The organism is Euzebyella marina, assembly GCF_014855515.1.
In the GTDB taxonomy this organism is placed as follows: Bacteria; Bacteroidota; Bacteroidia; order Flavobacteriales; family Flavobacteriaceae; genus Euzebyella; species Euzebyella marina.
The window spans coordinates 57,672-288,357 of the sequence record NZ_JACYFK010000004.1 but is presented as its reverse complement, the minus strand read 5'-3'; the positions used below and the strand labels follow the sequence as shown (position 1 = coordinate 288,357).

The 230,686-nt window shown below is 40.0% G+C and carries 195 protein-coding genes and 1 tRNA gene (2 of these 196 only partly in view); 83 read left to right on the top strand and 113 right to left on the bottom strand.

All coding sequences use genetic code 11. From position 1 onward, the window contains the following. The 10 genes from IL356_RS17155 to IL356_RS17110 form a co-directional block, all read left to right on the top strand. Nucleotides 1-134, top strand: partial view of a DUF4920 domain-containing protein gene (locus IL356_RS17155; protein WP_121849799.1) — the 3' portion only. Its footprint begins 361 nt before the window's first position; the window shows 134 of its 495 coding nt (coding positions 362-495); the start codon falls outside the window, past its left edge; its stop codon occupies nucleotides 132-134. 32 nt (nucleotides 135-166) lie between these two features. Then, on the top strand, nucleotides 167-832 hold the full coding sequence (mnmD, locus tag IL356_RS17150; protein ID WP_121849798.1) for a tRNA (5-methylaminomethyl-2-thiouridine)(34)-methyltransferase MnmD: 666 nt from the start codon (nucleotides 167-169) through the stop codon (nucleotides 830-832). A 122-nt stretch (nucleotides 833-954) separates the two neighbouring features. Further along, a complete protein-coding gene (locus IL356_RS17145; RefSeq protein WP_121849797.1) occupies nucleotides 955-1,917 on the top strand; it encodes a TIGR01777 family oxidoreductase in 963 nt (320 codons plus the stop codon). 179 nt (nucleotides 1,918-2,096) lie between these two features. Beyond that, entirely contained in the window at nucleotides 2,097-2,660 is a 564-nt protein-coding gene (locus IL356_RS17140; RefSeq protein ID WP_121849796.1) for a nucleotide exchange factor GrpE, read from the top strand. Nucleotides 2,661-2,668: 8 nt separating this feature from the next. Beyond that, the gene (dnaJ, locus tag IL356_RS17135; protein ID WP_121849795.1) at nucleotides 2,669-3,790 is read left to right on the top strand and encodes a molecular chaperone DnaJ; all 1,122 of its coding nucleotides are present in this window, start codon (nucleotides 2,669-2,671) and stop codon (nucleotides 3,788-3,790) included. A 227-nt stretch (nucleotides 3,791-4,017) separates the two neighbouring features. Further along, nucleotides 4,018-4,947 (top strand): ABC transporter ATP-binding protein, encoded by a 930-nt coding sequence (locus IL356_RS17130; protein WP_121849794.1) that lies wholly within the window; start codon nucleotides 4,018-4,020, stop codon nucleotides 4,945-4,947. Continuing rightward, the gene (locus IL356_RS17125; protein WP_121849793.1) at nucleotides 4,944-6,287 is read left to right on the top strand and encodes an ABC transporter permease; all 1,344 of its coding nucleotides are present in this window, start codon (nucleotides 4,944-4,946) and stop codon (nucleotides 6,285-6,287) included. Before IL356_RS17130 ends, IL356_RS17125 begins: the two co-directional genes overlap by 4 nt. 1 nt (nucleotide 6,288) lies before the next feature. Continuing rightward, entirely contained in the window at nucleotides 6,289-7,224 is a 936-nt protein-coding gene (locus IL356_RS17120) for a mechanosensitive ion channel family protein (RefSeq protein ID WP_121849792.1), read from the top strand. Further along, complete coding sequence (locus tag IL356_RS17115) at nucleotides 7,214-8,089, top strand: DUF6268 family outer membrane beta-barrel protein (protein ID WP_121849791.1); 876 nt, start codon at nucleotides 7,214-7,216, stop codon at nucleotides 8,087-8,089. The genes IL356_RS17120 and IL356_RS17115 overlap by 11 nt, the downstream gene beginning before the upstream one ends. A 138-nt stretch (nucleotides 8,090-8,227) precedes the next feature. Further along, nucleotides 8,228-9,391 carry a sigma-54-dependent transcriptional regulator gene (locus IL356_RS17110; RefSeq protein WP_121849790.1) on the top strand — a complete coding sequence of 388 codons (1,164 nt, stop codon included), beginning with the start codon at nucleotides 8,228-8,230 and terminating at the stop codon, nucleotides 9,389-9,391. 39 nt (nucleotides 9,392-9,430) lie between these two features. On the opposite strand, the gene IL356_RS17105 is transcribed toward IL356_RS17110, so the two are convergent. After that, nucleotides 9,431-10,123: a hypothetical protein gene (locus tag IL356_RS17105; protein ID WP_121849789.1), complete on the bottom strand. Its 693-nt coding sequence runs from the start codon at nucleotides 10,121-10,123 to the stop codon at nucleotides 9,431-9,433. Nucleotides 10,124-10,319: 196 nt separating this feature from the next. Between IL356_RS17105 and IL356_RS17100 the strand changes: the two genes are divergently transcribed. The 3 genes from IL356_RS17100 to IL356_RS17090 all read left to right on the top strand — a co-directional run bounded on the left by IL356_RS17100 (nucleotide 10,320) and on the right by IL356_RS17090 (nucleotide 13,619). Continuing rightward, complete coding sequence (locus IL356_RS17100; RefSeq protein ID WP_121849788.1) at nucleotides 10,320-11,204, top strand: PPK2 family polyphosphate kinase; 885 nt, start codon at nucleotides 10,320-10,322, stop codon at nucleotides 11,202-11,204. Beyond that, nucleotides 11,201-12,598 carry a M20/M25/M40 family metallo-hydrolase gene (locus IL356_RS17095; protein WP_121849787.1) on the top strand — a complete coding sequence of 466 codons (1,398 nt, stop codon included), beginning with the start codon at nucleotides 11,201-11,203 and terminating at the stop codon, nucleotides 12,596-12,598. Before IL356_RS17100 ends, IL356_RS17095 begins: the two co-directional genes overlap by 4 nt. 88 nt (nucleotides 12,599-12,686) lie before the next feature. Next, complete coding sequence (locus tag IL356_RS17090; RefSeq protein ID WP_121849786.1) at nucleotides 12,687-13,619, top strand: peptidylprolyl isomerase; 933 nt, start codon at nucleotides 12,687-12,689, stop codon at nucleotides 13,617-13,619. A gap of 441 nt (nucleotides 13,620-14,060) precedes the next feature. Here the strand turns inward: IL356_RS17090 and IL356_RS17085 are convergent, their stop codons facing one another. From IL356_RS17085 to IL356_RS17070, 4 genes are all read right to left on the bottom strand, one after another. Continuing rightward, nucleotides 14,061-14,255, bottom strand: a complete 195-nt coding sequence (locus IL356_RS17085) for a cold-shock protein (RefSeq protein WP_121849785.1) — start codon at nucleotides 14,253-14,255, stop codon at nucleotides 14,061-14,063. A 129-nt stretch (nucleotides 14,256-14,384) separates the two neighbouring features. Continuing rightward, nucleotides 14,385-14,765, bottom strand: coding sequence for a hypothetical protein (locus IL356_RS17080; protein WP_121849784.1), 381 nt, complete (start codon nucleotides 14,763-14,765; stop codon nucleotides 14,385-14,387). A gap of 5 nt (nucleotides 14,766-14,770) precedes the next feature. After that, on the bottom strand, nucleotides 14,771-15,619 hold the full coding sequence (locus tag IL356_RS17075) for a hypothetical protein (RefSeq protein WP_162987929.1): 849 nt from the start codon (nucleotides 15,617-15,619) through the stop codon (nucleotides 14,771-14,773). A gap of 168 nt (nucleotides 15,620-15,787) precedes the next feature. Continuing rightward, nucleotides 15,788-16,426, bottom strand: coding sequence for a peroxiredoxin (locus tag IL356_RS17070; RefSeq protein ID WP_121849782.1), 639 nt, complete (start codon nucleotides 16,424-16,426; stop codon nucleotides 15,788-15,790). Between the two features lie 111 nt (nucleotides 16,427-16,537). Between IL356_RS17070 and IL356_RS17065 the strand changes: the two genes are divergently transcribed. Continuing rightward, nucleotides 16,538-17,083 (top strand): YfiT family bacillithiol transferase, encoded by a 546-nt coding sequence (locus IL356_RS17065; RefSeq protein WP_121849781.1) that lies wholly within the window; start codon nucleotides 16,538-16,540, stop codon nucleotides 17,081-17,083. 27 nt (nucleotides 17,084-17,110) lie between these two features. On the opposite strand, the gene IL356_RS17060 is transcribed toward IL356_RS17065, so the two are convergent. Next, complete coding sequence (locus tag IL356_RS17060) at nucleotides 17,111-17,665, bottom strand: thioredoxin family protein (protein WP_121849780.1); 555 nt, start codon at nucleotides 17,663-17,665, stop codon at nucleotides 17,111-17,113. A gap of 103 nt (nucleotides 17,666-17,768) precedes the next feature. On the opposite strand from IL356_RS17060, the gene IL356_RS17055 reads away from it, so the two are divergent. The 3 genes from IL356_RS17055 to IL356_RS17045 are packed head-to-tail and all read left to right on the top strand — an operon-like array spanning nucleotide 17,769 to nucleotide 20,062. After that, a complete protein-coding gene (locus tag IL356_RS17055; protein WP_121849779.1) occupies nucleotides 17,769-18,107 on the top strand; it encodes a tRNA-binding protein in 339 nt (112 codons plus the stop codon). Between the two features lie 3 nt (nucleotides 18,108-18,110). Beyond that, nucleotides 18,111-19,031, top strand: coding sequence for a bile acid:sodium symporter family protein (locus tag IL356_RS17050; RefSeq protein WP_121849778.1), 921 nt, complete (start codon nucleotides 18,111-18,113; stop codon nucleotides 19,029-19,031). Nucleotides 19,032-19,063: 32 nt separating this feature from the next. Continuing rightward, nucleotides 19,064-20,062 (top strand): lysophospholipid acyltransferase family protein, encoded by a 999-nt coding sequence (locus IL356_RS17045; protein ID WP_121849777.1) that lies wholly within the window; start codon nucleotides 19,064-19,066, stop codon nucleotides 20,060-20,062. A 23-nt stretch (nucleotides 20,063-20,085) separates the two neighbouring features. On the opposite strand, the gene IL356_RS17040 is transcribed toward IL356_RS17045, so the two are convergent. From IL356_RS17040 to IL356_RS17030, 3 genes are all read right to left on the bottom strand, one after another. Beyond that, on the bottom strand, nucleotides 20,086-22,608 hold the full coding sequence (locus IL356_RS17040; protein WP_121850766.1) for a M14 family metallopeptidase: 2,523 nt from the start codon (nucleotides 22,606-22,608) through the stop codon (nucleotides 20,086-20,088). 131 nt (nucleotides 22,609-22,739) lie between these two features. Further along, nucleotides 22,740-23,117, bottom strand: coding sequence for a PUR family DNA/RNA-binding protein (locus tag IL356_RS17035; RefSeq protein WP_121849776.1), 378 nt, complete (start codon nucleotides 23,115-23,117; stop codon nucleotides 22,740-22,742). A 70-nt stretch (nucleotides 23,118-23,187) separates the two neighbouring features. Beyond that, nucleotides 23,188-24,942, bottom strand: a complete 1,755-nt coding sequence (locus IL356_RS17030; RefSeq protein WP_121849775.1) for an ABC transporter ATP-binding protein — start codon at nucleotides 24,940-24,942, stop codon at nucleotides 23,188-23,190. Nucleotides 24,943-25,240: 298 nt separating this feature from the next. Here IL356_RS17030 and nusB point away from each other — a divergent pair, with 298 nt between their 5' ends. From nusB to IL356_RS17010, 4 genes are all read left to right on the top strand, one after another. After that, complete coding sequence (gene nusB / locus IL356_RS17025; RefSeq protein WP_121849774.1) at nucleotides 25,241-26,188, top strand: transcription antitermination factor NusB; 948 nt, start codon at nucleotides 25,241-25,243, stop codon at nucleotides 26,186-26,188. A gap of 136 nt (nucleotides 26,189-26,324) precedes the next feature. Beyond that, on the top strand, nucleotides 26,325-26,798 hold the full coding sequence (locus IL356_RS17020; protein WP_121849773.1) for a DUF1573 domain-containing protein: 474 nt from the start codon (nucleotides 26,325-26,327) through the stop codon (nucleotides 26,796-26,798). Nucleotides 26,799-26,818: 20 nt separating this feature from the next. After that, on the top strand, nucleotides 26,819-27,106 hold the full coding sequence (gene yajC, locus IL356_RS17015; RefSeq protein ID WP_121849772.1) for a preprotein translocase subunit YajC: 288 nt from the start codon (nucleotides 26,819-26,821) through the stop codon (nucleotides 27,104-27,106). A 109-nt stretch (nucleotides 27,107-27,215) separates the two neighbouring features. Beyond that, nucleotides 27,216-28,565, top strand: coding sequence for a Gfo/Idh/MocA family protein (locus IL356_RS17010; RefSeq protein WP_121850765.1), 1,350 nt, complete (start codon nucleotides 27,216-27,218; stop codon nucleotides 28,563-28,565). A 57-nt stretch (nucleotides 28,566-28,622) separates the two neighbouring features. On the opposite strand, the gene IL356_RS17005 is transcribed toward IL356_RS17010, so the two are convergent. Next, nucleotides 28,623-29,222 (bottom strand): YdeI/OmpD-associated family protein, encoded by a 600-nt coding sequence (locus tag IL356_RS17005; protein WP_121849771.1) that lies wholly within the window; start codon nucleotides 29,220-29,222, stop codon nucleotides 28,623-28,625. A 16-nt stretch (nucleotides 29,223-29,238) separates the two neighbouring features. Then, nucleotides 29,239-30,471, bottom strand: coding sequence for a peptidase T (gene pepT, locus IL356_RS17000; RefSeq protein WP_121849770.1), 1,233 nt, complete (start codon nucleotides 30,469-30,471; stop codon nucleotides 29,239-29,241). A 140-nt stretch (nucleotides 30,472-30,611) separates the two neighbouring features. Between pepT and IL356_RS16995 the strand changes: the two genes are divergently transcribed. The 3 genes from IL356_RS16995 (at nucleotide 30,612) to IL356_RS16985 (ending at nucleotide 35,189) form a co-directional block, all read left to right on the top strand. Then, nucleotides 30,612-33,467: a TonB-dependent receptor gene (locus tag IL356_RS16995; protein ID WP_121849769.1), complete on the top strand. Its 2,856-nt coding sequence runs from the start codon at nucleotides 30,612-30,614 to the stop codon at nucleotides 33,465-33,467. 220 nt (nucleotides 33,468-33,687) lie between these two features. Beyond that, nucleotides 33,688-34,029, top strand: coding sequence for a hypothetical protein (locus IL356_RS16990; RefSeq protein WP_192466570.1), 342 nt, complete (start codon nucleotides 33,688-33,690; stop codon nucleotides 34,027-34,029). Between the two features lie 116 nt (nucleotides 34,030-34,145). Further along, nucleotides 34,146-35,189 (top strand): quinone-dependent dihydroorotate dehydrogenase, encoded by a 1,044-nt coding sequence (locus tag IL356_RS16985; RefSeq protein ID WP_121849767.1) that lies wholly within the window; start codon nucleotides 34,146-34,148, stop codon nucleotides 35,187-35,189. A 40-nt stretch (nucleotides 35,190-35,229) separates the two neighbouring features. Here the strand turns inward: IL356_RS16985 and IL356_RS16980 are convergent, their stop codons facing one another. Beyond that, complete coding sequence (locus IL356_RS16980) at nucleotides 35,230-35,646, bottom strand: Dabb family protein (protein WP_121849766.1); 417 nt, start codon at nucleotides 35,644-35,646, stop codon at nucleotides 35,230-35,232. A gap of 72 nt (nucleotides 35,647-35,718) precedes the next feature. On the opposite strand from IL356_RS16980, the gene IL356_RS16975 reads away from it, so the two are divergent. Together IL356_RS16975 and IL356_RS16970 are read left to right on the top strand one after the other, a co-directional pair. Next, nucleotides 35,719-36,345: a LysE family translocator gene (locus IL356_RS16975; RefSeq protein WP_121849765.1), complete on the top strand. Its 627-nt coding sequence runs from the start codon at nucleotides 35,719-35,721 to the stop codon at nucleotides 36,343-36,345. Nucleotides 36,346-36,372: 27 nt separating this feature from the next. Then, the gene (locus tag IL356_RS16970) at nucleotides 36,373-37,239 is read left to right on the top strand and encodes a hydroxymethylglutaryl-CoA lyase (protein WP_121849764.1); all 867 of its coding nucleotides are present in this window, start codon (nucleotides 36,373-36,375) and stop codon (nucleotides 37,237-37,239) included. 2 nt (nucleotides 37,240-37,241) lie between these two features. Here the strand turns inward: IL356_RS16970 and IL356_RS16965 are convergent, their stop codons facing one another. After that, nucleotides 37,242-37,607 carry a hypothetical protein gene (locus IL356_RS16965; protein WP_225621538.1) on the bottom strand — a complete coding sequence of 122 codons (366 nt, stop codon included), beginning with the start codon at nucleotides 37,605-37,607 and terminating at the stop codon, nucleotides 37,242-37,244. Between the two features lie 188 nt (nucleotides 37,608-37,795). Here IL356_RS16965 and IL356_RS16960 point away from each other — a divergent pair, with 188 nt between their 5' ends. The 6 genes from IL356_RS16960 (at nucleotide 37,796) to IL356_RS16935 (ending at nucleotide 42,449) form a co-directional block, all read left to right on the top strand. Continuing rightward, complete coding sequence (locus tag IL356_RS16960) at nucleotides 37,796-38,134, top strand: hypothetical protein (RefSeq protein ID WP_121849762.1); 339 nt, start codon at nucleotides 37,796-37,798, stop codon at nucleotides 38,132-38,134. A 138-nt stretch (nucleotides 38,135-38,272) separates the two neighbouring features. Then, nucleotides 38,273-39,433, top strand: coding sequence for a PepSY-associated TM helix domain-containing protein (locus IL356_RS16955; RefSeq protein ID WP_225621537.1), 1,161 nt, complete (start codon nucleotides 38,273-38,275; stop codon nucleotides 39,431-39,433). A 129-nt stretch (nucleotides 39,434-39,562) separates the two neighbouring features. Beyond that, nucleotides 39,563-39,811, top strand: coding sequence for a hypothetical protein (locus IL356_RS16950; RefSeq protein WP_121849761.1), 249 nt, complete (start codon nucleotides 39,563-39,565; stop codon nucleotides 39,809-39,811). A gap of 125 nt (nucleotides 39,812-39,936) precedes the next feature. Continuing rightward, the gene (locus IL356_RS16945; protein WP_121849760.1) at nucleotides 39,937-40,443 is read left to right on the top strand and encodes a hypothetical protein; all 507 of its coding nucleotides are present in this window, start codon (nucleotides 39,937-39,939) and stop codon (nucleotides 40,441-40,443) included. Nucleotides 40,444-40,489: 46 nt separating this feature from the next. Next, nucleotides 40,490-41,962 carry an IMP dehydrogenase gene (gene guaB, locus IL356_RS16940; protein WP_121849759.1) on the top strand — a complete coding sequence of 491 codons (1,473 nt, stop codon included), beginning with the start codon at nucleotides 40,490-40,492 and terminating at the stop codon, nucleotides 41,960-41,962. 55 nt (nucleotides 41,963-42,017) lie between these two features. Then, complete coding sequence (locus IL356_RS16935) at nucleotides 42,018-42,449, top strand: hypothetical protein (protein ID WP_121849758.1); 432 nt, start codon at nucleotides 42,018-42,020, stop codon at nucleotides 42,447-42,449. A gap of 35 nt (nucleotides 42,450-42,484) precedes the next feature. Here IL356_RS16935 and IL356_RS16930 read toward each other — a convergent pair whose 3' ends face one another. Further along, a complete protein-coding gene (locus IL356_RS16930; RefSeq protein WP_121849757.1) occupies nucleotides 42,485-43,015 on the bottom strand; it encodes a thioredoxin family protein in 531 nt (176 codons plus the stop codon). Nucleotides 43,016-43,082: 67 nt separating this feature from the next. Then, complete coding sequence (lysA, locus tag IL356_RS16925) at nucleotides 43,083-44,324, bottom strand: diaminopimelate decarboxylase (protein ID WP_121849756.1); 1,242 nt, start codon at nucleotides 44,322-44,324, stop codon at nucleotides 43,083-43,085. Between the two features lie 166 nt (nucleotides 44,325-44,490). Between lysA and IL356_RS16920 the strand changes: the two genes are divergently transcribed. The 3 genes from IL356_RS16920 to IL356_RS16910 all read left to right on the top strand — a co-directional run bounded on the left by IL356_RS16920 (nucleotide 44,491) and on the right by IL356_RS16910 (nucleotide 47,107). Further along, nucleotides 44,491-45,129: an LON peptidase substrate-binding domain-containing protein gene (locus tag IL356_RS16920; protein WP_121849755.1), complete on the top strand. Its 639-nt coding sequence runs from the start codon at nucleotides 44,491-44,493 to the stop codon at nucleotides 45,127-45,129. 179 nt (nucleotides 45,130-45,308) lie between these two features. Continuing rightward, nucleotides 45,309-46,502: an ADP-forming succinate--CoA ligase subunit beta gene (gene sucC / locus IL356_RS16915; protein ID WP_121849754.1), complete on the top strand. Its 1,194-nt coding sequence runs from the start codon at nucleotides 45,309-45,311 to the stop codon at nucleotides 46,500-46,502. Nucleotides 46,503-46,765: 263 nt separating this feature from the next. After that, entirely contained in the window at nucleotides 46,766-47,107 is a 342-nt protein-coding gene (locus tag IL356_RS16910) for a hypothetical protein (protein ID WP_121849753.1), read from the top strand. Between the two features lie 78 nt (nucleotides 47,108-47,185). On the opposite strand, the gene IL356_RS16905 is transcribed toward IL356_RS16910, so the two are convergent. The 4 genes from IL356_RS16905 to IL356_RS16890 all read right to left on the bottom strand — a co-directional run bounded on the left by IL356_RS16905 (nucleotide 47,186) and on the right by IL356_RS16890 (nucleotide 53,156). Continuing rightward, complete coding sequence (locus tag IL356_RS16905) at nucleotides 47,186-48,337, bottom strand: AEC family transporter (RefSeq protein ID WP_192466569.1); 1,152 nt, start codon at nucleotides 48,335-48,337, stop codon at nucleotides 47,186-47,188. A gap of 122 nt (nucleotides 48,338-48,459) precedes the next feature. After that, nucleotides 48,460-49,647 carry a pyridoxal phosphate-dependent aminotransferase gene (locus tag IL356_RS16900; RefSeq protein ID WP_121849752.1) on the bottom strand — a complete coding sequence of 396 codons (1,188 nt, stop codon included), beginning with the start codon at nucleotides 49,645-49,647 and terminating at the stop codon, nucleotides 48,460-48,462. A 30-nt stretch (nucleotides 49,648-49,677) separates the two neighbouring features. Continuing rightward, nucleotides 49,678-50,184 carry a hypothetical protein gene (locus IL356_RS16895; RefSeq protein ID WP_162987928.1) on the bottom strand — a complete coding sequence of 169 codons (507 nt, stop codon included), beginning with the start codon at nucleotides 50,182-50,184 and terminating at the stop codon, nucleotides 49,678-49,680. Nucleotides 50,185-50,210: 26 nt separating this feature from the next. Next, on the bottom strand, nucleotides 50,211-53,156 hold the full coding sequence (locus IL356_RS16890) for a TonB-dependent receptor (protein WP_162987927.1): 2,946 nt from the start codon (nucleotides 53,154-53,156) through the stop codon (nucleotides 50,211-50,213). 551 nt (nucleotides 53,157-53,707) lie between these two features. On the opposite strand from IL356_RS16890, the gene IL356_RS16885 reads away from it, so the two are divergent. Together IL356_RS16885 and IL356_RS16880 are read left to right on the top strand one after the other, a co-directional pair. Further along, complete coding sequence (locus IL356_RS16885) at nucleotides 53,708-54,169, top strand: Lrp/AsnC family transcriptional regulator (RefSeq protein ID WP_121849749.1); 462 nt, start codon at nucleotides 53,708-53,710, stop codon at nucleotides 54,167-54,169. A 130-nt stretch (nucleotides 54,170-54,299) separates the two neighbouring features. Further along, a complete protein-coding gene (locus IL356_RS16880; RefSeq protein WP_121849748.1) occupies nucleotides 54,300-54,635 on the top strand; it encodes a hypothetical protein in 336 nt (111 codons plus the stop codon). A 45-nt stretch (nucleotides 54,636-54,680) separates the two neighbouring features. On the opposite strand, the gene IL356_RS16875 is transcribed toward IL356_RS16880, so the two are convergent. Further along, complete coding sequence (locus tag IL356_RS16875; protein WP_121849747.1) at nucleotides 54,681-55,067, bottom strand: DUF1456 family protein; 387 nt, start codon at nucleotides 55,065-55,067, stop codon at nucleotides 54,681-54,683. 126 nt (nucleotides 55,068-55,193) lie between these two features. On the opposite strand from IL356_RS16875, the gene IL356_RS16870 reads away from it, so the two are divergent. Together IL356_RS16870 and IL356_RS16865 are read left to right on the top strand one after the other, a co-directional pair. After that, on the top strand, nucleotides 55,194-55,595 hold the full coding sequence (locus tag IL356_RS16870; RefSeq protein WP_121849746.1) for a TerB family tellurite resistance protein: 402 nt from the start codon (nucleotides 55,194-55,196) through the stop codon (nucleotides 55,593-55,595). A 158-nt stretch (nucleotides 55,596-55,753) separates the two neighbouring features. After that, entirely contained in the window at nucleotides 55,754-56,179 is a 426-nt protein-coding gene (locus tag IL356_RS16865) for an Hsp20/alpha crystallin family protein (RefSeq protein WP_121849745.1), read from the top strand. 582 nt (nucleotides 56,180-56,761) lie between these two features. Here the strand turns inward: IL356_RS16865 and uvrB are convergent. The 5 genes from uvrB to IL356_RS16840 all read right to left on the bottom strand — a co-directional run bounded on the left by uvrB (nucleotide 56,762) and on the right by IL356_RS16840 (nucleotide 75,001). Then, nucleotides 56,762-58,750, bottom strand: a complete 1,989-nt coding sequence (uvrB, locus tag IL356_RS16860) for an excinuclease ABC subunit UvrB (RefSeq protein WP_121849744.1) — start codon at nucleotides 58,748-58,750, stop codon at nucleotides 56,762-56,764. A gap of 58 nt (nucleotides 58,751-58,808) precedes the next feature. Beyond that, the gene (locus IL356_RS16855) at nucleotides 58,809-60,257 is read right to left on the bottom strand and encodes a T9SS type B sorting domain-containing protein (protein ID WP_121849743.1); all 1,449 of its coding nucleotides are present in this window, start codon (nucleotides 60,255-60,257) and stop codon (nucleotides 58,809-58,811) included. A gap of 182 nt (nucleotides 60,258-60,439) precedes the next feature. Then, nucleotides 60,440-61,273: an ABC transporter permease gene (locus tag IL356_RS16850; RefSeq protein WP_121849742.1), complete on the bottom strand. Its 834-nt coding sequence runs from the start codon at nucleotides 61,271-61,273 to the stop codon at nucleotides 60,440-60,442. Further along, on the bottom strand, nucleotides 61,270-62,172 hold the full coding sequence (locus tag IL356_RS16845) for an ABC transporter ATP-binding protein (protein ID WP_121849741.1): 903 nt from the start codon (nucleotides 62,170-62,172) through the stop codon (nucleotides 61,270-61,272). Before IL356_RS16845 ends, IL356_RS16850 begins: the two co-directional genes overlap by 4 nt. A 118-nt stretch (nucleotides 62,173-62,290) precedes the next feature. Next, nucleotides 62,291-75,001, bottom strand: a complete 12,711-nt coding sequence (locus tag IL356_RS16840) for a T9SS type B sorting domain-containing protein (protein ID WP_121849740.1) — start codon at nucleotides 74,999-75,001, stop codon at nucleotides 62,291-62,293. A 171-nt stretch (nucleotides 75,002-75,172) separates the two neighbouring features. Between IL356_RS16840 and IL356_RS16835 the strand changes: the two genes are divergently transcribed. After that, entirely contained in the window at nucleotides 75,173-76,267 is a 1,095-nt protein-coding gene (locus IL356_RS16835) for a hypothetical protein (protein ID WP_121849739.1), read from the top strand. Nucleotides 76,268-76,276: 9 nt separating this feature from the next. Here IL356_RS16835 and IL356_RS16830 read toward each other — a convergent pair whose 3' ends face one another. The 13 genes from IL356_RS16830 to IL356_RS16770 all read right to left on the bottom strand — a co-directional run bounded on the left by IL356_RS16830 (nucleotide 76,277) and on the right by IL356_RS16770 (nucleotide 95,732). Continuing rightward, nucleotides 76,277-77,335, bottom strand: coding sequence for a nucleoid-associated protein (locus IL356_RS16830; protein ID WP_121849738.1), 1,059 nt, complete (start codon nucleotides 77,333-77,335; stop codon nucleotides 76,277-76,279). A gap of 65 nt (nucleotides 77,336-77,400) precedes the next feature. Next, complete coding sequence (locus IL356_RS16825) at nucleotides 77,401-77,895, bottom strand: IS1096 element passenger TnpR family protein (RefSeq protein ID WP_121849737.1); 495 nt, start codon at nucleotides 77,893-77,895, stop codon at nucleotides 77,401-77,403. Between the two features lie 28 nt (nucleotides 77,896-77,923). After that, nucleotides 77,924-78,961, bottom strand: a complete 1,038-nt coding sequence (locus IL356_RS16820) for a COX15/CtaA family protein (RefSeq protein ID WP_121849736.1) — start codon at nucleotides 78,959-78,961, stop codon at nucleotides 77,924-77,926. A 73-nt stretch (nucleotides 78,962-79,034) separates the two neighbouring features. Then, on the bottom strand, nucleotides 79,035-80,960 hold the full coding sequence (locus tag IL356_RS16815) for an OmpA family protein (RefSeq protein ID WP_121849735.1): 1,926 nt from the start codon (nucleotides 80,958-80,960) through the stop codon (nucleotides 79,035-79,037). Between the two features lie 4 nt (nucleotides 80,961-80,964). Further along, nucleotides 80,965-81,903 (bottom strand): PorP/SprF family type IX secretion system membrane protein, encoded by a 939-nt coding sequence (locus IL356_RS16810; RefSeq protein WP_121849734.1) that lies wholly within the window; start codon nucleotides 81,901-81,903, stop codon nucleotides 80,965-80,967. An 8-nt stretch (nucleotides 81,904-81,911) separates the two neighbouring features. Next, nucleotides 81,912-86,852 carry a T9SS type B sorting domain-containing protein gene (locus IL356_RS16805; RefSeq protein WP_162987926.1) on the bottom strand — a complete coding sequence of 1,647 codons (4,941 nt, stop codon included), beginning with the start codon at nucleotides 86,850-86,852 and terminating at the stop codon, nucleotides 81,912-81,914. Between the two features lie 269 nt (nucleotides 86,853-87,121). Further along, a complete protein-coding gene (locus IL356_RS16800) occupies nucleotides 87,122-89,074 on the bottom strand; it encodes an OmpA family protein (protein WP_121849732.1) in 1,953 nt (650 codons plus the stop codon). A gap of 10 nt (nucleotides 89,075-89,084) precedes the next feature. Then, entirely contained in the window at nucleotides 89,085-90,023 is a 939-nt protein-coding gene (locus IL356_RS16795; RefSeq protein ID WP_121850763.1) for a PorP/SprF family type IX secretion system membrane protein, read from the bottom strand. A 560-nt stretch (nucleotides 90,024-90,583) separates the two neighbouring features. Beyond that, nucleotides 90,584-92,002 (bottom strand): CCA tRNA nucleotidyltransferase, encoded by a 1,419-nt coding sequence (locus tag IL356_RS16790; protein WP_121849731.1) that lies wholly within the window; start codon nucleotides 92,000-92,002, stop codon nucleotides 90,584-90,586. 73 nt (nucleotides 92,003-92,075) lie between these two features. Continuing rightward, nucleotides 92,076-92,648, bottom strand: coding sequence for an L-threonylcarbamoyladenylate synthase (locus IL356_RS16785; protein WP_121849730.1), 573 nt, complete (start codon nucleotides 92,646-92,648; stop codon nucleotides 92,076-92,078). After that, entirely contained in the window at nucleotides 92,648-93,517 is an 870-nt protein-coding gene (locus tag IL356_RS16780; RefSeq protein WP_121849729.1) for an N-acetylneuraminate synthase family protein, read from the bottom strand. The genes IL356_RS16785 and IL356_RS16780 overlap by 1 nt, the downstream gene beginning before the upstream one ends. Further along, entirely contained in the window at nucleotides 93,507-94,679 is a 1,173-nt protein-coding gene (locus IL356_RS16775) for an acylneuraminate cytidylyltransferase (RefSeq protein WP_121849728.1), read from the bottom strand. Before IL356_RS16775 ends, IL356_RS16780 begins: the two co-directional genes overlap by 11 nt. A gap of 9 nt (nucleotides 94,680-94,688) precedes the next feature. Further along, nucleotides 94,689-95,732: a glycosyltransferase family 52 gene (locus tag IL356_RS16770; protein WP_121849727.1), complete on the bottom strand. Its 1,044-nt coding sequence runs from the start codon at nucleotides 95,730-95,732 to the stop codon at nucleotides 94,689-94,691. A gap of 77 nt (nucleotides 95,733-95,809) precedes the next feature. Between IL356_RS16770 and IL356_RS16765 the strand changes: the two genes are divergently transcribed. Further along, the gene (locus IL356_RS16765) at nucleotides 95,810-96,622 is read left to right on the top strand and encodes a glycosyltransferase family 2 protein (RefSeq protein ID WP_121849726.1); all 813 of its coding nucleotides are present in this window, start codon (nucleotides 95,810-95,812) and stop codon (nucleotides 96,620-96,622) included. On the opposite strand, the gene IL356_RS16760 is transcribed toward IL356_RS16765, so the two are convergent. Next, nucleotides 96,604-97,398, bottom strand: coding sequence for a glycosyltransferase family 2 protein (locus tag IL356_RS16760; protein ID WP_121849725.1), 795 nt, complete (start codon nucleotides 97,396-97,398; stop codon nucleotides 96,604-96,606). The two genes, IL356_RS16765 and IL356_RS16760, sit on opposite strands and share 19 nt — an antisense overlap. 150 nt (nucleotides 97,399-97,548) lie before the next feature. Further along, nucleotides 97,549-98,364, bottom strand: coding sequence for a 2,3,4,5-tetrahydropyridine-2,6-dicarboxylate N-succinyltransferase (locus tag IL356_RS16755; RefSeq protein WP_121849724.1), 816 nt, complete (start codon nucleotides 98,362-98,364; stop codon nucleotides 97,549-97,551). Nucleotides 98,365-98,536: 172 nt separating this feature from the next. Between IL356_RS16755 and ruvX the strand changes: the two genes are divergently transcribed. Genes ruvX through IL356_RS16740 form a run of 3 tightly spaced genes read left to right on the top strand, consistent with a single transcriptional unit; the run spans nucleotide 98,537 to nucleotide 100,025 of the window. Continuing rightward, nucleotides 98,537-98,950 (top strand): Holliday junction resolvase RuvX, encoded by a 414-nt coding sequence (gene ruvX / locus IL356_RS16750; RefSeq protein WP_121849723.1) that lies wholly within the window; start codon nucleotides 98,537-98,539, stop codon nucleotides 98,948-98,950. Beyond that, the gene (def, locus tag IL356_RS16745; RefSeq protein WP_121849722.1) at nucleotides 98,947-99,537 is read left to right on the top strand and encodes a peptide deformylase; all 591 of its coding nucleotides are present in this window, start codon (nucleotides 98,947-98,949) and stop codon (nucleotides 99,535-99,537) included. The genes ruvX and def overlap by 4 nt, the downstream gene beginning before the upstream one ends. A 59-nt stretch (nucleotides 99,538-99,596) precedes the next feature. Further along, nucleotides 99,597-100,025: a DUF5606 family protein gene (locus IL356_RS16740; RefSeq protein ID WP_121849721.1), complete on the top strand. Its 429-nt coding sequence runs from the start codon at nucleotides 99,597-99,599 to the stop codon at nucleotides 100,023-100,025. A gap of 12 nt (nucleotides 100,026-100,037) precedes the next feature. Here the strand turns inward: IL356_RS16740 and IL356_RS16735 are convergent, their stop codons facing one another. The 3 genes from IL356_RS16735 to IL356_RS16725 are packed head-to-tail and all read right to left on the bottom strand — an operon-like array spanning nucleotide 100,038 to nucleotide 103,314. Beyond that, nucleotides 100,038-100,985 (bottom strand): carbon-nitrogen hydrolase family protein, encoded by a 948-nt coding sequence (locus IL356_RS16735; RefSeq protein ID WP_121849720.1) that lies wholly within the window; start codon nucleotides 100,983-100,985, stop codon nucleotides 100,038-100,040. Between the two features lie 15 nt (nucleotides 100,986-101,000). After that, nucleotides 101,001-102,617: a family 20 glycosylhydrolase gene (locus tag IL356_RS16730; protein ID WP_121849719.1), complete on the bottom strand. Its 1,617-nt coding sequence runs from the start codon at nucleotides 102,615-102,617 to the stop codon at nucleotides 101,001-101,003. Nucleotides 102,618-102,663: 46 nt separating this feature from the next. After that, the gene (locus IL356_RS16725; RefSeq protein ID WP_121849718.1) at nucleotides 102,664-103,314 is read right to left on the bottom strand and encodes a GDSL-type esterase/lipase family protein; all 651 of its coding nucleotides are present in this window, start codon (nucleotides 103,312-103,314) and stop codon (nucleotides 102,664-102,666) included. 144 nt (nucleotides 103,315-103,458) lie between these two features. Here IL356_RS16725 and IL356_RS16720 point away from each other — a divergent pair, with 144 nt between their 5' ends. Together IL356_RS16720 and IL356_RS16715 are read left to right on the top strand one after the other, a co-directional pair. Beyond that, entirely contained in the window at nucleotides 103,459-104,409 is a 951-nt protein-coding gene (locus tag IL356_RS16720) for an RraA family protein (protein ID WP_121849717.1), read from the top strand. 98 nt (nucleotides 104,410-104,507) lie between these two features. Then, the gene (locus IL356_RS16715) at nucleotides 104,508-105,785 is read left to right on the top strand and encodes a mandelate racemase/muconate lactonizing enzyme family protein (protein WP_121849716.1); all 1,278 of its coding nucleotides are present in this window, start codon (nucleotides 104,508-104,510) and stop codon (nucleotides 105,783-105,785) included. Nucleotides 105,786-105,799: 14 nt separating this feature from the next. Here the strand turns inward: IL356_RS16715 and IL356_RS16710 are convergent, their stop codons facing one another. From IL356_RS16710 to IL356_RS16700, 3 genes are all read right to left on the bottom strand, one after another. Further along, nucleotides 105,800-106,687: an alpha/beta hydrolase gene (locus IL356_RS16710; protein ID WP_121849715.1), complete on the bottom strand. Its 888-nt coding sequence runs from the start codon at nucleotides 106,685-106,687 to the stop codon at nucleotides 105,800-105,802. Nucleotides 106,688-106,703: 16 nt separating this feature from the next. Continuing rightward, nucleotides 106,704-107,429 carry an MIP/aquaporin family protein gene (locus IL356_RS16705; RefSeq protein WP_121849714.1) on the bottom strand — a complete coding sequence of 242 codons (726 nt, stop codon included), beginning with the start codon at nucleotides 107,427-107,429 and terminating at the stop codon, nucleotides 106,704-106,706. Between the two features lie 73 nt (nucleotides 107,430-107,502). Next, nucleotides 107,503-107,961: a DUF1569 domain-containing protein gene (locus tag IL356_RS16700; protein ID WP_121849713.1), complete on the bottom strand. Its 459-nt coding sequence runs from the start codon at nucleotides 107,959-107,961 to the stop codon at nucleotides 107,503-107,505. A gap of 405 nt (nucleotides 107,962-108,366) precedes the next feature. Between IL356_RS16700 and IL356_RS16695 the strand changes: the two genes are divergently transcribed. Both IL356_RS16695 and IL356_RS16690 read left to right on the top strand, forming a co-directional pair. After that, on the top strand, nucleotides 108,367-110,160 hold the full coding sequence (locus tag IL356_RS16695) for a sensor histidine kinase (RefSeq protein ID WP_121849712.1): 1,794 nt from the start codon (nucleotides 108,367-108,369) through the stop codon (nucleotides 110,158-110,160). 82 nt (nucleotides 110,161-110,242) lie between these two features. Then, the gene (locus tag IL356_RS16690) at nucleotides 110,243-110,653 is read left to right on the top strand and encodes a response regulator (protein ID WP_121849711.1); all 411 of its coding nucleotides are present in this window, start codon (nucleotides 110,243-110,245) and stop codon (nucleotides 110,651-110,653) included. A 91-nt stretch (nucleotides 110,654-110,744) separates the two neighbouring features. On the opposite strand, the gene IL356_RS16685 is transcribed toward IL356_RS16690, so the two are convergent. Both IL356_RS16685 and IL356_RS16680 read right to left on the bottom strand, forming a co-directional pair. Beyond that, the gene (locus IL356_RS16685; protein WP_225621536.1) at nucleotides 110,745-111,662 is read right to left on the bottom strand and encodes an SMP-30/gluconolactonase/LRE family protein; all 918 of its coding nucleotides are present in this window, start codon (nucleotides 111,660-111,662) and stop codon (nucleotides 110,745-110,747) included. Between the two features lie 5 nt (nucleotides 111,663-111,667). After that, nucleotides 111,668-112,504 (bottom strand): sugar phosphate isomerase/epimerase family protein, encoded by an 837-nt coding sequence (locus IL356_RS16680; RefSeq protein WP_121849710.1) that lies wholly within the window; start codon nucleotides 112,502-112,504, stop codon nucleotides 111,668-111,670. 134 nt (nucleotides 112,505-112,638) lie between these two features. On the opposite strand from IL356_RS16680, the gene IL356_RS16675 reads away from it, so the two are divergent. From IL356_RS16675 to IL356_RS16650, 6 genes are all read left to right on the top strand, one after another. Beyond that, nucleotides 112,639-113,694 (top strand): zinc-binding metallopeptidase family protein, encoded by a 1,056-nt coding sequence (locus tag IL356_RS16675; protein WP_121849709.1) that lies wholly within the window; start codon nucleotides 112,639-112,641, stop codon nucleotides 113,692-113,694. Between the two features lie 67 nt (nucleotides 113,695-113,761). After that, nucleotides 113,762-114,547, top strand: a complete 786-nt coding sequence (gene mazG, locus IL356_RS16670; RefSeq protein WP_121849708.1) for a nucleoside triphosphate pyrophosphohydrolase — start codon at nucleotides 113,762-113,764, stop codon at nucleotides 114,545-114,547. Between the two features lie 58 nt (nucleotides 114,548-114,605). Beyond that, a complete protein-coding gene (locus tag IL356_RS16665; RefSeq protein WP_121849707.1) occupies nucleotides 114,606-115,979 on the top strand; it encodes an MATE family efflux transporter in 1,374 nt (457 codons plus the stop codon). A 40-nt stretch (nucleotides 115,980-116,019) separates the two neighbouring features. Then, the gene (locus tag IL356_RS16660; protein ID WP_121849706.1) at nucleotides 116,020-116,247 is read left to right on the top strand and encodes a hypothetical protein; all 228 of its coding nucleotides are present in this window, start codon (nucleotides 116,020-116,022) and stop codon (nucleotides 116,245-116,247) included. 6 nt (nucleotides 116,248-116,253) lie between these two features. Then, nucleotides 116,254-116,823 (top strand): phosphatase PAP2 family protein, encoded by a 570-nt coding sequence (locus IL356_RS16655; RefSeq protein ID WP_121850761.1) that lies wholly within the window; start codon nucleotides 116,254-116,256, stop codon nucleotides 116,821-116,823. After that, the gene (locus IL356_RS16650; protein WP_121849705.1) at nucleotides 116,820-118,469 is read left to right on the top strand and encodes an ArnT family glycosyltransferase; all 1,650 of its coding nucleotides are present in this window, start codon (nucleotides 116,820-116,822) and stop codon (nucleotides 118,467-118,469) included. The genes IL356_RS16655 and IL356_RS16650 overlap by 4 nt, the downstream gene beginning before the upstream one ends. On the opposite strand, the gene IL356_RS16645 is transcribed toward IL356_RS16650, so the two are convergent. The 4 genes from IL356_RS16645 to IL356_RS16630 form a co-directional block, all read right to left on the bottom strand. Then, the gene (locus IL356_RS16645) at nucleotides 118,463-119,332 is read right to left on the bottom strand and encodes a lysylphosphatidylglycerol synthase transmembrane domain-containing protein (RefSeq protein WP_121849704.1); all 870 of its coding nucleotides are present in this window, start codon (nucleotides 119,330-119,332) and stop codon (nucleotides 118,463-118,465) included. The genes IL356_RS16650 and IL356_RS16645 overlap by 7 nt on opposite strands. Continuing rightward, a complete protein-coding gene (locus IL356_RS16640) occupies nucleotides 119,316-120,275 on the bottom strand; it encodes a glycosyltransferase family 2 protein (protein ID WP_121849703.1) in 960 nt (319 codons plus the stop codon). Before IL356_RS16640 ends, IL356_RS16645 begins: the two co-directional genes overlap by 17 nt. A 129-nt stretch (nucleotides 120,276-120,404) precedes the next feature. Continuing rightward, entirely contained in the window at nucleotides 120,405-121,448 is a 1,044-nt protein-coding gene (gene meaB, locus IL356_RS16635; protein ID WP_121849702.1) for a methylmalonyl Co-A mutase-associated GTPase MeaB, read from the bottom strand. Between the two features lie 2 nt (nucleotides 121,449-121,450). Beyond that, nucleotides 121,451-122,011: a DUF2911 domain-containing protein gene (locus IL356_RS16630; protein WP_121849701.1), complete on the bottom strand. Its 561-nt coding sequence runs from the start codon at nucleotides 122,009-122,011 to the stop codon at nucleotides 121,451-121,453. 258 nt (nucleotides 122,012-122,269) lie between these two features. Between IL356_RS16630 and IL356_RS16625 the strand changes: the two genes are divergently transcribed. Further along, nucleotides 122,270-122,695 carry an organic hydroperoxide resistance protein gene (locus IL356_RS16625; RefSeq protein WP_121849700.1) on the top strand — a complete coding sequence of 142 codons (426 nt, stop codon included), beginning with the start codon at nucleotides 122,270-122,272 and terminating at the stop codon, nucleotides 122,693-122,695. 52 nt (nucleotides 122,696-122,747) lie between these two features. Here the strand turns inward: IL356_RS16625 and IL356_RS16620 are convergent, their stop codons facing one another. Further along, nucleotides 122,748-123,650 (bottom strand): aldose epimerase family protein, encoded by a 903-nt coding sequence (locus tag IL356_RS16620; protein WP_121850760.1) that lies wholly within the window; start codon nucleotides 123,648-123,650, stop codon nucleotides 122,748-122,750. A gap of 105 nt (nucleotides 123,651-123,755) precedes the next feature. Between IL356_RS16620 and IL356_RS16615 the strand changes: the two genes are divergently transcribed. From IL356_RS16615 to IL356_RS16605, 3 genes are read left to right on the top strand one after another with little or no spacing between them, the layout of a single operon-like run. Beyond that, nucleotides 123,756-124,298, top strand: a complete 543-nt coding sequence (locus IL356_RS16615) for an RNA polymerase sigma factor (RefSeq protein ID WP_121849699.1) — start codon at nucleotides 123,756-123,758, stop codon at nucleotides 124,296-124,298. Continuing rightward, complete coding sequence (locus tag IL356_RS16610; RefSeq protein WP_121849698.1) at nucleotides 124,282-124,872, top strand: hypothetical protein; 591 nt, start codon at nucleotides 124,282-124,284, stop codon at nucleotides 124,870-124,872. Before IL356_RS16615 ends, IL356_RS16610 begins: the two co-directional genes overlap by 17 nt. Continuing rightward, a complete protein-coding gene (locus IL356_RS16605; protein ID WP_162987925.1) occupies nucleotides 124,844-126,253 on the top strand; it encodes a hypothetical protein in 1,410 nt (469 codons plus the stop codon). Before IL356_RS16610 ends, IL356_RS16605 begins: the two co-directional genes overlap by 29 nt. Nucleotides 126,254-126,286: 33 nt before the next feature. On the opposite strand, the gene msrA is transcribed toward IL356_RS16605, so the two are convergent. Together msrA and IL356_RS16595 are read right to left on the bottom strand one after the other, a co-directional pair. Continuing rightward, nucleotides 126,287-126,973 (bottom strand): peptide-methionine (S)-S-oxide reductase MsrA, encoded by a 687-nt coding sequence (msrA, locus tag IL356_RS16600; RefSeq protein WP_121849696.1) that lies wholly within the window; start codon nucleotides 126,971-126,973, stop codon nucleotides 126,287-126,289. A gap of 108 nt (nucleotides 126,974-127,081) precedes the next feature. Next, a complete protein-coding gene (locus tag IL356_RS16595) occupies nucleotides 127,082-128,089 on the bottom strand; it encodes a malectin domain-containing carbohydrate-binding protein (RefSeq protein ID WP_121849695.1) in 1,008 nt (335 codons plus the stop codon). A gap of 217 nt (nucleotides 128,090-128,306) precedes the next feature. Here IL356_RS16595 and IL356_RS20320 point away from each other — a divergent pair, with 217 nt between their 5' ends. Then, nucleotides 128,307-128,945, top strand: a complete 639-nt coding sequence (locus tag IL356_RS20320; protein WP_121849694.1) for a peptidoglycan DD-metalloendopeptidase family protein — start codon at nucleotides 128,307-128,309, stop codon at nucleotides 128,943-128,945. A gap of 7 nt (nucleotides 128,946-128,952) precedes the next feature. Here the strand turns inward: IL356_RS20320 and IL356_RS16585 are convergent, their stop codons facing one another. Continuing rightward, nucleotides 128,953-129,642, bottom strand: coding sequence for an arylesterase (locus IL356_RS16585; RefSeq protein WP_121849693.1), 690 nt, complete (start codon nucleotides 129,640-129,642; stop codon nucleotides 128,953-128,955). 88 nt (nucleotides 129,643-129,730) lie between these two features. Between IL356_RS16585 and IL356_RS16580 the strand changes: the two genes are divergently transcribed. Then, complete coding sequence (locus IL356_RS16580) at nucleotides 129,731-130,420, top strand: ABC transporter ATP-binding protein (RefSeq protein ID WP_121849692.1); 690 nt, start codon at nucleotides 129,731-129,733, stop codon at nucleotides 130,418-130,420. A 2-nt stretch (nucleotides 130,421-130,422) separates the two neighbouring features. Then, on the top strand, nucleotides 130,423-132,972 hold the full coding sequence (locus IL356_RS16575; RefSeq protein ID WP_225621541.1) for an ABC transporter permease: 2,550 nt from the start codon (nucleotides 130,423-130,425) through the stop codon (nucleotides 132,970-132,972). Nucleotides 132,973-133,050: 78 nt separating this feature from the next. On the opposite strand, the gene IL356_RS16570 is transcribed toward IL356_RS16575, so the two are convergent. Further along, entirely contained in the window at nucleotides 133,051-133,236 is a 186-nt protein-coding gene (locus IL356_RS16570) for a hypothetical protein (protein WP_121849691.1), read from the bottom strand. A gap of 257 nt (nucleotides 133,237-133,493) precedes the next feature. Here IL356_RS16570 and IL356_RS16565 point away from each other — a divergent pair, with 257 nt between their 5' ends. After that, nucleotides 133,494-133,730, top strand: coding sequence for a hypothetical protein (locus IL356_RS16565; RefSeq protein WP_121849690.1), 237 nt, complete (start codon nucleotides 133,494-133,496; stop codon nucleotides 133,728-133,730). Here the strand turns inward: IL356_RS16565 and IL356_RS16560 are convergent. Beyond that, complete coding sequence (locus IL356_RS16560; RefSeq protein ID WP_162987924.1) at nucleotides 133,727-135,484, bottom strand: FAD/NAD(P)-binding protein; 1,758 nt, start codon at nucleotides 135,482-135,484, stop codon at nucleotides 133,727-133,729. The genes IL356_RS16565 and IL356_RS16560 overlap by 4 nt on opposite strands. Nucleotides 135,485-135,730: 246 nt before the next feature. Between IL356_RS16560 and IL356_RS16555 the strand changes: the two genes are divergently transcribed. Together IL356_RS16555 and IL356_RS16550 are read left to right on the top strand one after the other, a co-directional pair. Next, nucleotides 135,731-135,967: a hypothetical protein gene (locus tag IL356_RS16555; protein ID WP_121850758.1), complete on the top strand. Its 237-nt coding sequence runs from the start codon at nucleotides 135,731-135,733 to the stop codon at nucleotides 135,965-135,967. A 279-nt stretch (nucleotides 135,968-136,246) separates the two neighbouring features. Next, nucleotides 136,247-136,504, top strand: coding sequence for a hypothetical protein (locus IL356_RS16550; protein WP_121849688.1), 258 nt, complete (start codon nucleotides 136,247-136,249; stop codon nucleotides 136,502-136,504). Between the two features lie 152 nt (nucleotides 136,505-136,656). Here the strand turns inward: IL356_RS16550 and IL356_RS16545 are convergent, their stop codons facing one another. The 11 genes from IL356_RS16545 to IL356_RS16495 all read right to left on the bottom strand — a co-directional run bounded on the left by IL356_RS16545 (nucleotide 136,657) and on the right by IL356_RS16495 (nucleotide 150,881). Beyond that, entirely contained in the window at nucleotides 136,657-137,880 is a 1,224-nt protein-coding gene (locus tag IL356_RS16545; protein ID WP_121849687.1) for a sensor histidine kinase, read from the bottom strand. Between the two features lie 129 nt (nucleotides 137,881-138,009). After that, nucleotides 138,010-139,404: a Gfo/Idh/MocA family oxidoreductase gene (locus IL356_RS16540; protein WP_162987923.1), complete on the bottom strand. Its 1,395-nt coding sequence runs from the start codon at nucleotides 139,402-139,404 to the stop codon at nucleotides 138,010-138,012. Nucleotides 139,405-139,469: 65 nt separating this feature from the next. Beyond that, entirely contained in the window at nucleotides 139,470-140,702 is a 1,233-nt protein-coding gene (locus IL356_RS16535; RefSeq protein ID WP_121849685.1) for a sensor histidine kinase, read from the bottom strand. 313 nt (nucleotides 140,703-141,015) lie between these two features. Further along, nucleotides 141,016-142,188, bottom strand: a complete 1,173-nt coding sequence (locus tag IL356_RS16530; protein WP_225621535.1) for a sensor histidine kinase — start codon at nucleotides 142,186-142,188, stop codon at nucleotides 141,016-141,018. 203 nt (nucleotides 142,189-142,391) lie between these two features. Next, a complete protein-coding gene (secA, locus tag IL356_RS16525; protein WP_121849683.1) occupies nucleotides 142,392-145,754 on the bottom strand; it encodes a preprotein translocase subunit SecA in 3,363 nt (1,120 codons plus the stop codon). A gap of 296 nt (nucleotides 145,755-146,050) precedes the next feature. Continuing rightward, nucleotides 146,051-146,275 carry a DUF2795 domain-containing protein gene (locus IL356_RS16520; RefSeq protein ID WP_013994285.1) on the bottom strand — a complete coding sequence of 75 codons (225 nt, stop codon included), beginning with the start codon at nucleotides 146,273-146,275 and terminating at the stop codon, nucleotides 146,051-146,053. 191 nt (nucleotides 146,276-146,466) lie between these two features. After that, nucleotides 146,467-147,027 (bottom strand): cob(I)yrinic acid a,c-diamide adenosyltransferase, encoded by a 561-nt coding sequence (locus tag IL356_RS16515; protein ID WP_121849682.1) that lies wholly within the window; start codon nucleotides 147,025-147,027, stop codon nucleotides 146,467-146,469. Between the two features lie 56 nt (nucleotides 147,028-147,083). After that, entirely contained in the window at nucleotides 147,084-147,239 is a 156-nt protein-coding gene (locus IL356_RS16510; RefSeq protein WP_162987922.1) for a hypothetical protein, read from the bottom strand. Between the two features lie 29 nt (nucleotides 147,240-147,268). After that, entirely contained in the window at nucleotides 147,269-147,775 is a 507-nt protein-coding gene (locus IL356_RS16505; protein ID WP_121849681.1) for a hypothetical protein, read from the bottom strand. 18 nt (nucleotides 147,776-147,793) lie between these two features. Next, nucleotides 147,794-149,674, bottom strand: coding sequence for an ABC-F family ATP-binding cassette domain-containing protein (locus tag IL356_RS16500; RefSeq protein ID WP_121849680.1), 1,881 nt, complete (start codon nucleotides 149,672-149,674; stop codon nucleotides 147,794-147,796). Between the two features lies 1 nt (nucleotide 149,675). After that, a complete protein-coding gene (locus IL356_RS16495) occupies nucleotides 149,676-150,881 on the bottom strand; it encodes a lipoprotein N-acyltransferase Lnb domain-containing protein (protein WP_225621534.1) in 1,206 nt (401 codons plus the stop codon). A 72-nt stretch (nucleotides 150,882-150,953) separates the two neighbouring features. On the opposite strand from IL356_RS16495, the gene IL356_RS16490 reads away from it, so the two are divergent. Continuing rightward, nucleotides 150,954-151,718: a CDP-alcohol phosphatidyltransferase family protein gene (locus IL356_RS16490; protein ID WP_121849679.1), complete on the top strand. Its 765-nt coding sequence runs from the start codon at nucleotides 150,954-150,956 to the stop codon at nucleotides 151,716-151,718. Here IL356_RS16490 and lptB read toward each other — a convergent pair. The 3 genes from lptB to IL356_RS16475 form a co-directional block, all read right to left on the bottom strand. Next, entirely contained in the window at nucleotides 151,715-152,455 is a 741-nt protein-coding gene (gene lptB, locus IL356_RS16485; RefSeq protein WP_121849678.1) for an LPS export ABC transporter ATP-binding protein, read from the bottom strand. The genes IL356_RS16490 and lptB overlap by 4 nt on opposite strands. Nucleotides 152,456-152,537: 82 nt before the next feature. Then, nucleotides 152,538-153,392, bottom strand: a complete 855-nt coding sequence (gene tatC, locus IL356_RS16480; protein ID WP_121849677.1) for a twin-arginine translocase subunit TatC — start codon at nucleotides 153,390-153,392, stop codon at nucleotides 152,538-152,540. Further along, complete coding sequence (locus IL356_RS16475) at nucleotides 153,392-154,357, bottom strand: KpsF/GutQ family sugar-phosphate isomerase (protein WP_225621533.1); 966 nt, start codon at nucleotides 154,355-154,357, stop codon at nucleotides 153,392-153,394. The genes tatC and IL356_RS16475 overlap by 1 nt, the downstream gene beginning before the upstream one ends. A gap of 254 nt (nucleotides 154,358-154,611) precedes the next feature. On the opposite strand from IL356_RS16475, the gene recQ reads away from it, so the two are divergent. Continuing rightward, a complete protein-coding gene (gene recQ, locus IL356_RS16470) occupies nucleotides 154,612-156,822 on the top strand; it encodes a DNA helicase RecQ (RefSeq protein WP_121849676.1) in 2,211 nt (736 codons plus the stop codon). Nucleotides 156,823-157,036: 214 nt separating this feature from the next. Here recQ and IL356_RS16465 read toward each other — a convergent pair whose 3' ends face one another. The 8 genes from IL356_RS16465 to IL356_RS16430 form a co-directional block, all read right to left on the bottom strand. Further along, nucleotides 157,037-158,083, bottom strand: coding sequence for a S66 peptidase family protein (locus tag IL356_RS16465; protein ID WP_121849675.1), 1,047 nt, complete (start codon nucleotides 158,081-158,083; stop codon nucleotides 157,037-157,039). An 80-nt stretch (nucleotides 158,084-158,163) separates the two neighbouring features. Then, the gene (locus IL356_RS16460; RefSeq protein ID WP_121849674.1) at nucleotides 158,164-159,495 is read right to left on the bottom strand and encodes a carboxypeptidase-like regulatory domain-containing protein; all 1,332 of its coding nucleotides are present in this window, start codon (nucleotides 159,493-159,495) and stop codon (nucleotides 158,164-158,166) included. A gap of 122 nt (nucleotides 159,496-159,617) precedes the next feature. After that, nucleotides 159,618-160,349, bottom strand: a complete 732-nt coding sequence (rluF, locus tag IL356_RS16455; RefSeq protein ID WP_121849673.1) for a 23S rRNA pseudouridine(2604) synthase RluF — start codon at nucleotides 160,347-160,349, stop codon at nucleotides 159,618-159,620. A 131-nt stretch (nucleotides 160,350-160,480) separates the two neighbouring features. Then, the gene (locus IL356_RS16450; protein ID WP_121849672.1) at nucleotides 160,481-160,849 is read right to left on the bottom strand and encodes a VOC family protein; all 369 of its coding nucleotides are present in this window, start codon (nucleotides 160,847-160,849) and stop codon (nucleotides 160,481-160,483) included. Nucleotides 160,850-160,851: 2 nt separating this feature from the next. Continuing rightward, nucleotides 160,852-161,367, bottom strand: coding sequence for an SRPBCC family protein (locus IL356_RS16445; protein ID WP_121849671.1), 516 nt, complete (start codon nucleotides 161,365-161,367; stop codon nucleotides 160,852-160,854). 37 nt (nucleotides 161,368-161,404) lie between these two features. Then, the gene (locus IL356_RS16440) at nucleotides 161,405-162,538 is read right to left on the bottom strand and encodes a serine hydrolase (protein ID WP_121849670.1); all 1,134 of its coding nucleotides are present in this window, start codon (nucleotides 162,536-162,538) and stop codon (nucleotides 161,405-161,407) included. Nucleotides 162,539-162,543: 5 nt separating this feature from the next. Further along, on the bottom strand, nucleotides 162,544-162,783 hold the full coding sequence (locus IL356_RS16435; RefSeq protein WP_121849669.1) for a hypothetical protein: 240 nt from the start codon (nucleotides 162,781-162,783) through the stop codon (nucleotides 162,544-162,546). Between the two features lie 9 nt (nucleotides 162,784-162,792). Next, entirely contained in the window at nucleotides 162,793-163,245 is a 453-nt protein-coding gene (locus IL356_RS16430; protein WP_121849668.1) for an SRPBCC family protein, read from the bottom strand. A 164-nt stretch (nucleotides 163,246-163,409) separates the two neighbouring features. Between IL356_RS16430 and IL356_RS16425 the strand changes: the two genes are divergently transcribed. The 5 genes from IL356_RS16425 to IL356_RS16405 all read left to right on the top strand — a co-directional run bounded on the left by IL356_RS16425 (nucleotide 163,410) and on the right by IL356_RS16405 (nucleotide 169,873). Then, nucleotides 163,410-164,300: a peptidyl-prolyl cis-trans isomerase gene (locus tag IL356_RS16425; protein ID WP_121849667.1), complete on the top strand. Its 891-nt coding sequence runs from the start codon at nucleotides 163,410-163,412 to the stop codon at nucleotides 164,298-164,300. Next, nucleotides 164,293-165,738 carry a peptidylprolyl isomerase gene (locus IL356_RS16420; RefSeq protein ID WP_121850755.1) on the top strand — a complete coding sequence of 482 codons (1,446 nt, stop codon included), beginning with the start codon at nucleotides 164,293-164,295 and terminating at the stop codon, nucleotides 165,736-165,738. The genes IL356_RS16425 and IL356_RS16420 overlap by 8 nt, the downstream gene beginning before the upstream one ends. Nucleotides 165,739-165,742: 4 nt before the next feature. After that, the gene (locus IL356_RS16415; protein ID WP_121849666.1) at nucleotides 165,743-166,696 is read left to right on the top strand and encodes an AAA family ATPase; all 954 of its coding nucleotides are present in this window, start codon (nucleotides 165,743-165,745) and stop codon (nucleotides 166,694-166,696) included. A 276-nt stretch (nucleotides 166,697-166,972) separates the two neighbouring features. Beyond that, entirely contained in the window at nucleotides 166,973-169,240 is a 2,268-nt protein-coding gene (locus IL356_RS16410) for an aconitate hydratase (protein WP_121849665.1), read from the top strand. Nucleotides 169,241-169,321: 81 nt separating this feature from the next. After that, nucleotides 169,322-169,873 (top strand): TlpA family protein disulfide reductase, encoded by a 552-nt coding sequence (locus tag IL356_RS16405; RefSeq protein WP_121849664.1) that lies wholly within the window; start codon nucleotides 169,322-169,324, stop codon nucleotides 169,871-169,873. On the opposite strand, the gene IL356_RS16400 is transcribed toward IL356_RS16405, so the two are convergent. The 6 genes from IL356_RS16400 to IL356_RS16375 form a co-directional block, all read right to left on the bottom strand. Beyond that, entirely contained in the window at nucleotides 169,874-170,323 is a 450-nt protein-coding gene (locus IL356_RS16400) for a sterol desaturase family protein (RefSeq protein WP_121849663.1), read from the bottom strand. It lies immediately after the preceding gene. Between the two features lies 1 nt (nucleotide 170,324). Then, nucleotides 170,325-171,164 carry a phytoene/squalene synthase family protein gene (locus IL356_RS16395; protein WP_121849662.1) on the bottom strand — a complete coding sequence of 280 codons (840 nt, stop codon included), beginning with the start codon at nucleotides 171,162-171,164 and terminating at the stop codon, nucleotides 170,325-170,327. A 5-nt stretch (nucleotides 171,165-171,169) separates the two neighbouring features. Then, nucleotides 171,170-172,630, bottom strand: a complete 1,461-nt coding sequence (locus IL356_RS16390) for a phytoene desaturase family protein (RefSeq protein WP_121849661.1) — start codon at nucleotides 172,628-172,630, stop codon at nucleotides 171,170-171,172. Nucleotides 172,631-172,638: 8 nt separating this feature from the next. Then, on the bottom strand, nucleotides 172,639-173,538 hold the full coding sequence (locus tag IL356_RS16385; protein WP_121849660.1) for a MerR family transcriptional regulator: 900 nt from the start codon (nucleotides 173,536-173,538) through the stop codon (nucleotides 172,639-172,641). Nucleotides 173,539-173,701: 163 nt separating this feature from the next. Next, nucleotides 173,702-173,785 (bottom strand) — tRNA-Leu (locus tag IL356_RS16380). Nucleotides 173,786-173,952: 167 nt separating this feature from the next. Then, complete coding sequence (locus tag IL356_RS16375) at nucleotides 173,953-175,092, bottom strand: response regulator (protein WP_121849659.1); 1,140 nt, start codon at nucleotides 175,090-175,092, stop codon at nucleotides 173,953-173,955. Nucleotides 175,093-175,253: 161 nt separating this feature from the next. On the opposite strand from IL356_RS16375, the gene IL356_RS16370 reads away from it, so the two are divergent. The 3 genes from IL356_RS16370 to IL356_RS16360 are packed head-to-tail and all read left to right on the top strand — an operon-like array spanning nucleotide 175,254 to nucleotide 181,106. Further along, entirely contained in the window at nucleotides 175,254-178,340 is a 3,087-nt protein-coding gene (locus IL356_RS16370; protein WP_121849658.1) for a hypothetical protein, read from the top strand. Between the two features lie 8 nt (nucleotides 178,341-178,348). Beyond that, nucleotides 178,349-179,584, top strand: coding sequence for a hypothetical protein (locus tag IL356_RS16365; RefSeq protein ID WP_121849657.1), 1,236 nt, complete (start codon nucleotides 178,349-178,351; stop codon nucleotides 179,582-179,584). Continuing rightward, the gene (locus IL356_RS16360; protein WP_121849656.1) at nucleotides 179,571-181,106 is read left to right on the top strand and encodes a cellulase family glycosylhydrolase; all 1,536 of its coding nucleotides are present in this window, start codon (nucleotides 179,571-179,573) and stop codon (nucleotides 181,104-181,106) included. Before IL356_RS16365 ends, IL356_RS16360 begins: the two co-directional genes overlap by 14 nt. Before the next feature lie 58 nt (nucleotides 181,107-181,164). Here the strand turns inward: IL356_RS16360 and IL356_RS16355 are convergent, their stop codons facing one another. Together IL356_RS16355 and IL356_RS16350 are read right to left on the bottom strand one after the other, a co-directional pair. Further along, nucleotides 181,165-182,403: a glycosyltransferase gene (locus IL356_RS16355; protein ID WP_121849655.1), complete on the bottom strand. Its 1,239-nt coding sequence runs from the start codon at nucleotides 182,401-182,403 to the stop codon at nucleotides 181,165-181,167. Between the two features lie 10 nt (nucleotides 182,404-182,413). Further along, complete coding sequence (locus IL356_RS16350; RefSeq protein WP_121849654.1) at nucleotides 182,414-183,679, bottom strand: oligosaccharide flippase family protein; 1,266 nt, start codon at nucleotides 183,677-183,679, stop codon at nucleotides 182,414-182,416. A gap of 307 nt (nucleotides 183,680-183,986) precedes the next feature. Between IL356_RS16350 and IL356_RS16345 the strand changes: the two genes are divergently transcribed. Continuing rightward, nucleotides 183,987-186,044, top strand: coding sequence for a tetratricopeptide repeat protein (locus IL356_RS16345; RefSeq protein ID WP_225621532.1), 2,058 nt, complete (start codon nucleotides 183,987-183,989; stop codon nucleotides 186,042-186,044). A 54-nt stretch (nucleotides 186,045-186,098) separates the two neighbouring features. Here the strand turns inward: IL356_RS16345 and IL356_RS16340 are convergent, their stop codons facing one another. From IL356_RS16340 to IL356_RS16280, 13 genes are all read right to left on the bottom strand, one after another. Next, entirely contained in the window at nucleotides 186,099-186,416 is a 318-nt protein-coding gene (locus IL356_RS16340) for an Hpt domain-containing protein (RefSeq protein WP_121849652.1), read from the bottom strand. 1 nt (nucleotide 186,417) lies between these two features. After that, nucleotides 186,418-187,470 (bottom strand): sensor histidine kinase, encoded by a 1,053-nt coding sequence (locus tag IL356_RS16335; protein ID WP_121849651.1) that lies wholly within the window; start codon nucleotides 187,468-187,470, stop codon nucleotides 186,418-186,420. Next, nucleotides 187,470-188,603, bottom strand: coding sequence for an FIST signal transduction protein (locus IL356_RS16330; protein ID WP_121849650.1), 1,134 nt, complete (start codon nucleotides 188,601-188,603; stop codon nucleotides 187,470-187,472). The genes IL356_RS16335 and IL356_RS16330 overlap by 1 nt, the downstream gene beginning before the upstream one ends. Further along, the gene (locus tag IL356_RS16325; RefSeq protein WP_121849649.1) at nucleotides 188,600-190,228 is read right to left on the bottom strand and encodes a sensor histidine kinase; all 1,629 of its coding nucleotides are present in this window, start codon (nucleotides 190,226-190,228) and stop codon (nucleotides 188,600-188,602) included. The genes IL356_RS16330 and IL356_RS16325 overlap by 4 nt, the downstream gene beginning before the upstream one ends. Next, nucleotides 190,221-190,763 (bottom strand): heme NO-binding domain-containing protein, encoded by a 543-nt coding sequence (locus IL356_RS16320; protein WP_121849648.1) that lies wholly within the window; start codon nucleotides 190,761-190,763, stop codon nucleotides 190,221-190,223. The genes IL356_RS16325 and IL356_RS16320 overlap by 8 nt, the downstream gene beginning before the upstream one ends. Before the next feature lie 112 nt (nucleotides 190,764-190,875). Beyond that, on the bottom strand, nucleotides 190,876-191,277 hold the full coding sequence (locus tag IL356_RS16315; RefSeq protein ID WP_121849647.1) for a response regulator: 402 nt from the start codon (nucleotides 191,275-191,277) through the stop codon (nucleotides 190,876-190,878). Nucleotides 191,278-191,443: 166 nt separating this feature from the next. After that, on the bottom strand, nucleotides 191,444-192,448 hold the full coding sequence (locus tag IL356_RS16310; protein WP_121849646.1) for a Gfo/Idh/MocA family protein: 1,005 nt from the start codon (nucleotides 192,446-192,448) through the stop codon (nucleotides 191,444-191,446). Between the two features lie 13 nt (nucleotides 192,449-192,461). Then, a complete protein-coding gene (locus IL356_RS16305; RefSeq protein ID WP_121849645.1) occupies nucleotides 192,462-193,268 on the bottom strand; it encodes a glycerophosphodiester phosphodiesterase in 807 nt (268 codons plus the stop codon). 8 nt (nucleotides 193,269-193,276) lie between these two features. Beyond that, entirely contained in the window at nucleotides 193,277-194,554 is a 1,278-nt protein-coding gene (locus IL356_RS16300; RefSeq protein WP_121849644.1) for a DegT/DnrJ/EryC1/StrS family aminotransferase, read from the bottom strand. Between the two features lie 14 nt (nucleotides 194,555-194,568). Beyond that, the gene (locus IL356_RS16295; protein WP_121849643.1) at nucleotides 194,569-197,211 is read right to left on the bottom strand and encodes a glycoside hydrolase family 2 protein; all 2,643 of its coding nucleotides are present in this window, start codon (nucleotides 197,209-197,211) and stop codon (nucleotides 194,569-194,571) included. Beyond that, entirely contained in the window at nucleotides 197,189-197,425 is a 237-nt protein-coding gene (locus IL356_RS16290) for a manganese efflux pump (protein WP_121849642.1), read from the bottom strand. The genes IL356_RS16295 and IL356_RS16290 overlap by 23 nt, the downstream gene beginning before the upstream one ends. Nucleotides 197,426-197,443: 18 nt before the next feature. Then, nucleotides 197,444-197,659: a hypothetical protein gene (locus IL356_RS16285; protein ID WP_121849641.1), complete on the bottom strand. Its 216-nt coding sequence runs from the start codon at nucleotides 197,657-197,659 to the stop codon at nucleotides 197,444-197,446. A gap of 2 nt (nucleotides 197,660-197,661) precedes the next feature. Then, nucleotides 197,662-199,170 carry a sodium:solute symporter family protein gene (locus IL356_RS16280; RefSeq protein ID WP_121849640.1) on the bottom strand — a complete coding sequence of 503 codons (1,509 nt, stop codon included), beginning with the start codon at nucleotides 199,168-199,170 and terminating at the stop codon, nucleotides 197,662-197,664. 549 nt (nucleotides 199,171-199,719) lie between these two features. Between IL356_RS16280 and IL356_RS16275 the strand changes: the two genes are divergently transcribed. The 3 genes from IL356_RS16275 (at nucleotide 199,720) to IL356_RS16265 (ending at nucleotide 207,350) form a co-directional block, all read left to right on the top strand. After that, the gene (locus tag IL356_RS16275) at nucleotides 199,720-203,133 is read left to right on the top strand and encodes a SusC/RagA family TonB-linked outer membrane protein (RefSeq protein ID WP_121849639.1); all 3,414 of its coding nucleotides are present in this window, start codon (nucleotides 199,720-199,722) and stop codon (nucleotides 203,131-203,133) included. 34 nt (nucleotides 203,134-203,167) lie between these two features. Next, nucleotides 203,168-204,874, top strand: coding sequence for a SusD/RagB family nutrient-binding outer membrane lipoprotein (locus tag IL356_RS16270; protein ID WP_121849638.1), 1,707 nt, complete (start codon nucleotides 203,168-203,170; stop codon nucleotides 204,872-204,874). 145 nt (nucleotides 204,875-205,019) lie between these two features. Continuing rightward, on the top strand, nucleotides 205,020-207,350 hold the full coding sequence (locus IL356_RS16265) for a hypothetical protein (RefSeq protein ID WP_205601254.1): 2,331 nt from the start codon (nucleotides 205,020-205,022) through the stop codon (nucleotides 207,348-207,350). Between the two features lie 2 nt (nucleotides 207,351-207,352). Here IL356_RS16265 and IL356_RS16260 read toward each other — a convergent pair whose 3' ends face one another. The 3 genes from IL356_RS16260 to IL356_RS16250 form a co-directional block, all read right to left on the bottom strand. Beyond that, a complete protein-coding gene (locus IL356_RS16260; RefSeq protein ID WP_121849636.1) occupies nucleotides 207,353-208,651 on the bottom strand; it encodes a DUF3748 domain-containing protein in 1,299 nt (432 codons plus the stop codon). 83 nt (nucleotides 208,652-208,734) lie between these two features. Continuing rightward, entirely contained in the window at nucleotides 208,735-210,978 is a 2,244-nt protein-coding gene (locus IL356_RS16255) for a ligand-binding sensor domain-containing protein (protein WP_121849635.1), read from the bottom strand. Between the two features lie 168 nt (nucleotides 210,979-211,146). Continuing rightward, on the bottom strand, nucleotides 211,147-213,501 hold the full coding sequence (locus IL356_RS16250; protein ID WP_121849634.1) for a GH92 family glycosyl hydrolase: 2,355 nt from the start codon (nucleotides 213,499-213,501) through the stop codon (nucleotides 211,147-211,149). 158 nt (nucleotides 213,502-213,659) lie between these two features. Between IL356_RS16250 and IL356_RS16245 the strand changes: the two genes are divergently transcribed. Then, complete coding sequence (locus tag IL356_RS16245) at nucleotides 213,660-214,619, top strand: D-2-hydroxyacid dehydrogenase (protein ID WP_121849633.1); 960 nt, start codon at nucleotides 213,660-213,662, stop codon at nucleotides 214,617-214,619. A gap of 10 nt (nucleotides 214,620-214,629) precedes the next feature. Then, entirely contained in the window at nucleotides 214,630-215,586 is a 957-nt protein-coding gene (locus tag IL356_RS16240; RefSeq protein WP_121849632.1) for a metallophosphoesterase family protein, read from the top strand. A gap of 9 nt (nucleotides 215,587-215,595) precedes the next feature. Here IL356_RS16240 and IL356_RS16235 read toward each other — a convergent pair whose 3' ends face one another. The 5 genes from IL356_RS16235 to IL356_RS16215 are packed head-to-tail and all read right to left on the bottom strand — an operon-like array spanning nucleotide 215,596 to nucleotide 222,468. After that, the gene (locus IL356_RS16235) at nucleotides 215,596-216,765 is read right to left on the bottom strand and encodes a dipeptidase (protein WP_121849631.1); all 1,170 of its coding nucleotides are present in this window, start codon (nucleotides 216,763-216,765) and stop codon (nucleotides 215,596-215,598) included. Nucleotides 216,766-216,821: 56 nt separating this feature from the next. Beyond that, nucleotides 216,822-217,673 (bottom strand): Nif3-like dinuclear metal center hexameric protein, encoded by an 852-nt coding sequence (locus IL356_RS16230; protein WP_162987921.1) that lies wholly within the window; start codon nucleotides 217,671-217,673, stop codon nucleotides 216,822-216,824. Nucleotides 217,674-217,703: 30 nt separating this feature from the next. Beyond that, nucleotides 217,704-218,999 (bottom strand): glucuronyl esterase domain-containing protein, encoded by a 1,296-nt coding sequence (locus IL356_RS16225; protein ID WP_121849629.1) that lies wholly within the window; start codon nucleotides 218,997-218,999, stop codon nucleotides 217,704-217,706. 50 nt (nucleotides 219,000-219,049) lie between these two features. After that, nucleotides 219,050-220,627, bottom strand: coding sequence for an FG-GAP repeat domain-containing protein (locus IL356_RS16220; RefSeq protein WP_121849628.1), 1,578 nt, complete (start codon nucleotides 220,625-220,627; stop codon nucleotides 219,050-219,052). Nucleotides 220,628-220,680: 53 nt separating this feature from the next. After that, entirely contained in the window at nucleotides 220,681-222,468 is a 1,788-nt protein-coding gene (locus IL356_RS16215; protein ID WP_121849627.1) for an L-fucose isomerase, read from the bottom strand. 176 nt (nucleotides 222,469-222,644) lie between these two features. On the opposite strand from IL356_RS16215, the gene IL356_RS16210 reads away from it, so the two are divergent. Then, on the top strand, nucleotides 222,645-223,292 hold the full coding sequence (locus tag IL356_RS16210; protein ID WP_192466568.1) for an HAD family hydrolase: 648 nt from the start codon (nucleotides 222,645-222,647) through the stop codon (nucleotides 223,290-223,292). 22 nt (nucleotides 223,293-223,314) lie between these two features. Here the strand turns inward: IL356_RS16210 and IL356_RS16205 are convergent, their stop codons facing one another. Genes IL356_RS16205 through IL356_RS16190 form a run of 4 tightly spaced genes read right to left on the bottom strand, consistent with a single transcriptional unit; the run spans nucleotide 223,315 to nucleotide 228,123 of the window. Further along, nucleotides 223,315-224,397: a sialidase family protein gene (locus IL356_RS16205; RefSeq protein WP_205601253.1), complete on the bottom strand. Its 1,083-nt coding sequence runs from the start codon at nucleotides 224,395-224,397 to the stop codon at nucleotides 223,315-223,317. Nucleotides 224,398-224,437: 40 nt separating this feature from the next. Further along, complete coding sequence (locus tag IL356_RS16200) at nucleotides 224,438-225,457, bottom strand: polysaccharide deacetylase family protein (protein WP_205601252.1); 1,020 nt, start codon at nucleotides 225,455-225,457, stop codon at nucleotides 224,438-224,440. Nucleotides 225,458-225,475: 18 nt separating this feature from the next. Next, nucleotides 225,476-226,876: a PhoPQ-activated pathogenicity-related family protein gene (locus tag IL356_RS16195; protein WP_121849623.1), complete on the bottom strand. Its 1,401-nt coding sequence runs from the start codon at nucleotides 226,874-226,876 to the stop codon at nucleotides 225,476-225,478. Then, the gene (locus tag IL356_RS16190; protein ID WP_121849622.1) at nucleotides 226,873-228,123 is read right to left on the bottom strand and encodes a hypothetical protein; all 1,251 of its coding nucleotides are present in this window, start codon (nucleotides 228,121-228,123) and stop codon (nucleotides 226,873-226,875) included. Before IL356_RS16190 ends, IL356_RS16195 begins: the two co-directional genes overlap by 4 nt. Before the next feature lie 315 nt (nucleotides 228,124-228,438). Between IL356_RS16190 and IL356_RS16185 the strand changes: the two genes are divergently transcribed. Together IL356_RS16185 and IL356_RS16180 are read left to right on the top strand one after the other, a co-directional pair. Next, nucleotides 228,439-229,383 carry a PKD domain-containing protein gene (locus tag IL356_RS16185; protein WP_121849621.1) on the top strand — a complete coding sequence of 315 codons (945 nt, stop codon included), beginning with the start codon at nucleotides 228,439-228,441 and terminating at the stop codon, nucleotides 229,381-229,383. Between the two features lie 51 nt (nucleotides 229,384-229,434). Then, nucleotides 229,435-230,686 carry the 5' end (the start) of a SusC/RagA family TonB-linked outer membrane protein gene (locus tag IL356_RS16180; RefSeq protein WP_205601251.1) on the top strand. 2,156 nt of this gene lie beyond the right edge of the window, so 1,252 of the gene's 3,408 nt are visible here — the first part of the coding sequence; it begins with the start codon at nucleotides 229,435-229,437; the stop codon falls past the right edge of the window.

Here is a 230,686-nt window from a genome sequence, read left to right as displayed (position 1 = left end):
TAGAGGCGATGAGTGTTGACGACCAAAAACACTATGCTAAAGATGCGGGTATGTCAGAATCGGAAATAGCTAAAATAAAAGAGCCGAAAAAAATATTCGGTTTTGAAGCCGACGGTGTTCTAATGTCTAAATAATAGGTTAGGGCACTACCATAATCTATATTTTTTTGGAAAGAAAAGTCATTACTACGGGCGATGGTTCTAAAACCATTCAAATAACTGAATGGAACGAACAATATCATTCAAAACACGGTGCTGTTCAAGAGGCCTATCATGTTTTTATCAAACATGGCCTTTCGTTGTTTGACAATGATGAAATAAGCATACTTGAAATAGGTTTCGGCACCGGCCTGAACGCATTTATTACCTATCTCGAAGGTGAAAAGCAAAACAGTATTATTGATTATTGCGGGGTAGAGAAATTTCCTGTTTCAATGGAGGAGGTCAATCTTTTAGATCATGCCGAGCAATTAAACGCCACAGACGAAAACCAGCGTTTTCTTCAAATGCATGAAGGTAAGTGGGAAGAGGAGCTCAGTATCTCCGATAAATTTAAGCTGACAAAAAAGCAAATCGATTTTCTTTCCATAGATGCTTCGGATAGATTTAATTTAATCTACTTCGATGCTTTTGGGGCTAGGGTGCAACCGGAGTTATGGACGGAGGAAATATTTTCTATTATGTTCCGGGCATTAAAAGGTGAAGGAATTCTAGTGACCTATGCCGCCAAAGGAAGTGTTAGAAGAGCGATGCAAGCGGTCGGTTTTGAGGTCGAACGACTACCGGGGCCGCCTGGAAAAAGAGAAATGTTGCGAGCTAAAAAAGCGCCTTGATAACTACCTAAAATGTTAACAAATAGGAATTTACATCCTGTTTTTAACATAGCCTTAATCATTAGTGTTAAATCGAAATTAAAGGTGTGTCAGTGAATCTGGCAATCTTTTATCTTTGATACATGAGAATACTGATTACAGGTGCAACAGGGCTTGTGGGTAGGGAAATCGTTAAGCAATGTCACGAGCGAAACATTGCTGTGAATTACTTAACAACAAGCAAAGATAAAATAGTCTCCAAACAGGAGTACCAAGGTTTTTATTGGAATCCAAGTACTGGTCAAATCGATCTGAATTGTTTTGAAGGTGTTCATGCCATTATCAACTTGGCTGGGGCCACTATCTCCAATAGGTGGACCCCTAAATACAAAAAGATAATATTGTCGAGTCGCGTCCATTCATTAAGAACCCTTTATAAGGGCATAAAAGACTCTAAGTCAGATACTATCGAAGCTTTTGTAACTGCTTCCGCCGTGGGTATATACCCTGATTCGTTATCCAATTATTATACAGAAGAAGACCAGCTTGTCGATGACAGCTTTCTAGGTGAAGTTGCTTCGGTTTGGGAAAAAGAGGCCGATAAGTTCCGATTTTTCCGGTTTCCGGTTTCCAAGGTGAGAATAGGCTTGGTACTTTCCGCAAAGGGTGGGGCGTTACCGCAAATGACAAAACCGATAAAGAACTATGTGGGTGCTGCATTTGGGTCTGGTAACCAATGGCAATCGTGGATCCATGTTTCCGATTTGGCAAGAATATTTCTATTTGTGGTTGAAAACCAGTTGGAAGGTGTTTTTAACGGTGTAGCACCTAATCCAGTTTGTAATTCAAAATTAGTCGATAAAATTGCCCAAGTTTTCAAGAAACCATTATTGTTGCCGAACATACCAAGGTTTGTAATGAATATGGTTCTGGGTGAAATGTCGTACCTTCTTTTTGCTAGCCAAAGGGTTAGTAGTAAGAAAATTGAAGAAGAAGGTTTTCAGTTTCATTTTAGCAACATCTGCAGTGCTTTGAGTGATATTTACGGGCATGAAATAGATGGAAAGACCTCGAAAATTAGTTATAAGAACGAATACATTTCCTAGTAATACTTGTTCTGTAAATTATTTATGATTCCACCTTCGGTGGAATTTTTTTTGTCCCCATTTTTTTCGCTACCTGTAATAATGTGTCTTTCAACCTCTTTTTGGTGACATTTTGACATTTTTCAAGAAATGGCAGTACTTTTGCCACTTCGAAATGGAGAAAAATAATTCAAGCATATATGAGCGATAAAGATATCACTGAAGACTTTGAAGAGGTATTGGACGATGAGCAACGTCAAGAAGCAGCTGATAATGAGATTAATGAAGAAGAGAACGCAGCTGAAGCTGAGTTAAGCGTTGAAGATCAGCTAAGGGAAGACTTGGCAAAAGAAAAAGACAAGTTTTTACGTTTGTTCGCCGAGTTCGAAAATTTCAAGAAGAGAACCTCTAAAGAACGTATGGAGATGTTCAAGACTGCTGGTCAAGAAATTATGGTTTCTATGCTACCGGTACTTGATGATTTTGATAGGGCTTTAAAAGAATTGGCCAAGTCTGAAGACAAAGAAATGTTCAAAGGCGTTGAGTTGATTCGGGTCAAATTTCGTGAAACACTGAAATCAAAAGGTCTTGAAGAGGTAGAGGCGAACCAAGGCGATACATTTGATGCCGAAGTTCACGATGCCATAACCCAAATACCTGCACCTGATAAAAAGCTGAAGGGTAAATTGATAGACGTGGTCGAGAAGGGGTATAAATTAGGAGAGAGAATCATTCGTCACCCCAAAGTAGTCGTGGGTAACTAAGATATAGTATGAAGGAAGATTATTATGACGTATTGGGCGTGAGCAAAAGTGCCACTGCTGCAGAAATAAAAAAGGCATATCGAAAAATGGCCTTGAAATATCACCCTGACAAAAATCCAGGTGATTCAAAGGCTGAAGAGATGTTCAAAAAATCTGCCGAAGCATATGAGGTTTTAAGTAACCCTGATAAGAAGGCGAGGTACGACCAGTTCGGCCATGCTGCATTCGAGGGTGCCGGTGGCTTCGGTGGCGGAGGTATGAACATGGATGATATCTTTAGCCAATTCGGCGATATTTTCGGTAGCGCCTTTGGTGGAGGCGGTGGTTTCGGCGGTTTCGGCGGCTTCGGAGGAGGTCAACGAAGAGCTAAGGGAAGCAACTTGCGCATCAGGGTAAAACTTACTTTAGAAGAGGTGGCCAATGGTGTAGAGAAGAAAGTAAAGGTGCGTCGAAAGATACAGGCAGATGGGGTTACCTATAAAACCTGTGGCACTTGTGGCGGCCGTGGTCAGGTAACAAAAATTACCAATACCATTTTGGGTAGAATGCAGACCGCAACTACCTGTAGTTCTTGTAGCGGTAGTGGGCAGGTTTTAGATAAAAAACCAAGTGATGCCGATGCACAAGGTCTGAAAATTCAAGAAGAGACGGTTTCCATAAAGATTCCTGCCGGGGTAGAAGACGGTATGCAACTTAAAGTACCCGGAAAAGGTAACGACGCTCCCGGTAACGGTGTGGCTGGTGATTTGTTGGTGGCCATTGAAACAGAAGAACATGCTACTTTAAAGAGAGAAGGTGACAACCTTCACTATGATCTTTATATTAGTATTTCTGAAGCCGTTCTCGGTACTTCAAAAGAGATAGATGCCGTTGGGGGCAAAGTTCGAATCAAGTTGGAACCTGGCATTCAGTCAGGCAAGATTCTACGCCTAAGAGGAAAAGGTATTTCAAGCTTAAATGGATATGGCAACGGGGATCTTCTGGTTCACGTAAACGTATGGACGCCGAAAGAGCTCAATAAAGAACAGCGGGAGTTTTTTGAACGAATGCAAGGAAATGAAAATTTCGACCCAAAACCTGAGAAATCAGATAAATCTTTCTTTGAAAAAGTGAAAGATATGTTCTCATAAGCCAAAAACTTTGGTTTTTAAATAAAAAACGTATATTTGGTTAATATTGGGAAACCAATATAAATTTTCTTTTTCATAGCAATTTTTTTCCCATCCTTAAATGCATTTAAGGGTGGGTTTTGTTTTTATGGGGCTTGGTGTTTTTGAAATCCATTCCCTAAAAACATAGATTATTTTTGAACGCCGCCTGACGGTTCTTTTTCTATATCTTTGACAAAATTGTGTGCATGAACAATATTTTGGTCACTAAAGAAGTCACCAAAAAATATGGCGAACATACGGCTTTAGACCATGTTTCTTTAGAAATACCTAAAAACAGTATCTACGGATTATTAGGGCCAAATGGTGCGGGTAAGACTACTCTTATAAGAATTATCAATCAAATCACATATCCCGATAAAGGTGAAGTACTGTTCGATGGCGAACCTTTACGCTCTGAGCATATCGCCCAAATAGGTTATTTGCCGGAAGAGAGAGGTCTGTACAAAAGCATGAAGGTCGGTGAACAGGCTCTTTACTTGGCTCAGCTCAAGGGTCTCAGCAAGGCAGAAGCTAAGAAGCGGCTTGAATATTGGTTTGAAAGACTTGATATAGGAAAGTGGTGGAACAAAAAAATACAAGAGCTCTCCAAGGGGATGGCACAGAAGGTGCAGTTCATAGTAACCGTTTTACACGAGCCCAAACTGCTTATTTTTGACGAACCCTTCAGTGGGTTTGACCCAATTAATGCCAACATTATCAAAGACGAAATTCTTAACCTTAAGGAGCAAGGCACTTCAATTATATTCTCTACACACCGAATGGAGTCGGTTGAAGAACTATGCGAGCATATAGCCTTAATTCACCGCTCAAAAAAGGTTTTGGATGGTAAACTTTCAGATATCAAGAAAGCTTACAAGAACAATATTTTCAAAGTAGGGCTTCAGACCGATTCGGCTGATATGATTCTTAAAGAACTTGCCGATAAATTCGATATTTCTTCTTCTTCGTACGATGCAGCAGAATCTCAACTCGATTTTACATTACAGTTGCCCAATAGCGATTCGAGAAACGTGTTGGTTTATCTTTCGTCGAAAGCCAATGTGAACAGGTTCGTAGAGACCATTCCTTCCACCAGTGAAATATTCATTCAGACAGTTCAAAGTAAAGAGCCATGAATAAGCTATTATTGATCATTAGACGCGAATACTTGGCCAAGGTGCGTAATAAATCATTTGTAATCATGACTTTTTTGAGCCCTATCTTAATGGTAGGCATGGTGGTCCTGATAGCTTACCTAACACAGGTCAATGACAACGAACATCGGGTGATAGGTATTTTGAATGAGAGCGACTTCTTTTCGAACGAATTTGTAAATACAGAAAGCACTTCCTATTTACAATTTGATGATATTTCTTTGGAACACGCCAAGGATTCCGTTTCCGGTCTAGGTTTCTATGGGCTATTGTACATACCTGATGAAATCAATTTGGAAAAGGTCTGCAGTAGGTCTTTTTTATATACCAAAGAAGCGCCCAGTACCGCAATAATCGATAAAATTGAAGGAGTTTTTCAAGAGAGGCTCAGGCAGCAACGTCTTCTTGAATTAGGGGTCTCCGCTTCAGAATTCGAAACTGTCGACACCAATTTTGATATACATACCGCAACTTTTGACGGACAAACAAATATCAAGGGCATCAACGAAATCAAAGCATTTATCGGCGGTGGGTTCGGTTACTTGATTATGATGTTTATCATCATTTATGGCGGGTTCGTCATGCGCAGTGTTATAGAGGAAAAAACAAGTAGAATTATAGAGGTTATTATCTCTTCTGTCAAGCCCTTTCAACTCATGTTGGGCAAAATTATTGGTACTTCATTGGCTGGTATCACACAGTTTGCCATTTGGCTGGTCTCTGCATCGCTTTTACTGTTGGTAGCTTTCGCTTTTTTTGATATTGATCCTGCGGTTTTGAATACAAGTGCCCATATACAGGATCAAATGGGTGCCAATATGGCTCCTCCCATACCTGTGGCCGACCAGACGATGCGGTTATACGCTCAAGAATTATTGAGTATACCTTGGGTAATGTTAATTGGCTTCTTTTTGGTTTATTTCTTGTTGGGTTATTTGATTTACAGCTCCATTTATGCCGCTATTGGTGCGGCCGTTGATAATGAAACGGATACCCAACAGTTTATTTTTCCCATTATATTGCCATTAATGTTGGCCATTTATGTTGGCTTCTTTTCTGTTTTTAGTAATCCACACGGTCCGATTGCCGTAGGCTTTTCTTTGTTTCCCTTAACTTCTCCGATTGTAATGCTTATGAGATTACCTGGCGGTATTGGCGAGGGAGGTGTGCCAATTTGGGAACTAGTTGTTTCAATACTGCTATTATTCGGTACTTTTATAGGTATCGTTTGGTTAGCTGCCAAAATTTATAGGGTGGGTATTTTGATGTACGGAAAAAAACCTACCTATAAAGAACTTTTCAAGTGGCTGAAGTATGATTAGCATGTATCAAGAAGAACCTAATAAGGTTGTTGAGGTCATAGAGCAAGATATCTGGGGTGCTATAAAAGAATTTTTGCAGCTTGGAATCGGTTATGGCAAAGGCGACCAAAGAATAGAAATTACTATCGGTCTGCTGATAGTTCTTTCCCTTGCATTGATCTTGACCACATTTATACTTAAGTGGCTGCGCTCTCTCTTGACGCGCCGTATGGAAAATGATGATCGCCTCAAGTTCATTAGTGTTTTCAAGTTCATCAGATATGTAGTTTATGTCATAGTCATATTGTTTACGATGAGTGCAGCCGGTATTAATATTACCTTGGTGCTCACTGCTTCTGCTGCCTTGTTCGTAGGTCTGGGGCTCGCCTTGCAAGAACTTTTTCAAGATATCATTGGCGGCATATTCATAATTCTCGATAAATCATTGCATGTGGGGGATATTATTGAAGTTGATGGTAAGGTCGGTAAGGTTTATGAGATAAAACTTCGTACAACAAGGGCGATTACCCGTGATGATAAAGTGATTATTATACCGAACCATCATTTTATTAGTGATATTATCTATAACTATACCCAAAACCATAAAACTACACGTGAAAAAGTGGTAGTGGGTGTCGCTTATGGTAGTGATGTAAATTTGGTAACGAAGATTCTAGAAGAGATAGCGGAAGAACAAAAAGGGCTTATGAAAAATCCAAAACCTTTCGTTCTGTTCGATGATTTTGGAGATTCCGCTCTAATGTTTTCAGTACATTTTTTTATTTCGGACAGTTTTACCGATCCTCGCGTTAAAAGCGAAATGAGATATAAAATTGATGCCAAATTTAGAGAGCATAACATTTCGATACCATTTCCGCAACGCGATGTTCATATATATCAACATGCCCCTTTTCAACATAAAGCTGTAGAAGATACGGCGAAACGTAATGACCAATAGAAAAAGTCTTCTCACTGTAATCGGCTTTTTAAGTGGCCTTTTCACGATACTGGCCCAAACCCCCGATGTAATTAGAGCAGAATACATGCTCATGCCCAAAAACAAATCTGATGCGCAACTTTCGAGAGTCAAGTTGTTGGTGAATTTCCCTATTTCGGTGGGTGATTCCAACAACATTGTCATCGGTAGTGAGTACAATCGGTTGGCCTATGATTTGCAAAGAGAACTGCCCTTTAGTAGTGCAGGATTGAAGCAGTTTCACGTGCTTGATCTGAATATGGCATATGTATTACAGTTCAAACCTGAATGGAGATTTATTGGGGTTTTAACACCACGTTTAGCATCAACGCTAACGGACCCTCTCGAAAATGGAGATTTTTCGGTTAATGCTACCGTTGGTTTTCTGAAGGAGAAGAAAAGTGTTGAAAAGCCCATGAAACTTGTTTTGGGTATTGCCTATAATTCTACTGTGGCACTGCGCATACCCTTACCTATAGTTTATTATGAAAAACGTTTTAGACCAGACTGGAGTTATGTAGTGGGAATTCCCAAAACGGCACTCAAGTACCATTTAAGTGAAAAACATCAATTTCAAGGTGAGTTCATTTTTGATGGTTATTACGTGAATCTTCAAAGCAATATTGTTTTGCCCAATACAGTGACAGCATCTTCAGTGTCATCCTCTGCTGGCCTGATTACTTTTGGTTACCAATACAAGTTGGCTAAAAGCACCTTCTTGTATGGGTATGTGGGTCACACCGTTTTTCAAGATGGTGTTTTGCGCGATGAAGAGCGAAACGATATTTTCACCTTGAACGATGACCCTAGTTTTTATTTACGTACTGGCTTTCGAATCGGTATATAGTCTGACTGGAAGCAATGGAAACTAAAAAAGCGTGAGTGGTATAAAGAAACATCTAAAAAGACGTTAAAACTTTCCATGTCTTGCATGGTACTTGTATCTTACGATAGCAATAATAGATAGATTGAAATCTCAAGAAATATGTCCAAAATACTGGTAATTGAAGATGAGGCGGCGATTAGGCGCGTTTTAATTAAAATATTGTCTGAAGAAAGTGACTCGTACCAATTAGACGAAGCCGAAGATGGCTTAAAAGGTCTGGAAGCCATTAAGAATAATGATTATGATTTGGTGCTTTGTGATATAAAGATGCCAAAAATGGATGGAGTCGAGGTGCTTCAGGCGGCAAAAAAAATCAAGGCCGAAGTTCCTTTTATCATGATTTCGGGTCATGGAGATTTAGATACCGCAGTCAATACAATGCGGTTAGGCGCATTCGATTATATTTCAAAACCACCAGATTTAAACAGACTGTTAACCACCGTTCGCAACGCTCTTGATAGAAAAGAGCTAGTGGCAGAAAACCGCATCCTTAAAAAGAAGGTGGGTAAAAACTACGAAATGGTGGGCGATAGTGTTGAAATTTCGGCCATAAAGGATATGATTGAAAAGGTGGCACCGACCGATGCTAGGGTGCTGATTACTGGCTCAAACGGTACCGGAAAAGAATTGGTGGCCCACTGGTTGCATCAAAAAAGCCAACGTAGTTCGGCGCCATTCATAGAAGTGAACTGTGCTGCAATTCCGTCGGAGCTCATAGAAAGCGAACTTTTCGGTCATGTTAAAGGGGCCTTTACTTCGGCCGTTAAAGATCGGGCCGGAAAATTTGAAGCTGCCAACAAAGGAACCATATTTCTTGATGAGATTGGGGATATGAGTCTTTCTGCACAAGCTAAGGTATTGCGCGCTTTGCAAGAGAATAAAATTAGCAGGGTAGGTACCGATAAAGATATTAAGGTGGATGTTCGGGTCGTGGCGGCAACCAACAAAGACTTGAAGAAAGAAATTGAGGAAAACCGTTTCAGGGAAGATCTGTATCATCGATTGGCCGTAATTTTGATTAAAGTGCCTGCATTAAATGATAGACGTGATGATATACCACTTCTAATTGACCATTTTGCAAAAAAAATCTCAGAAGAGCAGGGGGTAGGCGCTAAATCTTTTTCCGAAAAGGCGATAAAACTCTTAAAGAGTTATGACTGGACGGGTAATATAAGGGAACTTCGAAATGTGGTGGAGCGCCTTATCATACTGGGAGGAAAAGAAGTCAGCGAAGAAGACGTAAAACTGTTTGCCAGCAAATAAGAACTAAATAAGCTCCTCCTATAAAATTCTGGTATTGACTTATTTGCCGCATTCACCAAGTTTGGTCAACGCCTCTGCGGTTATTTCTTTGGTTTTCAGATTATAGTATTTTTTCCCTTCCGAAAGGTTAGGTTTAAGTAACTGCTGCTCGCAAAATTCGAAAATGCGATTGGCGTAAGCTCTAGCTTCAACACAGTTTACTGTAGAAACAACTTTGTCCAACGATTTACGGTAAGACGCTAATGAAGAGTCAACCTTTTGTCTTAAGAGTTTTTCGGAGGGTGGTTCATAAGTTATTTTTTTCTCTCCATGAGGATTCACTGTATTTAAGCTTAACTGATCATTGCCATAAACGCTTATGTGACCCTCATGCTCATCTAAAGACTCTAGGGCCGATTTGGTTTCCTCCAACGCTTTGTTGAGCAAAATATTGGTACTGGCCAATGTTGATGTCTTAGTAGCTAGTTTAAGATGTTCGCTTCCTTCAGAGATAGTGTCGATGGCATATTCGCAGCCACATTTTTCCAAATCAAGCTTCGTTTTTTCTATGGCATTGATTGCCTTGTAGGTATGAAAACGAGATAATTGTAAATCACTCATATCAAGAGCCTTTTCTATTTCGGTCTTGACATAACTAATGTTCGAGCTGGCATAATTGCATGACTGGTTGGTATTGAAAGAAGATAATATACCAATAGTAAACAGATACAATATGTACTTTAGGTGCTTCATAGCCAGATAATTCGGTCGTAAAATTTGGGCGTTTTACGGTGTAAAATTAACATTGTGAGACCGTTACGTCATACTTTTTTCGATGGATGGCACTCTGGAAGCCTGTTTTTGGATGAAAGCCCCTATTTCATTGTTAAACCGTCATTTTTTTTAACGATTTTGGCCTTTCAACGACATTATATTTTATATTCCACCTATGGATACATCAAAAATCATCTCATTTAAGGCAGAGAAGGCCGTGCAGCTCTCTCAAAAGTCTACTTACGAAGACTTCGGGGCCACCGATAAAGAATTAAAGAAAGAACTGGAAAAGGTAAGAGAAGCCTTGGGTGAATTTCAAGATACACTCTATGCCCACGGTAAGTACGGTGTTCTGGTATGCTTGCAAGGAATGGATACTGCAGGAAAGGATAGTTTGATAAGAGAGGTGTTTAAAGACTTCAATGCCAGAGGTGTGGTAGTACACAGTTTTAAAGTACCCACTGAATTAGAGCGTAAACATGATTATCTGTGGCGGCATTATATTGCTTTGCCCGCAAGGGGCAAATTTGGTGTGTTCAATCGTACCCACTACGAAAATGTACTGGTCACAAGGGTTCACCCTGAATATATTTTAGGCGAACTTTTACCTGATGTTAATTCGGTAGAAGATGTCGATAATGCCTTTTGGGATAAACGTTTTGAGCAGATCAATGATTTTGAAAGACACATTGCGGAAAACGGTACCATTGTATTCAAATTTTTTCTTCACCTATCCAAAGAAGAACAGCGACAACGTCTCTTGAGAAGGTTGGCATTGAAACGAAAAAATTGGAAATTTTCACCTGGAGACCTTGATGAAAGAAAATTATGGGATCAGTATCAGACGTATTATGAAGATGCGATCAACCGTACTTCAAAAGCTCATGCGCCTTGGTATATTATACCGGCAGATAACAAAAAGGCCGCTAGGTTAAGTGTTGCCTCCATATTATTGCAAGAGTTAAAAAAATACAAAGATATAAGAGAGCCCGAGCTCGACGATAAAATTAAGGCTAACTTAGATGCCTATAAACAACAGTTAGAAAACGAGAAAGAATGAAGAAAGCCTTCTTAATCCTTTTTTTAAGCTTGTCGATCTTGGGTCAGGCCCAATCTGCAGACGCCGAACAAATCGATAAATTATTTAAAACCGCCTTAACAGAGGGTAAGGCCTATGATTGGTTGAACCACTTGTCAAATCAAATCGGTGGTCGTCTATCCGGATCTGTTCAGGCTCAACAAGCTGTAGAATATACGAAGGCACAGTTAGACTCTCTAGGCCTTGATCGGGTTTGGCTTCAACCGGTGATGGTGCCCAAATGGGTGAGAGGTACACCGGAATTCGCCTATTTCGAGACTTCCCCGGGTTTGTCGACTAACGTTCCAGTTTGTGCTCTAGGTGGCTCAGTGGCTACGCCTATCGGAGGTTTAAAAGCAGGTTTGGTTGAAGTAACGGGGTTGGAAGACCTTAAGAAGATGGATCCCGATAAAATCAAAGGCAAGATTGTATTTTTCAACAGACCAATGGATCCTACTCTGATTAGTACATTCGATGCCTATTCGGGTTGCGTCGATCAAAGATATGCCGGTGCTGCAGAGGCTGCAAAGCTCGGTGCGGTCGGTGTAGTGGTTCGTTCGATGAATCTTCGTCTAGACGATTACCCGCATACAGGCTCTATGAGTTACGAAGACTTGCCGGTTTCAGACCGTATTCCTGCAGCAGCAATAAGTACTAACGGGGCTGAAATATTGAGTACCACTTTAAAGCTTAATCCTGAAACAAAATTTTATTTAAGGCAGAATTGTAAGCAGTTTGAAGATGTAGAATCATTCAATGTTATCGGTGAAATAAAAGGAAGTGAATTCCCTAATGAAGTGATGGTAGTTGGCGGACATTTAGATTCTTGGGATTTGGGTGATGGATCCCACGATGATGGTGCCGGTTGCGTTCAAAGCATGGATGTGTTACGATTGCTGAAGAAAACAGGTTATAGGCCCAAAAGAACCATTCGTGTAGTTCTCTTTATGAATGAGGAGAATGGATTGCGAGGAGGAAATAAATACGCAGAAGTGGCCCAAAGCAAAAACGAAAGGCACATATTCGCTTTAGAGAGCGATGCGGGCGGATTCACGCCAAGAGGTTTTTCATTCGATTGTTCAGAAGCCAATTTGGAGAGGGTGCAAGAATGGAAGAAACTTTTTGAGCCTTATCTAATACACCTGTTTGAAAAGGGATATAGCGGCGCTGATATCGGTCCGTTGAAGAATAATGAAATGGTTTTGGCCGGTTTGCGGCCTGATTCGCAGCGCTATTTTGATCATCATCATGCTGAGAACGATACCTTCGAACATGTAAATAAAAGAGAGTTGGAACTTGGTGCGGCCAGTATGGCAAGTCTTGTCTATCTCTTTGATAAATATGGTATTATTCCTGGTACAAAAATTAAAGGCTAATTCTTTTGCAGGGTTTGCTATGGCCTTCTACAAGTGACCAAAACGAACTAAAATCATTATCTTTGCGGCTCATTTAAATTAGAGCAAAATGCAAGACGGTATATACGCAAAATTCAATACCTCAAAAGGAGAAATTCTCGTTAAATTGACCCATGATAAGACCCCTGGTACGGTAGGTAACTTTGTTGCTTTGGCAGAGGGTAACCAAGATAATAAGGTGAAATCTAAAGGCGAGCCTTACTATGATGGTTTAAAATTTCATAGAGTAATTCCTGATTTTATGATTCAGGGCGGGTGTCCGTTAGGTACGGGTACGGGTGATGCCGGCTACAAATTCGATGATGAGTTTCATCCTGATCTAAAACATTCCGGCCCTGGAGTTCTTTCAATGGCTAATGCTGGTCCGGGTACTAATGGAAGCCAGTTTTTTATCACTCACGGTCCTACACCATGGTTGGATAATAAACACACCGTTTTTGGGCATGTTGAAAGTGGACAAGAAGTGGTAGATGAAGTTGCTCAGGGCGACACGATAGAATCACTTGAAATCGTTCGAGTTGGCGATGAAGCTGAAAGCTGGAACGCAGTTACGGCCTTTAAAACCTTTCAAAGCTCTAGAGAACAGCGTATTGCTGACGAGAAGGCAAGACAGGCGGCAGAATTAGATAAGGTTTCTGCCGGTTTTGATAGTACCGATAGCGGTCTTCGTTATAAAATCATTCAAAAGGGTAACGGTGCCAAAGCGGAGAAAGGTAAAACTGTATCCGTTCATTACGAAGGTTCTTTAATGAGTGGTCAAGTTTTCGATTCTTCTTACAAAAGAAACCAGCCCATAGATTTTAAACTGGGTATTGGGCAAGTTATATCTGGATGGGATGAAGGTATAGGCCTACTACAGGTTGGTGACAAGGCGAGATTTGTTATCCCTTCTGAATTAGCATATGGCAGTTCTGGGGCAGGGGGGGTAATACCACCTAATGCGCCTTTGCTTTTTGATGTTGAGTTGATGGATGTAAAGTAAACCTAACATGGTAGATATAAAAAATGCCCCAAAATATTTTGGGGCATTTTTATTTATAGTTGTTAGAGTAAAGAACTTGTTTTCGAATTAAGAAAATAGAATTTTCAAGTAGTTGCCTTTCGGCAAAACCAACTTAATAAATGATAGAAGATTTAACGGAAAAATCTCCCAATCACGATTTTTTAGCCCTGTCCGTGCTAACCAGAAACAATACGATGTTTACTATTAACAATAGAAACAGAATACCAAAGAAAGTAGCCATAGTTCGTTCAATTAATAATGAAGGGGAAATTTGCAATCTAACCAGTAGATGCATAAAGTAAGGTGGGGTTGCGTCGAAACGTAAGCAAATGTATGAAAAAGATGACTAATCCGTTGATTATCAATAAAAAACCCCAACTAAAAGTTGGGGCAAATACTGTATAAAAAGAGTTATGCGTCCTAGTCTACTACCTTTACATTAACCGCGTTCAGTCCTTTTCTACCCTGTTGTAGTTCGAATTCTACAACATCACCTTCACGAATTTCGTCGATAAGTCCTGAAATGTGTACAAAGTGATCTTCGCTTGAACCATCTTCAGTGATAAAGCCGTATCCCTTTGAATCATTGAAGAACTTAACTGTTCCTTTACTCATAATAAAAAATTAAATTAATTAAAGCGCAAATGTACTGTTATTAATTTAAATGAGTGATTTTTTGTAAGTTATATTTTAAGAGTTTATAATATTCTACCCTACAAAGGCGAAATTTTTGTAAAAAAATATTCAAGTAAGCAGGTTTTTTATCGATGATGCAATATTATCAGTATCTAAACTAATAATGGCCGATGCCATTCCCAAAATTCTAGCTGCCCAATCAATAGCTTTTTGAACAACACCTAGATTTTTATATAAGTTCTGAGTCTTTTCTGTAATTGTTCTAATGGCGTTCAGACTTTCATCAACATCGTTCATAACAAGTAGTGCCGATTTCGTATAAAGTTCAGTGGTTTGCCCTAGCAATTGGTTGTGAAGCTCTTTTAGTTCTGAGTTTTCATCTTCTGTAAGGTTATCAAAATTTTCATATCTATAATCACCTACAGCATTGGTCATGTGCAATAAATCGTCTGCGAGCTGTTTTACTTGTTCAGATGTAAGGTTTGCCATGGCTGTTAATTTAAATTGGATATTATTCTTACTGCTAAAGACAGTCTAGAGCCCAACCGGGCCAGACCACTCTTTACTTCATCGTTTTTCAAGCCCTCGACATGTTCATAAAGAAGGGTGTGCCCGGCCTTTATTTCTAATAATATTTCTGAGAAAACGTCAAGCTCTTTTTGCTGCGCTTCTATATTATTCAATGCATTAAAATAGTCTTCGGCAAATTTGGTGCGTTCGTAAGTAGAAAGGTTTTTGTTGTTTACATGGTCAAAATAAAAGTTCTTGATGCTTTGTTTTTGTACTTCAAGTTTGCCATAAATATTACCGTGAACATTCAGTTCCAAGAAGGTCAATAGTTGTTGAAATGGTTGATAGCCATCAATTACGTAGCTCTTTATTTTTTTTCTTTGGTTGATTCCTGAGAAAGTTCTCAGTAAAAGGCTAGATAGCGTTGAATATGCCTTTACATCATTTTCATTGAGCTTCAGCGAGCCATAATTACCCGTACTCAAGGTTGTCGTCAGGTCTGCCGTTTGGTATTTGGCCAATTGTTTGTCGCTTACAGCCAGCAATCCGTTTAAATATTCTAGTGAAGTGGAGTAGATGATGTTGGTGATACTGTCAGCTTTTACCTCTGGAGAACAATCACACTGTGTACTATGAATGTTGAATTTAGCGACATGTTTTAATTGACAATCTTCTTTACATATTTGATTGAAACTCTGAGGAAGTGTTTCATACGACTGAAGGGCCTCTATAGAAGTTTCAGTGAACTCGGTTACATGCTTGAGTTCATAGCATCCCATCAACATAAAAGAAGAAACAATGGTGATTATTAAATATCTAGATTTACCTGGCATAGAAGCGAATTTTCTTACTACAAGTTAATTAGAATGACAGGTTTACTCCATATTTAATTTCATTTTTTATCGGTCATCTAATTTCCTTGAAGGAAAAAGTCATTTTGGAGGGAAATAAAAAAACCTTGCAGTCGATTGCAAGGTTTTTTCAACTCAAACTTAAAATCTTTAAGCCGTAGGATCGGGTGTCATTCGTAAATATGGTTTTACTTCTTCAACACCTTTAGAGAATATGCCTTTGGCATCTTCTGTGCTGATGGCTGGACTAACTACCACATTTTCACCTTTTTTCCAGTTGGCAGGTGTGGCCACTTTATGGTATGCCGTAAGTTGAAGCGAATCAACTACACGTAAAAGCTCATAAAAGTTTCTACCTGTCGAAGCGGGATAAGTGATAATCAATTTTACCGTTTTATCAGGAGCAATTATAAAAACCGAACGTACCGTAAGATTATTATCTGCATTCGGGTGTATCATATCATAGAGATCTGAAACTTTTTTATCCTCATCTGCGATAATAGGAAAGTTCACAGTAGTATTCTGAACCTCGTTGATATCTTTGATCCACTCGGCGTGTGAACTGGCTCCATCAACACTTAATGCGAGCATCTTTACATTTCTTTTATCGAACTCGTCTTTGAACTTGGCCGCAGTACCCAATTCGGTAGTACAAACGGGGGTGAAATCTGCAGGGTGAGAAAATAGAATACCCCAACCATCACCTAAATAATCATAGAAGTTAATGGTGCCCATTGAGCTATCGGCTGTAAAATCAGGGGCCTTGTCGCCCAGTCGTATAGTTGCCATATATGTTTTGTTTTTAGATTAAAAATTAAATCCCTATAAAATTAGTAGATTAATAAGAGTTGGGCATGGTTTTATGGTTAAAAATGTATTAAAGTTTAGTACATTTAGGTTATGGATGCATCAACACTTGAAAGCTTAAAATACCCAATCGGTAAGTTCACTGTACCGGATACGATTACGACTGAAATGATTGCCGAATGGACCAAAGTTTTAGAAGAGTTGCCCGGTAAATTGAAGAATTTGGTGCAGAACTTGAACAAAGAACAGTTAGACTCCCCATACCGCCCTGGCGGGTGGACAGTAAGACAAACTGTGCACCACATGGCCGATAGCCATCATAATAGTTATATAAGATTTAAGTGGGCCTTAACCGAAGATAGGCCATTGATAAAGGCTTATGATGAAAAAGCGTGGGCCGAACTTTTCGATAGCAAGAGCGCCCCTATCGATATGTCTTTAAGTCATTTGAGTGCCGTGCACGCCAAATTGGTCTATTTGATAAAGGGGCTGTCGAATGAGGCTTTGAAGCGAGAGTTTTTACATCCTGAAGGCAATATAGCAACCAGTTTAGAAGAGAATGTAGGTAGATATGCTTGGCATAGCCAACACCATTTTGCCCACATCAAGAATTTATTGAAGAGAGAGGGCTGGTTGTAAAACTACTTTCCGATTTCTTTGAATGGTTTATTTCCACTTAATATTGCATCCGATACTCGGCTTTTGGTCAGAATCAACCTCTTTGTTTTCCAATAGTGCGTTCATGGCAGCTGTTAAATCCTTGCCTGTGACAGGAATACCGTTTCCGGGTCTAGAATCGTCAAGTTGTCCCCGATAGATCAATTTCATGGCCGAATCAAAGAGATAGAAATCTGGGGTACAGGCGGCATCATAATCTTTTGCCACTGTTTGTGTTTCGTCGTAGAGATACGGAAAGCTATAATTCTCTTGTTGGGCAGTCTCTTTCATTAAATGCGGAGCATCTTGCGGATAGTTTTCTACATCATTGCTTGATATAGCGATAAACTTAATTCCTTTTGGCTGAAATTTATTGGCAAGGTCGGCAACGGTCAAGTTAACATGTTTTACGAAGGGGCAATGGTTACAAATGAACATGATGACAGTTCCTTTTAAACCCTGTATTTTTTCAAGCTTTACGCGATTACCGGATACAGTATCAACTAGTTCGAATGTTGGGGCTTGGGTTCCTAACGGAAGCATATTACTGGGTGTTCTTGCCATGTTCTGTTTCTTTTACCGTAAAGGTAAAAAGTATTTTTCGCCAAGCTTTGCTATCTTGGTTTCAATTTTAACCAATCTACTTTGAGTAGAAACGATTCATTTTATGGAAAATCAAATTTCGTGGGGCGATTTTGCAAAAATCGACATGCGCGTAGGAACTATTATTGAGGTAAACGACTTTCCTGAGGCTAGAAACCCAGCTTATCAAATACATGTCGATTTTGGCGAGGATATAGGTGTTAAAAAGACTTCGGCGCAGATTACCGTTCGCTATTCGAAAGAAGAACTTATTGGCTGCCAGGTGATCGCCGTTGTCAATTTTCCTAAAAAGCAGATAGCCAATTTTATGAGTGAATGTCTTATATTGGGGGCCGTCAAAGGCAAAGAGGTCATACTTCTACAACCTAAGTCGAATGTTGCCAATGGCCTAAAAATTTCTTAATCTTTGAATGAAGAATTAATAGATAGCGTACTCTTAAATTTTGATTCTCGTTCTCAATGGGCACTGAACATTGTTTTGGCTTTTGTCATGTTCGGTATCGCCTTGGAAATATCTATTGACGATTTTAAAAGAGTAGTTAAAAACCCAAAAGCCATTTTTATTGGGGTGGTATGCCAATTCGTACTATTGCCTGCTCTTACCTTTTTTTTGGTCTACACCTTAGAACCGATAGCCAGTATTGCTATGGGTATGTTCATGGTGGCCGCCTGCCCGGGAGGTAACGTATCTAATTTTATAACTCATTTAGCGGGTGGAGATACGGCACTTTCAATTAGTATGACGGCTACAGCAACCTTATTGGCTGTGGTAATGACTCCCCTAAACCTCCAACTTTGGGCCAGTTTTTATGACCCGACGGCAGAGATTTTACGAGATGTTGCGGTTTCTCCTTCTGAAATGATCAGATTGGTTCTGCTACTTCTAGGCCTGCCTTTGTGTCTTGGTTTGGCCATCAATTATTGGAAAAAAGAGTGGGCCCTTAAGGTAGGTAAGGTATTGAAGATAATTTCACTGCTATTCTTTATAGCCCTTATCTTTATAGCCTTGTTCAAGAATGTCGATGTCTTTTTAGATTACGTTCTCTATGTTTTTTGGCTTGTTGTCATTCATAATTTATTAGCTTTTTTTACCGGATTTTCAATCGCTTCGTTGGCAAGACTTTCTCCTCAAGAAATAAGATCGATAACCATTGAGACTGGTATTCAAAACTCTGGCTTGGGCCTATTGTTGATTTTTTCATTTTTCAACGGTTTGGGTGGGATGGCTATTTTGGCCGCTTTTTGGGGTATTTGGCATTTAATCTCCGGATTGTCGTTAGCTGCTTTTTGGGGTTATAGACCCATTAAATCAAAAACATTGGTTTGAAAAGTTTTTGGTATTGCTTATTGAAGGCATATATGAAAATTTCGCTTCACTTTTATTTTGGGAAAATTGAGGTACATGGTCTCGAGAATATTCCAAAAAATGGAGCTGTACTTTTTTTGCCCAATCATCAAAAGGCACTGATGGATGTTCTTCTGATAGTAGTCGATTGCCAAAGAAAACCATATTTTCTAGCACGCTCCGATATTTTTCGCAAAAAGGTACTAAAAGGGTTCTTTGCTTTTTTGAGGATGATCCCTATTTATAGAATGCGAGATGGAAGAAAATCGTTGGCAAATAATGAAGTTGTTTTTAACCAATGTGCCCAATTGTTCAAAAAAGAAGAAGCTATTGTCATTTTTCCAGAAGCAAATCACAATTTAAGACGTAGGGTTCGCCCTCTTAGCAAAGGTTTCACCCGTATTGTTTTTAATTCTTTGGGGGGAAATCCCAATGGAGAAATACTTTTGGTACCCGTTGGATTGAACTATCAAGAGAAGGGTAGGTTCCCCGATAGGGTCGCGCTGTACTATGGAAAACCAATAGCCTCTTCGAGATTCTATGATGTCCATAATGCAAATGAATCTACCACCGCACTCAAACTTGCTGTTTCAGGAGAATTAAAAAAACTGACCACCCATATTGAAGATGCAAGTAATTATGAAGCCATAGAGAAGGCACTTATAAATCAAAAAGTTGACTTTTTAAATCCGAAGGAGGTAAATAATGCTATTCAACATCTAGACTTCAATACCTATTCTTCAAGTACGATTAAAAAAGGGCTCAATTTTTTTGATTTGCTTTTCAAGACACTTAATATTCTTTGGCTCTTACCGTGGTATTTTCTGGTAAAACCAAAAGTTTGGGAGCCTGAATTTTTATCGACCATGCGGTTCGCTTACGCTATGGTAGTCTATCCTTCCTATCTATTGATTTTAGGGGCCGCATTTTTCATTTTTGCTGACATATTACTTGCCATCGGGGTCATATTGGCCATTTTCACCTTTAACTTTCTATATGTTAGAACAAGATGATTTCTTAACGGTGTCAGTTGATATTACATAGAATCACCAAAGAAGATGGCATTCATTAACAACTTATTAGTACCATACCAAAAAGCCCTAAAATTGGTATTGTCTGTGAAGGCCATTACCCGCCCTTTGCCTAGTCGACCAACTTGAAAAGGTACGCTGTTCTTTAACAAAACGTAGTTTTCTTCTGAGATATACCCGCTTAAGAGGGCATTATTTGTGTACTGAATCGGGTTATTATAGCTATCTCGATGAGGTTTGATATAAATATTGGTATTTCTGAATAATGGAAGATGGTCGTTAACAAATCCGAAATTGATAGGATGCGATAAATCGAGTTTGGCTCCAAAGATAGCGCCGCCTGTTTCTTGGGCGCCATGAAAATTTTTCTTTTCGGCGAACGAAATATTCTTTACCGATAGTGAATCGGTTTTTAAATCTAAAGTCAAGAGTCCACGGTCGTTAAATAGTTTGGCAGCCGAACGATAACCTATAAGTGAACCCCCGTTTTTGACCCAGTTTTTCAATTTGCTCCAATGGGCCTTTGATAAAGTCTTTCCGCTAAGGCTTGGTATAATAATATCGGTGTATTTCTGAAGATCGGTACTGCTTAGATTTGCTACATCTAATTTTGTCAGTTGTATTTCATATCGCGTATCGAATAAGTGCCATATTTCACCGGCATCATAAGACCTTACGCCTTCACCCGTTAACAATGCTATTTTCTGTCTTTTTAGGGTCTCAAAATCATTACTGCCTAAGTCAATGCCTTGGGTTTGACCCGTACCTATGGCATCCATTTGAACAAAACTTGCTTCGGCGATAGACTTCAGCCTCTCGCGAATAGTAGCGGAGTTCAAATTTTGGTTGGCTGCGGGCACGAAAATAGTTCCGTATCCATAAGATTTACCGTTCAATTGAAACGGCTTCAAGGCTACCTTGGCTCTCAGTCCGGTTTCTAGAATAGCGTTTAGGGCCTTCGGGGTATAGTATTCGTTCCATTCGAACAAAAAACCATAAGCACCATCACCTTCTATACCTCCCTTTAAATTGGGAAGTTCCACTACCTCGTTTCCGGCATTTTGTAAGGACCTAATTTCAGTATGGTCTAGGTTGAAGGCTAAAGGAAATGACCATGCCGAAATATCATAAAAAATGCTATCGTTGAATTGGGTTCTTTTTTCGAACATAGCTTTAATGAGTCGGTGGTTCTTTTGACTCATGGGTATGATATAACTATGCCCTTTTTTATAAGTGGTGCCATTTACTCGAACGTCTCCTTTCAGTTCATGAAATTTAATTTTATGTCGATGAAGAATTTCTACTAAGTGCCAAGCTTTGGCTGCGTCTTTTTGATCGCCGAACATGATCGCCCTCGATCGGCCGATGACCGACTCAAGCCCCACTTCTTTATAGAACTGCTGTTGGTACTGTAGCAGTTTGACCCTTAGATTACTCGCTGCTTCGAGGGTAGAAAGGGCAGTGGTCATTTGGTTGCGAATGGTAAACGGAAAAGTCAAAACTCCATTTTCGGTTTCCTGCGCGTGCCCTCTTGAACTGGCCTGTTCAAAGAGAATTCCGATTCCCCCGGTAATATCCGGAAAGGTCGAGCCCTTTCCATAGAAAAAATCATCATATTGCTCTTCAGAATAATAGAGTGAGCCGATTTTATCAAGGGCCTTTGCGTGATAACTTCCTATTTCGGCAGTAAGGCTTTGATTGGTTTTAGGGGTTAATGGGTGCACTCGTGAAGGTACCCCGGGTTGAAAGAAAAATGTAGAATTAGTGCCCATCTCATGATGGTCGGTCAATATATTGGGCATCCACTCGTAAAAAGTTTCTATTCTCGCCCTGCTTTCGGGTAGTTGAACGGGCAACCAATCTCTGTTCATGTCGAACCAATAATGATTGGTTCGCCCTCCTGGCCAAGCCTCATGGTATTCTCGGTCGTTTGGATCGGTATTAGGGCTTACAGGTCTGTTGGTATTGGCCCAGTGTGCAAATCTCTGAAGGCCATCGGGGTTGAAAGAAGGATCTAGTAGAATTACGGTGTTGTTCAATATTTGCTCAATTTCAGGGCCTTCGGCGGCAGCGAGATAATAAGCGTAGGCCAACGCCGCGTTGGATCCGCTGGGTTCGTTGCCGTGAATTGAAAAACCTTGATAGATTACAACAGGCATTTCATCAACAGATTTTGACCTGCCAGAGTCTTCTGTAAGTGACATATGCTCATTTCGAATTTCTTCCAATCTACTATGATTGCCCTCAGAAGTTATGGTAAGAAGCAATAAGGGGCGACCTTCAAAGGTTTTTCCGCGATTGATTAAACTCACTCTTTCACTGGCCTTGGCAAGTGCTGTCATGTAGAAAAACAATTTGTCGTGGGTAACATGCCATTCACCTACCTCATGGCCAATAATCTCTTTAGGTTTTGGAATGTTTTTGTTATAGGTTAGGTTCTCGGGGAGGTAATAATCTAACCCTACTGTTTGTTGTGCGTTGGCAAACGTTGCAACAAGTAGAAAAGAAAGAAGGAAAAGACTTCGCATTTGAGCAGTTTTACCTATAAATGTACCCAAAACCAATCAAATGTGGCTTGGATAAATTTATGCGGAGCGGCTTTGCCCAAAAATGAAATGAAAAAAGGCCCCATTAAGAGGCCTATAATTTATGTGAAGATTTATATGTCATCGAAGCTAACATCGGTAAAGCTATCGGTTGTTTTAACCTCACCGTTGCTACTTACTTCCTCTTCTTCTTTTTTGAAATCTTTTTGATGTCGTTCAGAAATTACTTCGGTACCTTTCTCATCAATGATATAGTCCATCATTTCTTCAACGTTCTCTCTAAAGGCGGCAAAATCTTCTTTGTAAAGATAGATTTTGTGTTTTTTGTAATGGAAAGAACCATCGTCGTGTGTAAATTTTTTGCTTTCGGTGATGGTCAGATAATAATCCCCGGCTTTCGTACTTCTTACATCAAAAAAATAGGTGCGTCTCCCTGCTCTTAAAACTTTGGAATAAATCTCCTCTTGGTCCATTGCATCTTTTTCGCTCATCTCGAAATCATGTCTAGTTAATAGTTAATCTATCAAAAATGTGAAAAAAATGTCAATACGCCAAAATTTTCTAATTTTCTTTCTCGGATAGCTGGGTGGCGTAGAGTTCTTTGTAATACCCTTCTTGAGTGTTCAATTCTTCGTGCGTACCTTCTTGCAAAAGCCTACCATCTTCGAGTACGAGAATTCGGTCGGCGTTCTTTGCCGATGACACCCTATGACTTACGATTAAAGTGGTTTTATGTTTAGAGGCTTTTTTAAGGTTGTTGAGAATTTCTTCTTCTGTTTCGGTATCAACAGCTGAAAGACAATCATCAAATAAATAAATAACAGGATCCTTCAAAAGCGCCCTGGCTATGGAGACCCTTTGTTTTTGACCTCCACTTAGTGTAATACCACGCTCCCCTAACACAGTATCGTACCCCTTTGCAAAACCTTGAATGTTGGTGTGTACAACCGCATCTTTGGCAGCTTGAACAACCTCTTCATCAGAAGCGGTTTCTTTACCGAACTTGATATTGTTCTTGATGGAATCGGAAAATAAAAAGGCATCTTGCGGAACGGCCCCAACAGCATTTCTAAGACATTCGAGATTTAAATGGGTGATAGGGGTATTATCAATATAAATTTCACCCGAGCTTACGTCATATAGACGGGCGACCAAATCTAAGATGGTAGACTTACCGGACCCTGTCTTGCCTAAAATTGCAACAGTCTCCCCAGTATTTATGGCAAACGAAATGTTCTTCAAGGCCGTAATTTCAGTGTCTTCATAAGTGAAGCTTACATTTTTGAACTCAATTTTACCGGTTATGGGTGTTTCAGCGGTTACCGTATTTTGAATATCAGGGCTTTCGGTCAAAAATTCATTGATGCGTTTTTGCGAAGCCTCGGCTCGCTGGATTATCGAGGTGAGCCATCCGATGATGGCAACCGGCCAAGTTAGCATGTTCACATAAATGATAAACTCTGCGATGACACCGACCGATTCGATTTCTCCATCTAAAAATTGTTTCCCACCGATATAAATTACAAAAATATTACTGACCCCAATCAGTAAAACCATTAACGGAAAGAACCATGCATTAACACGTGCTAACGACATGCTCTTATCTTTTCCTTCGACCGCCAATAGGGCGAGGTCGTTGTTAATCTGAGGCTCAAGAGCATACGCCTTAATCACCGAAACTCCTGAAAAAACCTCTTGGGTAAAGGTCGAGAGGGTAGAGAGGTATTCTTGAACTACGGTACTGCGCTCGTGAATTACTTTACTTATTTTGTAGATAAGCACCGATAGTATAGGCAGGGGAATCAATGTGTAAGCAGCCAAGGTAGGTGCTGTTATGAACATAATGGGTACAATGCAGATGAAGAGGGTAGCGGTATTTATACCATACATGAGAGCCGGCCCGGCATACATTCTTACTTGTGAGACATCTTCACTGATACGGTTCATCAAATCACCGGTCCTATTTTTCTTGTAGAAATTTAGACTGAGCAATTGATAGTGATCGAAAACCTCATTTTTTAAGTCGTATTCGATATATCTCGAAACGTTAATAATGGTTTGGCGCATTAAAAAAGTGAAAACCCCGGAAAGTAACGCCGCACCTACAATTATAAGTATGTATTCAAGCAGTAGCGTTTTGGCTTCAGATTCGGTAACGGTGGAAGCAATAAAATCTTCAATGACCTTTATCGATTCTTTTACGTAAGAAGGCATGACCAATTGAAGTATACGTGCTACAATGGTTATGAAAAGTCCGATAAGAAGCTTTTTCCAGTATTTTTTGAAATACTTGTTGAGGTGCTTTAATTCCTTCATTGATAAGGTGGCTAGTCAGCTAAGGGGTTTTAGCAATTGGCCAAAGATAGGGCTTTAAGAGAAAAGCGAATGTTATAAAAGTTATAAGGTAGAGCAGAAATTTTTGAAATCGCGGTTTTACGGCGTCGGCCATTATAGGTCGAAAAGTGGTGGCCTAATCAATTGAATTTCATCCATAAAAAATACCTGCCGTACTTTTCAATTTTTTAATCGAATTTTTAAATGTTACCACTGGTTTTATTGCTATTTTTGTGCCCGTGAAAGCCAAAACCAACACTACAACAAAAAGTTCTTTAACATGCTAACACGTAGGCACATCAGGGTAAAGGTAATGCAATGCATTTATGCCCTGACACAGTCAAAAGATGACTCTTTGGAAAAACAGGAAAAGTTTCTTCGATATAGTATCGATAGCATGTATACTCTTTATCTGTTGATTTTAAGTTTGATGATAGAATTGCACCAGCGTGCCTCAGAACAACTCCAACTCTCTTCAAAGAAATACTTGGCAACTTCCGATGATAAATATCCTGATCAAGAGAAGTTGATCAACAATAGGCTTTTATTGCAGATTGTTAAGAATGAAGCGCTGAAATCAGAGCTTAAGAAGCGAAAGCTTAATAATTGGTATCTGAACGATGAGTATGTACGCATACTCTATAAAGATATGGTTGAGAGCGATGCCTACGTTGAATACATGAAATCGACCGAAAGCAGTTATGCCGAAGACAAAGAGTTCGTTACGACCTTGTTCAAAGACATTGTTGCGCCCAACGAAAAGATTTATGATTATTTTGAGGATGACAAACTCACCTGGGTCGATGATTTTCCGATTGTAAATACATTCATTTTAAAGCTTTTGAAAAAGGTCAAAGAGACGCATCCGCAGAGTTTCTTTTTGCCTAAGCTTTTAAAGGATGATGACGATATGCAGTTTGCAAAGAAACTGTTGACCAAGACTTTGCTTCATGATGCTCAATGGACCAAGGAAATTGAAGGTAAGACCCCTAATTGGGATAAAGACCGTATAGCTGATATTGATGGCATTCTACTAAAAATGGCTATTTGCGAACTATTGAGTTTTCCATCTATTCCTGAAAAAGTGACCATTAATGAAGCCCTCGAGATTGCCAAAGAATACTCTACTCCGAAGAGTAGTATTTTTATCAATGGAATTTTGGATAAGTTGGTAAAAGAGTACAAGTCAACAGGCAAGCTCAATAAAATAGGACGTGGTTTAATGTAAATTATGCTGTTTATGAAATGGCGAATTTGAAGTGTTTTAAACCCTTTTTCTGTCATTCATTGGATTTCTTAACGGTTCTGCCCTCTATCTTATATAATTAATTCATTAATTTTGCTGTTAAAATAAAATTATAACCATGAAAAAAGCACTTTTGACTTTAAGTGTGTTTTCCATATTGGCGTTTGTATCATGTAAGGAAAATGCATCGAGTAAGGTAAATTCGGACAATGTTGCCGAAGCGGCCCAACGTGATGAGGCCGGTAAGCAGGTTCCTGTCATGTCTTTTGAGAAAGAAGAACATGATTTCGGTACCATCGAGCAGGGTACGCCCCAAGAAACCATCTTTAAGTTTACTAACACAGGTAATGCGCCTTTAATCATCACAAGTGCTACCAGTTCTTGTGGTTGTACCGTACCGGATCCACCAAAAGAACCAATCGCTCCAGGTGATACAGGAGAGCTTTTGGTAAAATTCAACGGGTCTGGCCAGAATCAGGTTACAAAAACCATTACGGTTAATGCCAATACTGAAAAAGGTTCTGAATTGTTACGTATTAAGGCATTTGTTAATCCTAAAGATGCCGCGCCTGTCGGGCCAACATCGAAATAAATTAAGATAAAATAAAGACTATGGGCGATTTAGGCCAATTTCTTCCGATGATCTTGATTTTTGTGGTGGCATATTTTTTTATGATCCGTCCACAGATCAAACGTCAAAAAGATGAGAAGAAATTTACCGCTGAATTAAAGCGAGGTGATAGGGTAGTAACCAAAAGTGGGCTGCACGGAAAGATTATGGAGTTGAACGATAAAGATTTTTCATGCATTCTTGAAACAATGGCAGGAAAACTGAAATTTGATCGTTCGGCCATTTCTATGGAAATGAGTAAGAAGCTCAACGCACCCGAAAAGAAATAAAAATTTCTACCGATATAAAAAGGCGTCACTATTTTTAGTGACGCCTTTTTTTTGCGCTCTATTTACTTCATAAATCCTTATCTTGAACATTCAACTTAAATACAAAATGATGTACGGTAATCGAAGAAAATTTTTGAAAACAGGATCACTGGCTTTGGCCGGCTCAGGGGCTGCTTTTATGTTCCCAATGGAGCTATTGGCATCTATGAGAAAAAGGGTGGGAGCTAATGATCGAATCAATGTTGGTTTAATAGGCTGCAACGGAATGGGCTTTAGTGACCTGAGTTCAATGCTTAAACTCAATGAAATTGATGTTATTGGCCTTTGCGATGTTGACGAAAATGTATTGAAAAAAAGAACAGCTGACCTTGAAAAAGCAGGTATTAAAAAGCCTATTTGGTATAAAGATTATCGTAAACTATTAGAGAATAAAGATATTGATGTAGTAATCATTGGTACTCCCGATCACTGGCATTGCCTTCAGTTGACAGATTCTTTGCAGGCAGGTAAAGACGTTTATTGCGAGAAACCGATTGCCAATTCTGTTCAAGAAGCGAATATAATGCTTGATTATGTTGGGGCCAGTGATCGAATGGTTCAGATCGGGCAATGGCAAAGAAGCCAGCCCCATTTCGTCGACGCTATCGATTTTGTTCATTCGGGCAAGTTGGGAGAGATTCGTTTGGCCAAGGCCTGGGCTTATCAAGGTTGGATGAAACCAGTGCCTGTGGTACCCGATAGTACAGCTCCTGCTGGTGTAGATTATAAGATGTGGTTGGGTCCGGCACCGGAAAGAGCTTTTAACGCCAATCGTTTTCATTTCAATTTTCGTTGGTTTTGGGACTATGCGGGTGGCCTCATGACCGATTGGGGGGTGCATTTGATTGATTATGCCCTCTATGGTATGAAAGCTGGTACGCCCAAGTCGGTAATGGCTTTGGGAGGTAAGTTTGCTTACCCCGATGATGCCTCTGAAACACCCGATACTCTGCAGACGGTTTTCGAATATGATGGCTTTTCACTTCTATGGGAACACGCCACAGGTATAGATGGTGGAAACTATGGGAGAAATCATGGTATTGCTTTTATTGGTAATATGGGAACCTTGGTTGTAGACCGTAACGGTTGGGAGGTTATTCCGGAAGAAGAGTTTCAAGGTTGGGGTAAAGACGGAATACCAAAAATGGAAGCCATTTCAAAGGATAAAGGAAATGCCAGTGGTCTTGACCTTCATACCGCCAATTTCATCGAAGCTGTTAAAAGCAGAGATGCATCAAAACTGAACGCACCTATCAAAGTAGGCTATGATGCCGCTTTGGTGTCGCATATGGGCAATGTGGCCTTTAAAACAGGAAATAGAATTTATTGGGATGAGTCAAAAGCTGAGTTTAAGCAGACCGAAGCGAATCAATATCTAATGGCCAATTACAAAAACGGATGGAAACTGCCTATGGTGTAATATAAATTAGAATCAAAAATTAGAAACCGGTGACATATTCTTATGTCCCCGGTTTTTTTATCGGTAGGCGTCGTTAAGACCTTTTCCTTCCAAAATCATGGGTACGATTTTTTCTAGGCGCGATAACTTTGTGCTTTCCCTTTTGGCAGTTTCTATATATTCGATGTACTCTTTTCGTTTGTAAGGCGACATACTATTGAATTCCGTATTCAGCTCTGGGTGGTCATCCAAACTTTTTTGTAACAAATCAGGAATTTGTAAAGTCTCCGTTTTTGTCTTCTTAGCAGGTTTTAAAACCTTGCCGTCTCTTTGGTTTTTGATGGCCTCATTAATGTAACCGGCCACAGCATTCGAATCAATATCACTTTCTGAATAAAATTTCCAATGGCGCATTGCTTGCGTTTTTCCTTCTTGGGTATTCTCCAGAACGTTCAAAGGGTCGCTCAAAAATACTCCGTTGAAGAACCAAACCCCAAAATGGTTCTTGAACTTACCTACGGCCATGACATTCTTACCATTTAGGGTATAGGTGGGAAAACTCCATTTAAAGGTTTCTTCAAGCTCTGATTTAAGTGCAAGTTCTCGAAGAAGGGCTACGGCCGATTTAAAAGGGTGTTCTTCTTCATAAAACCGTTCAATCTTTTCAGCTTTTTCCATTGCGATTGAAATAAATTTAGTTTCTACCGTGAGTAGCTACAAGTTCGCAAATTTTTACGATTACATCAACCGCCTTTTTCATACTCTCTACAGGTATATATTCATATTTACCATGAAAGTTATGCCCGCCAGCAAAAATATTGGGGCAAGGTAACCCCTTGTAACTCAATTGAGAGCCATCAGTACCTCCCCTAATAGGTTTTATTATAGGGGTTACACCTACGGCTTCCATAGCCAATTGAGCTATCTCTACAATATGAAAAACAGGCTCTACTTTTTCCCTCATATTAAAGTATTGGTCGTTGATTTCGAGATCAATGCAATTGCCGTACATCGAGTTCAATTGAAGAGCGATATCTCTTAAAAGTTGCTTTCTTTTTTCAAAAAGTGTCTGGTCATGGTCCCTTATGATCAATTCAAAGGTGGCCAACTCGATTTCGCCCTTGATATGGTGTACATGAAAAAAACCTTCTCTACCTTCGGTGTTTTGTGGGGTTTCTTCAGGAGGAAGGATACCTAAAAATTCATTGGCAATACTGATGGCATTCACCATTTTATTTTTGGCGTACCCTGGGTGCACACTTTTACCTTTAATCGTAACTTTAGCCTTAGCGGCATTAAAATTCTCGTATTCGAGTTCCCCAATTTGACTACCATCCATGGTGTAGGCCCAGTCCGCACCAAATTTATCGACATCAAACAGATGGGCACCCCTGCCGATTTCTTCATCGGGCGTGAAGCCTATTCTAATTTTACCGTGTTTGATTTCAGGGTGGTTGATAAGATATTCCATCGCGGTAACAATCTCGGTAATTCCCGCTTTATCATCCGCTCCAAGCAATGTAGAGCCGTCTGTTGTAATAAGGGTCTGTCCCTTATATTGTTTTAGGTCTTCAAAATAATCGGGAGAGAGAACGATTTGATCGATAGCATTTAGAACAATGTCTTTTCCATCATAATTCTCGATTATTTGCGGATTAACGTCAGTTCCTGAAAAGTCAGGAGAAGTATCGAAATGCGAAATGAAGCCGATGGTAGGCACTTCTTCATTGATATTACTGGGCAAAGTAGCCATGATATAGGCATTGTCGTCTATGGTCACATCCTCCATACCAATATTCTCAAGTTCTTCTACCAATAAATCGGCGAGATACCATTGTTTTTCGGTGCTTGGAGTTGTTTTAGATTCCGGGTCGCTCTGTGTATCTATTTGCACGTAACCCAAAAAACGATCAATAATTTGTTGCATGTACGATAGTTTAAATAAAACTGAAAAATAGTAGATAGTCTTGCGAATGTGTCATATTTCTTATACTGAAAGGTATAAAATCTGACTAAAATCACATCTTTTTAATTAACTTGCCGTTAACATAACTTAAACACATCTATATGAAACAGCTAAAATTCACATTGTTTTTACTGTGCTTTGTAACATTCGGATTGGTGAATGCGCAAATTACAGGAACCGTCGTAGATGACGACGGAGCACCGTTACCGGGGGCTTCGGTAGTGGTCAAAGGTACAACAACGGGATCAACTACCGACTTCGACGGAATTTTTTCGCTAGATGCCGAGGTGGGCGATACCTTGGTCGTCTCGTATATCGGATTTGAAACTAAAGAGGTCTCTGCCCAACCCAATATGAGCATAACACTGACTTCGGGAGTGTCTTTATCGGAAGTTGTTATTGTCGGTTCTCGTAACCCCAATAGAACAGCTACCGAAAGCACCGTGCCAGTTGACGTTATCGATATGAAAGAACTTAATAACGTGGCACCGCAGGTGAACTTAAACCAGATATTGAACTACGTTGCGCCATCGTTCACTTCTAATACCCAAACTATTTCAGATGGTACCGACCATATTGATCCGGCTTCTTTAAGAGGATTGGGACCTGATCAGGTTTTGGTGCTTATTAATGGAAAGAGGCGTCATACTTCATCGCTTATTAACGTAAACGGAACTTTTGGTAGAGGTAGTGTGGGTACCGATTTAAACGCCATTCCTGCTTCCGCCATACAGCGAATAGAAGTGTTGCGTGATGGTGCTGCGGCCCAGTACGGTTCTGATGCCATTGCCGGGGTAATCAATATTGTTTTAAATAAATCGGTAAATGAGTTGAACACTACAATAACTACAGGAGCCAATTTTTCAAAAAATGCCAACGACCAAACCGGAGGTGTTGACGGGGAGACCACGAATGTAGCGGCCAGTTACGGCCTTGCTTTGGGCGAAAATGGCGGATACCTAAATTTCTCAGGTGATTTTGATGTTCGTGAAGATTATAGCAGAATGAAAGAATGGGAAGGCGGGATATTCAATCAATATAATGTAGTTGAGCGCTTTGCCAATAACGATGGATATGATTTATCAGCATTGCTGGATGATGATGTAACCGATGTTATTCAATATGCCAACCAAGCTGGTATAAATTTGAACGGCGCTACTACCAAAGAAGAATTGAGACCTATTCTTTCTCAAGATGCAACTGAGTCTGAATTGGCAGCTAGAAACCAGCAACGAAGTGATTACAATATGAGGGTAGGGCAATCAGCTTTAAGAGGAGGTCGACTGTTCGCCAATTTCGCCCTGCCGTTAGATGAAAACGGAACAGAGGTATATTCGTTTGCGGGCATTAGCTCAAGAACCGGTAATTCAGCAGGGTTCTATCGCTTACCCAATCAAAGTAGAACGTACACACCCGCTTATATCAATGGTTTTTTACCAGAAATCAATTCTACTATAAAGGATCAATCGCTTTCCGTTGGTATACGAGGAAAGGTAAATGAGTGGAATGTCGATTTAAGCAATACTTACGGCAAAAACTCATTTCTATACACCATTGGCAACACTTTCAATGCATCAATGCAAAATGCATCCCCTACATTTTTTGATGCTGGAGGGTTCTCTTTTGCCCAAAACACTTCGAACCTTGATGTTAACCGCTTCTTTGATGATGTAATGTCTGGTCTTAACGTTGCTTTTGGAGCGGAGTATAGGGTTGAAAACTATGATATCGTAGCTGGTGAAGAGGCTTCTTACGCCCAGTATACGGCTGCTGGCCAAAGAATCACCTTGGCATCGCAGCAGCCATCTGAAGATTTCTTTGGTAGTGCAAGACCAGGTGGATCTCAGGTGTTTCCTGGTTTTAGTCCTACCAATGAATTGTCGAGAGGAAGAAATAGTGTGGCGGGTTATATCGATTTAGAGGCTGATTTCACTGACAAGTTTTTGGCAAGTTTTGCTACGCGCTTTGAAAATTACAGCGATTTTGGCTCAACAATCAACTTTAAGCTTGCTACCCGTTATAAGGTATCTGATAATTTAAATGTTAGAGGTGCTGCCAGTACTGGTTTTAGGGCTCCATCATTGCATCAAATTAATTTCAACTCGACATCGACCATTTTCGACCAAAATGGTAACCCTCAAGAAGTTGGCACGTTTGCGAATGATAGTCGTGCTGCCAATCTTTTAGGTATTCCTGAATTAAAAGAGGAAACTTCTAAAAGTGTGAGTCTAGGACTTACCGCAAAAATACCGGATGCTAATTTGACGGTTACCGTAGACGGTTATTATGTCGAAATCAATGATAGGGTTGTATATACTGGTCAATTCTCAGGTCCTGGAACCGGCACTGAATTAGATAACCTCTTAAGGCAAGCAAACGCTACCGCGGCATCATTCTTTGCCAATGCCATCAATACCGAGTCAAGAGGTCTAGATGTTGTCATTACCCATAATACCGTTTTGGGTGATCAATGGAGATTAAAATCCGATTTGGCAGGAACTTTCTCTCGAACCAACCAAATAGGTGATATCAACGCTTCTGATGTTTTGATAAATGCCGGGTTGGTTGATACTTATTTTCCGGAGGATAGTCGGGTTTATTTAGAGGAAGCGGTACCAAGAACCAAAGTAAATCTGTCCAACAGCCTTACGTCGTCGCGTTGGATCATGTTTTTGAGAAATGTATATTTTGGTGAAGTAACGGAAGCTACTACGGTGGTCGCAAATCAACAGGTGTTCGGCACTAAGTTGGTTACAGACCTTTCTATTGGTTATAAAGCTACCGACGCGCTTACCCTGACTATTGGGGCGAACAATCTGTTTGATATTTATCCGGATATGGCAGAGGCCAGTTTCGGTAACCGAAGCGATGGTCGTTTCGATTGGTCAAGAAGGGCGCAGCAATTTGGCATAGGAGGGCGTTTCTTGTTTGCCCGACTCAACTTTTCTTTAAAATAAAAAACTCCCTAAATATTAAAAAGCCTACCTCTTAGGGTAGGCTTTTTGTTTTCAATAGTTTCAAGATATAATTTTTGATTAATATTGAGGTTATATTCAAAACAAGACTTATTCGAATATGAGCTTTTTTAAATACACTTTTCTTTTGGTTATTTGCTGTATTGGCTACTTCGGCCATTCACAAGATTGTTTTTTAGGTATAGGTGGAAAAGATTCCTTGATGATCAAGAAAATTTTTCAACTCAATGAAGAACAGATTGATGAGATGAAAACACAGCAAGAGATGTTAGCCGCTGAAACAAAGATTATAGAAGGGCAAATTGAACTATTGTTGGCTGAACATCCTCAGAGTAAAGAAGAAGACTTGATTACCATGGGCACTAAATACAAAGAGTTGCAAAGCCAATTGGTGAAGGTGTCGGTAGAAGCTGATAAAAAACTTTTAGAAACCTTCAACGCAAGACAGTACGAGCGCTATCTTCAATTATGCAAAGAGGCTTACAGAAGGCCTATAAACATAACCCCAAAGGAATACGAAGTACCGGAGACTGAAGAGAATTGATTTTTGCAAAGTGAGGCCGTTCTTTCCTTTGTTAATTAAGTGCGAATAAGTTCGTATTCAGATGTAGACATGAAGGTAATTAAGTTCGTATTTTAGCCGAAACCTCTAGGCACTCTATGTACAAATCGTTTATTCGGCCCTTATTATTTAAGATGGACGCCGAAAAGGCCCATCATTTTACTTTTTCACTTGTTCGTTTTTTATCATCCATCGGCTTTACGCCCATTTTTAGAATGCTCTATAATTATGAGGATTCTAGCCTTGAAAAAGAGGTGTTTGGTATTCGATTTAAAAATCCGGTGGGGTTGGCAGCAGGTTTCGATAAAGATGCAAAACTCTACAACGAGTTTTCCAGTTTTGGGTTCGGATTCATCGAAATAGGAACCTTAACACCTAAAGGCCAACCCGGAAACCCAAAAAAGAGGCTTTTCAGACTAAAAAAAGACCAGGCTATTATCAATAGAATGGGGTTTAACAACTCCGGTGTCAATGATGCGGTCGAGCGCCTAAAGGTCAATAAAAACGTAATTATCGGAGGTAACATTGGTAAAAACAAAGTTACCCCGAACGACGAGGCCGTTAATGATTACCTTATCTGTTTTAATGCCTTGTTTGAGCATGTAGACTATTTTGTCGTTAACGTTAGCTCTCCCAACACGCCAGGGCTCAGAGAACTACAGGATAAAGAACCCTTATCCGCTTTGTTAAAAAGATTAAAGCAAGAAAATACTTTAAAGGCAAAAAATCTATCAGTAAAGGAAAAACCCATTTTACTCAAAATAGCCCCAGATTTAACGGATAACCAATTGTTGGATATTATTCAAATTGTAAAGGACACCCAAATTGATGGGGTAATTGCCACTAATACCACGATTAGTCGCGAAAACCTAAAATCAGATAAAAATTTGGTCAAAGAAACAGGTGGCTTAAGTGGTCAACCTTTAACCTCAAGAAGTACGGAAGTCATTCGGTTTTTAGCGGAAAAGAGCAATAAGGCCTTTCCGATTATTGGGGTAGGAGGTATTCATGGCCCTAAAGATGCTTTGGAAAAGCTTGAGGCCGGGGCAGATTTGATACAGCTTTACACCGGCTTTATTTATGAGGGGCCATCTTTGGTAGGTAGTATAAATAAGGCCATTAAATCCCGACTAAAAAATTAGAGGAATTAATGGCCCGTATATGCCTAAAAACGGAAGTTATTTATTCCTTACTCCAGTAATCTAACACCATAACGTCATCTAAATACGGCCCTAAAATACCCCCAAAAGCTTTGTGGTCTGGGTGTGGTAAATAAATGGCGCGGTCTGCCTCACTTTTAAAAGTAAGAAAGAAACAATGGGTGAAACCCTTGTCATGACCTTCAGGACTGTTATTGGTGCCCCATTCGTAAGAAGCAATTTGAGGTATTTTGCTGGGTAATGCGCTAAAAGCTTCCTGAACTTTGTCAATATCGGCTTGCGCTGTTCCCTCTTTGAATTTGAACATAACTACATGACGTAAAACACTGTCTTGCTCCATAGTGAAATTTATATTGTTGTTGTTTAGAGTAGAAGCCTTCATGGCAAATGTGCCATAGCCTATAAATAGAAGTACTAAAGCTAGTTTTGTTGATTTCATAATTAAAAATTTTGGGTAAGATATAAAAAACCGACCAGAACATCTTCAGAATTTAATTGGTAAGTTTATTGCGTGAATTATGAAACGCTATACGCATTTATGGGTGCTACCGCTGCCCTAGCCATTACGCCTGGTCCTGACAACATTTATGTGCTCATGCAGAGCCTAGTGAACGGTAAAAAACATGGTATCGCCACGATGGCCGGTTTAATGACAGGTTGCATTGTTCATACTACTTTATTGGCCTTTGGCGTATCTGCAATCATTAAACAAAGCGATAGCCTTTTTCTGGGGATTAAGGTTTTGGGCGCGATTTACCTTTCGTACTTGGCCTTTCAGGTTTATAAAAGCGATTCTTCGGTAGTATTATCAGGAGATACTGTTCCTCAAAAGGGCATCTGGTATTTGTTTCGACAGGGTTTTATTATGAACGTTTTGAACCCCAAGGTAACCATCTTCTTTTTGGCATTTTTTCCTGCTTTCCTTTTTAGTGATGAAATCAGTAATGTCATACAGTTCTATGTTCTAGGAGGGTTGTTTATTGCAGTCTCATCGCTTGTTTTTGGGGGTATTGCCTTGCTTTCCGGTTCAATCTCGGTATACCTAAAAGACAACACACGGGCAGGTTGGTACTTAAAATGGCTGCAAATCATAGTTTTCTTGGGTATTGCCGTGTATTTATTGATATCGGATAAATAGTGGTAATTTTGAGTAGGCGTTCGGTTTATGGAGAACAAGGTAAAAATTATTGAGTGTCCGCGAGATGCAATGCAGGGTATCAAGACGTTTATACCAACAGATGCCAAGGTAAAATACATACAATCACTTCTCAACTGCGGCTTCGATACCATAGATTTTGGAAGCTTTGTATCACCTAAGGCCATACCGCAAATGGTAGATACGGCTGAAGTATTGGGTAAGCTCGATCTTTCAAAAACGAAAAGCAAGTTACTTTCAATAGTGGCCAATCTTAGGGGTGCACAAGATGCCTGTGAACACCCTGAAATTGATTATTTAGGCTACCCGTTTTCTATTTCTGAAAACTTTCAAATGCGAAATACGCATAAAACAATTGCGGAGTCTATTGTTATTTTGGAGCAGATATTAGAGCACGCGAATAAAAACAATAAGGAAGTAGTCACATATATTTCTATGGGCTTTGGTAACCCCTACGGCGACCCTTGGGATGTTGACATAGTAGGTGAGTGGACTGAGAAATTGGCAGGAATGGGAGTTTCTATACTTTCTCTTTCAGATACTGTGGGCTCTTCGAACCCAGAGTCGATTGAATACCTTTTTTCTAACCTGATTCCCAAATACCCCCATATTGAGTTTGGGGCCCATTTGCATACCACTCCGACCAAATGGCACGAAAAGGTAGATGCAGCGTATGGTGCCGGTTGTCGCAGATTTGATGGTGCAGTTCAGGGTTTTGGTGGCTGCCCCATGGCCAAAGATGAACTTACGGGTAATATGCCCACTGAAAAGGTTCTATCTTATCTAACCGCTGAAAAGGCAGATACCGGTGTTAATTGGATGGTCTTTGAGGCTGCCTTTAATAAAGCAACTGAGTTATTCGGTAAGTATCATTAAAATTACCCATTCACCAAGCGCTCTAGGTATTGGTCAAGGTTGAGGTGAAATAAAGTACCTTCTACCAAATCTTTCATATCGTTAATTTCCTTCTTGTTCATGGCAAAGGTTACATTTTTAATGGGCGAGTCTACGAGCAGGTTTCTACAATTTTCATTTTGAGGGCAATTGCTACAATTCGTGCTTTGTAGGCATTTATTGATATTTTTTGCAAAACTCTTTAGTTCAATGGTAGATAGGTACAACCCTGTATCCCGAAAGACCAGCTGAACCTTCTTCTTGCTTAAACTTTCTTTTGTCCATTTAAAGGCGAGTCCGAATTTGTTATTGTAAATGAGGGTAATATCATCCATAGAGTAAATTTTCATGCTATTGGGTTCTCAAAATTAATGGTTTTATTTAGATTGAATAAAAATAACTAAGTATATTTGTTAGTGGTAATAGAATTTATCGCTCACATTCATGATGCGTTTCAACACCGCATTAAGTTTGAGTTAGTTTGGCCAGCGATCTTTTCTAGGTTAGATCGCTGGCTTTTTTCGTTTAAAGATTTTGTATGGAACTTATATATGGCAATAATTATGGTGCGTTTTATAAGGTATTTGAGGCACCCAATGTGGAGTGTAAGCTTCAATTGATTGTTGATACGGTCGGTATTTATATGTCTGAGAACGATTTATCAAACTTTCTTGCCATCATACAAGATTCAGATAAACCTTGCAATTGCGACAATTGCAACGGGGGAAAATGCAATAAGATATGGTGTACGAACCCTCTTGTTGATATTTGCCTAAAAGTCAATGATGAAATATTGGCTGAAATGGAAGATTTGGTCAAAGGCACTCAGTTTGTCTTGAATATGGATGAGACCTTGAAACAGTACCGGATTAAATAATGTAGTTCGGTTTTTCGATGCGCTATATCTAGAATTTAGAGTTAAAATTAAGCTGCCTATCTATACTTAGGTATATTTGTGCGGTTTTGAGAAGAAATCTTCCTGTAAATATTTAAGAACCTAAATTATTAAAGAGCTTTGGCAAAGGGATTGTTCAAAAAAAGACTGTTGGCACTACATCGAATATTGGGTATTGCCACAGGCTTGGTTGTATTTATTGTAAGTATCACAGGTTGTCTGTGGGTCTTTCGAGATGAGATAGAATCACTTTATGTCGATCATGGCCAAGTACAAGCGGAAAATTCTGAGATGCTTTCGGCAACAAGGGCGAGAGACATTGCAAAGACAGTTTTTCCTGAGAAGCATGTTCACGGTACTTTGTACGGCCAACCCGATGAACCTTTAGAAGTCATTTTTTATGAGCTTGAGCCAGAGTTCTACCAAAGTGTTTTTCTTAACCCTTATTCGGGTGAAATTCTTTATGTAAAAGACCACCTGAGCGGTTTTTTTGCTTTTGTATTAAAGGGGCATGTTCGGTTATGGTTACCGCCGGTTATCGGTGAACATGTAGTTTCCATATCGGTACTGTTATTTATGTTCATTTTGATATCCGGTTTGATACTTTGGTGGCCAAAAAAACGAACCAATTTAAAGCAGCGATTGAAATTTGATTGGAAAGCAAGCACAAGATGGAAGAGAAAGAATTTTGATTTGCATTCAGTAGTCGGTTTTTATGTGTACAGTCTTGGTCTAGTGTTGGCGTTCACGGGTTCGGTGATGGCTTATGACTGGTTTTACTCATCTTATTACAAAGGTATCGGCGGTGAAAAAATCGCAACTTTCTACATCCCCAATAATACGAGCGAGAAAAGCGAAGAGGGGGAAACTATACCAATGAACAATCTGATAGGTAAATTAAAAAAAGAAGATCCTACCGCACTTAGCTATGAGATACATTATCCTTTTGCCGATAGTACCAGTATATACGTAGAAGTTACGCGAAATGAGGGTATCTATTACGAAAATGATTATAGGTATTTTGATCAATATACATTGGAAGAGATTGAGACCGACGGTATTTATGGTAAGTATGCAGATGCCAATGTTTCCGATAAGTTGATTCGAATGAATTATGACATACATGTAGGTGCCATAGGGGGGCTTGCTGGCAAAATCATTGCTTTTCTGGCAAGTTTGGTCGTGGCAAGTCTGCCTGTAACAGGTGTGTTGCTATGGTACGGGCGTAAATTTAAAAAGAATACAAAAGTAGCACGATGGCAGCCAAGTAGGGCTGTCTAGCAAATTGAATTTTTATTAGTTCAATTTTAAATCAATCTAAATTCATATAGCTGTAAATCAGTTATTTAAATTGCTTCTAAAGCGCTGGCTCATTAACTTAGAATAAGTTTAATTTTAAAAAAATGAGTTATGTCTATAAGATTAGGTAATAGTTGTATCAACTGCGATAATTTAGTTGAAGGCAACGTTTGTAAGGTGCACGGTGTTAAGGTAGGCAATAGTTATACTTGTGATAGTTTTGAGATGAAGGCTACCTTAAAGGATAAAGAAAATTGTGTTACCTGTGTAAGATATGAGACTAGTGACTGTGCCAATCCGCAGAAAGCGGCCCCTGGCATGTCATGTGCCCATTGGGCACCACAAAGTGCAAGCGCATAATAGCAAACTTCTAATTATGATAGAAAAGGCCACCTTTGGTGGTCTTTTTTGTTTGTGACTTTTGCAACTTTAATTTGCAGCTCTTTCAAAAGTTTTATTGCTTTAGCATTTTAAAGCGGTAAGCTATGAAGTATAACGGTCTATTATTGACCTTGCCAAAAGAGGTGAAGGTGTTCGTTGGGGTTTTTGTATTGGTTCTTTCCATAGGTTTTTATACTGGTTTGCTATTTATTCAAGAAACTGATTCTAACCATCCTTCAGGTATTCAAGAAAATTACTTGGGCAATGAAGAAGACGAGGAAGCCGAGGTAATGAAGTTTAAGAAAGGAGAAAGGGAAATGCTAACCATCGTTCACACCCATATTCTAAGCATGTCCCTCATATTTTTTCTGCTGGGCGCCTTGGTGTGGTTGATTCAATTGCCCAAGAGATTAAAAATGTTTTTGACCGTTGAGCCCTTTTTTTCAGTAATAGCAACATTCGGAGGTATATATCTCATGTGGTCGGGAATATTATGGATGAAATACATAGTGGTCTTTTCAGGCATTTTAATGACCCTTACCTTTACGGCTTCCGCTATTTTGGTGTTGTGCCAATTGTGTTTTAAGACTGCCATACACACTGCTGAATAACCAATAAAATTCACTACATTTGCACGCAATTAAATCCTTAATTGCTATGCAAGCCCACCAAAACAAGATTCTAGGAGAAGGTCTTACTTACGATGACGTACTCCTTGTTCCGGCCTATTCTGAAGTGCTTCCAAGAGAGGTGAACATTCAAACAAAATTTACTAGAAACATCACCATTAATGTTCCTGTAGTTTCCGCAGCTATGGATACTGTTACCGAATCACGTATGGCCATAGCCATCGCCCAAGAGGGTGGAATCGGTGTTCTCCACAAAAACATGACCATAGAACAGCAGGCCGTAAAAGTTAGAAAGGTAAAAAGGGCTGAAAGCGGTATGATCCTAGACCCCGTTACTTTGCCCTTAGATTCAAAAGTACGTGATGCCAAAGCGAGCATGAAAGAGTTTAGTATAGGAGGTATTCCTATCGTTGATGACTCAGGAAAACTTTTGGGTATTGTTACCAATAGGGACTTACGTTTTGAAAAAAACAACAATCGTCCTATTTCTGAAGTAATGACTTCTGAAAACTTGGTCACGGTAGGTAAAGGTACCTCTTTGGCAGAGGCGGAAGATATATTGCAAGAGAACAAAATTGAGAAACTGCCAGTTGTTGACGAAGATTATAAGTTGGTAGGCTTGATAACCTTTAGGGACATTACCAAGTTGACCTTAAAACCAATTGCCAATAAAGACCACTATGGTAGGCTACGTGTTGCGGCTGCCATAGGTGTTACACCTGATGCCATCGATAGGGCAGAGGCTCTGGTCGAGGCAGGTGTAGATGCCGTTGTTATCGATACTGCCCATGGCCATACCAAAGGTGTGGTTAGCGTTCTTAAAGAGGTCAAGAAAAAATTTCCAGATCTTGAGGTAATCGTTGGTAATATCGCAACGGCCGAAGCGGCCAAATACCTGGTAGAAGCTGGCGCCGATGCCGTAAAAGTAGGTATTGGTCCTGGTTCTATATGTACTACACGAGTGGTAGCTGGTGTGGGTTTCCCGCAATTTTCAGCAGTACTTGAAGTTGCTTCTGCTATTAAGGGCACCGGAGTTCCTGTGATTGCAGATGGTGGTATACGTTATACAGGTGATATTCCAAAAGCGATTGCGGCTGGTGCCGATACGGTAATGTTGGGGTCGCTTCTAGCGGGTACCAAAGAATCTCCTGGTGAGACGATTATTTATGAAGGAAGGAAGTTTAAGTCATATCGCGGAATGGGTTCGGTAGAAGCTATGAAAGAAGGCAGTAAAGACCGTTATTTCCAAGATGTTGAAGATGATATAAAGAAACTTGTTCCTGAAGGTATTGTAGGCCGTGTACCCTACAAAGGGGAGCTCTACGAAAGCATACATCAATTTGTTGGAGGTCTTAGGGCAGGTATGGGCTATTGTGGCGCGAAAGATATCAACGAGCTTAAAGAAAATGGTCGTTTCGTGAAAATAACTTCAAGTGGCATCAATGAAAGCCACCCGCATGATGTTACTATCACCAAAGAATCGCCCAATTACAGTAGATAAGACCACTTGTGGGCAACCTTTTTGGTTTTTGCGCATCTTATAAAAAATTACAAGTATGAAAAGATTGAGTTTTTTTATTTTGATGGCACTTCTAACGGTATCCTGTTCAGATAGCGATGATGAAATCGACCCTGAAAATCCAGACTTGGTCGGCACTTGGTTGTTGATTGAGCAATATTCGGATCCAGGTGACGGAAGCGGGGAATATCGTGAGGTAGATAGTGAGAAATCCATTGAATTTTTAGAAGACGGAATCTTTAAATCCAACGGTGAACTTTGTGATTTGACTATTGAGACAGGCACAAATACATCAGGTACTTATGTGATGAACGATACCATCGTCACCCAATTTTCAGAAGAGAATTACTTAATGCCTGAAGAATGTGATATTGAGGACTTTAAAGTGTACTATCATATTGAAGAAGGCTCTCTTATTCTTTCTTTTCCTTGTATAGAGGGGTGCGGTCAGAAATATGAAAAAAAATAGAATAAAAAACTCCAACTGTTAAGTTGGAGTTTTTTTTATTTTCCTTCGCCAGAATAGGTGGCCCAATCTTTTTCTTTGTAGATATTATCCCCGAAATATTTCGCAATATTCAAAAATGGTTTCGGTTTTTGATAACCGGGTACCGGAGATAACATGTTCATTTCTTCATCTAGAAAAATAGTTGTCGGATAACTTAAACGGCCTTGCAGCAATGCGGCGGCGAATTCATGATACCCTTTTCTTCCCGAGGGAACAAACTTATAGGTCTTTCCCTTGAATTCTATGGGCTCTTTGCCTTCGCCATCTAATTTCACCATGTAGAAATTTTTCGACATATACTCGGCTACTTCAGCATTCTGAAAAGTGTCCTTATCCATCTTTTTACACCATCCACACCAGTCTGTGTAGACATCGACAAAAATTTTCTTCGGCTTTTCATCCGTTGAAGCCAGTTGGGCGGCCTCATCCCAAGAAAGCCATTGTACTTCTTGAGCAGAAAGTGTTATCGCGGATGCTAAGAACAGCGTAAAACCTAGAATAAGGGATTTAAAAAGGGAGATTTTCATGAACTTTGGCTTAAGGTATACAGTTAGTCCAACAATTATACCAAAGCTAACGAAAAATAGCCTTCATTTATTTTGCTTCAGCCTTAACCTTTTTGGGCTCGAACAGGTCTTTAACATCGACCTGATGTTTAATGAGGTCGTCAAAAGTCTCCCGCTCACGAATAAGTATGGCCTTGCCTTCATGCCAAAGCACTTCTGGCGGCCTAAATCGTGAGTTGTAATTACTGGCCATGGTAAAGCAATAGGCGCCTGCATTCTTGAAGCAAAGAATATCGCCTTCAGAAATTTCATTGATCCTTCTATTGCTCGCAAAGGTATCGGTCTCACAGATATAGCCTACAACTGAATAATAGCGTTCTCTACCTTCAGGGTTCGAAATATTGATTATTCTATGTGAGGCCCCGTAAAGCATCGGTCTAATAAGGTGGTTAAAGCCCGTATCGATACTTGCAAAAACGGTTGAGGTAGTTTGTTTTACGACATTCACCTTAGCCAGAAAACGACCGGCTTCACTTACCAAGAACTTTCCTGGTTCGAAGGCCAGTGTTAACTGACGGCCATATTCTTTACAGAACTCATTGAAACGAGAACCTAGTTTTTTGCCAAGTTCTTCAACATTGGTTTCGATATCCCCTTCTTTGTAAGGCACTTTAAAGCCACTACCAAAATCGATAAAGTCTAGATTTTTGAAATTCTTAGCCGTTTCGAATAGAATTTCGGAAGCGTATAGAAAAACATCGATATCTAAAATGTCACTACCGGTATGCATATGAATACCATTGATATTCATTTTCGTAATTTCAACAATACGCAACAAATGAGGTATTTGGTGTATGCTGATACCGAATTTCGAATCGATATGACCTACCGAAATTTTCGAGTTGCCACCCGCCATAACGTGAGGGTTGATGCGAATACAGACAGGAATATCAGGGTGTTTGCTACCAAACTGCTCTAAAATCGAAAGGTTGTCGATGTTGATACGAACGCCAAGTTTGGCCGCTTCTTCGATTTCTTCTAAAGAAACACCGTTAGGCGTAAAAATGATAGATTCGGGTTTAAAGCCAGCCAATAAGCCTAATTGTACCTCTTGAATAGAAACGGTATCAAGACCGCTTCCTAAGCTGTTCATTAGTTTAAGTATAGCAATATTTGAGAGTGCTTTAGCGGCGTAATTCAGCTTTAACTTTTTTACAGTGCTAAAGGCATTGGTAAGTCGATTGAATTGAGAAATGATTTTCTCTGAATCATAGACATAAACGGGATCCCCATAAGTTTTTGCTATCTTAAGCAAATCGGCATTGTTCATAATACTTCCAGTTTTCGGCAAAACTAACGCCTTCTAATGATATGGACAAAAAATCGACGGTAGTTTTTAAAAATAAAACAAAATGTTATAAATAAAACAAAGGTCTGTTGTTTCTTTCTTGCCCAAGGTTATTTTGCGTTGTATTTTTAGCGGAAAATGCTAACCCATGAAATTGCCCTTTTTTCCATTGCAGTCTATATTTTTTCCTGGTGAAACGGTTCCGCTCCACATATTCGAAGACCGTTATAAACAGTTGATCAAAGATTGCCGAGATGAGGCGGTTACCTTCGGTATTCCGGTTTTTATCAATAATAAAATGGTTTTTGGCACTGAGGTGCAATTGGTTGAAATCGTAAATACTTATGAAGGTGGTGAGATGGATGTCACTTGCGTTGCCCGTCAAGTATTTCGTATAGTCAGTTTTGACAATAAAATGAACAATAAGCTATATGCAGGGGGCGAGGTCGACTTTTTAGATAATTTGAATGACGCGAAAATCGGCCTAAAGCGTGAAGTATTGGAAAAGATACATGAACTTTATGAACTAATGGAAGTGCCTTTTACCCCGTTGACGGTAAATAAGTTCAATAGTTATGTGCTTGCCCATAAAATGGGACTTTCCTTTGAGCAGGAATACGAACTCTTGCAAATGGCCAAAGAAAGCGAACGTCTTAATTATCTCAAACAACATTTGCTCACGACCATCGCCGTGTTGACCGAGGTAGACAGAACCAAAAAGACAATAAAAATGAACGGTGATTTTAGAAATTTTGATCCTTTAGACTTTAAAGATTTTAATCTCTAATCGTTGTGATTATTTCACTCTATAGGGTGGTTATTACGTGATTTTTAAAAACCTGAATCATACTTGATAAATTGATTCTTTTAAACCTTAATTTTTTTCTGAATTTGCAGCATCTAAATTGGAATTTGAACATACAGTTGCCTATTTTTGCTGCTGAACCTAAAATAGACCTTTAACATATGAATCTTCACGAGTACCAAGGAAAGGAAATATTGGCCAGTTTTGGAGTGCGCATTCAGCGTGGAATTGTGGCCCACAATGCTAAAGAAGCAGTAGAGGCAGCCAAACAGTTGACAGCTGAAACCGGAACAGGATGGCACGTTATAAAAGCCCAGGTGCATGCAGGGGGAAGAGGTAAAGGTGGTGGCGTTAAATTGGCCAAAAACCTTAAAGAGGTCGAAGAGCTATCCGGTAATATCATAGGTATGAACCTGATTACGCCGCAAACATCGGCCGAAGGTAAAAAAGTACACAAGGTATTGGTTGCCGAAGATGTTTACTACCCAGGGGATAGCGAAACAAGTGAATTCTACATGTCGGTACTATTGAATAGAGGTACTGGAAGAAACATGATTATGTATTCTACCGAAGGTGGAATGGATATTGAAGAGGTGGCAGATAAAACCCCTCACTTAATTTTTACCGAAGAGATAGATCCTGCAACCGGTCTTTTGCCTTTTCAAGCGCGTAAAATCGCTTTTAACTTAGGCCTTTCCGGAACTGCATTTAAAGAGATGACCAAGTTCGTTTCGGCTCTTTATAAAGCATATGTTGACAGCGATTCAAGCATGTTCGAAATAAACCCGGTGCTTAAGACTTCTGATGATAAAATCATGGCGGTAGATGCCAAAGTGTCTATCGACGACAATGCTTTGTTCCGCAGAAAGCAATATGCTGAAATGAGAGACCTTCGAGAAGAGAATCCGATTGAAGTCGAGGCGCGTGAGGTAGGCCTTAACTATGTCGACCTTGATGGTAACGTTGGGTGTATGGTGAACGGTGCGGGATTGGCCATGGCCACAATGGATCTTATTAAGATGGCCGGTGGTGAACCAGCTAACTTTTTAGATGTGGGTGGAACCGCCGATGCAAAGAGAGTAGAAGAAGCTTTCAGAATTATATTGAAAGATCCGGAAGTAAAAGCCATTTTAATCAACATCTTCGGTGGTATCGTACGCTGTGATAGGGTTGCACAAGGTGTTGTAGATGCCTATAAAAATATGGGAGATGCCATCAAAGTGCCGATTATCGTTCGTTTACAAGGTACCAACGCCGAATTGGCAAAAGAGATTATCGATAACTCCGGTTTAGCCGTTCATTCTGCAGTGCAGTTTCAAGAAGCTGCGGACAAAGTGAAAGAAGTACTAGGCTAGTAATTTTTTGCTTCGAAATAATATGTAAAAGGTGGCCAAATTGGCCACCTTTTTTAATATGTAATTAACCTAAACCCTAAATTGGTTTAACACGTCTCAAACGTTTTAGTAGATTTTTGAGTAAAATCTGATGATTCGTTAGATTATTGAATAATTTTTAATATTTGCAATTTTTTCATGTTAAATTTTAGTAAATCAATAATTTAAAACCTTTAAATTATGTTATCTTTAACCTGAATTAGTAGTAAAAATATATCCTAAAGATGAAAAAGATTTTATTTATGTTGATAGTGACGGTAGTTACGGGTGTAGGTTATGCCATGACTGCCGATTCAGAAATGATTGATCCGGTGCCTTCAAAAGCGGTGGCAGCTCAGGTATACAAAATGCTTGATGTGCCTAATATTCCTGATGAAATTCGTGGCCATAGGGCAGAAGTTCGTTTGGCAGTAGATAGGGGCAACTATTTGCGTATTCTTACCGTGGAAACCGAGAATGTTGCACTTAAGGAATTTATTAAAAAGAACGTTGATTTTCAAAGGTTGGCAAAAGGTACCTTTGAACAGGGGGTTGTATATAGAATTCCTATTGAAGTGAAAAAATAGACAAGTACCAATTAGCTGAAAAACCTCTGAAGAATAATTCTCCAGAGGTTTTTTTATGGTTGGTTGTGAAATTAAATTTTAGCTTTCCTCACCGGATGATGTTGGGTTCAGACTAGCGTAACTACCATACCTGGCGGTCTCAATTTTCGTTTCTTTACTTTTCTTGATTTTTGAAATCAAAGAAGGCACAAACGAAGCTACGGTTACCAAGGCACCAACCGATAATAAAGCCCACGGATTGATGAAAAACTCGCTAAATGAGAAAATGGTTATAATCAATATAGTCGAAAAGGGTAGGGAGCAAGCCAAGATATTGACGGCGAAGTTAATGTCAAAAGTGGGGTTTTGCTGCCCATCACTTTCTTCCATAGTACTTACGGCGCTCATATGCGCAAATGGCCAAAAGCTACAAGAGCTTTGAGGAAAAACGACCAATAGCAGAATAAGAGCCGGTGTCAATGCAGGAAAAATAAAGACAAAGATGGCCGACAATATAAAGGTAATACCCGCTCTTCTGGCCAAAAGTGATAGAATAAGGCCGAATTCGCCAGATTTGATTCTAACCGCCATGCCAATAAAGAGTAAAACCAATGGGGTCATTAAAATTTTCAATTGTTCTATTGTACCCTGTAAAAACACGGGTAACGAGGTCATATTGAGGCCAAAGGCCAGCAAGACCAACCCGACAATAATTACCATATTAATAGGCTCTTGAAGTAATGAGAGGGCCAAACTTTTTAATTTGCTCGAAGTCGATGCCTTGGCATCTTTTAAAGTGCGTTTGTGGTACCAATGCATGGCAAGCATGTAAAGCAGAATCAACCCGAATATTTTGTTTCCGACATCCGCCAATGCGGCTAGGGCCAGAGAATCATCGCCAAGATAAACTACTATAAAAGGAAAGCATGAAAGCCCTGGAGCTAAAGAGGGCAGAAGCATCATAATCGTTCGCTTCTTCGAGTCTTCGTTTTTTGAAAGAGTAGTGCTCAAGAAATACTTTGAGCAGGCAAGCATTATCAGGTTGAAAAGTAATGCCAAAATTGGGAATATCAACAGCGAACTCTCGAGCTTTATTTTCAAAAGGGCCACAAAAATAACGGCCGGAAGGGCCACGCTGAGTATTATAGTTTTAACGCCCTTTAAGTCTTGCTTGGCCACTTTCTTTTGTAGCAAAAGTCCTAAGCCGATAATCAATACCAGTTCAAGGGTGTTTTGAAGCGCGAAGTTCATAAGAATCTAGTTTTGAAGTTTTAGTTGTACTGAAGGGTAATCTGTAGTCATGAGCCCATACTGAGCCGGATTTTAACGTATCAAGGCAATAACGCAAACCCGACTCAATGGGCTAACTTAACTTAAACGAGCACTTTTTGTAAGGCTGTAGAGAAGATTTTCATCTCTTCCATGGTTCCCATACTAACACGGCACCAATTTTTGTCCATAATATCGAAAGCACGAACACCTACGCCTTGGGCGGTCATTTTTTCCAAGAATTTTTCTCCTTCCATTTCTATTGGGAAGAGAATGAAACTGGTAGATGATGGAACATACTCGTAGCCCATTTTTTCTAAAGTAGAATACACAAACTCTCTGCATTCAGCGTTCAGTTTTCTAGATTTGTTCTGAAACTCAACATCATCCATACTGGCCGAGGCAGCATAAACAGATGGGTAGGTAATGCCCATACCACCTCTTGTTATATCCTGTATTTTATCTAAAGTCGCTTCTTGAGCTACGATATAGCCAACGCGAAGACCGGCCATACCATGAATTTTAGAAAAGGTTCTGGCGATGATTACATCTTTACCTTCCGCAACCAAGTTGACCATACTTTTCTTATCTCCGTCCTCAAGAAAGCCCATGTACGCTTCATCAACAAATACCGGTACTTTCTCAGACACCCTAGAGCAGAAATCAACCAACTCGGCGTGATCGGTCATGCTTCCTGTGGGGTTGTTAGGGTTACAGATGTATACCAATTTAGTGTCTTTGTCTATGGCAGCTTCCATACCCTTTAAGTCGTGAGACCAATCATCTTTTAGAGGGACAGGTTTCCAACTTGCTCCGGTTGCCTGGGCCACTTTTATGAGAGACATATAAGAAGGATCTGCAGAAACTACGTTGCCGCCTTCGGCGAACATGACCATGGCCGTTTTCTCCAAAAGGTCTGAAGAACCAGGGCCCATCATTACATTTTCTATCTTAACCCCTTCTTTAACCGCAATTTTATCCATTAGGTCAAAAAGTTCTCTCCAAGCATATCTGTTGCCCAGTTGAGTGGCGTTTTTGAAGGCCTCGACTGCCATGGGTGACGGACCATAAGGGTTTTCGTTGGCATTTAGTTTGGCCAAAAGTTTGGCGCTATCAGGAAATACCTTCGAATTGAATTCTTTGAAAAATGGGCTGTAAATAGTTCTGCCTTGGGCATCGAAATTAAGTTTTGCCATTGGGGCTTCCCCAAACGAAAGATGGGGCATAACCATGGCACCTGCGGCCGTTAAAGCTCCTCGCTTTAACCAGGCTCTTCTGTTTAATGTTTCCATAGTGCTATATATTTAAGTTAAAAGTTCTATTTAATTCATTTCAACCGGCTCGGCATTGGCACCCACATCGCCCGAGGCAATGATAGCGCCACTGGAGAAAATGCTGATATGTGCATCCAATTCCGGTAAAGCGTCGTAAAATGAGGTGTCGGTAATAGTGTAAAATTTGCTCTCGCCAAGCTCTCCGAATACGAGTCCGTTCGATTCTTTACCAATCAAATCATATAAGGCCATTAATTCGCTTCCCGCTGCGGCGCTTGTTCCACTAATTAGACTTACTGGATAGGTAGACCCAACTTCGGTGTTGTATACAGAGACCTGTACCTGGGTTCTGCCAGCGGCATCCATCCAAAATACGACCCGACCGTATACATCCGTTTCCGATTCAGTACCAATAGAATAAGCAGTGTAGGAGGTCATTTTGCCACCGCCATCGGCTGCGGTAAGTACTGGTTCTAAACGTTCTTGATCACATGAAGCCAAAATCAAAAGCATGGCTAATGCGGAGGAAATATGTTTGATTATATTTTTCATCATAATGCTATTTTTTGTTGATGCTTCGATTATAGTGTCAATGTTAGGCGTCCGAAATAATAAGAACCGTTAGACCCTTGCTGATAATTAGAGAATAGGCTAAAGCTTCTGTTCTCATATCTGTGTATCTCAGGATATTCGTTGAAAATATTGTTACCCCCAACGGTAAGGCTCAACATATCGCTGAATTTATAAGTGATACCTAGGTCGACCACAAATTCAGGAGTGAACGTTTGATCAGGATATCCGAAGCCGCCACCAAAAAGGTTCTGCTCGTTGGCCGCCAAGTTTTCTACCGATCCGTAGCGAGTACCTCTGATCATCGTGCTGAACTTGCCGAACGAATAGTTTAGAGTGCCTATGACGGTAGAGCTAGGCGTACCGGTTTCGAATTGGCCAATCGAAGCCCTGTCGACATATTTGGCCGCCAATTCATCGTCTGTCAAGGCGGTGTTCAAATCAGGAACAACTACTTGCTCGAATTTGTTCTCACGGAAAGTTCCTGATAGGGTGGCATTCAATTTATTCTCACCTAAGAATGTGGTATAGTTGGCAACCAGTTCGATACCTTTTGTACTAACGTCGCCACCATTGATCCTGAAACTTGCTAGACCGGAACCAATTACCGGACCTAAAGCAGGAGCCTCTGTTGCATCAAATTCCGAAGTTTGAAAAATTCTATCGGTAACGTCTATTTTATAGGCGTCAACGGTCAATTCTAACTTGTCAAAAAGTTTGGTGGTGAAACCGAAACTGAAGTTGGTCGATCTTTCTTCTTGTAGTTGGGAAATGCCAATTGCTCTGGCGGCAGCACTACTATTTCTATACAGGGTACCATCAAAAGGAACCAAGTTCACAAAAAACGTATAACTATGTGAGTAATTTAGTTCTTGAAGCGAAGGTGCTCTAAAACCGTTACTGAAAGAACCTCTAAGGGCAAAGTTGTCACTTAAAGATAGTCTAGAAGCGATTTTGCCGGTGAATACCTTTCCAAAATCGGAATACGACTCAGAGCGAACTGCAAGACCCACAAAGAAATTCTCCGTAAAGTCCATTTCAACATCTAAGTAAGCCCCGATTACCGACCTAAAGTTGCGGCTTGCGTTATCAGGACCGAAGCCCCTAAAACACTGGCAGTTTAATGCGTAACCTTTCACCAATTCGGCAGAGTAACCTGCATTGCTCAACACCAAGGGGTCTCCATTTTCATCAACAATAGGGTTGCCACTAAGGTCTTCAAGCGGTAAACCATCAGGGCCTACCAAAGCCTCATTATCTTCCGTAGCGGTGTAGATACCAGCGCTACCAGCTGTCCAGCCTTCTTCTTGACCTTCTTCGATTTGGTACCTTTCAACTCGGTACTCAACACCACCTGCGATGTTCAGTCCTTCAAAAATATCTTCGTAATATCTGCTTATGTCTAGGTTGGTCGTGTTTTGAAGGTAGTTGTGCGTACCAAGGTACATGTCTGTTGGTGAAGATTCTCCGATACTGGCGTTCCAAGTATTGAACATACCTATCGCCATTTTATTAGCACCAAATGTGTTGCTCAGGTCAAAATTGAATTCCCCAAGAGTACCTGAAACTCCCGATGCAAAACTTGTGTTGAATTGATTGGAGTACATTTGTGGTCTAAACCCGTTAGGGTAGAGGGCATAACTTGTTCTATCGGCCTGTGCAGCCCTTCTGTAGAAGCAACTAAAACCTTCGGTATACTTGAAACCTATATCGCCAAATGAATAAAGGTCGACGTTCTCGGTCAGGGGAGTTGAAAAGTTATAGGCTAAAACCCCTAGGTTAATGGCCGGATTACCGGCATAAGAAGCGACATCCTTTTGTTCGATGCCTCTGGCCTCCATAAGGCCTTCAAGGGTAGAAACTTCTGCTGCCAATGAGGTGTTACCTGCGGCAAGGGCATCTACGAGTTCAGGGTTGGTAATAATAGGGTTTCCATAAGTGTCGGTTGTTTGGTTGGTCAGATAATCGCTACTATAAAGCGGAGATCTATCCAGCCCCAAAACTGAGGGCCTGATACTTCTTTTGGCCTGTTTTAAGGTTCCGGTTACGTTAAGGTATCCTCCATTATCAAAAGCAACACCATAATTGCCATCAAACTGATAATTGAATCCATCAGCATCGAAACCCCGCTCAAGAATATTTTCTTCAGGGGTAAGTTGATCGCTCATGTCAGGCTCTAAACCAGGATAGCCGCCCATACTAAGGGTGGCTGTAAGTTGGTCTGTTCCTTTTTTCATTATAATGTTCATAACACCTGCGATAGCATCGGATCCGTATTGTGCAGAAGCACCATCACGAAGGATCTCAACTTGTTGTACAGCGGCCGTAGGTATAAAGCTCATGTCTGTTGCATTGGAGCTCGTACCTGTTTGGTTGCCCAGTAACAAGGCCGATGAATGTCTTCTTTTGCCGTTGATGAGTACCAACATTTGGTTAGGTGCCAAACCCCTTAAAGTGGGCGGTACCACATGAGACGACAAATCCCCCGCTTGCGATTGAAACGCGTTGAACGAGGGGGCTGAAGCCTTAAGCACATCTCCCAAATCTGTTTGGGGCATATTGATAGCTTGTTGGCTTACATCTATTACATCTACCGGAACGGGGGTTTCCAGTTTGGTTCTTGGCTGCCCTCTTGAACCGATTACAATGGTTTCCAATAATTGTTCTGCAGCAGGAACCAATATCACATCTAGTTTATTCTGGCCATCTACCGGAATTTCCTTCTTTGAAAATCCCAAGGATGAAAAAATCAAGATGGCGTCTGAGGGTGCATCTATTGTGAATTCCCCATCAAAATTGGTGGTTGTGCCCTTGGTAGTTCCTTTTATTATAATGTCTACACCAGGCAGTACAACTCCTTGGTCATCTATTACCTTACCGGTAATCATTATCTCTTGGGCCAAACCGACCGAAAGAGATATTAAAGAAAAGAATGACAGTATTAGAGCTTTCTTCATAAGTACAAGGTTTTGGTTGATACTAAACGTTGTCATTTGCCCAACCACACCTCACTCATAATGAATGGATTGGGGGTCAAATTCAATGAAAGAAAAGTTCCGGATACTTTACTTTGTTGGTTTCGTTAACACGATTTAACAACTAAACAATATTAATGGGAGTTTTTCACAAAAAAAAATGTGAAAGTTATAGAAAAGACTGTGTTATAGAGGTTTATGTCCTTAAAATCTACTTAAAAGAAAATTTTAAGCGATTTTTCTAACGAATCGGCAGAACCATGTTTTTTAACGGTTAAAAAACTGTTAAATCTATATTTTATTTAAAAAAATCATTTTTACGACATCTAAAATTTGAGTTGTCAAAAAAAACGCATTATTCATTAAATAAGGGGGTTTATTAGCATATTATTACGCTTTTTTTCAAAAGCTTAAATTAAATTTACTGAAATCGCATTTTTGATAGATTTAATTCAAGAAAATATGGGGTTAAAACGTCAAATGTGTTTTGAAATTGCCAACTGAATTGAATTAAAGACGCCAAATTTTAGATTATGAAAGATAAGCTCGATGCTGTAGACCACAAGATATTGACAATACTGTCGGAAGATGCTCAAATGAATTATACCGAGGTAGCCAAAAGGGCTGGTATTTCACCGGGAACAGTTCATATGAGGACACGAAAAATGAGGAATTTGGGAGTTATCAAAGGTGCTACGCTTTCTCTCGACTACAGCAAATTAGGGTGGAAGATGACGGTTTTTTTGGGTCTTTACCTAAGGGAGGCATCGCTATACAAAAGTGTTATCGACAAGCTATCTGAGGTACCCGAAGTGGTAAAGATTCACCACAGCACGGGAAAGTATGATGTTTTCGTTAAGATTCATGCCCGTGACAGTATTCATTATCGTCAACTTTATCAAGAATCTATACTCTTGATTGACGGTATTCGTGACATTGAATCTTTTATTTCTTTGGAGGAAACCATGAATCGACATATCGATTTTGGTGAATGAAAAAACTTCGGGTAAAGAATTCAGTTTAAATTTTAAAAATTTGTTAAAATGAACTGATGCCGTAACAGTTTTCTTTTGCACTCGTCTTTTAAATATATCATCAATCATCAATCATTTAAAAACGAAAGTCATGAGAAAAATTAGTTTAGTACTAGTATCTGCAATGCTGTTAACCTTTGGTAATGTTCTTGCCAATGATTCTGAACCAAAATCAGGTTCTAATTCCCTATCAAAGCAAATTTCTGAAATTCTTAGTGAGAATACCTTAACCTCGAATGAAGTCGATATGACCGCTCAAGTACGTTTCACCTTGAATAAAGAGCAGGAAATCGTCGTCTTGTCTGTTGATTCTGAAGATGCCAACCTTGAGAATTTTGTCAAGGCCAAATTGAATTACAAAAAGGTGAATATGTCATCTTTTGTAGAAGGTAAACTTTATACAGTTGCTGTTAGGGTGGCGCTGTAGTCGTGAGTTGTTTATTAAGTTTCCTGATACCTTTTCTATAAGGTGTCAGGATTTTTTTTGACCTTTTCTTTGCGACGGCTTGTTTTTGTACTTGACAGGAGTAATATCTTGTTGCGGTTTGGCAAACCTTTTCTTGTTTCGGTCACTCTCCTTTTTTTGCGAAGTCTTTGGTGTAAGGCTGTTTTTTAGTACATCACCGGGTAGTTTTGGGGTATTCTTGTCTCCGCGAAGGTGAATGACTAAGCCGTTCAAAAAATTTCTCAGTACCTGGTCACCGCACTCACGATAGTTGGGGTGGTCTTCCTTTCTGAAAAAGGCGCCTAACTCACTTTTACCGATATTAAAATCAACCAATTTTAGTATTTCTACTATTTCATCGTCCCTAAGCATTAGGGCTACACGTAATTTTTTAAATATATCGTTATTGGTCATCTCAATTTTTTGGCAAGATATTACAATTTATAGGTATCTCAATAACTTCAAACTTTTTAACACGGGTATGTCAATCAATTTTGTAATTTTAATATTATAAGAAATAGACTACATTAAAACAGGTTTATGGCATCGCAAAAAGAGAAGCTTAGTATTCTTTCGGAAATGATCGAATTTGCAAAAGTAGATGGACAAATCAAAGAGCCCGAGTTTAATTTTCTTAAAGGAGTTGCCGACCAGTTAGGTGTAGATAGGGAAACTTTTAATTCATTATTTGTTTCAGAAGTCGAGCATGTTCAGCCTAAATCTCAGGCCGACCGAATACTTCAATTTCATCGATTGGTCTTGTTGATGAATGTAGATGCTGAACAGCAAGAGTTAGAAGTAACCAAGCTTCATAATCTAGGTCTTTCAATGGGGTTGCCTCCAATGGCAATTCAAAGGGTGCTAGCGGTTATGAACGATTACCCTGGCGGTGTAGTGCCGCCGAAAACGCTCATAGATATTTTTAAGGTTCATTACAATTAAGAGCTTGTGACAAAAAACAGGTCTTTTTAAGATAGTTTTAGGACAAAATGACAGTTTTTGATAGCTGAAATATGTCAAAAAGGCATGTTTTGCTTGATGGTATGCTGTTTGTTTTTTAGGGAATGAATAAATGTTCTAATAATTAAAAACAAAATATCATGAGTATTGTAAAGAGAAATAACTTGGTTTTTCCTTCATTGATGAACGAAATTTTTAAACCTGATTGGTTTGGTGGTGTTGATACATCAAATTTTGATGTGCCAGCTGTCAACATAAAGGATAATGAAAAAGATTTTGAGCTAGAGCTTGTGGCTCCGGGTAGGAAAAAAGAGGATTTTAATATTGAAGTCGACCATGACGTGCTGACTATTTCTTCTGAAAAGAAGCATGAAGAAGAAGTGAAAGAGGGTAAGTATACCCGTAAGGAATACAACTTTTCAAGTTTTAAGAGATCTTTCACCTTGCCTGAAACTATCGATACCGATAAGATTAAAGCTGAGTATGAAGATGGTTTGTTGAAGTTTGTACTCCCTAAAAAAGAGGAGTCATTGCCAAAACCAAAAAGGTTGATAGAATTAAAGTAAACTCGTAAGAGAGTTTTAGCCGGCCTACCGGTCAATGTAGGAAATTTTTAAGTTTAGTTGGTTAGTTGGAAAACGCCTTGGATTGAAGTTCAATTTCGAGGCGTTTTTTTATTGCAAAAGCGCAGTTGAAAATGGTTTTATTTGCAATCAAAACAGGTCGTTGTTCAATGTTTTTTTGGTGATGTTTTTCCTATTTAAGTTTTCGAATAATTCAAAATTAGATGACTCTTTTATAGGCATGAACGGGGGTGTTTTCCTTTAAGTTTAATATCTAAATTTTAAGAGGAATGATATGTAGTTTTGTACAGGTATGAGTGATTATATTCTTGAGAAATGCAATTGGGTTACCTGCGTCATTCCTAAGTTCAAGGCAACTTTTGAGAAATATTTTTTGCTTGGAGATTAATGCTTTGTAAAATTGTAATTAAATGAATTTTTGAGAATTTTTCAAGGAATTACCAAATTTAGTCTTATCTAAAAATTTATATTAAAGAATTGTTTACCAAAATTTTAAATGATGTTATTTGTATAATAACTTAAGGATTTCGATTTGGATAAATTTCAAGTCTAAATATACCTAATTTATTCTTTTTCTTGTAACGTTTTGATTTCATCACGAAGTTTTGCTGCTTGCATAAAATCTAATTCTTTGGCAGCTTTTTCCATAGCCTTCCGTTTTTCGCGAATCAATTTTTCAATTTGATCTTTGGTCAAATAGTCCATGTCGGGTTCTGCTGCCCGCCTCTCTTCTTTCTCAAAATGATAAGTGGAAACCGAGTTTTTTGCAAGCACGCTATCCAAACTTTTATTAAGTGCTTTTGGGGTAATATTGTGTTCTTGGTTATAAGCTATTTGTTTCTCTCTTCTATAGGTAGTTTCATCGATGGTTTTTTGCATGCTTTCGGTGATTTTATCGGCATACATAATGGCAATGCCGTTCAAGTTTCTTGCAGCCCTACCTACCGTCTGGGTCAACGAACGATTATTACGTAGAAATCCTTCTTTGTCGGCATCCAATATAGCCACTAGAGATACCTCTGGTAGGTCAAGACCTTCTCTCAATAAGTTGACCCCTATCAGCACGTCAAAAATGCCTTTACGCAAATCTTGCATAATTTCAACCCGCTCGAGGGTATCGACATCACTGTGAATGTATCGACAGCGCACATTAATCCGAGTAAGGTACTTGGCCAATTCTTCCGCCATTCTCTTCGTCAAAGTTGTTACGAGGGTTCTCTCATCTTTTTCAACCCGTGTTTGTATTTCTTCCACCAAATCATCAATCTGATTTAGACTAGGTCTAACTTCGATTATCGGATCCAACAATCCGGTTGGTCTTATAACCTGCTCTACGTAGATCCCTTGACTTAATTGCAGCTCGTAATCCGCCGGAGTGGCACTTACATAAATGACCTGATTTTGTAAGGCTTCAAATTCTTCAAATTTCAACGGACGATTATCCATGGCCGCTGGTAATCTAAAACCATAATCAACCAAATTCACCTTTCTGCTACGGTCGCCCCCGTACATAGCGTGAACCTGCGGTATCGTTACGTGACTTTCATCTACCACCATCAAGTAGTCGTCAGGAAAATAATCTAAAAGGCAAAAGGGTCGAGTACCCGGTTCTCGACCATCGAGATATCTTGAGTAGTTCTCGATTCCCGAACAGTAGCCGAGCTCTCGAATCATTTCTAAATCAAAATTAGTGCGCTCTTCAAGCCTTTTAGCTTCCAAAGGCTTACCGACCTCCTTGAAAAAGTCGACTTGCTTGACCAAATCATCTTGAATTTGATGAATTGCGTTTTGAAGAACGTCTTGAGATGTAACGAACATGTTCGCAGGGTATATATTCAGGTTCTCATACACTTCGATGACGTTGTTATTAAAAGGATCGAAGGCTTCGATTTCCTCAATCTCATCCCCGAAAAAATGAATTCTAAACGCATGATCAGCGTAACTTGGAAATACGTCTACCACATCACCTTTTACCCTAAAATTTCCATTTCTAAAATCTGCCGTCGTGCGAGAATAGAGGCTTTGAACCAGTTGGTGCATGAATTTGGTTCGCGGGATTACCTGATCCCTTCTTATCGAGATTACATTTTTTTGAAACTCTATGGGGTTACCTATACCATAAAGACAAGATACCGAGGCTACTACCAATACATCACGTCTGCCAGAAAGTAATGAAGACGTGGCACTCAGTCTGAGTTTTTCAATATCTTCATTGATAGATAGATCTTTTTCGATGTAAAGCCCTGTAGTGGGAATAAAAGCTTCTGGTTGATAATAATCATAGTACGAAACAAAGTATTCAATTGCATTATCGGGAAAGAACTGCTTGAACTCTGAATACAATTGGGCCGCCAAAGTCTTGTTGTGTGCCAATACAAGGGTAGGGCGTTGAACGGTTTCAATGACATTAGCTACGGTAAAGGTCTTTCCGGATCCGGTTACACCCAAGAGGGTCTGGTACCTTTCATCTGTTTCTATGCCCTCTGATAGTTGCTTGATGGCGTTTGGCTGGTCGCCCGTGGGGCGATAATCTGATACTACTTTGAATTTCATATCGTAAAATTACGAAAGAAGTACCTTTGATTTGGTGCTAATGAACTAATAGATAGTCTTAACGCTTAAGTGTAAAATGACCTCGTATTTCTTCTCCGTTTGCTGAATAGGCCCTATACCAATAATCCGATTCAGGTAACAAGGTACCTTGGTAAACCCCGTTCCAGCCTTTTCTTTCTGGTTCGATAATTGCCAGTAAATGTCCAAATCGATTGAATATATGAATTTCGGTAATATCTATCTCGTTGGCCCTTAAAGGTTTGGTAAACTGCCAGAAATCGTTAACCCCATCGCCATTTGGAGTGAAGAATTTTGGAAAATCATCTTTACTTAACCTACGGGGAATGGATGAAATGGTAATACCGCACCCATTTTTGTCACGTACGAAAACCTCCTGAAATTCATGGGAAACAGAGGAAAAGGTATTGCTCGTTTGGTAGGGGCCCTCTCTATTGCCCAGAGCAAATTCGTAATCTCCGGCACCGGAAATATTTACCTTTATATCTCTCCCATTGGTCTCTCTAGTTTCCTCAATAAATTCAATCACCGCCGCATCGGAATCGAATACATGAAATAACTTAGATTGACTACATTCTACTATGGTGGCCGACTGCGAAATATTATTGTAAGCTTCGTAACGATACGCACCTGCCTTAGAAAGTTCTATGTAGGGTTCCGTTGATATCAAGTTTTCGTTTCCGTCAGGTTCTAAAAAATACCATCTAAAACCGTCGGCGACATCTTCGCTTACAATGGTAGTTACCGGTTGTTGTGCACAGAGCCCGATGGCATCGGGAATAGTAATTTCAGGACCTAAAGTTATGGTGGTGCCCGAAGTAAAATCGAAATACGGACCACAGTCAATGACTGCTGAAGTTGTAATAAAGCTTTCCGTGGGACAACTAACCGCTTCTCCAATTCCATTATGGGGTGTTATTTGAACAAAAACCTCGGTGTCTGCAGGTAAGCCATCGGGAGCTTCATAACTAAGAGTGTTTTTAACATCAAAATTATCCAGAACATCATTACTACCAACTGAAGTGCCAATTGATAAAAAATAACCCGTTGCCGTGGGGGCATAATTCCATTGAAGATCTGTATCTGCAGCAATGTTAGAACTATTTTTCATTGGTGTTTCTAAATTTGTACAAGGAGGAGGTTGGGTTACTTTTACCGTTCTAAACGTTTCTACATCGCAAGTGGTGAAGTCTTGCCCCTCTTTGAAGTAGCCAATAGTCACATAAATTTGGGTGTCGGCAGGAAGACCTACTTCAGGAAGATAAAAATTATTCTGTCCAGACGATCGTCTATTGATTATTTCGCCACCCCCTGGAGTAGTGCCTAAGGAAACTACGTAACCGATAATGTTAGGTACAGTTCTCCAACGGATGGGAGAATCAACCGGAACATCTAACGCCCCATCTATTGGGGTACTCAGTGAAGAACAAGTCTGCCCAACGGATTCATGAGCATAAATGATTAAAAATATGAGTATGACGAGTCGCATTTTCTTGTAGTTGTTCTCTTAAATCTTTAAGTCTAGCAAAAAGGATTTGCTCGAAGAAAATGGCTAAAGAAATTCCATTAAAGCTTCCTTTAGACTTTCATAGCAAATCAAAACAAGATACTACAATTATAATTTGATAATGTGATAACTCGATGATTTATCGATTCGATCGATGTTCAATGTTAAAAATCTCGTTTGCGCAAAATAGCATACGAAAGGTAAATGAAAAGGGCGCTCCAAAGAAGCACAATGAGTATTTCATACCAATGAACGGCATAGTTCAATGCAAAACTCTCGCCCATTTGGGCGGCTACCGATTGTACCGCTTTTAACCGCGAGAAAGGCTCGTTGATGAGATTTGACATGGCCTCCATAGGCAAGAAACCCTTAATATTCTGGGCCGTTTCCCAAGAAACGAACTTCCATCCTAAAAGCCCGAAAAGCATTTGCTCAAAAATCATCCAAAGTACCAAAAAGCCTAAGGCAAAAGCTGAGCGCTTCACCAAAATACCCAAGAAGAGACAAAATGAAAAGAAGCCAACTAGTTTAACAAAAAATGCAACAAGAAACTCCAAATCGGAAAATATTATCGACAACTCATTATAATCGGAATAAAAAAGGCCTAAAATAAGGGAAACAACGAATACAAAAATGGTAGAAACCAAAGCAAACACAACTACTGTCAAGAATTTAGAGAGTATAAACTCTTTTTTTGATAGACCGTCGATGAGGTTCTGTTTTATGGTTTTGTTGCTGTATTCATTAGACATCATCGAAACGATGACTATTGCCAGAAACAGTTTGAAAAGTGCGGTCACAAAAGTGTTGAAATGCCAGATATAAGGAAAGTTGAAAATACCCTGTTCCGCCAAATGAAATTTAATTGGGCCAATATCAAATTTAATGGCAGCTACTAGCGCTATGGAGGTAAGGAGTATAAAATAGGATAGTATCAAAATTTTACTAGCCCTATTGTTCCAAAGTTTGATGAACTCAATTTGAAGCAGTCTGTTCATGGTTGACTATTTTTGGTTAGAGCTAAGAATTGTTCTTCGAGGCTTTCTTTTCTTTTTACTAAATGCGATAAAACAATACCCTGGGAGAACAGGGTTTGATTAAGCTCAAGGGCATTCATTTCTTCTTTTAAAAAGGCGGTGAGCATACCGTTTTCTATTTTGACCTCACCGAAACTGGCATTCTTTTCGAGATAAGATTTTAAAACAGATAGGTCATCAGATTTTAGTTCAAAGAAGCCATGACTTGCCAACATACCATCTACACGCCCGGAATATAATTTTTCGCCTTTTCTTAAAATGACGACATGACTGCAAACTTTTTCAACTTCATCAAGTAAGTGCGATGCCAGTAAAATAGTTGTGCCATCAGCAGCTATCTTTTTAATGATTTCCCTAATCTGATGTATACCCTGGGGGTCGAGTCCGTTTGTGGGTTCGTCAAGAATAAGAATTTCGGGGTCGTTCAATAGGGCAGAGGCGATGGCCAATCTTTGTTTCATACCTAATGAATAGGTTCTGAACTTACTGTGTTTTCTTTCTATAAGCCCAACGACCTGAAGTTTTTCTTCTATTTTACCTTCAGAAACCCCTTTTATTTTACACACCAATCTCAGGTTTTGAACGGCCGACATGTAGGGGTAGAAATTGGGTCGTTCAATAATCGCCCCGACCTTTTTAAGGGCTTGATGAGTAGATTTGCTGCCGTCGAACCATTTAAATTCTCCGGAAGTTTTATTAACAACGTTCAGAACAATACCTAAGGTTGTACTTTTTCCACTTCCGTTGGGACCTAGTATTCCGTAAACGTTCCCTTTTTCTATGGTGAAGGATAAATTATTGACAGCTGTTAGATGCCCGAATTTTTTGGTAAGGGAATGAACCGATAAAATAGTTTTCAAGCCTTGTTTTTTGATTGATTTATGTAAACAAGACGAGCATGAGCCTAAATTGTTACAGCGGTTTCTTTATTTAAACTATTAAAAATGGCAGCTGAAAAGCTGCCATTTGTTGTTTTGACTATCGATAAAGGGTGAAGTGGCCCACAAATTCCCTAGTGTCAGATTCACCATTCATTTTTATGATGTACCAATAATCTCCCGATGGAAGGTCGCTTTCTTGATAAATACCGTCCCAACCATCTTCATTGTCTTCAAAGGTATAGACGGTTCTTCCATAACGATCATAAATACTGATGTAGATGTTTGGATAGACTTCTATATTTTTAGGTTTCCAGGTATCGTTTTTTCCGTCTCCATTAGGTGTGAAGAAATTGGGTATTTCGATATCAATGAATTCCATATAAATACTGGCCGTTGCCTCACAACCGTTTTCATCAACTACCGTTACAAGGTATGTATCGGTTTTAGTAATATGATACACATTGTCAGAACCATTATTTATAGCGCCAAAGTAAATGGTGTAACTTTCCCTTCCGCCACTAACGGCTGCTGTAATCTCATTTATGTTGGTCTGTGTAACCGTAAGTTGTAAAGGTTCAAAATGTTCGACCTCAAATGTATGAGTAGTAATACAGCCATTTTCATGGGATATGGATATGTAATGTGTACCTGGGGCAACATCTCTAAAGAAAGGATTTAATTGCATTTCCATGGGGTTCATGGTATCCAAGCCGAAAAGTACTTGATCTTCCAATCCTTCATCATCCATGACGATATTAACGTAGTTGTTGGGAGTATTTCCGTTACAGCCATACACCGTTTCTACGTGTGCATTTAAATTAACTCCAGGTTCTATTGTTACCATTAAATTGTCTTCGCAGCCATTTGCATCTTCGATAAAGATGATATAATTGCCCGTTGAAAGGCCTGAGAAATTGGTTCTTCCTTGGATAAAGTCATTTTCTGATGCCAATCTAGTACTGTAGGGAGCCGTACCACCTGAAATCATCAATTCGATAGTACCATTTTCTTCTCCTTCGCAAATTTCAGGGGTAGTAGTTGCTTCCACTTCCAACACTTCAGGTTCTGTAATAGCGGCATCTATAACTTCAAAGCAGCCATTGCTGTCTTGAATGATAATCATATAGTCACCAGGAGCCAATTCGTCAAACACATTATCGTCAAAGAACTGGTTGAGGTTGGGCGAAATGGCATATTGATAGCTGCCTGTGCCACCCGTCACTTCGATTTCAATACTACCATCTTCAGCGCCATTACAAGAAATGTTGTTCACGTCGTATTCAATAGCCAATGGAGTCGGTTCTGAAATTTCAATTCTGGACGAAATAAATTCACAGTCGCCGCTTTCAACCCTCAAATAATACTGGCCAACTGGAAGGTCTGTAAATAAACCGGTAGCTTGGTTCGGTCTTGCTTCATCGTTTAAGGCAAGGTCTCTGAATAAGGCATATTGGTAATTACCCAATCCACCATCAGCTTTTGCTTCGATAACAGCGGTGCTTTCACCTCGACATGCGACTCTTGCAGCAGAGAGATCAATCACGGCCGTTAAATCTTCAATTTCATTGACTCTTACCGAATTGGTGACAATCGAAACGCAATTAAAACTATCGCGCACAAAATAGTGGTACTCGCCTTCAATCACATTGGTGAACAAATGGGTATTCGCCCCAGATGATTGGTTCATTGCGTTAAAACTTAAACCGTCTGTACTCCACATATAAGGGGCAGTACCACCAGAGGCAGTCAATAATAACTCGGCGTTCGATTGACAGGTCATTCTTTGAACTGTAGTCAACAAACCTTCAACCTCGGTGGGTTCGGCTATTTCAATAATCGCTGTTTCATAGCTGCAATCCATATCATCTAAGATTGAAATGCTATAGAAACCACTACCCAAATTGTTGAATGTATTAATTGTTCGCGATGCAGAAGCTTCCAATAAAGTAATGCCGGAAGCATCACTGTATTTATTGAGAATATATCTGTAATTGGCATTTACATTTCTAGGGTTCACGGTTGCAGTGACCGATGCGTCATTATCACCTTCACAAACCAAATCGGTGTTAGAGATAGAGGCAGTTATCGGGTCCGGTACTACCAACTCAAAAGCATTGTTGAAATTGACTGTACACCCTAGGGCATCGGTAATTTCGATGTTATACTGACCGGCACCTAAACCTTGAAAAAGGAAGGAATGTACACCGTTGGCGGTATAATTGGTACCTAAAGCGTTATGGGTCATTACAATGTCGTAAGGGGCCTTGCCGCCAGTAGGTGTAATCTGGGCACTACCTCTGTCATTGTTACAACCTACTTCTTCAGTATTTATTGGGTCAAGGGCAAGTGGAGCTTCAGGTGTCGCAATACTGAAACTTCTTGTTTGTATACATTCAGGAAAAGCATCTTGTGTAACTTCTACCGTATAATTTCCGGCAGGTACCAAAATTGCCGGGGTAGGGCCCACATTGACTGAACTTCCAGATAGAATATTCGTTCCTGAATTATTGAAAATCGTATAGCTGAATCCAGCAGCGTAAGTGCCATCAACAAGGGTTAGGCTGATGCTTCCATCACCACCATGACAGATAACATCAGATAATTTGTCGATGGTAACATCAAATGTATTGGGCTCTTCAACCGTATGGCTTCTGGTAATCTCACATCCAGTGGTCATATTCCTGATTGCGAAGGTGTATGTGCCTGCCGAAAGGTTCAAGAACTGATTTGAAGCCTGATAAGAAGCCGAAGGCAATTGCCTGAATTCATAGTTGGTCGGATTGGAAGCAAAATCTGTGTATGTGCTTGATACATCAATACTAATGTCTTCACCACTGTTCACACAATCAATATTTCTATCTACGGTAATCGTCGCATCAACTAGAGCATCATAGGCGCTTATGGTAACCACATGTTCTGATGGGCAGCCTTGATTGTCGTACACACGAACGATTACGTCACCACCATTTGTATCGGTATAAATGTAGTTAGGGTCACTACTATCTTGAAGCACGTTGCCAGTTGCATCATCGACAAAGACGAATCTATTAAAAGTTCCGCTACCACCTGCAATAGAAGAGGTGTTGATGGCTATGGTGGCATTATTGACATCGTTATCTGATGAACAACCGAATTGTACAATATCAGGAACGTCGAAGGTCAATACAGCGTTTTCATTGACCAAGGAATTGATTACCGTTTCACAACCATTGGGCCCTGTAGCAGTAATCGTATAATTATTACCTGATAGATTAATGAAAGACTGTGTAGATGCATCCCAACTAGCACCTGAAGGCATAGGGTTTAAGGTATATGTTAGCGGATTATTGCCATTGTTTACCTGGGTCAACTCAATACGACCGTCATCAGCTCCAGGGCAGCTAACATCTGTTGGGTTGGCAGTAACTTGGGGTTGAATCGCCGCTGGTACTTCAACTAGTAACGACCTGTTACAAACAGGGCTGTCGGTTCCCATATCGTAAACATTTACCGTATAAGTGTCAGCAATGCTCAACTGAATATTTTGCGGGTTGGTCGCCAAAACTTGACGAGCTATGGTAGTTCCAGAAGCACTGTCTAAAACCTCAAACTCATAATTTCCAGATCCAGCTATCGCTTCAATAGAAATTTCAGCTTCATTGCCCGGTCCACAACCTAATTGAACCGCAAGACTGGCCGTGGCCTGTAAAGTTGCATGAACATCTCTATTAACATTATCGGTACAACCAGAGGCATCTTTAACGTAAATATCATAGTTGCCTGCCGGAATATTACTGAATACATGGTTCGTTTGATAATTACTGCCGCCATCAATAGAATACAAGAGGGTACCTGTTCCCGTCGCTGTAATTGTGATAGAAGCATTGGCGTTACAGTTATCAATTACTACATTAGAAATAGTTGGGGCGGCCATAAAACTCATGGCAACGCTACCTAGGGGGTAAGAGCATCCATACTGGTCTTCAACGGATATATCGTAATTTCCAGCAGGTGAATTAGCCGGTATTTCAATAGGATTATCTCCTGAGGCCGTAATCGTCGTAAACGGAGCAGGACCTGTAACGGTATAGAAATAAGTTCCACCGCCACCTTGCGTATTCTCTATTTCAATAAGGCCCGGATTTTCACAACTGATGTCTTGAATAGACTGAGGCGTTCCGGTAATAACATCGAGCTCATCTAAAATTTCGTTTTCGCTGGCACTGATACATTGAGGATTTCCACCACTATCAATTTGTTGTACCTCTAAGTAATATTCATTGGCCGCTAATCCGGTTATACTAATCGTATTTGAATAAGCAACTATTCCGCCACTATTGGCCACAACAGTTCCCGTAGTATCGTATAGGAACCACTCCATATTCGGTTCGGTGCTACCATGGTTATCAACGATGGTATAAGTAATTTCCCCGTTGCTACTTGCATGGCAAGCCGGACTAACCGTAGCCGTTATTTCCATGGGATTTGTGATGATATCGTTGACGTTCACACTACTTTGCCTAATGCACCCGACGTTATCGCGTACATAGAAGGCATACGTTCTACCGGGTACAAGATTAGGAAAGGTATGTGTAACTCCTGCAGCATAAGGTGCGGTCCAAGGGTGAGTTGGAGCTGCTGGGTCGAAATTAGCAGGATCTTCGGCATAGGTGTATTCATAAGGGGCCGTACCATTCTGCCCCCGAACACTTACTTGAAGTTCATTACAGTTCACGATAATCGGTAAAATTGTAATGTCTAGGTCATCTAGCGGATATGGAATAGTATATCTTGGCAAATCTGTTTGACATATGGTATTTCCGCTACCGTCTATTGTTCTAAGGGAAGGGTAAACCTCTTCTCCCGAAAGATAGCCTCTAAACTCATCGGAAGACTGCCATGTGATACCTCCATCACTACTGAATTCAACCGTACCTATCGCTGTGGGGTAATTGTCAAAATCAAAACCGAATTCACTGGCCAAACCGGTACAATTGGCAGGGGTAACTCCATTGATGTCCGCTGTTAATTCTACAGGTTCATCAACAACAATACCTGCTTGGGTTTGAGAGCATCCGGCGGCATCCGTAACAATAATATCGTAGGTACCAGCAGGTAGATTGTAAAATGTTCTATCAGCTGATACCACATCGTTGTGGGTTTGATCCGCAATACCATGAGTTACATCTATCAGTTGATAATCATAAGGTGCTAGTCCACTTGTAATTATTACTTCAATATTTCCGTTTCCACCAAAACATTCAGCATCGGTCGGTGTAGCTGTAAAGGTCAAATTCGGACTTGCCTGAACTTCTTCTGTGACTGTCTCTGAACAATAACCTGGGTTTCCAGCATTGTCCCTTACATAAATATCATATTGACCAACATCAGCAAGTGGAACAGCAAAGGTGTTTGAAGGTGAAAAGTCGGCATCGCTCACCGTGTTTCCGCTAGGAACAAAAGCATATACATAAGACCCAGTTCCTCCTACCGCCGTGGCTGTTAAGCTACCATCGTTACAAGAACTGGCATTCGAAATAGCCACCGAAAGAGTTATATCAGGAGCAATTGTGATAGTTTCCAATGGAGAAGCACAGCCGTACTGATCCATCACTTCTACATTATAACTGCCATTTGACAGTCCGCTAAATGTAAAAGTAGAAGAATTGGCTGGAGTAGGGGTCTGCCAAGCGCCGCCGTTCAATCTAAAAGTAAAGTCGCCATTTCCGCCATTGGCCGTTGCCATAATTGTTGCATTGTTTTGCCCATCATAGCATTGGGTGGCAGTAAGACCCAAGGTCAATGTATTAGGGGCAGTAACCGTGACAGTTGTAGTCGAAACAACTTCACAATTATTAATGTCTCTTACCCTGACCACATAATCGCCGGCAGGTACATTCAGAAAGGTAGAATTACTACTGAAAATTCTTTCTATGGAACCATCTGTTCGTTCCAATTGATAACTATAGCCCGGTGTTCCCTCTGTTGCAGAAGCTTCAAGGGTCGCACCAGTATTATAACAAGTGAAATCTGATGTCTGTACCAAATTCGCCGTTAACGCATTTGGGGAAGCAAGCGTAGCTCCAGTAGAAGAGGTTGCGGTACAGCTATTATCATCTACTTTTCTAACTGTTACATTGTACGTTCCGTCATCCAAAGTTGATGGGGTCGTGAAAGGAGAGGTGGTCTCCATCATCCAATTTACGCCACCGTCCAATGAGTATTCATAACCGAACGCAGGGTCAAAATTACTGACTTCAAAACGAATATTTCCATTATTGGCACCATTGCAGGTAGGAGATGAGCTTCCGAGAATTTGTACCTCAAAGGTTTTTCCTGTCTCTACAACGACCGTTATATCTTGTGTTTTTTCACAAATCTCAGGTGCTTGGGTGGCAGAAATATCATCTAAAATAAGGTCGTTACCATCAGCACTGTTCAAATTTGTTCTGAAAACGACGCTCACATTGGTATTGGCACCAGGGTCAAAAGTAAAGTTGTAATCATGCCAGCTGTCGGCATTAGTGTTTTTAGGGATATCACCCGTGGTACCGGAGCCTAAAACAGTTCCAGAGCCATCTACCAATTCTACCAATACATCTGGATTGTTACCGTTAGCGGAAACCCTTCTAAGGTTATATGCCGAAAAGGCAACGGTTATCGGTCTGTTAGGTAGTACCTCTAAATTTTGTCTTCTCCAAAGAATGGATTCATCGGCATTTTCGTGTACCCTAATATCTACGGCCAAGAACCTACCATCTGCCAAACCGGTATGGTCATTGGGGCTTCTCCAAGCTGAAATCGGATTTGTGACAAAATTGGTCACGCTATATTCGCCACTCACGAGAATTCCTGCAGGCCCTAGATTGCAAGCGGTTTCAGAACCGTTTTGGGGCTCGTAGCAATAACCAGTGCCTATCTCGCCTATTTGAGTGGTCGGGCCACTGCCGAAGTCTTCAAAGAAAAGTGTGCTTTGATCCGCACCCAGGGCACTTGAATAGCCGATGGTTAATGTATGTGTTCCGGCAGCGACATTATTAAAAATGTTGGAATCTACAGGAGTGTAAGGTATACCGTTTATTTGGTAGGTATAATCAAAATCAGAACTGTTGTCGGTATTAATGGTAATTTCTCCCGTTCCGTCACAATTATAGTTGATGTCGGTGCTTAAATTTGGGTCGGGAGTTTCACTTGGCACCGTCAATTCCATATCAAAGGTACATCCCAACGCATCACGAAGGACCAATTGATAGCTTCCTGCTGTTAATCGTGTTTCATCCAGGGTACCAAAATTGGAACCGCCATCAAAGCTAAATTCATAGGGTGCTTGACCTCCATTTGCATTCGAAATTTTGACCAAGGCGCCACTAGGGTTGCAAGAAGCATCCTCAATAATGGTCGCTGAAGCAGTAAGCCTAAAAGGTTGCGTAATCTCATATTGAATACTTTCTACACAAGAGTAAGTATCATCAGAGCCGCTTGAGTCACTCACGGTAATCGTGTATATACCCGCGGTGAGATTATTGAAGAAGTTTTCATTTTGATAGGTTACTCCATTATCCAGACTGTAACGGTAGGGGGCGGTTCCTCCGCTAGCGTTAATAGTGAGGGTAGAGTTGCCGGAATCTGCACAAAGAATATCGGAATGGGAAGCCGTAATCGTTACGCTTCCTAAATCCTCGATTTGAACGCTATTCGACAGGGCAAAACAACCATTATCATCTTTAACAATAAAAACATATTCGCCATCTTCATTAGGGTAATAAGTAGAGGGGTTTCCTCTATGACCAAAAAAGAAATTGGTACTACCAATGAAATCAGATTCGGGAATGCTAGATTCATCTGTATAGTTGGGTATCCCGTCTTTACTCCAGATGGCATATCTATGCCCCGTTGTACCACCGCTTACTGATAGATTGATCACTCCGGGCAAACAAGTAATATGTTCTTGGGTATTGGCAGATAGTCTAAGTTCGGGTATTTCATTTACAGTGATTGTTTGAGTGTCGGTACAACCGTCGGTTGTAGAAGTAACTACAATATAGTCGCCAGGAGCCACACCGGTAAAAGTATGGGTGTTGTCAATGCTCACGAGCTCAGAGGTGACAAAACTTCCAGCCCCTCCATTACTGCCATCATCAATATATAGCTCGTAACTATAGTCAGGAAGTACGTTCAATGCTTGCACACTAATGGTGCCCTGTTCATTACAATCGGCAGGTGTACTGGATAAATTGACCTCGTACTCTCTTCTTTGAATACCAATATCCTCTGTTTCAAAAATACAGCTATTGGCTATCGGTGCTCCGCTAGACGGGTTTAGTTGTGTAACCTGAACTTTATAAGTTCCGTTAGTGGAAATATTAAAATTCGGACCTTGGCCCGCACTAAAAGGAACTTCGATCGCATCGTTTGTAACGTTATACAATTGGTAACCGTATCCACTACCGACATTAGTAATTCTTATTCTTCCATCGGTACTACAAACGATATTAGAAGAAATGTAATCGATGTCCAAGGTGTTTTGGAAAGCATTGAAATAGAATCGACTGAAACATCCATTTTCATAGGCAATGACTACTCTATAGCTGCCACTTTCAGTAACGGTATAGTTGTTTTGTTGAACAAGGTTGTTCCATGTGCAGGTGCCATTTTTATTGGCACAGTCATCTCCGGCAGAAGAACAACTGGTTTCATCCAGTTTTTGCCAAGTGATGCTTTGGGCATCTGTTATACCTAATTGTAAAAGCACACTATCATTAGAGCCACAAAGAAATATTTTAGGCAATACATCTCCATCAACAGAACAGGTAACTATTTCGCCCTGGATATCATTATCTGGGTTCGAGTCTGCGTTTACCTGATTGAAATAATCTACAATAGGGTTGGTCTGCACATCGCCAAATCTGTTGACCGTAATTCTTTCCAATTGGTCATCGCAGCCTGTATTGGCAGTTTTTTCGACTATGTAGTTACCTACACTCGTAACGACCATAGTTCTTGGGTCACTGTCAGGGTCACCATCATTTAAAATCGTATCAGCCCCATCAATTTGTCCATTGTTGTTGTTGTCGATGGCCCATGAATAGGAGGTAAAACCTTCACCAGCGGTCAGGGTCACAAAATCACCACATAATAAAACCGTTCTGGCCACATCGCAATCTTGAAGTGCTTCGGATAAATCGTTGGTAGCTACTTCTAAAGACGAAGTACAGGTGCCGGCGGAATTGGTACCATCCTCATCTGAGAATGTTCTTGAATTAAGAATTCCCTCATAGGAGGCATAAGCATGATTTTCTAAATGCGATGCACAAGCGGCTACGAATTCTGAGCAATCTCCAGAAATGGTTACCTCTATTGCTATTTTATATTCCGGGTCACCGACCTCTACCAAATTATCGGGAATGGAAAATACAACTGAGTTGCTCAGTGGGTCAAAAGTTTCGGTAACCCCTGTAGCATTCGAGTAATCAAAGTCGTTAACCGTCACGTTGGACGGTAGTACGTCTCTGATAGTAAAGTTGGTAGCATCATCATCTCCTGTATTTTGAAATCTGATGACATAATTAAAAGTCTCTCCAAGGTCTAGATCTTCTCCATTAATATCAGTACCACCCAGATCTTCTGAAGTATTACCCAAAAGTATGATCGGAGCATGCACCTGTTCGTAAGAGGCGTCAATAACCTTACCATCAGTAGGGTCTACCGCTGGAACCCCCGTACCAAATTCACCACCATCGCCACCATCAGCATTGTTATCTTTATAGTATTCATTGGCGTCGCTACAACCATCTCCATCACTATCTAAATCTAAATGGTCCGGAATACCATCCATATCAGTGTCTAGATTGGCGCAAAAACCTGAAAACGAATCGGTGTTGTAAGCTAAAAAGGCAACATCGGCATTTGAAGAAAGCTGCAGTCGTAAGAAAGCAACATCGCTGAGGTTGGCCGTTGGAATACCAAATTCTGATAATTCTATAGTGGCCAGTCGGTAATCTCTTCGTGTATTATGAAAGAAGACGTTACCATTTGCGTGATACACATCTAACCTGTAGGAACCTACGATACTAGCAAGTGCCCCACCGCTATAGGCCTGAACGCGAACGGCGTTACCAAGCGGTGCACCCGAGGCATCATAAAGACTAACGGTATGGCCCGCACCCCCAGGGTCTGCAACTTGTGTCAATAAAATATCAGGAATGCCATCGCCAACTGTTGTTGCAACGATAGGGTCAATCTCATAAACCCAAGTATCACCAATATTGGCTATTCCAGAGCCTAAATCCAAACCGTTTATTCCATTGGTCAATAGCGGGTTCAATGGATCGGTGGTCGGATTTTCTACCAAGGTTAAACCTAGGGCATTATTGGCATTACCATCATTCAAGCTGGCTTCTATGGTAGCTTCGCCGTAAATATTTTTTGATGGGGTCAGCGCCATCCAATTAGATTCGGTAGCGATTACATCTGATATTCCGTCATTATTGGTGTCAATACCATCGTAAAGATTATTGCCATTGGAATCGATCAAATCGTCATCAAAAACGCCAGTTGTAAAAGTTGTTCCGCCGGATGTAAAGGCCAGTAAGTCGTGGGAAAGATTAGGATGCAAAGAATTTCTGTTGCTTAACGAACTCCTCCATAAATCATTGAAATTGGTATAAATTTCCGTCACAGGAGCACCCCCAACAATTATACTTGATGGAGCTGAAAAGACTACATCATTTGGTATGGTACACAACTGTTCTACGGTATCTAGAATTCCGTCATTGTCATCATCTAAATCAACACTGTCAACCACTCCATCGTTATCGTAATCATTATGAACGATGATACGGGCTGAGGGAGAATCAGGAGTAATATTCGTATCGGTTTGATCTTGAGAGTTGGTTGCGGTGTTAGTCAGATTGAGTAAGGGTAGAATATCTATTTCGTCGGCTTGAACCTCTAAGCTCAAAAAAGCAGTTTCTCCCCCGTTGAGCGTTCCAATATTCCAAGTGTTGCCACTCCAGCTACCGGTTATCGTCTGTGCATTTACCAAGCTAAGGCCTGAAGGAATGTTATCGGTGATTCTAAGGTTGGTCACAGGGCCTACACCTAGATTTCTAACCTTAATGGTAAAGGTAGCTCTTTCGCCTTCCACTATTTCGGGCTTGTCGACCGATTTCTCCAGAACTACATCAGGATCGCAGTAGTAGGCTGAAATAGGTTGCGAATCATATGTACAGGGGCCTTTTGTCCCCCTTACAAAATAATCACCGGCTACGGTAGGCGCAAAATTTTCGCTGTTGGCACCGGGAATCATCTCTCCATCGCCAAACCATTGATAGGCATCGAAATTACCGGTAGCCTCAAAAATCTCGGAGCCTACGAAACATCCGCTTCCTCCCCGTATTTCCAAATTAACGACGGGAACCGTATCAAAGCCCGAGAAGTACCCCGCAACGCCACGTGCCCCGTTCAAACCAAAAAACCCGACCGCAATGGGGCCGGTAGATTGTACGCTGACATTACCTGTAAGATTGGGTATGAAAATGGTTTTCCAATCATCGGTACCTGCTACGGGATTGGAAGGTGGTAAAGTAACCGGTCCGTTTCCATCGGTAACGGTAATGTTTCCATCAGGGGTTGCCGTAGCGGCAACTATAGTGACCCCACCATTTACCGAGGTGCCTGCCATATTCGTGATATCAGGAATGTTGTCCATCACATCAGGCAATAGGCAGTTCACCGGGGCCACGAAGTTAAGACCGTGGGTATAAACCGCAGAACCACCTGCCATAGATTGATAGGCATAGGCATCTTTTGAAGTGGTAACCAACATATTGGCTCCGGCCGAATTTCCTGAATAAAATGTTCCAGGTATTTCAACGTAATCCCCATTGTTGATGGTGGCAAATGGAGTTGCAGAACCGTTTACAAAAATTTGGGTGTTATCGGCAATACCAATGATCAACGGAAATTCGGTATCGTTGGTACCGTTTCCTCTAACGAAAACATATTCTTTGCCGAGTCTATTTTCCGGTACTGGTTGGTCGATAGCAGCATCTCTGTTTCCGTTGTTGAGTTGTCGACCGGTATTCATTCCACCATTACTGATAACAATATCTCTATTTGATTCTATACTCGCCCCGATCCAACCGTCGACATGGGCAGGCGATTCCGATAGATAGGTTTCAAAGACAAATGATTCATTGGCATCTAGATTGATGGTGTAGCTATCATTGGTCAATCCGTCGGCATCACCCTGTAGGCGAAACTCACAGGCAGGGTCATAACCGAACAATCGTACCGTGGTGTTATCTTCGGTGGCCATGATGCCCAATGTATTCGATTTCGTATTGTGCTGACCCAAGTTGGGTAGTCCGCCCCACTTGAACTTTGTACCCAAGGCAACACGCCCCTTTGAGGTCAAAGAAGCGGCCTGAGCACTTGAATTACCTCGATAGTTGACATAGAATTTATTGTTGCTGGGCGATTCAAACCTTAGGCCCGCATCATCAAGTACGATACCAGTATGGTTGTTATCGACCAAGGTAATGTTGTTGTCACCGTTCGGTAAATTGTAAACCGCCGGGTTGGTATTTGAAATGTTGAATGAGGTAATCGGTGTGTTGCTGGTACCGCGATAGACATTCACCGTAAATGTGGTTGGCTCTGGTGTAGATAAATAAATTGCTTGTTGCTCTACAGCCTGATTATTCCTACCTTGCTTTAAAGGCGGTAGGTAGTGCAAGTCGCTTAATTGTGAAAATCCTAGATAGGAACAGAGAAGGAATAGTGTAAGTATAAAGAACTTCAACTGAGGTTTTGGCAACTTGATCATCGGTTTGGCTTCAATTTGGGACACTACAAAATAACGTAGCTTTTAGCCCCTGATTAAATAAATGTTGCCAAGTACACTAGTTTTGTTGCATGTCGATAAAAGCCCTGAATTAAGGGTGTTTAGCACGGATTTTTAAAATTTTTGTAGGAATTTTGTAGGAAAAATAATGCTATGTCTGAAGAACGCTTAATGTCAAAGAAAAAACCGGCCTATCCGGTGACCAAAGAATTGGATGCTTATTTGGCTCATTATAGTAGAAAGATAGAAATTCCCATCTTTTACGAAGACCTTTTGCGCTTTTCCGGATCGGTGGTCGTATATGATTCTAACGATGAAGATACCCTGTGGATCAGGGTTTTCTACTCAGAGTTCGAAAGAAAAGAAATAGATAACTCCCTAAAAAAAGTCTATTCAATTCTGCATTCTGACGGTAGTGATAATATTCATCAATACCTTAATGTTGACGCCGTTGATTTTTGCACTTTCGGAAACTCAAAACCATTTCGCATTAAAGTAAGGAATATACTTAATGACAACTTCACGTATTTCTATGTGAAAAGAACCGATGCGTCTCGTATTTACGGGCTTGAGCTCGAACATATGCTGTCGCCCTATAATCTTAACTTTTTGGTTTACAAAGATACTTTGATAGAAGAACACATTGCGGGTATACCAGGCGATGTTTTTATTAAAGATATGCTACCAAGCTGCACGGAGTCGGAGAAGGCGCAACTGGCGAAAGAATTCGTCAAGTTCAATGAGCGCTGTATGATTCGCCTTTTGGGAGATATGCGTTCGTATAACTATGTAATCGTGCCCGTTCACGATTTTGATCATGTGGTGTACCGGATAAGGGCCATCGATTTTGATCAGCAGTGTTTTGAAGGTAAACTCAAAGTTTATAGGCCGCAGTTCTTTAAAGAAAATTTTCAAATGGTAGAGCTTGTGCGAAATAAACTATTACGTAACTCAGTGGATCAGTACAAACTAGAAGAACGTTCAATCGTTGCCAAGAGAATTTTAAGTTCGGGCAATCGAATCCGTAAACTTCGAACCATTGCCAAAAGCGATATTATTTCAACCAGTGAGAACACCGATATGCTCAAAGAACAAATTTATGAGCTTACTCTGGACCTCAATTTTAGAAAGTGTAATTCTATGGGAGAGGTGTTAGACCTTGCTTTGGATTTTGTTAGAAGAAACTATGAAGATGTTAGTATGAAGCAAATTTTAGAACAACGGATCAAAGTACAACAAAATCAATAAGATTCAGTCTTAACTTTTTTCTTCCTTGTTGAAATAAACTAGGTAATAATACATTTGCCGTTCTTCGTCCCAACCTTTCTCTACGAACTTTTGTGCCGATTCAGGATTGATGAAATCCATCTTTATTTGAATGTTAGTGTCTAGATTAATAACGTTTTTAATCTTCTTTCTAACATCACTAACCGCTTTGTTGGCAATATCAAAGTTGCTAACATCTTCAATGCTGTATTTCGGACCTTTTTCTACCTTATAATGTTTGAATTCCGGTATGAATTCCGGATTGTCCATCACCTCGTTCAAAAAGTTGGTTTCTTCGAATGAATCGTTTTTGGCAAAGTGATTGACAGCACGGTTCATGAATAGTACTTCTTGCTGCTTATCCTCAGCAGGCAATACCACATCTTTAGCGAAATTTTGACAGAATTTGAGGTAATTTTTGGTGTAAAAGTTTTCGTCGGCCAATGCCTCGACATCCAAAAAGTTTTCTAGCCAGTATTTCGTGTCGTAACGGTTACTGTCAATCGATAATATTTTATAACCTTCTTCTTTTTTAGAATTAAAGATCAAACATCCTTTATCTAACTTATTGATGTTGATACCTTGCTGAATAACGATGTCTAGATTGCTTCCCTTTTCTTCAAACTGCAAAAAATCATGTTTTAGCTCACTCTTGAAAATGCCGATGGCGTCAACCTTTTCATTATCCAACATAATACCCGTAAGGTAGGTAACATATAGTTCTCCACTTTTTATATGCGGATGGTTCGATTGTTCGAATAAATGGGTGGCTATTCTTTTTGAGTTTTCATGGTTGCTGTCAGGGTCGGAAAAAATAGCGGATGCAATCTTGAACAACTCGTTAAACTCAACATCTACATCATTTGTAAACCTAAAATAGTTCTCTTCTTTATCACGAAAGGGTTTGAAGAAATACTCTTTCAAAAGACCGTTTGTCTCATCATTTAACGAAAAAGGTTCTGATGATAGAAAAACACCTTCACTTTTATTCTTATTACCGACGCGGTGAAGTGAGATAGTTTCAATTTGGGTTGGATATAAATTGATCATTTGAAAATAGCGAGATTAATATAGGTTAAGACTTTGAGATGATGATGTTAACTGATGAAATGCTCTTAGTTCCAATTCTCGTCGAAATCTAGGTCATCGTAGTTTTCGAGCGTGTCATCAAAATCGAACTGAGGACTAGACTCAAAGTTTTTCTCTGGAGGAGTTTCTGGAAGCTCTCCAAAACTGAAAAGTAAATTGGGGTATGACCTTCCCGATTCATTTTCTACGATATCGGCTAGTTCAACAAAGAACGTCCACATGCTCAAAAAGTCGTACACGTAAATGAGCTTTGGGCTGTTTCTGGTCAAAACATCCTCTAAAAATGTCTCGTTCATAAGCCGAACATCAGAACCATTCTCGCTCATATCGAAAAGAGCGATTTCTTCATCTTGGTTCCATTCATCATCGCAGGTATAAAAAGAGGCCATTTCATTGCCTAAAAACCCAAAAGATTGAGCAATGGCATTATGAAATTCTTCCATTGAGTTACCTGCCTCTATTTCAATATCACGAAAAATATCTTCTTGGGCATCCAAGATGATACGTATCTTATAAATCATAGTCTTTGCTTTTTGGGCGAAGGCAAAGTTACAAAGATTTAAGCGTTTTTCTCGAACTGTAAGCCTCCAAAACCAGATAAAACTGAACACCGAAAAGTAAAGAGGCCAATACAAGATGTGCCGGTTGCGATGCAAACGGAAAATCAAGGTAGTACATCGATATTCCTGTAATTACTTCCAGTGCTATTAGGCCAAGTACCCAATTGATCTTTTTGAAGCCCAACCCTATTTTATAAATTCGTTGGGCAAGTACGATATTCAAAAGTACCACTATGATAGAAAAGCTGCGATGAAGGTAAAACTTCCAGTCGATATCTGAGAGCCAAAGGTTCTTAGCACTTTCTCCGAATACGTCTATCTGTTCGTCAACGAACTGCCTAACCTGTGTGCCTAAGACTATTTGAACCAAGGTAAGAACCAAGGTCAAAGTCATCAATGGTGCAATTTTCACCTGCGGTCTATCTAAAGGCTCTTTTTCCTGCTTTGTTATATATATCAAATACAACAACATAGCTACGATTACAAGGGCCATAATCATATGTAACGTGATTTTAACAGGTTCGAGAACCGAATACACTACAGTGGCACCTAGCCAAGCTTGAAAGCCCATGCCAAAAACAACGAGCCAAGAAAGTACTGTAACGCGCTTTTTATTCCTTAAAAATTTGAACGAAAGAACAGCCAGAATCAGGGTGGCAAAACCTGCCAATGCACCGAACAAGCGATTTATATACTCAATCCAAGTATGGGCTACATTAAATGTAGCATAATCATGTTTGGTATAAGCATCCCAATTAGCAGCTTCAAAATCGTTACCAGTAGTAAATGATTTATTGGCCACTACAAGAGCTTCGTCTCGAATGATTATTTGGCCCTTGGTAAAAGGGGTATTTGCTTGCCATTGTAGTTCAGATTCATCGGTAGGGGGTATATAGTGACCAAAACATTTAGGCCAGTCGGGGCAGCCCATTCCACTACCCGTCATTCGTACCACTGCCCCTGCAATAATGACCAAATAAACCAGGATCAATGATAACTTGGCGACCTTTCTAAAGCTATTTTGCATGGTAATCTTTATTACCCGCAAAAATACGGCTACTTAAAGTATTTTACGAAAATGGCGCCTAACTTTATGCCGTTTATTTTTGGATAACGATAAATTCAGAACGACGGTTTAATTGATGTTCGCTTTCGGGGCATTTAACCCCATTTGAACATTTATTAAGCAGCTGTGTTTCACCATAACCTTCTCCTGATATTCTTGAGGCATTAACCCCTTTTGAAATGATATAATCTACCGTTCTTTTGGCTCTTCTTTTTGAAAGCCACATGTTGTAGTCGTCACTTTCGCGACTATCGGTATGCGAGCCGACCGCAATTTTGATGTCGGGCCTACGATTCATATAGTCAACAACTTTATCTAAATCGGCAATGGCATCTTGGCGTAGATAAGAACTGTTAAGGTCAAAATAAATAGGGCTCAGTTCTAGAATCTTCACAAGATCAGAACCGAGGCCTGCGACTTTGCTCGACTCTTCCAATTCTATTTTGGTGCCTTCTATATGTTTGTTGTCGGAAGTGGTCAACATAAACAGGTTGCCTTCTTCGTATCCCTCTTTTTTTCCGGTTATTTGATATTGCTTTTCCTGACAAGGAATTTCTAAACTATAGGCCCCACTCGAGTTGGAAGCAGTTTCGCCAATTTTTCTCCCGTCACTGTCAAATGCCTCAATAACGGTATCTGCCAGAGGTTGGTCGGTATCTTTATCATTTGCAGTTCCATCAATGGTAATTAGACATTCAATGTCACTACGTTGTAAATAATATATGTCATCACTACCTTTTCCTCCCTTTCTGTTGGAAGCGAAGTAACCGGCTATTTCCTCATCATTCAAGATAAGTGAAAAATCATCATACGGACTGTTAATTGGGCTACCCAAATTCTCCACTTCTTTGTTTTCATCGAGTTGCGATTTGAACACATCGAGTCCGCCAAGGCCTTGATGACCATCCGAAGAAAAATAGAGTGTTCCGTTTTTAGAGATAAAGGGGAAGGTTTCTTTTCCTTCTGTATTTATAGGCTTTCCGAGGTTTTTAGGTTCGCCAAAACTGCCATCTTCCTTAACCTCGACGACATAGATGTCGGATGCACCCATGCCACCGGGCATATCGGATGCAAAGTACAGTTGTTTACCATCAGCACTTAGAGTAGGGTGTGCCACGGAATATTTTGTTCCATTAAAAGGTAAGTCTTCAGCTTCACTCCATGAACCATTAATAAATTGAGAACGATATATTTTTAGTCGACTAACCCCTTTCTTATCACGTTTGAACGATTTTTTTGAAAAGTTGTTTCTGGTGAAGTACATGGTTTTACCATCACTGGAAAAAGACGTTGAAGACTCGTTTGCCTTTGTGTTAAGACTCGATGAAAAAGGTGCTACTGTACCCACAGTATTATTATCTTCTACTGTCGTTTGGTATAGATTGAGGTAAGGCAGCGGGTTGTATTCTTGCATTTCAAGATCACGGGCTGTTGAGAATATCAGTAAATCGCCTCTTAATGAAGGTGCAAAATCTGACTCTTCAGAATTTAGGGCTTCCAGTGGTTCAACCGTATAACTGTTTGAAGGCGCCTGAAGTCTTTTTAGATATTCGTCATTATCGGAGAACAATTTAGCTCTTGAATCGGAAGATTTTATCCTTTTAAATTTGGTCATCCACTCATTGGATTCGTCATATCTTTTGATAGATTTCAATGCTAGAGCGTAACGATAAAGGTAATCGGGCGAAACAGAAACCTCATTGCGTAACAGTAATTTTTCATACCAGTAAGTAGCAACATCGTAATTGGCATTATGATAATTGGCGTTGCCCAATTTTTTATAGATGGAGGTTTCATCGAGCCCTTCTTCCAATAAGGCCTTGTAATTATCGATGGGCTCCATGTAAGCATAATGGTCAAAATTATCTACGCGTTCTTTATCTTTCTTGTCCTGAGAGTTACAGATACAACTTATCAAGACGAGAACTAACGATAGCTTATATGTCAATTGTAGCTTCATCTGTTTAGAAAAATCTTGGGGTTAGGTCAATTTTTTCATTTTTAATGAACTCGTACCTAAGAAAAACCTCAAATGAACCATCATTGAAACGAGTGCCGCCAAGAGAGGAAACCTCTCTGTCATATGCCAGGCCTAACATAAACTTTTTGCCCATTTGAAAACCCATGAGCGCACTTACGGCAGCATCTAAGCGATAAGCGGCACCCAAAGTGAATTTCTCGTTGAACCAGAAATTTGCAGAAAGGTCTATCTGTAATGGAGCTCCAGGAACGGCTTTTATTAAATAAGCTGGTTTGAACTTTAAAGACGGATTAAGGTCAAAGACATATCCAGATATCAAATGAAAGTTCATACGTTCGGAGGCGAACACACTTCCTTCGTCATCAGGGTTTTGAAAGTGCTCTGTTTCTAAAAGATCCGGAACCGATAGGCCGATATAAAATTTGTTCGAATGAAAATAAATACCTGCCCCGATATTCGGTGAAAAACGCTTGTATAGTTCTTCTTCGACCGATGGAGCCAAACTTGCACTGTAATTTCTTAGTTTGTTGAAATCGATGTTGAGCATATGGCCTCCGGCCATAATACCGAAATTCAACCTATATTTTTCTGAGGTAGGTACGCTATAAGAAAAAGCAACATCGAAATAAGTATTTTGATTTGTGTTGTTACCTATTTCATCATGAACAATCGATAATCCTAGACCCACTTTTTCAGAATAGGGACCTTGAATATTGAAGGTTTGGGTGCTTGGTGCACCATCAAGCCCAACCCACTGGGAGCGATGAAGAATTGAAGCCCCCAATGCACCCCTTGATCCGGCATATGCTGGATTTACGGTCAAAGTATTATACATGTACTGGGTAAATTGAGCGTCTTGCTGAGCGTACAGGGGTACTGCTGCAAGAAGAAAAAATACTATTTTAAACCAGTTTGCTTTCATATCGAATACTATCTCATTACGTAGAGGTAGCCAGTTTTAATTTTGTCTTCACCATCTGATACATACTTGATTTCATAGAAATAAACCCCTGATGGTAGTTTTTGATTTTCTATAATCGTTATGCGTCCTTTTGATTTACCATCAAAAGCATTATTCTTGTTATCGTACCTAGAAGTCTCCCATACCAATACTCCCCAACGATTATATATTTCCACTTGATTATCAGGGAATCTTTCAATATTGATGATTTGAAAAGTGCCATTGAGTATATCACCGGGTTTAACTAGGTCTAGTTCAACATAAAGTTCGCAACCAATATGGGCCGGTGCACTTCCTCCCCTTGAGTCGCACGGGTCTAATGGGTCAGTGCCATCGGTAACCTCTTGTCCATCCATAATGGTATCGCCATCTGTGTCGGGGTTGATTAAATCTGTTCCGATTTCCATTTCTTGCTCATTTGTAAGACCATCCATGTCACAATCCATTTGGGTCCACTCGTCAGATGGGGTAAGAGTTTGATTGACCAAAAGAAAATCGCATGGGTCAAGCGGATCTGTAAAATCGGTCACTTCCTGGCCATCTAAAACACCATCGCCATCGGTGTCAGGATTGGTAGGATCTGTACCTAAAAGATTTTCTTCCTCCTCTGTTAAACCATCATTATCACAATCGCTGGTGGGCAAAGGTTTTCCACCAATAGAGTCGCAGTCATTATAGGGGTCTTTACCGTGTTCTACTTCATCACAATCTAAAACACCATCGCCATCTGAGTCAAGGTCTGAGACAGTTATGGTAACACTGGCAGAAGAGGGTTGGCTGCAAGCATTGCCACTTACCGTATATGTATAGATGCCTTCTCCGGCACCATCAGGGTTCGGACTCCAAGTTCCTCGGGTGTCGGTGGTACCCAATAGCTCAAGTAATTGAGCCGAGGAAACGGTAATGCCAGGGCACACCACTAAAGAGGTGCTTTGACCAGCATTGGGCCTGATCTCTTCTTGAACTTCAATAGTAGCACTCACACTTTCACAAAAACTATTGGAGACCGTGTAAGTATAAATTCCCGCGCCGTTTGGCATAGGTGACCAAGCTCCGCCAGTATCAGGGGTTCCCCCTAAACTTGCAAAGAGGCTATTAGTGTCTACCATTGTTCCTTCGCAAATAGTCAAAATACCATCTAATCCGGCATTGAGGGCCGTCTGCTCGGTGACCACCACCTCTGAAGTTGAGGGTGAGGCGCATGGAGCGGTCGGGGAAACCGTGTAGGTGTAGATACCTGGACCGGCAGGGGTTGGAGACCAAGTTCCTCCTTCATCAGGATTCCCATTAAGACTTGAAAACAAGTCTGACTCAGAAAAGGAAGAGCCTTCACAGACGGTTAAAGATCCATCGGCACCGGCGTCAGGGGCGTCAATATAGGTTACCGATATTTGTGAGGATGCAGGCTGTGCGCACGGGGTCGTTGGTTGAACCGTATACGTATAAGTTCCTGCACCTGCGATAGCGGGTGACCAGCTTCCTCCCGAATCGGGTGTCCCTCCTAATTGGGTAAAAAGATCAGCAGTATTAAAAGTGGTGCCTTCGCACAATATTAAATTACCGTCCGTTCCGGCATTGGGCAAAGTCTGTTCTGTAACGACCACCTGTGATGAGTCATTGCCAACACATGGGGAGGTAGATGCCACTGTATAGGTATAGGTGCCAGCTCCCGAGAAAGAAGGTGACCATGTTCCTCCGGTATCTGGATTACCACCTAGTTCAGTAAACAAATCGGCTTCGGTTACACTAGCCCCTTCACAAATGATTAAAGAACCGTCGGTACCTGCACTAGGATTGGATTGTTCGGTTACCGTTACGCTTGAAGCGGATGGCGACGAGCATGGTGAGCTAGCTGGTACGGTGTAGGTATAAGTTCCCGGGCCGGAAATTGCAGGAGACCAAGTACCACCTGAATCAGGGGTGTCGCCCAATTGTGCAAACAAATCAGACTCTGTAAATGACGCTCCTTCGCATATAACCAATGAACCGTTCGACCCCGAATTCGGGGCGGCCTGTTCAGTTACAGTAACTTCGGCAGAAGCCGGAATGGAACAAGGAGATTGTGCATTAACGGTATATGTGTATGTTCCTGCACCGGAGAGGGTGGGAGACCATGTCCCTCCCGTATCCGGGGATCCTCCAAGCTGGGCAAATAATTGGCTTTCTGATACAATTGTTCCTTCACAAATAGTTAAAGATCCATTTGTTCCCGCATCTGGGGCAGGTTGAGCGGTCACCACTACCTGCGAAGTGTCATTGCCTGTACATGGCAGTGTACTCGAGACCGTATAGGTGTAGGTTCCAGCCCCTGCGATGGAAGGAGACCAAGTACCTCCTGAATCTGGGTTGCCTCCTAGTTCTGCAAAAAGGTCGTTTTCAGTAAAAGTACTTCCCTCACATATAGTTAAGTTTCCGTTAGTTCCAGCATTTGGTGCCGTTTGCTCTACAACAACCACTTCAGAAGTGGCAGCCACTGTACAGGGGCTGGTAGGCGCTACGGTATAGGTATAGGTTCCGGCGCCCGAAATTGTTGGAGACCATGTTCCTCCTAAATCAGGATTACCGCCTATCTGCGCAAATAAATCTGATTCTGTAAAAGACGTTCCTTCGCAAATAGTCAGTATTCCGTTAGATCCTGCATTTGGTGAAGTTTGCTCACTAACCGTTACTTCTGCGGTGTCCTTTCCACTGCAAGGTGCGTTTCCTGTTACGGTATAGACATAAGTTCCCGCCCCGGCAGGAGTCGGAGACCAAGTGCCACCCGAATCAGGTGTATCACCTAATCTGGAGAAAAGCTCTGTAGCGGTAATACTTTCACCCTCACAAATAGTTAATGTGCCATCGCTTCCCGCATGAGGCTGGGCCTGTTCGGTTACAATGACTTCGGAAGTGGCTGGGGAGACGCAAGGTGTTGTGGGCGAAACTGTATATGTGTATGTGCCCGCACCTGATGGAGTTGGAGACCAAGTGCCGCCAGAGTCGGGTGTGCCGCCTAGTCTCGCAAAAAGGTCTGCTTCGGTAAAAGAAGCTCCTTCACAAATAGTCAAATTTCCATTGCTACCTGCATTCGGTGCAGCTTGTTCGGTAACCACTACCTCTGCGGTACTAGGAACGGTACAAGGCAAAGTAGCATTGACCGTATATGTATACGTTCCCGCTCCTGAAAGAGCTGGAGACCAAGTACCTCCCGAATCGGGAGTTCCCCCTAATTGGGCGAACAATTGGCTTGCGGTTACACTTTCCCCCTCGCAAATGGTAAGATTTCCATCTGTACCTGCATTTGGCTGGGCTTGTTCGGTTACAATAATTTCTGCCGTGGCAGGAGCTGTACAGGGTGAAGTGGGGGCTACCGTATAGGTGTAGGTGCCTGCGCCGGATGGAGCGGGTGACCAAGTACCTCCCGAATCGGGAGTTCCCCCTAATTCAGCAAATAAATCGCTGGCAGTCACCGACGACCCTTCGCAAATCGTTAAATTACCGTCAGTACCTGCATCAGGTAATGCCTGTTCGGTAATGGTGACCGTGCCATGTTGAGTATATCCTAGAGCATCACGTATACCGTAGATGAAACTATCGCTTCCTGTATAGCCGGGTGCCGATGTATACGATACATAGTCGTCAATAGGGGTGGTAGCAGTGCCGTTATCATTAACAATGGCCGTTCCCGAGGTAGGTGAGCTTATAAGAAATATGGTTCCGGCTGAGGGACCATTTCCGCCAAAATCATCATTGGCCAGAACATTTATGTCTATAGTGCCGTTCTCGCAAACAGTTTGAGAATCATTTCTTACCAAAGGAAAATAGCTTTCTGTTGGATCATCAGTGGTATTTCCATCAGAATCATTTCCGTCGTCAGAGGTGTCGTTTACATCATCAACGTCAAAAGGACTATTGGCCAAAACTGAAACTTGATTTATAACCCCTCCTGTTTGAATCGTAGAACTGCTTAGAGTATAACTAGCCAAATAGGTAGCTACTTCAGAAGGTTCAAGAGTACCTTCTGGCGAACCAAGACTGTTTCCTGAAAAGCTTGGCCCATTGGTTAAGGTAAGTGCGATACCATCTGCGTCATTTAAGACATCGTTTAATCGAATATTGTCAAGCGGTACATTTCCTGTATTTTCAATGGTAATAGTGTAGTCAATAACGTCACCCACAGATACGGGATCAGTAAAATTTTCACTTACCGTTTTTGTCACCTCTAGTTCAGGATTGGCGATGATCAATTCAGAGAGTACAAACTCAACTGCGTCAGAAGCTGTAAAGAAGGCCAGTAAGCCTCCGGTGACGTTGGTATCCATCTCGATTGATTCAGTAGTCGAGTTGATTTGGAGGCTACCTCCACCTGTACCCGTATTGGTTCCATTGCCACATTCCCCACCAAAACTGAACAAAAGGGCATCATCATCAATATTGAATTGAGTTGGTGTTGAACGAAAAATGGGTCCGTTTGAACTAAGCTCGGTCCAGGTTCCGTTTGAAAGATTAAAATTTGCAGTGGCGGCTTCTGAAAATAAGGGGAGTACGGTCAGTACTTCCAATGTACCCACTTTGTCAACATGTAGAACAGGTTCGATAATATTTACGGGGTCGTCTGTTACGGCATCAAAAAAGTAAAAATTAAGTGTACCATGGGTGCTGGCGCTAGCTTGGATTTCTAGGGAAGTACTACCAAAAATATTTGGGTCGCTATAGGTCGATGCATCTGTACAACCCATTATTTCATTGCCTATGATAAAAGTACCTCCCGAGACATGGCATTCAACACGTACCAGCCCATCGGAACTTATAGTTTCCCAAACAGAGGGGGAAATAGAATTCCAAGTGGTGGTCTGCTGAGCGTATACTCCAAAGTTGAAGATTAGAGTTAAGAATAGTAGCCCCTGTATTTTTTTTAAAATATTCGCCAAATGGGAATGGAATTAAACCATATCTCTTCATTAAGTAGAAATATGAATTTGTACAACGTTGTAAAAAGTAAATTTAGGTGGCTTCAGATACCTGTCAAATATTATGTTGTATAGGGCTTTGTAATAGATGTCTACCTAGTAAAGCTTGTAGGCTAGTATTTTAAGAGCGGCCAATACAGATGTTTCTCGCGATACATCTCTGCGCTAAGGGGTTGTAAATAAACAACAAAGCCACCCATTGGGTGGCTTTGTTTTAAAGTCGTACGTTATTAATCGACCACAATAAATTCTGATCTTCTGTTCGCCTGATGTTTTTCATCGGGACATGAATTCCTGTCTTTGCAATCGTTCACGAGTCGGGATTCGCCGAAGCCCTTGTTGCTAATTCTTTCGTCGGCTATGCCATTGGCAATCAGATAGGCCTCTGTGTTTTTGGCTCTTCTTGCCGATAGGTTCATATTATAGGCATCACTTGCCTTTGCATCGGTATGTGATTGAACCTCAATTTTCATCTGAGGATATTCTTTGAGGTAGTCAATGACCATTTGCATGGTATGCCTGGCATCTGGCCTGATTACATCCTTATCTAGGTCGAAATAGATGGGTTCCAGTTTCAGGTAGGTAATAAGATTAGTACCTTTTGGAGCCATTATTACTTCTTTTTTCAGGTTAAGGGCCAGAAGCCTACCATCTTCGATATTTTCAATATCGATGGCCATTTCATAGCTCTCGAACTCCTTTTTGGAAGCTTTTAATCTCAACTCAGGGCCTTCGTTACATTCAACTTCGAATTCAAAATTGCCTTCGGCATCGGTGCGGCTCTGGGAAACAACGTTACCATTAGGTCCTATCAATTCAAATGCAACATTGGCCAAAGGAAGGTTGCCATCGCCCTGCCTAACAATCCCACCAAAGGTCTTCTTGCATTCAAACGCAATAGGTCGGTTTTCTTTAAAGGAATAAATATCGTCACTACCTTTTCCTCCCTTTCTATTGGAGGCAAAGAAGCCTGTATTTGTGTCGTGATCGATATAGAAGGAGAAATCATCCTGTTCGCCGTTCACCGGTTTGCCCAGGTTAATAATATCGGATATATTCTCTCCATCAATCCTGACCGCAAATATGTCAAGTCCTCCAAGCCCTGGATGGCCATCTGATGCGAAATAGAGAATATTGTCATCGGTTATAAAGGGAAAAGTTTCCCTTGATTCGGTATTGATTTTACTACCCAAGTTCTTGGGTTCACCAAAAGTACCGTCTTCGTTTACTTCTACCACAAAGATGTCGGAGGCCCCATGACTTCCTTCTCTGTCGGAGGCGAAAAAAAGTTTCCTTCCATCGGGGCTAAGGGTAGGGTGCGCCGATGAATACGAATCGCCGTTAAAGGGCAGTTCTGTAACGTTCTTCCATTGGTCGCCATCAATTTCGGCCCTGAAGATTTTCAACCTGCTGACACCTTCATCGTCACGCTCGAAACGCCCATCGTCGGAATTGTTACGGGTAAAGTACACCGTATTGCCATCTCTGGTAAAAGTGGTGGTCGACTCGTGGGTCTTTTTATTCATGCTTTTGGGAAGCTTAACAGCATTTTGATACATGCCACCGGTACCGGGGGTGGCTTTGTATAAGTTCAGAAATGAACGGTTGTTCCATTCGTGAACGTTTCTAAAAGTCTTACCTGTATCCCTAGCTGTTGAGAAGATAAGTGTCTCTCCCAGCTTGGAGGGGGCAAAGTCAGATTCGGGAGAATTGATTGCCAGATTGCTGATTTCGTACCTGCCCGACATTTTTTCTATTCGCTCAAGGTAGTCAGGTTGGCTTCTGAACTTTTCTGCTCTAAGGTCTTCGTTCTGCGCTGCCTCGAATTTCTTCATCCAAGTTTCCGCGGCGGTATACTCTCCAGTAGATTTGAGCGATTGGGCGTAACGGTACATCATCTCCGGATGGGCATCATCCTCTGAACCCGTTTCCATGAAGAACTTGCCGTACCAAGAGGCTGCATCCTCATATCGTGCATTATGGTAGTTGGAATTACCAAGATTTCTGTAGATTTCCCTTCCTTCATATCCTTTTGCGACCAAACTTTCATAGCTTTCGATAGCATCATGGTAGGCAAAGGTTTCGTAGGCCTCGTCGGCCTTTTTTATTTTCTGCGTCTGGGCGCTGATGGAAAAAAGGGCAAACAGCGAGAGCCCTACCAGTATCGGCCGTCTGTTTTTCATGTTATTTTATTTAGAAGAATCTGGGCGTTATAATTCTTTTGTAGCGAGTAAGGAACTCGTATCTCAACAAAATCTCGAAAGACCCGTCGTTGAATCTGGTGCCTCCTAGTTCCGTTACTTCACGATCATAGGCGAGGCCAATCAGGAATTGATCGGTTAACTGAAAACCGAACATAGCGCTAAGGGCAGCATCCCAACGGTAAGCAGCACCGAGGGTGAATTTGTCGTTGTATAGAAAATTAGCTGAAAGGTCAACCTGTAATGGGGCACCGCTAACGGCCTTGACCAGACCTGCGGGTTTGAACTTCCACTGTGGGTGTATATCAAAAATATAACCGGCAATCAGGTAAATGTTCATACGCTCCTCTGCAAGAAACGAAGTACTTGATGACGAATCGTCAAAATGTTTTGTCTTCAAAAAATTTGGTACCGAAAGTCCCACATAGGCATTCTCGGTATGGTAGTATACACCGGCACCAAAATTGGGTGAGAACTTACGGTCTATATTGCTCAAACCCACGGAAGAGGCCTCGTTATTGTAATTGGCCAGTTTGTTGAAATCGACGTTCAGAAGGTGTGCGGTCGCTTTCACGCCAAAGGAAAGCTTGGCCTCGCGTGAAAGGGGTATAGTATACGAGAACACACCATCGAAATAGGTTTCTTGGTTGGTGCCGTTACCAATCTCGTCGTTGACTATGGAAAGGCCTAGGCCCACCCGCTCGGAAACCGGCGTATGAAAATTCAATGTCTGCGTTCGGGGCGCGCCGTCTAGCCCGACCCATTGAGACCTGTGCAGCGCAGCTATACTAAGCACGCCCCTTGATCCGGCATAAGCAGGGTTGACTGCCATTGTATTGTACATGTACTGGGTGTACTGCGCATCTTGCTGGGCCTGAAGGCCAATGACACTCAAAAGGAGCAGGAAAGTACTGACAACAATATTTTTCATAATCTTATTTTTTGGCGATATAAGTAGGTACTCTTTCTTTTCTAATAACGTAAAGGTATCCAATTTTAGTTTCGACGTATTCTTACAGGGCAAAGTCTGCTCTTTGATTCCCTGTTATTCGGTAAATGGAAAACGTTACTAAAGAAGGAGGAAATGATTTGAGTAAATAAGATAATGATGTTTTGTGCTGAATGGGGAGCATTCTTTTTCATGATGTGATGTTTTATTTATTAAGCATTGCTAGTGATGAATTTCAATATTTAAATAAGTAAGAAAATACATATAAAAATTGTAGGCAAAACAAATATAGGTAAAGGTATGGTGCGGTTTCAATATTTGTTGGGTGGAAAGATGAATTTGATGTGAACAGAGCAAAGAATGTGGTTTGTCGATAAATATCTGATATTATTGCACTTGAACGATTATCAAATGTCAAAATGTATAAAACGTTTTCGCTTGATTGAAGTTTGTTAAAACTTTTTATGCTAGGCGGAATGCGAAAGGGGTCATGTAGGAAATAAAAATGCCTAAATCGTTGAATAATTTGTTTTGTAGGAGGACTACAAATTACTTTTTAAACCCAACTCTTTCCCTTTAGTGAGCATAAAATCTTTGGCCGCTTCATATTCATTAGGTATTTCTCCCTCTAGAATTGCCTCTTTGATAGCATCTTTAATTATGCCAATTTCCTTCGAAGGGCGTAGATTAAAAATGGTCATAATTTCCTCACCACTTATGGGCGGTTGAAAATTTCTAATATGATCACGTTCTTCTACCTCTTGAATTTTTTGACGAACAATTTTGAAGTTGTTCTTATATTTTTTCTGTTTTTTGGCATTTTTGGTGGTTATATCAGCTTCGCAAAGGGTCATTAAATCGTCAACATGGTCACCCGCCTCGAAAACAAGACGCCTTACAGCGGAATCGGTCACAAAATCTTCTGAAAGAATTTGAGGCCTTGAGCTCATCATCACCATTTTTTGCACATATTTCATTTTGTCGTTCAATGGCATTCGTAACCGTTTGAACAACTTGTAAACCATTTTTGACCCTACAAATTCATGTCCATGAAATGTCCAGCCTATTTTTTTATTGAATTTTTTGGTAGGTGCCTTACCGATATCATGTAATAGGGCAGCCCAACGTAACCAGAGGTTTTCGGTAGTTTCGGCAATATTGTCAACAACTTCAAGGGTGTGCCAAAAGTTATCTTTGTGCCGTTGCCCTTCTTTTTCTTCAATGCCTTGAAGTGCTGTCAGTTCAGGCAGTATAAAGGGTAGTAGTTCAGTTTTATGCAGAAGCCCAAGACCTTTAGATGGTTTTGAGCTAGATAGTATTTTGTTCAGTTCGTCGACAATCCGCTCTTTTGAGACTATTTTTATCCGTTCTTTATTTTCTACGATAGCTTTTAATGAATTCAGTTCTATTGTGAAATCTAATTGAGTGGCAAAACGAATTGCCCTCATCATTCGTAGAGGGTCGTCAGAGTAGGTAATACCGGGTTCTAAAGGAGTTTTGATTAATTTGTTTTGTAAATCGATGAGACCATTGAAAGGATCTAATAGAGTGCCATAATCGTGTGAGTTAAGAGATATGGCCAAGGCATTGATCGTGAAATCGCGCCTATTTTGATCATCGGACAGAGTACCGTCTTCTACAATTGGTTTTCTACTGTCCCTCTGATAGCTTTCCTTTCTAGCACCCACGAACTCCAGTTCGATACCTTCATGCTTGATCATCGCCGTACCAAAGTTTTTAAATACGGCTACTTGGGGTGCGCCCTCTAATTTAGTGGCTACTTTTTGAGCAAGTTCTATTCCGCTACCTACGGCGACTACATCAATATCTTTCGGAGTTCCTCTTTGTAGCAAATAGTCTCTTACGAAACCGCCAATGACGTAAGTGGAAACACCGAGTTCGTCAGCTGCTTCCGCAACTATTTTAAAAATGGGGTTGTTTAAGGCGTCCTGATGATTCAATAGATAATTCGTTTGAAAATTTGCTTGGGTTCATCCCAGTTGGACAATTGGTAATCAACTTGTCCTTATCCTTTTACTCCCGAATCACCTTAACCTTTCCGTCGTTACTCAATTTTATAATTGCTGAAGGAACGGCATTTTTATGTTCGGGCTGCAAATTTACCACATAGTCTACACCTTTTAAAATGACCGATGAAATTTCGTCAAATGTTCTAGGCGTCGGCTGACCTGAAATATTGGCCGAGGTAGAAACAATAGGTTTTTTGAATTTATTGATAAGATACTGGCAAAATTTATCAGATGCGACCCTAATGGCCAATGTATCATCAGAAGCAACTAGATTTTTTGCGACACCTTTCGGACTGTCGTAGATAATAGTAGTCGGCTTGGTTGAGAGATCTATCAAATCGTAGGCCAGTTCAGGTACAAAGTCAACGTGTCTCTCTAACATTGCATCATTGGCCACCAAGCAGATAAGGGCTTTACTGTCTTCCCTATTTTTTATGTCGTAAACTTTTTTTACCGCTTCTGTATTGGTGGCATCACAACCAATACCCCATACAGTATCTGTAGGGTAGAGGATGAGTCCTCCTTTTTGAAGAACATCGATACAACTATTTATTTCCTTGGTAAAATCGGCCGCCATTACTTCTGATATTTTAACTTCTTTCGTTGAACATCTTCTATAGCCAATATGTCTTGCTGCTTATAGGTTAGCGCTTCATACGTAGCGTTAAGGTCACGGCATAATTTTCTTAAACCCATAGGTTCTAATGATGCTGCATGATCGGTTCCTTTCCATGTTCTGTCTAGGGTATAGTGTCTTTCTATAATATGGGCGCCCAAAGTATATGCTGCAACATCTATAGCTATACCTAAGTGATGGCCTGAAAAACCGATGTTCTTAACTCGATTTCCATATTTGTCCTTTAACTTGATAATATCCAATAGACAAACATCTTCAAACGGAACAGGGTAGCCCGAGGTACAATTGTATACTACTAAATCTTTAGAACGACCCTTTTTCTCAAAGAAATTGACGATAGTCTCAATTTCATTCTTTGTAGTCATACCGGTTGAAATATGAATCTCGCCACGGTAATTTTCGCAAAGCCAATCTAACATTTCAAAATTATTGTTACATGCAGATGGTATTTTAATAAATACCGGATCGATGCTAGCAATCTCCTTTGCTGAATGAGTATCCCAGACAGAAGTTGAATAGGTAATACATATTTCTTTGCAGAAAACTTTCAATTCTCGATGTTGGTCTAAATTGAATTCTAAAAACTCTCTATGTTCGCCATACGTTTTACCGTATGAGTTTATTGGATTTGGATGAGGAGCATTGTATTGTTCATCGGTTAATAGTTCTTTATTGTTTCTCTTTTGAAATTTTACCGCGTTGGCGTTGCCAAATATCTTCGCCATATTGATTAGCTCTTTGGCTATTTTCAAATCTCCTTTATGGTTACAACCTATTTCGGCAATAACATAAGGCTTTTTATAAGTCATTAAATCTTAAATTGTAATTTATAATAAATTCACAAGCTTCCCTGATGGCTCCATTGGCCGAATCGTTTTTCAATATGATATCTGCGTGATATTTTATAGCCTTTGTCGCATTGGCCGGGCAAAAAGACCAAGCTGCTCTTAACATGTTGCTCAAGTCGTTCACATCATCACCTATATAGGCCAAATTTTCAAACGAAATAGCCTTCTCTTCACAAACTTTATGCAAAAAAGAAAATTTGTCCTTAACACCCAAGAACGTATTTTCGATTTTAAGTTTTTTCATTCTTTGGGCTACTACTTCCGAATTTTCAGAAGTCATAACTATTATCTCTACCTGATGCTGACGCAAAATTTCTAAGCCCATTCCGTCACGCATATCAAATACCTTTGAGAGTTCGCCATCTTTACTGAATGAAACCTTACCATCGGTAAAAACGCCATCAACATCTAAAATTAAATAGTTGATACGACCTAGCGATTTTTTAGTTTTAAACTTGCTTATTAATAACTGTTCGATAATACTCCAATCTGTTTCAGAATCGATTTCAGATAAAGATTCTTCAACCATTTCAATAGTTCCGATTTTACCGCTAAGTCTATTTCTGGAATTCATCAGAGCCTCTTGAGTGGTGCAATAAATAGCCCCGTTCTCAATAAGTAAACCATCGAAATCTTGTCTTCTTGGTCGATTTCTATAGTCATAATTTAAAGATTCGCCATTTTTAGACCATGTGAAACGATGGGTTTTTACGACACTTAGCAAGCTATCGTAATTTTCGGATCTCAATTTCTTAAGTGCAAGATTAATATCTGTGCTTTTAGTCATTGGCGATGTAGCCTGTAAAAGGCAAAATATTTCAAAAGAGACCTTTGATTCTGTACAGAACTCTAACATAGCCGATTCTGTGCTGGCAGTATCTGTGGCGTTAGAAGCATCTCTTTTAAAGGTTTTAACTTTTTTAGACCAGCTAAAATTTTGATTGACGTAGCCGATAATTTCATCATCATCGGTAAAAATGTAAACCTCGTCTAAGTCTGAAAACAAAGCTTCGGTAAGAACCCATGTAAATAAGGGACTACCCAATAATTTTTTTTTGTTTTTTCCTGGAATACCCTTTGAGCCCTTTCTTAGGGGAATAAAACCGATCGCCTTTTTTGACATAAGCCTTAATTATAGGTCTACTACCATGTTTTTGACTAGATTTCTGGTAGCCTTGGTGGTAAATTTATCTAAATAATCTTTACCTAGAAAAAAGCGCTTATTAACTATATCTAGGTTGGTCAACGCCGTTGAAAATAAAGTGTAGCCATGGTTGAAATGAAAACCTTCTTTAAGGCATAGGATTTCTATTGGAAAAAGCCCAGGTAGAACCGTAATGTTATTAAAATGTTCTTCATACCGGGTATGCTCTCTCGGATGTGTTTTTAGTACGATGTTCATGTCACCAGGAATTTTCGACAAAATATCTCTGTAAATGGCAATCTTCTCATTTTCATTTTTAATTACACCATCTTCAGAAATGGGTTGGGTCAACACCAAAGCGTGATTTCCTTCTGCGAATAGAAAATTTTGTTCTCTCAAAAAAATATTGAAAATTTCACATTTGGTTGATTGATCTAATTTTGAGACCACTTGACGAATGTTAAGTTCTTTTGATTTCGACCTTATCGGTTGGGGCAATCTATCAGGATGCTGGGCAAAAATTGCTTTAATTTCTGGGTCAAAACCTCCGCCGATAGGTGTCTTAGTCAAATAAGTTTTATAAAACTGTTCTAATCTGGTATGACGTTGGTTATACGTACGGGCACCATCTTCAATCATATTCATTTTCTTATGGCCATAAGCATATAGAAAATAGCTTTTTGACGAATCGGTATCGCAAAGGTAAATTTCTGAGTCGAGTATAAACTCGTTTTCTTCGATTAATATAGTATGCTTCTTTCTTAGATAAGGTAGGAGCGTGGCCTTTCTTCTAAAGGAGTAATTGAATTTGCCTAATTCTTGTCTGTGAATCTTTCTTTCTGAAATAATGTGTACATCTCTAAAGAAGTTCTTTTTCAAATTGGGAATCAAAGTTTCAATAAAAGGGGTACTTTCAATTAAAAACAGAAGATTGTTGCCTCTATTCTCGGTATTAAAATTGCTGTCTTTCAGTATATGTAAAAGCGAAAGGTAGATGTGATAAATGGTAGACCCGACGTAGGTTCGCTTCATAGAAATTGGCAAAATAATATTGGAGATGGACCTCAAAAAACTACATTTGCAAAAGTAGCTAAAATTCAACAATTGTAATGAGCACGGTCAGTGTCATCATAAGTACTTATAACCACCCAGAGTGGCTCGAGAAGGTAATTTGGGGCTTTCAGTGCCAGACCTACAAAGATTTTGAAGTCATCGTTGCCGATGATGGTTCTGGTCAAGAAACTAAGAAATTGGTTGATGAATTGCGAAATAAGGTATCTTTTGAAATAAAACACGTTTGGCAAGAAGACGATGGTTTTCAAAAATGCAGAATTTTAAACAAGGCTGTAAAGGCTTGTAGTGCCGAATATGTGATAATGACAGATGGTGATTGTATACCGAGAGAAGATTTTGTTCAGGTACACTATATAAATAAAGAGCCTGGCTATTTCATTTCTGGAGGTTACTATATGCTTCCAATGAATATTTCAAAGGCTATCACCCTTGAAGATATAGAAAAGCAAAATTGCTTCAACATTCAATGGTTAAAAGAAAAAGGTATTCCCAAAACATTCAAAAATAACAAACTAACGGCTAGAGGGTTTATTTCTACACTCTTCAATACGTTCACCCCTACCAATGCCAGTTGGAACGGACATAATTCATCTGGTTGGAAAAAAGACATTCTTAATGTAAACGGTTTTGACGAGCGGATGCAGTATGGAGGTGAAGACCGGGAGTTCGGTGAGCGCCTTTTTAATTATGGGGTCAAGTCAAAACAGTTGAGGTATAGTGCTGTATGTATACATCTTGATCACGAACGTGGTTACAAGACACCGGAAGCAATTGCCAAAAATCAAGTGATTAGAAAAGAGGTTAGACAGAACAAAAGTGTCTGGACCTATCACGGCATTACCAAGTAGTAAGCCAGTTCGTTTTTCTTTTCAAGCTTTTTAAGTTCTCGGTATCTTTCTAAATCTCCTAGAGCATTGAGATAGCAAATGGTAATTCCTTTTTTACCGTCAAGAATACCTAAACGAATCAAATAGTGATTAATGAATTTCCAAAGAGGTTTAAATACAAGTGAAAGCACATTGTATCTTCTCTCCCTATAAAAATCTTCTTTAGCTTTCAATCTACCGTACTTGAGCATTTTGCCTTTATAGTCTTCATAGCTCTTATAGCAGAAATGGGTGAGTTTTTCCCTTAAAATTCCTGAAGAGCCATTAACGATTAAAGTCTCATGAACAATTTTCTTGTCAGAAAAACGCGCCTTACTTTTTCTGAAAAGACGATAATTTTTATCGGTCTGCCAACCGCTAAAATGCAAAGGTCTCTTTAGAAACATGAACTTTCTATAAAACCAAAAGGCAGCAACATCGGTTTCACTGTTTATGGTAGCACTAACCTCTACTTGAAGCTTTTGCGAAACCACTTCATCAGCATCTAAAAACAAGACCCAATCATTAGAGGCTTGTTTTAACGCAAAAGATTTCTGTTGAGTGAAATTCGAAAAAGGATGCTGAATAACCTTTACCCTCGGATGTTCTTTTAGATATTCGTAAGTGCCATCGGTACTGTAAGAATCAACAACAATAATTTCATCGGCAAACTCGACAGATTCAATACATTTTTCAATGTAACCTATTTCGTTGTAGGTAATGACGAGGGCCGATAACTTTTGTTTTTCCTTGGGCATTGTTAATTTATTTGGGGTTTGGTTCGGTTTTCTACTTTGTAGATTAAAAAGAACACAAAAGGTTGCGTTTTTATGCTCACTAAAAAATCCTACCCTCTAATAACAAAGAAAAAACAAAAAAATTATGTTTAATCAAAAAAATCCTACATATTATACAGCAACGTCGTATTCACGTAGGGCATCGTTCAAGGATGTTTTTTTATTGGTGCTCTCCTTTCGTGTTCCGATAATCAGTGCACAAGGCACTTGAAATTCACCGGCTGCAAACTTTTTAGTATAACTACCAGGTATAACAACTGAACGTGCAGGAACCCTACCTTTTAATTCAATAGGGTTTTCTCCGGTTACATCAATGATTTTTGTGGAAGCCGTTAAAACCACATTCGCACCAAGAACAGCCTCTTTTTCAACACGTACGCCTTCAACAACAATACATCTAGAACCGATAAAGCAATTATCTTCAATAATGACAGGTGCTGCTTGAAGTGGTTCTAAAACACCTCCTATTCCTACGCCACCGCTCAGGTGAACATTCTTGCCTATTTGTGCGCAGCTACCTACGGTTGCCCAAGTATCTACCATTGTACCCTCATCAACGTAAGCGCCTATATTCACATAACTAGGCATTAAAATGGTTCCTGACGAAATATAAGAACCATGTCTGGCCACCGCATGGGGTACCACACGAATACCTTTTTCTTGATATCCTTTTTTCAAAGGTATCTTGTCGTGGTATTCAAAAATACCGGCCTCCAAGGTTTCCATTTTTTGGATTGGAAAATAGAGCACCACCCCTTTTTTGACCCATTCATTAATTTGCCAACCATCAGAAGTTGGTTCGGCACATCGTAATTTTCCTTGGTCAAGTAGGTCGATAACCTCACGAATTGCTTCTTGAGTATCAGGGGTTTTTAGAAGTTCCCTATTGTCCCAAGCATTTTCAATCTTTTTTCTTAATTCGTTCATGGTTCTCTTGTATTATGGTGTTTATATAAGTCTCGATGAATATTCCCCGATTTAATTTTTAAATCTTCAGATACGGGAAACGGATTGCAAATATAAGAGGTCGAATAGTAATTAAAAGTCCAATTTTACGCTTATAACAATTTATCGGTTATTTTTGCCAAAAAAATAAGGATTGGGAAGATTGTTGGCTATAGATTATGGCAAAAAAAGAACGGGTATTGCTGTTACCGACGAATTGCAGCTTATCGCTTCGGGCTTGACAACCATAGATACCGATCAACTTATTGAGTTCTTAAAAGGATATTTAAAAGAAGAGTCCGTTGAGAGTTTTGTGGTAGGCGAACCTAAGCAGATGAACAACTTGCCTTCTGAATCGGAACAGTTGATCATACCTTTTTTGAATCTATTAAAGAATAATTTTCCGAATATTCCTATTGTGAGGCAAGATGAACGATTCACTTCAAAACTTGCCGTTAGGAGTATGATTGACGGTGGATTGAAAAAGAAACAGCGCAAAAATAAAGCGTTGGTAGATCAAATTAGTGCCACTATCATATTGCAAGATTACTTAAACAAAATCAAATGATTTTACCAATTGTAGCATACGGAGACCCTGTTTTACGCAAGGTCGGAGAGGATATTACCAAAGATTACCCAAAACTCGACGAGTTATTGGAGAATATGTGGGAAACGATGTATAATGCCAGTGGTGTTGGTCTCGCTGCACCACAGATTGGTTTGCCGATACGTATTTTTTTGGTGGATACAACCCCATTTGCCGACGATGAAGAGTTATCGGCCAAAGAAAGAGGGCAACTTAAAGGCTTTAAAAAGGCTTTTATAAATGCTTATATAGAAGATGAAACTGGCGAAGAATGGGCCTTTAACGAGGGGTGTTTGAGCATACCTGATGTAAGGGAAGATGTTAAAAGAAAAGGTACACTAACCATCAATTATCTAGACGAAGACTTTGTTGAACATACCGAAACCTATGACGGACTTTTGGCAAGGGTTATACAGCACGAATACGATCATATTGAAGGCGTACTTTTTACAGATAAGCTGTCTCCTTTAAAGAAAAGAATGTTGAAAAGTAGACTGAACAACATTTCAAAAGGTAAGATTGCCGTTGATTACCGCATGCGATTTCCGAACATGAAAAAAGCACGTTAAATTTTATCGTAATCCATCTAAAAGTATAATATTTGCGCTCCTAAAATGTAAAATTCTATATGAGTTTAGACAAAATTCTATCTATCGGCGGTAAGCCAGGCCTTTTTAAATTGGTAACACAAACCAGAACTGGTTTCGTTGCGGAATCACTTCTTGACAAAAAAAGAATTACCGTAGGTATGCGTAGCAATGTAAGTGTCTTATCGGAGATTGCTATCTATACTTTAGAGGAAGAGGTTCCCCTAAGAGAGGTTTTTTTAAATATTCAGGTGAAGGAAAAAGGAGGTAAAACTTCTATTGGCCACAAAGATGATAAGTTAAAACTAGAGGAATATTTTTTTGAGGTATTGCCTAACTATGATGAAGATAGAGTGTATGCAAGCGACATTAAAAAGGTGATTCAATGGTACAATATCTTGCATGATAACGGAATAACCGATTTTGATAGTAAAGAAGCAAAAGAAGATAAATCTTCTGAAGAAGAATAAAAGAAGCCCTCGTTAATCGAGGGTTTTTTTATGGGCTTTTTCTTTTATCATTTCCGGTTGGCCGACCACTTCAAATTTGAACAGATCATTTCTTGAATAATGTCCGATCACATCAAAATCGAGCTTGCTTTTAGGTATATCCTCCAAATTCAATTCTGCAGAGACTATCCCGGACTCGTTGAATAAAGGGCCTGCCAATATCTCTCCCATGGGGGAAACTATTACACTGCCTCCTGGGCAATTGTTCGCAGAATCATCCCCATCCAATAATTTTGAGTATTCTTCGGGGTAAATGTCTTCAGTGGCATATTGATTACATCCTAAAACAAAACACCTGCCTTCCATGGCTATATGCCGCATAGTTGCGGTCCAACTTTCTCGCGAGTCGGCAGTTGGTGCGATATAGATTTCAACCCCTTTTTTATACATCGCCATCCGTGCCAAGGGCATGTAGTTTTCCCAGCAAATCAATCCGCCAAGCTTTCCAATTTTTGATTCAAAAGTAACCAATGAGTCAGCATCCGATTCGGCCCAGATAAGTCTTTCGGCCCCGGTCGGTTTTATTTTTCGATGTACGCCCAACAATCCTTCAGTCGGAGAAATGTATAACATGGAGCAATAAAGACTTCCATGGCCATTTTGTTTTTCGGTTACCCCTACAACCAAATACAAATTGTTCACTCGGCTGAGGCTTTCTAGTTTCTTTAACTCACCGCCATTGAGGTCAAAACTGTTCTCTCTGAACCGATGGTACATCTCGCGCCCCTGATCTGAGCGACTGCCAACCTTTGTGCCGAAAGTGAAACCCCTGGGATAACCTGGTATAAATGACTCTGGGAATACTAGTAAATGAAAACCTTGATTGGCATACTTGCCAACCAAGGTTTCTATCTTTTCAAGGGTCTTGGCCTTGTCAAAAAAAACAGGACTATCTTGTATGAGGCCGACCTTGATTTTCATTTTAAATCTTTTATACTAGTCTTTTTTAATTTCTTCGTAGGTGTATTTGCTTTTCTTCCAGTCGATGAGGGGAGAAGGATAATACTTTACATCCATCCGGTCTAGAAACGGAGCCTGATTTGCCAAACGTACTTTATAATTCTCCCAATTGCGATTTTCGGGTGTAGACCAACTTAATTCAGAATACCCAATTGCGCGCGGAAAGGCCAAATATTCAACTTCATCAATATTGCTTACGGTTTCAGACCAAAGAGGTGCCTCGATACCTAGAATATTTTCCAATGGAATGCCTTCATATTTTTCGGGTGTCCAGATGTAAGCCGTATCCGTTGGTATATATGCGGCCCAATGCAACCCATGTTTAGATAACGTATCATATTGCATATCTAAATAAGCCTTTTTAGCTGGCGACATGATTATTTTCATTCCCTTTTTAATGGCCAAATCGGCATTTTCTTTGCTCGACCAAAACTGGGCAATGGCAGTTGAATCAATATCAGTGGTTGCGATTTCATCCCAGCCAATCATTCTTTTGCCGTGTTTTTTGACAATTTTCTCGACCTTTTCTACAAAGTACTTGTAATCATTCTTTTTGGTAACGTGGCTTTCATCACCTCCCATATGAAAATACGGGCCAGGGGTAATGGCTGATATTTCCCTTACCACATCGTCTATAAAGGTATAAACAGTATCTTTTCTAGTGTCGAAAGTACTAAAGCCAACATGCGTACCCTCGTAAAGCTCTACCTTTTTGCCATTACCATTCAGAAACGGATATGATACCGAGGCTGCATTGGTGTGTCCGGGCATATCGACTTCAGGTACTACGATAATATATCTGTCAGCAGCATAATTTACAATTTCGGTATAGTCTTCTTGGGTAAAGAAGCCCCCCGACTCACCGCCGACCTCGGTACTCCCACCAACTTCGGTTAATTTAGGCCAAGACTTGATTTCTATACGCCACCCTTGGTCATCGGTAAGGTGTAAATGTAGAGTGTTGTATTTGTAATAGGCCAACAGATCAATGTATTTCTTTACATCTTCTACGCTGAAAAAATGACGGGCTACATCGAGCATGCTACCACGATATTCAAAGACGGGATTGTCGATTATTTTTCCGGTCGGAATAGCCCAAACCTTATATTCTGCCACAGTATCAATACTGGTTTCAGGAATTATTTGACGTAATGTCTGTACGCCTCTAAAGGCGCCTTCGGCCGTGTTGGAATTAAGAATGATTGAGTCGGGTGTTACGTAAAGCTGATATGCCTCGGTGGCATCGAGCTCTAAGCTATCCGATAAATTGATATAAATAACGCCTTCTCTATTGTTGACCTCTTCTACATTTACAGGTAGGTCTAAATCGGTCTTTCCCTTTATTTTTTCGGCGAGAAAAGTGCCTATTTCAGGAAAGCCTTCTGCATTTTCAGAAGTGTAAATTGCTGTAAACTGGTCTAGAGCAAATGCTTTTTCGGTGGCGACTACCTTTTTTGGCATGGGTATCATATCGCCCATAGCCAAATCGGTTTTCGGTAGGTTAAGTACCCGTTTTTTCTTTTCGGTCTCGCATGAAAAAAAGGCAATAAAAACGCTGCAAATAAGTAAACTTTTAAATAAATAAAATTTCATATAGGTAGAATGTTTGGATTAGTTTAGTGATAGGATAAATGGGCATCTAGTTTTCAACCAGCTCTTTCATGGTATCATACCAGATATCGTAACCTTTTGAATTCATATGAAGGCCATCTTCAATGAAAATATCTCTTTTAAGGTCACGGCCGTTGAGCATGGGGCTCCATACATCAACATAATTTAGTAAATCGTCTTTTCTGGCAAGTCTATTAAACTTGCGATTCAATCGTTTGTATTTTCCTCTTAGCTTCCATCTCGAAATACTGGGTTTTGCCGAAATGATAACTATTTCCGTAGAGGGGTCATTTTCTCTGATCAGACTGATAATCTGCCTGGTGGTACCAATAATTTCATTAGGTCTCTTTTGTGCTTGAATGTCATTGTCACCTTCGTAAATAAATACCTTTTTTGGTTTATAACGCAAAATGAGGTCATCAGTAAAATATAAGAGATCAGAGGCTTGAGATCCACCAAAACCTGAATTGACGATTTGTTGTGATGGAAACCTAGTTTGAAGGTCTTTCCACATACGTATGCTCGAACTACCGGTGAAAACTATGGTTTCCTTCGAGGGATCCCAGATAGAGTCGTATTTCAATCTTAAGTCATCGACTTGATTCTTAAAGCGGCTCGCTTCTTGAGCAAAACCTTGATTTACAACTAATAAAGAAAAGAGAATTATAAAGCGAGACATAGTGAATATTTAAGCCACACAAGTTAGTCTATATTTAGGTCGGTTCAAAGAAATCTTAGGGTTGTAGCAGACTTCTTCGTACTATTAACATAGATTGCATTCAACTACAAACTCAACTAAGAAAACTTAAACTTTAATTAACTCATGGATCTTAAATTAAAAACGATAGCATTTATAGCTATTCTAGGTTTCCTATGCCCAGCCCAAGCACAACAGATTACTAAAGAAGAACTCATTTTTTTAACACCTGAATGGAAAGGTGAACGTTTTGAAGATGGCCGACCAAAGGTTTCTGACAATCTTTTAAAAAGAATGAAAGGTGTTACGCTTGAAGAGGCTTGGGCAGTTTTGAAAGGAGACAATTTTAAATATCAATACGCTGAAGGTTGGCAGACCATCAACCCGGATAGCGTATTGGTAGGTAGAGCTGTTACGGCCGTATTTGTGCCTGGAAGACCAGACATACATAGGGTAATCGATGATAGGGGGCATAATCAAGATGGAAGAATTAAATCTCAGAATGCCTGGACCATCGATTTACTACAAAAGGGAGATGTTTATGTAGTTGATCAATTCGGTGCCCATATAGATGGCCCCACCATAGGTGATAACCTAGGCAACTCCATCTTTGCCAAAACGGGTAACGGAATCGTTTATGACGGAGCGATTCGTGATATTGATGGTTTAAAAGAAATAGGAGGATTCACCTCTTTCTTTCGAAGTTATCATCCTTCACATCATTTGAACAATCCTGATGGTCAGTTGAATACCACGTTAATAGGCATTAATACCCCCACTAGAATCGGTATGGCCACCGTAATGCCCGGTGATATTGTTCTAGGAAGAGATGGTGGTGTAATTTTTATTCCGCCCCATTTGGTGGAGAAAGTGGTAAAAACCTCTGAGATAGTCAGGCTGAGGGATATGTTCGGACATCAACGGTTAAGGGAGCAAAAGTATACCCCCGGGCAAATTGATAATCGCTGGTCAGATGAGATTGAGAAAGATTTTTCGCAATGGTTGAATAGTCATATTGATGAACTTCCTGTACCAAAAGAACAGATTCAAGAGCTGCTTAAAACACGTACTTGGTGATATTTGAATGAATTTTTCAAAAAAATCACTAAAAAATTAGGGTTTTGATAAAATAGGTTCGTAGTATTTAAGAAATACATCAACCTAAACGATAAGTTATGAAAAGTTCAAGAAGAAGCTTCTTAACCAAGGCGGCAGCGGCCACCACTTTAACTACCATGCCGTTTGCAACTTTTGGAAATGAATTGGTGCAGGCAGTAGACCAAACCTCAAAGAGATCGGCGCCATCAGACCTACAGATAACAGATATTAAATGCGGATATATTCGTGGTGGACACAGTTTATTTGTAAAAATCTATAGTAACCAAGACATTGTTGGGCATGGTGAGGGGGTCGATGCTACTCCAGGTACCTATCATTTGGTCAAAATGTTCGGAGAACGTTTAAAAGGTAAGAACCCTCTGAATGTCCATAGACTTTTTGAAGATATTAGAAGAGGAGGTTTTTTTGAAGGTGCGCAATCGGGCATGTATGTAGCCGTACTAACTGCTGTAGAAACAGCGCTGTGGGATTTGACAGGTAAGGCGTTGAACTTGCCTGTATACCAATTGCTAGGGGGCAAGTTCAGGGATAAAATACGTGTTTATATGGATACGGCCCTCTATCAAAACAGATTGCCCAAACCTGAAGATTTTGCTGCCAGTGCCAAAGAAGCGGTCGATATGGGCTTTACAGCTGTTAAGTTTGATTTAGACCAAGCCAATGATCCCAATAAATACGACAAATATAACTGGACCGCGAGCCCTGCGGAAATTGAAAGAATGCACGATCAAATGGCCGCTGCCCGTGAAGCCGTCGGCCCGAATATCGATATATGTGCTGATATGCACGGCAGATATGATGCCATTACGGGCGAGAAAGTGGCAAAGATTTTAGAGCCTATCGACATGATGTGGCTTGAAGAACCCATACCTGCGGAAAACGTTGATGCCTACAAAAAGATAACCGACTCTACTAGTACACCTATCTGCGCTGGTGAAAACCATTATTTGGCTTATGGTTTTAGAAGACTTTTAGAAACAGGGGCGGTAGATATTATCATGCCCGATTTACAAAAGGCAGGTGGTTTAGGAGAAGCTCAGCGTATAGCGAATCTGGCAAACCTCTACTATGTACCTTTTGCTCCTCATATGGTCGCATCTTTTCTAGGTGCTATGGCATCATGTCATGTATGCGCATCGGTGCCGAACTTCATGATTCTTGAATGGCAGATATATTTTCACAAAAATCCGATGTATAAAGAAATAGTCAGCTACGATGGCGAGATGGTCGAAGACGGTTTCATTAAACTCTCGGAAAAACCGGGTATCGGTGTCGAGATCAATGAAGAAGGTATGAAAAAGTACGCCGATAAAAACGTACCTTTTTTTAAATAAGGGTTGAGTAAAATTTACCCTTTTGGCACCTTGGCAATAATACCCTCGGCATCGGCCCAATCATAAAAACGTTCGATCCAACTGTCTGAGGGTAGGCCTTGGCTTTTCATTCCAAAACCATGTCCACCTTTCGCATACATATGCAGGGCAGGGGTATAGCCTCTGTTAAGCCAAGAGTTGTATAATTCAATACTTCCCTTCGCCAAGCCAAGTGGGTCGTCGGTAGCGCAAATGACCAACATTTTTGGGGCATTGGCAGGGGCTTCTTGAACTGGAAAGGCGGTAGTCCAGGGGTATACAGGAACAATAAAGTCAGGCCTATCCAGCTGTTTCGCGTAATAACCGACCCCCATGGTTACGGCTCCACCCGCGGAAAAGCCCATAAAGCCAATTTTAGCAGGGTCTACACCATAGTCGTTGGCGTGCTCCCGAACATAGGCGACGGCAGAAAGACCATCGGCTATCGATAGAGGTAGAACAGGTTTGATACGCTGACCGATTTTAGCTGGGTTGTTAGTGCCCTCATCGGTAATTTCTTTGATACCATCTTCTCCCGTGGGTACAAGGCGATATTTGAGCACAAAGGCCGTGATACCCTTTTTAGAAAGCCATTTGGCTACCATGTTTCCTTCACTCTCAATGCTTAGGCCATACAAGCCTCCTCCTGGAGCCACAATAACCGCCGTACCGTTCGGGTTGGTTGGTTTAAAGACCTGCATGGTGGGCACCGAAACGTTGGTGACCACTTCGGTATCCCAAATTTGTGAGAAATATTGCTTTTCATCGCCTTGCCAGCTTACATCGACAGCTTTTTCATGCGGAACTTGAATAATGTCTTGCGCTTGTAGGCTACTAGTTATACTGAAAGTCAATAGATATAAGTAAAGGATGTTTTTTTTCATTAGGGTGGTCTTTAAATTAAATTCCGACAGCCAAATACGCTAGAGCTGCCAAAGCTCCTCCAATTATCGGTCCGACTACGGGAACCCATGCATAGCCCCAATCGCTATCTCCCTTTCCTTTAATAGGCAGAATGGAGTGCGCTATACGAGGGCCTAGGTCACGTGCGGGATTGATTGCATATCCGGTAGGACCTCCGAGTCCAAAACCGATACCCATGACCAGTAAGGCTACAGGCAGGGCATCGAGAGAACCTAAGGAAACAGGCTCGTCAGAAATAGTTCCTCCTGCGATATAAAATACTCCGAAGACCAAAGCGAAGGTTCCGATAATTTCAGTGACCAGATTCCAGAAAGGGCTTCTTATGGCCGGTGAAGTAGAGAACGTTGCCAAAATGGCTCCTTTATCCTCTGTAATTTCGTATTGCTTTTTATAGGTCAGAAAAACCAAAAAATTTCCTACCATCGCTCCGAGTATTTGGGCCACAAAATAGCCGGGTACCAGACTCCAATCAAACTTGCCGGCGGTCGCCAACCCAACGGTTACTGCCGGGTTCAAGTGCGCTCCGCTCACATCGGCACTTATAAACACGCCTACAAAAACAGAAATACCCCAAGCCAACGAAATACCTACCCACCCTGAATCGGAACCTTTGGTACCTTTAAGAACAAGGTTGGCCACTATACCATTACCCAATAGTATGAGCATGCCTGTTCCGATAAATTCAAAGATGTAAGCTTGCATAGTTTAGTTGGTTTTAGGTTTAAAAGATAGAAAAAAGAATTTTACTCCTAGTTTTCTGTCAAAAAAATAAATTTTAAACCCCAAATTGTTGAAGGTGGTGATCAATATGTTTATAGAACAGGGTATTCCACTCATCGGTAGTAAGAGGGCCGAAAGAGTGAGATTCTTTGTTATGAAAGTGTGCGGCCCCTAATTGCTGGGTTTTTTCAACATTACCGATTAAAAGACCCTTTTCTTTATCAAAATCTTTGTCATCTGAAACTAGAAAAACAGGAGCTGTACGCATGTTCTTTTTATAGGGTTTGGGGCCTGTAACTACTTTCTTTGCTAAAAGTTTTATCAAGACTTTTTTTAAACCTGTGGGTTTCGGGTATTTATCTGTATAAACCAAGTCATAGGTAACATTGCAATGGGCCAGCATTTGAGAAACATTCATTTTACCCCAAAGGTTTGTGGTCGATGGTGTCAGTTGGTTAATTCTAGAGACCAATTCTTCAGAAACTTTTCGGTCAAATACATTCTTAATTATCATTTTTAAAGTTTTAGTTGGATGGTGAAAAAAATCGTTTCTAAAGTTAGAAAAAGACCCGTTCTAATCCTACTGAACTAAAGGTCTTTATAGAAAAAATCATTAAGTTAATTTTAAGAGTGTTTTTGTAAGAAAATAGCAATCTGATAATGGGTCTTATTAATATCTGAAGCGGTTTTGAGTGGCGAAGGAAATACAATTTGACCTTGATTTTATGCATTTTTTGAATATTTAGTGTCCTTAGTCTGTCAATAGTATTGGTGTTATCGATAACATTATAATTTTATTTTATTTTAACAATATTAGTAGGAAAAAGATGTACCTTCGGTAAGGTTTTGAATATTGATTTGATGACACATCCCCCTTCCATCATTCAATATGATTTTTTATTGACTACCCCATCATTTTATGTGGAAAAAATTTCTAGGTAATTTCTTGTTGCTCTACATTCCTTTACTAGTGCTTTCTCTTCTCATGCTCACCAGTCAGAAGCGGGAAAGGATTGTCGAGCTTTCTAAGCAAGAAGCCCTTGATGCTGCCAATAAATCTTTTTTTATAAGTGATGTTTGCCACTACTTGGTACACAATTCAAATTATTGGACCTCTATACTTTATCCGCAGAAATTCAATCCTCAAAGCACTCATAAAGAATTTATTCGGCCCTATTTAGAGGTTTTGAATAGTCTGGGTTTTTACGATCAGTTTAGAATTCTAGATAACAATGGTAATGAAGTTTTGAGGTACCAAAGTTACCAAGGTGGAATTTTGGAGTCGGCACCTTTACAGAGCAAAATTGATCGTGAATACGTTCAAAAAGGTCTAACTTTAAAAAAGGGCAATGTATTCTTGTCAAGAATAAACTTGAATAGGGAGTATGGTGAAATTGAAAGACCCTATAAACCTGTTCTGCGCTCAGTAGGGCCTATTTATGATTCGCTTGGTAATAAATTGGGCCTTGTGGTCATCAACTTTCGAATGGCCGATATACTGAATACTTTGACTACCCCATCAACAGAGGGCAATACTTATATAGTTGATTCTAACCTTGATGTTATTAGCTCAAATACTTCAAAATTCGAACTGCCTAATGAAGTAAAGGAATTTGAAAACCTAGAAGAGGATAAAACCAGAATAAACGTTCAGGGATTACTGCCTTTTAAGGATACCACTTTTTTAAGTGACGGAGCTATATGGAGTTTGCGTAAAGTAGATCTTGAAAATGGTAAGCTGCGAAGCAGCCGTATCTATAACGAGCCCGATAATATATCAACAGCCACTGATTGGGCCATTGTCGAAGAGATTCCTTCTACGGCTATTCAAGCTGGAATGTGGCAAGTTTACCAGAACTTTATCGTACTTCACTTATTTTCCATTTTAGCGGTTGCGGGTATTTCATACGGTTATTTAAAGTATCAAAAAGAAAAACTGTTTCTAGTGGAAGAGCTGAAACAAAAAAACGATTCATTACTTGAGGGACAGAAAAAGTTACAAAAAATAAATAAGCAGGTCAAGCAAACAAACGATCGTCTAAAAGTACGAAACGAGCAACTGGAGCAATTCAATTATCTCATATCACATAATCTAAGAGCGCCTGTTACAAGTATGTCTGTCATTGTAGATATGCTGAAGAATAAAAAATATGAGGGCCATATTAAAGATTTGCTGCCCAAATTGAACACCATAGCCGATAGTATTGTCAACTTAACAGAAGATATTAGACATTATGTTACGATACTCGACCAGAATGAAATTGATATTAAGGGTATTGACCTGATTGAGTTGATTGAGAATGTCAGGAAAGAATTTCCCGATTCGATAAACGATGATAGCGGTTTCAGAATTATTTATCAGTTGGAGGAATGGAAAGTCGTCAATTTTTCGAGGTTTTATTTAAAAAGCATTATTCACAACTTTATATCTAATGCAATCAAATACAGAAGAAAAGATGTGTCTTCTTTTTTGTTGTTTAAAAGCAAAGTTGAAGATGGAAGGAAGGTACTATATGTTGAAGACAATGGTATTGGTGTAGACACCGATCGTCATAAAGACGATATGTTCAAACTATATAAAAGATTTCATAGAGATGTTTCAGGCAAGGGTATGGGGCTTTTTCTTGTTAAAACTCAATTGGAAGCTCTAGATGCCTCAATTAGCCTAAAAAGTAGTGTAGGTAAAGGCACGGTATTTAAGATAATTTTTTAAATTTAAGTAACTAACAAACAATAAATCACATGGTTGCGTTATAGGATATCGAAACCATGATAGGCAACTAAAATCAACTGACATGAGAAAAGCGAACATTTTATTGGTAGATGATGATGAAATTTATCTTTACCTGACCGAACGTCTTTTAGACGGAATTTCGGAGAACTTAGCGGTCAATTCTTTCACCGATGGTGAAAAGGCATTGGACTACATTAAAAATTGTGCAAATGAACAAACAGAAATGCCAGGGGTCATACTTCTAGATGTAAATATGCCTTTTTTAGACGGGTGGGGTTTTCTAAAGGAGTTTAGAGAATTGAAACCAAAAATTAATGACAAGGTTCATATTTATTTGGTAACCTCTTCAGAGCGCGAACGTGATAAAGAACGGGCCAAAGAATTTAAAGAGCTTACCGGGTATGTTGTAAAGCCTGTCTCAGAAGACAATCTGGTCGAGATATTAACTGAAGTTTACGAAAATCAATGGTAATGATATAAATTTACTTTTCAATCTTTTTCAAAGAAACAAAGACGCCCATGATTTGCAAAGCATGGGCGTCTTTGCCTAGTGTACTTATTAATTAATATCTCACCCCGTGTACATTCATTTCGAGGGTATACACAGAATCCATCGCAGTAATGAACAAGATGTTCTGTTTCGGTCCACCGAAAGTTACATTGGCAGTCCAGTTTTCAGGAACAGGTATATGTTTGATTTGCTCACCCTTCTTGTTAAAAACCGTTACCCCATCGCCGGTCAAATAAACATTTCCTAAATGATCAACCGTCATACCGTCGGATCCCATATCTGCAAAGAGCTTCTTATTCGTCAAGTCTCCATTTTTGCTGATATCGTAAACATACGTTTTCTTCGCCCCGTTGTCTGAAACATATAAAGTCTTGCCATCGGGAGTACCAATAATGCCATTGGGCTGTTCGTAGTTATCATCTATTACAACGCGTGGTTCAGAGGTGTTGGCAGCCAGATAATAAACTCTTCTTGCCGATTGCTCGGGTTCAGTATGTTGCCACCAAGAGCGTTTGTAGAAAGGATCGGTGAAATAAACGCCTTCTTTTTGGTCGACCCAAATATCATTGGGGCCATTCAATTTCTTTTTCTCAAAATTATCAATGACCACCGTCACTTTTTTATCAGTTGCTATTCGCCAAAGTTCATTCTTTTCGTCTGCAGCGGCCAAAAGACTTCCCTCATCATCAAAATAAAGACCATTGGCACGACCGGCCGGTTTCATATAGTCGGTGACGGTATTATCCGAAGCACTCCATTTAACAATTCTATCGTTCGGTTGGTCAGTAAAATAGACGTCTCCAGATTTATCCATAGCTGGGCCTTCGGTAAATTCGAAAGTGTCGGAAACCAAGGTCAATTCGGCCCCTTTTGCAACGATGTCATCAACTTTCTTTTGCCCTTCGCACGAAAGGCTCACCAGCGATAGGCCCCATAATCCTAGAAATAGTTGCTTTGAATAATTCATCATCTTGATTAAGATAGCTTTTTAAGAAACTTCATATTATGGCGCATGCTTTCAACAGGGGTACTCGTATATTCTTCCTGCTCAATAAAAATGTGTTTGACTCCCGAAGCTTTTTGACTTTCCATAATTTTTTTGATGTTCAGGTCGCCATTACCAAACTCGGTGCTTTCCTTTTCTTTAAAATCCATATCCTTTAAATGCCAAAGAGGAAAACGACCTGGATATTTCTTGAAATAATCCATCGGGTCAAAACCTGACACGACTACCCATCCTAAATCAAGCTCCATATAAACCAATTCGGGGTCGGTATTATCCATTAGCACATCATATAAAATTTGTCCGTCATGTGATTCGAACTCGTATTCATGATTGTGGTAACCGAATTTGAGACCAAGCTTTTTACATGATTCTCCCGCTTTATTAAACGCGTCGGCCACACTTTTGTAATTATCTACGGTTTGCCCTTTACTTGGTAAAGAAGAACATATGACATATTCTTGACCTGACCTGACGGCCTGTTCCATCGTACTCTCAAAATCGTCATCAAGGGCAACATGGCCACTGACCAATTTCATGCCAAGCGCTTCGCACTCCTTTTTCATACCCTCAGGGGAAAGACCATAATACAAACCTTTTGTACTGCGTGCGGACTCAATTTTTTTGATGCCCAGGTCGGCTATAGTTTTAAGTGTTTGCTTGGCATCTTTAGCCAATTCATCTCTAAAAGTATAGAGCTGTACACCATATTCGGGCTTTTTGTAAAGGTTAAATGAGAGATTGGGCACTAGTATTGCACCACTACCGGCAACCGTAGTTTGTTTTAAGAAATGTCGTCTTGAAATCATTTGAAAATATTTGTTTGATCAAGATAGTCATTTCGCTTGAAAAGATTATTTCAAAAAGGTTCAAAAAAAGACGGATAGGGTTTGGCAAACTTCGCCTAGGCCATCTAAATTTATACTGGTTAACTTGACTTGATATGAAAATTTTTCACTGTTCACATTGTGGCAATCCTCTATATTTCGAAAATACAGTTTGTCTCTCATGTGGGAGTCATTTGGGATATTTAGAGCATCGGTCTCAACTGGTAAATTTGATAGCAAAAAATGGCCTCTTTAGTGTTTCGGGTGATGAAGGCAAGCTATATCGGTTCTGTAAGAACCATGAATATCAAGTCTGCAATTGGTTGGTAGAAATCAATAGTAATTCTGAGTTTTGCTCGGCATGCTCACTCAATAGAACTATACCTAACTTAGAAAATGAGTCTAACTTGGTTGAATGGCGTAAGCTCGAAATCGCTAAGCATCGGTTGGTCTATGCATTAATGAGGCTTGGCCTTCAGGTAGAACCTAAAAAAGGGATTGAATCTTCGGGTATAGCTTTCGATTTTCTAGAAGAAATTACAAATGCGCAAAACAGCGAACCTGTTCGTACAGGCCATCTCAATGGAACAATAACCATTAATGTGGCCGAGGCAGATAGTGTTCACCGCGAATATATGCGAAAACAAATGGCCGAACCCTATAGAACGTTAATAGGTCACTTTCGACATGAAATTGGGCATTTCTATTGGGATTTGCTTATAAATAATAATAGTGATAATCTCTCTGCCTTTAGGTCAATCTTCGGCGACGAGCGTGTCGATTATGGTGCAGCGCTTCAAAACCATTACAACCAAGGCGCTTCGAGCAATTGGCCGAGCTATTATATTAGTTCTTATGCGTCATCTCACCCCTGGGAAGATTGGGCAGAAACTTGGGCGCATTACTTACACCTGATAGACCTTTTGGAAACTGCTTTCTATTTTGGTATTGAAACAGGCGGACATCTTAATGATGGCTCACCATTGAAAATGGAAGCTCGTTTTGACCCTTATTTACAACAAGATTTTGATGCCATTATCAAAGCCTTTAGGCCACTGACCTATGCTATCAATAGTTTGAACAGAAGTATGGGGCAACCCGATGTCTATCCTTTTGTTATCTCCGATACCGTTTTGAATAAACTAAGGTTTGTACACCAACTTTTACATTGATTTTTTATTCAAGTCTGTGAGGCTTACCCTAAAGTAGATGCTTATTTTTGCATAAAATTTCAGGGTAATGAATTCTAGAGCAGATCAGCTAAAAGCTTTTGATAGGTTATTGACCATAATGGATGAATTAAGGGAAAAATGCCCTTGGGATAAAAAGCAGACCCTACAATCATTAAGGCACCTAACCATTGAAGAAACTTATGAATTAGGTGACGCTATTTTAGAAAACGACCTGAACGAAGTTAAAAAAGAACTGGGCGATGTACTTCTGCATATCGTATTCTACTCGAAAATAGGCTCAGAAACCAATGATTTTGACATTGCCGATGTGTGTCATACGATTTGTGACAAGCTGGTAAGCAGGCACCCGCATATTTATGGAGATGTCACTGTTGAAAATGAAGAAGACGTAAAACGCAACTGGGAAAATCTCAAACTGAAAGAGGGTAAAAAGAGTGTGTTGGAAGGCGTGCCCAATGGTTTACCGGCATTGGTAAAGGCCAATCGCATTCAAGACAAGGTCTCGGGCGTAGGTTTTGACTGGGAAAAACCCGAACAGGTTTGGGAAAAGGTTCAAGAAGAACTTTCAGAATTTCAAAATGAGGTACAAGATAATAACAAGGCTAAAATGGAAGCCGAATTTGGCGATGTGATGTTCTCTATGGTCAACTACGCCCGTTTTTTAGATATCAATCCGGAAAATGCGTTGGAGCGAACCAATAAGAAATTCATAAGGCGTTTTCAATATTTAGAGGCCAAAGCCAAAGAAATGGGTAAGTCACTAAAAGATATGACTTTAGAAGAGATGGATGTTTTTTGGGAAGAAGCAAAGACTTTCAACCAAACCTCTTAGTCATATCTATTAACCCCACCTTCATTTTTCATCATTGTTTACCTTTTAATTATCAATCTTGTTCCAGCAATACACCAAAGAATTTCGATATAATATTCAACTTTCTGTTCCCGTAATTATGGGAATGTTGGGTCATACGTTCGTACAATTGGCCGATAACATCATGGTAGGTCAATTGGGTACGGCCGAACTGGCAGCGGTATCTTTAGGCAATAGTTTTGTTTTCATAGCCATGTCTATTGGTATTGGCTTTTCTACAGCCATAACTCCATTGGTGGCAGAGGCCGATGGTGCCGGTAATAAGCATGATGGCAAAAACGCTTTGAAACACGGTCTCGCACTTTGTACCATACTCGGGTTGACCCTTTTCTCCCTTATTTTGTTGGCTAAGCCCTTGATGTATAGGATGGAGCAGCCGGCCGAGGTGGTAGAATTGGCACTTCCGTATTTAGATCTAGTGGCTTTTTCATTGGTGCCCCTGATCATCTTTCAGGCATTTAAGCAGTTTTCAGAAGGCTTGTCACAGACCCGTTACCCTATGTACGCCACCATTTTGGCGAATGTGGTAAACATATTATTGAACTATTTGCTGATATTCGGCACTTTCGGTTTTCCGAAAATGGGAATTGTGGGTGCGGCCATTGGTACTTTAGTTTCTCGATTTGTAATGGTTATTTTTCTGTGGTTTCTACTGCGCAGCAAAAGAAAGTTTCATGATTATGTAACGGCGTTCAACTTTAAAAAGTTGGAGCAAAAAGTGGTAAAAAAAATTATCAGTTTGGGTTTTCCATCAGCGCTACAGATGTTGTTTGAAGTAGCCATTTTTACGTCGGCCATTTGGTTGAGCGGGGTATTGGGGAAAAATGCGCAAGCCGCTAATCAGATTGCTCTAAACCTGAGTAGCATGACTTTTATGTTTGGTATGGGGCTTGGGGTGGCAGCAATGATTCGTGTTGGCAATCAAAAGGGACTTAAAAACTTCTCTGAGCTGCGTAGAATTGGTAAGTCTATTTTTTTTCTGACCTTTTTACTTGAGATTGTTTTTGCTATTCTGTTTTTACTGGGTAGACATTGGTTTCCATCATTATATCTTGATTTAGACGATATTTCTAACATGGCCGATAACGCCCAAGTAATAAAAATTGCGGCCGAGTTGTTATTGGTGGCAGCGGTATTTCAGATATCAGATGGGGTACAGGTAGTAGTCTTAGGCGCCTTGAGAGGCATGCAAGACGTGAAAATACCTACTTTAATTACTTTTGTTGCCTATTGGTTGATAGGCTTTCCGGTGAGCTATTTTTTAGGGCTTCGTACCGAATTGGGTAGTACAGGCATTTGGCTGGGTCTATTGACGGGGCTTACCGCCTCGGGTATTATGTTGTATATTCGATTTAATTACCTAACCCAAAAAATGATTGCCCAATCTGCATAAGAAAAGGCAACGAACGTAGACAAAACTAATTTTCATTTATATGGAATTTCCAAAGTTTCTTTTAGGCGATAATACCGATTATCCTTCTGCAATTTTTGTTGTGCATACCGAGTACCCAAGATTTATAATAAATCTGGAAAATGATGAAGTGGAATGGTTGGAAGATTTTTCTCCGGAGGATGAAAAAGAACTTGAATCGGAAGCTGAAAATCTGATTGAACAGGCGAATTTATTTTACGATAGAGAGGTTTCAAGGTACGAAGACTAGTTGATAATGTTAGAGCATCTGGTAGAACTTGATAAAGACCTTTTTTTATTTCTGAACAGTTTGGGGAGTTCGAGATGGGACGGTTTCTGGCTTTTTGTCACCAATAAATTTAGCGCTATACCTATTTATGCGATTTTATTGTTCTTAACCTATCGTGCGTTGGGTCTTAGGCGTACCATCATAGCTGTTCTGGCGGTTGGTTTGATGATTCTTGTTACAGACCAGTTGTCGAACTTTTTCAAATATGGGGTACAAAGATTAAGGCCATGCCATGACCCTACCTTACAAGACCTGGTTCGATTAGTGAAAAAATCTTGCGGGGGTAAATACAGTTATTTTTCGGCTCACGCCGGCAATAATTTTGCGTTGGCATTTTTCTTTTCATCCCTTTTGAAAACAAAATATCGGTATATAGGAATTTTACTGGCTTTTTGGGCGGTTTTGGTCTCTTACAGTCGAATTTACATCGGTGTCCATTTTCCCTTGGATATTATTACAGGGGCCTTAATAGGCTTGATTTTTAGTTGGTTGTTTTTAAAGTTAGCTATATTTGCAGACCTCAAAATACCTCTATGATATCTAACTCTAGATATTGGGTTTTAATCATTTTAGTTGTTCTGGTGTACATCACCGGCATGTTCGTCACCCTATTCGAAAATGATTCTGCACAATTTGCGGTAATGGCCATGCGAATGGTTCAAGAGAATGATTTTTTGAATCTTTTCAAGGGTACTGAAGAATATTTAGATAAACCGCACTTACATTACTGGTTGGCCGCATTTTCTTATTTACTGTTCGGCATAGAAGATTGGGCCTACCGTATTCCCGGAATTTTAGCTCTTCTTTTAGGTGCCTATTCTACCTATGGTCTTGGCAACTTGCTATATGACAAAAGAGTGGGTAAAGTTGCTGCCCTCATATTTATGACGGCACAGACCATTGTTCTATCTGCGATAGATGTTCGAACCGATGCCGTATTAACGGGCTTCGTTATTTTGGCCATATGGCAGTTGGCTTTATATGCGAATACAGGCTCAATTAAGTCGATTTTGTTGGGCGGTATTGCTGCCGGCTTGGCATTTTCAACCAAAGGCCAATTGGCCATATTGATCATTGGTTTGGCACTTTTAAGTCATTTGATCTATACCCGAAATTGGAAGGCGCTTATCAACTGGAAAGTCTTATTGGGCCTCTTGACTTTTGCCATTGCCATAACCCCCATGTTGTATGCATATTACCATCAGTTTGATTTGCATCCGGAAAAGGTAATACGTGGTAAAGCAGAGCGAAGTGGAATTTTCTTCATTTTTTGGGAACAGAGTTTTGAGCGACTAAGCGGCGAAGGCATGGGTAGTAATAGCAGCGACTATTTCTTCTTCTTTCATACATTTTTATGGGTTTTTCTACCGTGGACGGTCTTAGGTATCATGGCTTACGCTAGAAAAATAAATAGCCTGTTTAAATTGAAATTTAAATGGGTTCAAGGTCAAGAAATGCTTACTATAGGTGGTATCACTTTCTTTTTTCTGATTGCAAGTTTTTCCCAATTCAAGCTTCCTCATTATTTGAATAGTATAATACCTCTGTTTGCAGTTTTGACAGCGACTTATATTGTGAATCTGAAAAATGAAAAAACCGGTCGTATTTTGCTCGGGGTGCAATATTTTGTGTTAAGTATCATATTCATTGCCGCGGTACTGATTTGTTTTCTAGTCTTCGAATTTGATAATCTTTTCGCTCTGGGCCTACTCTTGGTCTTTTTGTTGACCATTATCTATTTCTGCTTGAAAAGTGAGCAATATGATAAGAAGATAATCACTTTGACCGTCTTTGGCTCCTTATTGCTGAACGCCACCCTCAACCTTCATTTTTATCCTAATTTATTGACCTATCAGGCTGGCTCAAGCATGGCCAAAGTGGTTAAAGAAAGAGAAGTACCGGTTGACAACATTTATAAGCTGGGTGATTTTCACACTTGGTCGTTTGATTTCTACAACAGAAAGCCTTTAAAAATAACATCTTACAATGCGATAAGAGGTAAGAAAGATTTTTGGGTCTACGCCAATGATGACCAGTTACGAGAACTAAAAGAGTTAGATTTTGATTGGGATATTCAATACACGCGAGCGCATTACCGCATTACGAGATTGAGCCTCAAATTCCTAAATCCCTCAAAGAGAAAAAAATCGTTAGATAAAATGCACTTGGTGCATATTTACTGATTCTTCACCAAGTTTGGCTTTTTAAAGTGATAGATAATCCCCCAAAAAGAAGTGAAGGCGGTTATCAAGAAAAAGACCATACTCAAAGTTATAGACAAGTCTTCATTAAGACCAAGCCAGTTAGAGAAGTAGTAAAAAGTAATTTCTCGACTTCCGATACCTCCTATGGTCAAAGGCAACACTGCAACTATCGATGAAACCAGAAAAACAAATAAATACCCTATTGAACCTATAGAGGCATCCATGGCCATTAAAATTAAAAGTACACAGATTAATTGCATCAATTGTACTACGGACGAATAGATAAACGAAGGCCAAAATGCCTTTGAAACATAGGGAAAGAACTTAAGGTTCAAAAAATAAAAAACTACCGTACTCAATATGATTAGGGGAATGGTACCCCATCGATAGGTATCTAGGAAGTCACTTTTTATAAATAGTATTAGAATACAGGCATAAATGAATAATAGAAGAAGACCGCTCAAGCGATCTAAAAGCAGAACGGATACTACTTTTTTTGTTTTTATATCAAAGGTCTTTTTGATAAGGTATCCCTTATAAGCATCTCCTCCAATTCCACCTGGTAGAAAAAGGTTATAAAACATGCCCAAAAGGTATAGTTGTAGATTGCTTTTGTGCGATAAGGGAATTTTCAGTAATCTGAAATAAAGATTTAGCCTAAAGGCGGAAACAATCTTTGATATGATAAAGAAAAGGAGCGCCAATATTAAATAAAATACATTGGCACTTTTAATGACAGCCCAGACTTCGGCGATTTCGACTTTGGTAAAAACCAAATAAATCAATAGAACGCTGAAAGCAATTTTTAAAGCGGTTATGCTTTTTTTACGCAGATTCGCCACCTACGAAGACTTTTTTAATTCTATAAGGCCTTTTCTGCTGAGACTCATAGTAGGTGCGAATTAGCAGCTCCATAACAATACCTATGGTGAAGAGTTGAATACCGGCAAGAATGAACATCAATCCAAAAATGAGCAAAGGTCTGGTACCTATATCCTCACCGAATCCGAATTTTACGATCAATAAATACATGTTGATCAATATACCCACCATAATAAGTAGAACCCCAAAAATACCAAACAGATGAATGGGCCTTTGAAAGTATTTACGAATAAAAAGCAAAAGCATCATATCTGCGATTACCTTGAAAACACGCTCCAACCCGTATTTAGACACACCTGCATGGCGCGCATGGTGTTTCACGGGTACCTGCTTGATCTGTGCACCTTCAAGATAAGCTAGCAAAGTTATAAAACGATGCATTTCGCCATAAAGGTTGAGGTCTTTGGCAATATCTTTTGAGAAAACTTTCAAAGCACAACCATTATCTTTTATGTCGAGATTTGTAATTCTTCGAACCAAAAAGTTGGCGATTTTTGAAGGTATTTTTTTTACCAAAGAATCTTGCCTTTTTTGCCTGATGCCGGTTACCAAATCATATTCACCGTTTACAGCATATTGTAACATTTGAGGAATATCGGTTGGGTCGTTTTGCAAATCGCCATCCATGGTAATTATAAAGTCTCCCTCGGCATAGTCAATACCTGCCGCAAGTGCCAGACTCTGACCATAATTCTTTTTTAGCGCAATAAGATGCACCTTATCATCATTCATGGCATTGACGATTTTTCGTGTGCTGTCTTTCGAAAAATCATCGACATAGATTATTTGATAGTTATAGCCCTCTAAACTTTCGTGAATTTTTTTAGTCAGCAGAACTACGTTATCCTCTTCGTTATAGAGTGGAACAACAATAGATAGTAAGGAACTCGTAATAGGGTTCATCAAAAGAACAGATTTGCGGCAAATTTAGGGTTTTATTACGCAAGCGCATATATTAATTCTCGAATGCGATTGAGAACGATACTTTGAACAAATAAAACTTATTATCTGATGGAGAATTTAACAATGTGCCTAAGGTTTTATATCGAACGAACTCAAGAGCATATCGGCGGCTTGCTTTGGTGAAATCGTTTTGCTTAGTACTTTTTCAAGTAACTGATCTTGCAATATTTTTACCTTTTGATTAGAATAAAAGTTCTTTTTTATTGTTTGCTCAACAATTTCGAGCATCCAATTTTGTAGTTGTTCTTCCCTTTTTTTGTGGAACGTAGCGTTCTTTTTGGTTTTTATATTGAATTCATCGATTAGTGACCATAACTCTTGAATACCCTCATCATGAAGAGCGGAACAATACGTTACTTGAGGCTCCCAACCATTTTGCTTGGGAGGAAATAGCCCCAAAGCTCTTTTGAAGATAGAAGCTTCTTGCTTTGCAATTTCTAAGTTCGCTCCATCGGCCTTATTGATGGCTATAACATCTGCCAGTTCGATAATACCTCTTTTGATTCCTTGAAGGTCATCACCGGCACCTGCCAATTTTAATAAAAGAAAAAAGTCGACCATACCATGAACGGCGGTTTCACTTTGGCCTACACCTACCGTTTCGACTAGAACAACATCGAACCCGGCAGCTTCACAGAGTATTATTGATTCTCTTGTTTTGTGGGCAACACCCCCTAGATTATTATTTGTAGGAGTAGGTCGAATAAAAGCATTGTCACTTTTGAGCAATTCGGGCATTCTGGTCTTATCGCCGAGAATACTTCCTTTGCTAACGGTACTTGAAGGGTCTACGGTTAAAACGGCAACTTTACGTCCTTTTTTGATAAGTAAAAGACCCAGTTTTTCTATAAATGTACTCTTTCCGACACCGGGCACTCCGGTTATACCAATTCTAATGCTATTACCACTTAATTTCAAAAACCCATTTAAAATCTCGTCTGAGAGAACTTCATCCTGTTTTTTGGTGCTTTCTATAAGGGTAATCGCCTTTGCGAGAATGGTTTGATCACCATTTTTAATGCCTTCGATAAATTGATTGTCAGACAAGGGTCTCTTTTGACCTTTTGAATGGTCTGAAGAAAAAGTTCTGACTTTCTTTTTTTTATCGGCCAATCTTATTTGTTGATAGGTACTTTAACCTTTGTTTTATCCCAGGAAAAAGACATGAAAAGTTCTCCATTATCCTCAAAATCGATAGTGAAATTTTCAATGGTGTCATTAAGTATTTCTGTAGGTACGGTAACTTCAACAACGTCTTCTTCGGGGTTTCTAGAAGTTTCTTTACCTCCGCTCAGAACGGTAACCCCCCAATCGGGAATTCCCTTATTAAATATAACGTTCCAGCTTTCCTTTCCTGGCTTTGTCCACAAAGAATATCTTCCGGGAGCAAGACTTTTATCAGCAATACGAATAGTAGTAGAGGTCGAAAATTTGGTAGGTTCATTAGCCCCTGTTCTCCAAACTACATCATATGGTACTAGTTCACCAAAAATAACACGCCCTTTTTTCTTCGGGCTGGAATAGGTCACCGATAGATCAAAATCGTTTTTTTGATAAACGTTTGTAATTTCTGGGCTATGGGTCTTCGTCTGTTTTCTCATATAAGGTCTGAAAACAAAAAAGAAAAGTAGCGCCAATACGGCAACTACCACCAAAAACCATTTCAAGAATTTCATATAGTATAGTTTGAATATCAACAATTTGTAAAATCGATTACAAAATGCGGTCGAAATTACAAATTAATATGTTTGAAGCTTGAAAAATCAGTCGCAGTATCGTAAAAGTTCGATGGATTCACCAATGACCTATTTCTCGGAGTGTCATATTGAATCTTTTGTTGACCTTACTCGTGTTTTCACACAGATTTAATATTCGTTTGAACGGAGTTTTGCAATACTAAACGTATCTTAATAGGATAATCAAAATTATCGAAAATGAAAACTATTTTTCAGGCTAGTGCCACCAACTCGGGAGGGAGAGATGGCCATGTAAAAAGTGATGACGGAGCTATTGATTTAGATATCAAAATGCCAAATTCTAAAGGCGAAACCGACGGCAAGTCGACCAACCCGGAGCAATTGTTTGCGGCGGCCTATTCAACCTGCTTTGCAGGGGCTTTACAAGCGGTTGCCAAAGAACATGGTGTTGATGATTTAGGCGATTTTAGCGTAACGGCCGTGGTAGGCTTTAATAAAGATGATGAAGGCTTTTTTATCGATGCCACTTTGGATTGCTGGTTGCCGACCGTAGATAAAAAGAAGGGTGAAGATTTGATCAATGCTGCCCACGAGATTTGTCCATATAGCAAGGCTACCAGAGATAATATTACCGTTGAACTCAATTTAATGGTCGAAGCGTAACCTTAGGTGAAAAAAGCTAAAGTATTGAAGGCTTCCATTTTGGAAGCCTTTTTTATTTGGTAGTAAATCTAAATTCGGTGATGTTGCGGTAATGCTCTCCGGGGCGAAGTGTAGAACTAGGAAAATGCTTCTGGTTGGGAGCATCCGGTAAATTTTGGGTTTCAAAACAGATACCGGAAAAGTCTTTAGGGGTATAGACAATCAAACCAAGTTGGTTGGTAGCAACCTCTAATGCAATACCAGATTTTTCAGAAGTGCATTTGGCCGCAATTGGCGATTTTACATCCACAATAAAAGGCGTGTCCAATCGGGTTTTGCCAATTCTTTTACATGATAAAAAATCAAAACTTGAATCTTCTGTGGCCAAAACTCTACCTGTGGGCAATAGGTTATCCTTTGTTTCAAGATATTTAGAACAATTTAGTTGTAAGTTGTAGTTGTCTACCGAGGTGTCAGAATCCAGTTTAAAGTAAGAATGGTTCGTAAGATTGACGACCGTAGTTCGGTCAGTAACCGCCTCGAAGATTACCCTAAGTGTTTTTCCCTTCAATACATAGGTAACAGAGACTTTTAAATTACCAGGGTATCCTTCTTCTAAATGGTCACTTACGTAAGACAGTTTTACATATGGGGTGTCACCTTGCTCGACCTTATCAATGGTCCAATATTTTTTTCCAAACCCTTCTTTCCCTCCATGTAAATGCACACCATTATCATTGGGTAATGGAAAGTTTACTCCATCTATTTCAAAACTTTTTGATATACGGCCGGCAAAACGACCGATACAGGCCCCAAGAAAATAGTCGTCATCTAAATACTCACTAGGAAATTCTAGGCCTACCACTACATTGGTGTAATTTCCATTAGCATCTTTAATCAGTAATTTTTGAATGACCGCTCCGTAGTTCAGTACGATAAGAATGGCATCACCATTGGTAAGGGTAATCTGTTTCAAGAAATCGAAATTAAAATTCAATCAAAATTACTCGTTTTTTGCAACACAATGTTTTTTTGCTCGTCCTTTATATAGATGATCTAATAACAAGTACGTTACCGACCGATGTTCTATATAAATGTATTGCAACAATGCAAGGCCAATAACCGTAAGGCGCAGCTTAAGCTGTATCGACAGTATTGCGATGGTATGTTTTTGGTTGCGTACAGGTATGTGAAGAATGAGAAAGATGCTGAAGATGTTTTACAAGATGCATTTATAAAGGCCTTTCAACGTTTAGACCAATTTACAGGTGACGTTTCTTTTGGGGCTTGGCTCAAGCGTATAGTAATCAATCAAAGTTTAGATCTTATTAAATCAAGAAGGCACGACTATATAGAATTCGATGATAATTTAAAATTAATTGAAGATGATGATAACTGGGAAATTGATGAGCATATTTCAGTCAATAGAATTAAGGAAGAGGTGCTCAACCTACCAGAAAAATATAGATATGTAGTAATGATGTACTTGATAGAAGGTTATGATCACTCCGAAATCGCACAAGTGCTAGGTATCACAGAAACAACGTGTAGAACCCGTCTGTTGAGAGGTAAAGGTCATCTTAAGAATATGCTTAAAGAGAAAAATTATGCCACAGGATATTAGGGAACTGATTAAAAGGATAGACGATAGCCATGAACCTAAACTTAGTGAAGGTCATGAACGTCGATTTTTAAGGAAATTGGAAAAAGAATTACCAGCTGGAAAGCGAAGCGTTCCTTTAAAATTTATAATTGCCGCTTCAATCACGGTTCTCATTTGTTTGTCCGGTTATTTATGGCTGGGGCAGCAAGACATCGAAGGTTCGCAAAATGAGGTTGTCGATTCGTCGGCCGAAGAGCAAAACGCCAAGAAAACAGTAAAGTTGGGAGACCTTTCTCCAGATTTAAAAAAAATAGAAAGCTACTACACAGCAAGCATTAATTACGAACTATCTAAACTAGATGTGTCAGAAACAAATAAGGATATTGTTGACGACTATCTAAAACAATTGAACGAATTAAACCAAGAGTACTTAACCCTGAGTGAAGAGATGAACGCCTACGGCCCCAATGACCAGATTATAGGGGCAATGGTAAAGAACCTACAGCTAAGACTTCAGCTTTTACAAAACTTAAAAAAAGAATTAAAACACTTAAAAAATCAAGAAAATGAAGATGTTACCAATGCAAGTATATAGACCTTTGTTTTTATTAGTGGGGTTGGTATGTATGAAAATGCAAGCCCAAGATAGAACAAAAACTTACTCAGAGGAGTTCAATGTAGATGATGATGTTATAGTCAATATAAATACAAGCTATGCAGATTTAGAATTTGACACTTGGAACAAAAACAAAGTAGTGGTAGAGGTAATTCTTGTTCTAGAAGGAGCCAGCGAAGAACAAGCAGAAGAATACTTTAAAAAGAACGAATTCGAAATTCTTGGAAATAGCCGGGAGATAAGTATTAAAAATAGCGTAGGCAATTGGGAGCCGGTAAATTTTGAGTTTCAATCTAACGATTTCGTTTTTGAATTGCCTGAAATGCCTGAATTCGAGTCTTTTGATTTCGATTTTGACTTTTCTGAGTTAGAAGACCTTCCGGTAATGCCGCCGGTGCCGAGTCCTGATTTTGATTATGAGGCATTTAAGGAAGGTGGGGAAGAATATATGCAAGAATGGCAGAAAAAGTTTGAGAAAAGCTTCGGAGAACCCTATCAGGAACGGTTAAAGGACTGGCAGAAGAAAATGGAGGAGAAACAAAAACAAATACAAGAAAAACAGAAAGAACTTCAGGAAAAAAGGCAAAAAATAGATGTCAAGAGAATGGAGCAAGTGGCGGAAGCTAGGGCCGAACATGCGAGAGCAGTTCAGGAGCGCTTAAAAGAAAGACAAATTCATTTAGAGGAGAGAAACCGAAATTCAAAAAATAGGTCTCATATCTTTTATTACTCAAATAGAGGCAAAACGGAGGACTTTAAGGTAAAAAAAGTTTTAAAGATTAAGATGCCTAAGTCTGCCAAGATTAAAATGAATGTGCGACACGGCGAGATAAAACTGGCAGAGAGAACTCATAATATCGATGCGTTACTTTCCTACTCTAAATTGAAAGCAAATGAAATTGACGGGAGTGAGACGGTAGTGGTGGCCTCATATTCTCCCATAAGCGTTGAAAATTGGATGTACGGTAAATTACAAGCTAATTATTCTGATCAAGTCGATTTGGAGCAAGTTAACCAACTTGTTTTAGATGCGAAGTCCTCCCCGATAGTTATTAATAGTCTATCGGATAGAGCTACCATAGTCAACGATTTTGGCCCTATTTATATCAATTCTATTTCCGAAAACTTCAACCAGCTAAACGTCTCGATGAGAAATAGCAATATGATTTGTACCCTACCTCAAACGTCTTTCAATATTAAAGTAGAAGGAAATGGCATTCAGGTTAATTACCCCGCTGACGTTACAATGGAAAAAATTGAAAAAGGAAACCAAATAGTTTATAATGGCTATAAGGGTAAAGCAAAATCCTTAAAATCGGTACATATAAATGGCAGGTATTCAGAAGTGAGTCTTGAATAATCTATCACCGGAACTTTTCACATTGCTCTAGTACTAGTGACTTTCCTTATCTTCTTTTAAATAATCGCCAAAGTTTTCTTTAAACCTGTTGAGTCTAGGTATCGATACATTTCTTATGTATGGGTTGTTAGGGTGTTTTTTTTCATAATCCTGGTGATAATCCTCCGCGTCATAAAAAATGGTAAAGGGCACTACTTGCGTGGTGATTTCCCGACCTTGATAAACATCATGTTCTATTAGAGCTTTTATATAATCGTTGATTATTTTCTTTTCTTTATCATTCTTAAAAAAAGCAATAGATCTATATTGAGGCCCATGGTCGGGTCCTTGACTGTTAAGGGTAGTGGGGTCATGAGAACCAAAAAACACTTGAACTAAAGCTGTAAAAGAAATAACTTCGGGATCATAATAAATTTTCACTGCCTCGGCATGTGTGGTTTTGCCACCACCTACTTGCTCATAAGTAGGGTTCTTTTCTTTACCACCAGAATAGCCTGAAACCACTTCTTTTACTCCCTTAACACTTTCAAAAATGGCTTCGACACACCAAAAACATCCGCTCGCGAAATATGCAGTTTCATATTGGTCTAAATCTTGTTGTTCAGTCTTTTCTATATCCGAAACTTTGGCTATTTCTTCCTTTTCGTGTTGTTTGTTTTTAGACTGGCAAGAAATTGTTAATAGCAATCCGAAAAAAGTCAATATTAATCTTGGAAACATTTTTTTTGTATTTAGTGCGCACAATGAAATAATCCTTACATCATATTACAAATAAAAAAGGTCTCCGAGAAATCGAAGACCTTTAAATATTACAACTATCTTAGTTTATTAAGAACCAACTGTTCCCGTACCAAACACCTCAATTGCAGAAACTTTCGGTTTGTTAACAGTAGCTTCAAAGGTTATATTTAGAGTTCCATCAGTAACTTCGATATCATACATTCTGAAAGATGCGGCAGCAGCGCCAACTTCCTTGTACAAATCATATCCTGTGAAAATTGCAGTGTCTTCCATGGAAATGTTGAAGATTCTACTTCCATCGCCTCCCTCTAATTCCTGTTGGTTAGGGACACCCCAATAAATTTCCGCAAAATATAACTTAACAGTGTAGGTGCCGTTTGTCACAGGAATATTGTAAGAAAATGGCCCTTTGGCATTAGAATTATCGGAAATTCTTTCAGTTAAGAAAATTTCGTCCATATCTGTTCCGGAGATCTCAGTAACATTCGGGTTGGAATAAGTAATTGTGGGGCCTTCAACAAACTGGTCAGCTAAAAAAGTAATGTCATCATAAGTTACTTCTGGTCCACCACAGTTAATTCTAACTAAGGACGGTCCTACAGGTTCTGTAGATTGTGCTACTTCTTGTGCAGGATTTGATTCGTCTGGGTTGAAAGTGATTGCAACGGTATTGGTAATGTCAACTCCGTCCAACGTTCCAGATACGGTTACGGTTTCTTCAGCATCGCCGGTAACAGTCGCTGTGTAAGTACCATCGCCATTATCGGTAACACTGCCTACACTTGCCGAACCTGTCACTGTAAGGGCAACAGTTCCGCCACTTTTTCTAAGTTTGTTACCATCGGTATCAGCCAGTACAACCGTTACTATTGACGTACCTATACCACTTGAGTGAGTAGGCGCGGTAGCATCCATTGTAGTGTTTTCGTTGGTAGGGTCCGGATCAGCTTCAGGCTCTGGTTCCGGTTCCGGCTCTGGTTGTTCCTGGGGGTCAGGATCCGAGCCATTATCGCTACTACAGGCGACCGGAACCATAATAAGGCATATCATTAGAAATGCAAAAAGAGAAACTTTTGCTAAAAAGTTACGTTTCATAGTTTAGAAGATTTAAATTAATTCATTTTCTTTTTCAAAAATATCTATGCAAATTATTCAAATAGTAATCACGCCGCAATATTTTTTTTGTTTAATCGACAAAATACGGAAGTTTAGGTTTAGGTTCATCTAACTTAAAATTTTAGTTAACAGAAAGATGTCATATACTTTTAACTATCCTTCGTGATATAAATTTTTTTAATAAAAAAGTAATGAAGTGAATCACCCATTTTTAATATTAGGAAATATTATCAATAAATATACCACTATTGACTTTTCAGACGCGAATAGTGAATTATCGAACGTTCAGTTAAACAACCCTTATCAATGCCAGGAGTATATTGAAACTATTCTTAATAAAACAGGTTGTCAAATTGCTTATGGTGGCTATCTTGAAAAGAGAAATCTCTATAATGAATCTTCTTTGTTTAGTTTAAGTGATGACAAAAGAGATATTCATTTGGGCATTGATTTTTGGAGTAATGTAAATTCAGAGGTTTTATGCCCCTTAAAAGGAGAGGTTCATAGCTTTAAGGATAATTCCATCGTTGGTGATTATGGACCGACAATTATCCTAAAACATGGAGTTGGTGATTCCTGTTTTTATACTCTTTATGGTCATTTGTCAAGAAAATCTCTGAGTGGTTTATTTGAAGGTAAGAAGTTTGAGAAGGGTGAGGTGCTAGGCTATTTGGGTTCTCCAGAAGAGAATGTCAACTACGCACCTCATTTGCATTTTCAGGTTATCAATGATTTACAGGGTAAAAGAGGAGATTATCCTGGCGTGTGTTCTTCAAAGAATTTGGAGTTTTATAAGAAAAACTGCCCAGACCCTAATTCTATTTTGAAAATGTAATTTGTCTCTAATTCTCTGATAATACTGTTTTGAGAACCCTCCAGACATTTTCCATAACAATTTTCTGCCCTTCAGCCGTTGGGTGAATACCGTCTTCAAGATTTAAATCAGGATTTCCGGCTACTCCTTCCAATAAAAAAGGAATCAGTTCAACTTGGTTCTTTTCGGCTAGGTCCGGGTAGATTTTCTTAAACTCGTTAGTATAGTCTTGACCCATATTCGGAGGTATTTGCATACCTGCCAGAACTATTTTGGTAGAATTATTTTTAGACTTCACTTTATCAATAATCGCCTGTAAATTCTGCTTCGTTTCCTTTAAAGGAATTCCTCTAAGACCATCATTGGCCCCTAACTCTAGCACGAAAACTTCTACCTTTTGATTTAAAACCCAATCTAATCGGTTAAGTCCGCCAGATGTGGTTTCGCCACTTACCCCAGAATTGATAGAGGTGTAATTCAGGCCTACAGAATCTAATCTGTTTTGAATGAGCGCTGGAAAACCCTCTTTCTCCTCCAAGCCGTAGGCCGCAGTTAAGCTATTACCGAAGAACAAAATGCTTTTTGTAGAACTGGGGGTGACAGTTTCAGATTCACGAGAAATAGAAGAATCTTTTTTTTCGGTTTCTTTTTGCTTTTCTCCACAAGAAACGAGAGCTAGCAGAACTAAAAAATAACTAAACTTTAAGAGGTTGGTCATAAGATACAGCGCTTAAAAACAAATACAATTGCTTATTTTTCGAGCTTAACACGGGCAAAATTAGATTTTGCGGTGAAAAGAACGATTAATGACAAAGATATTAAACGTCAACCATCTTGGGAAAGCCTATACAAGTGGTTCGAAAAAACTTGAGGTTCTTAATGATATTAACTTTCACGTCAATGAAGGAGAGAGCTTTGCGATTGTCGGGCCTTCCGGAAGCGGCAAAACAACGTTGTTAGGTCTTTGCGCGGGTCTCGATGGGGCCGATTCGGGAACCATTGAATTATGTGCCACAAGACTCAACGCCTTGAACGAGGATGAAAGGGCACTTTTGAGAAATTCAAAAGTAGGTTTTATATTTCAAAATTTTCAGTTACTACCAACGCTAACGGCTTTAGAGAATGTGATCGTACCTCTAGAACTGCAAGGTGCTGATAACCCCGAAAATATCGGTCTAGAATTATTGAAAAAAGTCGGACTCGAAAACAGGGTTGATCATTACCCGTCTCAATTGTCTGGAGGGGAGCAACAACGAGTGGCATTGGCCAGAGCTTTTTCGAGCAAACCTTCCATTTTATTTGCAGATGAGCCTACAGGCAACTTAGATGAAGAAACTGGCGAAAAAGTGGTTCAACTGCTTTTTGAACTGAACCAAGAAGCAGGCACTACTTTGGTAATAGTTACCCATGATATGAATTTGGCAAATAAGTGTAAACGTGTCTTAAAGCTTAAGGGTGGTAGGGTTCAAGCCGAACAACTATCTGATCGTTTATGAAGATGAATAAGGGGAAGAAAGATAATGTACGTTTGAAATGGCTATTAAAAATGGCTTGGCGAGACGGTAAGGCCAGCACTAAAAGATTGGTGCTTTTTATGGCTTCCATCGTTTTAGGTATTTCTGCAGTAGTGGCGGTACAATCATTTAGCGAAAACCTGAAGCAGAATATAGGATCTCAATCGAAAGCCCTTATGGGTGCTGATTTTGTTATCGATAGTAATCATGAGCCAAACGAGAAGGTTCAGGGTATCATCGATTCTTTAGGCGGCGCAAAGGCTCGAAGTATCAGCTTCCCATCTATGGCATTGTTTCCGAAGCAAAACTCAACGAAATTGGTCGGAATTAAGGGTATTGAGGGGCCTTTTCCTTTTTATGGGGAACTGGAAACGAACCCACAATCAGCAGCTTCTTCATACCAGGGTAACAATAGTGCTTTGGTCGATGCTACCCTTATGCTTCAATTCGGGCTTTCAAAAGGCGATACAATCTCTATCGGTAATATAAGGTTGCCCATTGAAGGTGCTTTAATTTCAGCGCCAGGGTCGACAGGTCTTACCGCCTCAATTGCACCTCCCGTCTTGATTCCTTATGAATTCATCGCCAAAACGGGTTTGGTTCAAACAGGTAGTCGAATAGATTATGATTTTTACTTTGTCGCCGATGCGGGACAAGATTTGGAGGAATTGGATGAGAAAATAGACCCTATTCTAGATGCTGAGAATGCTGATTTAGATACGCATAGCTCAACCGGACAGCGCCTTGGGCGGCGGTACGATAATTTCGGTAAGTTTTTAAATTTGGTGGCGTTCATAGCCCTTTTGTTGGGTTCGGTAGGTGTGGCCAGCTCCGTGCACATATATGTGAAAGAGAAGTTACAATCTGTTGCGGTTTTAAAATGTCTGGGAGCTACAAGAAAGCAAAGCTTCTATATCTATTTGATTCAAATTGCTTTTATGGGCTTGTTCGGAGGTTTGTTTGGGGCCATCCTCGGGGTTGGTTTTCAGCAATTTTTTCCTGTATTGCTGAGAGAAGTAATTCCTTTTGATATTGAAATAACCTTCACTATATGGCCCATATTATTAGGTTTGGTTTTAGGCTTGGTTATGTCGGTCCTCTTTTCCCTATCTCCATTATTAAGTACGTGGTTTGTTTCGCCTTTGCAGGTGCTTAGGGTTCAAGAGAAAGGTATTGAACCTCCCAAAAGGGTTGTTTACCTTATCTATGGTGCTATCATTGTTTTCATATTTCTTTTCGCCTTTTATTTACTCGACAATCTTGCTTTTGCCTTCTACTTTTTATTGGGGGTTGTTGTCGTGTTTGCAATATTAGTGGCCGTTGGCATATTTTTTATGAGAATCGTCAAACGAAACTTTCCAAAAGGTTGGGGGTTTGCGGCACGGCAAAGTTTATTGAATCTTTTTCGGCCCAACAATCAAACTTTGGTCTTGATATTAGCTATCGGAATCGGAACTTTTCTAATCAGTACATTATATTTTACAAAAGACATTTTAATAGGTAAAGCAACTCTTGAGAACAAGCAAGAATCGCCCAATCTAATTTTTTTGGATGTTCAATCGAATCAGACGGAGGATGTTAAAAGGAGTATAGAAAAGTCAGAACTATCCGTTTTAAATGATATTCCGATTGTAACCATGAGAGTTCAAAAAATTAAGGAAAGAAATGCCAGCGATATTAGAAATGACACCACTTCAACCATCAATGACTGGGTGTTGAACCATGAATTTAGAGTCACCTATAGAGATTCTTTGATTGCTTCTGAAAGTATTGTGGAAGGGGAGTGGCCAAGTAAAGAATTAAGCGATGGTCTTGTGCCAATTTCAATTTCCGATAATGTAGCTAGAGATGCACAGGTTGAGGTCGGAGATAATCTTACCTTTAATATCCAAGGAGTTTTAATGGAAACCCAAGTAGCCAGCATTAGAACTGTAGATTGGGGTAGAATGCAATTGAACTTCAATATAATCTTTCCTTCGAAAGTGCTGGAAAGCGCACCCAAGTTCCATGTCGTTACCACATACGCTGAAAACGAAAAAACTTCAGCCGAGCTGCAGAAGCAAATGGTTCGGCAGTTTCCAACCGTATCTATTATTGACTTACGTCAGGTTTTAACCATAGTGGAAGGCATTCTGGATAAAATTTCATGGGTGATCAACTTCATGGCTTTTTTCAGTATTTTGACCGGAATTATTGTATTGATAGGATCTGTTAGAACCAGTAAATATCAGAGAATAAAAGAAAGTGTGTTGTTGCGTACTTTAGGAGCTAAGAGCGGACAAATTTTGAAAATAAATGCCTATGAGTATTTTTATTTAGGCTTTTTGGGAAGTTTCTTAGGAATTCTTCTTTCCCTGATTGCTAGTTTTCTTCTAGCTCAATTGGTCTTCAAAGCTGCTTTTATACCATCATGGATTCCTTTTTTGATAGTAGGCCCAAGCATTACACTTTTGGTTTTGGCCATAGGCTTGTTCAACAATAAGAGCGTTTTAAGTAGTCCACCGTTAGAAGTACTTAGAAAAGAAGTATCATAAATTAAAAGATGCTGTCGTCCCGGTTATATTGTTTTATCACCTGAAAGTACTTGCTTCTCCGACGGAGCCAATAGAAAATTATTTCTTGACGGAAGTATTTCTAACAAGGCCGACGCCAGAAAAGAAAAAGATGGCACCTAAAACCCCATAAACAATCAACATCTTTGTGGTTCCAGATTCGTTCGCGAATAAAATGCCCGTATAAACCAAGCCGCCTATACCTAGTAGCGTAAGTATGCTACCAAAAATCTTCTTTAAATCCATAGTTTTAAAAGTAGAAAAAAATAATCAATAAGATGAACTTAGTCAAAAAGACATTTTTGGCCAATGTAAAGTATCCAAAGTTAAGGTTAAAATACACTATTTATCGTTGAGGTGTATTCAGGCTAGATTACGATAATCGGCACAATTTTACACTTAATCCGAACTTTGCCACTTTAACGAGTTTTTAATCTCGTTGAACGAGCCGAAACCCAGTAGAATGGGGTCTGTAGAGTTTTATATATATAAAATCTACAGTCATGAAAACTATTGCAACTTTAATCTTTGTTCTTTTTATCGGAGTTACTTCTCAAGCTCAAAAAGCTACCGAAGTTAAAGTAAATGCTATTGAAAAAAGCATTGTGACAGAAGTAGAAATCACTGAGACTTTTAAGACGGTTAAATATGAAGTAGCACGTCTTTATAAGAGAGATAACGCCCGAGTTAAGAAAGCTCTTTCCTTTACAACTAAATATAATAGAGCTAAAATGGCTTAAGAATCAGTATTACGGTTACCTAAACGTTCTAATACCCCTTCGGCCCAATCTTCAATTCTCTTTCCAAAGCACTCTAAGATAGCATCTACTCCTACCACGCTTCCTTTCGACAATCTTCCCAATACGGCCAAGCTAATTTTTTCATCGTTTTCAGACCTTTTCACTAGTGCATTCTCATAGGTGTCTATCCCTAATTCAGAATGAACAGGTTTTATGAGTTCATGATTGAGTAAATTGACGACCAAGGGAGAGGAAACTTCCAATACCTTCGGTGAATCTAGAACACTGTTGATCATTACATCTACTATTACCTTTCGATTTTCTTTCTGAAGCGACCATCCATCTTGAACCAATTCTACTTTAGGGTCTTTTAAATAGTTTAAATCGACTATCCCTGCATCAATTAAAGCCAATAGTTGCTGCATACTTTCTATCGGTGGGCCATAAGAGTATCTTTTTATTCGCTCATGGAGCTTAATAACTGAAGCTATGGTTTCATGTGGTAAAGAAGAATGTGAGAAAGCTTGATACCAAAGAGATTGCAAATGCCGCCATACTTGACCCATACAATAATCAAAAGATATGGGCTCTAGGTCGAGGGCCATGGAGACATATTTTTCGATGAGAACGAGGGTAGGGGTATCTGCCTTTAGTAAAGAGCGATGTTTATAATTTTCATCATTGAGCCAGGTAACAGCAACTTCATATAGTTCGTTACGGCTCGAAAGGCAATCCATTCTTTTTTCTTCAAAATCAAGGTATACCCTAACCGCAATTGGCGCCATGGCCTCAATTAAAAATAGATTTCCTTCTACCTCGGTTTTATTCTGGGCCACCTTTCGAACGGATTCAAAAAATCGGTTCTTCTCTTCTTGTGTTGGCCTATAGATATTATCAATTTTTTCACCTAAAGGTTTTGGTACTAGAGGGAGTCCATCCAACGAAAAAGGAACTATTTTAGAAGGTATTCTGTCATTTCCCTCAAATCGGTATTTATAAATATCATCATCTGTCGGCAAAAATTTACCTCCCCTGTCACAGGTTAAGGCACGTAAGATGTCTATCATAGAAAGGCCAAAACCTCTAATGCCTACCTTGCTATCAGAACTAATCTTATTGCTCTTAATTAATCTTTCGGTTGGGTAAGCCTCCGGATACAAGGTACATTTGCAAGTTTCTTCTGCACGATGCTGCCACTTCAAGATTTCTTTCGAAGTATTTGTTGGTTGATGACCAATGGTCAGCAATACTTCGTTGAAATGAAAAGTGTTGCCATTACTATCGGTCAGCTTAAAATGACCATCGGCATAATCTAAATCTTCAATTTTTAAAGGCTTTAAATGGAGGTAGGGTGTCTTTAAAAGATTCTTTGAAAAACTTTTGAACCGTTCGTTAAGGTATGCCCCAAGTTTTTTTCTGGGAGGATAGTAGTCAGTATTCGATTTTTTTTCGGAATCGCTCCATTCACTATAAGACGGAAAGGATGATACAACAACCCCTTTAAAAGAAAACTTTTTACGACCCTTTAGGTCGCGCAAAGCCCTTTCGGAAATATTGAGCCAATTGCTATCAGGTTGGTCTACCCTCCAGGTGTTTCCAGAACCTGCGTAAACCGAAGGTTCAAATAAGGTTACATGAATAGTGCTCTCAGGTGAAAGATTCGAGAACTTATTGAAAAGCTGCTCGACAGCATAGAGACCTCTTGGACCTACTCCGACGATGGCGATACTTGTATTGGTTAGTTGAAAGGTCAATGGTATTTAGTATAAAACGGTAGTAAGTTATATAATAGCGAAGAAAGTTAGGATGCCTATCGATTAAAAAATCAGATTAAATACACTTAAATCCGATTTGGGGTCAGCAAGGGCGAATACATTTATCGGTAGTTTTTTGCACTTCATCCGTAGTTTTTCATTTGAACGAGTTTTTAATCTCGTTGAACGAACCGAAACCCCGTGAAATGGGGTCTGTGGAGTTTTAATTATATAAAACTTACAGTCATGAAAACTATCGCAACTTTAATTTTTGTTTTTCTTATCGGGTTCACTTCTCAAGCTCAAAATGCTGATGAAGCTAAAGTTGATACCGTTGAGATGACTGTAGTAACGAATATTGAAATCAAAAAAAAAGTTGAGATTGGAAAATATGAAGTTGCCCGTCTTTATAAAAGAGATAATGCACGTGTTAAAAAAGAATTATCCTTCTCAACTAAAAGAAATAAAGCTAAAATGGCTTAAGTGTTTTTAAATTCAGGAATGCCCCTAACCAAAAAAAGCCACCCATGGGTGGCTTTTTTTATTTCTCATGGGTGATAAACCTTCTCTTCTATTCCGGGAAACCTCTCGATTAACTGTCAAAAACTTAGATGTGACGTTGTATCGCTCAAAAACGGTAATCGAAGAAAATCAGCACTTTAACCCAGTTTTTTCACCATGGCGAAAAATAGGGTCGTTTAACGTGACCTTTTTTCTTAAGCAGTAAATGAGCGGTTACTTAGTAGTACCCAAATATTACTTATGAAAACTGTTACTACCTTATTTTTTGTATTGTTTTTAGGATTTCAAGCTTCTGCTAAAATACCAACACACGATGTTAAAGTTGACGTTATTAAAATGGATATTGTTTTGGTTGATAGCTCTGACAATCTTGAATCTTTTGAGAAGGCTCAAGTTAATAGCCCAAAAGGTATAGCTCGTCTTTATAAGTCAAAGAATTCAAGAATAAAAAAAGAATTAACTTTTACCACCAAATATAATAGGTCTAAACTGGCCTAAGTAATTCAATTAATTGAACGATATGATTTATGTTCTGCTTTTTTCCGCTTTAATAATCATTTCGGTTTACCATATTTTCAGAGATAACTTAAAACCTGTTAGACTTAAAGTCATAAAAAAGAAAACTGATTTTTGGAAATAAATAATACTCCTTAAGCGGTTACCGGGGCCATTTGGTTCTTTATGTGCTTGAACTTAACGATGTAGTGGGTGCCCTTCTTAGTAAAATCTCTTTTAATACTTCCCTGCAGCTGTCGAACAAGATTGTGAATCAATTTTAGACCTAAACTATTAGAGGTTTTGTGAGTTACCGTTTCAGGAAAGCCGATTCCGTTATCACCTATCTGAAGAAGAAATTCATTGTTCTCGTCTTTGCTTAATTGAATATGTATTTCTCCTTTATTTTCATCAACTATACCGTACTTGAGGGCATTGGTTACCGCCTCGTTGATGAGTAGGCCCAAAGGTATGGCCGTATCGATGTTAAGCTTTAAATCGGGTATATCAATATCTAAGGTAATATTACTGCTTGTTCCCTTGATTGATCTGATTAAGTATTCGGCAAGTTCTTGCACATACGAGCGGTACTCTATTTTAGAGAGATCTTCGCGTAAATACAGCATTTCGTGTACCATCGCCATTGAGATAACCCGGTTCTGACTGCTCTTTAAAAGATTTTTGACCTCCCTGTCGGCTATATTGCGCGATTGAAGGCTTAAAAGGCTTGAAACGGTCTGTAAGTTGTTTTTAACCCTGTGATGAACCTCTTTGATCAATGTTTCCTTTTCGTGAATTTTTTCTTCAAGCTCGCTTTTTGTTTTATAAAGATTATGATGGGCGTGTAAAAGGTTTTTCCCAAAAACACCTCCCAATAAATAAACTGAGAAAAGAACGCTTAGTAGTGCAAAAAGATTTCTAGAATTCTCAGGTACCACATTAGTGACAAAACTGAAATCTGCTACGCTTTGAGAGTAAATGAGTACAATTATCAAAAGATTGAGATTCAGGTATATAGTGCCGTAAGACTTAGTGGTCACATAGCCGGCCACAACAATCAATGCGAGTACAAAAATGAAGGGACTATTAATACCCCCACTATATAGAGTTATGATACTGGCACCGGCCAAGGTCATAATCGATACGATGTTATAGGTAAGGGTAAGGTTTTTATGGTATTTGTAAAGAAATGTATTCAGCAGATTCAGTATTCCGAAAATGAGAAATACATAAGGTATGACTACGGTTATCTTTAAAATGTAGATACAGGTAAGAAAGAACAGTAGTGAAAATATAGAGGTAAAGTAATTGACCTTAATGACCAACTTAGCTTTATCTTTGAAACGTTCTTCTATGTGTCTTTTGTTTTGCCTAGGCATATAGGGGATTTTCGTTTGACACTGTTACTCTTGGGTTTAAGTAAAAACTCACAAGCAAGAGTAAATTTACTTATGTTTTGGCTGATTATCAAATAACTTCATTGGTTTGATTTAAGTTGGAGGGTAATATCAGGTTCTCGAGACTTTCGGTTCTAAATCGGTCAGGTCACCAATTTTAATAGGTTTGCCTGATTCAATACTTTTTCTGGCCCCAATACCAATTAAAATGGACATGGCGCCATCTCTTACGCCCGCCGTTCTACCATACTCATCTTGTGTTTCAGGGCTTTTGAAAATTTTATCATGTAACCTTTTGTCTCCACCGCCATGACCACTTTTTTCAAGACCTACTTGAATGGTTTCATGCTTGTTCCATAATTTGTGAAGAATTACAGGTTCATATGTCAACTCATCCTTACCGGTTTGCGCCATCTCTTTGGCGTGTTTCTCCGCCTCATCTATAGATTCATTTTTGAAATAAGGGATGTCTTGCCACGCCTCAATTCTACCTTCTGTGCCATTAATGCCCATTCGCCAACCTTCATAGGGCGAGTAGGTGGTTAAAGAATAATTTAGCACGGTGTTATTGGCGTATTTCACCTGGGCACTCATCTTGTCATAAATATCTATGTCGTTTCTAAAGAGACAATTGTCCCTAATATATCCATCATGTTCTTCATGGTTCGCGTAAAGATTCATCATACGTTCATCTTTAGTAATATCCCAATGAAACTTACAGTCAGGCTTATGCTCGCACGTTCGGCATTTATCACCTCTAAAAGGCCCATTTTTACCATAAAATTCTAGGTCTCCGTAAGCAAAAACCTCACTTGGTTCCGAGTCTATCCACCAGTTTAACAAGTCGAAATGATGGGTTGATTTGTGTACCCATAATGAACCACCGCTTTCCATTTCACCATGCCATCTTCTAAAATAAGAAGCGCCATGGTACGTGTTCAAGTACCAATGAAAATCTACAGATACCAATTTACCGATTGCATTGTTCATCAAAAGTTCTTTAACCTTTGTGGCATAAGGGCTCCATCTATAATTGAAACCTACAATAAGCTTCTTGTCCGATTTTCTTTCGGCCTCTAAAATAGCCTGACACTTGCTCTCGTCAGTCGTCAGGGGCTTTTCGGTCAAAACATCGCAGCCCATTTCCAAACCTTTAATGATATACTCGTGATGGGTCGAATCTTTAGTGGTAACTATGACCAAATCAGGTTTGGTTTTGTTGACCATCTTTTCAAAATCAGTAAAAGTTGGGCACTTGGCGCCAATATATTCTTTGGCATATGCCAATCTTCCCGGGTTGATGTCGCAGAGACCTACAAACTCAAGTATGTCTGAATATTGGTCGACCAAACGTTTGCCCCAAAAGGAAGTTCCGCGTACCCCAGTACCGACCAAGGTAACTTTGAGCTTTTCAGATTTTCCAAAATTAAAGGCATGCAGGGGCATGGCCGAACTTGCGGCAAGCATACTGATGGACGAAATGAACCGACGTCTAGAATTGGTCATGAGAGATTAGTGTTTCAAGTATCAAGAATAAAGATATTGAATTTAAACCAATTCGATTTTTTGCACTAGAACGACCTCAATTCTTTATCGGAAAGGTAGGGGGCGGTTATTTCTCTGAAACGCACATTATAACTAGTTCCTTTTTTTGAAAGATCTCTTTTTACCGAACCTTTAAGTTGCCTGGCCAAATTGTGAATCAGTTTAAGCCCCAATGAGGTACTGGTTCGAAGTTCAATGTCTCTTGGGAAGCCCACACCATTGTCACTAATACTTAGGTGATACGTTTTGTTAGAATCATCTTTTTCTAACTTAATATCGATTTTGCCTTGTATATTCTCGACAAAACCATATTTAAGCGAATTGGTGACCGCTTCATTGATCAATAAGCCTAACGGAATAGCGGTATCGATACCAAGGCGCAAATCTGGAATGTCAATATTTATGACAACATTTTTATTTTCTTTATGAGTCGATTTGATGAGGTATTCGCTCAGTTCTTTTATATAAGAGTTGAACTCTATTTTCGATAGGTTATCACGTAAATAGAGCATTTCATGAATCATGGCCATAGCGTTCACCCGATTCTGGCTGCTCATTACCAAGTCTTTTATTGTTTCATTAGTGGAGTTTTTAGCTTGTAGGTTAAGAAGACTGGAAACGGTCTGAAGGTTGTTCTTGACACGGTGGTGAACCGTACGTAACAATCTTTCCTTCTCAAGAATTCTATTTTCTATTTTTCCTTTGGAGTCACTCATGGTCTGGTGGGCCTTCAAAATATCCCTGCCGAAGACACCGCCCAACATATACACCGAGAAAAGTAAACTAAGAAGACCAAAAAGGTCTCTAGAGGCTTCAGGTACAGCATTGATGGATTTGTAGATTCCGGCCTCGCTCAACCCATAGATAATCAATATGGCAACTACGGTACTTATCAAGTAGATTTTTCCGAACAGTCGAGCCGACACATAACCTCCTAAAACAATGATGATCAAAACAAAAATGAAAGGGCTATTGATTCCTCCTGATAGCAAGGTTATAGCAGATGCCCCTATAAACGAAAGTGTAGCGGAAACAACCGCCGAAAGGGCCAATTTTCCATATGTATTAAAATGAACGAGGTTTAATAAATTAAGAATGGAAAAACCAAAGAATACTGTCGGAACGACCCCATCTATTCTAAGTACGAACATACAGATCAGGCCAAAAACCAAGCTCAAGCCCGAAGAATTATAGATAAACTTTTTTAGCAACCTGGTTTGGTTGGATATTCGATGGTCTATTTTACTGCTTTTAATCATTCGATAACCAGGCGGTATTCACATTCATGCAAACCTAACCTATGCCCCAAGTATGTTTGGAGCTAGTGGAAACGAACAGCAGTTCTACCGACATATAGCCGATAAAATGAAGTATATTTCTAGGGTTAGGTAGAAATTTGGGTTTAAACTACGATTTTATTACGAAAAGTCTTTAATCTGCGGAAGAAAAGTTGAAATGAAATTTGCAATTTGCAACCAGTTGATAATAAAACATTTTTCTGTAAAAGCATGGAAATAACGTTCTCCTCAAATGTTATTTTGTTAATATTTATCCTACAAAAAATTCAACTATTCAATGTTTTTGAACATCCTTGAATATGACTTCATAACCGGTACCGTGACCAGTATTAAGACGTCTTGCTGAACCATGAAGTTGTCTGGCCAGGTTGTGAATGAGCTTTAAGCCTAATGATTTGGCTTTCTTAATGTTTACTTGCTTGGTGAAACCAGTACCATTATCACTAATTCTAAGTTTATATTCTTCCGGATTATCGGTTCTTTTCAGTTCGATGTCTACAAGGCCTTTATTCGTTTCGTTAAAAGCGTATTTTATTGAGTTTGTAAACGCTTCATTGATTAATAGGCCAAGTGGTATGGCCGTATCTATGCCGAGTTGTATATCAGGAATATCTATTTGTACCTCTATATTTTTTTTGTCGGCATTTGCAGACTTGATGAGGTAATCGGTGAGTCCTTGAACATACGACCTAAAGTCTATTTTAGAGATGTTTTGTTTTAGATAAAGCATCTCATGTATGATTGCCATTGACAGAACCCTATTCTGACTGCTTTTGGTCAGTTCTTTGACCTTACCATTTTTTGTATTTCTAGACTGTAGATTTAGAAGACTTGAAACTGTTTGAAGGTTATTCTTTACGCGATGATGCACTTCACTTAAAAGGTTTTCTTTTTCCTTTATTTTAATCTCAATTTCTTCTTTAGATAGAAATAGCGAACGATGGGTTTCTAAAAGATTTTTGCCAAATATATAGCCGAGTAGGTAAACAGCAAATAAGAGGCTAATGAGGCTAAAAATTTCTTTTGATGCTATTGGTATTTCAGTACGGAAATGTTCAGGATAAAAATGGCCTAGGAAAAAAATGATCAGAATACTTGATAAAATGACGTACATATAGACCTTGCCGAATAGTCTAGTAGAAACATAGCCCGCGAGTACTATAATGGCCAAAACGAAAATGAACGGACTCTCAATTCCTCCACTGAACAAACTAATGACGACCGTACTTACCCAAGATAAAATCGAGGTAAAAATGGCCATAACGGTTAAATTACGGTGGTATTTGAAGAGAAGAACATTTAAAAGATTTAGACCGGTGTACCAAAAAAAGATGAAAGGTATAGTGCCTTCTACATTGATAAAGAAGGTGCAGATTACACCCAAAACAAAGCTCAAAATAGAAGACGCATAATTGAATTTTAGCAATAAATCAGTTTTATTGCCCAATCGATTAAGGTTTATTTTGGCACGCCTAACCATCGAAATTTTAATTGAGATTGATTAACGAGTCATATTTTGATGTAGTTGAAGTCTTGTTAAAAGATACTTCAAATTTTAGAATTTGTACAATTCATGACGATTATTGACAAAAAAGAACGGCAACCTTTACATTAAAGGTTGCCGTTCTGCCACAAAGAAGGTTCTGGCTTCTATTCTTCGGTCAGTACCCATTCACCTTTTTCGATGAGCGGTTCTGCCTGTTTGTATTTTACGGTTTTACTTTCACCTGACATTACATTTTTTATGGTAACCCGATCGTTGCGGCCTATTTTAGGGCGTTCTCTAGTGATAGTTTCCGTTATCTGTGGTCTTTGACCTTGTGTTTGACCTGCGGCCCGGTTTCGCGCAGCCAGTTCATCACTATTAGGAATTTCTTCTTTACTGGTCTGAAGGTTTTCTTTTGGCTTACGTACATTACGTGCTTCCTGAATTTCATTAGGGTTGCCACTTGGCAATTCTCCTTTGAAAAGGAAAGAAACCACTTCTCTGTTCACCTTATCGATCATCCCTTTAAAAAGTTCAAAAGCCTCGAACTTATAGATCAAAAGAGGGTCTTTTTGCTCATGAACGGCCAATTGTACTGATTGCTTGAGCTCATCCATCTTACGCAAATGAGTTTTCCATGAATCATCGATAATGGCAAGGGTAATATTCTTTTCAAAATCGTTGATCAATTGCTTTCCATTTGATTCGTAGGCACCTTGAAGGTCCGTTACCACATTCAATGTTTTGATTCCGTCAGTAAACGGAACAACGATTCGCTCAAACTTATTCGAGTTGTCTTCGTATACTTTTTTGATTACCGGGAAAGCTGTGGAAGCATTTCGCTCCATCTTTTCTAGGTAATGCTGATAGGCAGAATCGTAGACTTTCAAAGCAATGTCTTGAACTCCTATTTTATTGAATTCCTCCTCTGTTATAGGAGAGGTAATCGAAAAGTATTTGATAAGCTCAAACTCAAAATTCTTATAATCACCTGCCGCCTTATTTGTTTCGGTAATGGTTTCGCATGTATCGAACACCATGTTCGCAATATCAACTTTTAATCGCTCACCTTGAAGGGCATGACGCCTTCTTTTATAAACAACTTCACGTTGGGCGTTCATCACATCATCATATTCTAGAAGACGCTTACGTACTCCAAAATTGTTTTCCTCGACTTTCTTTTGCGCTCTTTCAATTGATTTGGTCATCATTGAGTGCTGAATGACCTCACCTTCTTCTAGGCCCATCTTATCCATCATTTTGGCAACCCTATCAGAACCGAACAAGCGCATAAGGTTATCTTCTAAAGAAACGTAGAACTGAGACATTCCTGGATCACCCTGTCTACCGGAACGACCACGAAGCTGTCTGTCTACACGTCTAGAATCATGTCTCTCGGTACCGATGATTGCCAAACCACCTGCTTTTTTAACACTGTCGGTCAATTTAATATCGGTACCACGACCCGCCATGTTGGTGGCGATGGTAACAACACCTGATTTACCGGCTTCTGCCACTACATCGGCTTCTTTTTTATGCAGTTTCGCGTTCAGAACATTGTGGTTGACCTTTCTAATGGTCAACATTCTAGACAACAATTCTGATATTTCAACGGAAGTAGTACCTATCAGAATCGGTCTACCAGCTTCAGAAAGCTTGGTAACCTCTTCGATAATGGCATTATATTTTTCCCTTTTTGTTTTGTAAATAAGGTCGTTTCTATCTTCACGGGCAATGGGGCGGTTGGTCGGAATTTCCATTACGTCCAACTTGTATATTTCCCAGAACTCACCAGCTTCGGTAACTGCCGTACCGGTCATACCTGCCAGTTTCTTGTACATTCTAAAGTAGTTCTGCAAAGTAACGGTAGCAAATGTCTGGGTAAGAGCTTCGATCTTTACATTCTCTTTTGCCTCGATTGCCTGGTGTAGACCATCTGAGTAACGTCTACCGTCCATAATACGGCCGGTTTGCTCATCAACGATCATTACTTTATTATCCATAACCACATACTCTACATCCTTTTCAAAAAGGGTATAGGCCTTCAATAACTGGGTCATGGTATGAATGCGTTCACTCTTAACGCCAAATTCTTTAAAAAGCTCTTCTTTAAGCTCTGCTTCTTTTTCGACTTCTAGATCTTGGCTTTCTATTTTGGCAATTTCGGCTCCTATATCGGGCATTACGAAGAAATCACGGTCTTGGGCCCCAGAAATGTAATCGACCCCTTTATCGGTCAATTCAATTTGATTGTTCTTTTCATCGATTACGAATAAAAGATCTTCATCAACCTTCGGCATTTCACGGTTGTTGTCTTGCATATAAAAACTCTCTGTTTTCTGCAATAACTGTTTGATGCCTTCTTCACTTAAAAACTTAATAAGTGCTTTGTTTTTTGGAAGTCCGCGATAGACCCTTAACAATAAGAACCCGCCTTCTTTGGTATCTCCGGATGCAATCAACTTTTTGGCTTCTGCCAAAACGCCTGTTAAGTGTTGGCGTTGTTTGTTGACTATATCGCTTACTTTAGGTCTAAGTTCATTGAATTCGTGTCTATCGCCTTCAGGAACAGGCCCGGAAATAATCAACGGTGTTCTGGCGTCATCGATCAACACTGAGTCTACCTCATCAACAATGGCAAAATGGTGTGGCCTTTGTACCAAATCTTTAGGGGTATGGGCCATATTATCACGTAGGTAGTCAAAACCGAATTCGTTGTTGGTACCATAAGTAATATCTGCATTGTAGGCAGCCCTTCTGCCTGCTGAATTAGGTCTGTGGTGGTCGATACAATCTACCGAGAGACCATGAAATTCAAAAATGGGGGCCATCCAGGCACTATCCCTTTTTGCCAGATAATCGTTTACGGTTACCAAATGCGAACCATGACCGGCCAATGCGTTTAAGTAGAGGGGTAGGGTAGCTACCAACGTTTTACCTTCCCCTGTTTGCATTTCGGCAATCTTTCCTTGGTGAAGTGCAATACCGCCTATGAGCTGTACATCGTAGTGAACCATGTCCCAAGTTACTTCTTTACCTGCCGCATCCCAAGAATTGTTCCAAATGGCCTTGTCGTCATCTAGCGTAACATAACTTTTGGTACCCGATAAGTGTCTGTCAAATTCTGAAGCGGTAACCGTTAAGGTAGAATTGTTGGCAAAACGTTTTGCGGTTTCTTTGACTACGGCAAAGGCTACAGGTAAGATGTCGTTGAGCGTTTTTTCGGTAATAGTGTAGGCTTCTTCTTTTAGTTTATCGATTTCTGAATATAGCTCTTCGTTCTTATCGATATCTTCTGAAACCTTTACCTCTTCTTCAAGAGCATTTATTTTTGCGGTTATCTCGCTAATGTCTTCTGCGATCTTCAACTTAAAGGTATTGGTCTTGTCTCTAAGTTCATCAAGACTGATACCCTCCAGTTCTTTTTCAAAAGATTTTATTTTATCAAGTATAGGTTGTAGTTCTTTAACGTCTTTCTTCGACTTATCACCTACGAATATTTTCAGTACCGAATTTAAAATGCTCATTTTATTCTTTTTATGATGAAATACTAATGGAGCCACCCATTGGTAATATATCTTTTCATTTGTGCTCTAAGGTTCTCAAAAGCTATTCCACTAATGGGATAATGGAGAAATCAGTAGTTCGACTGCCAAAATTACAGAGAACTTGCAACCTTATATGCCATGTGGGGCGAATTTAACAAATTGTGACCTAAGAAATTCTTTTATTTTGAAGGATTATTGCGCCATTCGAAAAGGAAAGTCAACAACCAAAAAAAGCCCCTAAACGGAGCTTTTTATATTAGTTTCTTGGAAAGGGATTAATACTCATCCTCGTTCCAGAGATAGTCTTCTTCAGTAGGATAATCAGGCCAGATCTCTTCGATAGATTCGTAAATTTCACCGCCTTCCTCTTCCATGGACTGCAAGTTTTCGACGACCTCTAAAGGCGCACCGGTACGGATCGAGTAATCAATCAACTCATCTTTGGTGGCCGGCCATGGTGCATCGCTCAAATAAGATGCTAGTTCTAATGTCCAGTACATTGTAATAAATCGGTTTTAAAATTTTTGCAAAAATAAATTTTCTGAATTCATAGCCAAGTAAAATGACCATTTTGTCAGCAATATTTTTGATTTAATAGTTTGATAACGAAGAAATAATCAAATTATTAGAAAATAACAAATTATTCAAGGCTTAATCTCAAAGTTTCCCATGAATGAATAAATATTCTTTTTTAGGGAATCCATTTTACTTCTTCTGCTTTCAATTGTTGCGACAATTTTCGTGCCAGTACAAATAAATAGTCGCTCAACCGATTCAAAAATGACAGAACTAAATTATTTAATGGTTCTTTTTCGTGAAGTAGAGTGCACATTCTTTCTGCCCTTCTGCAAACCGTTCGGGCTATGTGACAGTATGACACAGAAGTATGACCCCCTGGAAGTATAAAATGGGTCATGGGCGACAGCGTTTCGTTCATTTGGTCGATTTCGCTTTCCAGTAAGTCAAGAATACTATCGTTCAACTCAGGAATAGACATTCGATTTACTTTTTTTGAAGACTCTTTTTCTGGGTCTACGGCAAGTAATGAGCCTACCACAAATAGCTCATTTTGAATTTTGACCAACACCTCTTTAAATTCTTTGCTTGCCTCTTGGTCTCTAATGAGGCCCAACCACGAATTTAGCTCATCAATGGTACCATAGCTCTCTATGCGCACATGATGTTTTTTTACCCTAGTGCCCCCAATCAAGGCAGTAGTGCCCCTGTCGCCGGTCTTTGTGTAAATTTTCATAAGCTTTTATTGATTGAACGCGAATCGAAAGAGTGAAGGGTTGTTATGGAGTGCTTTTACTGTTCGGTATCTTCTGTTTTTTCCTTTCGTTTGTAACCTTCCATGAATTTACGTGACTTTCTCTTTTTACCCTGTCTTTTATTGGTCATTGATATGAGCAAATAGACCACCGCAACGATACCAAGTATGTAATAAATAGTATTATTTCCCATTTTACTGAAATAGGTCTAAAATTAACGGATTAAATTCGAATCTTAAAATGCTCCTCAACTTGTTCCTTTCTGAAAAATACCGTTCCGCAATAGAACATATCAACTGTAACGGTGACCTCAGATAGTTCTTTTAAACGGTTCCATAGTTCAATGGCTTCCATATTTGAGTAAATATCGTTGATCAAAATTATCGAATGATGATTCAAAGAGCCCAGCTTTTCGGAAAAAAGCTCATCAAAGCTTCTCTGGGTCAACGTATCTACATAGATCAATTCAGGATTTAAATCCCCAATACTAATATTCGGAAAATGTTTTTTTACGGATGAAGAGGTCAAAGAATTAGCTCGGTAAATATTCAGACGATTGACTTTGAAATAATCTAAATTTTTAAGAAGAACGTTTAAAGTCTTGTTACTGCCATAACTCTTTTTGGAATACAGGCACTGTGTAACGTAGGCAAATACAAAAGGAGAATGCACCCCATGTTGATTGGTCGAGCGGGCTATGAATCTGATATATTTTAAAAACTTGAACAAAAATATTCCGGACTTATATTATTCTTCGAGTAGGGCAGAGAGTTCGAACCACCGTTCTGTCTTTTCCTCAATTGTATCGATTACCTCTTGCAGCTTGATGCTAAGTTGGTCAATCTCATCTCCTGACAGGCTAGGGTCGGTAAATTGATTTTGAACCTCAACTTTTTCTTTTTCAAGTTTTTCTATCTCTTTCTCGAGGTTCTTGAACTCCTTTTGTTCAAGATAAGAAAGGCCTGTTTTATTGGTCTTAGGCTGATTTTCAGAATTATTTTTAGCTTCCTTATTGGCTAAAGCTTTTTCTTGACGCTCTTCTATGATTTTACTGTCTTCATAAGCCCTGAAATCGGAGTAATTACCGGGAAAGTCTTCAACGATAGCGTCGCCTCTAAAGACAAATAAATGGTCGACTATCTTATCCATAAAATAACGATCGTGCGATACCACTATCAAACAACCCGGAAAATCTAATAAGAAGCTCTCCAAAACGTTCAAGGTGACAATATCGAGATCGTTGGTCGGCTCATCAAGAATTAGAAAATTGGGGTTCTGTATCAAAACCGTACAGAGGTACAAACGCTTACGCTCACCGCCACTCAGTTTTTCAACAAAATCATATTGTTTTTTCCGGTCAAAAAGAAAACGCTCGAGTAATTGCTGCGCTGAGATTTGGCGTCCTTTTTTTAAGGGTATGTAGTCACCAAAATCTCGAATTACGTCTATTACTTTCTGGCCTTCTTTTACATGAATGCCCTTTTGTGTGTAATAGCCGAATTTTATAGTATCGCCGATAACAACTTTACCGGCATCAGGTTCGTCGGTACCTGTAATAATATTGAGAAAGGTCGATTTTCCGGTTCCGTTTTTCCCGATAATACCAACTCGTTCGCCCTTCTTAAATGTGTAATTGAATTGATCTAAAATGGGTTTTTCGGGATAGGACTTCGAAATTTTATGAATCTCAAGGATTTTACTCCCCATACGCTCCATATTGATTTCGAGCTGTATTTCATGGTCTTTTCTTCTCTGTCCGGCCTTTTCTTTAATCACCTTAAAATCGTCAATTCTAGATTTTGATTTGGTGGTTCGGGCTTTCGGCTGCCTTCTCATCCACTCCAGTTCTTTTTTGAAAAGACGTTGTGACTTATGTTGCTCTACCGCTACCTGTTCAATTCGGGCTTCTTTTTTTTCTAAGTAATAAGAATAGTTGCCTTTATAAGAAAATAATTGCTGGTCATCTAATTCTAGTATCTCATTACAAACACGCTCTAAAAAATAACGATCGTGCGTAACCATGAACAGGCTCATGTTTTCTTTGGCAAAATATTCTTCTAACCATTCAATCATTTCAAGGTCAAGATGGTTGGTCGGCTCATCAAGAACCAATAGGTCAGGTTTGTTGATTAGGGCATTGGCCAACGCCAAGCGTTTCTTTTGGCCACCGGACAGTAAACCTACTTTAGCATCCAATCTTTCAAGTTTTAACTTAAAGAGTATTTGCTTATAAAGGGTTTCAAAGTCCCACGCGTTAAAGCGCTCCATTGCTTCAAAAGCTGCTTGGTATTTTTCTGCCTCTTCGGGGTTTTCCAATGCCTTTTCATAGGCATGTATTACCTGAAGAATTTCATTGTCAGATGCGAAAATTGTTTCCTCGACAGTCAATTTGGGGTCGAGATTAGGCTCCTGGTCAAGAAAACTGACCCTGATGCCTTTTCTGAAGTTTACTTGACCGCTATCGGGGGTGTCGCTACCCGACATAATGTTTAGAATCGAGGTCTTCCCCGTTCCATTTTTGGCAATCAATGCAATCTTTTGGCCCTTGTTAATGCCAAAAGACAAGTCGGTGAACAAAACCCGTTCGCCGTACGATTTTGATATGTTTTCTACCGTTAAGAGGTTCATGCTAAGCTAACAAAGGTTTTTTATAAGACCAGAACAAAAATAGGTATCGAGCTGCCAAGGCCAACCATACCAACATAAGTAAGGGCGAAAATATTTGTAGACCGACCAACCATATGAACATACTCGCAACAATCAATCCCAACGAGAAAAGAGCATATTTGGCTACCCAATTAGGCCCTCTCTTTCTGGCGACTACAAAAGCAACAAATAAGTGTGCCGGAAAAGCCCAGATAATGTTAAAGTTGCCCGCGGTTTGGGTGTGGTCGGTAAAGAACCAAAGAAAGATGACACCAAGGCCTATGATTCCGGGTATAAAAAATAAAATGAAATCTAGCCAGCGTCTGCGGGTATTGTATTTAAAGTCGATGAAAGTGAGCAGTAAAACAGCGATTAAAAAGATGGTCAGCCAAAAGCCTGGTGAGAGCAAAAAGATGGATGAGCTATCTGTTTTTTGAGGCTCAAAAAGGCTTTCCGGTCCGGAGGTAAAAACCTCATTGTCAAGGGTCGAAACCTCTAATTGCTTCATAGTATAATAGGGCAAGAACATGTGTTCGTAGGGTGTTGCCGTATCATCTATCACCGAACCCAAAGCTAAATCAATGCCAAAGCCTAACCAACTATTAACGGGTACATTGTGCCTGATCAGTTGGCGATGGGTGAACTGTTCGTTTAAATAATCGTCTTTGAATGCAAGTTTTTCACCGTACGATTGTTTTAGAACATCCCAAATCTTTGTCGAACAATTATTAAAGAAAAAATCATACTTATAGTCTCTATTCTGGGGCAGGTAGTTCGTTTCCAAGAGGTTGAAGAGCTCTTGTTTTTCTGGCAAGCCTATTTTCAAGATTTGCTCTTTTACCCAGCGGTTCTCTTCTTCGTAGCTCAGTAAAAAGTACGGAAAACTCTGCCGAGTCAAGGTATAATCAAGTTTGCCGCGGGCAAATTTTAGGGTAAAGTTAGGGGTGGTAAAATCAAACGTACCATAATTATAAACTACATCAATACCCTGAGAACTGTCTTTAATTCGAATGGCGCTGTGGCCAAATTTGGAATAAATCTCATCTCCGGCACCACAGGTAATGATGCTAATTTGGGCTTGAGGAGTCAGTTCTACTTTTTGGCAATACGCAGAAAAGCTAATAACCGATAAAAATAGGAAGAGTACTTTTTTCAATGGCTTTCTGATTACAGCTATTATTTTGGGCAAATATCCGAATAAATTATGGTCTGACCTGATTGAAGTGAAATTGTATTATTTTTACGCAAATCCTTCGACTTTATGAAAAAATACATTCCCAATCTTATCACTCTTTTAAACGTTTTTTGTGGATGTATCGCTGCTGTTTTTGCTGTTTTGAATGAACTCGAAATGGCCGCGATTTTCGTTTTTTTGGGGATATTTTTTGATTTTTTTGATGGTTTGGCCGCAAGATTACTCAAGGTTCAAAGCGAATTGGGAGTGCAGTTGGATTCTTTGGCCGACATGATTACGAGCGGCTTGGTTCCGGGCATTGTCATGTTTCAGCTTTTGGGAATGTCAATGACAGGTGGTTGGAATGCCGGCACTTTGTTGGAAGCAGACCCGTCTAACCATTCTTTTAAGGCAATTCTTCACCCCTTACCATTACTGGGGTTCATAATTACATTGGCTTCAGCCTATCGTCTCGCCAAGTTCAATATTGATGAAAATCAGGTTTCTTCGTTTATCGGGTTGCCTACACCTGCCAACACCCTTTTGATTCTTTCATTACCCTTGATACTTTACAACCATAACAATGAAGTTCTCAGCTCGATAATTCTAAATCAATGGTTTTTAATAGGACTCACTATTTTGAGTGCCTACCTTTTAAATTCGAAAATTGAGTTGTTTGCCTTGAAATTTAAAAATTGGAGTTTTAAAGATAATGGGCTGCGCTATATATTCATTGCCATTAGCTTGGTGTTGCTAGTTACCTTAGAATTTTTGGCAGTACCTTTTATAATTGCATTTTATATCATCACCTCGGTGGTAACGACTTTAAGAGATAAAACGAAGAAGGCTTAGAAGTCAAGCTTCTTTTTGCGAAGTTCAAAGTTTTGACCCAGGTACACTTTTCTGACCATTTCATCGGCAGCAAGATCTTCTGGCACACCGGATTTTAAAATTCCACCTTCGAACATCAGATATGAACGCTCGGTAATGGCCAGCGTTTCTTGAACGTTGTGGTCGGTTATGAGAATTCCGATGTTTTTGTTCTTGAGCTGAGCAACGATTCTTTGAATGTCTTCTACCGCTACAGGGTCTACACCGGCAAATGGCTCATCTAACAAAATAAATTTGGGATCCGTAGCCAAGGCACGAGCGATTTCGGTTCTTCTTCTTTCACCACCTGAAAGCAAATCGCCCCTGTTTTTACGAATATGGCCCAAACCGAACTCTTCGATGAGCGATTCCATTTTCATCAATTGCTCTTTCTTGCTCAATTTGGTCAGCTGTAGAACACTCAGAATATTTTTTTCGATGCTCAGTTTTCTAAAGACCGAAGCTTCTTGTGCCAGATAACCGATGCCATTTTGTGCCCTTTTGTACATAGGGTACTTGGTAATATCGGTGCCATCAAGGTAGATGTTTCCACCATTAGGTTTTACCAGGCCCACAATCATGTAGAACGAGGTAGTCTTACCTGCGCCGTTAGGCCCTAAGAGACCAATGATTTCCCCTTGATTTACTTCAAGCGATATGCCCTTGACCACTTTACGGCCCCGGTAGGATTTCATTATGTTTTCAGCACGCAGTTTCATCTTTGTAATTCTTTTTCAAAATAAAAGCCTCCTTTTTCTCTCTATCCCAAAGAAACAGGAAACTTTTAATTCTTGATAGGGTTTACATTTTCTTTAACCCTTTTTTCTTAAGTCTTTCTTCGTTCTTGGCCTCTTTTTTCAGAACGTATCCTGAAATGTAAATACTTATTTGATAGAGTATCAATACCGGTACGGCTACAATTATTTGGCTCGCTACATCCGGCGGCGTTATTACAGCTGACAAGATTAGAACTATTACCAAGGCAATTTTACGGTACTTCTTCATGATTTCAGGGGTAATTAGACCCACTTTGGTCAAAAAGAAAATAATAATCGGTAATTCGAATAAGATACCGCATGCAATTACTGCAGAGCGTACAGTGCCAATATAACTATCGATGTCGAATTCATTAAGTATATCGGGGCTTACTTGATAGGTTCCTAAGAAGTTGATTGATAGTGGTGCGACTACATAGTAACCAAAAAGAACGCCCATGAAAAAGAGAAGCGAGGCAACAAAAATAAATCCTCTTGAGTGTTTCCGTTCTTTTTCATACAATCCTGGACTGATGAATTTCCACAACTCATAAAGAATATAAGGGAAGCCAATTATGAATCCTGCCCAAATAGAGGTCCAAATATGCATCGAAAATTGAGCTGACATTTGCCTACTCTGTATTGAAAAGGGCAATTTATCGGCACAAAAGGCAGAGTCAAAACCCAAAGAGGTAGCGATGTCGCAAAACAACTTATAAGTGGGAAAATTCATTTTTGAAGGGCCGAAAATGACCGTGTCAAAAATGAAGCTTTTCATTAAGAAAGCGACACTGCCAATAATGACCACAGCTATGGTAGATCTTATGAGATGCCACCTTAATTCTTCTAGGTGGTCTAAAAACGACATTTCGTCGGGGGTCTTCGTATTTTGTTTAGCCATTATAGTATGCCTTCTTTTATCAAATTGTGCAAATGTACAACACCGACGTATTTATTACCATCTACAGCCAATAATTGTGAAATACCATTCTTTTGAATGATTTTAGTGGCTTCTACGGCCAGCACTTTAGATGATATGGTCTTTGGGTTGCTGGTCATGATATCTTTGGCAATAAGGCCGCTAATGTTATCATACTTATTCAACATTCGCCTGATATCGCCGTCGGTAATGATGCCGACCAAATTACCGTTTTCTGTAACGGCAGTGGCTCCCAACATCTTTTGCGAAATTTCTACAATAACCTCTTTGACACCTGCACTTATATCAACTTCCGGTCTTTGGTTGTTTAGAACGATCTCTTCGACTTTTAGGTACAATCTTTTTCCCAAGGCACCTCCGGGATGGTATTTGGCGAAGTCTTTACTGGTAAAACCTTTTATTTTCAATAGCGAAATGGCCAAAGCATCGCCAACGACCATCTGTGCAGTAGTACTGGTAGTCGGTGCGAGGTTGTTGGGGCATGCCTCTTTTTCCACATAGGTATTGAGCCTATGGTCCGCTTCTAAAGCGAGGTACGACTCTAAATTTCCCGTCATGGCGATCAATTTGTTATTGCCTCTTTTAATTAACGGTACCAATAATTTTATTTCGGCGGTATTGCCGCTGTTGGAAATACAGATAACCACATCGTTTTCCTGAATGGTGCCAAGGTCACCGTGAATGGCATCGGCAGCATGCATAAATATGGCTGGGGTTCCAGTGCTGTTTAGGGTCGCAACAATCTTAGAGGCAATGATGGCACTTTTGCCAACACCGGTTACGACTACTCTTCCATGACAATTTAAGATGCAATCGACCGTATCGGAGAACTCTGAGTCTAAAAGAGTGGCCAAGTTCAATATGGCGGCACCCTCCATTTCAATAGTTTTTTTTGCAATCGAAAGAGAAACTTTTGTATCGCTCAAATTATGGTCAATGTTAGAAGGTTGTTAACTTTGCGCGCCATTTGACGCATAAAAGTGCACTTTTCCTAAAACTATCCAAAAACACAGGAGTTTAGAAAAGATTGTTTTATATTTAAGATTACAAAATTACAAAACTAAGTAGAGGGTAATCCATTTTGCCCGGTAAATTATTTGGATCAAACCTTAATTCCCCCATTCAAGAAAAATGAATTCTCAAAAATTGTTTTTCAACCCACAATATTTTATAAAATTATATGGCTAGCGACAGACCCGTCATTAACGATAGTGAACTGCACTCGGCATTAAAGAAGTATTTTGGCTTCTCTGAGTTCAAGGGACTGCAAAAAGACGTGGTCAATAGTATTTTGCAAGGCGATAATACTTTTGCCATTATGCCCACAGGAGGCGGAAAGTCCCTTTGTTATCAACTTCCTGCATTGATGCAAGAAGGCACGGCTATAGTGGTCTCACCACTGATTGCCCTAATGAAGAATCAGGTAGACGCCATTCGAGGTATTTCAGACCAGAACGGTATTGCCCACGTATTAAATTCTTCATTGACAAAAACAGAGGTCAAACAGGTAAAGCAAGATATAGTTGAAGGTGTTACCAAATTACTTTATGTAGCGCCCGAATCACTTACAAAAGAAGACTACGTCGAATTTCTGCAAAGCGTAAAGCTGTCTTTTATTGCGGTAGATGAGGCCCATTGTATATCGGAATGGGGCCACGATTTTAGACCGGAATATAGAAATCTGAGAACCATAGTAAATAGGCTTGATGACAGTATTCCTGTTATTGCGCTTACTGCTACCGCTACGCCTAAAGTTCAAGAAGATATCATTAAAAACCTTGGTATAACAGGGGCCAGGTCATTTAAGGCTTCCTTTAACAGGGCCAACCTTTTTTATGAGGTTCGGCCTAAAACTGCCAATGTTGATTCAGACATTATCCGTTTTGTGAAAAAAAACGAGGGTAAGTCTGGCATTATCTACTGTCTTAGTAGAAAAAGGGTTGAGGAATTGGCTCAGGTACTTCAGGTGAACGGTGTCAGTGCGGTACCTTATCATGCCGGTTTCGATGCCAAAACCCGTTCGAAATATCAAGACATGTTCTTGATGGAGGATGTTGATGTAGTGGTGGCAACGATTGCCTTCGGAATGGGAATTGACAAACCCGATGTTCGGTTTGTAATACATCATGATATTCCTAAAAGTATAGAAAGCTATTACCAAGAAACAGGGCGCGCAGGCCGCGATGGTGGCGAAGGCCACTGCTTGGCATTTTATGCTTATAAAGACATAGAGAAACTAGAGAAATTTATGTCTAATAAGCCGGTAGCAGAGCAAGAAATTGGTAATGCACTTTTGCAAGAAGTAGTTGCCTATGCCGAGACTTCCATGTCAAGAAGAAAATTCATGCTCCATTATTTTGGGGAAGAATTTGATGAGGTGAATGGTGACGGGGCGGATATGGATGACAACTCCCGCAACCCCAAAGAAAAGGTAGAGGCAAAAGAGGATGTGACCAAAGTTCTCGAGGTTATTCAAGGAACTAACGAGAAGTTCAAGAGCAAAGAGGTGGTCAAGACACTGACCGGAAAGGTAAACGCCTTGATATCATCCCATAAAACCGATGAGAAGTCGGTATTCGGTATCGGTTCCGATAAGGGAAAAGAGCATTGGATGGCCTTGATCCGACAAATGATTGTTGCGGGACTGATCAAAAAAGAAATTGAACAATACGGTATTCTACATGTGACCGATAAGGGCAAAGGATTTTTAAATGCTCCTGAATCGTTCATGATGACCAAAGATCATACATATAGTTCGGAAGAGAGTGATTCGATTGTAGGCGTGGCGAAAGGGGCCGTGGCAGATGATAAGTTGATCAAACAATTGCGAGACCTTAGAAAGTTGCAAGCCAAGAAGCTAGGTGTGCCTCCTTTTGTGGTGTTTCAAGACCCATCTTTAGAAGATATGGCGATGAAGTATCCTGTAAGCCTAAAAGAGCTTAACAACATAAATGGGGTAGGAGAGGGTAAAGCCAAAAAGTACGGAAAGCCATTTGTCGATTTTATAGCTGCCTATGTTGAGGAAAATGATATCGTACGACCAGATGACCTCGTGGTTAAAAGTACGGGGGCAAATTCTGCGCTTAAATTGTACATCATTCAAAATGTAGACCGAAAATTGCCGCTGAACGATATCGCTGATGCAAAAGGGCTGGAAATTCCCGAACTCATTAAAGAAATGGAACAAATAGTCTACAGTGGTACCAAGCTGAATATCGATTATTGGATAGATGAGATTTTGGATGAAGACCAGCAAGAAGAGATTCATGATTATTTTCTAGAGGCTGAAACCGATAATCTTGAGGAAGCAATGAAAGAGTTTGATGGAGACTATGAAGATGAAGAGCTCAGGCTATACCGGCTTAAGTTTATTAGCGAAGTAGCCAATTAGGTGCTTTGCTGCAAGAAACAAGAAAGAGCCCCGATATTCGGGGCTTTTTATATTTGGAATTCCATCGATTCAATCTCCATTTCTATTCATATGAATTTTGAAAGAAAGGGTTGAATTTATCAGCTTTAAATTACTACTTCTTGAGATATCTGAAATAAGGTCAGAGCCTAGCTGAGATTCAATCCGTCTAGGACTTCAATAGCGCACACAAGTTTTAATCGACTGCTTTTTCCAACAGTTGAAGTGTCATTTGGTTGGCATTAAGTTGTGCTTTTATGCCAATAGGAAATATAAAGTTGTTCTCCACATGGCCAAAACTCATACCGTAAACCGCAGGAATACCCAAGGGTTTGATTCTATCGAGAATTACTTCTTTTAAAGAAAATGAGAGCGGATTGGTCGACTCGTTGCAACCCGCACAAACACCAAAAGCAATACCCGAGGCATTTTTAAACGTTTTACCTTCAATTAATTGGGTGAGCATCCTATCGATGCGATAAGGGGCTTCTTCAACATCTTCAATACAAACGATAGCATTTGTGAAATCTAGTTCATGTGGGGTGCCTATCAAAGCATTGATGAGGGTTAGACTGCCTCCAACTATTTTTCCATGGGCAGTTCCAGATGTAATTGTGTAGCGTTCGTATTCAGGGTCAATTTTCTTCTTGGCATCAAGATCAACATTTTCGATTAGTAGTTTGTTCTTTGCCTTCATAACAACATTTTTTAAATACTCTATGCTATAAGAGTCATCTAATGTGCTACCTACGGGTCCGTGAAAAGTAATCAACCCTGTTTCCTTATAAATACCATTCAATAAGGCTGTAACATCACTGAAACCGATGAGAACCTTCGGATTGTTCTTTATATTATTATAATCGATTTTTGACATAATTCGAGTGCACCCGTAGCCGCCTCTGGCACATAATATGGCATCGATTTTGTCATTGGCGAACATCTCGTTTAAATCTTTGGCCCGTTCTTCATCGGTGTTGCTGAAATAGCCATGATTGCCTACAATTCTAGAAGTATGATAAGGTTTGAGTCCTATTTTCTCCAAGGTTTTTATCGCATTTTCCAAGACTTCCGGCTTAACCGCATAGCCCGGTGCGATAAGACCAATGGTGTCACCTTTTTTTATTCTTTTAGGAAGAATTTTAAAATCGTTATCAGCAATTGCTTCTGAAAATAGTTTCTGTGGAAAGAGTAAAGTACTAGAGGCCGCAGCGGCGGCTCCCATAAATTTTCTTCTATCAATCATTATCAGCTTTTTATTGGGATAGGAAGTTACACAGAATAAAAAAATCGGCCTAAGCCGATTTTAAAATTTGTTAATGAGTTTTAGGGTATGGATGCCCCACCGCTAGAATTGGCCCTTCTAAGTTGTCGTTGAATTTTTTTAATGGCCGATTCAATTGATTTTTCGGGTTCTATAATGTTATACTCGCCCCAAAAATCAGGGTCGGCAAAACCAATGGCTTCATCGCTCAGAATAATGGAGGTTTTAATTCGGTCTTTCAATTTAGGATAATCGGCCGCCATATTCTTTTTCCAGTCGGTAACTGCCATTTCGCAGGTCATAGTGTATACTGAATTGAACAAGCGCCGATCCCAATCAACTTTAAATTCTAAAAGCACGTTGCTATACCCATAGTACCATCGTCCGTTCTTTTCGCGGTAATCGACCCGATAGGCAACTTCATTGGGCCAAACCCTTGCGTTCGCCGGTTTTCGCCTTACAAATAACCTTGAGGCAGTTTCTTTATCAGTAATGTTCAAACTATATATAGCACTTGTGAGTATCTTATTCTCGGCGTCTATGTACAATTTGCCTTTATATAGCGGGTCGGCTATATAGGGTTTTTGTGAAAAATCGATCACATAAATCAAACGGTCATTGACCCGGGTCGATCTGTCGAACCTAAAATCGTAATAGCCGATAGATTCGTTAGAAAAAATATACTCGGGATATTTCATAATGTCTACAAAAAGCGCATTAAAAGGCCCCCCTTGTAACTTCAGGGCAATGGTGTCTAGCTTATCATAGTCGGTACTTTTTCTGGCCTTATATAGTTTTACCCCATCTTGTTTTAAAGAGGTATAAGGCGTTTTATAAATATTTACGACCGCTTCGGAAAGCGAAACATTTTTTCTTCTTTTCTTAATGGTTTCCCGATAGAACGCGGTCATTAAAGTTGGGTCATCAAAATAGTTTTCCCCTTTTTTCTTTAAGGTCTCCCGCACCAAGGCTTCGGCGTCCTTCGGCACACTTACATTGATCTCTGAAAGTTCGGTAATCGAAATATCCATTGTAATTCGGTTGTTGCCATCTTTCAATTGCGCTAAAGGAATTGTCTTTGTCTTATACCCTAAAAATGCCACGATAATATTTGCATTGGCCATTTCTTCCGGCACTTTTAGAGAGAACTCGCCTTCGGTGTTGGTAATAGTGCTGATATTGGTGTTTTCGACCATTAGAGAAGCAAAAACCAAAGGTTTTCTGTTATCGGAGTCAACTACCTCTCCTTTGAAAAGAACATAATCGGCCTCTTCTTGAATATCGTCTTGAAAAAAGGCCGAGCTTTTTTCAGACCCTATGACCAGAGCAAAAAGTAAAATAAAAAATACCGTTACTCTGGATTTTTTTGAGTTGATTGAGAATTGCGGTAACATGTTGAATGAATTATGAGTGTTGAGTCTACTCTAAGTTACTAATTTTTAACCATGTAGGATGTTAAAAATTGCTTTTTCCGCAAGGTTGTTGAGTATGGGGCCACCCTCTAGTATTGAAGGTGTTAGTCGTGGGTTTTGGCAGAAGAAGAGACTAGCTTGTTTATTTCTTTGAGTTCGGTAGCGGTAAGGTCTCTCCATTTTCCGACTGGAACGTCTAATTTTACGTTCATAATGCGAATGCGCTTTAGCCGAGTAACCCTATAATCTAAATACTCGCACATGCGCCGTATTTGGCGGTTAAGGCCTTGGGTCAAAATAATTTTGAATTCGAAATTGCTGATCTGTTCCACTTTACATTTTCTTGTAACGGTATCAAGAATTGGGACGCCATTACTCATCTTATTTAGAAAGTCTTTTGTTATAGGTCGATTAACGGTAACTAAATATTCTTTCTCGTGATGATTTCTGGCACGCAAAATTTTATTCACGATATCTCCATCGTTGGTCAAAAAAATGAGTCCCTCACTTGGCTTGTCCAACCTACCGATGGGAAAAATTCTTTTAGGATAATTGATGAAATCGATGATGTTGTCTTTTTCGACACGCGTATCGGTAGTGCAAACGATGCCTATAGGCTTGTTAAAAGCAAGGTAGACCGGTTTCTCTTCGGGTTCGTTTATCAATTTTCCATCAACCCGCACATCGTCACCTTCACTTATTTTCGTTCCCATTTCAGGCACTTTTCCGTTAATGGTAACCCTGCCTTGCTCAATAAGTTTATCGGCCGCTCTTCTTGAGCAATAACCGACCTCGCTAAGGTATTTGTTGATGCGTGTCTGTTTTGGTTCTTGCACTACTGATTTTTTAAGGGTACAAAGTTATGGCTTTCCGAACAAAGAACTAATCGATCAGTAGCAAGACTAATGGGGTAATTAAGTACTCAAGATTTATGAGGTTGCGATGCGAAGTCTTTATGTAAGGCGCTTTATTTTTTTAATTCACAAAAGTGCCATAGAACGCCTGAGGGGTCGTGCAAGAAAATTTCCCGTCCGTAATCGAAATTCTTGATCTTGGTAAATTTGACCGTACTAAATCGACTTCTTAAGTTTTTGGACCTTAGATAGTCATAATAGGCATCTAAATCTTCCATTTCCAAAAGAACCATTGAATTGTCTATCCAATCTTTCACATAATAATCTTGCAGATAGAAAGAAAGATGGTCGTTGACAATAAATAAGCTCATTTTGTCACTTATAACTCTCTCCTCAAAGTCAAGAGATTGATAAAAGAGCCTAGATTCTTCAAAATTGTGGGCCCCGATAAACGTTCTTATACTTTTTACCTTATCGTACATTTTTACATATTTACGAAAATGTGACCTGCAAGTGGTTCATTGGTAAGGTCGTTCTCGGTTTCATTTAAAAGAATGCCGTGTTCTACATAGGCCTTTAGATTGGCCATCCAGAAAGTCCATCCGTTGCTACAGCCATTGTAAATGTTCATTTTACTTTTCTCATCTGTCGGAATATCATATTGATTTAAGGTGAGTAGAATAAAAGAATTCACTTCCTTAAGTTTGATGGATACTTTACAACTTCCCGCGAATGAAAATTCAAGATGGTCGACACCATTGGCAAATAAAATTTGACCTTTCTCTTGACCGTTCCAATTATGCCATTCCCAAACATAGTTGTCGCCCTCTTGAACAGGCTCGTCCATCTTTCTGATTTCGCCTTCTTTTGTTGCATATTGAGCGCTACTTAGAAACCAAGTGCAAATACCTTCTTTAGTTGCCCAGCACCAATAAAGCTTTTTCAAAGAGCTTTTCAGGTAGATTTTTTTGGTAAACGATTCAAAAGTCAAATTGCCCATAGTTGCCAAGGTTTTGAGTTTTACAGTAAAATCGAATTTATTTTTTCCGGCTTAGTTCAAGTTGGTATAGCTGTCTGCCCAACTCTGCCAAAAAAGGAATGCCTACCTCTTCGTATTCATAATCATTGTCATTAAAAATACCATTTTTATTGACCAAAATGGTAGCGGTAATCAAGAAATCAACTTGGTTATTCAAATCTTTTATATAGGCGCAATCGGTCAAAGTACCGTAAGCAAAACCTACTTTATTGTAGATTTCAATGTGATCCGGAATATTTTCTTTCGTATCTCCGTACATAAAGAATTTGCAATAACCATCGTAGTAGGTTTTTGGATCGTAACCCACCTTTCTTGGTACCGTGTGCATTGCTTTCAGTAAAGCAGAGCTTTGTTCTTCCGAAAGATGAAATTGTTCCGACGTTTCGAACACATCAGGAAAAATTACCCGTTTTAAGACCTCATGTTGGGTACTGATAGGATAATAATTCTTGAAACTGAAATCATAAGGTTCTTCAATGAGATTTTCCTCATCGTAGTATCCATTACCCTTTTTTATTTTATCTAAATTCAATTGCTCAGGTGCTGTATTGATAGTAGATGGCAGTTGGGTCGTGGTACTGTCGTTCTCATAGATGACCAGTGGTTTTGTAGCCAGATCTTCTGAATGGTACCCCAAGCGATGGGCGATTCGAACAGGAGCAATTTTTTTGGCCTTTAGGGTAGAATTGATGTAATCTTGGCCCATGAATTCAACCAAACGGTTGTTGGCGTCGTTATCGCTCACAGCAAAAATTTCGGAAATCGTTTTTAAAAAAGTAGTTTCTACCGAGTCTCCTTCTATATAAAAACGAGTGTTCATCTGAATCGAATTCAATTCGTTCAGTTTTTCCAAAGCCAGAACGGCAATCGGAAACTTTACCGTACTGGCGGGGTAAAAATATTGATTGTCGTTAACCTGAAAGTCATAATCTTTAAAGGTTACACCTTGTTCAGTTCTATTGATTTGGGTGTATCTTATTTGTACTTCAAATTGTTCCAGACTGTCAATGACCCTTTTGATTTCAGGTTGTTCTGAACTGAGAACATGCAACAAGGGATCTTCAATCGTTTTGGTCGGTTTGCATGTCAGAAACACAACACTGATGATAAAGATAAGGCTTCTAATGTTCATAGGCCTTATTCTTCATAGATTTCACCACGATGAGGCCGAAGGGCATCGCGTATGGCTTTCATTTCGTTCTCTGTCACCACCATGTAGGCAATACTATGCATTTCATTTAATTGCTGGTGACCTGTAATATCAAGTTCTGTTTTTTCAACTGCGATAAATTCTTTTAAGTGGATTACGTGATGTTCTGCCGTTTTTTCTGCTGCCGGCCCTCTAAAATCCCAAATCATTTTTATTTTCCTCTCCATCTCTCTATTTTATTTTGATACCGAAATTCTGTCTTCGGCAAAGGCCTTGAAGTCTTTCATGTATTTAAGTGTTTGCTTTTTAAAAGCGCCTGGCATTAAGAAGCCCATGGTCTTCATCATGAGTCCCGAAAATTGAAATTCGGTTTCGCAGATCCACTGTGTGCTATGCCCATCAATATCCTGAAAATAATTTTTTTGAATGTTATGCACATTTTTGGCATCGTAAGTGGCGTGAAATTCAAAAGGGAAATTATTTTTTAAAATAGTTTCGATCAAGACCATTTCCCTGTTTTTCATTTTATAGGTCAGTTCCATTTTCGCCCCTTCGCTTCCCGGTTTTCCTGATAGAAATTCGAACGAAAGAAGGCCTTCCTGCCAATGCTTCATGTTATCTGCATTATCCATTTTTGTAATGAAAACTTGGCGAGGTACATTTACCCTAATTTCTGTCGTATATTTCATTGTGAATATTTGTATCGTAAGTATTCAGGTCTGGCTTTGGAATTGAATATCTCATTGTTGAACAATGCAAGCCTAAAGTAATGAATAAAATAGGCGGTCGCCAAAAATCTGTTAAGTAATAGGTTAGGCTTTGCACGCCATTTCGGTTTTTTTATTTTTGCAGGATGAAATTTTTACAACTCTTCAAAAAAGTAAGGGTGAAAAGAGGCTTTCCATTACTTTTAATGATGGTGGCCGTGGGTTGTGGTTCCTTTTTCAAGAAAGAGGAGCCCGAGTATATTGCTCGGGTAGGCGAAAACTATTTGTACAAAGAAGAGGTATCTAAACTTTTGGCACAAGGTATTTCGAAAGAAGACAGTGCTTCGTTCGTTACGAATTATATCAATAATTGGGCTTCAAAACAATTGCTGTTAGATAAGGCCAAAATCAACCTTCCGGAAGACAAACTATCGGAGTATGATGCTTTGGTAGCAAACTATCGTACCGACCTTTATACAAGGGCGTATAAAGAAGCATTGGTTCGTCAAGGAAGCGATTCTATCATTAGTAATTCGCAATTGGAACAGTTCTATGAAGCTGAGAAAGAGAATTTTAAGCTAAAAGAAAAGGTAGTTCAATTGCGATTTGTAGAGCTTCCCAAACAATTTTTGAACAAAGATGAAGTTATTGATAGACTAAAGAGCTTTAAACCAGAAGATAAGGTTTATTTAGACAGTATAGGGGTACAGTTTAGAAAACTGAACTTTAATGACTCACTTTGGGTCAGTGCTGCCAGGGTTATAGGTGAAATACCTCCATTAACATTTGAAGATGCCGATAAACATCTAAAAAAATCACAATTTTTCGAGTTAGAGGATGAGAAGGGGGTATATTTGGCTAAAATCGTCGATGTAAAAGAGGTGAACGAAATTGCACCTTTGTCTTATATAGAACCTCAAATAGAACAAGTTCTTCTAAGCCGTAGAAAGCTCGACTTTCTTCGTAAACTGGAGACTGAAATATTGGATGAGGCCATTAAAAAAAATGAATTTGAAATCTATACAGATGATGAATAAAGTATTAGGATTATTTTCTTTGATGTCAGTAATCGCCATTACGGGCTTTGCACAAGAGACGGTTACAGAGCAAGATGCGCAAGATGAAGCATTAGTAACTACAGAAACTGAAGCACCCGTCGTAACTAAAGATACCGTAAGAAACTTCAAGAAGGTAAAACTTGATGGTATTGCCGCCGTAGTCGGTGATTATGTAATTCTTGATTCCGATATCGAAAAGACATTGATCGATTTAAAAAGCCAAGGCGCCTCAACGGCAGATATTACCCGCTGCGGACTTTTAGGAAAACTGATGGAAGACCGTCTGTATGCTCACCAAGCGGTTCAAGACAGTCTTTTGGTATCCGATGATGAGGTGGCAGCGACTACCGAGCGTCAGATACAGGGGTTCGTACAGCAGATCGGTTCGATGGAAAAATTGCTGAAATTCTATAAGAAGGAAGATGAGGCTAGCCTTCGTGAAGACATTAACAAGATCAACAAGTTGAGAATGCTTTCTGAAAAAATGCAGGGAAGCATTGTTGAAGGTGTAGAGATTACGCCGGAAGAAGTTCGTCAGTTCTATAATAAGATTCCGAAAGAAGAGCGACCTGTTTTTGGTGCAGAAATGGAAATCGCACAAATTGTAAAATCTCCTGAACCATCAGAAAAAGAAAAGCAAAATGTTGTAGATAAACTCAATGCCATCAAGGCAGATGTAGAAGACAATGATGCTAGTTTTAGCGTGAAGGCCATTCTTTACTCACAAGACCCAGGCTCTAAGTCTAAAGGTGGTTTTTATAGTATTACAAAAGAAACCGGTTTTGATAAGACCTTTAAAGATGTTGCTTTTAGCCTTAAGGAAGGTGAGATTTCAGAACCTTTTGAGACCCAATTTGGATATCATATTATTTATATTGAGAAAATAAGAGGCCAGGAATTGGATTTGAGGCATATTTTAATGCAGCCTGAAATCTCCCAAAAGGCCCTGGATGATGCGAAATCGGAACTTGACACCATTAGAAAGCATATTTCAGAAGGTAAGTACACCTTCGCCCAGGCGGCTTTGAATTTTTCAGATGAGAAGGAAACTAAATTTGATGGTGGGCTGTTAAGAAACCCTACCACTTTCGATAGCCGTTTTGAGCTTACCAAAATGGATCCGACCCTTTACAATCAAGTAAGAAATCTTAAAGATGATGAGGTTTCTAATCCTATCTTGGAGCAAGACCCAAGGGGAGGAGGTCCGAAATACAAAATTCTTAAGGTGACCAATAGGTTCGATGAGCACGAAGCAGATTTTGCGAAAGACTACCTGAAGATCCAGCAATTGGCGAAGACAGAAAAGCAATACAACGAGATTAAAAAGTGGATGGACGAGCACATCGAAGAAACCTATATCAGTGTTAATGAATCTAACCACGATTGCGATTTTGCCAATAACTGGGTAAAACAGTAATTGCATGTCAGATGTAACGGCAATTGAAAACCTGGTTGAAAAGCATAAGGCCCTCAAAAATGAAATCGCCAAGGTAATAGTTGGCCAAAATGAGGTAATTGATCAGATTCTTTTAAGCATCTATACAGGGGGGCATTCTTTATTGATTGGTGTGCCCGGGTTGGCAAAGACCTTAATGGTCAATACCATCGCCCAGACCTTGGGGCTAGATTTTAAGAGAATTCAATTTACACCTGATTTAATGCCCAGTGATATTCTCGGTAGCGAAATATTAGATCAAGACCGAAAATTTAAATTTATCAAGGGGCCTGTTTTTGCCAACATAATTTTGGCAGATGAAATCAATAGAACTCCGCCAAAGACCCAAGCTGCTTTATTGGAAGCGATGCAAGAAAGGGCTGTGACAATTTCCGGTGTGCAACATCAACTTTCACTCCCATATTTTGTTTTGGCTACCCAAAATCCTATAGAGCAAGAAGGTACTTACCCTTTACCAGAAGCCCAATTAGATAGGTTTATGTTCGCTATCGAACTTAAATATCCGTCTATAGCCGAAGAAATAGAGGTGGTTAAAACGACTACTACCGATGATACGGTAACCGTTAATCCTTTGTTCAATGCAGATGAGATAGTAGCCGTTCAACATTTGATAAGACGCATTCCCGTACCCGAAAACGTGATTGAATATGCCGTGAAACTCGTGAACTCCACCAGGCCGAATTTAAGTGGCACTTCAGAATTTGTTCAGCAGTACATAGATTGGGGAGCGGGGCCGAGGGCCTCACAAAACCTTATTTTGGCGGCAAAGGCCCATGCAGCGGTGAACGGTAAATTCTCACCCGATGCCGAAGATGTTCAGGCAGTTGCTATAGGCATATTGCGTCATAGAATTATTAAGAATTACAAGGCAGAGGCGGAAGGTATTTCAGAAGAGCAAATAATTGCCGAATTGCTCTAAATCACTATCTGAACTAGAGTTGTTTTATCACCAGATACTTCAATTTTCTTGGTAAACTAAAATCCTTTCAAACAATCGATTTTAGCGTTCAATTTTATTCCCAAAAAAATAGGTTTTGGCAGGGTTCGCAATCCGTTTAGCTGCCATTTTTATCACAGAATTCTCATTATTATTTAAATTGATTAAAAACACCGCAATCCTACCCTAAAAATTTTATTTGCCCCTTCTATTTTATTAATTTTACGGGATTACAATAACCTAAAACAAGATAAAATAATGGCATTCGATATCGATATGATAAAAGGGGTGTACGCCAACATGGCCGAGCGTGTTGATAAGGCCCGTGAAATAGTTGGCAAACCTCTTACCCTTTCGGAGAAAATTTTATATTCCCACCTGTGGGACGGTAACCCTACCACTGCATTTAAAAGGGGGAAAGACTATGTTGATTTTGCTCCGGATCGTATTGCCTGTCAAGATGCCACGGCTCAGATGGCCCTTTTGCAATTTATGCAGGCCGGAAAGAAAAAAGTGGCCGTTCCAACTACAGTTCACTGTGATCACTTGATACAAGCAAAAAGTGGTGCTGCGAAAGATTTGCAGTCAGCCAATAGCACTAGTGCCGAGGTTTTCGATTTTTTAGAGTCGGTTTCGAATAAATACGGAATCGGTTTCTGGAAACCAGGTGCAGGTATAATTCACCAGGTAGTTCTTGAAAATTATGCATTTCCTGGAGGAATGATGATAGGTACCGATTCTCACACGGTGAACGCTGGTGGTTTGGGTATGGTGGCCATTGGTGTTGGTGGTGCCGATGCAGTTGATGTAATGGCCGGAATGGCTTGGGAACTTAAATTTCCTAAATTGATAGGAGTCAAATTAACCGGTAATATTTCTGGTTGGACTTCCGCAAAAGATGTAATTCTTAAAGTAGCCGGTATTCTAACCGTTAAAGGTGGTACAGGTGCAATCATTGAATATTTTGGTGAAGGTGCCAAGAATCTTTCATGTACCGGTAAAGGTACTATCTGTAATATGGGTGCTGAGGTAGGTGCAACTACTTCCACTTTTGGTTACGACGATTCTATGGAGCGTTACCTAAGAGCTACCGACAGAAGCGATGTTGCCGATGAGGCTAATAAAGTAAGAGAATATTTGACTGCAGACGAAGAGGTGTATGCCAACCCTGAGCAGTACTTTGATGAATTGATTGAGATAAACCTAGATGAGCTTAGGCCGCATTTGAACGGACCATTTACCCCAGATTTGGCTACGCCAGTAGGTGAGTTGGGTGTGAAGGCCAAAGAAAACGGATGGCCAATCAATGTTGATTGGGGGTTGATCGGTTCTTGTACCAACTCTTCCTACGAAGATTTGACTCGTGCAGCCTCTATCGCAAAGCAAGCTATTACCAAGAAAATTAAGCCGAAGTCAGATTTCGGTATTAACCCAGGTTCAGAGCAGATTCGCTATACAGCCGAACGTGATGGTCTGTTGCAAATCTTCGAAGATTTAGGAGCAACCGTGTTTACCAATGCATGCGGGCCATGTATCGGTCAGTGGGATAGAAGTGATTTGAAAGGAGAGGAAAAGAACACCATTGTACATTCTTTTAACAGAAACTTCTCTAAAAGAGCCGATGGAAACCCAAATACCCACGCATTTGTTGGTTCACCGGAAATGGTAGCCGCAATTGCCATTTCAGGTAAGTTGGATTTTGATCCGATGAAAGATTCTTTGATCAATGAAGATGGTGAGGAAGTGAAGCTTGATGAGCCTATGGGCATTGAATTGCCAATTAAAGGCTTCGAGGTCGAAGATGCAGGTTATTTGGCACCAAAGGAAGATGGTTCAAGTGTAGAAGTAAAAGTTGCTACTGATTCTGAGCGTTTACAAATATTGAGTCCTTTTGAGCCTATTCAACCTGAACAGATGAAAGGTGCAAAATTGTTGATCAAGGCTTTTGGTAAATGTACTACGGATCATATTTCTATGGCGGGCCCTTGGTTACGTTTTAGAGGTCACTTAGATAACATCGCCAACAATACGTTGATTGGTGCTGTTAATGCCTTTAACAAGAAAACCAACTTTGTGAAGAGTCAACTGAGCGGTGAATATGGCGGTGTACCCGATGTACAGCGCGAGTACAAAGCGAAGGGTATCAGAACTATTGTGGTGGGTGACCATAACTATGGTGAAGGTTCTTCTCGTGAGCATGCAGCGATGCAACCTAGACATTTAGGGGTAGCTGCGGTATTAGTAAAATCTTTTGCCCGTATTCACGAGACCAATCTAAAGAAACAAGGTATGTTGGCCTTAACGTTTGCCAATGAAAGCGATTACGACCTTATTCAAGAAGATGATACTTTCAACTTTGTTGATCTAGCTGAATTTGCTCCTGATAAACCTTTGACCATTGAAATAGTTCATGCAGATGGTTCAAAAGATACTATCAAAGCAAACCATACTTATAACGCCGCCCAAATTGGTTGGTTTAAAGAAGGTTCTGCGTTGAATGTAATTAAAAGAGAAAATGCCGCCTAAAGTTTGGTAAGCATTAAATTTAGATAAAAAACTCCCGCTGCTAAGTGGGAGTTTTTTAGTTTTGGGCAACATTAACCGAGTATGAAACGTAAAACCGTTTTGACCCTAGCGGTCATAGCTATAGCTCTTTCCTTTTTTGTAACCCCTGTTGGGTATTGGTCAAAAGTTTGGTTGATGCAAATTTTTGCCTCGGCCCCGGAAATAATTAAAGAACCGAATCAAGATAAAATAGCCGGCTATGACTGGAGTCTGAAGGATGCGGATTGGAATTACTTCAACTTTGAGAAATCAAAAGGTAAACCAGTTTTCATTCACTTTTGGGCCTCATGGCATTTACCAAGTGTATCTGAATTGGCAGATATTCAAAAATTGTATGAGGGGTTTAACGAGGATGTTGACTTTTACGTGGTGACCAACGAAGAGCGCGAACCCGTTGAAGAATTTATGTCAGAGAACAAGTTTACTTTTCCCATAACCTATCGAATCGTTGGCGAACCTGCGCCTCTTAAAATTCCTGAGCCATCAGGAACTTATATAATTGACGGGCAAGGGCGAATCGCAGTAAAATCTGTAAAGAACAAAGATTGGTATAATGATGAGATAGTGTCTTTGTTAACTAAACTCACCCAGTAATCAATTCTTAAAGTATTTAAACGGAACAAGCAGCATACCGAAACATTCCCCGTGACTTTTACCCAAATGTTTGTGATGCATTTTGTGCGCCCTTCTTACACCTTTAGCGTACCAATGGTTGGTGTTACGAAACATTTTGAACCTCTGATGAATAAAGATGTCGTGAACCAGAAAATAGGCTATACCATAGGCTAAAATACCAAAACCTAGGGGCCACCCGTACCAAAACCAAGTTTGAGCACCCAAATAGAACAATACCATACTTACCACGGCATAAAAAACAAAAAAAGCATCGTTTCTTTCAAACCATGAATCGTGGTCTTTTTTATGATGATCTCTATGCAGGCTCCAAAGAAAGCCATGCATGATGTACTTATGTGTGAACCATGCCATAAACTCCATAAAACAAAAGGTTCCCACAAAAATTAAAATCCAAATTAAAATTGTCATACTATACGAGGTTGAGTTTATAATTTACATAGGATCTCGCCAGTAAACCAAATTTTTCATAATTAGGTACCCTGATACGTACGTTCTTAATTTCCAGTGGAGGAGTGTTCTGTAATTTTTTGAGCAAGCGATAATAATATCTATAGGCTGTATAAACCCCAAATTGAGCCTCTGGTGGTAGTTTTACGATACCTGAATATCCGAGTGCAAAATCAGCCTTTATGTCGTCAACAATACTTGTTTTGGTGATTTCGTCAAGCTCTTTAAAATTAGTGTTCGGAAAGTAACTTCGGTTGAGTTCTTCGTAATCAGCCTTTAAATCTCGAAGAAAATTGACTTTTTGAAATGCGGAACCCAAAGCCATGGCAGATTCTTTTAAGTCGTTATACTTTTCTTCATTGCCCTTCACGAATACCTTCAAGCACATTAGACCTACCACATCGGCAGAACCATAAATATATTCTTTATACTCGTCATCTGAGAGATAAGTACTTTTATATAAATCGGTTCGCATACTTTTCATAAAAGAAGCCACCAAATGATAAGGTATGTTATAATTATGATAGGTATGTTGAAAAGAATTAAGAATCGGATTTAGACTGATTTTGTTCTTTAAAGCCTTATCCAACTCGATTTGAAACTCATTGAACAGTGTTTCTTTATCATAGTCATGAAAAGAATCAACAATTTCGTCTGCAAATCGAACAAAACCATAAATATTGTATATATCGGTTCTTATCGATGGCGATAGCATTTTGGTAGCCAGACCAAAAGAGGTGCTGTATGATTTGGTGACCACTTTACTACAGCGGTACGATACATTGTCAAATAGTGCCTTCATAGATTTTACTTAAGATTTTTCATGATGAGTTCGGAAACTAATTTTCCTGAAATTAATGCTGGCGGCACCCCGGGTCCGGGTACTGTCAACTGTCCGGTAAAGAATAAATTCTTCACCTTTTTACTCTTTAGTTTGGGTCTTAAAAAGGCTGTTTGTGTTAATGTATTGGCCATACCGTAGGCGTTACCCTGGTATGAGTTGTACTCTTCTATAAAATCGTTTACGCAAAAAGACTCGTTTAAAATGATGTGGTTGCGTACATTTTGTTTCGTGAGCTTTTCAAAACGATCCATGATTATATCAAAATATTGTGCACGTAGTTGAGGGGTATCTTCGAGCCCCGGGGCAATCGGAACCAGAAAAAAACCGGTCTCTTTGTCTTTAGGTGCCATTGAACTATCAGTTACCGAAGGAAAGTTGGCATAGAACAAAGGATCTTGAGGCCATTCGGGGCAATCATAGATACTTTCGGCATGGGCTTGAAAATCGGTATCAAAAAAGAGGTTGTGGTGTTGTATGTTGGCTAATTTTTGGTCGAAACCAATGTAAAACAGGAGGGAAGAGGGAGCAAATACCTTATTCTTCCAATAACCTTCACTGTATTGGCGATATTCGGGCACTAACAGACTCTCTGAATGGTGATAGTCTGCCCCGCTCAGAACGATATCGGCCTTTTTTTCTTCGCCATTGGTAATAACTCCTGTTGCGATGCCATCGGTCACCACAATATTCTTAACCGCACTGTCAGTAATTATTTCTACCCCCAGTTCAGTTGCCAATTGACCCATCGCCTTGATTACTTCGTACATGCCACCTTTGGGATGCCATGTGCCGAGACCAAAATCGGCATAGTTCATAAAGCTGTAAAATGAAGGAGTATTATCGGGTTTTGCACCTAGAAAAAGAACGGGAAATTCTAAGGTCGCTACCAATTTCGGATTCTTGAACTTTTTTCGCACTTCGCCGCTAATAGTCTTAAAGAACTGGTCTAGTCTAAGTACGGTTTCAGGTGTAACGAGCTCTAAAGGTGAAAGACCAGGTCTTAAAACTACCTTATTAATCGCTATATCATAGTTTTTCTGTGCCCTTGATATAAAATTTCGGAGATGTGGAGAGCTTCCTTCTTCAATGCGCTCAAATTCTAAACATATTTTCTCCAAGGTATCACCAATAGTAACTACCTCATCCTTAAAGAATATAGAATAAGCGGGATTTAGGCGATCTAGGTGATAATAGTCGGAGGTGCTTTTTCCGAAGTCTCTGAAAAATTTCTCAAAAATATCTGGCATCCAGTACCAGCTAGGGCCCATGTCAAAAGTGAACCCCTCTTTTTTCAACTGCCTAGCCCTACCGCCGATAGATGCGTTCTTCTCGTAAATAGTAACGTCATAACCGCTTTTTGCCAGATAACAAGATGCCGACAAAGAGGAAAATCCTGAACCGATTATGATTACTTTTTTACCCATTTAATGTTTTATAAATTTTGTGTTACCTCTTCAATTGACGTAAAGGTTCTAATATTATCCGGCAGCTTCTCCGAATTCAAGTATTGCACTTGTTGACCTAAAAGCCACAATTCTGGGTGATTGAACTTTTTGGCAATCTCTTGAAAGTCATTGATATATTTTTCGATGTAATCTTTTGTAGGATCAACCGTGAAATAAGAAACAAAGCAAACATTATCGAAATACTTTAAAACTTCGGTCAGATTATCTAGCGGCACCGTTTGCCCTAGGTAAATAGATCGATAACCTCGCCTTACAATTTCATAATTGATAAATAAAAGGCCTATTTCGTGAATTTCGTTGTCGGGTAAAAAGGGAACAAAAATTTTATCATTTCTGTTGGGCTGCTTGCTTTGATGCTCCTCGGTATTGACAACAATTTTCTGTTTGATCAGGTTGGTCAGAAAGTGTTCGTGTGCCGGACTTATAGTATCTGTTTGCCAAAGCATGCCCAACTCATTAAGTAGTGGTATGAATACCTCTCTAAAAATTTCATGAAATTTTTTATGGCCTTGCAAACCATCATAGGTTTTCATGAACAGCGTTTGATCGAAATTGATCATCGAAAGTTTAAAAGCATTGATGCTATGGTTCTTTACACTGTTGTGGGCAACAATATCGCGAACCATTTCAGGAATATTCTGATCCGGTATTTTCGCAATTTTTGAAATTTTATGACCGTGGTTGTATAGAAGGGTGATGTTCAATAATTTCTGAAGGCTGCTCAGTGAATAGGTTCTAATATTGGTACTGGTTCTTTCAGGTGATAGCAAATCGTACCTTTTTTCCCAAATTCTGATGGTGTGCGCTTTGATTCCGGAAAGATTTTCCAAGTCTTTGATGCTGAACCTTTTTTTAATATTGTTCATCTTTTTTTAAAGATTGTTAAACAAATTTATAAAATTAATTGATTACTTAGCCGTTTTGACCTTTTTGTTTTTCAAAAGGTACTTAAAAAAGATGGGCGACGCCCTACGAGATATTAAATAAGGCCAATAAAAAAGCCATCTTCAATCAAGAAGATGGCTTTTGTGCGCACGAGAAGACTCGAACTTCCACGACCTAATGGTCACCAGCCCCTCAAGCTGGCGCGTCTACCAATTCCGCCACGTGCGCGGAAAAGAAACCCTAATAATTCTTAGGGCCTGCAAATATCATGAAAATAGATTTTTTATAAAAGAATTAAAGTCGAAATATCGTAAAACAAAAAGCATGGCCTATACCATGCTTTTTTATGACACATTTATTAAATCTCTATCAGGTCAAAAGTTAAACCCTTCTAATTACCGATAGCGGTAGGCTATCTGGGCCAATTGACCGACAATCTTAACCGAATCTTTCATTGAAAGTTTTGATCCATCAGCATGAATCCAGCGCTTTAGGGGCTGCTCACAAATCAATCTTTTGGCCTCTTCTTTGCCGTAGTACCTTCTCATACGCATGAATATCTCTACATCAAAAAGCCATTTGGTAACAAATTTCTTTTGAAACATATTAGTAACGATATCCCTGTCCATAATCTTGGCACCACATTGGGTGTCTTGAAAGGGCATGCCTAATATTTTTTGAATGATCATGTTAATAGTGATGCTGATAATTTTTCGGGCCGATTCTTTGGTGATGTTCGCTCCCATACGACTTATTCGTGATCCGCTTACAATCTTGAACTCTGAGTTTTCAAGGGTTTTTACCAAATCATCAAAATCACGAAAATCGGTAGATAAATCAGCGTCTAAATAACCGATATAATCAAGTTGCTCATCTTTGGACAAATGAAGTACGCCCTGCCTTACGGCTTCGGCCTTTCCTCCGTTTTTCTCACAATTGTAAACACTTATATTATTTTCATTGCCTTTTTGAAGTTCTTTCAATACAGCCAATGTATTATCGGTACTACCATCATTTACAAAACACAGATGGTAACCAAGGTTCTGGTAGGCAAATTTTTTGAACTCATCGCTTGACAACCTTTCTTCTTCGTTATAGCACGGTATAACAACCCCCACGCAATGTTTCTGCAACATCTGGGTGTCGGTGGTCGTCTTCTGATTACTACTATTTTCGGGTACCCCAACAATTCTTTTGATTCGGGCAGACATCTCATCTAGACTTACCGGCTTCTTCATGTAATCTTCGATGCCTAACTCAAAACCATCGACAATGACCTTTTCATCGGTATTGCCTGACATAACGATAATAGGAGTTTTTGAGCTTCTATCTTGCCTTATGTACTGAACTACATTCAAGCCAGACATTCCGGGCATGTTTATGTCAAGTAGAACCAAATCTGGTTCAAACGAATCGAAAAGTTCAATTCCTTTTTCACCATTATTGGCCGTGGCTACCTCATAACCAATTTCAGTAAGTCTTTTTTTGACTGACATTAAAATCAGTTGCTGGTCATCAATCGCTAATATCTTCATACGGATCGAGTTTAGATTTGGGTATTTTGGTTTTTCGTACAGTTTTAGACTGCCTTTGCTGAGCCTAGATTATATATTAAGGTAATCACTGTGCGATTTTCTAAGTACATAACAATAATTTCCTTTATTTATTGTTGTTATTTCTTACATAATTTGTTTAAATGAAGGGAACTAATACATTATTGGTAGTGGCCCTGTTCATAGGGGTGGCATTTCATGGATCAAGTATATTCTTCACTTTAGAATATACGTATGATGCTTTAATACACCTTTTCTTTGCCGACCATTACGCCAATAGCTGGTTCGAACCTTGGGATTACCGATGGTATACCGGTTTTACGGTACAGGGTTATCCGCCCCTAGTTCACCAAATGATAGGTATCTTATCATATATCGGGGGGCTGAAATTTGGTTTGTTTACCGTCGGTCTACTGGCTATTTTATTATACGTTACTGGGGCCTACCGCTTTGGATTGTTGATGACGGGCGACAAAAAGGTGGCCGGTTATACAGCTATATTGGCAGTGTTTTCTTCGACCTTTATTGAAACATTGCACATTTTTGGACAATTACCGAGCATATCGGCCCTGTCTATATTAATGCACAGTCTCACAGAGATTTACCTATGGTTGAAAACGGGTAAAAAACTGTATTTGTTTACCAGTTTGTCGTTAATTGCGGTAACGGTAACAAGCCATCATGTTACCCCTATTTTCGGAATGGTTTTCTTCATATTTCCATTGATAGGCATGGTTCTAATGGATGTCTCTAGAGACAAGGTCAATTCCTACAAAGAGCTTACTTTTTTTGTTTTTTGGAAATCGTTCCGGCAACTCTTTTGGCGCATTGTTACTTTTGGTTTTTGCTCATTGATTCTCATTGTTACCTGTATTTTACCTTATTGGATCAATTCAAAGAAGAACCCTATTACACAGGTACCCATTCCACATGGTTCAAGAGACAATTTTTTAGAAGTAACTTCTTCAGGATTGGTTTTTTTTATGATTCCTTGGGGAATTCTTTTGTTTTTGATTCCTTATATTTTTTATAGATTCTACAGCAAGAGATACCTCTTTTTCGGGCTTTCAATGACCATGTTGACCATCTTAGGTACCGGAGGTACGACACCGATTCCTTTAAAAATATTAGGTGAAACGGCATTTAATATTCTGACGTTAGACCGCTTTACACTTTGGGCCACTATTATGGCCCTCCCTATTTTTGGGGAATTTGCCTATCGAATGGTAGAGGGAGATATCAAAGATAAGATTCAAAGAAAGTTCGGTTCGGTCTACCATCGAATTCTTGGCGGTTGTATTGCTGGGGGCGTTCTATTCATGGTCATTTTCACCATGAGTCTTGGTTATTTTAGACCATCACAGCCAGCTAAAATCAAGATGCTTCCAATTGTCAATTTTTTAAATCAAGACCAGCACGACCGATGGCGTTACCTGCCTTTGGGTTTTGGTGATCAAATGGCGTGGCTTTCGGCGCAGACCAAAGCGATGACGGTTGACGGAAACTATCACTCTGCACGACGTCTTCCCGAATTGACGACCAGGGCGATAGAGCGCCTTGAAAATTCTAAATTTAGAGGGGTCGAGGGCATTGGTTCATTGCAACAGTTTTTGACGGTACCTGAGAAATACAACTTGAAATATATCTTTTCGAACGATAAATTTTATGACCCCCTATTGTATTTCTGTGGTTGGCAGCGTTTACAACAGTTAGAAAACGGAATCATGGTTTGGGAAAAGCTGAATGTGCCCCCCATGCCTGCCATTTTACCGAAAGATGATGTGCCCAAATGGTCAAAGATAATGTGGGGTGTCATTCCCATATTAACCGTTTTAGTGGCATTTTTCATCAATGTTCAAATGTTATGGTTTCGGGTTCTTAAGTCGAAAATATTACCCGAACCAGATTATTTCAGGTATCGGGTTGCGTATAAAAGATTTCCTAACTTGATGGTTCTGGCAAACCATGTTTGGGCATTGGTGGTTTTGGTTTGTTTAGGATATGGTATTTATGTGTTTTACATACATAATACGAGTCAACGTTCTCCGGAAAATGTGATTACTTCATACTACAATGCTTTGGATTTTAAAGAGTTTGAAACCGCTCATTCTTATTTAGATAAGGAGAAAGAGGTGCCCATTGCCCAGTACATGCTAGAGGTTTCCGTTACCGACGGAATCTTAAGTTCATATGCCAAACTTGATGCTATGGAGGTTTCCATAACCGAAGAAAGTGAATCGGGAGCAAAGGCTATCGTAAATACCGATTGGGTTACCCCTCTAGAGCGTGTTCATAAAGTTTATTATCATGACTTGGTCAAAAGAAACGGAAAGTGGTTCATATTACCATCCTACTTAGATACCGATATCCCGCCGGATCAGCTTTTTAGTTCGAACGACACCAAGTTCTACAACCACGGCCGCCGTAGAATTACGACACAACAGACCCACCATGAAGATGTTCTTAAACAACCGGTGCTTGAGGTCTTGGCCGCCAAACTTGTCTGTTATGATGGGCAGTACTCCGTAATCGGAGAATTACAGAATGTAGACAACATACCGGCCGATGTTGTTATCAAGGCAACGCTTTATAACGACGCCAACAAAGAATTGGCGAATTATGATGCGAAATATCATATCAAACATAAGTTGATGCCGATGGAGACAACCTCTTTTAAGATTAACTTTGAAGGTATTGCCTGGTCTCAAACAAAAGATACGATACCGCCAACGTTCAACCCTGATGAATTCACCCCTATAGAATTAGAAGAGCAACCGACTAAATTCAATTTACAATGCGCCGGTAACGTAGCTAACACCGATTTATATAAGGGGTTGACCATACAGTCTTTGAACCTTGAAGATGAGAAGGTGAGCGGTGAATTATATAATTCAGGAATACAGGAAGTTACCATTCCCTTATTACTGGTTTCTTACTATGATGAAGACCAAGAACTGGTATGGGTAGACCATAAATTTGTAAAAGATGGTGTTCGGGTTCAGCGCAAACAACCTTTTGAGTATTCTTTCGTTAATGTAGAAGGGCTCGACATTATTAATAGCAGCCTTAAAAATTGTTTTGTGAACGGATTACCGAATTCTTCAATAGCTAAAAAAGTGGTGCCTGATAGAGATCTTAGCCATGCCGGCGAACTGCTTCAGCCGTTCGACGGTGATAGTTTTGACTTTGTCAAGCTCGAATTGAACAGTTACATAGGAAATCCGAAGTAGAGAATAAAGTGGGGCGCATTTTAATCATATTACTTCCTTTTTTACTTATTGCTTGTAGCGGTGAGGCTACTATCTCATTACCGCAACCCATCGAAGTAGAATTGTCGGAAGCCCCAAAGCGTATTTATGCTGGCGATAAAGCCGTTATCAGTTTCGAGGTAAGGGGTGAAGGAGTGCCGTATTTAAAAATAGACCAGAGTATGGGGCCAGTAATTCTATACCCTCAAACGAGTGGGGCTAATATAGAATTTCAATTACAGCCCGAAAATACGCGTCAATCGGGCACTTACACTTGGAAGTTGGTTTATTCGGAAGAAATTTTGCAAAAGGGTACGATTGAGGTTTTGCCTAAAGTGGATGAAGTTACCAAAATAGAGACCTATTTTGGGCCTCGAAGTATTAGGGCGGGGGGCAATGATTTTTCAATGTTGTTCGTAGTGCCGACCGACATTTACGATAACCCATTACCTGACGGTACTCAAGTTGATATCAATAGACAGATGGACAATCTACACGACAGTGTCGGAATTGCCATTAAGAACGGATATATCTGGCATAATCTTTATAGTTCTGATACTACTGGGCGTATGCTAGTAAGTGCCGGGGTAGGTGAGGTGAGTGGTAAGGAACTGACTAGTATGATAACCCCATCCAATTCGGTTAATTTCAGTATTGATTACACCCGGGTTCATGAGTACGCCGATGGTAACCAGGTGGTAGAATTCTTCACCGATATTATTAAAGACCGTTTTGGCAATGTGGTAAGTGACGGTACTTTGGTGAATTTTAGGGTCACCGACCAGAAAGCCGCTAGACTTCAAACCGCAGGTACGACCTTGGCAGGTGTCGCCACGGGCAGACTCTTGCACCCAACTGAAGCCAGTAAATGGTCTGTAACCGCTTATGTTACGGGAGAATCGAAGAGTAATGACATCGAACTATCTTTTAGAACCGCTGTTGAAGATTACGATGTTCAATTTTCTGAGGATAACCGAGCAGTACAAATTGGACCAATGCATGGATTTATGGAGCAATTGACTCCCGATGGCCTACTTATTACCTTAAGATTGTACGATGAACAAGGTAAATTAATAGATACCAAAAAGACGAATTCTTCAAAGGGAGTTGGCGCTTTTGAGTTGCAAGAAAGGTTTTATAAAAACGGAAAGTACAAGATAACTATTACCGCAGCAGGTATTAACAAAGAATTTCAAGTAGCTTTAGGCAACGATGAATTGGAATAAGTGGATCATACGAATCGGATTATTGATCACCTTTGTCGGTGTCAATGCCCTTATATTGTTCGGTATCAGTTCGGTATGGTCGTATTTGAATACCGGAGCCGACCGTTCGTCACGTCTGCATTTGAATATTGATGAAGTACGGTCTTACCTACCCAAAGTTGAATGGGATACTACAAAGGTAGAAGGCCGTCCTATAGAGCCCCTAACGTTGGCCGAAATCGAGAGGGATTACCTAAACGGCTGGTATGTAAAGAATACCGCTCTTTTTACCAATAACCGATACGGTATCTCAGATTATTTTACCGACAGCGCCCGCGTAAAATTGCAACGGATACTTGACCTAAATAAATCGAACCAAGCTACCTTCAAGCAAACTTCGTTAAATCATCATCCAAAGCTTGATTTTTATAGTGCTGACGGTACACAAGTATATTTTACCGACCACAACGTACATCTGCACCAAGAATCATTCTTGAACGGTCAATCTGTTTTGAACCAAGAAAATCAAGAAGCTTATAGAGTAATTATGCTACTTGAAGACGGTTTTTGGCGCGTCCGCCATTTTACAAAGTTTGAACCGGCAGATGAAGGGCCTCCGGATGATTTTGTACTCTCCGATAGCACCAGAAAGCTTATTAGAGATATCAAAGGTCTTAATTACTATCCGCAAGATACCCCTTGGGATATGTTCGGAAAAAAATACAACGATACCATTATTGCCAAAGATTTTAATTTGATCAAGGCAATGGGCCTCAATACCATTCGAATCTTTATTCCGTATGAAGATTTTGGTGCAGCCCATGTTGATTTTGATAAATTGGCGAAAGTCCGCTCATTACTCGATTTGGCCGAAAAGAATAATCTTAAGGTGGTCGTTACACTTTTTGATTTCTATGGAAATTATGATGTATTTGATTGGACACTGAACCATAGGCATACCGAGCAAATAGTTACCGCATTAAAAGACCATAAGGCAATTTTGGCTTGGGATGTAAAGAATGAACCAGACCTTGATTTTAAATCTCGAGGTAAGGAGACTGTTTTGGCATGGCTAAAACAGATGTTCAAGGAAATCAGAAAATGGGATACCGAACACCCTATTACGGTGGGTTGGGCCAGCCCCGAAGCTGCGGCAAACTTATCGGAAGAGGTCGACTTCGTTTCCTTTCACTACTATAAGAAGTTAAGTGATTTTACTTCCTCTTATGATACCTTGAAAACGACTGTTGCGAACGATGAAAAACCAATTGTTTTACAAGAATATGGGCTTTCTTCATATAGTGGGGTTTGGAATGCTTTTAAGGGTTCGGAGGAAGAGCAGGCAGCCTATTATGAAGAGATGCAAAGTACATTGATGGATAAAAAAATTCCTTTTCTCTTCTGGACATTATACGACTTTAGACATGTGCCCAAGTCGGTGGTAGGTAGCTTACCTTGGCGCAAACAGCCTCAGCGATACTTCGGATGCTATGATGTCAACGGAAGGCCAAAAGCAGCTTCAAAATATCTCATTCAGTACTAAAAAAGAAAAACGGAATGATGATGATCATTCCGTTTCTTTGAGGGGGTGCTCGATATAATTAAACATCAGTTGTTTCAGGGGACAATTTTATAGCATTAACGTCAATAACTTGACCTTTTGATTTTTGTACTTGAATAGCTTTGAAATAATCGATATACATTTTGGTAATGGTACTCATCGGTAATGAACAAGCAGCCTTATAATTAGCTTGGGCAAGTTCTGTTCTATAGGCGTCATCAGTCAGAATTTTTTGTATGGAATCTGCCAGGGAGTATTTATCCTCAGGAATAAAGAATTCTCCTCTATAACCTTCTTCTCTCACCAAAATACTGAGGTCACCTAGATCGGGTAAAGTCACAGCTTTACCATAGCTGCCCGCTTGGTGCAATACACCCGAACTGCCCGTTGTAGAAGTGTACGGAAAAACAACGACCGCACTTTCTCCAAAAATAACGGGAACATCTTCTTCAGCCACGTAACCCGTAAAACGAAGCTGGTCTACATGGCTGTATTTTTGTTTCATTTCCTCAATATAACCAGGCGTATTTGGGCTATCGGTTCCGGCAATTACAATTTCAATATCTTCATCGGTACGACCCCTAATAACTTCTACCGCTTCGATTAAAACTTCTACTTTTTTATAAGTTCCGAACTTGCCAAAGGCCATTACCTGCTTTGGTCCTGAGGGTAAATTGAAATCAGGAGTTGGCGGCGTTTCGAATGAACCATGGGGAATGAGGGCTATATTCTTTGCCCTATATTTCTTTTCTAAAGTCGAAACATATTTACTGATTGTTACTGCCACAATATCGGAGGCCAAAATGAATTTAGTAAGATTGGTTCCAATAAAGTTGTACGCGTATTGAAGCAGCTTGTTGTCGGTAAAACCTGCGTTGCCCAAATCAACTTTCTCCAAAATATTGTGCAAAAGAGAAATGGTCGGTATACCTCTTTTCTTGCATAGATATGGTAGTAACAAACCTAAGGCCGCGGGTATTTTTTTATCACCGAACTTTAAAAATTGTAGATTAAATAGAATAGCATCAGGCCGGTGCTTTGATATGGCTTTGTTTACTCGTAAAACATTGGTGTAGCTGTTAAAATCCCAACATTCCTCAACGCTAATCTTACAACCGTCCTCTTGAAAATTTAAGTCCTTTGCCGCCGTTGTCTTATCGGTCATCAAAACGATTTCATCGATTTCATCGTGTAGTCTAAAGTGTTTGACCAAATAATAACCATACTCGGTCAAGGTAACTTTACTTGGCGGATAGGCCGTTACAATGGCTAGTTTCATAAGTTGAGATTTAGGGTAAGACCTGGGTCTTGTTCGCTTTATTTCGTATTTCTTTATTTAAAAAGTATATGATTTGAATAACCAAAAGGGATGACATGGCAATAATCTGTACGTGAACTACAGAAGAAAGACTATCATGAAAAAGAGCTACGAGTGCTATTTGAGATAGTCCTAAAACTCCTGAAATTATTACAGGTACAAAATGGTCTAGTGACAGAAAGTAATAGGCAAAAATGTTTGACAGGGCAAATAGCGACGTTGCCAAGGCATATTGCCATAAAAGGGCCGACATTGATAAATAAGAGTCACCGAACATTAAGGTGATGATGAGTTCGGGAAAGAAATAACAAGCCATTACGATGGAGGCCGAAAGTAGACCTATGTAGGTAATATATTTGAATAAAATAGGTGCTGTAGGCTCCCCATCTTTTTCTTTTTGTACTACCGCAGGTAGAAGTAACATCACAAACATCCAGGCGACAAAATAGACCACCCTTCCAATCAAGGCTAGCGAGGCATACAGGCCAGCATCCATGGCTTCAAAATAGTGTTTGACCATTAAGATATCGCTGTTATTGATGATGATTTGCGTTAATTCATAGCATGCCGTAAGAATGATGAACTTGTTCACCTTTTTGCTGTTTTCAGCACTTAGCTTGTCGTTATTGAAGAAGGTAACACCTTTGGCATCTGAAGGAAAAAGACCGAATAAAAACGAGATGAAAATCCCCGTGGCAACTAAAACTCCCGGTTGAACATCAAAAATTAATAGTAATGCCATGGTCAACAATAACCTGCTCCACATTTCGGTCTGGTAAGTGATAGAAAGATTATTGAATTCTTGCCTGCCCTGGTAAGTTCCTCGGTTGACACTCATAAAAAAATATACCGGAATACCGAGTCCGAATATGATGAACATCCAACGGCTTTGCGAATTGAAGAGCTGCTGAAGCTGGCCGGAAAATAATATAATAGCTATACCGACTACGAGGCCAATGAGTGCTGATCGTCGATAGCTGTTCGACTTAAAGATATGCCACTCTTTACCGCTGAATAGAACGGCAAACTTGGCTACAGCCAATTGAAAGGTCATACCCATGAACGATAGCACTAAGAGTAGGGTTATAAGTAGTGCCGCCTCGGAAAAAGCTTCGGGGCCGAGAAATCTACCCAATAACAGATTGTATAAATAGTTACCACCATTGACCACCAATACACTGAGCATAAAAATTTGCTCTTGCGATACCTTTCGCAACATGAGTTTGATAGCGGTCATTTTTAACTGGTTGTATTACAAAATATAGGCCCCATTTGTGTGCCGAGACCTTTCATAAATAACGCAAGTTTTTAAATTTATTGTAAGATATATCTTATAATTACTGTTGATGTAGTAAGTTTGTGAATGTTGAGCTTATTTTTATTCGAATCTTTATATAATAGAGTTTAGCCAAATTTATCTTATCTGGTTAAATAGTATTTTTTGTAGGAAGTTTTCCATTAAAATCCTCCCTTTTTTTAATTTCTCACAACATATTTCGGATAATCGTTCGTTATCTATTTTGTAAATAAAAACTTACGAAATAATGTTTCGATTTGTAATCCTTCTGTTTATTGGTTGCGCATCCCATTTTGTAATCGCTCAAGACGATATGTCTCCTGGTTTTAAAATGTTGGAGAAAGGTGATTTTGAAAAGGCGGAAAGTTTTTTTGAAAGCTATTTGCAAAGTGACCCCGAAAATAAAACGGCCAATCTTTGCTATGGCCGCGCAGTTGGCCTAAGTGGAGACCCTAAGAGGGCTACTGTTCTTTTTGGGTCTTTAAAAGACCAATACCCCAATGACTATGAGATTACCATTAATTATAACGAATCTTTTTTATGGGATAAGCAGTATAATAAGGCAAAACCGCTGTATCAAGATTTGGTTGAAAAATATCCGGATAAATTTGGTGCCGTGCTGGGATATGCCAATACCCTATCTAATTTAAAAGAATATAAAGAAGCCTTGGTTTGGGTCAATAAGGCCATAGCCTTAAACCCTGAGAATGAAAGTGCCAAAGTTTCGAAAAAATACATTCGCTTGGGTTATGCTAATGAGTATGTCAATAATCAGAGTTACAAAAAGGGTATCAAGTTGCTTCTTGAAATTTTTGATGATTTTCCTGAGGATAAAGATGCTTTGCTCAATTTGGCCAATGTCTACTTGATTACTAAAAATACAGATAAAGCCAAATCGACTTATCGAAGATACGCTACCTCTAAAAAAGATTCCATAACGGCCATCAACGGTATGGCATTGGCCGAGCATATTGCTGAAAAAGATAAGGAAGCCTTAAAACAGGCTGAATTTGCCAAATCGATGGTTTCTGAAATCACGGATGCTAAATTGACCGAGCAAACCCTAAATAGATATGTACAAGCTTTAATCTGGAACAGAAAATACGGGGATGCCAAAAAGGAGATAGAAAAACTTGAAAAAACGTACCCCGATAGTAATTGGGTGCGCGCCTTAAGGGCCACTTTAGGTATGTACACGGCCAAATTCAAGATGAGTATCGAAAACTATGATGCTATTTTGGCCAAAGACAGCGCTTCTTTCGATGGCAACCTAGGTAAGGCCAATGCACTTTTTGCTTCAGACCGGGTTGTTCCCGCCTACAAAGCGGCTTTTCAAACTTTAAGAATTTTTAAAAACCAAAAAGATGCCAAAGGTTTTATAGAAAAGTTGAATGGTATGTATACCCCTCTGGTAGAAGACCACGCCGCCTATACGTTTGATAATGGCAATAATGTGGCCATCTCCAATACAATCTCGGCCTCTTTGCCATGGAGTACGAAATTTAAAACATCACTAAGCTATCAATACCGAACTACCGAAAACTCTTTGATACTTAATAAAGCTGAATCTCATGTGGCTACCATCGGTCTTGATTTTAAATTGATGCCGAATGTTAGCCTAAATGGAGTGGCCGGTATCAACAATAGCCGATTTGAGACATCATATACCCAACCGGTAATGAATATTAAGTTGGTCACCAAACCCTTTAGATTACAAAATTTAGAATTAGGTTACCAGAGGGAGATCCAAAGTTTTAATGCAGATTTGATTGAGCGCGAAATAGTAATGAGCCATTACGGACTAAATTATAACCTCGGAACCAATTTTAATTTGGGTTGGTACACCCAATTGATTCATACCCAACAGTCCGATGAGAATACTCGAAACCTATTGTTTACCTCTTTATATTACTCTTTGATGCGAAAGCCGGCACTTAAGATCGGGCTAAACTATCAGTACATCACTTTTGCCGAGCAAGTACCGACTATCTACTTTAGCCCTGAAATTTATAGAGCGGGTGAATTCTTTGCCGATGTACGCGGTAATTTTTCCGAAAAGACCAAGTTCATGGCAAGTGCCGCCACGGGTATACAAAAAGTAGAAGAAGACCCTCAAACTCCCATATTTAGGGCAGAGGCTGGTCTTACCCATGATTTTAGTAAACGGTTCAGTGCCAATGTTTATGGTAAGTATAGCAATATAGCATCAGCAACGGCAGCCGGTTTTGAGTTTACGGAAATGGGACTAAAAATCAAGTGGATGCTGGGACAGAAACCTGTTTTCTATGCCAAGCTGGATAAATAGGTAGAAAGGTAAGGAGAGGGGATATAAAAGTTGAAGAAAAAGCTTTTTGGAAATCTAGAGTTCCGTTATATAGGCGCCTACCATATCGAGTACAGCCTCAAAATCGCTCCCTTTTTCGGTATTGTTTTGAAGAAGGTCCGCTTCAAAATCTTGGGCAAGCTGGTATGATTTTTCAAGACCAAGTATATTGAACTTATGCTTGATTTTATGAACTATCTCCGCGGTTTTTGTGAATTCCTGGTTTTTAAGGGTCGTTTCATACTCCTCCCTTTCCTGCGGAAACTCCTCCTTTAAAATACTGATGAACTGCATGGCAAAATCGTGGTCATCGCCAGCCAGTTGCTTTATATAATTGGTATTTGGGGTTTCCATGTTATTGTTTTTTTAATGTAAAGTAGAAGGTCGTACCCACATCAACTTTAGACTCAAGGCTTATATCGCCTTCGTAAATATTGATGATTTTTTTGACCAGTGATAGCCCAATACCTGTGGCATTGTTATCGTTACTCAATTTACCGAACATATCGAAAATTTTTGATCGGTGATGTTCCGGTATGCCTTTTCCATTGTCGGAAATAAAAAAGGTATAGTAATAAGGGTTGACCTTATGGCCTATTTTGATAATGCCGCTCTCTAAATGTTCGGTTGCCGTGATGGCATTGGTAATAAGATTGGTGAAGAGTTGTTCTAAGCTATATTTTTGACCATAAATGGTAGGCAATTTCCCGTTATACTCCAATTTCACATTCTCTGGAACATAAATGGTGTTCTCTATCTCCTGTAATAGATCGGAAATATTGATATTGGTTTTCTCTTCTTCTAAAGAAGAAACCGTGGCGTGTTTTAAAACGCCATCGATTAACCTATCCATTTTTTCCAGATTTTGAGCAATCAATTCTCCATTGGCCTTGCTGTCTTCTGAGAATTTATCTTGTTCTTCATCTAGAATCCAAGTGAGAAGGGTACTAATATTTCTGATAGGCGATTTAAGGTCGTGCGAAACAACGTGCGCATAATTGTTCAAAGACTCGTTTCGGGTCTCCAGTTCTTCCATGAGCTTGTTTTGCTCTGAAGTCATTTTTGATAATTGCTCGGCCTGCTCGCCAATTTTTTTCGCAAGGCTTTCTACATCAAGAATATTTTCTTTAGACCCATCTTCGATATGCAGGTTTTCGTTCAAGCTTTCTAGCGCTTTTTCAAGCGAATCGATAATCTTTTTTTGACGACGGGCCTCGGCTTCCAGTTCTCTGTTGGCCTCATAAAGCTCTTTTGAGCTTATCGCAGTAGCCCTTTGTATCATGGCGACCTTGTCGTCTTGGTCTTGATATGATTTTTGAACGGCATCTAAAAAAGTCTCCAATTCAGGATGGTCTCTTAAAGATTCCGGTAAATATTTACGAATTTGTCTTTTTAAAAGTGAATGCATTATTCGCTCAAGAGTGTTAATGTCATTGTTTGATTATGCAATTTACACGATTCTTCCCCAGCAAAGGGCGCCATTTCACCATAAGAATAAAAACCTGTTACTGCGGCTTGTGAACCTACGATATCAATCACTTCTTCTACTTCATCTTCGGTTCGTTGGTCCATTACCAATTTACGACCTACACAGCTGACCAATAGGGCCAGTTCCGTTTTATTTTTACGTAGTTCAACAGCTAATTTGGCCGCTTCCCTAGCTCCATCTGCAATGTCATCAACTGTAGACATCATCAATTGAACGGAGGAACCCTCCGGTACATTGCCCGCCAATAGCATTGAGTTCTCTTCTTCGTCTATATTGAGAATGGTTCTTACTAAGGGTTTTGAACCATCGTGTAAATCTACATTTAAAGGATAAAATAATGCCGAGTAGGGCAAATCTTTAGCCTTATCCCCCAAGTATTGTTTATAGAGGTCCAGTGCAGGTTTTCCGTCAAGCTCATATAAAACATTGCCGTCTGATTTCGTAATCGTACGCAAAGGCCCGAAGACCGACCAACCACCGTAGTTGGCACTGGTAATTTCTAGACTATCTCCGTACAGACCGACAGCAATAATTTCCCCTTCTTTAGGGTTTGAATTGTAGCTACAAAGGGTTCGTTCGAATCGAGCATCGTCTCCGCAGAGTCCGCCACTCAATCCTACTTTTGAACTTTTTATTTTCTCGAGACCTGAAATGAGAGTGCTTCCGTTCACAGTACTACCCTCAGAGACTACAAAGACATGTTTAAGGTTTTCAGAAGGAAATTCCTCCATTAATTCCTTACCGAGAAGTTCGTCGTCACCGTCGTAGTCTGCCAAGTTTTTGCTCTTGATTATAAACGTACTTCGCTCAAATTCGATGGCCGTTAAAACCATTGTTTTTTCAAACACGTTTTCGTTGAGAATTTCACCACTCGTTGAGCCCATGATGATGTGCCCCCCTGGAAAAAGTTCAGCTATTTCAGAATAGATATTTTCAGCCTCTAATTGGTAACGGTCACCAAATACCAGAACCAAAGGGCTCTTTAATTCTGTTTTCTCCGTCTGAAAAATCCAACTTCCACCTTTTTCTTTTTTTGCCTGTAAAATTTTCATGCCTGTGATTTTGACTGCTCGGTTAATAACGATTTCTTTAGGGTAAAGTGAAATTGTGTACCAACCCCGACCTCACTGTCTACCCAAACATCACCTTCGTATCGATCAACAATTTTTTTCACAATGGAAAGCCCAATCCCCGTAGATCGTTCTTTATTTCCGATTGATTGGAATATCTTGAATATTTTCTCGTGGTATTCTTTGGGTATACCGACCCCATTATCTTCGATAGTAAACTGAAATAAATCTTTATGTTCTTTAAAAAGCACCTGAACAAGACCGACCTCCCTTTCAATATGAACGACGGCGTTACCGATTATATTCTGAAATAACTGTTGCATTTTGGTGCGGTCACAAATAATGGTTGGTAAGGTTTTAGGCACTTTAACGCTCACATGATCCGGAATATATATGGTTTCTTTGATTAATGCTATTACCTCGTTCAGGTCGACCTCACTGCTTAATAGTTGTGAGCTATTCGCCGTTGAATATTCTAGAATGCCTTGAATAAGCTTATCCATAGATGCTACCTTCTCTTGCATTAGAGAAAGTTGTTCTTGGCCTGCCTCATCTAGTTTATCATGATAATCTTCTTTGATCCAGGATGCCAAAGCGCTAATACTTCGTAAAGGAGATTTTAAGTCATGCGAAACGATATGCGCATATTCTTGCAGGTTTTTGTTACTGGCCTCGAGATCCGATAAGAGTTGTTCTTTTTGTTCTTGAAGTTCTTGTTCTTTGGTAATGTCTTCAATGACCACCACTTGAAACTTAATTTTTCCTTCTTCGTCTCGAACAGCGCTGATATTGGTTTTTGCAATGAATGTCGCCCCGTCTTTACGAACATATTCTTTGGTCATTGACACATTGTCTTGCCCCTCGGAATTTAATTCACCAACAAAATCAGAACATTTTTCTTCATCGTAACAAGTTGTAATTTCGTTTGGGGTAGAGTGTATCAATTCATTTTCAGTATAGCCCAATAGCTCTGAAAATCTTGGGTTCACTTTAATAATCTTACCATCAACGGTTAAAGCAATACCGAGTGGTGAATTATCAACGATTATATTAAGTTCTCTTCGCTGTTCGGCCAAGAGGTTTTTAATTTCTGTTTCTTGGCTTATATCTCTTATAATACCATGAAGTCCGATAGGTCGACCTTCGGTATCGTAAATGACGCTACCGTTGATTTGTATGAATTTATGCGACTTGTCGCGAACAACGATTTTTGCCCTGTAGTTTTTTAAAACCCCCACTTTCTTAAGCGATTCGAATGCCTGAAGGGTGTATTCAACATAATCGTAGTGTACCATCTTGCCTACATTGATAGGCTCTTTTCTGTGGTCATAACCCAAAAAGTTAATGGCAGAATCATTCATGGTGATCACATTGTAATCTAAGTCAAGAATGACATAGGGATCAATGATTTCCATAAAAGAATCGCTGAGGTCGGTCTGTTTTTTATTCAACAGACTCTCTAATTTGCTATTTGCCGCCTTTAAATGGCGGGTCATATCATAAAGCTCCTTAGATTTTTCTTCCAGAATTTTTTCGGCCTGAATTCGGGCCTGCTTTTGGCGTTCTAAGGCTCTTTTAAGTAATATTACTTCTTTGTTATTATCCATTTTGAACGATATCAAACTGTACCTCGGTACCGTCTTCTTTCAACAATTTGTAGGTTACTTTTGCTGAACTGTTATAGTGTTCAAAACATTTTTCGATTAGGCCATGGGCCAATCTATAGAGACCGCGAGAAGAAGAATAGACCATTGATAGTGAATTGTCGGTCTTTTCTAAAATCTTGAAGGTGGGCAACTCGGCTTCGGGATATATCTTTTGAACATGTACATGAATATGGTCTTCTATCGCGTAGATTAGACCAAGCGGGTTTGAATAGCTTTGTATCACCTCGGGGTGTGCCTTGCCTAAAGAGGTGAAAAGATAATGCCCGAAGGTGTAAATTAGGGTATCTACATCAATCTTTACCTCTTCGCTGAGGTTGGTGATCAAGCTGACCATTTCATTAAATTCGTAGGTGCCAATGGCGGTGTATATACCGTTGGATGGTAAATTTGAAGACTCAATAATTGAATCGGCCACTTCAAGCCCGAACTTCTCTTCTACCATTTCGAGAAATTCTGTAAAGACTATTCCTTTCATTTAGTACTGTGGTTTGAAAGGGCCCCGTTTTGATTGCCCCTATTAATTCAGTATAAATGTAGGAAAAAGCCTTCCTTTTGATAAATAAATGTTGTGAAATGTAGGAAAAACGTTATGCCTTCACCAATTCACTTACTTCCCAGTACTGCACAACCTTTGTTAACTTGTCTTCGTAATCCTCATATTTCAAAGGCTTGAGAATGTAACCGGCAATACCAATTCGGTAGCATTCGAGCAAATCGGCACGGTTTTGAGATGTTGTAAGCATGATAGTAGGTAAATACTTATAATGCTCATCGGCCTTCAATACTTTCAAGAACTCGATACCACTCATTCGGGGCATATTCAAATCCAACAAAATAATATCTGGAAGTTGGTCTGCAGAGCCAAGAACTTCTAAAGCCTCTTCACCATTTTTAGCTTCGGTAATTTTGTGCTGTACTTTTAGTTTGGCCAAGATGCGTTTGAATTTCATCGTTTCAATCGCGTCGTCTTCTATAAAAAGTATGTTCATGGTGAAATATTTTGGTTGCCCTATGGTAAATATAATGAAAAGTTGGGTTGAATAACCAGTTCTAATAGAGGGTGATAGATTTATGGCATCTCGGGAAAGAAAAACGTTAAGGTCCTTATCTTATTTACTAAAGGGATTTGGTTAATCGCTTATGCCCTTTATGTTTTTATAAATCGATAGCATTTCCAGATGTTGAGGACGCATAAGCTGCATCGACAATTTTTAAGACGACTTGCCCTTCTTCGAGACCGGGAACAGGTTGGGTGCGGGTTTTAACGCACTCTATGAAATAGGCCATTTGCTTGTCGTAAATTTTCTGGTCGCAGTGTTCTTCTTTTGTAGGAAATTGGGGTGAAATGGTTTCCATAGATTCCCCGTTTTTTAATTTTAACTCGGTAGGGAATAGGTTGGCATAACCTTGGGTGCCGAATAGGGCTGTGCTGGCTTCCGGACCATCCATATGCGGATGCCACCAACCACTTTCGATAATACTCTCAGTTCCATTTTCCCAAGTAATAACTATTATACCAGTATCATCAACATCATAGTCACCAAATCGAGTGGATATGCGAGCGTATACCTTCACTGGTTTTGGGTCGTTCAGAAGAAATCTTACCGTATCGATGGCATGTACGCCCATATCGGCCAAAGCACCGCCACCGGCAAGTTGCTGGTCTGAGAACCAACCGCTAGGCCCCCAATTGACATGAATGCCATAGCCTTTGGTTTTGAAAATCGGTCCGAGTTTTCCCGATTCAATTGTTTTTTTAAGGTATTGGGCCTCTTCATCAAACCTCCACATATGGCCGACCATCACCAATTTTTTTGTGCCTTCAGAGGCTTTTCTTATCTCTTCTACCTCGCCTGCGGTAGTGGCCAAAGGTTTCTCGATAAATACATCTTTGCCGTTTTTTAAGAATTCTATAGAATGAGGCGCATGAAGCGAATTGGGCGTACTTAAGACAACAGCTTCTATTGAAGGGTCTTGAAGAATAGGTTCAATACGCGTAAAGGCATTTTCTATTTTATATTTATTGGCAAAAGCCTGAGCACTTTTTTCAGTTCGTGCCACGATTGCCGCTATTTCTATAGCATCTATTTTCTGAAGTGCGCGAATATGATATTCGGCGATATAGCCTGCTCCAATAAGCGCAATTTTAATCTTCTTCATAGTTCGGAATGTTTTATTTCGAAGTTTCTTCCACCGAGTAGGCCTCCAAAAGAAGTGCTAGTTTATCCGTAAGAATAAAATCGATTCCTGCAGCAAACAGAAATTGCATTTCTTCAACGGAATTGGCATCAAAATAGTTGATTGAAACCCTGTTGGATTTTAAGTCTTTCACATCTTTTGCAAGGTGCTCATGTTCGCGCGATTTTTTCAGTTGAATATGGCCATAGCCCATTTGAATGGTTTCTTGAACATAGATTTTTCGGGAAGAGGTTCTTTCCATATTACACATTCTCAAGGTGGTGTCGACCGACATTACACCTCTTGCAGCTTTTTTTCCACAGGCAATGATAGCTTGAAACTGTCTTCCCGATTCTATGATTTGGTCAGCTACCTTCTTTCCTAATTCTTGCCCACCTTTTAAGTGTACATTGAGCCAAACATTGGTAGGCATTACTTGAAGAGCTTCCTTGAGTGTCGGAATTCTTGTTTCTTTGAATTTCTCCGATTTCCAAGAACCGGCATCCAATTTTTTTATATCGGCCAAGGTCATTTTTTCGACAAGACCCGAGCCATTGGTAGTTCGGTCAACATTATCGTCATGAATCACTACCATGTAACCATCTTTAGTCAATTGTACGTCGAATTCAATCATCTGGGCGCCTAACCTGCTGGCTTCCTCAAAAGCGGGAATCGTATTTTCAGGATGATTTTCAGTAGCCCCTCTATGGGCACAAATTCCTTTTTTAGGTAGATTGGCAGGCTCTTGGCTAAAAAGACCAAGATGTAAGGTGAGTAGTAGAACGGATATAAAAGAATTCATGTTTGAAATTACATCAAATCGTCAACGTGCTGATAAATTTTTTCGATAGCGTCTGCAATCAAATCCATATCACTTTTGTCACCCATCAAGATTTTATGGTGTAAACACACCGATTCATGTTCAAAAAGGCGTTCACAAACTGGTAGGGAAATCTTTTTGGGGTCAATAGCTGACCAATAGGCATCGTTCAATTTATGTCGGGCAGGCTTCGTATGAGGCACGTACAGCGAACAATTGTTCAATGGCTCATAACAAGCATCGACAACTATATTGAGTTCAGCCTGTAATGCTTCGCGAAACCTACTTATGGGTAAATCTTTGAATGCTTTCTTGTCATACCTAAATGCAAAATTGAAATAGGCCTTTTTAGTTTCTCTTATGTCGCGCTTTAAAGGTGTTAAACCGGGAATTTTAGAAAGCAAATCGTTCAAATAAGCTCCGTTGTCATCTCTATTCCTGTTTTGGTCCGGTAACCGTTTAAGGCCTTCAAGCAAAATCGCTGCCTGAAATTCAGTAATTCTTAAATTGCCCGATTGTAAAAAATTGCCATCATCGCCATAGTCACCAATGCCTTTGTCTCCGCTGTTGAGGCTGCCTTTAGGCCTTCTGCCACAATTACGTAGGGCATCTAATCTTTCGGCCAATTTAGGATTGTTCGTTGTTACCGCACCACCTTCACCAGCGGTGAGGTGTTTAGATAACTGGAAACTGAAACTGCCTATATCGCCAATACTGCCGGCTTTTTTTCCCTTCCATTCTCCGCCGTGTTTGTGGGCACAATCTTCTATAATGTACAAATCATGTTCTTTTGCGATTTTCAATATGGCATCCATATCGGCAAAAGCACCATAAAGGTGCACGGGTACAATCGCTTTTGTTTTAGGCGTAATGGCTTTTTTAATAGCTTCGGGGTCAATGCACCAAGTGTCTTCTAAAACATCAACTATTACGGGTGTTGCATTTACGTCAATGACGGTAGCGGCAGTCGCCTGCCATGTAAGACCAGGAATAATTACTTCATCTCCAAGACCAATTTCTAGAGCTTCAAGGGCTATTTGTAAAGTAACGGTTCCGTTAACGGTACAAATGCTATAATCGGTACCGGTGAACTCGGCGAACCGTTTGTTGAATTCCGTTTCTTTAGGTCCGTTATACGACCAGACCCCGCTGTTCAAAACTTCGAGAAGGGCCACTTCTTCCTCTTTTCCCCAAACAGGCCATTTCGGCCACGGGTTTTTTACGGTATCCCTCATTGGAGGTCCTCCTAAAATTGCTAGTTTTTCCATTTTTGGTACTCTATCTAGATATTCTGTTCTACTTGATTGGTATCAGCAATTTTAACGGATTGCTCAATATTCGTATTCCACCCTGAAACTTTCACTTTTGCTTCCCCATCCTGTTTGAACCTGGTTTTTAAAACCCTTTTCTCATGTGGTAATAAGCTTATATAGTTGTCATTCCAAAAAACCGGAACTATAAGTTCTTCATTTTCATCGACCAATTGGGCACAGATTAAAAATGCTATTTCATCATTTCTGTTTTCAATGAGAACTTCTGCTATCAATTCGCCGTTTGATTCTTCTATAGTGTACCTAGCATCTAAATTTACCTGTGGCAATTTTTTGAGTAGGGTCAAATCAGCATATTGCTTGCTAGGGGTATGAAAGGCGAACTCGCCCAAATTGGCCTTATAATCCAATAGTTCTTCTTGGGTCGATAGCCAATAAAAATTGGTGTTCAATTGATTGCCATGGGTGTCGAATAATCGAAGGTCAAGAAAGTAAGTAGTCGTCAGGCCTTGTATTTCCTCTAATCTCATAATGTATTCTGAAGAGTCTGCCTGAGCATTTAGAGTTCTGCGGGCACTGAACAAAAGGTTCGAATTTATGTCATACACCCGAACCTGTGCCATCAATTCTTGAGAAGGTTTCAATTCATCATTGACCACATAGATGTGATGATTACCATAGTTGTAGATTATCTGAAGGCTTGAACAGGCTTTTTGAACGGCATAGAACGCACCTGTGGGCACTAGGTAATAATCATACACTTGCCAATACATTTTAGGCCATGCAGCATTGAGCATCCATTGTATGATGCCCGTCGTTTTAGATTTATTGACGCGAAAAGCTTCGAACATAGGCCGCATTAATTCGTAATTTAATGCTTGAGCCTTTTTATCGAAGTCATAAATATTTTCGGGGAGACCGTATCGCTGTTCGATGGCCTCATTAAACCGGCTCAAATCGGCAAATTCATATCGGCCGCAATGGTAATTCCATACCTCGCTAATCGGCCACAACTTTTCTTCGGGAATGAACTTCTGAATGCTTTGAAGCACTGGAACCTGAGCTCCTGGCCCTGTTTCTGTATTAAAGCCATAAGCCCCACCAAAATTAACGTCAGTGTACCAATAAACCGGTGCCGTATATGCGTAAGGGCCAAGCATTTTCACCCCTGAAGAGCCGCTAATTTCACTCACCACATCTTCACTACCGATCACATGCTGGTCACTTCCGACACCCCCTGTTGAATTCAAATAAGGTCGAGTAGTATCATACTTAGTAAAGCTTTCGATATATTTTTCTTCAAGTTCGGTAATGGGTACTTTATCACTGGCCACGGTCCAAACAAAAATACTCGGATGATTGCGCAACCATATAATTTGGTCTTCCCATGCTTTGGCCACATGGTCGATATCGTCTTTTTTGTAAACGGCACCGAATCTTTCACTTACGGGTACGCCCATATGTATTTCATGTTCCCAATGACAGCTCCATCCCGCCATGATCAAAATACCATGTTCGTCACAGAGGTCATATATTTTTTGGTCAGTTCCCCAAAAACCCTCTAACCGAATACAATTGAGGTTCATCTGCTTTACATACTGTATTTGAGCTTCCAATTTTTCATGGGTATCCATGAGCAAAAGATCATCCGTCCATCCAGCACCTTTGATTAAAAGTTTTCGGCCATTGATTTTGAACCCTCTATGAATATCATCCACCCAATAATCAGCGGTGCTCCGTATTCCAAAACGTGTTTCGGTCTGGCTCCAAAGTTCATCATTGACCAAAAATTCGATTTGTAAGTGGTACAGGTTTGGCTCACCAAGACCAAGTGGCCACCATAGTCTAGGATTTTCCATACGCAACTCCGGTACTTGTTGTGAATCAATTTCGACCAGTTGATGCGAATGAGGTTTTAGCGTTACTGACTTCGAAAATTTTAGATTTCCAATTGACCCTACTATTACACCGGAAACCTTGTTTTTGGTACGGTTGTGTACATCGGTTGTAATTGTCAATTCGGCAACGGTACCTTCGTAATTTTCTAAATGGGTTTTAACGAATGGGCGTTCAATAAGTGCTCCCCCGTGCAATTTTAACTTAACAGGTCGAAATATACCCATGTTACCGTCTGGAGGGGCCGGATTCCAATCGACAAAGCCAGTGCTAAAATCTCCCGGTTGGGGAGGAATCACCTCAATTGCCAACATATTTTCGCCATCTTCTAAATAGGAAGTCACAGGAAACGAGGTAATCTTATATGCGCCATCTATTTGATTGATATTGGCAACCAAATGGCTATTTAGCCAAACATTTGCTTTATAATTGATTCCTTCGAATATCAATTCTCCAAATAAACCTGACTGTTCTTCTGTAAGATGAAATTGCTTGCAATACCACCAAGGTACTTGAAATTGGTCTGTTGGTATTTCCTTTAAATTCTTACCGAAATAGGGTTGTTCGTAAACCTTGTTTTTTACCAGAGCTCCAAGAACGGTGGTAGGCACCGAACATGATAACCAACTTTTACTCAATACGGGGTTGAAGGATAGCTCTTTACCAGATTCTGAAATATCTGAAGATGAACTAATTTTCCAATTATCTAAAAGTTCTAAATGAAAATACTTCATACTATTCGAACCTTTCTTGAGCATTAAGTTTGATTTGGGTCAGTTTAGATTTCCAGATCATACCACCCCCGATACCCAATAATATAAGTCCGGCAACCAAATCGGTCATTTGTTGAACAAAAGTTTCGGTAAAAATCATGGCAAAAATTACAATGAGCCCAAATAGGGCTATAAAAACACCCAAAGCTTGGTTGATTTTTGCCGTTTTTAGTTTATTGGTTATTTCGATTTTATTCATAACAAATTCAATTGTTTGTTAAAAGAGATAGTAGACGGTGGCCAGAATACCGAGTACAACGGCCGACCATATTTTAAGATTGTTGTACCAAAATCTCTCTTCTTTCGGTACCCCTTCATAGATATACTCGTTAGGTAGCAACATTACGAAAGCACCGATAACCAGGTACAAACCGAAAAATATCATTTTGGCGGTTTCCTGAGGGATGTCAGAAGCCCAGTCGAAATTTAGCATATCTATACAGTTTTTGTTTTCATTACAATTTTAGAGCTGAACACCAGTCCTTTTAACCTTTCCTCACTATGCTTCTTGGTCAATAGGCTTACCGTAATATTGATGATAAAAGCCACTAAGAAAGACCACCAAGAGATATAGAGAAACGGATCTTCAATATGAAAGAATTGCTCCTTAAAAACATTTAGGAATACGGCAAAGGCAATACCGATAACCAATGCCGAAAGGCCGCCCCATTGTGTGGTTCTTTTCCAAAAAATTCCCAATAAAAGAATGGCAAACAACGGACCTTGAAAGTATGACATAAAGGTTTGAATTGCCACATAAATACCAGGGAAGTCACTACTGATAGGTGAAGTTGCAACCCCAAATACGAGTAGGGCAAGCGTAGTTATTTGTCCGACTTTTAGATAGTGTTTGTCGCTAGCTCCTTTTTTAATGAAAGGCTCATAAATATCTTTAGTAAACAAAGTGGCGGTTGAGTTTAATAGTGAATCGACACTGGACATTAGACCTGCAAAAAACGCAGCGAACATGAGGCCGACCAACCCTGGAGGCAAGATACTTTTGATCATCATGGGCAACGCTTGATCGCCATCGGCCAAATCAGGATGTACAACAACGGCCATTAACCCTGGAAACAATACCAATATGGGTATAAACATTTTTAAGGCAGAGCCAAAAATCATACTAGCCTTGGCGTGCCATTCATTCTTGGCGGTCAAGCATCGCTGAACAATAGATTGATTACCGATCATATAAGCATTCGCCATAACGAAGGTAAGACCGAACAAGATACCTGTCCACGGAAAGGGAGACGAGGTGTCAGATGGTTGAATAATATCGAAATGGCTCTGATACTCAGGGCCCATAGTAGCAATTTTTTCGACCATGTTGTCCCAACCACCTACGGCATGTAATCCTAGAAATACTAAAGCGAACCCACCAATGAACATGATGATCATTTGTACCACATCGGTCATGATTACCGCTGTGATGCCGCCGAAATACGTATAGAGACCTACAACCCCTGCGGTTGAAAGTATAGAAATCCATATAGGCCAGCCCATTAGTACATTTAGAAGAACTGCACTGGCCCAAAATAAGACCCCAAGGTCGAGGGCGAAAAACAGGATCCAGGTTGCTGAGGCAATGGTGCGAACCGATTTGTTGTATCGACGCCCCAAGTATTCCGGTATGGTATACATTCCGCCTTTCCAAAAATAAGGAATGAATATAAATGCCGCCAATAACATGGCAGGTACCGAACCTACCCAGTCAAAATTACCTACCGATACTCCGTATCTATAGGCCTGGCCCGAAACGCCCACGAAATCAAGCGCACCGATATCGGAGACTACGATGGACATTCCTATCGCCCAAAAAGGAAGGCTTTTTCCTCCTAAAAAGTAATCTTCGGAAGAATTGACAAATTTCTTGAAGTACAGACCTAAAAGCAACATTCCTACGATGTAGGCTATCACAATAAAATAATCGATTCCGGCAAGCATGTTTGATGGTAGTTTGATTGACTACAAATAAAGACCAATCAATTTCAAAACAGTTGTTATATTTTATTCAATTCACATTAAATATTGACCACTTGGCTCTGTAAACCTTTAATAAGTGACTATTTGAGTTAAAATATGTACAATACCGGTATCAGTAATTCAGCTTGTTCGACTTTTGCATTAATTAAGGTTTGGCAAATTTTAATATGGAATATTAACACATAGTCTACACTAATCTATATAGGTAATTGCAAGAGGATGGGAGAGAACATAGGGGTATCTTATTAATGATGGTATTTTCTTTCCGGAAATAGAGGATAGAGGCTTGTGAAAAGGGCTCAATATCTTTTCAGTATAATAGTTTTTCACTTATAATTAATGATATATTAACCATTATTTTCTTTTATGATAAAATTGCTCTTTTTGAGGTTAAATTAGCATAGGTAATTAATAATATACCATGTGTTTCAATAGCGAATATCAAATAGATTTGTGTCAAAAGTGGAACATCAAAATCAAAAACAATCCTAATTAACTAATTCAGCCACAATGAAAAAACCAAAAATCCATTTGTTCTTTTTTCTTTTGTTCGCCCTTTACGCCACCGGCGTAATGGCACAAAGGGAAATTACTGGGGTCGTCAGCAGTACTGACGGGGAGCTCTTGCCCGGGGTTTCCGTGGTTCTCAAAGGAACCATCAATGGGGTAAGTACCGATTTTGACGGTAATTATAGTATAAGTGTACCTGGCAACGATGCCGTTTTGGTATTCTCTTATATTGGTATGTCAACCCAAGAAGTTGCCGTTGGTAGTCAAAATACCATCAATGTATCGCTAGAGGCCAGTTCAGAGGCCTTGGATGAAGTTGTAGTAACTGCATTGGGTATCTCTCGGGAGAAAAAATCTCTAGGGTATTCGGTGAGCGAAGTCGACGGCGATGCCTTGGACAATGTACCGCAAGAAAACGCCCTTAATGCCCTTTCGGGTAAAGTGTCAGGTGTGGCCATCAATAGTACAGGAGCTCCCGGATCTTCTGTAAGTATGGTAATAAGAGGGGCCACCTCTTTATCAAGTGATAACCAACCGTTATTTGTTATTGATGGTGTACCTGTTTTTAACTCTTTAAACAACGTTGGGGGCGTCGGTAGCGATAACCGTGTAGACTATGGTAATGCTATTTCAGACATCAATGCCGATGATATTGCAAGTATGACTGTGCTTAAGGGAGCCAGTGCGGCAGCCCTATATGGATCTCGTGCAGGTAATGGGGTCGTACTTATTACTACCAAGTCAGGTAAGGCCAAAAAGGGTATGGGGGTTACTATTAACTCCAGTACTGTTTTTGATATTCCTTATCGTTATCTCGATACTCATACGAGATTCGCTGCAGGTTCAAGACCTTATACAGAAGATAACTTTCCTTCTAACGAATACGGCGCTATTTTAATTGGCGAGACCTCTTCAGCATGGGCAGGTCCTGCTTTAGATCAAGGCATCAGGGCGATTCATTGGCCTTATACCGAACAAGAAATTGCTAGTGGTGTGCCAGTTCCGCGTGAGTTGAAATCGTATAACAATGCGGCCAATTTCTTTAATACGGCGATAACCTCTACCAACAATATTTCAATTCAAGACAACACTGAAAAGTTAAATTATAGGTTGTCTTATACCAACTTGGAAAACAAAGGGTTTGTCCCCAACTCAGATTTGAGCAAGAACAGTATCAATTTGAATTCTTCATTGAAGTTGTTGGATAATTTTACCGTAAGCTCAAGCTTAAATTATACCAAGACGGCTAGTGATAACAGACCGGCAGGAAACAGGGGAGCCAACCCGATTCAGGCCATGTATGAGCTGGCACCGCATATAGACGTTCGCGATCTAGAAGATTATTGGTTGACAGATTACGAAGGCTTAAGGCAAAATTCGCCCTATGCGTTCGGCGATGACCCAACGCAAACGGAATGGAACAACCCTTATTTCTTGGCCAATGAAATCAATAACGGTTTTGAAAGAAATCGATTCTACGGAAATGTAAAGGCCGATTGGCAGATTACCGAAGACCTTTCAGGTATGGTTCGCTATAATTTTGATGAGGTGAATGAGGTTCGTGAAACCAAGGTTTCCAATGGTTACACCAATGAGATCAATGGTGCTTACGGCATTACCGATATCTTCAGAAACGAAACCAACATCGACTTTTTGTTGACTTATGCGAAAAAGTTGAATAATTGGGATTTTTCTGCCTCTTTCGGCGGTAACAGAAGGGTAAATAGAACATCGCAAGTGACCAACGCCACCAAAAACAGTGGCCAAGGTCTTTTAACTCCGAACTTGTTTAATCTAAGCAATATTTCTCCTGAGAACTTGGACTATACTTCGTACCAAACTGAAAAGCAGGTAAATAGTTTGTATGGTTTGGCAAGTATTGGCTTCATGGATACGTTCTTCGTAGATGTTACCGGCCGCAACGATTGGTCTAGTACACTTCCTGAAAGCAACAACTCTTATTTCTACCCATCCGTTTCGGCGAGTTTATTGGTAAATAATGCCATCAATATGGGGAATGAGGTCTCTTTGGTAAAATTGAGAGCTGGTTACGCCGAAGTAGGTAATGACACCGACCCCTATAACCTGGTTCCAATTTTGAACAGTGGCAATTCATGGGGTGGCGGTTCTTTACTTTCGGTACCCGGAAACCTATTAAATCCTGAGTTAAAACCAGAGTCTCAAAACTCTTGGGAAGCAGGTGCCGATTTTGCTTTCTTCAGCAACCGCCTTCGCTTCGACTTTACATATTATGAGAGTGATAACAAGGATCAGATATTTCCTGTGAACACCCCTGTTTCCTCTGGTTACAATTCTAAATTTATCAATGCCGGATTAATTACCAGTAAGGGTATCGAGGCTGGTTTCGGGGCTACTATATTGGCCAATGAAGATTGGAATTGGGACATGAATTTCGTATTCAACAGAAACCGTACGCGAGTAATGGAATTGGCCGACGGCATGAACTCGGTCACCCTTTGGACCGATGCAAGAGGAGGTGCCATTACTTGGTTGGGTGAAGAAATCGGTAACATTTTCGATGCGGCGATGGTACGTGTCGAAGACCCAAATTCGCCTTATTTTGGTTGGCCTATCATTGATGACGAAGGTTTCGAAAGCAGCGACAGAACTAGAGAAGATGAAGATGGTAATAGGGTTGCTCCGATTATAGGAAACTTTAATCCTGACTTCAATATCGGTATGACCACTAGCGCTTCTTATAAAAACTGGACGCTCTCAATGAATTTCGATTGGAGAAAAGGAGGTCAATTTGTTTCTCAAACACACCGCTACGGTGAATCTGATATGCACACCCAGAGATGGCTTGATAAATTGCATAATTTCAGTGACGTAGGTGATTTGCCTGCCTATTTAAGAGAGAATGCCGATCAGTACCTTTCACCAGATGGCGAGTTCTACGTGCTAGTCGGTGGGCCAACTGCCGAAGATGGTGGTTTTCCAGTTGAAGATGGCGGTATTACTTTGAGCGATGGTGTGTTTATGCCCGGTGTTCAAGGAGAATATGATGAGAACGGAAATTTTGTGGCAACCGCAGAAAACTTAGGTGGCCCTGGAACTATTTACACCAGATATCAAGATCACTATGGTTGGGATTTTACAAGAAATGCCACTTTTGACGCCGATTACGTAAAACTTAGGGAGATTTCATTGACCTATAATGTACCGGTCAAGACCATCAAACAGATTGGTTTTCAAAACTTGGCCATTTCACTTTACAGCAGAAACCTCATTTTATGGACCAAAGCCGATATAGGTATCGACCCTGAAATGGCTTTTCAACCAGAATCTAGTGAGCAGGGTAGAAGTGGTATTCAGTTCAAACAAGGTATTGAAAGGTTTAACGTAAACCCTTGGGCAGTTCCAATCGGGTTTAAATTGAGCGTAGGGTTTTAAATAAGGGCAATTCAATAAAAAATTAGATATAGTTATGAAGACTTTAAATAGAATTATGAACTTGACCCTGATGGTAGGTGCTTTGGTGATTACTTCCTGTGATGACGATATCACCGAAAGAAACATCAACCCGAACGGGGTCAACTTAGAAGAGGGTAACCCCAGCTTCTTGCTTACCGACGTCATGGTCAATACGGCCATGGATGTTGGTCAAAAGGGCTATAGCGACCCTTTGGCTGCCTACGTGCAGTACATTCAAAAAGATTCTTGGGCCACCAACGATTATAATTGGGAAGGCGACGGTTGGGAAGATTATTACAACAATTTAAGAACTGCCAAATTGGCTTTGGAGCGCTCACAAGAGTCTGGCTTGATTTTTCATGAGGCGGTAGCCATGATTCTCAGGGCTCACAATTTTGCTTTGCTAACCGATTTTTATGGTGATGTACCTTACTCAGAAGCATTGCGTGGTGCCGATGAAGATGGTATCGATTTACCCAAATACGATTCTCAAGAATCAGTATACAAGGGTTCAATAGCCGACTTTGAAGCTGCTTCGCAAATGTTGAGTAATAATATGGGCAATTTGGAAACATTCAGTGCCTCTCAAGATATTTTCTTTGGGGGTGACGCCGAAAAATGGGTCAAATATGCCAATTCATTAGCCCTAAGGTACTATATGAGACTTTCTGAAAAAGACCCTAGTTTTGCCAGTGCCGGTGTTCAAAGTATGTTGGCTTCTCCGCTTATTGACAGTGTAGATGAGGAGTGTGCAGTATCTTACCTAGGTATAAGCCCTAGTGATTCGCAGCCAAGTAATGGGTTGTCAGGTACACCATCTAATTTTACCAGGGTGAAGCCATGTACTACCTTGACCTATAAGTTACAAGAGCTAGATGATCCCAGAATGTCAATTTGGTTCGATGCGGTTGAGATTGCCACTACTGTTGTGGCCCCGGCCGATATGCCATCCGGACCTTCTACCTTTTTAGAAATTGTAGATGGTCTTCGATACATTAATACTGATTCTTTGGCCTCAAAAAATTTGGCAATTTATAGTCCTGATACCTGGTATGCCGATAGAGAGGCCGGTTTGACCATGATTGATACAAATAGTGTATACGTTGGCTTGCCGGTTTCAAACCAAGGTACCGAACCTTATACGTACAATTTGAATCCGAGCCCTGTACAGGGTGGCGGCAATATTCATGTTTCATTGATGAACCCGATGTTCAATGAATTGTCAGGGCCAAATTTGAAGGCACGTTTATTCTCGTATGCAGAGCTTTGTTTCTTGAAAGCCGAGGCCGCCTTAAAAGGGTGGGGTACCGATGCCGAAGGCAACTATAACAAAGGTGTAGAGGCCTCACTTGAAACTTGGGGATTGGAAGATGAGTTCGCCGATTACATCGACAACGAAGGCGTAGCCTATGAAGGTACCCTAGAACAGATTATGGAGCAAAAATGGATTGCAAACTTTTCTTCGGCTTCCGAAGCTTATCTTGATTGGAGAAGAACAGGTTTACCCGATTTAGAACCAGGTCCGTTTGCAAGATCAAGCGTCATACCTGTTCGTTTTGTGTATCCTACTGAGAATAGTACGCTAAATGGTGATAACTATTACAGTGCCCTCAATAATCTAGAAGAGACCGAGCATACCGATGATGTTCCTGGTTACATACAGAATGATACTCCATGGTCAAAACCATGGGTTTTACAAGGTGTTGATCAACCTTGGTAATTTGAATGGCGATATATCCGAGAGTGTATATATAATTGTTTGTTAGTTGAGTTATCTGAATTACCTGGGGCCGCAACCTCAGGTAATTTTATTTATCCTAAATTATGTCAGTTGCTTCCAAGCGGTTGCAATAAATCTTAAGGCTGTGAAATATACTTTTCTAATCTGTTTGGTATTTGTTTGGCTAATGTCTTGCAGTAATGAACCCGAAGAAGTTGTTCTTGACCTTTCGGAGGCTTCGATTATTGTTTCCGACTCATTACATGATGCTATGGGCAAAACTATAGTTCAGGTGTTGATCGAGGAAGTTGAAAGGCGAACCCGAATAGATTGGGCTACTTCTGAATTTGATAATTCTAAGTCTTCTATTCTTCTTTGCCTCGAAAACGATAAAGACTTTATTGAAAAATATAACAGTACTATAGGTTCTGAAAAAAGTACCCTAAAGAATGAAGGCTTCAGGCTCTTGCACCAAAAAGAGGAGGGAAAGGATTTATTATGGATTATCGGAGCAGATAAGCGCGGACTTTTATATGGAGTTGGAAAACTTTTACGTCTTGCCCAAATGGCGGAGGGAAAAATAACTATTGAGAAATCATTGAACATTTCTTCCTCACCCGAATATTCGCTTCGCGGACATCAATTCGGTTACCGGAACACTGCAAATTCTTGGGATGCTTGGTCTGTAGAACAATTTGATCAACATTTTAGAGAGCAAATACTTTTTGGGGCGAACAGTTTCGAAAACATTCCTTTTCAAAAACCGGATTCTAGTCCGCATTTTAAATTGAACCCTCAGCAGATGGAGGTTAAAATGAGCGAGATTTGTGAGAAGTACGGCGTCGATTATTGGGTATGGACTCCGGCACCCGAAGATTTAATGGAAGAGAATGCCCATGAAAATGGGTTAAAGGAGCAGGAAGCCTTTTATGCCAGATGCCCAAAGTTGAACGGGGTTTTTGTTCCTGGGGGCGACCCTGGTGAAAACCATCCTTCGGTATTGATACCCTACCTAAAAGATTTGGCGAGTGTATTGAAAAAATACCATCCAAAGGCAGGAATTTGGGTGTCATTACAGGGCTTCAACGAAGAAAAAGTCGATTACTTTTTTGAGTATCTGCAAACCGAAAAACCGGACTGGTTAAAAGGTTTGGTAAATGGCCCGAGTAGCCCACCGCTTGCTTATGAGCGCGAGCAACTTCCGCAAAAATATCAGTATCGCTTTTACCCCGATATAACCCATACCGTGAGGTGTCACTATCCCGCTATTCGGTGGGACCAAGCGTTTGCCCTTACGTTGGGTCGTGAACCCATCAATCCGCAACCTGAATTATATGCCAAATATTTCAGGGAAGATGTAGATAAAACTAACGGGTTTATCACCTATTCAGATGGGTCACATGACGATGTGAACAAAGTTTTGTGGAGTCAATTGGGTTGGAATTCAGAACAAGATATTCACCAAATAGTTTTAGAGTACTGTCGGTTTTTCTTTGGCTCTGAAGTTGCAAAAGAAGCGGCCAATGGAATTTTCTCTTTGGAAAAAAATTGGTCAGGGCCCATTCTTGAAAATGACGGTATTGAAAGCACACTGGTAGTTTGGAAACAATTGGAGGACAAATACCCAGAATTAGCCGGTAATTGGCGATGGCAACAGCTTGTTTTTCGGGCTTATTATGATGCTTATGTAAAGTTGAGGCTTGTGAACGAGTCAGCATTGGAGAGCGAGGCTTATAAAGTTCTTTCCGAATCAAGAACTATGGGTGCGGACGTTGCCATTGATAGCGCCATTAAGGTTTTGAATCAAAGGGATACCACCGATAGAATGGTACAACTGCGTCGCAAAATTGAAGAGAATGGGGAAACATTGTTTCAGAGCATAGGTTCTCAAATGAGCGTGCCCAAGTATCAGGCTCGAAGTGCCGAACGTGGTGCTGTTCTTGACTTTCTAGATATACCTTTAAATAATAAATGGTGGCTAGAAGATGAGTTCGAAAAGGTGAAAAAACTTTCCACAGAGAATAAAAAAATTGGCCGTCTTGATTTCATAAGAACCTATGAAACCCCGGGAGATGGCAGTTTCTACGATAACATTTCTAGTGCAGCTGCAAAACATGTAACTTCTGAAACCGATGATGCCATAGATTATCTTTGGGAAAACGACGGTATGAGCCGTAAAAGATTATCTACCCAACTTTTTCAATTTTCACCAATTTTAGAGTATAAAGACCTCGACCCAGAAGCCAATTATCTAATTAGAGTGGCAGGATATGGCGAAGCACTTCTCAGAGCCAATGGAGAACGCTTGAAACCTACTAAATATGAAAAGGGTTTTGAGCAGTTTAAAGAATTTCCTTTACCCAAAAAATTAATCGGTGATGGTCATCTAAAAATTACTTTTGACAGACCTGACGAAGAACATTTAAATTGGAGAAAACAATCACGGGTGACCGATGTTTGGGTAATCAAGAAGTAGCTCTATAATTCTAAAAGATAAATTTGCTTGGTTGAAATGCCTTCTTCATTTTCAACCAATCTGTTGTAGGCAATAGTTTTTCCATCGTGTGACCAAACAAGATTGGTCGGGGCATTATCGGAAGGTTCGGTCAGTACCTCAAAACCCTCAGAATGTATGTCTCTTTGAATAACAGAATTATTTTGCACATAGATTATTTTGTGTTCACTTGAATGCCAGCGTACGCCGCTTTGTACATCGCTTTTATGAAAGCTGACCTGGATGGTTTGGTCACCGGTAGGTGATATACAAAATACCTGTTTGATATGGTTTTGGTCATAAGCCAAGTAAGCGAGCCAAGCCCCATCAAAAGATGATCGAACGATACCCTCGCAACCGGGCTGTTCGGTTTTTGCGGTAAAAGTCAGCCGGCGTTGAGAGGCACCCTTGGGGGGTGAGGGCAAATCTGATTCCGTGCCCTGCAACAAACCTTTTTCAGATGATAAAGTGATATCTTCCGGTATGTCAACAATGTAAACTTCATCAACATTCTGACCATCGGAGTTTTTTACCGTACCGATAAAACCGCGCGCCCTTTGCTTTTTTCCATTGCGGTCGGTGTATCCATAAGTTCCGACCCAGCTATCGCCGGCAGCCCTACTGATTTCGTCACTGCCGGGTTGAGGTTCAGGGACCACCTCGACCACCAATGTACTGAACCAATCACCTGAAAAGTTTTCCGGGTTTTCTGGGTCTATGATTACTTTACTTTCCGCTTTGGAAACACCTATCGTTCTCAGGTTTAGTATAGCACCAGTAGAATCTTCCAATTGTTTCATGATGGCGTCGTTATAAGTAAACCCGATAAATTTTCCATCACCACTCCATTCATGGCGGTGGGTGCCACCTCTAAGTGCCCCTGGAGTAAAGGGAAGTTCAATATCCCTAGCATCCATAAAAATGGGCTCATTAAGTTGGTTCTCATCAATGATTACCCCGGTACGCCGCCATTGCTCGTAAGGGTTGTCTTTAGAAGAATTCATTAAACCATGAATGAAAGCAACTTTGTTTTCGGTATGGCTGTAGCTCACGGCACCGACCCCAGGGCCATATGCGGTGTTCTTATCTAGGTGGTAAAGCACTTTTTTTTCGCCGGTAGCAACATGAACCTTTTCTATTGTGGCATTGCCCCCGATACCGCCTTTCTCTGTTCTTGTATCATATACCAACCATTGATCATCTGGAGAAAAATTGTCATTATTATCCAAATCGTGGTTGTAGGTGAGATCCGTAGTCAGTTGTCTTTCTTTTTTAAACTCCATCTTCTTGCATGAATGGATATTGGTAAATGCGATTAAAATTAGAAAACAAAACTTTTTGCAATGCATGAAAAAAGGTTTCTTTATTATTCTTTGTTCAGCCTTGGCTCACTAATGACACCTAGATATCGCCCTAACCAATAGGGTAGAAGCCAAATGTCGCCGGCGGAGTATTCTTCTGAACCATCGCCACCTGTTCTATCTAATCGGAACATATTGGCATTGTGGCGTTGCACTTGACGCTCATCTGGCGGTAGTACCTCTTCAGTCGTTTGATCCCTAAAATTAGGTTCGATAAAAGTAAGGTCTTTCCGGTGCGAATTCTTAACATCCCACGAGCGCATATCCATCGGATGTTCCCGAAGATACCAAGCGGCTTCGTCTAGGTCAAAGTTTTGAGTTTCGCATACGGCAGTGAGTAAATTCCATGCCCCATCTTTTTCAGGTCTTTCCGACTCCCAGTGGTCAATAATAGATTCTTTGAATTTCGTTTTTAGGGTATCGTTAAGCGCGTACCTGTACAAGCCCCAATAGCCAAGAAAATACATCTCGTCATCGGAGTGGTTCCAACCTTCGGAAAGCATCTTGCTCCAATCATCGGCGTCTTCAGGGGCTTTGCCAATCTCGCTCATAGGTCTCATCAAATTTTCAAAATAACCATGATTGTTCATCAGGTCGAATGCCTTTTCTTTATATACTTCCTTTTGGGTAAAATGATAGGCCGTTTGAAGCATGGCAATGATATTCGATGAATTGATTTTTCTATCACCTACCATTATAGGCCGCGCATTGACATACTCAGGATTCCATTTACCCCAAGTGGTGGGTTTACCATCAAAGTCAACGAGATAATAGTCGTTTTTGACAATGTGGCCCATGAGCGTATCTATCAAGGTTATGGCTCTTTCCCTTAAATCATTTTCCAATAATTCGGCCATGACGCTGTAAACAAAAATATGGCCAATAGCTTCATCACTGCTCGTGGTCGATTTCCAATCCCACTCTGGGTCATCTGTATGTTGCCATCGATCGGAATCATGAAGACTTTCTATATAACCGCTTCGTTCAAAACTGCGGGAGGGAAAACCTGGGACATCATTGATCGTGAACAATCGTTCCATTGCTTCCATAGATTCATAACAATTTTTCAGGGCTTCTTCATTGCCAGTAACCTTATACCTGTAAACTTGACTTGCCAAGTACATCGACGTCCATAATCCATCATTGTCAGAATCATCTAATCGCCCCGAGTTCACATCACCATTTTTTAAATCTACCAGAGAGGCATTAAAGCCCAAACGTATGTGTCTGTCTCGTACTTGCTTTTCGTAAAAGGCGGCCTTATCGGCCAAGGTCATGGGATCGAAATGAATTTGTGCCAGGCCGTTATCGGTTAAAATATGTACTCTTCCTTCATGGCCGCTACTAATATGAACAACCTTGTTGCCCGGTAACCACCGCTTACCGTAATAATAATTGAAATCACCATCGATATCCATGCGGTAGGCACCCTCATCTGATCCGAACCAGATTTCTTCATCTATGCTTTCGATCCATGTAATTGAGGGCACAGGAAGCTTGTTGATCAAATCGGAAGGTTTGCCGTTAAGTTCGGAGTCTACGGTAAAATAACCGTTTTGTGTGCCTATGTATAACTTTGCACCTACCACGTCAAAAGAAGTGGCCTCATTGTTTATTTTGATTGTCTTTATTTGATTGTTCGATGCGTCGAACGTAGAGACCGAATTTTTTCCTAAAATCCAAAAAACATTGGCTTCATGCCCGTATCTTATTTGTATGATGTTGCCGTCTTCAACAGTACCTTTCCAAGGGGCTTTGTCTTTTGACAAAAACTGCAGTTCTTTCCCATCACTTATTAGGAAATCAAAATTGGAACCAGGTTCCAGCAGATTGGCATTTTCAAGGTCGTGAGGGAGAAATAGGTTACCGGCCCAAGCGTTGCTCAAAACTGCTTTATCATCTACATAGACGAATTGATCTTGAAATAAAGAAATGCCATTCAGGCTTTTATCTTTTAAAGGTCGGTAGGTATTGTCAGCTATCAATGTGCCATCAACCAAAAATTGACCTGCTGAAGTGCGATACAAACCATTTTTGCCTAAGACTTGAACAACACCGTTACGGTCTTCGAACACTTTTTTTGGCGAAACCGAACTGTTAAAATAATATTTGACACTGTAATCTTGTAAGTAGGGAGTGTCTTGATAAATAGGTAGGGTAGCTGATTTTTCGGTATCCCCATTCGAATCATAACATGAGAGGAATAGAAACGGAACCAACAAAAAAATGAAATACAGGCGGTTTAGCATGGGTCAGTTTGATAGGGTTGTTTAAATTGTTTAAATTGATTAGGATAATTTTCCATCAATTGAAACAAAAGAAACGATTAAAACAGCCCTATGCTTCCTATATTTTATTTGGTTTGCATAGAATCTTTTCCCAAAGGCATTTTCTTCTTGTATTCGAACGAGATCTGATTATTTACTCATCGAGGGAGGGATATTTTTGCTTCCCCACGCCTTATTGGGTTTGGGCCCCATTGTAAACTCTAAAGTGCCTCCTTTAAGGATTTGAGAATGATCGATAAAGGTTTGATTGAAAGATTGCCCGTTCAATGTGGCAGATTGTATGTATTGGTTTTCTTTAGAATTGTTCTTGGTCTTTATAGAAAACGATTTACCCTCTGCGAGGTTTAATTGTACTTCCTCAAAAATGGGGCTACCAATGGTGTAAACCGTACTTCCGGGGGCCATTGGGTAAATACCCATGGCACTGAGAATATACCAAGATGACAAAGAACCCATATCTTCATTACCGGACAATCCGCCAGGGCCGATACGGTAAAACTCATTCATGACTTGCCTTGCCCTTTGTTGTGTTTTCCATGGTTGCCCAGCATAATTATACAAATAGGTAACGTGATGAGAAGGCTGGTTACCATGAACATATTGACCGATAGTACCAACGACCCCCACATATTTTGGTGGGGTAATAATGGGCGACATTTCAAAAAAAGTATCCAGTTTACCGATAAACTCTTCTCGGCTTCCGAAAAGGTGGATTAACCCTTGAACATCATGCTGAACCGACCAAACATATTGCCATGCATTCGACTCGGTATAATGACGATTGGGCCTTCTGCCCACAAGCAACGGATCAAAATATTGGTAATAACTATGCTCACCTTCAGTCACAATTTGCTGGGTAGAGTTTTCTAGGCTAGGTAACCAAGACCCATCAGCTTTTCTAGGGCGCATAAATTGACTCTTTTTATCCCAAACATTTTTATAATTATAGGCCCTCTCGATAAACATCTCATGGTCTTTTTCTTTACCCAGTTCTTCGGCCAACTGGGCAATACACCAATCATCATAAGCTAGTTCTAAAGTGTTGGGCACCGCTTCGGTAACCTTATCTATGGGAGCATAGCCCTTATCAAGATAAAATTCAAGACCTGAGCGACTCGCTTCTCTAGGTATCGGTGATTTTGGGGTTTCCATCGCTTTTTTTCTCATGGCTTTGTAAAGCATTTCAACATCAAAATCTTGATAGCCCTTTAAGTAAGCGTCAACGATTATGGGTATTAGGTGGTCACCCACCATCGATTCGCCATAAACGTTCAAGAAGTGCTGTGCAGGTAACCAGCCGTAATTTTTCACTTTTTCCTCAATCGATTTGATATAGTCGTTTACATGTTCTGGGGCGATTAAGGTCATTAAAGGGTGTTGGGTTCTATAGGTATCCCAACATGAAAACGAACCATAAAAATTAAATCCGTCAGCTTTGTGAACTTTACCGTCAGAACCAAAATAGCTCCCATCGATATCTTGAGAAATGTACTGGGCCAATAACGAGCGATATAGGGCAGTGGTGAAAATCTGTTTTTGGTCTTCAGTGCCCCCTTTTACAGTAACTTTCGATAACTCGCTGTTCCAGATATTTTCTGCCCGCTCTTTGGTTTGGTCAAAATTCCAATGAGGAATTTCAGCCTTCAAGTTTTTTCTAGCTCCTTCTATACTAGTATATGAAATACCGACCTTTACAAGTACTTCCTCATCTTCTTCGGTATGATATTGAACAAACGCCCCAATTTTATCGCCCACTTCGGCATTTTTGTATGGGAAAATACTCCCGTCCGATTCAGGCGTTTTATAAGAAGCATCAAAGGTTCCGTAGTATAGAAAGGGCTTGCTGAATTCGGCCACAAAATACACCTTTCCGAGACCGGCCGCTTTAGCTCCTTCAATACGATGATTATCAATAATTTTCAATTCTGAAAGTTCACCTTGAGTCATATTTCCAATTTGATGGCCTACATCTAAAATAATTCTTGAAGTCTCTGACTTTGGAAAGGTGTATCTGTGAAAACCAGCTCGTTCCGTTGAGGTCAATTCTGCCTTTACATTATAATCTTTTAGCATTACCGAATAATAACCCGGGGAGGCAGATTCTTCAGAATGACTAAACCGGGAACGATATCCCGCATCAGGGTTCTCAAGAGAACCTGGAACGACTTGTAGTTTCTGATGGGTCGTGGGCATCAATAGAATTTCTCCTCCATTGACCATTCCAACACCGCTCCAGTGCGTATGACTAAAGCCCATAATTGAACTTTCAGAATAGACATAGCCCGCACAGTACGTCCAACCTTCGGTATGAATATCAGGGCTCAAATGAACCATGGCGTTGGGCAAGGCAGCCCCCGGATAGGTATGGCCGAAAAAATCAGTGCCAATAAAGGGGTCAACATTATCAATTGGTCGATTTTGACTATTGACAGTAATAACTGTAAACAATAACGATAAGGTGGAAAGTAGGCCGGTTCGAAACATGCTTGGTTTATTGTGATTTAGCTAAAAGCAAATATAGCATTCACCTTTATTTAACTAGGTTAAGATACTAGGGGTAAAAGACAAAAAAGCAGAAATATGAGGTGCCTCTTAAAGCTTATATTTGTAAAAATGGATGTTTAAAAGGTAGCTGAACACAAATGAAGATAATTGTACTTGATGGGTATACGCTGAACCCAGGAGATTTGAATTGGGATGGACTCAAAAATCTAGGAAATCTCAAAGTGTATGATAGATTACCCAACGAAACTGATAAAATTGTGGAAGCTATCAGTGACGCCGCCTATGTCTTTACCAATAAAACGCCATTACCAAAAGAGGTCATTAGAAGGGTGCCCCTTCTAAAATATATCGGTGTATTGGCCACTGGTTTCAATGTGGTCGATGTCGATTATGCCAAACAGCGCGGTATTACCGTTACGAACGTACCCACTTACGGAACACAGGGCGTAGCACAAATGACAATGGCCCTTTTACTGGAAATGTGCCATCATGTAGGCGAACATAATCGAGCCGTTCAAAATGGCGACTGGAGTTCTAGCGATGATTTTTGTTTTTGGAACTATCCCTTAGTCGAACTAGAGGGCAAAACGATGGGCTTGGTCGGCTTCGGAAGTATTGGTCAGGCAACGGCGAAGTTGGCCGCTGCATTCGGCATGAGGGTAATCACGACGGGAAGCAGTAAAACTCCCGAACCGGAAGGCTGCTCATACGTTGATTTTGACCAACTTTTGGCAGAGGCCGATGTAATAAGTTTACACTGCCCACTGACTGATGAGACCAAGGGCTTGATCAATGAGAACTCGATACAAAAAATGAAAGATGGGGTCATGTTTATCAATACATCTCGTGGGCCGTTGGTTGTTGAAGAAGATTTAAAAAACGCCCTTGTTAGCAAGAAAATAAGCTATGCCGCAGTTGATGTAGCCTCCAGTGAGCCTTTGAATGCCGATAATCCGTTATTGGGGCTTGATAATTGTATCATCACTCCGCACATCGCCTGGGCCTCGCAAGCAGCTCGTAAGCGTTTGATGCAAACCGCCGTATCGAATTTAGAAGCTTTCTTGGCAGGAAAACCTGAAAATGTAGTTAACCCCTAATAGTTTTAGAATGGAACAAAAAAAGGAGTCACTAACCAGAAGAAAGTTTTTAATTAAATCAGGCCTGGCAACGGCAGCGACGCCTTTGATCCCGTTTTCCGTTAGGGGAGAGGAGCCCCTCATTGCCACAGATGAATCTTCTTTCGAATTTGTCTTCATGACCGACATACACATCAAACCTGAAATGAATGCCCCTAAGGGGTTTCAAATGGCTATTGATAAAACCAATGAACTGAATCCTGATTTTGTAATTACGGGAGGAGATTTGGTCTATGATGTTATGCGTGGTGACTACGAAAAAAGCGATGCACTTTTTAAGCTATATACCCAAATGGCAAAAGGATTTAAAATGCCGGTTTATAACTGTATAGGTAACCACGACCTTTTTGGTATTTATGAAGAGAGCCCTGAAGACGAAACGCATCCTGATTATAAATATGGTATGTGGCAGCGCTATTTTGGCGAAACCTATTATGCTTTTGACCATAAGGGTTGGCATTTCATTACCCTGAACTCTTTAGATGTTACCGATAATAAGAGGTACAAGGGTTCTTTTCACCAAGACCAACTGGCTTGGTTAAGAAATCATCTTAATGCTATTGATACCAAAATACCAATTGTCATTACCACGCATATACCTATGCTCTGTACTTTTTCACAGTTAAATGGCAAAGAAGGCACGAGAACGGCAAATAATGCCTTCGAGGTTTTTGACATTTTTAAAGAGCATAATTTAAAGTTGGTTTTACAGGGACATATACATTGGAAGGAGTATGGTTTTGTAAATGACCGTGTTCATTTTTTGACCGGTGGTTCGATTGCCGGAAACGGATGGAAAGGGAGAAGGCACAATACCAAAGAAGGTTTCATGAAGATAAAGGTTAATGGCGAAGATTTCTCATGGGATTATATTGATCACGGTTGGGAAGCCGAACGTATGAAACTGGGCGTTGGTGTTCAAGAATAGTAGTGGGCCTTATTTGAGATTCGCTAACATGAACCTTTTTACATTTTCACCCAAAATGGCCCTCATTTCGTTCTCGCTAAAACCCTGTGCCATTAGTTCTTCTACCAGAAGGGGCATTCCCGTAACATCAAAAGGCATGGTAGCACTTCCATCATAATCGGAGCCTAAAGCAATACAGTCAATACCGGCAATACTTTTTACATGCTTCATGGCATCAACAATACCTTGAATTTCAGGAGAACTCACGGCGCCCTTAAAAAATGCGATGCCTATCAATCCTCCGTTCCTAGCAATCTTTTTTATATGTTCGTCAGAAAGGTTTCTCGAATTGTTCATGGTACCTTTCACACCTGTATGGGAAACAATTAACGGTCTATCGGTCATCGAAAGAATATCGTCTATCATGGCCGGCGCAGCATGTGCCAAGTCTATGAACATGCCCAGCTCATTCATACGATTGATTACCTGACGGCCAAAATCGGTCAGCCCTTCTTCTGAAATACCATGTGCTGAACCGCCCAATTCGTTATCAAAAAAATGGGTAGGCCCCAGCATTCGTAGGCCTTCTTCATATAACTTATCCAGATTTTGAAGATTTCCCTCAAGGCAATGACCTCCTTCGACACCGAGAAAGCCGCCAACCGTTCTTCTATCGTTTTTCCGCTGATTTAGAAGATGCTCGAAGTCTTTTTGGTTTTTGACCAAGATAAAATTACCCTCAAAATCGTCGACATATTCCCGTAGTTTTTGACACTGGTATTCGGCCCTTTTAAAAAGGCTGTTCCAGTTACTCAAAGGTTTTCCCTGTACTATATTGAGCAAAGTAATGTTATCAAAAGAATCGCTAGAATTTTTTGAAAAGTTTTGCCCCGCAGGTGATTTGGTAACTATAGTAAAAGCCTGCAAGGCCATATTCGCATCTTGCATTCTCGGGAAATCAACATGACCGACATCGTTTTTCTTGGTCAAATCCCTACTCCACAAAAGGGCATCACAATGCAGGTCTGAAACAAAATCCAAAGAATTATAAAATTCAAGGGCTTCGTTAGAAATGGTATAGGGTGGTTCTTGTTGGGTCTGGTTATGCTTTTTATCCAGCACCTTGGGCACAATAGTAATGACCGCGATATAGATTAGGGTTAAAACCAAAATTACAATGAGAACTGTTTTCTTTTTCATTTGATTTATGCGGGTTACTTCTGTTGAAACTGACTATTTTTCTTATGATTTATAGTTCAATACGTAAAATAGGAAGATTCACATTCTATGAATTCAACGGGAATGTCTGTTATGAAATCACGCATCCATTTGGCCGCAAACTCCATTCCCGCTTCCTCAGAATTGATATGCCCCAAGAAAACGATGGCTTTGTTTCGGCCTTGCAAAACGGCATCCCTTACATATTCATAAGTTTCCCATTGTGGAACCTCCCCGGCAATCACCACATCAACATCGTTCTTTCTTAATTGTGAAATATGTGCATCGGTACCTGAAGCACCTGGTATAAAGGCCACATTCGTTAGTGGCATATCTTTGTTTCCCACCACGTGAAAAGCATTATCAGGAAAGGTCTTTTTCAGTTGAATCAAAAGTTCATTGAGCGTAGTCTGAGGAAATTCAAACTGGTAATAATTGCCATCTTGAATGTTTTCTTGCCAACCTAGGCGTTCGATTATGCCCGACATTATAGCATCGGGCCGAATGCGATGCACATAATCGTGAAATCGCCATACCACTAAGCCGTTATCTAAAATGAACTTCTTTTTTTCTTCAAAAACGGGGTCACCCTGAAATTTATCGGTACTATCTAAATGATTATAATAAAGAGGCTCGTGGGCAATGATAAGGTTGCAATTTTTGGCGACCGCTTTTCTGAGCACATCCATAGTCGCAAACATACAGGTAACAACGCCTTTAACAGTGGTTTCGGGGTCTCCCTCTTTTACTATATCGACCGTGTTGTTTACGGTTGCGGCTTCCGTTTCGGTGATAATCGTTTGAATCGTTTCCTCTGCGGAAACTTTTTCTTGACAGTACATCAGCAAAGGAGAAAGCAGAATGATGAATATTTTGGTGGGTGATTTCATCGGCATAGATTTTTAAGGTTATACTTTTTACTATTTGTTGATGAAGTGCATTTTTAGAAAATCGATGAACACATCGTTATCGCTGGGCAGCGAGCCGTGACCTCCGGCGTGCATATAATAGCCCAAGTCTTTTAAAATCGGTTTTTCTGCCGCGGGCCAAGTTTTTGTTTGCAGCCCTTCGGCACCCAACAATTCGTAAACGGGCTCTACGGCTACGGCAGCATCAAATTCTCCTTTGGGGTCTGACCAATAATCGGTATCGCCGGTCTGTAACATGAGCGGGCGAGGGGCAATCAGTGACAGGAGCATATGGCTATCGATAGGGGAGCTATTAGGATCAAAACTATATTTGGCCCGTCTTCCACTAAATTGATAGAAATAGCGGTTGGGGTGCACCATGTGGTGAATTGTTTCCCCGTATTGCCGTCTTGAAATAGCTGCACCGCCTTCACCTGAACAGCTGGCTATGACCATGCCGAACCTTTGATCAATGGCTCCGGCCCACAAGACGGTTTTTCCAAGTCTTGAAATGCCATATAAAGCTACTTTTTTGCTATCTATGTGATCATTGGTCACCAGATAGTCCATAGCATAACTAAGGCCCCACGACCAAGCCGAAATTGTTCCCCATTCATTTGGTGCCGGATAATCTTCGCCTTCTTCTAAATAATGGCCCCTAATACCATTCTTAAATCCCGCGGGATAGTCGGGTTCGATATCGCCATAATAAATGGTCGCGACCCCAATACCGTTATCTAAGAACTTCTCTACATCAAAGGGTTTAAAGGCCCTTCCTTGAGAAGCAGGGACTCTTTCCCCTTCACGGGTCCACATCATACCCTCTTTGAGTTCAGGGTCATCTACCGCGTTGGAGTTGGGAGAAAATCCGATTTTCAGGAGTAAGGGAACGGGTCCTTTGCTCTTTTTTGGAAGATAGATTAAAAGATCGGCTTTTATTTTCGTGGTATCTTCCGTAAAAAACAGTCTCACTTGAGTTCTTGATGCCTTGTTATTAAAGGCCGAACCATCATTCTCAAAAACGTTAAAGTTTAATTTGGGTTTTTCAGGAAATAGGCCAAACTGTTCAGTTTTGAACAGGCTCAGTATCTCTGGTCTTCTTTTGTTGAACCACTCTTCACGACTAGTAATCTTATCACCGTTCTCTGAGATGAGAAGTTCAGGCAATTGATAATCGGGAACGTTATTTTCATCATAATTGATAGCAATACCGGCTACTTTTTTGTTCAAGTCTTGCGCGTTTGCGAATGATGTAATCGACATTAGGTAAGCAAAAGCCCAAAAGGCCTTTCTGTGAAAAAATGACATGAAATGAAAGTTTGATTTCTTGAAAGTTACCATATAATTTGATTGATAAGTTAGGGGATGTACATATTTTCAAGAATTGCCACAGACGGACTTTCACTAAGCCATCTCTTGCTAAGACCTGTGGTATCGCCTTTGGCCAAAAAATAGACAAATGATCCCAAGGCCAGATCAACATCACCATCGCCATCGATATCTCCGGCATCCATTACCAGCCACCTACCGTTACTGGCTTTTGGGAAAGATTGGGCACTAAAATTTAGGTTGCCTTTATTCTCGAGATACACAAAACTTTCTTCCGGCCTATTGGCATAATCAGGAAAGAAAGAAATTGCTGCTATATCTAAATCTCCATCCTTATCAAAATCAATTGGTAGCGCGTTATAAGCCCCGTTCATTCTAAAAAAATAGGCTTGATCAAAATTCATTTCGCCGTCGTTCAGGTATATGTACACTCCATGATAGTCTTTTAAGATGGGGGTTTTGTCGGCATTATCACCACATACATAAAGTAGGTCATCGAAACCATCACCATTAAAATCAATGTATTCAAAATTTTGACTACCGTTCAACGGTGAAAATTGTAACCATCTCTTTTCTTGAAAATTGCCGTTACCTTGGTTTTCGAAACAATAGATGCCTTCCTCGCCCTGTGCCATGAGGCAAATTATATCCAGCTTCCCATCTTTATTGACATCTTTAATGACCGATTTAATAGCACCGGATGCTTTTTTAATAACCTTTGGTTGCCATTGGTTCTCTCGGTTTTCGTACAGAACAAGCTGACCAGTGTGGTCACCGTACTCGCAAATGACCATATCTTCTTGACCATTGCCCGTTAGGTCACCGTAGGCCATATGTACGGGTCGTTGTAAACCTTTTAGAATAGAAGTTAACCGTACTTGAGCCGAATCGTCACCTATGTTTGATAAGCCTTGAAGTGTGCCTTTTGACAAATCGTTCGGAAATATATTTTTACCCACACTCAATAATTGAGAAGAATCTCCTTTTTGTTCCCATTGAATGGGCGTATTGAAAGTAAGTATGTTTTTTTGCAATTGTTGCTGGGCATCTAAGAAAGAAAGTACGTTACTTTTTGGTTTGCCATCGGCAAAGAGAACGCCTTCTTGGTTTGGTCTAATTTTCACCATGGTGGTCATGGGTGGGCGGTGGCCAAATTCAACTTCTCGATATTCGAACTGTTTTAGATTGAGGTCTATACTTTCGTTATAGACAGGCGAGGGTACCTTCTCCGGTGCGTTTTGAGTGTAAAATTCTTCAAGTTTTCTCCAATCTTCTTGAGCAATAATCGGATGCTCAGGATAAATATGGGCCTGCTTCACAACTTTTGCATTTTCAGCATTCCCAAAAATACTATCGTTGAGCACGCCATTCGTGTAGAGACCCAATCGCTGTGCCATGGCCGGTAGAACATCTTCTTTCCAGATATTTTTTGGTAGCATTTCAGGGGAAACATAACTATGGCACGAGGCACAATGTATTTGAGCCAATTCACTACCGGTTAACTGCGTTGCCTTTGGCTCGGCTGTGTCAACCTTTTTCGGTTTTGAATTTGATTGGCAGCCGGCCAAAGACCATATAATGATGCTATAGGTAAATAGTTTTCGCATTTCTATTTAGGTCGTTCCTAAAGATAGGCCAACCGAAGGAAGTACCATAACGTTTATTTGATTCCGTAAATGGGGCCGTAAGCACTGCACGCCCTATAATCTTGACCTTCTTTGTCTTCACCGAACGATGACCAAAGTGCAGGTCTGAAGATTTTTTCTTCTGCTACGTTGTGCATGTTCACCGGAATTCTCAACATCGAAGCCAAGGTGATTAAGTCGGCCCCGATATGGCCATAACTGATGGCCCCATGATTTGCTCCCCAATTGGCCATTACGCTGTACACATCTTTAAAGGCACCTTTGCCCGTAATAATTGGTGCGAACCAAGTGGTAGGCCACGTAGGGTTGGTACGCTCATCGAGTAATTTATGTACTCCGTCTTCCAAAACTACCGTATGACCCTCGGCAATCTGTAAGACCGGGCCTATACCCTTTACCAAATTGATACGGCACATAGTAACCGGCATTTCACCGTCGGTCTTGAATTGAGAGGAATAGCCGCCACCTCTAAAATATTCTTTGACCGCTTGAGGCCATTGGGTCGCTTTCAAACAATTATCAACCTCATCTGTGGTAATATCCCAAAAAGGTTTCATGACCGGGTTACCAGCTAAATCTTTTTGTTGGGCCGTAGCGTCTAACGTAGTCGACCCCGAATTGATAAGGTGAATGATTCCATTTTTGGCTTTTCCTTGAAGGCTTTTTCCGGTGGCCCTCAGAACCGATTCCGGACTCCAATAGGTTCTTACGTCGGAAAATATTTGGGCAGTATTCGTTAATAGATGGCCAAAAAGCATTGAAACACCGTTAAGACTGTCATTTTCTGTTGCGACCATAAATGCCTGTCTTATCCCGTTCCAATCGAAAGAAGAATTCAATATTGCTTCTGAGAAATCTCCGTTGGGCATATGGTCTGTCCATTGCCTTTGCCCTTGAAAACCAGATATGATGGCATTTCTTCCAAAAGACTCCTCACCAAACCCCATTTGCTTCAGTTTGGGGTTCCCGATCATTAAATCTCGAATGATTAGGGTCATTTTTACAACGGTCTCCCATTCCCATTTTTTTCTTTCGGCACTGCCTTTTAAATCTTCTCTGTTATAGTCTTTTCCCTCTTTACAATTTTCGATGGTCCATTCATATGCCTTCTTAAATTCATCCTCATCAAAAATATTTTCCTGAATTCGTCTGTTCACTTCACTTTGGTCAACAAATTCGGTTCGCATACCTAAATAGTCATGAAAGAACCCTTGGTCGACCATCGAACCCACAATACCCATTGAAGAATAACCGACGGATAAGTATGACTTGCCTTTCATTTGTGCTACTGCAAGGGCCGCCTTCACAAAACGAAGAATTTTTTCCTGAACATCTTGGTGTATTTCGGTATCGTTGGCGTCTTGCACTTCTTTTCCGTAAATACTGAAGGCAGGTAGGCCTTTTTGAGCATAACCCGCCAATGCCGCTGCCAAATAAACGGCGCCAGGTCTTTCGGTTCCGTTGAAGCCCCAAATAGCCTTGATCGTATTGGGGTCGGCATCCATCACTTCGGTACCATAACACCAAGCAGGGGTTACGGTAAGGCTCACGGCAACCCCCTCACGCTCAAATTTGTCTGCACACATGGCAGCTTCGGCAACCCCGCCGATGGTGGTATCAGCAATGATACAACTGATTCCTTCCCCACTGGGAAATCTAAGATTGTCTTCGATTAACTTGGCGGCGTTCTTCGCCATTGCCATGCATTGCTTTTCAAGAGATTCGCGTACGCCTCTTTCACGACCGTCGATTACAGGTCTGATACCCACTTTTGGTAATCGACCTATGAGCCTGTTCCCCATTATTTAAGTTTTAATAGTTGTGTTAAACTGAGTAAATATTGACTGATTATGTAAAAATAGAGGTAATCAAATAAGAGCGAGGTTAATATAATATAGCTTTTTAACAAGATACTTTCAAGGTCATAAGAGGTATGTTTTTAGTTTTGTTCTTACCACTTCTTATTCCTATTGTAAAAATGACTACCCACATCATATTTGACATGAACGGAGTGATCACCGATGACGAACATTGTCATGAAATGGCGACCAAAGAAGCTTTTGGTACGTTGGGTCTAAATGTCTCTCCTGATATCTATAGAACATATTGCTTAGGAAGAACAGATGTAGCAGCTTTTACCGATTTGTTCAATGACTTTGCCATTAAGCAAGTTGATATATTGAGTACCATAGAAAAGAAAACAGAAATCTACTTGGGGCTTGTCGAGGAGAATTTGAAAATTTATCCGGGAGTTGTCGAGTGCATACAAAGGCTTTCGAGTTCTTACACGTTGGCTTTGACAACAAGTTCTACAAGGGTTGAAGTGAGTTCAACTTTAGGTTTGACGGGTTTGACCGATACATTTGATGTGATTCTAACCGCAGAAAATGTCTCCAAGGGCAAGCCGGATCCCGAACCGTATTTGTTGACCCTGCAAGAATTGAAGGCCAAAGCGAGTGAGTGCATGGTCATAGAAGATTCAGAAAACGGGATTAAATCGGCTAAGGCGGCAGGAATTAGATGTTTGGCCATACCGAATACTGAGACAATCGATAAATTAGCCCTTGCCGATGGAATATTTCACAACTATAGTGAATTGACCAAAGAACTATTTGACTCTCTTTAAAATCTGTCAAAGAATTTGAAACTTAAAGTTTGGCAGGATCAAGAACCACATATTTAACGGTTTTCCGATTCCAGGTATAAACGATGTGCACTAAGCCATCCTTCGCCTGTATGACCGTAGGATATGAGTACTCTTCTCTCTCTTTATCTGTAGATTCCCTTAAAGGTTCAAGGTCTAGAACACGCTTCCATTCTTTTCCATCTGTAGAGATACCTATACTTAATGGAACTCTGTCGCCCCAATTTTTTCCATTAGGGTTGTAAACCAGAAGATGCCTTCCATCTAAAAGACTTACCCCATCAATACCGGAATTGGGGTTAGGTAGTTTCGTGGCTTCCATGTCGCTCCAGGTCTTTCCATAATCAGATGACCAATTTTCTGTAACCACTTCGTTTTTCGTTCTGCTCAACAGCTGTAATCGACCTTGACCATGATTAAAGATTACCGGTTGAATTGCACCAAATTTTAAGGGATTATTCAGTGGTGGAGTACTTGCCCATGTTTTCAATGAATCACTACTACTCTCTACATGTATCGTCCAATCTCCAGACGTAGTCTCTGTGCTTGAAGGCGACAACACATCGCCGTTTTCTAATGTAATCGGTTGGTTTTTGATGGGCCCTAATATACCTTCTGCTAACCTGATCGGCTCTGACCAAGAGGCTCCGTCATCTTCGGAAGTCATGTAAAGTCCCCACCATTCTTGAGGGCTAGGCCCTACTTTGTAATATAGGTAAAGCGGTCCATTTTTTTGCTTAAACAGAACTGGGTTCCAACAGGCGTATCTCGTAACCCCATCAGGCTGCAATCCATTGACAACCTCGATAGGCGTTGACCAATGATCATTAGTTTTTCTAGAGACCCAAATACCGACATCTTTATTTTTTTCTTTGGTGCCGCCAAACCACGAAGCAACAACGGTTCCGTTGCTTTTCTCAACAGTAGAGGCATGGGCTTCGAGGGTCGGTGCATTTTCCAAGCCGTAAATGAACTCTTGCATTATTACTGATTCATGTTCGATAGGCTGGTCTTCAGGTAGTTCAAAAGGTTTTTCTTTACATGATGAGGCCAAGGCCACAAGTGTGAGTATTATAAGTAAGCGCATGTGGTTAATTGATAAGTATTAAAGAATTTTTGGGTTTGATTTATTTCTTTGAGGTTTTAAACCTTTCCATGATTTCTAGCCAGTTGGTAAAGATGATTCCCTCTTTCTCAAAGAAATTGATTAATTGGGGGTCGGCGAACATTTCAGATTCCCATACTCTTTGTTGCCATGAGTTAGTGATACCTTTTAAATTTTCGGTCTGGACCGAAGGATGAAAAATGATTTCGGTGAGCCCGGGATTCAATGAGTTGACCAATTTTTTGAAATTATCGATTTTTTCTTCATAAGTCTTTGCGTTAGGTGCACTACTGAAGAAATCAAGTTTGGGCAATTGATATTCTTCTATCATTTTAACCACCGAATCATCTAAAGGATAACCTTCTTTTCTAAAACCTGCCAATACTTCCGGATTGGAAATGTCGATGACATTTGCCGGAATTTGATATTCCTGCGCGACTCTTAAAAAAACTTCTACATAACTGGGGTCGGCATATAAAGTACCCATATGGGTATCTATATGATCGGGTCGATGGCCCCAGGAGATGGACTGCTCTATTTGAGCTCGTACTTCTTTTTCGACTTCTTCCGCAGAGGCATGTTGAACTACTTGAATGACTTTGTGCCACATATGGTCGGTTTCGTCTAATAGTCCCGAAACCTCTTCTTTGGCAGTCACCGTACCCCATCGATGGGTTTTCCATTCGCTGGTAAGTGTGAGATGCAGGCCAATATCTGTTTTCGGATTTTCAATGGCCCAAGCAATAAACTCTTTGGCATTCGGGCACGGAACCATAACCGCTGCCGATTGAATATCGCCATCATCAAGTTGATTTTTTGCGGCGATATTGGCTTCAGGACACATACCAATGTCGTCGGCATGAAGAATAAGAACCTTTTTGCCTTTTGGCCAACCTAATTTTTCGGCCCAAGTCATAGTTTCTACATTGGCCTCATTTGACTGGGCCATGGCGACATTTTTATCTTTTTGTTCTTTGCACCCCCATAAAACGGAAGCGCTTAACATACCAAAGACCAGTGATTTATATAATGTGGTGCTCATAACTATACTATTAGAATTTTATAAAACTTCATCATCATCTGCCAGATACATTCGTGTACTTTTGGTATAAGTACCACCATTGATGTCTTTATATTCCAAATCGATATAAAAAGCCTTGAATCCCGTTTTTGGGTAATCAATTTCCTCGCTAACCTCACCATCATCATTTAACTTAATGGGCGTTGAACTCCATTCTTCATCCCTGAAATCACGGTCAGTTGAATCGGCTGTCCATAGAAAGGCATTGGTCAAATTATCGGTTGAAGAAGAGACCGATAAAGTAGCACTTTGCTCTTCGGTATCGATTTTATAATTCAGGTTGTCATATTTCTCTTTAGCCAAGGTTTGCGCCCAAAACCCGCTTAGCGATTTTAGGGCTTCTTCACCACCTCCTAAATTATGTCCGGCGTTCGGCGTATAATGAATATAGTTTTCTCCTGGTATATCGTTGATGTAGTGTTTAATGGCATCAACTGGCCAGTATTCGTCATTGGTGCCTATGAATATCAATTTTGGCATGGTCAGGTCTGCCCTATAAGAGTAGGGGTCTATCATTTGGGTAAGGGCTTGCCCATCGCCCGTGTTGACCGTTTGCGGAATTTCAAGTTTAATATAATCGTTGATTTGAACACTATACTCGTTCCAAGATTCTAAGTGGTAATCGAGGCTCACCGGCATGTTCAGTACATCGATTACCATAGGCGCAATGGCTTCTACACGTTTGTCACTGGCACCGGTCAACCAGGTAGTCCAGCCACGTTTGGAGGCACCCGAAACCGTAAATCTTGAGACTTTCTTCTTAAGCTTTTCTTGACTAAACTCCTGTACTGCATCCATAGCCCGTACGGCGCTCTTTACCATCGGAAAGAGCAGGGGCCAGGTATAATCTTTGTCGTTCTTAAAATTATGTAGGGTAAACGAAATCAATTGGTCTTCTACCAAGTCGCCTTCGTAGAGTGGTTGCATGGGTACCTGTCTGACTATGGCGGTTATAGCCTTGTTCTTCATTGCCATCAAAGCCATAGGCTCCGTTTCACTACCCTCTTTATCCATATTCTTCCATTTGGGTTCTCCATCCTTCAGGTGACCTCCTGTGATAAATAAAAGCGAGCCATCGAATTCAATATTTTCCGGCACAAAAATCGTTAATTGATGTTTCCATGTGTGCTCCCTCCATTTCTGGGAAGTCAAAAGCAAGTCATATGCTTTTACTCCTTGCAGATCAAAACTATCCTTTAAAACCCAAGAAAATGTTTCATCCCCATTTTCTAAATAGCTTTTGAGGGCGTTTTCAGGAGTAACTTCCGCTACCGTTTCTGCTTCCGCGACAGCATCTTTTTTACTCTCTTTACAAGAGTTGATCAGGCCTACACATACAAGGCAGACCAGCCAGAAAGGTGTATTTAAAATCTTTTTCATTCGTTGTTTTGTTTCTGAGGTTTATTGCTATTTTTTATTAAATCAAGTGCTTCATTGACGAAAATATCCCCTGTCATTTCACCAAGACTGGTTCGCGATACATATTGGTACCTTTCAAAACTGTTAAAGTCTTCTTTCGTCAAAATATACCCAAAGGCATCATTCGTCAGACCCAACAAAAAGGTATGTCGGGTGGGCATTTTTCTTTTTAGATAATAACCTATATTGGGCAAAGCTTCACCAGGAATGGTAATCATTTGGGCCGTTCCGAGGTTGATGAGGTTGACGTTGGTGGTCACATATTGCCCATCACCAGAACCCAAGGCTAAAGGCGAATTGGTAAGAATGTATTGCATCATTTCCGATTCTACCGGAAATTGTACTTTTTTAGATGCTATAAAAAGGTCAGGTTGTGTCTGTAATGTTGCTCCCTCTAAAATCCGTAAGGCCTCATCGGCCAATAAATGCCCAATACGTTTACACTCTTCCCAATCATTGACTTCTTTGCCATCTTTCAAACGGTTATCAGCAGTAACCATTCCGCCCTGTGCGCCGTTCATAAAAATTGACATTCCACCGGTTAGTTCTTCGATACGTTTGTTCAGTGGGCCAATGAGGTCTGGGCTCATAATACCTCTTTTGTTTCCAATGACTTCTGGGTGAATGGCGTAGTTTATAAGAGTTGCCAGTATCTTTCCTTTATTTTCTCCTTTAGAGTGTATAGCTTGAATAATTCCGCATCTAGGGTCGTAAAGGTCAGGCGCATAATAGTTATATGATATTTTGCCATTCACTTTCTCATGGCCGATTTTTAGATGAACAGGTTTTAAGTTTTCAAGTGCTTCGTTTATAGCCTCTGCCATTTGTGAAGCACACCAGTCTAGATATTCTAAATCTGCGCTGTGTTCACCATTCTCATCGGGGAAAGCGTAGGCGTCAGGGGCGCTATGAGTATGCGTGGCACCTATCAAGATGTTGTCTGCCGGTATCTGGCTAACAAGTTGTCTTGTTTTATTGCCGAGTGCGGCAGGCCAACCAAGGTTGTCAACGGAAACGATGGCCACTTTAATGTCATTTTTAGCTAGAACCAACGCTCTTACATACAAATCTCCTTTCTTTTCGGTTGTGGCTAGTGCTTTGCCTACGCCCCCCGAAACAGCTATAAGAGGTTCGGGCGTAATCTTTCGTTTAGAGGCACCGGCCATTAAATCTTGAGACCATGAATAGGCCTGGGTCGCAATGCACATGATTAGGACCAACAACAGCCGGTAATTTAAATTTAAAAATTGCTTAACCTTCATTTAAATGTTAAAACATCGATTAAAATGTTAAAATTTAGTATAGGGTGATAATTCTTCATTTTGTAAAAATATGTTTAATAAAATAATTGAATAGATAAGATATTATCAATAATCAACAAAATATTTGCAATTGTTTCAAAGCTAAAAATATAGTTTTGGAGCAGGTATTAGAGAATAATTAACAGTTCTGGATTTTCAGCCCAATCTTCCCTCGATTATAATAACCAACTATCCGCTTGATGAAAATGAAAACTTTTTACCATGAAAAAACTAGCTTATAAATCAATTTATCTAGCTGCTTTGTCCGCTCTTTTTTTCGTGGGTGGATGTGAGACCGATGTCAATACGAACCAAGAGCCTATATCGTTTTCTGCCGATATCTTTAGTTCGGTAAAAGGCAAGAAAGTGGCCTTTCAGGGTTTGACCAATAATGCCGTTAGCTGGTCATGGAATTTTGGTGATGGAGCCTCTAGCAATCAACAAAACCCAGTTCACGTATATTCAGATTCGGGCTACTATACGGCAACTTTAACGGCGACCGATGAAGCGGGAACAACTATTACCAAAGAGGTTCAATTAGCACTTGATATTACCCCGTATGTGCTCTTAACGGGTGGCGCTACTGATGAAGACGGTAAAACTTGGAGACTTTCTAGCGCTCATTCCGATAGCGATTATTTTGGCAATGCAGATGCCGAACTTACCCCATTTGATGGTGCGCCCAATCCATTGCCGGCCGGCATTTTTGGTGCAGGCCTAGGTATGGCAGAAGTATACGAAGATGAATTTACTTTTTATTTCGACGGAAGGTATGAGATGGATCTCAAGGCCGACAATGCGGCGTTCAGTGGTCTGGTTTATCAATTCGTAGCGGATGGGGGAGCCAGCGTGGTCAATGATGGTGGTGCCGATTTCGGTTTGTGTACTGCTAGTTTTTCGCCTGATAACAATGCTACTTTTAGCTATACCGAGGACTCCGTTTTTACGGTTTCTTCAGTCTATGGCGGAACCGTCTCTTTTGAAGGTGTCAGTTCTCTCGATTTTTCCGAATCGGCGTACGTAGGGCTTTTAGATTTTGAGCGGAAAGTTATGATTCAGGAAATCAATGACAATACGATGCGCTTGGTCATGTTTTTGGCAGCTTCTCCTGACTTTATAGGTGTGAATACGAACGCCGTCATCTTGACATTTGAGGTGGTGCCGTAAAAATTTTAAACCATTCCAACTTTATATACAACCAATTCTAGTATCACTATTATGGAAGATTTTTATAAAAAGAATAGGTCACCGTTTTCACAAGGCCGTACATGGCTGTTTCGAATAGTGACGTTAACGGTTTTTCTGTGTGTAGGTGAAATCATGGCTCAGACCGTAACGGGAGCCGTCTCTTCCGCAGAAGATGGTATGCCGCTTCCCGGGGTGACCATTATGGAAAAAGGAACCAATAATGGAGTAACCACTGATTTCGACGGACTTTACAGCATAACCATTCAGTCTGAAAACCCAGTTTTGGAGTTTTCGTACCTCGGATTTGTTTCTCAGGAGGTCGCAGTTTCTGGTAGTTCTACCATTAATGTTTCCTTGGAGACCAATACTGAGGCATTGGATGAGGTAGTAGTAACGGCTTTGGGCATCAAGAGAGAAGATAAATCATTGGGTTATTCCGTAGAGAATGTAGCAGGCGAAGAACTCACCAGAGTGGCCCAAGAAAATGTTTTGAATTCGCTTTCAGGTAAAGTGGCGGGGGTTACTTTAAATAATACTGGCGGCACCGGCTCTTCCGTCAGCATGGTAATCAGGGGGGCCATATCCTTAAGTTCCGATAACCAACCTTTGTTTGTAATCGATGGGGTTCCCGTTGCCAATAGCCTTAATAATATCGGTGGCTTTGGTGATAGAAACCCTGTCGATTATGGTAACGCCATATCCGATTTGGATCCTCAGAGCATTGAGGACGTCTCTATTCTCAAGGGGCCCAGTGCTGCCGCATTATACGGGTCTCGAGCAGGTAACGGGGTCGTGTTGATTACGACGAAAAAAGCGGTCAAAGGTCAGCGAATGAAAGTAAATTTTACATCGAATACCGTTTTCGACATTCCCTATAGATATATTGATACCCAGTCACGTTACGCTTCAGGTTATTTCTCTTACTCAGATGCTTCCGAAGGGGGCAATATTATGCCCGATGTTCTTAACTCGGGTGGTAACGGAGGTCCTGAACTGGATCGCGGTTATTTTGCCGTACAGTGGAATTCCCCTTTAGATGCCAATGGTGTTCCTATTCCCACCGAATTAAAAGGCTATCCCAACAATGTAAAAGAATTTGTTCGAAACGGTATTACTACTACCAATAGTCTTACCGTGAGCAGTAGCAACGAAGTTTTGAATTATCGTTTGGGAGTAACTGCAATGGACAATACCGGGGTTGTTCCCAATTCAGATTTGCAGCGAAATAGTTTCTCTTTATCGGCTTCCTCGAACATGAGCCAGAAATTGACGGTCAGTACCA

Bases quoted from the DNA above. Each gene is read 5' to 3' on its own strand.
- IL356_RS17145 (WP_121849797.1), top strand. From the start codon at position 955: ATGAGAATACTGATTACAGGTGCAACAGGGCTTGTGGGTAGGGAAATC.
- IL356_RS17140 (WP_121849796.1), top strand. From the start codon at position 2,097: ATGAGCGATAAAGATATCACTGAAGACTTTGAAGAGGTATTGGACGAT.
- dnaJ (WP_121849795.1), top strand. From the start codon at position 2,669: ATGAAGGAAGATTATTATGACGTATTGGGCGTGAGCAAAAGTGCCACT.
- IL356_RS17130 (WP_121849794.1), top strand. From the start codon at position 4,018: ATGAACAATATTTTGGTCACTAAAGAAGTCACCAAAAAATATGGCGAA.
- IL356_RS17125 (WP_121849793.1), top strand. From the start codon at position 4,944: ATGAATAAGCTATTATTGATCATTAGACGCGAATACTTGGCCAAGGTG.
- IL356_RS17120 (WP_121849792.1), top strand. From the start codon at position 6,289: ATGTATCAAGAAGAACCTAATAAGGTTGTTGAGGTCATAGAGCAAGAT.
- IL356_RS17115 (WP_121849791.1), top strand. From the start codon at position 7,214: ATGACCAATAGAAAAAGTCTTCTCACTGTAATCGGCTTTTTAAGTGGC.
- IL356_RS17110 (WP_121849790.1), top strand. From the start codon at position 8,228: ATGTCCAAAATACTGGTAATTGAAGATGAGGCGGCGATTAGGCGCGTT.
- IL356_RS17105 (WP_121849789.1), bottom strand. From the start codon at position 10,123: ATGAAGCACCTAAAGTACATATTGTATCTGTTTACTATTGGTATATTA.
- IL356_RS17100 (WP_121849788.1), top strand. From the start codon at position 10,320: ATGGATACATCAAAAATCATCTCATTTAAGGCAGAGAAGGCCGTGCAG.
- IL356_RS17095 (WP_121849787.1), top strand. From the start codon at position 11,201: ATGAAGAAAGCCTTCTTAATCCTTTTTTTAAGCTTGTCGATCTTGGGT.
- IL356_RS17090 (WP_121849786.1), top strand. From the start codon at position 12,687: ATGCAAGACGGTATATACGCAAAATTCAATACCTCAAAAGGAGAAATT.
- IL356_RS17085 (WP_121849785.1), bottom strand. From the start codon at position 14,255: ATGAGTAAAGGAACAGTTAAGTTCTTCAATGATTCAAAGGGATACGGC.
- IL356_RS17080 (WP_121849784.1), bottom strand. From the start codon at position 14,765: ATGGCAAACCTTACATCTGAACAAGTAAAACAGCTCGCAGACGATTTA.
- IL356_RS17075 (WP_162987929.1), bottom strand. From the start codon at position 15,619: ATGCCAGGTAAATCTAGATATTTAATAATCACCATTGTTTCTTCTTTT.
- IL356_RS17070 (WP_121849782.1), bottom strand. From the start codon at position 16,426: ATGGCAACTATACGACTGGGCGACAAGGCCCCTGATTTTACAGCCGAT.
- IL356_RS17065 (WP_121849781.1), top strand. From the start codon at position 16,538: ATGGATGCATCAACACTTGAAAGCTTAAAATACCCAATCGGTAAGTTC.
- IL356_RS17060 (WP_121849780.1), bottom strand. From the start codon at position 17,665: ATGGCAAGAACACCCAGTAATATGCTTCCGTTAGGAACCCAAGCCCCA.
- IL356_RS17055 (WP_121849779.1), top strand. From the start codon at position 17,769: ATGGAAAATCAAATTTCGTGGGGCGATTTTGCAAAAATCGACATGCGC.
- IL356_RS17045 (WP_121849777.1), top strand. From the start codon at position 19,064: ATGAAAATTTCGCTTCACTTTTATTTTGGGAAAATTGAGGTACATGGT.
- IL356_RS17040 (WP_121850766.1), bottom strand. From the start codon at position 22,608: ATGCGAAGTCTTTTCCTTCTTTCTTTTCTACTTGTTGCAACGTTTGCC.
- IL356_RS17035 (WP_121849776.1), bottom strand. From the start codon at position 23,117: ATGAGCGAAAAAGATGCAATGGACCAAGAGGAGATTTATTCCAAAGTT.
- IL356_RS17030 (WP_121849775.1), bottom strand. From the start codon at position 24,942: ATGAAGGAATTAAAGCACCTCAACAAGTATTTCAAAAAATACTGGAAA.
- nusB (WP_121849774.1), top strand. From the start codon at position 25,241: ATGCTAACACGTAGGCACATCAGGGTAAAGGTAATGCAATGCATTTAT.
- IL356_RS17020 (WP_121849773.1), top strand. From the start codon at position 26,325: ATGAAAAAAGCACTTTTGACTTTAAGTGTGTTTTCCATATTGGCGTTT.
- yajC (WP_121849772.1), top strand. From the start codon at position 26,819: ATGGGCGATTTAGGCCAATTTCTTCCGATGATCTTGATTTTTGTGGTG.
- IL356_RS17010 (WP_121850765.1), top strand. From the start codon at position 27,216: ATGTACGGTAATCGAAGAAAATTTTTGAAAACAGGATCACTGGCTTTG.
- IL356_RS17005 (WP_121849771.1), bottom strand. From the start codon at position 29,222: ATGGAAAAAGCTGAAAAGATTGAACGGTTTTATGAAGAAGAACACCCT.
- pepT (WP_121849770.1), bottom strand. From the start codon at position 30,471: ATGCAACAAATTATTGATCGTTTTTTGGGTTACGTGCAAATAGATACA.
- IL356_RS16995 (WP_121849769.1), top strand. From the start codon at position 30,612: ATGAAACAGCTAAAATTCACATTGTTTTTACTGTGCTTTGTAACATTC.
- IL356_RS16990 (WP_192466570.1), top strand. From the start codon at position 33,688: ATGATCAAGAAAATTTTTCAACTCAATGAAGAACAGATTGATGAGATG.
- IL356_RS16985 (WP_121849767.1), top strand. From the start codon at position 34,146: ATGTACAAATCGTTTATTCGGCCCTTATTATTTAAGATGGACGCCGAA.
- IL356_RS16980 (WP_121849766.1), bottom strand. From the start codon at position 35,646: ATGAAATCAACAAAACTAGCTTTAGTACTTCTATTTATAGGCTATGGC.
- IL356_RS16970 (WP_121849764.1), top strand. From the start codon at position 36,373: ATGGAGAACAAGGTAAAAATTATTGAGTGTCCGCGAGATGCAATGCAG.
- IL356_RS16965 (WP_225621538.1), bottom strand. From the start codon at position 37,607: ATGAAAATTTACTCTATGGATGATATTACCCTCATTTACAATAACAAA.
- IL356_RS16960 (WP_121849762.1), top strand. From the start codon at position 37,796: ATGGAACTTATATATGGCAATAATTATGGTGCGTTTTATAAGGTATTT.
- IL356_RS16950 (WP_121849761.1), top strand. From the start codon at position 39,563: ATGTCTATAAGATTAGGTAATAGTTGTATCAACTGCGATAATTTAGTT.
- IL356_RS16945 (WP_121849760.1), top strand. From the start codon at position 39,937: ATGAAGTATAACGGTCTATTATTGACCTTGCCAAAAGAGGTGAAGGTG.
- guaB (WP_121849759.1), top strand. From the start codon at position 40,490: ATGCAAGCCCACCAAAACAAGATTCTAGGAGAAGGTCTTACTTACGAT.
- IL356_RS16935 (WP_121849758.1), top strand. From the start codon at position 42,018: ATGAAAAGATTGAGTTTTTTTATTTTGATGGCACTTCTAACGGTATCC.
- IL356_RS16930 (WP_121849757.1), bottom strand. From the start codon at position 43,015: ATGAAAATCTCCCTTTTTAAATCCCTTATTCTAGGTTTTACGCTGTTC.
- lysA (WP_121849756.1), bottom strand. From the start codon at position 44,324: ATGAACAATGCCGATTTGCTTAAGATAGCAAAAACTTATGGGGATCCC.
- IL356_RS16920 (WP_121849755.1), top strand. From the start codon at position 44,491: ATGAAATTGCCCTTTTTTCCATTGCAGTCTATATTTTTTCCTGGTGAA.
- sucC (WP_121849754.1), top strand. From the start codon at position 45,309: ATGAATCTTCACGAGTACCAAGGAAAGGAAATATTGGCCAGTTTTGGA.
- IL356_RS16910 (WP_121849753.1), top strand. From the start codon at position 46,766: ATGAAAAAGATTTTATTTATGTTGATAGTGACGGTAGTTACGGGTGTA.
- IL356_RS16905 (WP_192466569.1), bottom strand. From the start codon at position 48,337: ATGAACTTCGCGCTTCAAAACACCCTTGAACTGGTATTGATTATCGGC.
- IL356_RS16900 (WP_121849752.1), bottom strand. From the start codon at position 49,647: ATGGAAACATTAAACAGAAGAGCCTGGTTAAAGCGAGGAGCTTTAACG.
- IL356_RS16895 (WP_162987928.1), bottom strand. From the start codon at position 50,184: ATGATGAAAAATATAATCAAACATATTTCCTCCGCATTAGCCATGCTT.
- IL356_RS16890 (WP_162987927.1), bottom strand. From the start codon at position 53,156: ATGAAGAAAGCTCTAATACTGTCATTCTTTTCTTTAATATCTCTTTCG.
- IL356_RS16885 (WP_121849749.1), top strand. From the start codon at position 53,708: ATGAAAGATAAGCTCGATGCTGTAGACCACAAGATATTGACAATACTG.
- IL356_RS16880 (WP_121849748.1), top strand. From the start codon at position 54,300: ATGAGAAAAATTAGTTTAGTACTAGTATCTGCAATGCTGTTAACCTTT.
- IL356_RS16875 (WP_121849747.1), bottom strand. From the start codon at position 55,067: ATGACCAATAACGATATATTTAAAAAATTACGTGTAGCCCTAATGCTT.
- IL356_RS16870 (WP_121849746.1), top strand. From the start codon at position 55,194: ATGGCATCGCAAAAAGAGAAGCTTAGTATTCTTTCGGAAATGATCGAA.
- IL356_RS16865 (WP_121849745.1), top strand. From the start codon at position 55,754: ATGAGTATTGTAAAGAGAAATAACTTGGTTTTTCCTTCATTGATGAAC.
- uvrB (WP_121849744.1), bottom strand. From the start codon at position 58,750: ATGAAATTCAAAGTAGTATCAGATTATCGCCCCACGGGCGACCAGCCA.
- IL356_RS16855 (WP_121849743.1), bottom strand. From the start codon at position 60,257: ATGCGACTCGTCATACTCATATTTTTAATCATTTATGCTCATGAATCC.
- IL356_RS16850 (WP_121849742.1), bottom strand. From the start codon at position 61,273: ATGAACAGACTGCTTCAAATTGAGTTCATCAAACTTTGGAACAATAGG.
- IL356_RS16840 (WP_121849740.1), bottom strand. From the start codon at position 75,001: ATGATCAAGTTGCCAAAACCTCAGTTGAAGTTCTTTATACTTACACTA.
- IL356_RS16835 (WP_121849739.1), top strand. From the start codon at position 75,173: ATGTCTGAAGAACGCTTAATGTCAAAGAAAAAACCGGCCTATCCGGTG.
- IL356_RS16830 (WP_121849738.1), bottom strand. From the start codon at position 77,335: ATGATCAATTTATATCCAACCCAAATTGAAACTATCTCACTTCACCGC.
- IL356_RS16825 (WP_121849737.1), bottom strand. From the start codon at position 77,895: ATGATTTATAAGATACGTATCATCTTGGATGCCCAAGAAGATATTTTT.
- IL356_RS16820 (WP_121849736.1), bottom strand. From the start codon at position 78,961: ATGCAAAATAGCTTTAGAAAGGTCGCCAAGTTATCATTGATCCTGGTT.
- IL356_RS16815 (WP_121849735.1), bottom strand. From the start codon at position 80,960: ATGAAGCTACAATTGACATATAAGCTATCGTTAGTTCTCGTCTTGATA.
- IL356_RS16810 (WP_121849734.1), bottom strand. From the start codon at position 81,903: ATGAAAGCAAACTGGTTTAAAATAGTATTTTTTCTTCTTGCAGCAGTA.
- IL356_RS16800 (WP_121849732.1), bottom strand. From the start codon at position 89,074: ATGAAAAACAGACGGCCGATACTGGTAGGGCTCTCGCTGTTTGCCCTT.
- IL356_RS16795 (WP_121850763.1), bottom strand. From the start codon at position 90,023: ATGAAAAATATTGTTGTCAGTACTTTCCTGCTCCTTTTGAGTGTCATT.
- IL356_RS16785 (WP_121849730.1), bottom strand. From the start codon at position 92,648: ATGGCGGCCGATTTTACCAAGGAAATAAATAGTTGTATCGATGTTCTT.
- IL356_RS16780 (WP_121849729.1), bottom strand. From the start codon at position 93,517: ATGACTTATAAAAAGCCTTATGTTATTGCCGAAATAGGTTGTAACCAT.
- IL356_RS16775 (WP_121849728.1), bottom strand. From the start codon at position 94,679: ATGTCAAAAAAGGCGATCGGTTTTATTCCCCTAAGAAAGGGCTCAAAG.
- IL356_RS16770 (WP_121849727.1), bottom strand. From the start codon at position 95,732: ATGAAGCGAACCTACGTCGGGTCTACCATTTATCACATCTACCTTTCG.
- IL356_RS16765 (WP_121849726.1), top strand. From the start codon at position 95,810: ATGAGCACGGTCAGTGTCATCATAAGTACTTATAACCACCCAGAGTGG.
- IL356_RS16760 (WP_121849725.1), bottom strand. From the start codon at position 97,398: ATGCCCAAGGAAAAACAAAAGTTATCGGCCCTCGTCATTACCTACAAC.
- IL356_RS16755 (WP_121849724.1), bottom strand. From the start codon at position 98,364: ATGAACGAATTAAGAAAAAAGATTGAAAATGCTTGGGACAATAGGGAA.
- def (WP_121849722.1), top strand. From the start codon at position 98,947: ATGATTTTACCAATTGTAGCATACGGAGACCCTGTTTTACGCAAGGTC.
- IL356_RS16740 (WP_121849721.1), top strand. From the start codon at position 99,597: ATGAGTTTAGACAAAATTCTATCTATCGGCGGTAAGCCAGGCCTTTTT.
- IL356_RS16735 (WP_121849720.1), bottom strand. From the start codon at position 100,985: ATGAAAATCAAGGTCGGCCTCATACAAGATAGTCCTGTTTTTTTTGAC.
- IL356_RS16730 (WP_121849719.1), bottom strand. From the start codon at position 102,617: ATGAAATTTTATTTATTTAAAAGTTTACTTATTTGCAGCGTTTTTATT.
- IL356_RS16725 (WP_121849718.1), bottom strand. From the start codon at position 103,314: ATGTCTCGCTTTATAATTCTCTTTTCTTTATTAGTTGTAAATCAAGGT.
- IL356_RS16720 (WP_121849717.1), top strand. From the start codon at position 103,459: ATGGATCTTAAATTAAAAACGATAGCATTTATAGCTATTCTAGGTTTC.
- IL356_RS16715 (WP_121849716.1), top strand. From the start codon at position 104,508: ATGAAAAGTTCAAGAAGAAGCTTCTTAACCAAGGCGGCAGCGGCCACC.
- IL356_RS16710 (WP_121849715.1), bottom strand. From the start codon at position 106,687: ATGAAAAAAAACATCCTTTACTTATATCTATTGACTTTCAGTATAACT.
- IL356_RS16705 (WP_121849714.1), bottom strand. From the start codon at position 107,429: ATGCAAGCTTACATCTTTGAATTTATCGGAACAGGCATGCTCATACTA.
- IL356_RS16700 (WP_121849713.1), bottom strand. From the start codon at position 107,961: ATGATAATTAAGAATGTATTTGACCGAAAAGTTTCTGAAGAATTGGTC.
- IL356_RS16695 (WP_121849712.1), top strand. From the start codon at position 108,367: ATGTGGAAAAAATTTCTAGGTAATTTCTTGTTGCTCTACATTCCTTTA.
- IL356_RS16690 (WP_121849711.1), top strand. From the start codon at position 110,243: ATGAGAAAAGCGAACATTTTATTGGTAGATGATGATGAAATTTATCTT.
- IL356_RS16685 (WP_225621536.1), bottom strand. From the start codon at position 111,662: ATGATGAATTATTCAAAGCAACTATTTCTAGGATTATGGGGCCTATCG.
- IL356_RS16680 (WP_121849710.1), bottom strand. From the start codon at position 112,504: ATGATTTCAAGACGACATTTCTTAAAACAAACTACGGTTGCCGGTAGT.
- IL356_RS16675 (WP_121849709.1), top strand. From the start codon at position 112,639: ATGAAAATTTTTCACTGTTCACATTGTGGCAATCCTCTATATTTCGAA.
- mazG (WP_121849708.1), top strand. From the start codon at position 113,762: ATGAATTCTAGAGCAGATCAGCTAAAAGCTTTTGATAGGTTATTGACC.
- IL356_RS16660 (WP_121849706.1), top strand. From the start codon at position 116,020: ATGGAATTTCCAAAGTTTCTTTTAGGCGATAATACCGATTATCCTTCT.
- IL356_RS16655 (WP_121850761.1), top strand. From the start codon at position 116,254: ATGTTAGAGCATCTGGTAGAACTTGATAAAGACCTTTTTTTATTTCTG.
- IL356_RS16650 (WP_121849705.1), top strand. From the start codon at position 116,820: ATGATATCTAACTCTAGATATTGGGTTTTAATCATTTTAGTTGTTCTG.
- IL356_RS16640 (WP_121849703.1), bottom strand. From the start codon at position 120,275: ATGAACCCTATTACGAGTTCCTTACTATCTATTGTTGTTCCACTCTAT.
- IL356_RS16630 (WP_121849701.1), bottom strand. From the start codon at position 122,011: ATGAAATTCTTGAAATGGTTTTTGGTGGTAGTTGCCGTATTGGCGCTA.
- IL356_RS16625 (WP_121849700.1), top strand. From the start codon at position 122,270: ATGAAAACTATTTTTCAGGCTAGTGCCACCAACTCGGGAGGGAGAGAT.
- IL356_RS16615 (WP_121849699.1), top strand. From the start codon at position 123,756: ATGTTCTATATAAATGTATTGCAACAATGCAAGGCCAATAACCGTAAG.
- IL356_RS16610 (WP_121849698.1), top strand. From the start codon at position 124,282: ATGCCACAGGATATTAGGGAACTGATTAAAAGGATAGACGATAGCCAT.
- IL356_RS16605 (WP_162987925.1), top strand. From the start codon at position 124,844: ATGAAGATGTTACCAATGCAAGTATATAGACCTTTGTTTTTATTAGTG.
- msrA (WP_121849696.1), bottom strand. From the start codon at position 126,973: ATGTTTCCAAGATTAATATTGACTTTTTTCGGATTGCTATTAACAATT.
- IL356_RS16595 (WP_121849695.1), bottom strand. From the start codon at position 128,089: ATGAAACGTAACTTTTTAGCAAAAGTTTCTCTTTTTGCATTTCTAATG.
- IL356_RS16585 (WP_121849693.1), bottom strand. From the start codon at position 129,642: ATGACCAACCTCTTAAAGTTTAGTTATTTTTTAGTTCTGCTAGCTCTC.
- IL356_RS16580 (WP_121849692.1), top strand. From the start codon at position 129,731: ATGACAAAGATATTAAACGTCAACCATCTTGGGAAAGCCTATACAAGT.
- IL356_RS16575 (WP_225621541.1), top strand. From the start codon at position 130,423: ATGAATAAGGGGAAGAAAGATAATGTACGTTTGAAATGGCTATTAAAA.
- IL356_RS16570 (WP_121849691.1), bottom strand. From the start codon at position 133,236: ATGGATTTAAAGAAGATTTTTGGTAGCATACTTACGCTACTAGGTATA.
- IL356_RS16565 (WP_121849690.1), top strand. From the start codon at position 133,494: ATGAAAACTATTGCAACTTTAATCTTTGTTCTTTTTATCGGAGTTACT.
- IL356_RS16555 (WP_121850758.1), top strand. From the start codon at position 135,731: ATGAAAACTATCGCAACTTTAATTTTTGTTTTTCTTATCGGGTTCACT.
- IL356_RS16550 (WP_121849688.1), top strand. From the start codon at position 136,247: ATGAAAACTGTTACTACCTTATTTTTTGTATTGTTTTTAGGATTTCAA.
- IL356_RS16545 (WP_121849687.1), bottom strand. From the start codon at position 137,880: ATGCCTAGGCAAAACAAAAGACACATAGAAGAACGTTTCAAAGATAAA.
- IL356_RS16540 (WP_162987923.1), bottom strand. From the start codon at position 139,404: ATGACCAATTCTAGACGTCGGTTCATTTCGTCCATCAGTATGCTTGCC.
- IL356_RS16535 (WP_121849685.1), bottom strand. From the start codon at position 140,702: ATGATTAAAAGCAGTAAAATAGACCATCGAATATCCAACCAAACCAGG.
- secA (WP_121849683.1), bottom strand. From the start codon at position 145,754: ATGAGCATTTTAAATTCGGTACTGAAAATATTCGTAGGTGATAAGTCG.
- IL356_RS16520 (WP_013994285.1), bottom strand. From the start codon at position 146,275: ATGTACTGGACATTAGAACTAGCATCTTATTTGAGCGATGCACCATGG.
- IL356_RS16515 (WP_121849682.1), bottom strand. From the start codon at position 147,027: ATGAAAATTTACACAAAGACCGGCGACAGGGGCACTACTGCCTTGATT.
- IL356_RS16510 (WP_162987922.1), bottom strand. From the start codon at position 147,239: ATGGGAAATAATACTATTTATTACATACTTGGTATCGTTGCGGTGGTC.
- IL356_RS16500 (WP_121849680.1), bottom strand. From the start codon at position 149,674: ATGAACCTCTTAACGGTAGAAAACATATCAAAATCGTACGGCGAACGG.
- IL356_RS16490 (WP_121849679.1), top strand. From the start codon at position 150,954: ATGAAAAAATACATTCCCAATCTTATCACTCTTTTAAACGTTTTTTGT.
- lptB (WP_121849678.1), bottom strand. From the start codon at position 152,455: ATGAAACTGCGTGCTGAAAACATAATGAAATCCTACCGGGGCCGTAAA.
- tatC (WP_121849677.1), bottom strand. From the start codon at position 153,392: ATGGCTAAACAAAATACGAAGACCCCCGACGAAATGTCGTTTTTAGAC.
- recQ (WP_121849676.1), top strand. From the start codon at position 154,612: ATGGCTAGCGACAGACCCGTCATTAACGATAGTGAACTGCACTCGGCA.
- IL356_RS16465 (WP_121849675.1), bottom strand. From the start codon at position 158,083: ATGATTGATAGAAGAAAATTTATGGGAGCCGCCGCTGCGGCCTCTAGT.
- IL356_RS16460 (WP_121849674.1), bottom strand. From the start codon at position 159,495: ATGTTACCGCAATTCTCAATCAACTCAAAAAAATCCAGAGTAACGGTA.
- IL356_RS16450 (WP_121849672.1), bottom strand. From the start codon at position 160,849: ATGTACGATAAGGTAAAAAGTATAAGAACGTTTATCGGGGCCCACAAT.
- IL356_RS16445 (WP_121849671.1), bottom strand. From the start codon at position 161,367: ATGGGCAATTTGACTTTTGAATCGTTTACCAAAAAAATCTACCTGAAA.
- IL356_RS16440 (WP_121849670.1), bottom strand. From the start codon at position 162,538: ATGAACATTAGAAGCCTTATCTTTATCATCAGTGTTGTGTTTCTGACA.
- IL356_RS16435 (WP_121849669.1), bottom strand. From the start codon at position 162,783: ATGGAGAGGAAAATAAAAATGATTTGGGATTTTAGAGGGCCGGCAGCA.
- IL356_RS16430 (WP_121849668.1), bottom strand. From the start codon at position 163,245: ATGAAATATACGACAGAAATTAGGGTAAATGTACCTCGCCAAGTTTTC.
- IL356_RS16425 (WP_121849667.1), top strand. From the start codon at position 163,410: ATGAAATTTTTACAACTCTTCAAAAAAGTAAGGGTGAAAAGAGGCTTT.
- IL356_RS16420 (WP_121850755.1), top strand. From the start codon at position 164,293: ATGAATAAAGTATTAGGATTATTTTCTTTGATGTCAGTAATCGCCATT.
- IL356_RS16415 (WP_121849666.1), top strand. From the start codon at position 165,743: ATGTCAGATGTAACGGCAATTGAAAACCTGGTTGAAAAGCATAAGGCC.
- IL356_RS16410 (WP_121849665.1), top strand. From the start codon at position 166,973: ATGGCATTCGATATCGATATGATAAAAGGGGTGTACGCCAACATGGCC.
- IL356_RS16405 (WP_121849664.1), top strand. From the start codon at position 169,322: ATGAAACGTAAAACCGTTTTGACCCTAGCGGTCATAGCTATAGCTCTT.
- IL356_RS16400 (WP_121849663.1), bottom strand. From the start codon at position 170,323: ATGACAATTTTAATTTGGATTTTAATTTTTGTGGGAACCTTTTGTTTT.
- IL356_RS16395 (WP_121849662.1), bottom strand. From the start codon at position 171,164: ATGAAGGCACTATTTGACAATGTATCGTACCGCTGTAGTAAAGTGGTC.
- IL356_RS16390 (WP_121849661.1), bottom strand. From the start codon at position 172,630: ATGGGTAAAAAAGTAATCATAATCGGTTCAGGATTTTCCTCTTTGTCG.
- IL356_RS16385 (WP_121849660.1), bottom strand. From the start codon at position 173,538: ATGAACAATATTAAAAAAAGGTTCAGCATCAAAGACTTGGAAAATCTT.
- IL356_RS16375 (WP_121849659.1), bottom strand. From the start codon at position 175,092: ATGAAGATATTAGCGATTGATGACCAGCAACTGATTTTAATGTCAGTC.
- IL356_RS16370 (WP_121849658.1), top strand. From the start codon at position 175,254: ATGAAGGGAACTAATACATTATTGGTAGTGGCCCTGTTCATAGGGGTG.
- IL356_RS16360 (WP_121849656.1), top strand. From the start codon at position 179,571: ATGAATTGGAATAAGTGGATCATACGAATCGGATTATTGATCACCTTT.
- IL356_RS16355 (WP_121849655.1), bottom strand. From the start codon at position 182,403: ATGAAACTAGCCATTGTAACGGCCTATCCGCCAAGTAAAGTTACCTTG.
- IL356_RS16350 (WP_121849654.1), bottom strand. From the start codon at position 183,679: ATGACCGCTATCAAACTCATGTTGCGAAAGGTATCGCAAGAGCAAATT.
- IL356_RS16345 (WP_225621532.1), top strand. From the start codon at position 183,987: ATGTTTCGATTTGTAATCCTTCTGTTTATTGGTTGCGCATCCCATTTT.
- IL356_RS16340 (WP_121849652.1), bottom strand. From the start codon at position 186,416: ATGGAAACCCCAAATACCAATTATATAAAGCAACTGGCTGGCGATGAC.
- IL356_RS16335 (WP_121849651.1), bottom strand. From the start codon at position 187,470: ATGCATTCACTTTTAAAAAGACAAATTCGTAAATATTTACCGGAATCT.
- IL356_RS16330 (WP_121849650.1), bottom strand. From the start codon at position 188,603: ATGAAAATTTTACAGGCAAAAAAAGAAAAAGGTGGAAGTTGGATTTTT.
- IL356_RS16325 (WP_121849649.1), bottom strand. From the start codon at position 190,228: ATGGATAATAACAAAGAAGTAATATTACTTAAAAGAGCCTTAGAACGC.
- IL356_RS16320 (WP_121849648.1), bottom strand. From the start codon at position 190,763: ATGAAAGGAATAGTCTTTACAGAATTTCTCGAAATGGTAGAAGAGAAG.
- IL356_RS16315 (WP_121849647.1), bottom strand. From the start codon at position 191,277: ATGAACATACTTTTTATAGAAGACGACGCGATTGAAACGATGAAATTC.
- IL356_RS16310 (WP_121849646.1), bottom strand. From the start codon at position 192,448: ATGAAGAAGATTAAAATTGCGCTTATTGGAGCAGGCTATATCGCCGAA.
- IL356_RS16305 (WP_121849645.1), bottom strand. From the start codon at position 193,268: ATGAATTCTTTTATATCCGTTCTACTACTCACCTTACATCTTGGTCTT.
- IL356_RS16300 (WP_121849644.1), bottom strand. From the start codon at position 194,554: ATGGAAAAACTAGCAATTTTAGGAGGACCTCCAATGAGGGATACCGTA.
- IL356_RS16295 (WP_121849643.1), bottom strand. From the start codon at position 197,211: ATGCTCAAGAAAGGTTCGAATAGTATGAAGTATTTTCATTTAGAACTT.
- IL356_RS16290 (WP_121849642.1), bottom strand. From the start codon at position 197,425: ATGAATAAAATCGAAATAACCAATAAACTAAAAACGGCAAAAATCAAC.
- IL356_RS16285 (WP_121849641.1), bottom strand. From the start codon at position 197,659: ATGCTAAATTTCGACTGGGCTTCTGACATCCCTCAGGAAACCGCCAAA.
- IL356_RS16280 (WP_121849640.1), bottom strand. From the start codon at position 199,170: ATGCTTGCCGGAATCGATTATTTTATTGTGATAGCCTACATCGTAGGA.
- IL356_RS16275 (WP_121849639.1), top strand. From the start codon at position 199,720: ATGAAAAAACCAAAAATCCATTTGTTCTTTTTTCTTTTGTTCGCCCTT.
- IL356_RS16270 (WP_121849638.1), top strand. From the start codon at position 203,168: ATGAAGACTTTAAATAGAATTATGAACTTGACCCTGATGGTAGGTGCT.
- IL356_RS16260 (WP_121849636.1), bottom strand. From the start codon at position 208,651: ATGGAGTTTAAAAAAGAAAGACAACTGACTACGGATCTCACCTACAAC.
- IL356_RS16255 (WP_121849635.1), bottom strand. From the start codon at position 210,978: ATGCTAAACCGCCTGTATTTCATTTTTTTGTTGGTTCCGTTTCTATTC.
- IL356_RS16250 (WP_121849634.1), bottom strand. From the start codon at position 213,501: ATGTTTCGAACCGGCCTACTTTCCACCTTATCGTTATTGTTTACAGTT.
- IL356_RS16245 (WP_121849633.1), top strand. From the start codon at position 213,660: ATGAAGATAATTGTACTTGATGGGTATACGCTGAACCCAGGAGATTTG.
- IL356_RS16240 (WP_121849632.1), top strand. From the start codon at position 214,630: ATGGAACAAAAAAAGGAGTCACTAACCAGAAGAAAGTTTTTAATTAAA.
- IL356_RS16235 (WP_121849631.1), bottom strand. From the start codon at position 216,765: ATGAAAAAGAAAACAGTTCTCATTGTAATTTTGGTTTTAACCCTAATC.
- IL356_RS16230 (WP_162987921.1), bottom strand. From the start codon at position 217,673: ATGAAATCACCCACCAAAATATTCATCATTCTGCTTTCTCCTTTGCTG.
- IL356_RS16225 (WP_121849629.1), bottom strand. From the start codon at position 218,999: ATGTCATTTTTTCACAGAAAGGCCTTTTGGGCTTTTGCTTACCTAATG.
- IL356_RS16220 (WP_121849628.1), bottom strand. From the start codon at position 220,627: ATGCGAAAACTATTTACCTATAGCATCATTATATGGTCTTTGGCCGGC.
- IL356_RS16215 (WP_121849627.1), bottom strand. From the start codon at position 222,468: ATGGGGAACAGGCTCATAGGTCGATTACCAAAAGTGGGTATCAGACCT.
- IL356_RS16210 (WP_192466568.1), top strand. From the start codon at position 222,645: ATGACTACCCACATCATATTTGACATGAACGGAGTGATCACCGATGAC.
- IL356_RS16205 (WP_205601253.1), bottom strand. From the start codon at position 224,397: ATGCGCTTACTTATAATACTCACACTTGTGGCCTTGGCCTCATCATGT.
- IL356_RS16200 (WP_205601252.1), bottom strand. From the start codon at position 225,457: ATGAGCACCACATTATATAAATCACTGGTCTTTGGTATGTTAAGCGCT.
- IL356_RS16195 (WP_121849623.1), bottom strand. From the start codon at position 226,876: ATGAAAAAGATTTTAAATACACCTTTCTGGCTGGTCTGCCTTGTATGT.
- IL356_RS16190 (WP_121849622.1), bottom strand. From the start codon at position 228,123: ATGTGCATTGCGACCCAGGCCTATTCATGGTCTCAAGATTTAATGGCC.
- IL356_RS16185 (WP_121849621.1), top strand. From the start codon at position 228,439: ATGAAAAAACTAGCTTATAAATCAATTTATCTAGCTGCTTTGTCCGCT.